The organism is Chitinophaga rupis, assembly GCF_900109685.1.
GTDB classification, from domain to species: Bacteria; Bacteroidota; Bacteroidia; order Chitinophagales; family Chitinophagaceae; genus Chitinophaga; species Chitinophaga rupis.
Window position 1 is genome coordinate 1 of sequence record NZ_FOBB01000007.1, and the last position, 230,686, is coordinate 230,686.

Genomic DNA, 230,686 nt, shown 5'->3' on the forward strand with positions numbered 1-230,686 from the left:
ATCGCAGCCGAGTAGTACTAATTGCCCGTAAGCTTTAATTTTATTTTAATATATCTCTGTACAACTTCCCAATATGTAAATTATTAGGCGAAGGCTGAAAGCGTAAAGCAGAAAGCCTGAGCACCATAATAGCTAAGGATAGCTGTTATAGGCACTAAGCCAGCAGGCTTTATGCTTTTAGCTTTATCCTTTAAGCTTTACAAGATCTTATGGTGGTTATGCCGAGGGTGTTCACCTCTTCCCATTCCGAACAGAGAAGTTAAGCCCCTCATGGCCGATGGTACTGCACCACAATGCGGGAGAGTAGGTAGCCGCCGTATTTATTAAAAAGGCTCTGATCATATGATCGGAGCCTTTTTGTTTTTATACCTTTTAGTAGCTATTTCTTGTGGAAATCATCATACCAGTGCGCAATATTAATCGATGCGCCTAACCCCAGCGACACCGGCTGAAAGTACTTGTTTACAACGGATCCGTCATCCCTGTTCTCATACCCGTTATCAGACAAAGGAACAGAAAAAGACAGCTGCATCTGGAACTTCACATACTTATAACCCGCACGGAAGGTAAAGGCCGGCTCCATAAAAAAACGGGTTTTCTGGCTGATCTGCCCAAAGCCATCCCGCCGCTCAGCGTCATTCTCAAACACTTTATTGCCCAGGGACATATCGTAAAAGTTCACTACAGAAAAACGGCTGCTAAAGGCGGTTTCAATGGCAGGATGCACAAAACCAATACTAGGTTGTACAAAGAATTTGCTGAAATGGGAGCGTAACAGGTAATCATTCACATTACCGGTATTACCATCGTCATGATACGCTGCATCCAGCGTTTTAAAGCTACCGGAACCCAAACCGGTATAAACATCAAACACCATCCGCTTTTTCGAACCAAAAGGCGAGAAAAATCCTACACCGCCTTCAAACAAGCCCCCTTTTGCGTATTTATCAACAAACACATCATCATTATCATCATTATTGCCAAAGGGACGAAATACATATTGCCCGTTAGCCATAACAGCAATATGATCGGTAACGGCAAAAGCAGCCTGGTAATTGGTGGGAGACAGGCTCCCTTTAAATTCAAATTGCTCTTTTAATAAAGGAGCATTCACTGTATTGGGAACATAGATGTTCTTATTGCAGGCGCCCAGGAAAATAACAGTGCCCAGCAGGCAGGGAGTAATAAAGGTTTTCAGCATTCTCTTACATTTAGTCAGTTGTAGGTATATATTTGTTATTCTAATAAGCTGGATTGCCGGGGGATCAGCTCTACAGGGAACACAAAGTTCTTGGTCACTTTTACATTTTCATCCTGGTTAATGAGCTGGATCACCGTTTCCACGGCTTTTTGCCCCATTTTATAACCCGATTGCTCAATCGTAGTGAGGGAAGGAGAAATGATGCGGGAGGACAAATCATTGGAATAGCCCACCACTTTTATCTGTTCCGGTATGTTGATCTGGTGACGCCGCGCTTCCTGTATAAAAGATACTGCAGACGTATCATTGGCCGCAAACAAACCATCCGGCAGCGGCTTGCTGGTTAGCAGCTCCTGCGCCGCAGTAGCTGCCGCATCTGTAGTAAGATTGTGAATATACAGCAGCTGCTCATCATATGGAATATTATACTTTGCCAGTGCGGCTTTATAACCCGCCAGCCGCTGCTGGTAAAGGTTACAGGTGAGCACACCGGAAAAGTGCGCTATCCGTTTACAGCCCTGTTTTATCAGGTGCTCCGTAGCCAGGTAGCCGCCGGTAAAATCATCGCCCGTAATGCTGTAGCCCGGGAAGTCTATAGGCACACGGTCATAGAACACCAGGGGAATATTGTTCTTTATAAAAGGGCTGAAATGTTCGTAGTTGGTGGTGAACATAGACGCTACTGCCAGCAGCCCATCCACCCGCAGGGAAAAGAACGTGTGTACCAGCTCCTTTTCCATGGCCACGGTTTCATCCGACTGACCGATCACAATACTAAAACCATATTTATGCGCTTCATGCTGAATGCCGCTGATAGCAGTACTCTGAAAATACATGGAAGTACGCGGCACAATTAACCCGATAATATTAGACCGTTTCTTGCGCAGGCTGGAGGCGATCCAGTTGGGCACATACCCCATTTCAGCAGCCATTTTCTGCACTTTATCGCGGGTCTCATCATTGATCAGGGGGTTATTCTGCAAGGCCCGTGACACGGTCGATGCAGACAGGCTCAGCGCCTGGGCAATATCGTAGATGGTGATCTTACTGCGTTCTTTCATTGGAGTTTTGTCGTTTTCTTTAGAACGGGCAGTTATACCGGTTCCGGTTTTGAGGTTTCAGTTATAAGATAAAAATAAGCTATATTAAGCAATTTATATTACAATTGAAATGCTTATTCATACTGCAATAACCAGTTTGTTGCAAATGGCAAAAAAGCAGGACTTGCTGCCAGCATATTATTTCAGTGGTGAAGCTTGAAAAGCTCCATAATTATTCCTAATTTTTAAGGATGATTGAAATTCCGTTATGAAACTGATACGCTCCTTTACCAATGCTGTATGAGTAGCACAGCAGTTACTATCCACGGTTATGCCATTTTACCCTGGAAATTTTAGAAAAAGATACAGAAGCTGAAGATGTAATACCGGAAACCTTTGTGCAGCTAGGACGCCAATGCAGCAACTTGATCCTTTTGCTGCAGTAAGCTTTATGAAGACCCAACCAGGATATTCCCAAACAGAAACATCCACCGGCTGCGCTACGGATACCGGGATCTCTTTAACATCATACACCACCCGGAAGCGCTGTCGCAGATGAGCTAAACATCCGTATGTGGTGAGGTGTGAAATGACACGATACTAAACGTACAGCATATATGAAATTACATTTCACTTATTGGTTGTTGGCCGGCTTCCTGTTACTGGCTGATATTGCCCGCGCACAGCAGGTAACGTTAACACCGGAGCAGATAAAGACCCTCACGGCTGCCTGGACAGGAGAACGGTTTCCTGATGGGCGCCCCAAAGTGCCGGATGCCCTGCTGCAACGCCTGAAGAAAATATCCATTGAAGAAGCCTGGGGCATTTTGCGCAACAAAGGTTACCAGAACCAGTTTGAAGGCGAGTGGATGCTGCTGCGTAATGAGCAGGTAATGACCGGCCGCGTGGTAACTGCCCAGTACATGCCTATGCGCCCGGATATGGATCAGCTGATCAAAGACAAAGGCAAGGCAGAAGGCCGTATTGGCGGCACCAATTCCTGGCCCATTGACGTACTCTCTAACGGTGATGTATATGTAGCGGATAGTTATGGCAAGGTAGTGGATGGCACATTGATCGGTGATAACCTGGGTAATTCTATTTACGCCAAATCCAGGAATGGTGTGATCTTTTACGGATCGGTGCGCGATATGGAAGGGCTGGAGGAAATAGATGGTTTCACCGCCTGGGTAAAAGGTTACGATCCTTCCTATATACAGCAAATGATGCTGGCCGGCATTAATGTACCCATCCGCATTGGCCGTGCAACGGTGCTGCCGGGCGATGTGGTGCTGGCAAAAAAAGGCGGCGTAATATTCATACCTGCGCATCTGCTGGAGGAGGTAGTGCTGAACGCGGAGTTCATAGCACTGCGCGACCAATTCGGCCACCAGCGCCTGCGGGAAGGCAAGTACACACCCGGCCAGATAGATACCCAATGGACCGATGCTATCAAAAAAGATTTCCTGCAATGGCTGGACACCCAGGGCAATAAGCTGCCCATGAGCCGTCCCGAGCTGGACAAATTCATGCAGAACAGAACATGGTAGCAAATTACTTCCTCCATCATTTCATCTTACATCCTGCATCATACCTCTTACTTCAAAACATTATTTTATGCATACTCCCTCACAAAAATTCCTTTCAAAACTTGGCGTAGCCGAACCAGCAGATCCACATGATGAAAAACCGCTGGACAACCGCCGCTCTTTCCTGAAAAGAACCCTGGGCGGTTTAGCGCTGGGTGGTTTTATGTTTTCACCGCTGGAAGATACGCTTGCCTTCAGCACTTCCAAAGTGAACCGCACCTCTGCACCATCTGATCTTAAGATCACAGATATGCGCTACGCAATTGGAATGAACTCAACGGGGCGTTGTCCCATTATCCGTATAGACACTAATCAGGGTATTTACGGCCTGGGTGAAGTAAGAGATGGCGCAAGCTGGCGGTACGCGCTGTTCCTGAAAAGCCGCATACTGGGCATGAATCCCTGCAGCGTGGAAATGATCTTTAAACGTATTAAACAATTTGGCTTCCATGGCAGGCAGGGGGGAGGAGTGTCCGGTGTGGAAATGGCATTATGGGATCTCGCCGGTAAAGCCTATGGCGTACCCGTGTACCAGCTGTTAGGCGGTAAATACCGTGATCGCGTAAGGTTGTATGCAGATACGCCTGAAGTGGAAGACCCAACTGAATTTGCAGCCAAGCTTAAAGACCGCCTGGAAGGTAAAGGCTATACTTTTCTGAAAATGGATTTTGGGATTGAGCTGCTGAAGAATACCCCCGGCGCTTTGGTGAATGATAATTTCTGGGATGTAGGCCGGCAATGGACCAACCAGCCTATGACCTATGGCGCTACAGAACACCCGTTCACGCAGGTGCAGATCACCCCCAAAGGACTGGATATACTGGCGCAGCGCATCAGCCAGGTGCGGGAAGCAGTAGGTTATAATATACCACTGGCATCTGATCACTACGGACATTTTGACCAGAACAACGCTATTCGTTTAGGCAAGGCCGTAGAACCCTACCGTTTGGCCTGGCTGGAAGACCTGATCCCCTGGAAGTTCACCGAACAATGGAAACAGATCACCAATGCAATAGATACGCCCACCCTTACCGGCGAAGATATTTATTTGAAAGAAGAATTTATTAAATTGATAGATGCGCATGCAATAGATCTTATACACCCTGATCTGGCAACAGCCGGAGGCATCCTGGAAACCAAACGTATTGGTGATTATGCGGAAGAAAAAGGTGTAGCGATGGCCATGCACTTTGCTGGCCTGCCGGTTTCCTTTATGGCCAATGTGCATTGCGCTGCAGCAACGCAGAATTTTGTAGCGCTGGAACATCACTCGCTGGATGTACCGTATTGGAATAGTTTAGTGAAGTCAGATAAGCCGCTTATTGAAAAAGGTTTTGCTATTGTGCCTGACAAACCGGGATTAGGCATAGAGCTGAATGATGAAGAGCTGAAAAAACACCTGGCGCCTGAAGATAAAAGTTACTTTGCACCTACACCGGAATGGGACGATAACCGCTCCTGGGACCGGCTGTGGAGCTGATACTATAAACCATTCATTATGCACAAACTATTCTGGTATATAGCCGCACTGGCTTTTATTACTTACATTATTACTACCATTCTGCACTTACACGCGGCAGGCGGCTGGTTGCTGATGTGCGGCTTTACTATGCTGGCACTGGCTTTCAGGGGATACCCGGTATTAAAAGGATTTTCATACACGGTGATGATCTTTGCAGCGGTAAGCATGGCTATGTATTACCCGCAGCATTTCATCCAGGTAGGTGATTTCAAATTGTCGAAGCTGATAGTGCCGCTGTTGCAGCTTATTATGTTCGGAATGGGTACCGGTTTAAGCTGGAAGGATTTCGCACAGGTAGCTAAAATGCCCATGGGTATTGGCGTTGGCATTATCGGGCATTATACTATTATGCCGCTGATCGGTTTTACTATTACGCAGCTGTTTCATTTTCCACCGGAAATAGCAGCAGGTATTATTTTGATCGGCAGCTGCCCCAGCGGGCTGGCATCTAATGTAATGTCGTACCTGGCAGGCGCTAACCTGGCCTTATCTGTATCTATAACGGCAACGGTTACACTCCTAGCGCCCATTATTACACCCTTATGGATGAAGTTACTGGCCGGGCAATATGTAGATATTGTGTTCCTGGATATGATGTGGCATATTATCCAGATCGTGATCTTACCTATTATACTGGGATTGGTCTTTAATCATTTCCTGCATGGCAAATTCAAGTGGCTGGATGAGGCTATGCCCCTGGTATCTATGATCAGCATAGGATTGATCATAGTAGTAATAACGGCTAGCGGACGTGATAGCCTGCTTACGGTAGGCCCGTTGCTGGTGATAGCAACCTTGCTGCATAATGTGTGCGGGTATTTCCTGGGATACTGGGGCGCCCGTTTGTTCCGGATGCCGGAAAAAGATTGCCGTACCGTAGCATTGGAAGTAGGCATGCAAAACGGCGGACTAGCCTCTGGGCTGGCATTAAAAATGGGCAAGCTGGCCACAGTAGGCTTAGCGCCGGCAGTATTTGGTCCCTTAATGAATATTACCGGATCGGCCCTGGCTACGTGGTGGAAAAGCAAACCAGCGGAGGAAAAGGAGGATTGAATTACGAATTAGTCCTGCGAAAAAGTGTACTGTATTTTAAGTTAAATGCATAATAATTTAACAACGAGTTTGACATAAAAAGAGTCCTGCATTTTTATATGCAGGACTCCTTTTTTTACAACAACTTACAAATGCACTATCTCACAACGATCTACTCAATTCGTAATTCGTAATTGACAATTCGTAATTATCACTTCGGTTCTAATGCCGAAGTGATACGCTGCACCAAATCCGTTAAGTGATAACGGCTCATATTATCCGGCATAGCTGCAGCAGCGGCGCGCATCTCATTACGCAAGGTAGTCAGCTGTGCACGTGCAATGCTGCTTACATCTGTTCTGCTGGGATCTGCCGGCGCGCTGCCGAACATGATCGTCATACCGCCACTCAGGCTGGAACCACCACCAGGCGCCAGCAGCTCTGTAAGATTTTTCACATAGACTTTTTGCAGGTTGCGGCGGAAAATGTCAATAGGCTTGTGCGTATATACTTCGCTGAAAATACCTTTCTTCAGATCATTCATCATGTCTGTAGCCTGGTAAGCATTATTGCCTTCCATGGCTGATGCATTTAACAGCTTGTTCAGCGTAGCAGTGCTTAATAAGCGGTCCAGTATGGGTTCCTGGCGTGCCAGTATCACCGTGGTAGCATCATTACCCGTACGTTGCAGAATATCTTTATCCAATAACCATTTAGGGGTAATGAATAATTGCTGGTTCAGGAATTTAATAGCCTCCTGCTGGGTAGCTTTGGGTACGGCTTCATACACAGCGCCTTCCTGCTCCACTGTTTTAGGCGTTTCATAAATGCCGCCTACATTTTTGACTACATGGCCCAGGTACCGGGAGTACTGGCCGGTTATTTCGCGGTACAATTCACCCAGGTTGCTGTATCCTTCGTTCGGTTCACGGGTCCAGGCCATAAGGTTGGGAATGATACGCTGCAGGTTTTTAATGCCGTAATAGCTGGCTTTCATGGCATTGTCGCCCAGGTCTTCGTTCTGTGAGCGCGGATCGTCCGGGTTGCTTTCCGTACCAAACCAGTAACGTTTATCTTTTAAGCGGTTAATGGTCCATTTATTCAGGATAGGCTTTTCTGCCTCTGCGGTGGCTGCTTCCGGGATCTCGCGGTAGCCCCACTCAATAGCCCATTTATCATAAAAGTTAATACGGGGGTACAGGTCGGCGCCGGTAATACTATCTTCCGGCTGTGCTACGTAATTAAAACGGGCGTAGTCCATAATAGAAGGAGCATGCCCGTTCTTTTCCACCCAGGCCTTATCGCGCAGCTTTTCTACCGGGTAGGCAGAGCTGGAGCCGAAGTTATGCCGCAGGCCCAGGGTGTGGCCCACTTCGTGCGAGGATACAAAGCGGATCAGCTCTCCCATCAGCTCATCATCAAACTCCATTGTCCGCGCACGGGGATCATTGGGCGCGCATTGTACAAAATACCAGTTGCGCAGTAGGCGCATTACATTATGGTACCAGTTAATGTGGCTTTCCAGTATTTCGCCGGAGCGGGGATCGTGTACGTGCGGACCGCTGGCATTGGCAATATCAGAAGGCTTGTACACGATAGCAGAAAAGCGGGCATCTTCCAAAGACCAGGTAGAATCTTCCTGGGCAGTAGGCGCCATTTTAGCCAGGATGGCGTTTTTGAAGCCGGCCTGCTCAAAAGCAGTTTGCCAGTCGTTCACCCCTTGTATCAGGTACTTGCGCCATTTAGCCGGTGTAGCAGGATCTATATAAAATATGATGGGTTTCTTAGGCTCTACCAGCTCGCCGCGTTTGTATTTTTCCAGGTCTTCGTCCTTAGGCTCCAGGCGCCAGCGGGTGATCATCTGCAGGCGTTTTACGCCCTGGGGATCTGCATCAAAGTCGGTTACGCTGGTGGTGAAAAAGCCTACGCGCGGGTCAAAGTACCGGGGCTGCATAGGTACATTGGGTAACAGTACCAGGGAGCTGTTGAGCTCCAGGGTAGCATTGCCACCGGCAGCAGGCGGAAAACCGGGAGCGCCCGGTGCGCCGCTTTTGGAATAGGTTTTAACGGTTTTGATCTCTGTATTAATAGGGTAGGAGCGTACATCCACAATGTAAGATTTATCAGACTGTACGCCACCCAGGCGCAGGCCCATTTTCATACGCTGGTCAAAGAACAGGATCTCGTTATCACCATTAATATAGTCTGTGAGGTCTATAATACTGCCGTTGTTCTCTTTTGAAAAGGCTTTGATATCAAAGGCCGCGGCAATGGGCTGTATGTTGGAGTTCATTACCGCGTTGAACATAGGCTGGGTGCTATCCTTTGATATTTCGCTATAGGAAACGTTCTTCAGGAAAATGCGGTTATTGGGTCCTTTTTCAAAGCGGATCACGTTTTCACCGATCTGGTCTCCGCTGTAGCCGTAAAAGAAGGAGCGCAGGCCGGCGGCGGATTTGGAGATGCGGTTCACTACCAGGATATCACGGCCCAGCAGGGAATCGCTTATTTCAAAATATACCTTGTCATCCAGCTTATAAATGTTGAACAGGCCGGAATCAGCTTTTGCTTTGGGGGTAATTAGCTCGCTGAATGGCTTGGGATTGGCTTTAGGCGTGCCCTGTGGTGGTATAATGGGTGGTTTGGCGGTGGTGTCCTTTGCTGCGCCGGCGGTTACTGCCTGTTTTTTCTTTTTCCTTTGTGCAGATGCCGGTGCGCTAAGTGCCAGGCTTACACAGCATAGGACTGCTGCTACCGCAACAGACCTGCTTCTTACATGCATGTTCATAATGTTTGATCAAAAGGGTTGATTTCTGACAGGATATCTTTATTTTATCCGTTGTTGCAAATAAATATATAATGCAGTAACTTATCAGGAAATTCCATAAACGTTACAATTGTCTTAGGAATGGAAATAATAGCAGTATATTGACCACGTTAATGGCCAGGGACTTTTAAATTTAGTAAATTAGCATTATTATATTAATATTGTCTTTGATATATAACAGCCATTTTCAGCTATTGTGATGAATTAGAAGGCCTAAGGGTGGGGAAGGGCATGTTTTTAGCGGGGCGATAAGTTAAAAACAGCTACTGTGGCTGAAGGGAACTTAAATGTGAATAATGATAAAATTTGTTGGAACATTTAAAAATTTCCTTAAATTGTGCGTCCAACTTTGAAAAAAAATCAATAAATTTCGATTTTCAAGGACAGTAACAATACAGGTTTAGAATAGCCATTAGACATTGTTGCTCACTCATTTGTGTTTTAAGTGTATGCTCAATCAATTTGGAGATTAAAAGTCTGCAACAGGCTTTTGTGGAGAGATTAAATTTTGTGAGATTTTTTGAGCAGCACTTGTTTTTTTAAGGCAACCGTCTAATATTTGCGAAAACCGTAATTGTAGTTGTTACATTTAATAATTCAATCCAAACGGAAATACTAAAAAACCATAGTTTAATTTTTAACACTAAAATTCAATCAACATGGCTGAGACTAAAACAACTGTGACTGCAGCTGCTGCCAAAACGACAACTTCTCATCAACCTAAAAAATCATCCAACCTGTTTGCGGCTTTAGCCGTTCCTATTTGCCTGGTTATCGGCGTACTCTTTTACATCTTTGTATTAGGTAGTCCGGCAAACTTTCAGGGTGGCGTTGTAGGCGGGCATCCAGTTGAAGAAGGCATTGGTAAATGGTTTGGCACAGTTTATCAGGGTGGACCTATCGTACCGATTCTTATCACTGTATTATTGATCTGTTTAACTTTCGTGATCGAGCGTTTCCTTTACCTGTCTAAAGCAAAAGGTAAATTCAGCGGCGCTGAGCTGGTACGTAAAGTACAATATCACCTGGCTAACAAAAATGTTGATGCAGCCCTGGCAGAATGCGACAAACAGCAGGGTTCTGTAGGTAATGTGATCAAAGCCGGTTTGAAAAAATACAAAGAAATGATCTCCAACACTGAGTTGGATACTGATCAGAAAATACTGACCATTAAAAATGAGATCGAAGAAACTACTGCGCTGGAACTGCCGATGATGGAAAAGAACCTGGTGTTCCTGTCCACAATCGCTTCTATCGCAACGCTGTTAGGTCTGTTCGGTACAGTATTAGGTATGATCCGCGCGTTCGCTTCAATGGCAACCGGTGGTGCTCCTGATTCCGCTCAGCTGGCTGGTGGTATCTCTGAAGCATTGATCAATACCGCTCTGGGTATCGGTACTTCCGCTGTATCCATCATCATGTACAACTATTTTACTACCAACATTGATAGCATCACTTATGCAATCGATGAGTCTGGCTTTACTTTAACTCAGAGCTTTGCTGCTAACCACAAATAATTTTTTAATTATTTGTATGGAAAACCAGCAGGTTTGAATCTATTTAAAGTAAACTAAAAAGGAGTAAAGATGCCAAAAGTTAAAATGGCCCGGAAGAGCACAACCATCGACATGACCGCAATGTGCGACGTTGCGTTCCTGTTGCTGACGTTCTTCATGCTGGCCACTAAGTTTAAGCCCGAAGAGCCGGTGACTGTGGTTACTCCGTCCTCTATTAACACTAAACTGCTTCCTGATTCCGATGTGATCATGTTCACAGTGGATACCAAAGGCAGGATTTTCTTTAGCATGGACGGTCAGCCCAAGCGTAAGAAAATGATCGAGGACCTGAACTCACAGTTCAAGCTGGGATTGGATCAAAAGGCCATGAATAACTTTATAGTAGGCGCCAGTGTTGGTACTGAAATAAAGAACCTGAAAGCCTACCTGGATATGAAAGCAGAGGAGCGTAAAGCTTCCGGCCTGGAAACAGGGATTCCTTCTGATTCAGCCAATAATGAGCTGTCAACCTGGGTAAACTACGCCAGAACTGCACAGGGTGGAAACCCCAGACTGCAATACTGTATCAAAGCAGATAATGGTACCCCTTATCCCAAGATAAAGGAGATCATGCAAACCTTTAAGGATCTGAAGATACAGAAGCTGAACCTGGTAACCAGCTTGGAATCAATACCTCCGGGTACTGCTGCAGCGTTGGCTAACGCAGGTACTGCACCGGCTAAGAAATCAGAATAGTCATTAGTAAACGGCAGGTGTTTTCCGCGGAAGGCGCGCTGCTATCACAAACAAAAAAAAAGAGCTACTATGGCAGAAATGGATACCAGCAGTAGTGGTGCCGGAAAGAAACATCAGGGAACGAAATCGAAAAAGCTTTCTACCCGTGTGGATATGACGCCGATGGTGGACTTAGGCTTTTTGCTGATCACCTTCTTCATGCTCACCACTACCATGTCCAAGCCCAAAACCATGGACTTGATCATGCCCAAGGATACCAAAGATGAGAAGGAGCAGAATAAAGTGAAAGAGAGTACTGCCCTTACTATATTGCTTGGAAAGAACAACCGTGTATATTACTACGCCGGTCTTGCCCAGGACCCGAACGCATCTGCTAACCCGGACTTTTTCAAGGCAACTTCCTTTGCCAACAAAAACGGTATCCGGGATGTGCTCATCAAGAAAAGAGATGAAGTAGCACAGCTGCGCAATGCAAAGGGAGAACCTGAAGACGTGGTAGTGATCATTAAAGCCAATGACGACGCGACTTACAAGAACTTCGTGGATATATTGGATGAAATGGCCATTAACCGTATCCAGCGTTATGCTGCCGTTGATATCAGCGACCAGGATAAGCAATGGATCAGGCAAACCGAAACGGCTAATACAGGTGGCGCACAGTAATTTGTGGAAAAAGCAGATTTTTTGCATCCATCTATAAAAAACAGACAATGGATTCAGCTAGAATACTAAAAGCCGATTTTCTCGATATCCTGTTTGAAGGCAGGAATAAAGAATACGGTGCTTATGAACTAAGAAGAAAGTACGAGAAGCGCGTACGCAATGCCCTCATCGGCACTGCAAGTGTGGCGCTCCTGTGCGTAGGCGGCTATGTTGTCAGCAATATCATAAAGGGTATCGAGGATAGAAATCCGAAGAAACCCGTTATTGAGCAGATCAAAATGGAAGACATTAAGCTTCCGGATGATCCGAAAACGCCTCCCCCACCTCCTCCTCCGCCTGCACCACCCCCGCCGGTGAAACCTTCAGTGCAGTTTACACCACCCGTTATTAAGAAAGATAACGAGGTGCCGCCGGAAGAAGAACCACCAAAAGTAGAAGAGATCAAGGATAAAGCGGTAAGTACTAAAACCATGGAAGGTGATCCTAACGGTATTGACCCGGGATTGCTGGAAGACAGTAAAGGTACCGGTGTGGTAGAAGCACCGCCCCCGCCGCCGAAAGAAGAGATCTTTACCTTTGTGGAGCAACCTCCTACCTTCCCCGGTGGTGAGGAAGCCCTGGCCAAATACCTGAGCAAGAACATCCGTTACCCGCGCGTAGCACAGGAAAACGGTATTTCCGGAACTGTATTTGTGCAGTTTGTGGTAGATTCTGAAGGTACAATCAAAGACGTAAAAACAGTTGGCGCCGCCAAAGGTGGTGGTCTGGAAGATGAAGCTGTACGCGTGGTGAAAACCATGCCCAAATGGAAACCTGGTAAGCAGAACGGCCGTCAGGTATCCGTACAGTTCAACCTGCCCATCCGCTTCACTTTGCAAGAGTAGTACTGTTAAAACGATATTACTGAATTCCCCACCGGTTGACCGGTGGGGAATTTTTTTTGCGAACTAGCGAGGTGTGGAATAGCGGAGCTTCCAGCTGTATAGAAGGCTGACCACAGCTGAGGGCATACCATTCCTTTATCAGCCGGCCTCAAGGCGAACATTATTCCTATGTGCTCTTTGGGCTAACCGGCAGTGCATTCCTTTTTAGCGTAATTTTGCGCTCTTATTATGTCAAACAAACTCACAGGATACGATGATACCATAGTGGCCCTGGCCACCGCCCCGGGCGTAGGCGCTATTGCCGTGATCCGTTTAAGCGGCCCGCAGGCCATTACCATCTGCAACCAGCTATTCCCCTCTAAAGACCTACTGCAGCAGGCCAGCCATACCCTGCATGTGGGCAGCATTGTATCAGATGGTAAGATCATTGATGAAGTTGTGGTGAGCTTGTTCAAAGGCCCCCGTTCCTATACCGGAGAAAATGTAATAGAGCTATCCTGCCACGGCTCGCCCTACATACAACAGCAATTAATAGATGCCTGCATACAGGCCGGCGCCCGCCTGGCCAAACCGGGCGAGTTTACCATGCGCGCCTTCCTGAACGGTAAGCTGGATCTGGCCCAGGCAGAATCGGTAGCAGACCTGATAGCCAGCCATTCCGCCGCCAGCCACCAAACCGCCATGCAGCAAATGCGGGGTGGCTTTTCCAGGGAGCTGCAGGCCTTGCGCGAGCAGCTGATCCGCTTTTCTGCTCTTATAGAGCTGGAGCTGGACTTTAGCCAGGAGGACGTGGAATTTGCGGATCGTACGCAGCTTTATGCACTGATCAAAACAGCCCTGGAAGTGGTGCAGCATTTAACAGATTCCTTCCGGATGGGTAATGTGATAAAACATGGGGTGAATACAGCGATCGTTGGTAAGCCCAATGCAGGTAAATCTACCTTGCTGAATACCCTGTTAAATGAGAACCGTGCTATTGTGAGCGATATTGCAGGCACCACCCGTGATACCATTGAAGAAGTGCTGAATATCCAGGGGATATTATTCCGTTTGATCGATACCGCCGGCATCCGTGAAAGTGTGGATACCATTGAGAGCATTGGAGTACAAAAAACCCTGGAGAAGATCAAAGAAGCAGGTGTGGTGATCTATTTGTTTGATGTAATAGAGCTAACAGCAGCGGATATACGTAAACAGATTTCCCTTTTTGAGCAGGACGGTATTAACTACCTGCTGGTGGGTAATAAAATGGATGTTTTAGGCGAAAGCGAGGCGCTAGCTAAGTTTGCAGGGATCCCTGACATCCTGTTTATTTCCGCAAAAGATCATGCGCATATTGATCTGCTGAAGGACCGGCTGGTGCAAAAAGTAATGAGCGGCGATATTAATACGGAAGCCACCATTGTAACGAATGCGCGGCATTACGCGGCATTGCAATCCGTGCTGCAGGCGTTGCAGGATGTACGCACCGGGATGGATAGCGGTTTGCCGGGCGACCTGCTGGCCCTGGATATCAGGCGGTGTTTGCATTTCCTCGGTGAGATCACAGGAGAGATCACGAACGAGGAGCAGCTGGACTGGATCTTTAGTAAGTTTTGTATTGGCAAGTAGACGCTTTTTTATACTTTCTCATACTTTCTCATATTTTCACAATTACTTGATTTTCAATAAAAAAATTCAACGTTTTTTTGTTGTTTCACCGTTTTTCTATAATGTTGTGTACCCCGTTTGTACCTCAAATGCCCAAATTCCCGGGGTACAAAAATGGAGGGGGAGATAATGCGGATTTGGCAGTTATAGACGGTTATAGGCAACAACAGACAGTTATCGACAGCCATAGGCAATTGGCGGCAGCTGTAGACAGTTTAAGGCGTTAGAAAGATATCAACGTAAAGGGAGAGAAGAAAAATAATGCCCTAACATTTAAAATGGCAGCATATGAGTAGCAATTTGAACATAAAGAAAGTATGCCAGCATTGTCAGCAAATCTTTATCGCAAAAAAGATTACTACGAAATTTTGTAGCCTTGTCTGCGCTCAACGCAATTATAAATTGAAAGTGCAACAAGCCAAGCTCCAAAAAGCAGAATCTGAAACAGCGGCTGTTGTAACCGGCATTAATTCTTCACTACCCACCACCAACAAAGATCACCCCAAGGAACTACTGGATATTACTACCCTGGCATATGTAACCACTTTGAGTGAGCGAACACTTTACCGGATGATGGAGGATCCAGCATTCCCCAAAATAAAGATTGATAGTAACCTTCGATTTCATAAGGAGACTGTGATTAAGTATATCATCGAAAAATATACTGTGTATGAGAGGAAATCTAAGAAAAAAGATAATAGCAGGCGGTAGGAAAGTAAGTTTGTATATAGACTATTTCCCGCCGGTCTGGAATCCGATTAAAAAAATATATACCCGCCGGGAATACCTGAAGCTTCACCTCTACACAAAACCTACCAATGATGTAGAACTGAAGCTAAATAAAATTCATCAGGAGATCGCTGAGAAGATCTATCTCCAGCGCATGAAAGTACTGATGCTCGATGCCAATGGCCTGTTCAACAAGGACGCACTCGAAGCAGATGTATATACCTTCGCCTGGAACTATATTAGAGGAAAGCAAAAAGATAAGGTCGATACTTTCCATTATGAAGTTTGTTTGAAGTATCTGAAAAATTTCGTCGGTGAGCACCTCAAGTTTAAGCATATCGATGAAATATTCATCACTCGGTTCAAAGACTTTTTACTAAATACCGGGTCCCTAAAGTCACCCAAGGTGAAACTGGCCCAAAATTCAGCCGCTTCTTACTTCGATAAGTTTCTGATACTAGTGGAAGAAGCCTTCCTAGCCCGATATCTATCGGAGGACTATGGCTTACGCGTTGACCGGATTGGCAACATCGAAACTGAATTTGCACTGCCTGATGATCAAGAACTGCAATTGCTGATTGACAACCCATGTAACAATGATCTTGTTTACCGGTCATCAATATTTGCACTGTTATCCGGCTTCCGGTTCGGCGCAGTACAGATACTGAGATGGAAGCACCTCCATTGGAGCGAAACTTTGAAATCCTGGTATTTTGAGATCATTGATCCTAAACCGGGAAGATCCTTCCGGCAGTATATTAGCCAACAAGCTGTCGATTTCCTGGGCACACCCCCCCAAGATAACAAAGATGTATTGATATTTCCTGGCCTCAATTATAGTACCATGCGCAGCCACTTACAGCAATGGTTCGCAAAATTGGGATTGCTGGAGAAGGCCAAGTTCCACAATTGGCGTAGGCTTTATGCCACCAAATTGCTGGAGGAAGGTGAAGATATTTATGTGGTATCTAAGATGCTCAATCACAAACACGTTAAGACGACTGAACGATACACGCAGGTAAGAGCGAAGAAAAGAGCGGCCGCATCAAATAGAATTTCTATTAATATTAAAAAGCAGTAACCATGTCACCAGATTTAGATAAAAGGCTTTCTCGGCTTGAAGCCGATGTTAGTGAGATTAAGGTAACGGTAACAAAATTACTTGAACTATGCGCTACGGCTTTTACAGACCGTGAGATCGAAACCGTTATTGGTGTAAAAGAAGTGGCTGATATGTTAAATGTCGACATCAACGTTATATATGCGAAGTGCGCAAACGGGGAGATACCATTTCAGCGACAAGGGAGAAATTATAAGTTTAGAAAATCCGAAATTGTATCCTGGTGGAACAACCGACAGAAGGGTTCAGAATTCTCGGTTGACAGTTACGTAGCAAATTACCTTCAGAAACATCAGATTAGGGGGTAGCTGGATAAGAACAATTTTTAAATTTCCTATCATTCACCTATATAAGAAAAGCTGACTAATTCTGTGGGAATCTTTGCTGTGAAAAAGAAAAGTAATGTCACAGCAAGTGCAGTTTATAGGATTCAGTGTCGACCAGGCAAGACATTTTATACGAAGCGTCGTTTTGGAATGCCTAAAGGAATATTTCCCGCATATTAAAAAGAACTCCGATGCCCCTCTTACAATTCGGCAGGTATGCAAGATAATTGGTGTTTCCGCACCTACGCTTCGAAAGTATGTTGAGATGTCAGTGATTCGTCGTCATGATCTTGGACCTCGAAAGAAAGTATTCTATTTGTCCGAGCTGGAAGAAGATGTTAAAAGGATTACTACTTTAAAGACGTCGAATTGAAAGAAGTGGCCTTACCCATTGAGAGGGCTAATTGAATTACTGAAATTTTAAATGGTTTATGGCTCAAAATAGACTTCATCCTGACAATTGTAATAAGGCGCAATGTAAATCCTGCATATTCGGACCAACCCCATTAGAATTGGCACCAGAGCGACGGGCGGAAATTGAAAGCTATCTGGCCACTTTTCAGGCTAGTCATATTTGTCATACTACAGACAAGACATGCTATAGTGCTCTACAATTTCAGGCAAAAATACTTCATGCCATGGGGCTGATTGGTCACCCCACCGCTGAAAGTCTGCTAGAAGGAGCTGCAACCTATCTTACAAAAAATAAGGAAGCAGCGCTTGAAAGTGCTGTAATTTCCAACGAAGGAGATGAACCGGTTAAAAAAGGAGACAATGAGTCGGACTACCCGCCGAAAACGAGGGAAGCGCTCTCTGAAATAGTTACTTATATCCATCCCACCGACTGCTTGTTGCAGCAGAGGTTGCACAGGCCAATATTATCCTTAGAAAGAGTAGGCCATCTGCATCTGCCAGCGTGTTTTTCCTTTCCTGTATGTCGGGTACAAATATAGGCGCATGTCCGGTGCGTGAGCGCCTGGTTTTACAGGGCTCAAAGTAGAAGGGAGTCGTCAGGGCCAATCCTCCAATAGGATAAGGAACTCCTGTAAACTGATGCTCCAGGCCGACCATTATTTTAATTGTGAATTATTCCATAACTCGCTTCTGTGATCTGTCAGCGTGCCGCGCATTTTTTTGACTTGCCCCTGGGTGAACATCCGCCTGCAGCCCGAGTAATCCATATAATTATTGTAATTGCTCGATTTTCCTTTTTCGCAAGATTGATCCGGAACATCGGGCGGACAGTAAACGCAAATCGTATTTGTGCAATTTCGCTGAGGCGGGGTATCAGCCACTTCGTCGCCTTCACCTTTGCAATTATCGCCTTTGCATTTACCATTACCTCCGTAGATATGCCAGAGTCCAAGCCAGTGACCTACTTCATGTGTCAGGAGGCGGTAATCCAGGCCAACCCAGGTGAAATCCAGATGTACAGCATCATCCTTACTGTCTGTCCATGGATAAGAATTGACAAAGCTGCTTCCAATATTTCCTACATATACATTCAAAAACCTGCGTGGGTTAATGATTTTGCTCTGTGTATACAATTTATGCTCATTGCGTTTAGTAGGTACGCGAATGATGCCTTTCTCACCACCTTTTTGAAGAACAGTATCCGCCAGGAAAAATTCCACCCGGGGATTGCCTATCCTGCTTTTAAACGTGTCTAAAACATCAGATGTATCAGCATTAAGCAGCAAAAAATCGTCATGAAGGTCTTTTAGCTCTGCCATTATTTTCTCTGTTGTCAAATATTGAGTGTTGTTGCCACGGTCTCTGCTTTGTGCATTGATTCCATTGTCCTGTATACTGTCTGCATAGAGGATATGAAATATAACAGGAATCTTCACCACTCTTTGCGTGTCCTGGCCATAAGCGTTCACAAAGGTTGTAATCAACCCAAACAGAAGAAGAATTCTCATAAGAGAAATTTTTTGTAAGATATTTTTTTCAATTGCTCATTTCGTTTAGTCCGGTTTGTCGCCTTTAGCATAAGGTGGCTGTTAACTACCGGCAAACATTAAAAGTTGCCTCTTCATTATTTGATTGCTCACAGTTTACCCATGCCTCAGATTTTCTATGCGCGCTGTTACACCTGCCTTCTGGGTCTTCAGCAAATACTAAGTAGCCGATTTTGCCCTTATGGACCGTGACCGACTTTGTTTCATTGACCACTATCATACCGAGATTACCAAGGCCTTCGCACTGGAAACTCGAACCGGGCGTTATCTCGGTAAAATACATTATCAGTTGCTTTGAACAATTATTCTTATAATGGACCGTCAAATCCTTATTGCATCCCTGGTCTGGCTTTGCCTGGGAGGGTTTCGGATCAGTATAACCGGGAAACCAGCCGCGAATACCGTCGCATGCGGGTAGTGTTAACATTAGAAAAATGCAGCTTAAGACTTTCATATACGTTGGGGTATTTTTGTGTTTTTAAATTCTTTTTGAAAAACCAATGTAAGAACCGGATTAATGGTTTTAGCGCTATGCTGTGTTTTCCCCCATATTGTTTAGTTAAGCAAAAAGGTACTTTAACAGAGTTCTCCAACACAAGTACTTTTGCTCATATAAATAATTTAGTGCCAGGTTAGGACGCTTGGGTTCGTGGTAACAATCTTGTATGTCATTCCTGTTTTAATAATTTGAATAAAAGGGTTGGTATTGTCCACTCCAGCAAGTTCATTTACAGAGCCATCAAATGCCTTAAAGGTAATTTTCCATTCTCCTTCCGAAAAATCTATTGTTCTGGAATCGCCCCAATTTATATCATACGGGATTTGTTGAAAGGTTTGCTGTGTATAATTCATGCTTTCTTTAAGGGTAATGGTGAAATTTACACACCCGGAGGGACCACCTGTGATCCCATGGTGAAAAGTACTGACATTATATTGAACCATATTCCCCGCATCAGATATAAAACGGAATCCATAATCACCTTGACTACCATCAACAGCCCTAATACTACTACTACCGGGAATAACTGTCCAACCAGGAGTTGGATGTATGACCCATGGTACATCTGGCTTATCATTATTGCCTCCATCAGAACAGGAAGATTGACGAAATGGCGGATTATTGGTGATCGTTGAATCTTTCTGCATAGGGGTATTGATCGTGCGTATCAGAACTATTTCGCCAGGTTGTTTAGGCAATGTACCCACATATAAATTATATGTGTCCACCTTTTTAGAGGGAAAAATAAAATACATCTTGTCACGCCACGGTACATTCAATTCGCATTTTATATATCCAAACTTGTTCTTTTCAATCCCATTCAATTCCATGAAAGTTGAAATAGGTACATGAAATTCCAGGCCTTGATTTCCTCCTCCAGACGTGTACACGTGTTTGCCAACTTTTAGTGTTGGTTGGTAATCTTTTGATCCCGCGGCCTCGAAATTTCCTTTGCATATAATAGTAACATCATAGTTATGGTTGGTCGGAACAATGTAAGATGGTGTAAATGATCGCAGGTGAGGCTGGTGGCTTCTAAAAGGCAATGCGTCTATGATCTGTTGCGCACTGGCAGTTACATCGAGCAAAGAAGTCACCGTCTGATCTTTAATTTGGTTGGTAAGGCTTTTTAACGATTCGAACTGTTTTGTTGCTGTATGATCAAGTTTATCGAACGTCAAATTGAGACTCGAAGCGTAGGCGTTTTTAAAATTTTCTATGGATAGTGCGACTTCCCTACCTGCTTCAATCTCTAAATTTAAACCCGCATTTTTGGCATTTTCAATTGCTTTTTGCAACTGATCGGAAAGCTGTGTTAATCCTATACCAACAGTAACGGGATTCTGTGACATACTGTGGGATGCCACCAGTAAGAGAATAATCGTATTTATTAACCGCATTCTTTTCATAAATCAAGTCTTTAATTGTTATTTAATATCTGAGAGTAGATCACTGATCGACGTTTTTTATTCGTCGACAGCAAAGTAGATCAGGCTTTACCTCATGCTTTCACGCATTTATAACTACCTGAATTTACGAACCATCTCTATTGATCCTACACGAGAAAAACACCCTTTTTTGATTAACTAAACGACATGGGTTGTTTTCCCTGGATTTTTCATGTTTCCTGAATGCAAACTTTGCAATGTATACAATTGCGTTCGTTCCCATTTAGAATTTATCTGCGTAGTTTTAAATGGGGAGATTCAAATAAAAAGATATATTCAGTCGTTAATTTGATAATGTTAATGCTGCAGGCTTAAACTATTATCAAGTATCTATTATTTCGGTTATGTTAATTCTTAGTCCCAATTTTGACATCGCAGTTTCTGGAGTAAATCATTTACTACTTCGGGGCATTACGTCAGCTGGTTGTTTCGACTTGCAAATATTATGAGGAATAGTAAATTGGCGTTCTAAGATCAGGTGAACATTTCACTTTATTTGGTAAACGTCGCAAAAATGCTATTGACTTTTTGAATTATGAAATTTAATACTTGTTATTTTCATACATATTATAACTTAATACCCATTGATCATTAAATGTAAACCGGAGCATGGTATTCAAATTATACATGTAAATACTTTGAATGCCGGCTATCCCATCCTTTGCCCGTTCTGTATCCCCAAAATTACTGACGGGTGTAGGCCGTTAGAATTGTTTCTTCTCAATAAATAATATACAAACAAAACTTGGTCCAGTAAAAATGTTCGTAAGCTACGCGTTTGTGGGTAACCGTATTTCTACGGAAAATTTATGTCACGTAAAATTAATTTCGCTCGTTTGGAAGAAATACTTTTATTTGCATTAATTCTTAGCATTACTGCGTTTATTATTTTACATATCCCATCCTTTATAAAATGGTTATTTAAAACATTAGTGAAGATTATAGTAGGTTTTTAGCCCTTGCCTCTAATTAGATTGTCAATCTTATCTACCAGTTGATTGATCTATACCTGTAGTTATTACCTATTACCTATTACAGTATCTCAGAGCAGGTTGAATGTTGGTATATCCAAGTAAAACAATATTAGGTCAAACTACATTATTTGACAATTGATTTTTTATTGTCCCTTTATGCACGTCCGATTGTTTGTATTATTATTTTCATTGTTTATTTGCTTACATGCTCAAGCCCGGCAGAATCCCTTTGACCGCCACAAGGATAGCAGTATGGCCGCTCTTACATCATTGCCGCAAAAGTACTATTTGGAAGTTAGTTCCAAGTCGGGCAAATTCAGCAATCGTGTAGGCAGTTGTTCCGAACGAACCTTGGCGCGTTTGGCCCGCCAGGAAAGGAGGATGCGCACTAAACTGGCAAAGATCGACTCCATTGCGGCAAACAATATCTTTTCCCGTTCTATCGACTCTTTGGGCAGCCTACAAGCCAACTTAAAGCATAACGCAGTCAAATATGATCCTTCCAAGCTGGGTGCCAGTTATTCCGGTTACTTAGATACGCTGCAGAACTCTCTTTCTTTTTTGAAAAGTGCCAAAGATCTTGGCGGCCAATCCAAAGCCTTACAGGATAAAGTAAGCGGTTCCCTGAAAAGTGTGCAGGACCTGCAGGCGAAGTTCCAACAGGCCGAACAAATTAAAACCTATGTCCGTGAACGCCGGCAACAATTGAAAGCTCAATTGGCGCAGTACGCCGGCTTCACAAAAGACTTACAAAAATATAACAAGGAAGCCTATTACTACGGTCAGCAGCTGAAAGAATATAAAGAAGTACTCAAAGACAAAAAGAAAGTAGAAGCCAAAGCCATGGAGGTGCTGAAGAAAGTACCCGCCTATAACGACTTCCTGCAAAAACATTCCCAGCTGGCTGGTTTGTTCAACCTCTCCGGCGGCAGTAACACTGCACAAAACCTAGAAGGCCTGCAAACCCGCAACCAGGTAGAGCAGCTTATACAACAACGTTTAGGCGGCAGCGGGCCAGATGCACGCGCAGCTGTAAACCAGCAAATGTCGCAGGCCCGTGAGCAGTTCAATGAGCTGAAGAAAAAGTTCCCCGATGTAGATAATGCAGCTGATATGCCAGACTTTAAGCCCAATGAAATGAAGACCAAAAACTTTTTGCAGCGGTTGGAGTTTGGCGGTAACATGCAGTTCGCACGCTCTACGCAATTTTATCCCACCACCAGCGACATTGCCGGGCAGGTAGCCTACAAATTCCATAAGAGTGGCACGGCAGGTGTAGGCGCTGCCTATAAGCTGGGCTTGGGCACCGGGTTTGACAACATCCGTTTTTCCAGCCAGGGCATGGGCTTGCGCTCTTTTCTGGACTGGAAGCTGAAAGGCGCCATTTATCTAAATGGCGGTTTTGAAGAGAATTACACCAGCAACTTTCAGAACATGCAGCAGCTCAAGGTCATAAACAACTGGCAGAGCAGCGCACTAATCGGTATTAGTAAGAAATATAAGATCAACAGCAAGCTTAAAGGCAATGTCATTTTGCTGTACGACTTTTTATATAACCAACATGTTCCAAGAACGGATCCTATCAAGTTAAGGTTAGGGTATAATTTTTAACCACGCTTATAGTATGCGTAGTGTAAATATAATTTTGTCTTTGATTGATTGTCATTCCATAAAAGGTGACCAACATCTATCATCAAAAAAAGATCCCTATATGACGCAGCCAACAACACGCCGAACAAACGGCAGCAAATAGTACAAAAACATTTTCATTAAAAATTAAAGAATTCATCATTCTCACTCAAAAGTATTATTATGAGAAGTTTTATTTCCATAATGTTTGTGCTCCTTTTTCTAGAGGCTTCAACCCACGCGCAAACGCAGGAACAATCGCAGGTAAAAATAAAGTCCATTATACCATCTACGCCAAATGCTGCTGCACTTGGACGATTTGGGGATGTACCTGTAGGCAATTACACCGGCGTTCCATCCGTTTCAATTCCGATTTATAATATTAAGATCAAAGACTTCGATTTGCCTATTTCACTTGCTTATCATGGAGGTGGTATAAAGGTTGAAGATATGGCCTCCGATGTAGGCTTGGGTTGGGCTCTTAGTGCAGGTGGAACAATTTCCGTAACAGTTAATGGACTGCAAGATTGGCTCTTCAATGGATTCGTCAATTTAAATGGAGATCCATATAAAACTTTGCCGGACCAGCCCTTTACCCCTGTATATGATCCAAATGCTACAGATGTACCAGGAGGTTGGTCATATCTGCTTGCCAAGAATCTTGCGGATGGAGTATGTGACGGAGAGCCGGACCTCTATTTTTTTAATTTTGCCGGTAAAAGCGGGCAATTTTTCTTCGATCAGAAAAGGCAGCTACATACCATCCCCGTTAGCAATCTTAAAATAGAACTTAACGGAAGTAATTTTATCATCACAGACGAGAATGGCGTTAAGTACAGTTTTTATAATACCGATGTTGAAAGTACGGTATTGGAAAGTACCTGTAATGTGGCGCAGCCCAATGCAAGTTGGATGCTTTCAAGGATCGACTTACCAGATAAGAACTATATAGTATTTAATTATTCCACCATTACCTACACCTATAAGGTTAACCTGACAGAAGCACGTAATGATATCATACCAGGCAATTATGGACCGGGCATCTTAGAATGCTCAAATATTAATAAAGTGACTGACTGTTCAGGCAAAAAACTCAATAGCATCACTTCTTCCATAGGTCATAATATTGTATTTACATATTCTACTTCGGATAGGGCAGATCTCCCCGGTACTAAAAGTTTAAGCAAAATAACCGTAAACTTTAAAGGTAAATTGCTTAATGAATACAGTCTCACGCAATCCTACTTCAATGGATCCATGCCCCCCAGCTTTTCCGATGATTGCCGTCTGAAGCTGGAACGTATTTCCGATATGGCGGGCGCTATACATAAGTTTGATTATGACACTTCTTTACAATTACCCAACAGGCTTTCTTACCAGCAGGATCACTGGGGCTATTGGAATGGAAAAGTTAGCAATAGTACATTATTGCCCATAGACTTTGATCATGGTTTTAATAGCGGTGCTGACCGTAGTATTGATACCAGCTATGCCAAAATCGGGGTCCTCAAACGGATTACCTATCCAACAGGCGGTTATACAGATCTGGAATATGAGCCAAATGACTATTATTTCACCGGTAATAATTATAGTTACGTCCTCCGTGACCAACAGCTATATCAAAGTTCTACCATAGGGCAAACAGTTACCCAAACTTTTGTAATACCAGCCGCACCAACAGAGACAATGACCTTCAAGGCTTATTACAATGCTGGTAGTGGCTCGATTTTGGAACCAGAACCCGAAAATCCTCCATTAACCGTTACTCTTACTGGTCCAGCTAGTTACTACCGAACATTTTATAATTCTACTTCCGCAGCTGGCATCGGTCTGACAGATCTCGCACCTGGTACCTATACCATGTCAATTACTACCAATGATACTTATAGTGGTGGATATCTGCGTATTACCTACTATGAAAAAACAACGACTGTCGTTAATGAAAACAGATTTCTTGGCGGGGTGCGCATTAAACGGACTACAACTTATCCATTAATGAATGGTATCCCGGAAGTGAAACGATATGTTTACAGACAATTTGCCGATGCCACAAAATCCAGCGGTAAGATCAACTACGAGCCGATTTATGTCGCTGGTTACACACATACAAGTTATCCCCCAGGTAGCTACAGTTACGCGGATTATTGGAAACAATCTACCAGTTCCGTTATGCCGCTTGGCTCCATTAATGGCGGTAGTGTTGCTTACACTAATGTCGCCGTATTAAATGGGGAAAACGGCGAATATGGGAAAAGTGAATTTGAATATTCCTTTGCACCCCGCAATACTATCAACCAATGGCACCCTCTTGTTCCCTCTGAAAGCAAAGACTGGCAAAATGGGTTATTGTTAAAGCAGCGCGATTACCGAAAAGAAACAACCGGCACTTTTACATTACTTAAAGCATTAACAAACTACTACTCAATACGCCAGGATTCCGAATACTGGAATTATCTGTATACCCCCTCATCTTACCAAAGTAATGAATATGTACGCGGCTGGGGCCTTAGAATGATCTACAAGCATACAGAAAGAAATACCGGAGGAGCAGGATTCATTGCCGCAGAATTTAGATTCAACGACTACCATCACACTTCTAAATGGCAAAGGCTCGATTCTACTACTACTGTTGCCTACGGTGACAACGGTATTTCGCAAACAGTAAGGCAAATCAATTATTACGACAATCCCGCTCACATGCTCCCCAGTCGCCAGCTCACTTATAATAGTAAAGGTCAAACTGTCCTAGTAGAAGAACGCAGGCCACAGGATGCAATTAGTGGATTATCAGCTTCTGCTAAACAGGGAAAAGATACTTTGGCCGCAAGGCACATCATCGCTCCTGTCCTGGAGCGGGTCATCACTACAAACGGCATCCACGCTGAAAGCACAAAAACAGACTTTAAGTATTGGTCAAATAATTTGGCGCTGCCAGAGTATGTTGCAAAGCGGTACTTCACTAATGCTTATTCTAACAGAATACAGTTTATTAATTACGACAACACGGGAAATTTGCTGCAACAAAGCAAAGTTAATGATATGACTGAAACCTATTTATGGGGATATGGAAATACAGTACCTGTAGTTAAAATCGTTGGAGCCGTTAATTACAACACAGTTTATGGTTTGGTAAGCCAGGCAATCATTCAGGACTCTACCACAACAGATTCCAACATGCGCATAGAACTTGACAAGATTCGTACGAACGCGGCAACAGCCGGTGCTTTGGTAACTACCTACACATATCTGAAGGGCGTTGGTATTACCAGCGAAACTGATCCTAAGGGTTATACCATTCTTTATGAGTATGATGCGGTTGGCAGACTAAAAGTTATAAAGGATAAGGACGGTAAAATCCTAAAGCAATTCGATTATCAATTGCAAAAGCCCATTACTCAATAACATTGCCCTTAAAATAAGAAAAATGAAAAAACTACTAGTATATATCGTTTGCTGGATAATTGGATTAACTGTGGTAGGGTATTCAGCTACCATCGCTCAAACACCGAATGCGAGCATCCAGCCAGCGGCTACGCCAGTAGCAACTCCCGCTGCATATTCCAATACCACCGTCAACTATATTCGCACTTGGGAACCAAGTATGTCCACCACTGATACAACAGCGGTGAAGAATGCCACAACCGTTGCATCTGTAAAACAAACGACCGATTATTTTGATGGGATCGGACGGCTTTTTCAAACAGTGAAAAAGGGCATGTCTAATTCATTGAAAGATATAGTCACTCCAAGTATTTATGACGGCTTTAGCAGAGAGCAGTTTGAATACCTTCCATATGTATCAACGAATTCCGCAGATGGGAAGTTTAAGACAAGCCCTTTTAGTGCTCAATACACGTTCCTTACGGACACAACCCAAAATCCGGGTTTAAAACTGGAAAAGATTTTTTACAATCAAACTATTTTTGAAAACTCCACCTCTAACCGCACACAAAAGGCCTACGCACCTGGTAATTCATGGGTCAATAAGCCGATTGAACATGCATATCAAATGAATACAACGGGGGATTCGGTTCGCATATGGGATTTGCCTTCAAGTGGTATAATACCTACCAGTGCAACCGGTCGTAAGTATGTGGCAGGAGAACTCACTAAACAAATTACAAAAGATGAGCGGGGCATACGCTTGATAGAGTTTAAGGATAAAGAGGGACGTATTATTTTGAAACGAATTGAGCTAACCACTGGTGCCGCTGATGGACATACCGGCTGGTTGTGTACCTACTATGTGTACGATGATGCAGGGAACCTTCGTTGCATGATACCACCTAAGGCTGTTTCACTTATCAGCACTTCTTGGGTAGTTGACGCTACAACTGCGCGGGAGTTGTGTTTCTTCTTTCGGTATGATAATCTTAACCGAATGATAGTTAAGAAGATACCAGGGGCAGATTCAATCGAAATGGTATACGATGTAAGGGATCGTTTAGTATTTACAAGAGATGGCAATCTTAAAGTGAAGAATCAATGGCTTATTACTTTCCATGATGCGCTAAACAGGCCGGCATCCACTGCTCTATATAGTTCCTCCAGTACAAGGGATGCCTTGCAAACCACAATGAATGGCATTATAGGAACCAACCCCTTACCAAGCATCCCTGCAAACGCGTTGACTGAGCTTACTAATAATTTTTATGACAATTACAGTTTTAGTGGAGCTCAGCCAGCTCTAACGACTGATTTTGGTAAACCAAAAGAAGGCAGTAATCCCTATTCAGAACCTATAACCGCAACCAGTAGTCTCACGAAGGGGCTGATAACAGGCACAAAAATAAAAGTTCTTGGTAGTGCTAACCAGTGGCTGACCACCACTATTTTCTACAATGATAAAGGAAGAGTAATTCAAACCGTATCCAGCAATATAAATGGTGGCCAGGATGTCACTACTTACCTATATGATTTTAACGGAAAATTGCTTAGTAGCTATATACGTCATAAGAACCCGCAAAGCGTACCTACCCCTCAGGTTACCTTACTTACAATGATGCATTATAATGATGCTGGCCGGCTCGATTCATTGAAAAAAACCGTAAATGATACGCTGCAAAGAACCGTTGCATTCAACACTTATGATGAACTTGGGCAGTTGAAAAGTAAACGCCTCGGTGCCACTGCCACAGGTCAGATAGAAACTTTGAATTATGAATTCAACGTCCGTGGATGGCTTAAATCAATTAACAAAGACTATGTTGATAAAGCAACCAATTATGGTAACTGGTTTGGTCAGGTATTGAGCTATGATTATGGTTTCACAACCAACCAGTTTAATGGAAATATTGCCGGTACAAGGTGGAAAAGCAAGGGCGACAGCATCTCTCGCGCCTATGGGTATACTTATGATAATGCTAACCGTTTAACAGGAGCTGAATTCAGCCAGGTTAATAAGGGTAGTACGGGCTGGACAAAGGATAAAATGGACTTTTCCGTCAGTGATCTTAGTTATGATCCAAATGGAAACATTATGTTCATGAAACAACGCGGTATGAATGGTACTGCCATACAAACCATTGACAGCTTGAAGTACGGCTATTTACCTAATAGCAATAAACTATCTTTTGTTACAGACAAGAAAAATAACGCTACCAGCCAGTTGGGTGATTTCCGGGAAATTAAAAACAACGAACTGTCTGATTACCGGTATGACAGCAGCGGTAATATCGTTTGTGATTCCAATAAAAATATCGCTGTTATCCGATATAACCATTTGAACCTGCCGGATAGCATTGTAATTCCCGGAAAGGGTAATATCAAATACATATATGATGCAAGCGGCAATAAGCTCAGTAAGATTGTAACTAATAACATTACATCTCAAATCACTACTACGGATTATATCGGAGGTTTCGTTTACCTGAATGATACGCTGCAATTTGTAAGTCATGAAGAAGGTCGGGTACGTGCAGCATATAAAACCGGGCAACCCGTAAGTTTCAAATACGATTACTATGTAAAGGACCATTTAGGTAACGTCCGAATGGTATTAACTGAGCAGTCAGATTTTAGCATGTATGCTGCAACCATGGAGGAAAATAATTCGGCTACCGAATCAGCCTTATTCAGTAATGTGGAGGAAACCCGTTCTACAAAACCTGTGGGCTATCCGGAAGATCAATCTACAACAGATAATCAATTTGTGGCTAAACTAAGTGCCGCAGATGGCGGCAAAAAAGTTGGCCCCTCACTGGTATTAAGAGTGATGGCCGGGGACACGGTCCAGGTCGGAACCCGGGCATTTTATAAATCTACCGGTCCTACAGATAATAAATCAGCAACACCTGAGGAAATGTTAGCCTCCTTGGTACAGGCATTTGCTGGTACACCTGGTTCAGCAGATCTTTCGCATGATGCAGCTAGTCAACTTCAGGGAGAATCGCCTATTGGGAATTTCAACAGCAATGATTTTCAACACTTAAAGGAGAAGAATGCCGATGAAAGCCAACTGAACCGACCAAAAGCCTATCTGAGTTTTGCTTTATTCGATGATCAGTTTAACTTAGTGGATGAAAATAGCGGTGTCCGGCAGGTAAAAAGTACCCCGGATGAACTGCAAGTGTTGTCAGTAGACAAAATGCCGATAGAAAAAAGCGGTTTCCTGTACGTCTACACAAGTAATGAATCCGCTCAGGATGTGTTTTTTGACAACATTGTGGTGCAGAATATTACCGGTCCATTGCTGGAGGAGACCCATTATTATCCGTTTGGTCTTACCATGTATGGTGTCAGCAGGACGGCCGTTGGAAGACTGGAGAATAAATATCTTTTTAATGCCAAGGAAATACAGCGGAATGAATTTGGGAGTGCTGACGGTTTGGAGTGGTATGACTACGGGGCAAGAATGGAAGATCCCCAAATCGGGAGGTGGCACGTTCCAGATCCCATGTCATCAAAATACGAGGACTATTCGCCATATGTCTATGCATTGAATAATCCCATTAGTATTGTTGATCCAGATGGGATGGATGTTTCTGCTGTTGACGGAGGGATTAGTTATACAGGAGCAGATGCTGAAGCGTTATTTGCACAGCTACAAAACAGTTTAATTGCAAGTTTTGATGGAGATAACGATAAGGATAAAGATAAAAACAAAAATAAAAGTAATACAAAAACAGCATTTGCTCCTGCCTTACTACCACTGGCAGAAGGTGGATTAGTAGCGTCAGGCGCAGCTGCAGGAAGTGCAGGCCTGTTCCCGTCTATGGCAGACTGGGCAGCCGCAGGTAATGATCTAAAGGAGAAACTTCAGGCAGATGTAGATGGTGCGAAATGGTTGTTTCATTTGTTATCAGACAAATTAGAAAGACTATGGTACAAAAGGGCGCCGGGTAAGCCCGCAGTACCTTCCCTACCATATTCGGTTCCGTTTGCGAAACATGGTAACAGATTAGATAACACAAATCCACATTTAGTATATGAATTCAGCTTTATCCCTACGGATGGACGTACTCCGACACTTAAATATGGGATTGCTGACATGTACTCAACTGGTTTTGATAGGCCAGAGCTGCAAAAGCCCATGATGCAAGCCATTTTTGGCGCTTCCGCTGACTGGAGAACAGTGATGTTTACACCTGACAGACAAAGCGCATCGGATGTGGAAAAAGCAGCTGTTAAGTTACACATTGATACATGGGGTTATAAGCCTCGAGTACAGATAAGACCTTAAAAAATGATATATGCTTAGACTCGGTTCAGTAGTTGAAGGAGAATTGACACAGTATACAGAAGCTGTTACTTATATATATGACCATCTTTGGCAGGAGATGGGCGGTTATCCTTACACATATATTCACGTCAACCATATTGGAGACAGCGAATTACAGGAAGTAATAGCTAAAATCGGGAAAGAGGTATATATAAATGTAAGAATCCCTATTGGGAAAGAGTATCACCAGAAATCGATTCTTGAAAAGCAAACACTATTTTTGGAAATATTTCAAACTGGGTTGCTTAGGCTTGCAGAAAAGGAGAAACGTATAAATCCTTCAACGCTTGAAACGATAAAAAGCAAAATATTGGAGCAAAACTTCGATTTCGCTATAACTTATAAAGCTTTCATTAATAAAAAACGGGACGATCTGGTTGCAAAAGTAATCGTACGTCCAATGATGCACAGTTTTGAAGTTTCCTTGGTCATAGAAGAGAAAGGTACGACCAAATGCGAGTTCCTTATTTATCGTGGTAAGCCTACCGATTATTATCTAGATGATCTCTTTTCATTAGGAAAATGGAAAGGCGAACAGTTTATACTTGGAGGTAAAGAGTCAGAAATAGAATTTCATGTATTACCAGAGTGTAAGATCGAATTAGTGAACATTAGCGATCAAACAGATAAGGCTCCTCAGTTTGAGATGATGAAGGTAGATGCCGATCGCGAGAAGTCGTTGAAAGATTATATGGCTACGTTAAATCCGGCTATTCTTGCGGCGTTGAAGAATTCAGACAACTAACAAAAATAATATGACCAGGTAAGCATATCTGTTCGAAATTCAATAAAAAGGCCGCAACTCGAAATTTGCGGCCTTTTAACTATTCGGCTAGTGAATGAAGCCCTATAAAAAAGAGATATAGTAGCCACTCTTCTATATATTTTTGTACTTATTTTGACTTAAATTGGACGAAAATAGGAGAGAGGTTACAACAAACAGTTGAATCATGAGGACCTTGGTGATGGGAGATATACATGGAGCATATAAAGCCTTGTCACAATGCCTGCAGCGTTGCAGTTTTGATTTAGAGAAAGATACCTTGATACAATTAGGTGACGTCGTTGATGGGTATCCCGAGGCATATGAATGTGTTGAGGCCCTCTTGGAGATAAAGCATTTGATCGCTCTGAAGGGGAATCACGATGACTGGTTGGATACCTTCATTAAAACAGAATTTCACCCTGTTTTTTGGAAATTTGGTGGTAAGGGAACACTGATTTCCTATTTGAGCCATGCCGGCAAAGAGCGGCGGTTTTTTGCCACGGGTAGTGGTTATAAAACGGCCTTGGTTAGCAATGACATTCCTTCGACGCATAAAGCCTTTTTTAATCAACAGCGACTTTTTTATATCGATGATAAACAACGCTGCGTCGTCCATGCCGGGTTTAACCGACATATGGCCATTACCAAACAAAAAGCAGAGGACTTTTACTGGGACAGAACATTATGGTCCGAAGCCATCCAATGCCACAAATACTATGGAAATGCAATTTCTCCAGACGAATTTCTTGCCGAAAGCGACTTGTTAGAAGTATACATAGGCCATACACCTACCACACAGATTGGGACAGATAAGCCGTCCAAGGCACTCAATATTTATAACATAGATACAGGTGCTGGACACAGCGGACGGCTTACTATCCTTGATATTGCCACCAAACAGTACTGGCAGTCCGATCCGCTCCCAGAGCTTTATCCACAGAATTTCAGAGAACGATCTTTCAATATATAGCCCATACTTCGTATTGGAATGGCCAAATTATAGAGGAATCCATTTGCTCTAAGTTGCCTATTTTTTCCTAATTTTATTATTGATGTCAGGGCGCATAACCGATAATAATTCCTTACCTAGTATTAAAAAAGTGTAATTACCTAGATTATTAACGGGAGAGATGCTCAGTGCCATGCCTTCAAAAATAGAAATGGCTGCTGTAACCGCCGTACCCTATATGCCTCATGGTTCTAACGCATGATCAGGATCCGGATTCAAATTCAGAGCTACTTACTAATGACTAGGGTTTACCAAATTTACATCAATACACCTTTCCAGAAAACAGAAAATTCTGGTTTTCTCGTTTCGTAGGGTTTACAAGGGAAACCCCGGCTCGTACTATTATTTAGATAATTTAAATTACTGGCGATGCCTGTTGGACTAAATAGAATCCGGTTTGCAAAATATCCTGTCCAGGAAAGAAAGTTGAATTTTTTCGCGGATTACTACCAGTACTTTGTTCATTTCGCGGGCCAATTACCCGCCTTCGAAATTGAGACCCCTTATGCGTTGGTCGACAAAATTATTTTTCAACTCAACCATAATTTGCTCGACAAAGCCCCTACTTATCTAAAGAACCATTTCGCGAAATTGAAAGCCTACCCTAAAGGGTATACTAAGAACTTTGTTAAATACAAGCCAGTCATTCAATGGTATGATGGCTGGAGAAGCGCTGGCACAAAATCTCAATATTTAATAACGCATTTGTCTTCGTTGAAAGTACTATTGGCGGAACTGGAAAAGGAGCTGGAAGTTGAAATGTTAAAAAGTTCAATTGAAAGCTTGAAGAATATGATACTTTGCAACCACCCGTTGGAGCAGCATATCGATGCGATTGCCTTTCATTCCAGATTATTGGCATCTGGTATTATCATAAAACGGAAAAGTCGTGCGGAAGCCAGGGAATTATTCGATGTGGTAATGACCAATGAATATAATAAATTTCCATATCCTAAGCATATCTCAACTGACGATGCCAAGCGGGAATTCTTTAGCAAAAAGACTATCAAGGAAACGTTGGATGCCATTGGTTATTTTTCAGAAAAGGAGCCAGAAGAATGGGATGTGAATTTTAAAATAAGCGATATTATCATGCCAGAAGGCTATGTCTTTTCACATGGGAAGGTTAAAATATACCCCGCAGATCACCCAGATAAAAAGGCTATGATCGATATTGCCAAAGCTGCCGGTGATCCTTATGTAGAAAGCTTTTTTACTGGCTCCGAATATGCAATCGCTGAAGTCCGGGTAGATAGCGTTACTTATGAGGGCGCTCATCGCAACGCTTTAAAAGATTTATCCAGTACTTTAGATTTCATGGAGGTAGCGCTTGGAAGGAATTTTTCTTTTCAGAAAGGAGACTATTTGTTTTCCACTGACCGTAAAAATTATGGTTACTGGTTTAAGGCGGCATACCAGCATAAATTAATAACAAGCATCGACCAAATTAAACTGGATGATAACGCCTACCAGTTTTTCGAAAAAAATCCATCTTCAGCAAAGCAGGAATTCCTAGCGCAGGAAATGGAATACATAAAGGCAAGGGGAGATGTTAATATTGCCAGGTTATGGGGATACCTTGAGGTTTTATTCAACGATAAAACAGTCGGCAAAGGCATTAAGGGATTTTGTTCAGGCGCCCTTATGCTGTATGAAAAGCAGTTCAGGTTTCCACAGGTATATTCTTACTTACGAAATGCCATACATCCCATGAATACCGGCGCAAACGACATTGGACTCACAATAGACGAACAATTTGATAATATTAGGAAAGATTCGGATTTTAAGGAACTCAACCAGAAAATAAAAAGTGATTTTTTTCGTCTTGCCATTAAAGATTTATATGTCAGGCGAACAAAAAAGTGGGTTACATCACAACGCAATGCCTATTACGCATTGCTTGAAGAAGCTTATGAGCAAAGAAACATGCAAGATCATGGTGGTAAAATGAATGCCCCTGCATTTACTAAACTTACCTATACACTACCTTTGTTAACTGTCCGGATGCGCTGGGTTGTATTTGGTTACATTAAGCGACACCCAACTTACAACTTCAACCAAATCGTTCAAGCTATCAGGGATGATGTGAATGCCAAGATAGGACCATATCGTCCTTAACAATGATTACTGTAGTTCTGAAGTGATGGACATGCCTTAGTCGCTTTCACGTGTTTGACTTTATTGATCAGGTTTTACGAAGTTACACTGGAGATATTTCTTTTGTTGTCGCCGGGCATGAAATTGCTGATACACTTTGGAGAAACAATTATCGGATCCAAGACTCCGATACTGCCGGAGTTGTACTTTCTGCATGGCCTATTCCTTCTCAAACCATAGTCGGGTACGCAAAGGGGTGAGGTATAGGTTTTTATGGTTTAGAAAATCCATATAATTGCTGACGGTATTTGTTAGCCAGATTCTAGGTTGCCGGCATAGTTTTTAGTATAAGTATTTGAAAATCAATAACCATTCAGTTAGATAATATATATCTTTTTAAGGTCGTCTATCCCATTGATCAATAATTGAAAGTTATAGTCAAAATGTCGTATTTTTGTCTCACAATACACTGATTTTTTAGTGAGTTTAGGATGATATTCAATGAAATATAAAAGTACCATAGAAGGCAAGATTGCAGCGAGAATTGCTCGCATGAAATCACCGGTCGTACTTCGGGAGGATTTTCAGGATCTCGGAGGCTATGACCAGGTTGGTCGTGCCCTCATGAGCTTAGTTAGCAAAGGGAAGCTGGTACGAATTGGATATGGCTTGTATGCTAAAACAAGAGTTTCTTCTGTAAATGGAAAGATTCTACCTGCAGAATCCTTGCCTAATTTAGCAAAAAAGGCCTTAGCACGCCTTGGTGTGCAAACTGTCCCAACCCAGGCTGAAAAAGATTACGCAGAAGGTCGTTCGACGCAAATACCTACTGGAAGAATGATAGGTGTAAAAGATCGTGTATCCCGAAAGATCACCTACAACGATGCGCGAATTTATTATGAACGCACTACCTTCTAAGCAAGCCATAGAAGATGTTGCCGCCGAACTTGAAATCGCCCCGGCATTTGTAGAAAAAGACTGGTTCGTAACACAAGTAATAAAGCTTATCGCGGAATTTTCGCACGAAGATTTTGTAATGGTTTTTAGTGGAGGCACATCGCTCTCAAAAGCGCATCACATCCTTAAAAGGTTTTCCGAAGACATTGACTTCAGGGTTATTTGCCCGAGTTTAGAAGGCCTTTCGCAGAGTAAGAAAAGGGCGAGGTTGTCGGCCTTAAAAAAGGCCATGTTTTCTCATTTAAAGGAAGCATTTCCCGAATTAGAGGATAAGGAGTTAATAGCGAGGAACGGCAATCAATTTTTCGCAATCAATCTTAATTACCCCACTCTATTTGACCGCGATCAGGCCCTACGCCCGCATGTACTCGTTGAATTTACTATCGCCACGTTAATGCTTTCCGGCATAACGCTGTCTGTTTCTTCATTTTTAGCACAGTCTGCCGGCGCCCCGCCTGAGGTTAAAAGCATCCCATGCATTGATCCTGTCGAAAATGCCTCCGACAAAGCTAGTGCCTTTGTTTGGCGTACTGTAGAAAGGGAAAGAGGCGCCGAGGGCGATGATCCTTCAATCGTGCGGCATTTACATGATCTTAGTCTACTGTCTCCCATTGGTATTGCACATCCAAAATTCAAGGAAATGGTACTAATGACACTGCAGCAGGATGATTCGCGTTCAAAAAAGCTCGTAGGTTTGACACCTAAAGAAAAATTCTCCCGAGCCATTACTACTATCAAAGAAGATCCCGAATACGAAAAAGAGTATATACGGTTCGTAGAAGGCATGTCCTATGCAAAAACTAGCGATATGCCACCATTCCATCTGGCAATTACCAATTTAGAAGCCTTGATAAAGCATGTTCTGGATACATAAACTTTAAGCTGAAGTTCACTAAGAAGCAAGGTAAGCAAAGCAGAAAGCAATGTCTAAGTTCCTCGACGGGCTGCCTAAAAAAGGTTTTGGCTTAGTCTTAGAATACCAACGGAAGGTGCAGGTGGTGGGATAATGCCGGTTACCCTTAAACTAATGATTAGTTTTCAGTGTTCTTAGATAATTACGCTGTATCTTTTGAGTGATATAGTCGGTTACATCCATCTTAATCAAAATCAAAGAAGTTTAGTTTGGCGGAGATAATTATTAAATCAATCAGTCTTATAAAATTGATTCTGCAATGTCTAATAAAAAAAATCTATTCGAAATGTATATCGAAAATGGTTGTAAGATGGGTTTTTTTGTAAGCCGTGAAACATGGAGTAATGGGAAATATGCTAAGGTTGTGGCTATTGATGGCGTAGTCGATGGGCAGCCAATCGAAGGAGATCCTCCCTATTTTAATCGAAAATACCCGGCTGGGCATGAAAAGGCCGGTGCAACATTGCAAAGAAATGCCCGTTTAGAGGCGGATTGGTTTGATGAGGGATTCACAATAACGACCGGCGCAGGCGGCTATACCTGGACAAGAGTATATCCGTAATATAGGAGCCATTTTTATGAGATGCTCTACTTTGTTCATTTTTATCTTTTCCCTCTTTAATGGTTGCCCATGGTTATTCGATTTGAAGTAAATTTTTGTTTTAAATAATGAAGAGCATACGAATTATTTTCTTTTTTATTCTATTAGTGGGTTTGACGGCCGCTGCTTATTACCTCGTGAATAAGGTTAACACAAAAAATAAACTTGCAGAAGAGCACCGGTATACGATTACAAAAAGCATTAGGCGATTGACCAATTCAAGGGGGGGCGGAAAAAATTATGAATACTTATTTGAAGTAAAAGGGAAGCAATATTATGGGCGGACCTCCATTATGCTGGATGCAGAAATGGGGCGGTACTTTATTGAATATTATCCATCAGATCCCGAAAAAAGCACTATAACCAGAATCGCTGCGGATTCGGAAGATATTTCGGATTTGCCTCCTGACGGCTACCCGGAACTGCCACATCAAAAATAATATTGCCATCAGGCAGAAACCGGCTGCAATACACAATGACTGTTAAAAAGCCAGGCGAAATTATAGGAGAAACTATCGGCAATTCCGTTGCTTCCATTTTTCTATTTTTTCTTAACTTTACTGATAACATCAGGGTCGCATAACCGATAATGATCCTCGCCTGAGTAATTAAAAAATGAAATTGCAGGGGTTATTAACTGAAATGGAAATACGAAAATGAATTTGAAAGTAAAGTGGCAGTGGATTGGGCCTATTTGATCGCAAATATATGAATATCAACGGAATGTAAATTCTGTATCGGGAAGTAATCCCCTTTCTTTTACTTTCTCATATTCTCTTATCTTTTATAATCCAATGCTACTGGGAATTCCAACCGGGTGTTTATGTTTATTGGTTATTGCTCCAAGCCTTCAAAGATGCTTGTAGTTCTTCTTCCGTTTCCGGTAGTTGAACTTTTAAACTATGAGTAACGCGTGCCTGAATCTGCTCAACAAAAGGTTTAAACAGTTCGTTGTATTTTGCAAAAGCAATTTGGTGATCGTTATTGGCGTGCAGTTGTTTAGCCAGCAAAGTTGCTCCTTGCATAGCCAGGCTGGTACCCATGCCTGTGAAAAAGCTCGGCGCGTATGCAGCGTCACCTATCAGGCCTATACGGCCTTTCGTCCAAACCGGCATTTGAATCTGACAAGCTTCATCGAAATAAAGATCGTCGGCACCAAGCATTGAATCTAGTATCTCAGGGAGTTTCCAATTGGCATTACCAGCAAAATATTCTCTTAAAATCCGCTTCGGTTGTTCGCGATCCCGGTAATTCCAATCCAGTTTGGGTGCCCGGAAAACAAGGATAGTGTTCACTCCATTTTGGAATTGATAGATCACTGCCTGTTTGCCTAGCTCGCGATACACTATGCCTGTAGATCCTGGTCTGCCTGTTTGTATCTGATCTGCGCCGGCAAATGCGAAGTAAACACCCAGAAACTTCTTAAACTCTTCCTCAGGTCCGAAAGTAAGTTTTCTGACAATAGAATGGGTGCCGTCTGCTCCGAACACTAAATCATAAGTTTTGCTTTCGCCTTTTTCGAAGGAAACTTCCACATGATCTTCATGCTGGACCAATGTGGATATGCTATTATCAAAAATTATTTCAACCTCATCTTTTGGAATGGCCTCGTAGATGATTCTTACCAGATCTCCACGGTGAATTTCAATATCACCCAGATATTCCGGCAAAGTATTTATTGCGAATGTAGCCAGCGTTTGATCTTCAGCACCCACGATCTCATCGGTATGAACAAATTCATTGGCTTTGATCTGATCAAATATGCCCATTTCTCTGGCAATATCCAATGCTTCACCACGCACATCAATCGGTGAGCCGCCTGTTCTCAGATCCTTACCAAGTTCCAGTACTGTCACCCCGTAACCAAATTTATTTAGCCAGTATGCCAACGTTAATCCCGCAAAGCTTGCTCCAGATATCAGCACTTGTTTTTTCATCACTTTGAATTTTATTTTACTGTAATGCATTTGTTTATACTGCAAAACTAATTGTAGCTTTACAAGTAAAATATTCGATTAACTACTTTTTTTAGTCGAAAAAATGAAAGAACAAGGCAACAAGTATATTGACGGCAGAATTTTTCAATTCACCAACAAGCTCGGTTTAATTTTAGAAAAGGAGTTGCAATATTTTCAGGTCAACTTTTTTAAAGGATTTACATTCTTACCTGACATGGCCATGCACTTCGGATCATTTTTCACCACAAATGATTTCACACGTATAACCGGGAAATCCGATATAACAGACGGTATCGGTTTTGTATTTCACAACATCTTTGAAGATAATGCGGACGATGAAACGGACGAGCGTAAAGCTAACGGAAATACAGAGCCGCCTTATGTGCGTATTTTTCCTTATGCTATCAGCCAAAAGGTACATTTTAAAAAAAATACCCGGGTAACACATGTCTCCATCAGCATCAGCGCCGGGTATTTGAAAAACTTTTTGAAGGAAGAGTCTGAACACTTTCTGTTCCTTTTTGATAGTGCTAATAATTTTTGGATAGAGGAATTGATGACCGATGACATTTTACGCACCGTAAACGACATCGTCAAAAAGGAAGAGCCAGCCACGATGAGTAGTTTTTATTACAAGATCAAGGCAATGGAACTGCTTTACCATCTGTTTAAGAGTTTGCGAAATCGCCAAAATGCTGTTGGTCAGAAACTGAGCAAGAAGGAAATTGAAGCTGTTTACCGGGTACGGGACAAAATCGTTTCGTCATTGAGCCAACCCAGTAACATAGCGGAATTAAAGCAAATTGCAGGTATGAATGAGCTAAAGCTCCGCAAACTTTTTACGCAGGTATTTGGCATGGGTATCTACGACTACTATCAACACTTACGCATGAAAGAGGCTGCACGGCTTTTGCGTGAGGAAAATCTATCAGTATCGGAAGCAGGTTATCAAATGGGATTCGAGAACCTGGGTCACTTTACGAAAGTATTTGAAAAGCACATCGGTAAGAAACCCAAAAAATATGTTCAATCTTTCAACATTACAGGTCTTCGCACCAATTCGAAGTGACGATAAATCATATTTAAATTTTTCCTTTAGAGATACTATTCAATGATGCCAATTTTGAGCCTTCCTGTTAATGGGAGGAACATAGTTTTCACAGAAAATGTTTTCTACCAGTTTCACGATGGAAAGATCATAGAAGTATGGTCCGTAATCGATAAAGCGGCCATTGAAGCGCAACTTAAAGACGATAAATAATCTGTTTGGTTGTTTGCGGGGGCGGTATTATAAACAGGAACATATGAAGGTTCCATTAGCTTGTTACTTTATGTAGGACATCTCAAAGGTAAAAATGAGGCCTCTCTTTTATCATATGGGATGTTAAAAATAAAACAGGGTATTTCATCGTTATTAATATGATACGCACTATAATGGTGCCTGCCCCAACCCTCAAAATAATATATATGAAAAAGCTACTGATGATCCTATGTCTTTTTCCGCTGCTTTCTCATGCAACTAAGTATTATGTATCTTCTTCCAGCGGCTCGGATTCGTATACAACCAGCTCCGCTGCTACTCCCTGGCGAACCTTAAAAAAGATCAGTGACAGCACCGTTCTGAATGCCGGCGATACCATATTTTTAAAGTCCGGCGATGTTTTTAATGAGCCGCTGAATCTTAAAAGAAGTGGCAATTCCTCCTCACATATTGTTTACACCACCTACGGTGGTGCTGCCAGGACAGTGATCAATGGCTTTTATACGCTTAGCAATGGTACGCCAATAAGTTCCGGCAGTAATATATACAGATTCTATTGTCCGGGCCTCACAGTCAAAACAAATATGCTGGTAATGGACGGCATCCCGCAGCCTATGGGCCGCTGGCCAGACGTAGGTTACCTTACGTATGATTCCCTTCAACCAAGGACCTTGTATGCCGCCAACCTCTCCTCCTCTCCTTATAACTGGACCGGAGCAGTACTGGTGGCTCATAGTGAATTTTACCTGATTGACACGGGCCGTATTGTAAGCCAGGCGTCCGGCACCATTACCATTGATACTACCTTCACTTCCACCTCTAAAAGGGGCAGCGGATATTTCATCGAAAACGATGCCCGCACTCTGCTGCTAACGGCCATCCCAGGACGCTGGTACAATAAATACACGGTAGACAGTATACAGGTTTACCTGCCGGGCGGACAAGGGACACATGTCCTGAAAGTACCCATCCTCGATGTGCTCTGCAATGCTAATTTTGGCACTAAGTATAACGACATCTACAACATGGACTTCGAAGGAAGCAACATTGCATCTGTTCTTATTAACAATACAACCGGACACACTTTCACAAACTGTCTTTTCAGGTATGGCGGAAATGACTGCTTGTTAGGCAATGAGTGCCCCGGCACTAATTTCATTAATGATACCCTGGACTATTTCCAGAACAATGGTGCAAGGATCACAGGCAACACTTCCCAGCATTGCCTGACAAAAAATGTGCTGATCAACCATTGTGGTACCATCCCGGGAATGGGCCAAAGAGAGCCGGATGGCAGTAAGTCCTATTCAGGATGGGCTAATCCTATGGGCTTTAATACTTTTCAGAACATGACCATCCTCAATAGCGGTTACACCGGTCTTCACTTTGGCGGAGACAGTGTCAATATCACTAATGTTGTTGTGGATACGTTCTGCATCACCAAGATAGATGGTGGCGGTTTTTATACATGGGACGGCGCTGTTAAGAACTATAACTACGGCCGTACGCTGACCAACTGTATGGCCTTACATGGTCAGCGGTCTTCAGCGGGCGTAAAGTATGATTCAACAGATGCCTCCATGGGCTTTTATTTCGACAGCCATTCTACATTCGTTACCTTAACCGGCTGCACGAGTGCTTACAATACCACCGGAGGTATCTACATTCACGGATCGGGGATTACCACCCGTGGCAATAATTTCTATGGTAATGGATGGTGCCAGCGCTGTGTAGTTGAATATCCCGGTATTCCCATTACCGGCCTGTCATTGAAAAAAGATCAGCTGACCAATAGCGCTCCCGGCCAGCTGACTTCCGTATTTATTACACCAGGTACCGACCTTTATTCCTTCGGAACAGTGGATAGTAACTATTATAGCAACACCAGTGCAGCCGCCTTTTACACAAAATCCAGTACCGACCCTGGTACTACAAGGACCTTTGCCAGCTGGCAAACCGTCTCCGGGTACGACGCACACAGTAGCTTCCTGAATACTGCGTCAGGCTTGTATTACAACAAGACCGGTACAGCTGCAGCATCGGTCGTTCACTTCAGCGATCTGGCTGGTAATTCCTATAATGGTGTTATCACCGTACCGGCTTTTAGTTCACTGATCCTGTACCAGAAAATTCCCTGAAAGGTCCATTCGTCATGAACTCTATGTTGGAGATCGCTGATGCCTACAGGGATTTTCACAGCGGTAAATACGGTAAAATAGATTATGAAAAGCAAAAGCTTAGTAAGAAATTATCCAGTGCCGGGCCGCGGCTGAAGCAGGTAATACCGGTTTATTCAGCCGCGGAGCCGGCAGCGCCTAAATACCTAAATACCCCAAAAACCGCTATTGTTTAATTGATTGTTTTTGCAGATCTTCAGCAGCTATATTCCACGAATTAATCTACAAACCAAAATTACAATCAATATGCAACGCAGGAAATTCCTCCAATCTTCGCTTGCGGCTACTGCAGGTATGGCAATACCCTTTAATGCTGCAACAGCGGCTGATAAGCAGCCCGCACAAAAAGAAGCCTACGAATGGCGTGAATATGAAATGCGCTTTGGCTCCAACCCTGCGCAGCTGGAGGATTATTTTAAGACGGCGCTTATTCCTGCATTGAATAAATATGGTGTAAAAACAGTGGGCGTATTCAAGGAATGGAGACCGTCCGAACCAGCTAAGTTTTATTTACTGGTGCCTTATTCTTCTCTTGATAACTACATTTCGGTAAATATGAAAGTAAAGGCAGATGCAGGTTATATTAAAAACAGCGCAGCGTATAACAGCATACCGGCTGATAAGCCTTTATATAACCGCTTTACCTCTTCCCTGATGATTGCTTTTGATGGCTGGCCTGAAATGGTGGCCCCGGCAGGTAAATCCCGGGTCTTTGAGTTAAGAACGTATGAGGGCTATAGTGAAGATGCCGTAAGAAGAAAAATTAAAATGTTTCATGACGGCGAGTTTCCCATTTTTAAAAGGGCCGGCTTAAATCCCGTATTCTTTGGTGAAGTGATTGCAGGCGACCGGCAACCCCGTCTCACTTATATGCTCACTTGCCCTGGCATGGAGGAGCGTGACAAAGGATGGGCCGCTTTCGTAGCGGATCCTGAATGGAAAAAATTAGTAGCAGACCCTCAGTATGCAAATACTATTTCTACTATCAGGAATACCTTTTTGATTCCAACAACCTATTCGCAGGTATAGCCGGTTAGTTTGCTGCTACCTGTGAAGCTGGGCATTTCTACCAATTTAATATCATGGTCTTTGGCATATTGAGTGCCAGGATCATGCAGCTTATTGTATTTGATCAGAATGGTTCATCCCAGTGCCTCCAAAGCTTTGGCTATCTTTGCTTCCCGTGGCTTTGCGTTGAATCATATATGTTTACCTCCCGGCAATCAAACGCTCCACCCTACTATTAAACACACCCTTACTAATACCTGCTACCTTCTCCAAAATCCTGAAATAATTTTCATCTCCTTTCTCACGTTTACCGCAGCACAAAAGCGCTTTCACGGCATTAAACCCCTTTTCTTTTTCCAGCTGCTGAACGATCAGGGCATTGATGGCATAGGCAATATTCAACCGTTTGGGTCCTTCCACAAAGTTTTGCTCACTGATGTACAGGGCAAGCCAGTCGGCATGTTCATTTTTGGCAGCATAGTCCCTGAATGCAGCCAGGATCTCTTTCCATTCAATACCCCAGCTGCCGCCGTATAAATAAGCGCAACCTTCATCTACCGGCTTGTTAATGATCCCGGTGGAGTACATATTATGCAAGCGCTCGTGCCACAGATCATGCGGGTCAAACTCATTAAACCCCGTACGGTTAGCCATTCCGCTAACGATTAATGTTTGGTTATTGTGGCAGGTATACAGGGAAAGATGGTTATACCCGTTGTAAATGGCCTTATACTCAACTCCTATCAGCTTCAATGCCTCTTCGAAATCATCACAGCAATAGAACCGGATCTGCTGCCGGGGCACCCCGATCTTTTTATCATAGTATGCGAGCATCTGCTGCAGCTTTTTTGCTTCCTCCAGGTTAATCTTCTCTTTGTACCTGAATACAACATTATCCATCCGGCAGGTTTTCCAAAGCATGGCATTTGTAGCTAATGGAGAAAGGAAAACAAACCGGTCTGCCTCCTGCCTGGCCAGCAGCCTGAAGCTCCCTCTCAGTATCGCCGTATCTTCCCTGGTTCCCAGGTATGACAGCTGTAGCAGGTAAGTTTGTTCATCCCTTTGAATAACATTGGTCAGGTAAGGTTTATAAAAGTTGTTGCTATTGGACCGGGCATTTTTTTCAATGCTTTTCATTTCATCTATTAACAGGCTGGTTTCCAGGAGATCTGCTTTTGATACAAAACCGTTTGCTGCATTTGCACTGTCTTTACTGCGCAGGAATCCATCCAGGCTACGCAACAGCGCCTCTTTTATAACCGTATCTTTTGGCAGGGAAATGTTGTTAAGTATTCTTACAGGATTTGACTGACCATAGCTAAGGGATGCCAGCAAGGTGAAAAGGGATAAGCAGTAAATTTTTATTTTCATAGAATATAGGTTATTTAATCATGCTAATATATTCATCCGGGCTATACTCAGTGACAGGATAGCTAAAAGGTATAAATAATAAACTCATAAAAAGTGTGCATTTTAATAGTTTCTGCATCATATAAAATAATAAATAAAACTGATCCTAAAAACTTATGAAACAAACATTCAGACAACGCTTTTGGAAATCCGGAAAATGGTTCGGTGTGTTATTTCTCCTGATGCTGGTATTCCGGCTGGTCTACGGTTACGTTGTGACAGACGCGGCGCAAGGGGGGGAGTATACCAGTGATTTCTTCAGCAGTGTAGCGAATTTAAGAAAGAACTACGCTTCTGAAAAACAGCTGCTAAAGCAGGATGTAGCGCCACAGGCCAATGCCACGTTCTCTCAGAAATATGAGAAAACAGCTACGGTCAGATCAAAGACCTCACAATTTGAAAAGGACATAGATACTATCAAAAAAATTACAACCAGTTTTGAAGGTGTGATCCAGTATGAGCAGAACACCGGTAATAAGGGAAACCGCCAAATTCAGCTGCTGATCGGCATTAACCCTGAGAAGTTTGACAGCTTCTATGAGCAGATCCAGCATATAGGCCAGGTAAAATCAACAGAGATCACAAAGGTTGACAAAACAAATGAATACCGGCAGCTGAACGCAAAGAAAGCCTCTCTTGAAAAGAACCTGGCTTCGTTAAATGAGCTGAGATCCAGGGGAGGAGCCATTGGCGATTATATTAAATTGCATGAGAAGATCCTGGAAATAGAAACCCAAATGCAGGAACTGGGCGTTGAACTAGGCAATTTTGATACGGAGAATGAATTCTGTACCGTCCGGCTTTCACTCTATGAAGGCGCCCCGGAGAAGAAAGTAAGTTTTGCCAAACGGCTTAAAGTAGCCCTGGAGTGGACGATTAAATATTACGCGGTGTTAATGTGCTCATTACTGGTACTTGTAATGGTTATATTTATCCTGCTCCTGATCATTGATAAGCTGAAAGTGATAAAAATGGTAACAGCTAAGCTGGATGAATGAGACACCTTCCGTATCTTAGTATCTATGCTGGCAGTTAGCGAACTATATATTTATCCTGTTAAATCATTAGGAGGAATTGCATTACCTGCGGCTTCCCTGACCGATCGCGGTTTTGAATATGACCGAAGGTGGATGCTGGTAGATGAGAACAACCGTTTTCTTTCGCAACGTGAAGTGCCGCTCATGGCTTGCTTACATGTAGAGCTCCACGACGATTACCTGGTGGTTATAAATATACATAAGCCGGATTTTTTTTACCCGATCCCGCTTCAGCCTTTAACCACTGAAACTACCATGGTTACTGTATGGGACGATGAGTGTCCCGCCCAATGGGTAAGTGCAAAAGCAGATGCCTGGTTTAGTGAACAGCTGGAGATCTCATGCAGGCTGGTGCATATGCCGGATAGCAGCCACCGGCACGTAGATGAGCGTTATGCAAACAATAAAGAGATCACCAGCTTTTCTGACGGGTATCCTTTATTGATGATCGGTCAGGCTTCCCTTGATGACCTGAACAGCCGCTTGGCATCTCCTTTACCTATGAACCGTTTCAGACCCAATATAGTATTTACTGGGGGGCTCCCGTTCCAGGAAGATGATATGCAACAATTTGGTATTGGCGATATCCGGTTTTGGGGTGTTAAACTCTGCGCACGCTGTGTCATGACCACCATCGATCAGCAAACTGCTGTAAAAACAAAAGAACCGTTGAAAACACTCAGCACTTACCGTATGAAAGACAATAAGATCCTTTTCGGTCAGAACCTGTTGTATCAGGGCCGCGGGACCATTCGCGTGGGTGATGCTATTACCATTAGTAGTAGTTGAAAAATACTATCCAAAATACTAACATAGCCGTCCCCAAAGAAGGACGGCTATTTGTTTTATTTCAGCGAGATCTTCTCCATGTCGTCAAACTTCGCCTGCAAACCCCATCCGCCAAAGTTTTCAGCTACCACGAACCAAAGCTCATTGGTGCCTTTCTTCAGCGGAAGAAAAACCTTATCGAAAAAACCAATAGAGCCTAAGAACCGGTAATCCCTGGACATAAAAGGATCTGCACCGGCATATAAAGCCTGGCCATTGAGATAAACCGTTACAAAATCACTGAATCCAAAGGACAGTGTTTTTGTTTGTTCCAGGCCCGACTCAATACTAATCCTGGCTACGACCGCATTCTCAGTTTTCGTTAACCTGCCGAATCTTGAAAAGTTAATAATGCCGGAAGGCTCTGTTTGTTGCGTGGTCCAGGTAAGCCCTTGTTTAATGGCGGGCGTGAGCTGATATTTTTTCTCAAACAGGCTGCTGCTGACTACATTGGATACCTGCCAGCGGGTAATAAGGCCACCTGTTCCATTGGCAGGGATCGGAGCCGGAGAAGAAGCCACTGCTGGCCGCAGGGTATATTGCAGGTTGGCATAATGAACAGGCGCTCCGCCGGAACTTAACCCTATACCGCCTGCTTTGGGCGCCCGCTTTAATTCTGTAACCTTCATCAAAGGAGTTTGCATGTCATCGATATAAATTTCCGCCTGCAGGCCATGTACATCAATTTTGACATGATGCCAGAAATCAAATTTAAGATCGAATGCCTCTGAATACCCTTTCCCATGATACAATTGCCAGCCGGCTTCCCCATTAAAGAACGGGGTGTACTGTGTTGCATCAGGATTGCCGGATTGATGGGGGCGAACGTAAAAAATTTCAAGTTCAGCGGTATCCTGCATCCTGAAATAGCAGCCGGGAAAGTTCCGCTCCTTCGGGAAATTGATATCGTATTCAATGGTACCATCCAGGAAACCCACATCTTTTAAATAAATGTCCCCGGCTTTCAGGAAGATGCTTTCCCTGCCCATATAGGTTTCCTGAACCATATCCGCCTGCCGGCTTATCCACTGGTCTGATGTAAAGGGTACTTTAACGGTTTGGCCGGTTGCGAAGCCGCAGCATAACAACAGCATGCAAGCTGATAAATAGGTTTTTTTCATACAGTTTGTTTTATCTGATCCATGCGCAATAAACAAAGAGATGAAAAGAACCCAGGTTCATTCAGCGTTCATTTAGCGGTCATTTATTGTTCAAATCCGCTTTAAGCTGTAATTTAACTGCATGAGCCTCACGGAAAAGGAATATATAGCGCTCTGCAAGCAATTGATCGCGGAACAGTTACGCCTTGTGCCGGATAATGGAACGCTGCGTCAACGGGATCTGGAATGCCTTGCCGATAGCATTGAAGAAAAGTCCGGCATCAGGCTCAGTCTTTCCACATTAAAACGGCTATGGAAAAAAGACTATGACCAGGTGCCGCATCCATCCACCCTGCAGGCATTGGTTTCGGTTCTCGGGTATAAGGACTGGCAGGAGTTCCGGTTAAGACAAGCTCCTCTTCCAGCTGCCCCGGTAGCTGAAAAACGTACCCGGCGCTTAAATCGGTGGATGATATTGCCTGTGATAGCTGCATTGATCGTGTTTTCCTGGTTGATCGCTTTCCGATCAGGCCAGCCCGCCAGCATAAAACCCCTGGTGAAAGGCCCGGTTACTTTTACCGGTAATAAAACGGTTGCACAGGGGGTACCCAGCACCATTGTTTTTAATTACGATGTAAGTAATGTGGTGGCAGACAGCTTCTTTTTCCAGCAATCCTGGAATGAGCGGGAGCGCGTACAGATTGATCCCGGAAAGCATTACTATTCTGCTATTTATTATTACCCGGGGTTTCACAGGGCTAAGCTCATCGCCAACGATTCCATCCTGAAACGTTTTAAAGTACATATTACAACAGACGGATGGTTGCCGCTGGCCCATCATTCATTCCAGGATAGTATACCGGTCTACCTTCCAAAAGATGGTGCCATAAAAGACGGCGCGTTGCACATTTCCAGGAATGCGCTTACTGCTGCCCATATGGATATAAATAAAGATCTTACCCTGAGCTATTTTAATATCCGGGAATTTGAGGATACCTACAGCGATAATTTTTCGCTGGATACAAGGGTAATGCTGGACAGCACAAATATGAATGCGTGCCCAGGGCTTAGACTGGTTGTTATCTGTGAAGGAGATATTTTCTTCGTAAGTATGATCAGAAAAGGATGTGAGCGGAACAGCAATATTAAAATGGGAGAGGTATACGAGGATGGTATACAAAACGACCTTTCCTCATTTGGCCGCGATCTGTACAAATGGCAGCAGGTACAGATCCAGGTGGTAAATAAACAGGCAACCATTAGCCTGGATGGCCAGCCGGTACGTACCATCCGCTTTAAAAAGGATTTTGGTAAGATAATGGGACTGGCGTATCATTTTACCGGCACGGGCGGAATAGATTATGTGAAGCTGAAGAATGGTAAAAATAAGATGGTCTACGAAGATGAGTTCGGGAAATAGATCTCATACAGCTATGAGATAAATTTTACGGCGTCTTGCTATCCAGGATCACGGGCGTATTGCCTTTACCCATAATGATCACTTTTGCATTCTGGGATTTTGCTATTTCCAATTGAGCTTTTATACTTTCATATTGCAGCTGCCTATCTGTTAAACTCTCACTGATGATGCGCTGATAATCTGCTATACCCTGTGCCTCCACCCGTTTCCGCTCCGCCTCCTGTTTTTCTTTCTGCAAAACGAATTGCATTTTCTGTGCATCCTGTTCGGCATTGATCTTTTGTTCAATGGTTGCCCGTACGGATTGTGGGAGTGTAATATTTCTCACCAACAGATTCTCCAGCAAGAGTCCGCGCTTTTTAAAATCAGCTTCTATATTTTTGAATATGCGTTGCTGAAATTCATCGCGCTTGGTGGAATACAGTGCTACTGCATCATAATACACGGCATTGTCGCGTATCCTTGTCCTGGTAATCGGGCGAACGATCTTGTCCTCATAATCTGTACCTGTTTCCTGCAGCAACATTGGAGCATCGTTGGTGATCACCCGGTATAAAACAGAAAGATCAATGGTTACTTCCAATCCATCGGCTGTCAATACCTTGATGGCATCATCACCGCTTTTGGTCCCTTCATCGCGCACACCGCTCATGGTATAATTCTGGGTTTTGATATCGAGCTTTTCTACTTCCAGCAAAGGGTTAATAAAATGCAGTCCGCTACCCATCACATCCCTCTGCACCTTTCCGAACAGCTTTTTAACACCGATTTGTCCGGCATCGATCTGTTTGATACAGGACATCAATATGCCGGTCAGCATTATCACGGCGCCTACTGCACGAACAGGAGTCTTCAAACGTCTTAATCTTTCATCGCTTCGGGTAATAGCTCCGGCGGCGATCAAAATAATAAAGCCTACTATCAGAAGGAACATATGGAATGTTTTAGAAGGTATTAGAGATAATACGGGTATAAGGTAAATACTATAGCCCAAATGGTGTGCCGAATACCAGGCTGTTCCCGTTAAAGCCGCTGGAACCGCCACTGCAGGGAGGGCTGGGTCATGTAAACCGCAGCAGTTATTTTGGGCGCCGCAAGAAAACATGCCATTTCTGTAGGGTTTTACCCAAAATGGCAGGGATCAGCGCTCAATAAGTTTTGCCAGCCCATCTTTTATAGCTTTCAGATACTGCTTGTTATTTGATTTTGTAATGGTAATATCCCGGCACTGGTTGAATTTGGCAAATGTTTTAATAGCATCAATGATCTGAGTGATCATCGGGTTGCTTAACTTCAGCGGTTCAAAGTGAAGATTGTGAATGATTAATGTCTTTTGTTTCCGGTCGGCCTTTGAATCCATTCTGGCTACAAAAGTATCACCCACCAATACAGGCAATGAAAAATACCCGTATTTCCGTTTTGCCTCGGGAACAAAGCATTCTATCTGGTAGTCGAAATCAAAAAAATCCCTTAAACGATGCCTGAAAACATTTAATACATCGAAGGGTGAAAGAATGAATGCCTCCCCGGACAGCTGGATCTTTTTGGTTTTATAAGCAGGTAACATATAGAGGGGCGCGCTTTTCAGGCCTTCGATCTCAACTTTACAAACTGCACCCTCATCCACCAGCTTTTCCAGCTCCTTTTTCACTAAATTATTTTTCACGCGACGTGCACGCCAGGCTAGTTCTTTTGCGTAGGCAATACCAAGAGCTTTCAAATCACGCAGAATAACATGCCTTGCAAATTCAACTGGTGTTGGCAGGGTGGTATCCACATCATCCGGAATTAAATTTATGGGCAGATCATATACTTTCTGGAAGCCCTTTGTCCGGGTAGTCATTAGTCTTCCATCCAGGTACAGGCGTTCGAGTGCTACCTTGGAGGGCCGCCAATCCCACCAGCCTTCACTTGGCAGCGGACGGTCATTTTCAAAATCCTTTACCATCAGCGGGCCTTCGCGTGCAATCCTGTCCAGCACCTTGTTCATGAGATTGATCTCGGGCTGTGGCAATGGTGGCCTGTTATCTAAAAAGCTTTGCTTCACAGGCAATGAATAACGAAAATTATGCATGGGCATATACCCTGAGTCGGAGGTGAAGAATTCAAAGATCCTTCCATCCGCCTGCAGTTCATCAAGCCATTCCAGCTTATAGTCAGGCACCCGTGCTGCAATGCTGTGGTGATGCGCTCGCTCAACGGTATAATTTGTATCGAGCTGAATAAAACCTAGATGGTCAATGAGCTTGTAGACCGCCTCACGGCCCTTTCCAAACTGCGCCTGTTGAGAGAGTCCTGCCGCGTGGAGGATGATTTTTCTGGCTTGTGCTTTGGTCAGGATAACTGGTTTCATACGTATAGTAAAGTAAAGAAATATTCAGGAATTTTTTTTTAGGCAGGCTTGAAAAGGCTTTTCACTATAGGAACCATTGCGCCAGCAGGCCACAATCTGAAGGCATTGCCATCAGTCCGGATATATGTGCGTTGAAAATAGGGCGCTCCATTAAATAAGTAAGCCGCCCCCAAAGGAGACGGCTTAACTTCTATTTTCCCACCGGTCTAATGCTTAATACCCGTCGTTCTGTTTTAGATTTCCATTCTTATTCTTCTCTGATTGGGGGATGGGGAACAGTTCCCTATAGCTCCCGTTAGGTGAATGAGATAACCATGATTTTTTTGCAAAAACTTTAAAGCGGATCATATCCTGCCGGCGATGGCATTCTTCAAAGAACTCCCATCCCAGCTCATCCAGCAAGCGGCCAAACTGTATGTCTGCACCGCCTTCATTGGTGGTGGCATGTACATCGCGCAGTCCATAATCATAGCTGCTTCCTTTTTGCAGGTCTGCCGCGGTTACTATCGCTTTTGCAGGGTTATCGCGGAAAGCCCTTTCCCGCACCATTGTAACTGCTACCGCCGCTTCCCCGGCATTACCTGTACGTAACAGGCATTCAGCTTTCATCAAAATAACATCCGCATACCTGATCAGGGGAAAATCGTTGCTCAAACGGTTGGAGGCGCCTTTCTTTATTTCAAACTTTCCCAGCCGGTAACCATGTATCGCCTCACTGGTATCAATGGCCGGCACTACATTGATCAGGTTCAGCGGCTGCCCGGTGAACCTTCCGTTCTGTACTATCAGCACGGCGCCGGCGGATGAATACTGCTGCCCCTTGATCCAGTTATCCGTAAGCCGGCTGTCCTGCGGGTCAAAAGTATTAATGAACTGCGGCACCGCGCAAATACCGCCCCAGGGCGAGAATTGCAGGTTAAAGGTGGCCTGGCATTCCTGTGGCAGCGTTTGCATATGATGATCAAACGCATTCCAGTCCGTTACATATTTGTCATCGAACGGCAGGGGGAAAATGATCTCTTTTGAATCTTCGTTATTGGTGATGAACACATTTTTCTGGTTCATTTCCAGGCTATACAACTTGGAATCTATTACTGCGTTGCACTGCTCCAGGCACTTTGCCCATTGCGCGGTGCCTGAGTAAACTTCTGCATTCAGGTACACTTTGGCCAGTAAGGCGCGTGCAGCCCATTGGTTAAACCGCCCGTAGGTTGACTGGTCGCTTTTTGTGCTGAGCAATGAAAGATTATCCGTGATCTCTTTCACAATAAAATCATATACCTCTTTGCGCGTGCTCTGTTTCGGCAGAAAGCCGTCAGGCACTGTAAAATCAGTAACAACGGGCACATTCCCGAACATATCGCAAAGCACCCAGTAGTAAGAGGCTCTTAATACTCTCAGCTCGGCCAGCACATTTTCTTTGCCATCTGCTACCGGGATCACACCGGATGATATTTGTTCAATTACCCGGTTGCAATTATTAATGCCTTCATAGGTCCTGGTCCAGCAGTTAACCGGGATGGCGTCCTCTGAGGTCCACTTGTGATAATGGAACCTGCGGTATCCTCCATCGTCCACCCAGCCCCAGGGTCTTTTGGGTATCAGCAATTCATCACCTGAAAGCTCCTGTGCCCAGAAATAGCTTTGCCACAGGTTGAACAGTTTGCGCCAGGGTATGTATGCTGCGGCAATCAGCGGTTCAAGGTCCTTTTCGGTAGGCTTGAACTGGTCTACTATTACCTGGTTATAATTTTTGTCTTTCAGCTTGGTGCAGGAAAAAGCCGGCAGCAGGCATAGAAAAGCAATGGCTATGATTGAATGATCTCTTTTGTTCATCGGTTAAAAGTTTACGTTAACACCAACAGTAAATGCACGCGTGGTCGGATATTTCTCACGGCCGTCATTGCCCGGCGCCAGGCCTGTCCAGGTCACTTCAGGGTCTATGCCCTTATATCCTGTGATCATGAAAGTATTGCGTGAGGATACATATACTCTTATGGAGTGTATGTATTTGATGCCTGTTGTGGGAAAATTATATCCCAGCGCAATATTGTCAACCTTCCAGAAATCGCCGTTCTCTACATAATAGCTGTTGAATTCCAGCGGCAGGTTGCTGTTCAGCACCGCTTTACCGTAGATCTTGTCATATGCAGATTTCAGGCGGTTATATTGCTGGTAGCCGGTGTTCTCATAATACATGCGCTGTGAGTTGATGATCTGGAATTTGAATGATCCGCGCATGGTGATATTCAGGTCAAAGTGCTTATACCTGAACGTGTTGTTCCAGGCTGCATGGAACCTTGGAACGCCGTTGCCAATAACCTTCTTATCCTCAAACCCGCGGTTGAACTGGTCATAGGGAACCGGTTTGCCGTCCTTGCCTTCATAGATCCATTTACCGTCTTCAGAAATATCAACCACCTTGTAACCATGGAAATTGCCGATCTCCTTGCCGATCTCCACCAGGTGCGTATGCGTTTGTATAGGTACGCCTGCAGCGCCTTCCGTAAAGTAGTTCACGCTGAGCTTATACAGGTCGTTGGAAAGCTTTACCAGCTTGTTGCTGTTGGTATTATAGTTAATGGTGGTGCTCCACTCAAAATCCTTTTTCTGCACGGGTATGAAATTCAGCTGTACTTCCACGCCCTTGTTCTGCATTACGCCTACATTGGCGGTAGTGGAGGGATACTGGTTGGGAGGGCTGGGCACCTGGTATTCCCACAGCAGTCCGTCAATATTGCGTACATAATAGTCTACGGAGCCGCTGATCCTTCCTTTCAGCATAGAGAAATCCAGACCTATGTTGGTTTCTTTTTTCTCTTCCCACTTCAGGTTCGGATTAGGATTTTGTGCCGGGGTCAGGGATCTTACCCAGTTACCATTCAGCAGGTAATAATCGCCATAGGAAAGCGTAGCTGCGCCCAGGAAGAGTGCTGAAGGCGCTGTTCCCGTTACGCCGTAACCGGCCCTTAATTTCAGATCATCGAAGAACTCCAGCCCTTGCATAAAAGGTTCCCTGTTGATGCGCCATCCTACAGAGATCGCGGGAAAGTTACCCCAGGGTTTCTTTGCGCCATAGAGCTGGCTGGCTGCTTCGCGCCGCAGGCTGCCCAGCAGCAGGTAGCGGTCTTTATAGCTGTAGGTAACCCGGCCAAAAAAGCCTATCAGGTTGGTTTCAGTCCGGGAGCTGTATTCCGGCGCCAGCCCTTCTTTTATTGCATTGCCGCTGCCAATGTTATTGTAGCTGAAAATGTCTGTTGGAAAATCCCAGTTCTGCATCCAGTTCTCACTGAAATCACTTTCCTGGTAGCTGTAACCACCCAGTATGGTGAACCTGTGCTCGAGCAAGGTTTTGCTGTATTCTGCCGTTAGCTCCATCAGCCTGTCAACACCTTCTTCTGCGCCTGTGGATGCATAGCCGTTACGGCCATCGCGCAGGGTGGAAATATGCCGTTTGGTTTCAGCGTATCCTCTTGACTGGTTGTATTTGGAATAGGAGAACAGGGCATTCAGCCGCAGGCCTGCTACCGGCGTAAAGGTGATGTTGCCATTATAGCGGGTGCGCTGTTCCGTGTTCCGTCCATCGCTTTCATACAGGCGTGCCAGTGGGTTCTCATATTCAAACAGCGATGATTTTTCAAACCAGTTGCCGGCACTGTCACGAATGGGCTGTGTAGGGTTCTGCCACATGGCCTGCCGCCAGGTAAAGCCGTTGAAGCTGGAGCCGTCGCCGGTGGTGGTATATTTCTCCTGGGAGCTGATAAGGCCGAAATTGAACTTCAGCTTATCGTCCAGCATGCTGTGATTAATGTCTATGCGGCCTCTGAATACCTGGTCGTCTGATTTCTGGAAAATGCCCTGCATAGCACGGTAGTTCACATTCAGCAGGTAATTGGTTTGGGAGTTGCCGCCCCGGTATGTAAGGTTGTGTACATGGGAAACGGGCGTACGGGAAATAGCTTTTATCCAGTCGGTGGATCCGCCATAATCCCAGTTGGCATCCCGGGTGCCTGCAGCAATTTGCCTGTGATAGTCGTCTGCGGTGAGCATTTCCGGTTTGCGGGCAATTGTTTCTGTGCTTATAAAGCTGCTGTATTCCACCGTATTGATGTTGTTGCCGCTGGCCCTGCGCGTGGTGATGAGGATCACGCCGTTAGTGCCCCTGATGCCGTAGATAGCGGCTGCGGAGCCGTCCTTCAGCACATCAATGGACTGTATATCTTCAGGCGCCACGGTTTTCATATCCCCGGGTACTCCGTCTATCAGCACCAATGGATTGGCATTAGCGCCCAGCAGGGTGGTATTGCCCCTGAGCAGGATCTGTGTGCTGCTGGTGGGATCTCCGCTGGGAGCCGATATGGACAGCCCTGCCACCTTGCCCTGCAGCAGCTGGCCGGCGTCCACCACGGAGCCTTTCACAAAGTTTTCCGATTTCACGGTGGCAACGGCGCTGGTGATATCGGCCTTCCGCTGTGTACCATAACCGATCACCACTACCTCCTGCAATGCCTTATTGGATGCCTCCAATACAATATTAAGCCGGGTATTGCTGCTTGCAGGAATTTCTTTTGTTTCAAATCCTACCAGCCTTACTACCAATACGGCGTTATTATTAGTAACAGTCAGTGAAAAATTTCCGTCCTCCCCGGAAATGGTGCCGTTATTAGTGCCTTTTTCCTGTATGCTTACGCCAATCAGGGGGTGGCCATCTTTGTCTACTATCTTCCCTGCAACGGTTGTTGCAATTACAGCGCTGTCTGTTGGCTGATCTGCGCCCAGGATCACTACCAGCTTATCGCTTACTTCGTTATAGGTAAGGGATGTATTACCCAGTATGATGCTTAATACTTCCCGCAGAGAGGCATTCCGTACATTCACAGATACCTTTTTATCTTCCGGGAGCAGGCGGTTCTTATACACAAAGCGGTAAAAGCCCTGTTCTTCAATGGCTTTCAGCGCGCTTTTCATTGAAACGTGATCCAGGTTCAGGTTGATGTTTTTCTGGCCGTAGGTGGTGCCAAATGCCGGGATCATAAATCCCAGGAGCAGTATGATGGTAAGCTTCGTCATCAATACGTATTTAATAGTCAGGCTGCCCGTCTTCCACGACAGGCGCTCTGGGATATTTTTCATACTTTAGCAATGTTTAGGTTTAAGATGAAATGGCTCACCGCCAGTGAGCTTTATCTGTCTTTTACGTAGCTGGGAGAATGTGTCAGCATTCTCCCATTTTTATGACAAATATGGAGAAGGTCAGGTTGGAACTGCTTTCATGTGGTATCAGTTTTTGGTGAAAAAATGGAATTTATATATCTCTAACAAGCCTGGTATGGGACCTTTCTACAACCCTATTGTGACTACTTTTTTACGAATAGAATAATGAAAATTGCCTGTTAGCTGTAAGGCATATAGTACTTCTGAAATATCTTCATTCTCAAAAATGCCGCTGTATTGCACATCTTCCAGCTGCTTATCCTGTATGATCACCTTTACATCGTACCAGCGCTCCAGCTTCAGGGCGATCTGCTGCAGGGTTTCGCTGTCAAACACCAGCTTGTTCTTCATCCATAGCGCTTCCGCCGGCGGGTTTTGCTGTTTCTTATCCAGGTAATGCACCTGCGTAAGCAGCAGCATGGGCTCCGGCTTTGTAAGAGTAGCCGTATCGTTCCTTACTACCAGCTTCTCATCCGGCCGGAGGATGATCTTTTTCTCCGGGTTCCTTTGCAGTACGATCTCCACCGCTCCACTGATCAATGCTGTTTCCGTGATCTTTTCATCGGCGTAAGCACGCACATTCAAAGTTGTTCCCAGTACTTTTACATCCACCATATCCGTATGGATAATGAATGGAATGCCATTGCGTTTGGTCACTTCAAAAAAGGCCTCTCCTTCCAGTGTCACTTTCCGGGTGTCGCCGTTGAAATCATTGCCATAGGTGACTTTGCTGCTGGCGTTGAGCCATACTTCCGTGCCGTCCGGCAACGTTAACTTTGACCGGGAGCCTTTCTTTGTCCATATCTCGTTCTGTGCAGCGGCTACCGGCATTTTCTCCTTCCTGGCGGGAAGCAATACAATGATGATCCCCAGTGCCAGGCAGGCGGCAATGGCTGCCGGCAGGATGGCCCGCAGGGAGAACGTGCGTTGTGTGGTACGGGCCTCCGTATCATATTTCAGCGTTCCATCTGACAGGTGATTGCTTAGCCGCTGCAGATGCCTGTTAAAGCTGTTTGCGGTATCCGGCTGCTCTCTTTCCTGCCTGCTACTCCATATGCCTTCCAGCATGCCTGCCTGCAATGCAAGGTCAGGACGCTGTTTCAGCGCTTCTTCCAGTTCTGCTTCCTGATCGGGGGTGGCTTCTCCTGATAATTTTAAAACAATGAGTTCCCAGATTTTTTCGTCCTTCATTATTATGGAACATGTGTCAATAGGACAATAAAAAAAGAGGGAGGTACCAAAGGGAAAAGAAATTTTTTTTTGAAGTGGGAGAGGGGTGGTTATTGCCCATATCGCTGTTTGGCTGCAACAGGTTCCAAATGTGGGCGGATGGCCTGGGCTATTTTACGCACCGCTATCACCAGCTGGTTGCGTATGGTGGTTTTTGAGAGGTTCAGAATATCGGCTACTTCCTTGTGTTTCAGGCCATCTTCCCTTACCATGCGGAAGATCAGCCTGCACTGGGCAGGCAGCTCAGCGATAGCCTTATTGATCTTTCCGGACATTTCAGTGGAAATATATAGCTCCTCCGGGTTAATGGGGGTGCTTACATCCAGCTGGATCTCGTCCAGGCTAACGTGCGGGTATTTGTATTCTTTAATAATATAGTTCAGGGAGTAGTTACGGGCAATTACATAGAGGAACACCTGTAAATTCCTGATGGACGGGAGTTCATCCCGGATCTTCCACAATTTGATAAAAACGTCTGAAACTATTTCCTCGGCTGCTTCTTTAGACTTTACAAATGAAAAAACAAACCAGAAAAGCCGCTCGTTAAGGAGCTCATACAATTGCCTGTATGCATTCATGTCCTCATATAGAGCTATTTTCTGCTGCAGATCAGCTATAGTACTTTTTTCACTCATAACGGGCGTTCTTTCGTAACGGGAATCTTCGAGTAGAACAGTGGATGGCATTATCTTATACTAAATATACAGTAAATAATTATAATTGTATGCATGACACTAATAATTTGCTGTAAAGCGGCATTTAAACATGGCTGTTTCTATTAATGTTTAATGAGCGTCCCATTTTACCTTAATTCCCGGATCAGCCTTTCTCCCTGCCGGATAAATGTTATTCCAATTATTACCAGCTTTTTATGCCGGGAAATAGCGGCTTTCTTTTAATTCCATACACTTTCCCTTATTTTTATTCAATTATTTAACCGGAAAGCAGACCCGCAGATTGTTAAACACTGGTTTTCATAATGAGGAGCATTTACTCCACCAGTTCGCTGCCGGTGAACAGGCGGCCTTTGAGGCAATATTTAATGAATGGTATGCCCGGCTTGTATTTTTTGTGCAGCGGTTTTCCCCGTCTAAAGAAGAAGCAGAAGACATTGTTACGGAATCATTCACCAAATTGTGGATGAACCGGGAGAATTTTGACGCCATTAATAAAATAAGGTCCTTTCTCTATATTACTTCCCGCAATGCAGCTATTGATGCGCTAAGGCGCAGGAGTAAAGCGGCCATACAGATCCCTTTGGAAGATCAGAACCTGGAGCTGCCGGCATCTCCGGGCGACCTGGAAAGTATTCATGCGGAGGTGATCGGCGCTATTTTCCTGGAAATTGAAAAGCTGCCAAAGAAATGTAAGCAGGTAATGCTGTTAACTTATAAAGAGGGCCTCTCTACACAGGAAATAGCGGGGAAATTAAATATTTCGGTGTCTAATGTTACCTCACAACGTTCGCGGGCGGTATCCCTGCTAAAAATAGCCTTGCTGAATAAATATCCCATCCTGGTAAATATTCTGCTGCCGGAGCTGTTAAAGCAGCTCTTTAAAAATTATTGAAAAAAAGGGCTGCCTTTTTTTGACAAAGGCTACACCCCTGCGTTCTATATTTAAATCTTAGGATCAAATGCCTGTATGAAGGAAGCCAATTATAATATTGCCGCGCTGATTGTAAAGCAGCTGAAAGAGGAGCTCTCTGCCGGGGAGCAGGCAGCGCTGCAGGCCTGGCTGGCTGAATCGCTTGATCACAGCAAGCTGTTGGAGCGATTGGCCAATGAGCAATCATTGCAGTCGGATATAGCCGGCATGGCCGCTATTGATACGGAACAGGCAAGACAAAAGATGGTAGCAACGCTGTTCCCGGAAGCTGCCTCACAGGCCGGAACAGCCACGGGAGATCGTACGCCATTATTGCGTTCTTTGACCAGGAACAAGCGCTGGTATGCCGCTGCTGCAATATTACTGTTGGTATTTAGCGCCATTACTTACCGCTGGCTGCAGCATTCCCCGCAGCAGGCAGTAGTAGCTCCAATGGTAAATGATGTTGGGCCGGGAAGCAGCAAAGCGCTGCTTACACTGGCAAATGGCGCTACTGTTACACTGGACAGTGCCGGTAAGCAGGTGATACAACAGGGAACAACGGTTATCCGTCAGCAGAACGGGCAATTGCAATACCATGTACAAGGTGCTGCAGCATTAGTGGGCTATAGTATGAATACGCTTGCTACGCCCCGTGGCGGCCAATACCAGCTGGTACTGCCGGATGGCAGTAAAGTATGGCTGAATGCTGCATCCTCGCTCCGCTATCCTACCGTTTTTTCAGATACCGGCCGTTTGGTGGAGCTTACAGGCGAAGCATATTTTGAAGTACAGTCCCTGTCCCGGTCTGATAATAAAAAAGTGCCTTTCAGAGTGAAGGTGAATAACATGGTAGTAGAAGTGTTAGGTACACATTTCAATATCATGGCCTATAGCGATGAGCAAGCCATCAGAACCACGCTGCTGGAAGGTTCCGTAAGGGTGTCCCAAAACAGTTCCGGCCAGGTGCTGCGCCCCGGTGAGCAGGCGGTTGTTGCTGCCGGCAATGAAATAAAGGTGCTGCACAGCGTAAATGTGCAGGAAGCAGTAGCCTGGAAAAATGGTGTTTTCCAGTTTAACCGGGCCGGATTACCGGTGGTAATGCGGCAGCTCTCCCGTTGGTATGATGTGGAAGTAGTGTATGAAGGGAAGATCCCTGACCAGGAATTCCTGGGTAAGATGCAAAGGGAATTGAACTTGTCAGAGGTGCTGAGCATATTGGAAAAGAGCGGGGTCCGTTTCAGGATGGAGGGGAGGAAAATAATTGTAAGTCAATAATATCATTCATTACTTAAAAATCAACCAACCACTATTCCTATACCTGAGAAAAAACCGGTAATGTACCAGCATTACCGGTTTTAAAAAAGGCAACCAGGATCGTCATGTAGAATTATTATCTGATCACCCAAAATCGAAAGTATGAATTTTTATGCGTTGTGCCAACACGCAGGGGGCACAGTATTGCTATCAACCAAAATAAGCAGGGTAATGAAGCTATCTGCTATGTTATTACTTATAGGTGCGCTGCATGTAAGCGCAGCAGGATTTTCTCAAAACATCAGCTTTTCCGGAAAGAAGGTTCCGCTGGAGAAAATATTCCCGGTAATAGAAGAACAAACCGGGTACCTGATTTTCTGCAACTATGCGCTTTTGAGCCAAACCAAACCGGTTACGCTTGCCGTAAAGGATATGCCGGTGAAGGATTTCTTATCGGCCATTTTAAAATGTCAGCCGCTGGAATATTCGATTGAAAGAAAAACTATTGTTATCAGTAAAAAAGCAGCAGTACCTAACGCAGATCAATCTGCGCCTGCTGCCAGAGATACTACCATTACTACTATCGGTAAGGTAACAGATGCCAGTGGTATGCCGGTGATTGGCGCTACCATAACAGTAAAGGGAACCTCCGGCGGTACCACTACAAATGAAGAAGGCATTTTCATACTTAAGAATGTAAAGCGGAATGCCCTTCTGGTGATCAGCTCTATCGGTTACGAGCGGAAAGAAATAACGGTTAAGGGTAACAGCATTGTTGCACAGCTGAACCGTGACATTAATAAGCTGGATGAAACGGTGGTAATTGCTTATGGCACCACTACCAAAAGGCTGAACCCCGGTGATGTAACCACCGTAACTGCGGAAGAAATTGCAAAGAACCCGGTTAACAATGTATTTGAAGCTATACAGGGAAAGGTGCCGGGCCTGTTTATTCAGCAGGCTACCGGGCAGCCGGGTGGTGCATTCAGCCTCCGGCTAAGGGGCTCCGCCAACTTTGCTTCAGCAGCGCCGCAGCCTTTGATCGTGGTGGATGGGGTGATCTATCCCGGCGGTACCCTGCCCATGTCAACCAACACCTCTTATGGCACTGCTGATTTTTTAAAAGGCGGCAGCGGGCTGAATTACCTGAACCCGAATGATATTGAAAGCATCAGCGTTTTAAAAGATGCAGATGCTACTGCCTTATACGGCTCATCCGGCGCATACGGGGTAATACTGATCACCACAAAGAAAGCCAAACCAGGAGCGCCTACTATCAATGCCAATATTTATACCGGAGTATCCGTATTGGGTACCTCGCCAAAACTAATGCACACACAGGATTACTTAATGTTGCGGCGGGAAGCGCTGAAAAATGATGGCGCTACTGTTTCTGCATTTGATAAAGACCTTAATGGTACATGGCCCGAAGACCGTTATAACGATTTTAAAAAGCAGTTACTGGGCAATTACGCGCAAACCACCAACGCAAACCTTTCCTATGGCGGCGGCACACAAAATACCAGTTACCTGATCAGCGGCAGCTTAAGGAGCAATGGTAATATTCAGCGGCATAAAGGATCCTTCAAAGATGGCTCATTAAGATTTTCTTTGAATACCAATACACCTAACAATAGGCTTAGCTTTGCGCTTTCCGGCACCTATCTTTCTTCCTCCAGTGACATGGTGCCTACTGATTTTTCATCCAGCGTTGTTTTTGCAGCTCCCAATGCGCCGCCTATCTTTTTGCCGGATGGCAGCATAAACTGGGAAACCGGCTCCAATGACCTGGCAGACGATATTAACAAGCAATATAAGAACGTTACCAATAATTTACTGGCCAACGGTACGCTTACCTACAAACCCATTAAGCAGCTAACCTTACGCGCCATATTGGGATACAATAATGTAAGTGGCCGGGAATTTATGGGATACCCCACCACCACAAAAGCGCCTTCCTATGCAAATGCTGCTGCTGAAACACATAGCCTGGTAAATACTTTTGAGGTGCGCACCCTAACGGTTTCTCCTTATGCGGAGTATAACACCACCCTGTGGGGAAAAGGCGACCTGGGTGTTAAAGCCGGCGGCATGATAGATAATAAATTAAACAATAAAGTGGAGATCCATGGAGTAGGCTTTGCAACAGACGCCCTGCTCAATAACCCGGCAGCCGGTACAACGGTTACCTCCACTTACAGTCAAACACCATACAGGTCTTTGGGCTTTCATACGGTTATTAAATTCGTATGGGACCAAAAATATATCCTTAACCTTAACGGCAGAAGGGACGGCTCTACGAAATTCGGATCAGGGAAGAAATTCGGCAACTTTGGCTCCGTTGCTGCTGCATGGATATTCAGTGAAGAAAAAGCTATAAAGAATAACCTTCCCTTTATAAGCTATGGGAAATTAAGGGGCAGTACCGGTATTATCGGAGGAGATGCCATTCCGGACTATTCTTACTTAAGCACCTATAGCTCATTTGGCGGTACTTACCAGGGGAAAACAGGACTTACCACCACATCACTGGCAAATCCTTTACTGAGCTGGGAAAGGAACAAGAACTCAGAAATAGGTTTGGAATTAGGTTTTTTACATGACAGGATTTATGCAGAGGCAAACTATTACTGGAATATAGCCTCTAATCAATTGATCAACCAATCCCTGTCAACCGTAACCGGCTTTAGCGGGTACTCCATAAATTCAGATGCCGTTATACGCACCAGCGGATGGGAGCTGGCTTTAAACACCAGCAACATAAGAACGGAAGATCTTACATGGACAACCAGATTTAATATATCTATTCCAACCAGCAAGCTGATAAAGCTGCCCACTCACAGGAACCTGAGCAGCGCTTATATAGTGGGCAAGCCGGTTACCGGCACCCTGTTGTATAAATATAACGGCGTAAACCCGCAAACAGGCTACTACAGCTTTACTAACGCTAAAGGCACTACGGATGATTATAATTCCGGTTTGGTGGATGCAGATAAAACCGAATTTACAGACCTGGCTCCTAAATATTACGGCGGCTTTCAAAACTCGATCCATTATAAACAATGGGCCCTGGATTTTTCTTTCGTTTTTACCAAAAGACTGGGCAAAAATTTCCTGGGCCAGAGTGGATACACATTTGGATTTGCAGGGATGAATGGCGGGGTGGAATGGTTACGCCGCTGGCAAAAACCGGGTGATGTAACTGATATACCTAAGGTAAGCACTAACATACTTGACAATTATTTCAGACAGGACATTTTCAATCAAAGCACAGGCGCCTATAGTGATGCCTCTTATGCCAGGTTGCAGAATGTAAGTATCAACTACCGTTTCAAATCTGAATCCTTGCGGAGATTTCATTTACGGGATGTAACGGTTTACCTGCAGGGCCAGAATTTATGGACCATCTCCAGGTATGGCGGCGTAGACCCTGAAAATTTGGATGCAGGTACCATACCGCCCATGCGCATATTCACCGCAGGCGCAAATATTACACTTTAAAGCATTTTAAAATGAAGCTCAACACCAGAAAATATACGATCATTGCCCTGATTGCATGCTCCTTAACGCTGTTAATGAGCTGCGAAAAATACCTGGAGAATACACAATTGCCTGCAGGCACTATTGCAGGTAAAGATGCTTTTACTTCAGATAATGCAGTATCGGCCATTGTAACGGGTAGCTTTTTCAGCTTAAATAGTTCCGGCCCGTTCTCAGGCGGAGGGGCCTCAAACATGGCCTATACCACCGGGCTTTATACAGATGAATTGCAAAACATCAGTACCTCTGCTTTTGCAGTGGCGCTTTATACAAATGCTATTAAAGCAAACAATGTAACTCACTGGACGGATCTGTATAGCAAAATATACGTGGTGAATGGCGCTATTGAAGGCATCCGTAATACGCCGGCCATGTTATATTATAAAGACCAGTGGCTGGGGGAAAGTCTTTTTACGCGGGCGCTCCTTTATTATTACCTGGTTAATCTTTACGGCGATGTGCCTTTGGCTTTGACTACTGATTATACGGTTAACAATCAATTAAGCCGGGCACCACAAAGCCAGGTTTACCGGCAAATTATTGCAGATCTTAAGACCGCGCAAAGTTTGTTAAGCAGCAATTATAAAGATGGGTATGGATCAAACACTAATGACCGGGTAAGGCCCAACCAGGCTGCGGCAACGGCTTTATTGGCAAAAGCTTATTTATATACGCAGCAATGGGACAGTGCTGAAGTGCAGGCAGCTTCCATTATCAATAATACAGCCTATCAGCTGCTAACGCCGGACCAGGTTTTCCTGGCAAACAGTAAAGAAACCATCTGGGCCCTGGCAACCATTTCCGATGTAAAAGCATATGAATATGGCTTGTATAACAATGGTATGCCGGCGGAGCTTACACCGCCTAAAGATCCTGCCACCGCCTACTCTGTTTTGGTGGCCATGAGCAATTTCCTGCTTAGCGCATTTGAGCCTAATGATGCCCGCTTCAGCAATTGGGTACGATCCACCACTATTACGGCATCTGCTACCAGCCCGGCTGTTACTTATTATTTTCCCAATAAATATAAATCATCAATTAATGGCGCTGAAAGGGAGGTGGTGTTAAGACTGGCGGATATGTACCTGGTACGGGCAGAAGCACGCGCCCGGCAAAATAATATCAGCGGCGCACAGGCAGACCTGGATGTAGTAAGAACACGGGCCGGGCTTGCGGGTACAACAGCCAGCACTCAGCCGGCTTTGCTGGCTGCCATTGCTAAGGAAAGACAAACAGAATTATTCACAGAATGCGGAAACAGGTTTTTTGATCTGAAAAGAACCGGAACGATAGATGGAGTAATGAATGTAGTAGCGCCGCAAAAAGGTGGCAGCTGGAGCAGCTATAAGCAGCTATGGCCCATACCTCCAAACGACATTATACTGAACCCACATATAGCACCTAATCCTGGATATTAACAACATAAAAATAAAAAATGAATAAGCTGATATTAACAGCATTGGCGCTGGCCCCTGTATTGAGCTATGCGCAAAGCGGAAACTATCATTTAACCGTAATACTGAAAAATACTAAAGCGCCGGCAAAGGCTTACCTGGTCCGTGATTATGGAATGAATGTGCAGCGGACGCTGGATTCTGCTGCAGTAAAGGAGGGCACCTTCCTGTTTAAAGGAACCGTTGAGAGCCCGGTTAAAGCAGACCTGGTAATAGATCACGCCGGCCAGGGCCTGAATAGCCTGGGCCGCACTGCAGATGTACGGGTCGTGTATCTTGAAAAAGGTAACATCCTGGTTAAGGGGGATGATGTGGTTAAACAAGCTGTTATTACAGGGTCTGCGATCAATACGGAATATGTAAAGTACCACGCGGCAGTACTGGCTCCTGCCGAAAAAGTTATGGATAATATAGAGGCAGAATATAACGCAGCTGCTGATGATAAAAAGAAAGATCCGGCATTTATGAGCAGCTTGCAGGCTAAAATGGAAAAAGCATTGCAGGGAAGGGATTCTCTTCAATATGTATACATCCGCAAAAATCCGGATTCCTATTTAAGCCTGGAAGCATTGACAGCAGTGGCAGGTGATAATATGGATCTAGATAAAGTAAGGCCTCTTTTCAAAGGGCTTTCCGCCAGGTTGCGCAATAGTAAGGACGGAAAGGCCTTTGCTAAATTAATGGATGAAGTAGGGCATACTGCAATAGGGGCTATGGCGCCTGACTTTACCCAGCTTGATGTGAATGACAAACCCGTGAAGCTGTCAGATTTCAGAGGCAAGTATGTGCTGGTTGACTTCTGGGCATCCTGGTGCGGCCCTTGCCGTGCAGAAAATCCTAATGTAGTGAAGGCATTCAATACCTATAAGGATAAGAATTTTACGGTACTGGGTGTATCGCTGGACCGGCCGGGTAAAAAAGATGCATGGCTGGCCGCTATTAAAGCAGATGGGCTGGGTTGGACACAGGTTTCAGATCTGAAGTTCTGGGATAACAGTGCAGCCCGGCAATATCGTATCAGGTCTATTCCTCAAAACTTTTTAATTGATCCAAGTGGAAAGATCGTAGGTAAGAACCTTCGCGGGGAAGCGCTGAGCCAAAAGCTGGAAGCGCTGCTGGTTGCTAAAGGAGGTAAATAGGGTGATTTGTAGGTATAACCACCTTAACATTCATCAGCACACTTATATACTTATTCCGATGTGCCATACCCGGATATCTCGATCAATTTCTTTACATCGGTAATGCAGATCTTTCTCCCTTGCGTACGCAGAATGCCTGCGAGCTTAAATTCTGTTAAAAACCGGGCGATGTTCTCATCGCCGGTGCCTACCATATTTGCCAGATCGTTGCGGGAAACATTGATCATGATCTCCTCTCCGGCTGCGGTTCCTTCTTTGAATTTCTCACGTAATACAATCAGCGTGATCGCTAATCGTTCCTTTACGGAGCGCTGGGCAACAACAGAAATGCTATTTATTAATACCGCAAATTCATGGCTGAGCGTTTTTAGCAGTCTGCGTGGTAAAACGGTAGACTTTTCTATGGCGCTTAAAAAATCCTCTTTGGGAATGAATGCAATAACGCATTCTTCTAAAGTAGCAGCAGAATCCGGGTAACGTTCATCTGCTAAAATAGCGTGATATCCTATTAGCTCGCCGGTATTGGCAACATATATGATCTGTTCTCTTCCTGTCTGGTCAACCTGGTACTTTTTCACCTTCCCCTTTTTTATAAAGAAGATCCCCGAAGCAACCGCACCCTCCCTGAATATTACTTCTCCTTTATTATACTTCTGTTCTAACATGTTAGCGCAGAGGTATCCGTATTCGTCTTCCGGCAAATTATTCAGGATGGACTGTGATTTGAAGTTCCATTTATCAATTGGGAACAGACCTGCTAAACTCATAATTGATCTAATTGATAAAAAGTGATCTTTTGCAGCTTTTAAATTGAAAAGTATCAGTTAAACCAGACCTCCTCAAAGGTACCTTTGCCATAGGAGAATATCAACTATTTCTCGCTATCAGAATTAACATATCAAAGTTGCTAATTAATACTAAAATGGGAAAAAACCTGGTTAAATCTGCCTGGTACACGACCGATGCCGCATTTGACTGGTTGTATCCCGAGCGGATACAGCTACTCTCAAAACGGCATTGGACCCCAGTGGACGTGGCTAAAAAAGCTGCCCGGTTTTTAGCAACAGAACCGGGAAAGAAGGTCCTGGATATTGGCAGCGGTGTTGGGAAGTTTGCCCTCATCGGTGCACATTACTTTCCGGATGTTCTTTTCTACGGGGTGGAACAAAGAAGAGAGCTGCACCACTATGCACAGGCAGCTAAAGAGTATACTAAAACAAATAATGCCGGCTTTATTCATGGCAACTTTACACAGGTTGACCTGGCAGAATATGATCACTTTTATTTTTATAATGCTTTTTTTGAAAATTTAGATAGTAATGGCAGGATGGATCATCAGATGGAGTATTCCACTGGTTTGTATAACTATTACTCCCGTTACCTGTTTAAAGAATTGGATGCCAAACCCAGCGGAACAAGACTGGCGACCTTCCATAGCCTTGAAGATGAAATTCCTTCCAGTTACCAGATAGTAGATGTCTCAACGGATCTTCTATTAAAAACATGGATAAAGAAGTGATTAAGATCTCTCACAGATCAATGTTAAAGTAAATACATTCAATATGACCACTGATGAATACGTGACCACTATCATTGAGCAAATTGAGGTTGCAAAAGATGATAAAGAGGTGGAAAGGATCATTCAAATAGCGGTTACGAAAATGGAAGAAAGGAAAAAAAATGGGTTCATTATACAACGGTGCATGGACAAATTAGGCATTGCTATACAAGATCTGCAAGTGCTTGAATCCAGTAACAGCCGGTGGAATTGCTACCGGTTTGCATTGATCTGCATAGGAAAATTGACGGTTAAGAATGTAATTAAGGACTAGAAGAAAAATATCCTGATGAGTAAATCTAATTTTATTGCCAGCATTTTGAAGAGTAAATGTCCCCGGTGCAGAATGGGAATATTATTTAAAGCAAATAACCCCTACCAGCTAAAGAATGTTCTTGACATGCACGAACAGTGCCCGGTATGTGGACAGCAAACAGAACTGGAAATCGGATTTTGGTACGGTACAGGGTATGTCAGCTATGTATTGGCAGTACTTTTTTCCATATTTAATTTAACCTGGTACTGGTTGGTCTTCGGTATAACATGGAAAGATAATAGTGTGTACCACTGGCTTATTGTTAATGGAATAATACTTACCCTGTCTATGCCTGTTCTCATGCGCTTGTCCCGGATAGTGTATTTAAACTTTTATGTTTATTATGATCCGGATACTGAGATTATTAAAAGGCAACGTGGTAAATAAACGGATTGTTATACACTTAACAGATCAAAAACCAACTCTTAGATATAGTGTCGCATAATCAAAAGTTTTCTGGAAGGAGCACGTCTGTGCTCCTTAATTTTATACCTTAATCCAGAAACTTAACAAATGATCTATTTCAGTACCCACCAAATGATAACCACCGGGGACTTCTTCCTCTGAACAATGGTAGGTAGCAAGCCTTGTACCTGCGGGCATTTTTTTCAGCTGATCACATAAATACCGGTTATAACTATTATACAGGGACCTGGAATAGGAAAGTTTATTATCTATTTTTTGAGTACCCGGGAGGTTCTCATAGAAGGAGTTAAAAAAATAAAAATGATCATATTCTCTGAAATCAAGCTCAAGTAGGTTGGCATGTATGAATGTTACATTGCTGAGCCCTAACATTTCTTTTGCAGTGGTAGCATAAAATACCAGGTCATTCCGCTGTTCAATTCCATAAAAGTTGGCTGCCGGGTTATAATAGGCGCCACTCAGGCAAAATTTTCCGGGCCCGCTGCCTATATCCAATATTTTTGCGCCAGATTTGGCTGCCAGAAAATCCGAGGCCTTTTGAGCAACTTTTAAAGGGGTCCAATGCTTTTGTGCGAGCTCCCGTATGTAAAGCGGATATAGATGATGAAAATTAAAATCGGAATCAAACCATTTATTTAAATGTCCGGATAAAGAGGGTGTTGTTAATGACATACACTGGTACAATAAATTTTTCCTTGCATAATTTTCTTAATTCATTTACAAAGGTATTTCGCAATCTATTCGTTTACAGTAAACTTTATCACCTTGAAAAGTGACTTTTTTCAATTCTAAAATGTTAATTTTAGTTGTTATGAGCATCAAAGGACTTTTTCCTATAGACAAGTGGGATTTCAAGAGTGAATCCATCTTTGCCGATCTGCGGCCGGAGGACTTTGAGCTGCTGACTGCCCATAAAAGTGAGCATGTTTATAAAAAAAATGATATTCTTTTCAGGGAAGGAACTTACCCATCAGGGATATTTTTTATCAACAAGGGAAAGGTAAAAAAATATAAGGTAGACAAGGATGGAAAGGAGCAGATAATTTATTTAGCAAATACCGCGCAGCTTATCGGTTATCACGCTATTCTTTCGGGAGATCGTTATCCGGATTCAGCTGCTGTTATGGAAGAAAGCGTTATTACTTTTATTCCTAAAGAAGATTTTTTGAAGACCCTGGATCAATCTCCGGCATTGAACAAGAGGCTGCTTAAAACTTTAAGCCATGAGTTTGCCGTACTGGCAAACAGCCTGACCATGTTCGCTCAAAAAACGGTACGGGAACGGTTGGCGCTGCAATTAATTGTTATCCGGGAAAAGCATAAAGTAGATGCTGTTGAAGGTGCGCCCGTAGAAATAAATATTAGCCGGGAGGACCTGGCCAGCCTTGTAGGCACTGCCAGGGAAAACGTAATAAGGATCTTAACTGAATTTAAGGAAAAGGGCATTTTGGAAACAAAGGGCAGAAAAATTATAGTGAAGGATATTAATACGCTGATTAAAATTGCTAATCACAAATAGATAAAAATACCGGAAATGGGGACGGTCTTTCTTTGCCGGATCCTGATACGGTTTATCATCTTACTTAGCCTTATCCGGAAAGCATCGTAGAACATGGCAATAACCAATATGACTGCCGGTAAATAAAAGGTGTAATATTTCAAACTCAGGAATGCATACCCGCCAACGATACCTCCGGCCAGGAAAAAGAAAATAATCACCAGCCGCAAGATGATCTTTCTTTTGATTACGGCGATATTTTTACGCGGCGCCGATATAAGTGCATACAGGTCAATCCCCAGGTCCGTGAACATGCCGGTAAGATGAGTGGTTCTGACAACATACCCTGATACCGTAGAAACAAAAGCATTTTGCATTCCCATTGCAAATAACAGGCTGCCGGCAAAATACGCTGTTTTGATGACCGATTGATTAATGGTATGTCCAAAGCTGCCCACCAGTAACAGAATTATGATCTCTATTATTATAGGCAGTGTATAGGCAAACCTTTTGTTTTGTCCTACCCTCCCGATGCAGAAGCTGGAAAAGAAGGCCCCTGTAAGGAAAAGTAAAAGCCATAATACAATTATCCATGCTGCCTGCAGATCCCCTGTTGCTAACTTATGCGCCAGTAATGCGGCATGTCCTGTTACATTGGTGGTAAGCACAGAGAATGCAAATAAACCGGCTGCGTTTACCATTCCTGCAGTAAAACACAAAAGCACTGCCAACCGTAAATTATGCTTATAATTCCTCTTCCTTCCCGTATGACGAAGCATATATCACATCCTTTAAGCATTTCATTAACATATTATAAGCTGCTTATAGATTCTCCATTTAAAACAAAGTCCATCATCAAAGATTCCCGGAGATATATAACAGCATAACGTAAGCGACTCCACTGCGTACTGTCGCAATCAAGCGGCGATAGATCTTCTAACCAGCTCCGCAATTTGATCAGAAAGGGCTTAATCAGATCTGCACCTTCTTTTTTCTCAATATCTGCTATAGATTGTAGAATAATTACTTCTACCTGCTTATTATGCGGTGCGCTCTTCAGTTGCTCCGTTATGAGTAATAAATATTTATCTGTCGTCATCATTCAAATAATTTACTAAAATGCTATATGCGCCGTTTATATAGCAGCCTGACTTTATTAAAGTATGCTCCGCCATTACACTCAGTAAATTTTAACACTGGTCAGCTTTTGATATTCTTCCGGGGAGAGTAATGGATCCGGGGTACCAAATTTTAAGGGGCTGAGAAAAAATACCCAACCATTGTCCTGGGGGCTTTCCAGGATCAGGTCTAACCGGTCGGCCAGTTTGGGATTAGGGCCTAAAATTACGCAGCTCACAGGGGCGTGTATAGGAATGCTGTAGTCTTCAGAATGGAGTTCGGCCACCAGCAAGCCTTTATTAACGGTTCCACGCTGCCGGTGCCATTTTATGCTATCAATTTTTTTAATGCCCTTAAGTTTAAAAGCGGAAATGCCCACGAAACCCACAGTGCCATTATAATCAATCCATTCGTGATCGTTCGTGAAATGCATCCTGGGACGTGAGATAGTTGATATTTTCATTCTGCAAAGTTACTTGCAGCAACAGTGGGTTTAACTGATACTTTTCAGGTTAAAAACTGCAAAAAGTCACTTTGGGGTTAAACACATTAGCGAAGGCGGCTATAAAGGCTGCCGCTCATATATTTCCTGGACACCTAAACACCGGAAGCTAATGCCATCCTTATCCTCCACATAAGATTCATGGTAATGCCCGTAATACCATTCCTTACATCCGGCTGCTTTTACCGCCGTTAAGACATTACTCATGATCTGCCTTTCCTCTTCAAGCTCGGTTGCCAACAGGTATCTGCCGGCAAGCTTTTCCTGATCAATGTAATGATAAACGAGGTCATTCAGTACATGCGGCCATGCTTCCCGCGGTGCAATATGCGTAACCATTATATCAATCCCTTCTGAGCAGGCGGATTGTAAGCGCAGCTCATCAAAATTAACCACTTCATCTTTCCAATAATCCTGTCCTTCTGTTCTACCCATCCGGTCAATGGAAATACCGCCGCCAATAAATAATATTTTCTTACCGTCGATCACTAACAGCTCATAATCCTGTACTAACAGGATCTGCTGCAGCTTCAATGCATCCCGGTTATCCCAGAACCATTTATTGTCATGGTTGCCTCTTATAATATAAAGCCGGTTTGCCTGTTCCTGCAGGAAGCTATCAATTTGAACCAGTGTTTTCATATCCAGCTCACAGCGCTGAAATCCTAATCCCCAGTCACCCACCTGGATAAAGGATGTGTTTTCCAGTTTATACTTTTTAATCTTATAAAGGAGCTCCGGGTAACCACCATGCAGGTCTCCAATGATAACCATATTCCATTTGTTTACAAAATCCTGAATTTACTAAATTATAATCCAGCCTGCAACGAAAGGCACTTAGTGTAATCTTATCAGTTACAAAATTTACAGCATCACGTTACAAAAAAAAGACCGGCCTTTCAGCCGGTCCTTTATACTCCATACCAGATCAAATTAATGTTTTGCCCACCAGAGCGGCGTCAGGATGGCATCGGTACCATTCAGCAAAGCAGTGGCCTGCTGGTAACCATTTGCATTGCTGCTGGCCAGGCTGCTGGGGTATTTAATACGCTGCGGGAAGAACTGGATATTGCTGGTCATAAAATTAGCAGCAGTAAGTCCCGGCAGGTTAGGCAACGGATTTTCAATAGCCGGGTTCTCATAGAACGGTAAGCCCAGCCGGCGCTGATCGCTCCAGGATTCCAGCGGTAACCAGGGCACCTGTGCAATGAACTTCTGTGTAATGATCTTGGTTAGCTGGTCATTACGGACAGCGCCATTCTTGTACAAAGTGTTCACCGGGTAAGCAATGTTCACGGTGCCGGCAGTACCGGTATAACCGTCCTTGTAGTTCATGGTATGCGTAGCGCCTGGTTCCACGGTGTGGGTCCAGCTTACGGAGGTACCATCATTGTTATAGGCCTGTGACGCCAGGTAAGTTCCCAGGAACTGGCTCACGCCCCAGTATTCAAAGCTGCTGCCAATACCGGCTTCATATGCTGCCTGCGCAGTCATAGGAGTGGTCCAGCCTCTTACACCGCCTTCTGCCAGCAGGAAATAAGTTTCCCATGGTGCAAAGAAGATGCGTTGTGCCGTACTGTTACGGAAGCGTAATGCCAGGCGCGGGTTGGTACCCTCGTAGGTGAACATTTTATTTTTTGCGCCTTTCGTTCCCCAGTCACCGGTAGTGGTAGCATTCCATGTATAAGCAGCATTTACATTTCCAAAGTCGTCCAGGCTGCGTACGGTGTTCTTAGCATCGCTGGTGTAAGAAGGATACGCGCAAAAATCCGGGTTGTTGAACTGGCCGGGAATGATGAAGGTTTTGTATGCACGCGGATCAATGGTATTCTGTAAACCATCAAACCAGTAACCAGCCATAGGCTCATTGGTACGCTGGGAGAAATGGTTTAAGAACCGCAGCCCTGCCCAGTTAGCGGGCTTAATGTGAGATTGCAGGGAATCCGGCAGCTGCGCTGCAGATGGAATACCGCCTAAGTTAATGTACAGGTTATTCAGCGTAGCAGATATCAGCTGGGCATTCCATTCGCGGCTCATTACGCCGGTCAGGTCGTCCCATCCTGGTTTTTCCTGCACTTTAAAGATCTGCGATGATTCTGTGAGCAGCAAACCTGAATTAGCCGCTTCTTCAAACTCTGTTTTCGCCTTGCCGGGATCTACTTCTGATAAACGCATGGCCAAACGCATACGCAGGGAGTTACCGTAACGTTTCCATTTGTTATAGTCAAAAGCAAATGCAGGATCGTATTTCTTTACTTCATCTGTATTCACCACGCTTTCGTCAATGGCTGCTACAGATTCTTTCAGCTCCTGCAGTAAGTAATAATACACATCCTTTACACTTACAAACTCTGGATTCACACCCTGGAATGCTTTAATGGGAATAGGCCCAAAGTTGTCCGACATTTCGCTTAACAGGTACGCGCGCCAGATACGGCTTACCTGCAGCAGGTTTTTGGTGTAAGGCTTCTCGGCATCGGTACCAATCCTTTTGGTAGCCAGCTCCACGGCCAGGTTCACCCCATTCAGCCAGCCGGATACGGAATTGTAATAGGCCGTGGTCCAGCCGTCATCATAGCCGCCGCTGGATAAGCCGCCCTGACGATGCTGGCGGCCGCCGGTTTTCCAATACAATACAAAGGAACGTTCGGCTACATCCGGGTTCATTTGTGCACCAATGATAGAGCCATTCAGTGCATATTCCACCTCTACCTGCGCTTCATTGGCAGACTTCGGATCTCTGTTGATCTCTTCAAACTTTGAGCAGGATTGTACAAGCAGGCTGGCTGCAAACAGTACAAATGTGCTCTTTATAATATTTTTCATAAATGTCCTTTTTCAGCAATTAGAAACTAACGGATAAGTTAAACAGGAAAGTACGGGTAGTAGGCGCGCTGCCATTCTCAAAACCGGTAGCGTTGGTATTGGTTGCAAAAACAGATTCCGGGTCAATACCTTTCAGATGGCTGGATATTAACCATACGTTGTTGCAGGAGAAACCAATGCTGGCACGCTGAACCGGTGTGCGGGACAGCAGTTTGGCCGGCAGGGAGTAGCTCAGCTGCACATTCCTTAAGCGGATGTTGGAAGCATCATACAGGTTAGCTTCTACAATACCAACATTGGTGGCGCCAATGCTGTTCATCCAGTAATCCTGTGCAGATACAGCCACGGTGTTCTGTTCGTAGGTTTTGGTGTCTGCATTATACACCGCGCCATCTACTATGAAATTCTCGCGTTTGCCATTCACTACTGTTTCAGCAGCAGTACCGGCCCTTTGCATAGAGATCAATGTTCCGGAGAACATTTTACCACCAAAGCGGGCATCTACCTGGAAGCCCAGGGAAAGGCTTTTCCAATAGAAGGTATTACCTACACCTAATAAGCCGCTGGCCTGCTGGTTGCCCAGTCTTACTTTGTTCTGTGTAGCCAGGGGAAGGCCGTTGGCGTTTACAACGATCTTACCGAAGTAAGGGCTGCTGGCATCCGTTACGCGCTGGAAAGCGGTACCATAGATCTCACCAAACTTTTTGCCGGTTTCTGCATATACCTGTACGTCGTCATAACCGCCCAGGGAATACAGGCTCACATCATTGGTCAGCTCCTTAACAGTGTTATCATTCACGGAGTAATTCACGGTCATATCCCAGGAAATACCCTTGGGTTTATCCAGCACACGCCCGTTTAACATTACTTCTATCCCTTTGTTCTGGATATTGCCGGCATTGATTTTCCTGAAGGAATAACCGCTCAGCGGATCCATGGGCAGGTTAATAAGCTGGTTGGTAGCATTGGTTTTATAGAGGGCTACGTCCATGCCTACACGGCCATTGAAAAAGCGTGCTTCTGCGCCTACTTCAAGAGAACGGATCAGCTCATTGCGTACGTTCTGATCATACAGGGTGTTCTTTCTTTTTACTACGGTGTTGCCGTTAGGATCTTTACTTACTTCGTAGGTATTATACAGCTCATAGGCTGCCAGGTCATTACCTACCTGGGCGTAGGAGCCGCGTAATTTACCGTAGGTGATCCAGGATGGTACATTGCCACCCATACGCTCGATCATTTCTGTTACTACCAGTGAGGTGCTTACAGAAGGGTAGAAGAAGGAACGTTTGTCAGGGCTGAGGGCAGATGACCAGTCGTTACGGAAAGTAGCGTCTACAAACCAGTAAGCATCCCAGTTCACTCCCACTGTACCGTATAAGGAATTGATCCTTTTCTCACTTACTACTTCAGTTACGGAAGGGCTGGATTTACCGTTGTTCACTGAAAAGAAATCAGGGATCTGAAGCTCGCCAACGCTGGCATCCAGGCGGCTTCTTTTCTGCTTCATCAGGTTACCGCCTATAGAGGCCGTACCACCCAGCTTGCCGAACAGGTTGTCTTTATGGGCAGAGATCAAAGCGCTGTAGTTGATCTCACTGAAGGTTTCCTTACCCTGGCTATAACTGCCGTTAGCCGGGCTGGGACTGCCTGCATAGCGTTTTGCTTCGTAGCTGGTGGTATAGATATCTGCACCGCCTCTTGCTTCTGCGCTCAGCCAGTCGGTGATCTCATATTTTACAGTACCGGTCATCATGAAACGGTCGCGTATGTCCTGGTTCAGGTTGTAGCGGGAGGCCCAGTAAGGATTCACCTTGCTGCTGGTACCATACCATAGCATTTTACCATCGTCTCTTTTAGCGGCGCTGAAATCGCGGATGTTCAGGTTCACCGGCAGCATATACATGGTGCTGAACGGATTGCTGTCGTTCATGCCGTTCTGCGGGCGGTTTACCGCATCGGAGTTAATATACTGAACTTTGGTATCGGTGCTCCAACGGTTGCCGGGCCCAAAGCGGGATACAGCGCGTGCAGTGAGGTTGGTACGATTCAGCTTGGTGCCTGGGATAATACCTTTATCAGTAAGGCGGGTAACGGAGGAGTAGATGGAGGTACCTTCGCTTACCTGCTGCTGAAAGGAAATGCTGTTCTTTACATTGAGGCCTCTGCCAAAATAACCATCCAGGTTATCATAGGCTGCCAGCGGGGCATCCTTACCCTGCCAGTCTTTTACCGTCTGGCCGGTAATTTCAGGCCCCCACGCACGTTCACCGGCGGGGTCAAACTGGCCACGGTCGCCCTGGGCAAAAGATTGCTGCAATTCAGGACGGGTAAAGATCTCAGAATAACCGATCTGGGAAGAGTAGGTGATACCCAGACCTTTTTGTTTTTTACCGCTTTTGGTGGTGATCAGGATCACACCATTACCGGCGCGTGTACCGTATAAAGCCGCAGCAGTAGCGCCTTTCAATACAGACATGCTTTCAATATCTTCCGGGTTGATGTCGGATAAGCCATTGCCCATATCTCTTGCAGGGTTCCAGAAATCGTTGTTGTTGGAGCCGATGAAGTTGTCCATGGGAATACCATCCACTACTATCAGCGGCTGATTGGTACCGGTGAGCGAGTTGTTGCCACGCAGCGTGATCTTGGTAGAACCGGCAGGGCCATTGCTGGAGCGGATCACCTGCAAACCAGCTACCTTACCGGTTAGGGCGTTGGTGAGGTTTGTTTCCCGCGCATTGGTCAGCGATTCGCCGCTTACTTCCTGCAGGGCATAACCCAGTGATTTTTTCTCGCGTTTAATACCCAGTGCGGTTACTACCACCTCGCCCAGGTTTTTGTTGTCAATGGCCATTTGCGCCTGCAGCGTGCTTTGGCTGCCTACGGCTATCTCCTGTGAAAGAAAGCCTATACCGGAAAGCACCAGGGTTGCATTAGGGCCTACCGGTAGTGTGAAATTACCAGCACCATCGGTTACGGTGCCATTAGAGGTCCCCTTTTCAATAATGGTTATACCAGGGAGGGGATTGTTGCCGGCATCCTTTACATTACCGGATACCGCTCGCTTCTGCGCAAATGCGTTTACGAACACGCATAGGGATAGCGATAAAAAGATGAGTAATCTTTTCATAGTTCTGTGTTTGATAGATTGATTATAAAATGGACCTTTTAAAAGCAGTTAAGTCAGCTCTGCATTGATTTCACGGTTTAGTCGATAACAAGTAAATAAAATAGTAGAATAACAATATTGACAGCATCCTTTAGTGAATGCATGGCATATATCCCGGTTGATATTAATTGTCCCCTGATTGTTGTTGTTTGATTAACGGCTCAAGTTCTTACACACTACAGCGGTTTAGAGTGATTAAATATTGAAGGTTGATGACGTTGATAGAAACTGGTCTCAATATAAATATCATAAAACGATTTAGCAAATAATATCACTTTGAGTGAATAAAAAATCATAACAGCTACCTGGTTAGCAATTAATTCTTATGAAATTTTAATCCCGTGAAAGATTTACTGTTACTGGGTTTCAGTAAAAGAGGGCCTGTAATAAACTAATCATGTAAATGCCGTTTATAATAATCAAAAAAGATATTATGTATTGAGAACCGGGAGTACCGGCAAAACCCATCAGGCGAAATACTTTTCACCCTCTATAGGAAATTCAAAAATAATTGTAGCTTTGATTAGTTGTGAAAACGTTTACATAAATCTACGGAAAAATCTGATCGCTTTGTGAAAACTGCCAAAACCGTCGCCAGTTTAAAAACCGTTGCCAGCTTAGCGGGTGTATCAATAGCCACTGTTTCCAGGGTATTGAACGGCGATCCCGTGGTAAAGGACGAAACCCGGCTGGCCGTACAAAGGGCTATCAAAACCTCCGGTTACCATCCCAACCGCGTAGCGCAGCGCTTACGTTCCACTAACCGCTCCAAGAAGCTGATCGGCTTACTGATACCGGATATTCAAAACCCGTTCTATGTAGATGTGATCCGGGGTATAGAGGAATATGCTTATGCAAACGGGTCCGCCGTGGTGATCGGCAACTTTTCACAGGATCCGAAACGGGAAAAGCTATATATAGATATTCTCCGCTCAGAGTCCGTGGATGGCTTTATTGTAGCGCCTTCCCACGGGAAGGACCAGGATGTGGAGGAGCTGATCAACGACGGACATGCCGTGGTATGTATTGACCGGGGCCTCAGCAATCTGAATGTGGATGTGGTAAAATCAGATAATGAAAAAGGCGCTTTTAACGCCGTAGCGCATTTGATCAAACTGGGCCATAAACGTATAGCACATATTACCGGCGACCCTGCCATACCCACCACCCAGGAACGCATTGCCGGTTATATAGCAGCACATAAGCATTACGGAATACGGGTAGATCAGAAGATCATAAAGGGTAAAGAATCCAATTTTATCAGCGGGGTAGAGATCACCAAGCAGCTGCTGGCATTGCCGGACAGGCCTACCGCCATTTTTACCGCCAATAATCTGCTGACCTTAGGCGCGCTGGAAACCATTCTGCAGCAGGAGCTGAAAATACCGGAGGAAATAGCCATTGTGGGTTTTGATGATGTGTATTGGGCCACTTCCCTGAACCCACCGTTAACGGCTGTACGGCAGCATGGTTTTGAAATAGGGCAAAGGGCCATAGAGCTGCTGTACCAAAGGATCCAGCAGCCCGACCGCCTGCCGGCTAATGTGATCGTGAAAACGGAGCTGATGATCCGGCGGTCCTGCGGGTTTAAGTAAGTGAGGAAGGGCTACCCGCGCACAAAAAAGTATAACCGTGCCGGGGAGATCCGGCCCGGAAGCGTTAATGGCGTTTTTTTGATTGAAAAATGTAAACGTTTACATAAAATGAAAAACCAGAGCATGCAAAGTGTAACGATCATAAATCCTAATAAGCTGGTATTTGGGGAGAACAGCTTTGCGCAGTTTATCACAGACTACACCGCGCTGGGATTGCAGCGCTTATACCTTGTGACCATACCTCCGGTAGCTGCGCAAATAGCAGACGGTCTGCATACCCTGCAGCAGCAGGGTGTAGCCATACAGGTGAATGACCGCATTGCAGGAGAACCCTCCTTTAATGATTTTGAAAAGCTGCTGGCAGAAGCAAGATCTTTTGGGGCCGATAGTATAGTTGGTATTGGCGGTGGCAGCGTGCTGGATGTAGCCAAACTAATAGCTGCTCAAATTAAGAACACACAAACGACGGCGGAGGTAATTGGCATCCGTAACCTGAAAGAGCGCAAAACTTACCTGGCCTGCATTCCCACTACTTCCGGCACCGGCAGTGAGGTATCGCCCAATGCATTGTTTATAGATGATAGCGGCGCTAAGGTGGGCGTGATAAGCCCTTTCCTGGTGCCGGATGCCGCGTATATTGATCCTGCGCTGACGCTGAGTGTACCGGCCTCCATTACAGCCTCCACCGGCATTGATGCGTTAACGCATTGCCTGGAAGCATACACGAATAATTTTGCGCATCCTGTTATAGACCTTATTGCGCTGGAAGGGGTACGGCTGATCGCCCGCTACCTGAAACGTGCGTGTGACAACGGGCAGGATCTGGAAGCGCGTGCGCAGGTAGCATTGGGGAGCATGTACGGCGGCATGTGCTTAGGCCCGGTAAATACGGCGGCCGTGCATGCGCTGTCTTACCCGCTGGGTGTATCATACCACGTGCCGCATGGTTTGTCCATTGCATTGCTGCTGCCTTATGTTATGGAGTTTAATTTGCCGGCCGCGCCGGAACGGCATGCACAGATTGGCCTTGCATTGGGCGCTGCACCAGGCCAGTCTGATATGGCTACCGCCCGCCAGGGCATTGACCTGATCAAAAAGCTGATCAGCGATTGCGGCCTGCCTGCTTCCCTGGAAGAGCTGAACATTCCTTTTGACAGTATTGATAAGATGGCGGAAGATGTCCTGAAGATCCAGCGGCTATTGAAGAACAACCTGCGGCCCGTTACCCAACAGGATGCGGTTAACATTTACCGGGCCGCTTTTAATAAAGTAGTAGCATGAAAAGCGAAAAGAAATATAGCGGGGTAGTGGTGCCTATGATGACACCCTTTACGACGCAGCATACCATTGATGAAGCAGCCGTACAAAAGCTGGTGGATCATTTAATAACCGGGAAAACACATCCCTTTATTTTAGGTACTACCGGGGAAGCAGCTTCTATTTCACGTCACCAAAGAGCAACGCTGGTCACGGCTGCTGTTAAAGCTAACAGCGGCCGTGCGCTGGTGTATGCCGGCCTGTCGGGAAACAGCCTGCAGGATGCGGTGGAGGAAGGTAAAGCCTATCACGGCCTGGGCGCAGATGTGCTGGTGAGCACTATGCCATCCTACTACCCGGTGGCGCCGGAGCAAATGCTGCGCTACTTTACCGCGCTGGCAGATGCGTTGCCATGCGCCTTAGTACTGTATAACATTCCGGCCACCACACATTTGTCTATTCCGCTGGAGGTGGTGGAGCAATTAAGTGCGCATCCCAACATTGTTGGATTTAAAGATTCTGAAAAAGGCGTGGAGCGTATTAGCACGGCTACTGCTTTATGGAAGGACCGTGAAGATTTTTCCTATTTACTGGGCTGGGCCCTGCAATCCCGCTCAGCCCTGGAACAAGGTGCAGATGGTATTGTGCCCAGTAGTGGTAACCTGGCGCCGGCTGTATACCGCAAAATATATGACAGCGTACGTGCAGGCGATACCGTAGCCGCTGCACAGGCACAGCAAAAAGCAGATCAGATCTCTGAAATGTACCAGAAAGACAGGATCCTGAGTCAGTCGCTGGCCGCCTTTAAGGCCATGCTGGCCGCTTATGAGCTCTGCTGGCCGGAGGTGCTGCCACCGCTGTACCGCCTGCCTGCCGCCGAAGAACAAAAGCTGATGCAGGAAGTGCGCACTGTATTTGGTGATTTAAATAACATTAACAGGATTTAATAATGACTGATCAGAAACCAATAATAGGAATTACCATGGGCGACCCGGCCAGCATTGGGCCGGAGATTGCAGTGAAAGCGCTGTTGAATGAGCACATACACGCCATTTGCCGCCCGCTGCTGGTGGGCGATGCGGCTGTGTTCCGCGATATTATTACCCGCCTGGGCTTACCCGCTGCGGTAAACGCTATTCAGCATGCAGCGGAAGCAAAATTCCGGTTACAGCAAATAGATGTGATTGACCTGCAGAATGTGGATATGGCAGTGCTGGAGTTCGGGAAAGTATCTGCTATGGCAGGCAATGCCGCTTTTGAAGCAGTGAAAAAAGTAATTGATATGGCCATGGCAGGGGAAATAGCAGCCACGGTCACCGGTCCTATTAATAAAAAATCCATTAACGAAGCAGGCCATCACTTTGCCGGGCATACGGAAATATATGCACATTTCACCGGCACTAAAAAATACGCCATGCTGCTGGTGGAGGAGCATCTGAAGGTGATCCACGTATCCACCCACGTATCCCTGCGGCAGGCCTGCGACCTGGTAAAGAAAGACCGCATACTGGAAGTAACGGAGCTGCTGCGCAATGGTTTAATACAGCTGAATGAAACGAATTTAAAAATAGGTATTGCCGGTTTAAACCCGCATGCAGGGGATGCCGGTTTGTTTGGTACGGAGGATGAGATGGAAATATTACCTGCCGTGGAAGAAGCCCGCCGCCTGGGTTACGAGGTAGACGGCCCTGTGCCGCCGGATACTTTATTTGCTAAAGCAGCTACCGGTTATTACGGCGGTATTGTAGCCATGTATCATGACCAGGGGCATATTCCATTCAAACTCTCCGGCTTTAAATGGAATGCGGAAAAACAACAGATGGATAGCGTGAAAGGCGTGAACATCACCATGGGCCTGCCCATTGTACGCACCTCTGTAGACCATGGCACTGCATTTGAAATTGCCGGCAAAGGCATTGCCAGCGCAGACGCTATGTTACTGGCCATTGAATCTGCTGTACAGTTATCTAAAAACAGGCAGCCCTTATGATGGTAGTAATTGCAGATGACCTGACCGGTGCAGCAGAAATAGGCGGGCTGGCATTGAAGTACGGTTTAATGGCGGAGATCACCACCACGGTGAACCTGCATACCAATGCAGACCTGCTGATCATTGACACCGATACCCGATCCCTGTCCAAAACCGCTGCCAAAGCAGTGATAACGGAAATATGTGCGGGACTGAAAGCATTGCAGCCCACACTGCTGTTTAAAAAAATAGATTCTGTATTACGCGGTCATGTATTGGCGGAAATACAGCTGCAGCAGGAATTATTGCAGCTGCCCAAAGCTTTGATAGTACCGGCTAACCCGGGATTGGGCAGAACCGTAGTGAATAGCACTTATTTACTGAATGGCCGTCCCCTGCACCAGAGCAGCTTTTCGCAGGATCCGGAATTTCCGGTATACAGCTCCGGCATAACGGAGCTGCTGCAGGCAAAGGACGGCGATATACAGGTGCTGCCACACCATGCGCCACAGCCGGAGACCGGCATTGTGGTAGCGGAAGTGGAGAGCAGCACCGACCTGGTTGCATGGAGTAAAAAGCTGGATGCGGGTACACTGGTAGCCGGCGCAGCAGAATTTTTTGCCACTATTTTAGAAGCAAGGAATATGCGCCCCGTGATCATGGAAAAAAGCAGCGCTACCCTGCAGCCGCCTGCGTTGATGATCTGCGGCAGCGCATTTCATAAAAGCCGTGCATTTGTGAAGAAAATAGAGCAGGATGGATTTCCCGTAAGCTACATGCCCGCTGTGCTGGATACTACGGGAGATGCGCAATTATTTCAGCATTGGATGGAAGACACATTGCAACAGCTGAAACAGGAAGGGAAAGTGAGCATAGCCGTACATCCGCAAATGGAGGATGACAGAGCGCATGCACTGAACATACGGAACAAGATGGCGGAAGCAGCAGCCTTTATTGCCGGCCAGGCCACGCTGCATGAAATACTGATAGAAGGCGGCTCCACCGCTGCTGCCGTAATGCGTAAGCTGGGTATTGACAGATTATACCCCACTATGGCGCTGGCGCCGGGGGTAACGCGTATGCGTGTACAGGGTAACGAAGAATTGCATCTCACGTTAAAACCAGGCAGCTACGAATGGCCGCCATTAGATCTTTTTCCACTCATGCAATAAGCAATGCCACATTATGAATACATCATTGCATATAATAGACCACGTCATCATTATTCTTTTGCTGGTAACTACTATTTCCTTTGGATTTGTATTTGCCAGGAAACAGAAAACCAGCCAGAATTATTTTTTAGCCAAAGGTAAAATTCCGGCCTGGGCGCTGGGCATGTCGCTGCTGGCTACCCTTATCAGCAGCGTAACTTTCCTGGCTTACCCCGGTACGGGTTATTCCTCCAACTGGATCTTACTGGTACAGGGTCTGATGGTACCCATTGTATTAATATGCGTGATCTGGTTCATAGTGCCGCTGTACCGCAGGGTAATACGGTTAAGCACTTACGAATATTTTGAAAAACGCTTTGGCCCCTTTGCCCGGTATTACAGCTCCCTGGCCTTTGTGCTGCGGCAGTTCTCAGGTATGGGCACCGTATTCTTTTTACTGGCGCTTGCGCTGCACAGCATTACAGGTGGTAATACTATAACGATCATACTGATAGTTGGTTTGATCATTATTGCGGTAAATCTGCTGGGCGGTATAGAAGCCGTAATATGGCTGGATGTATTCCAGGGGTTTATGCTCTTTGCCACCGGCATCATCTGCATCAGTGTGTTACTGTTTTCCGTGAAAGGTGGTTTGCCGGAAGTATGGAGGGTAGCATCCGCCAATCACCGCACCGGTTTTGGCCCTTACGATGCCAGCCTTTCCCGGCTTACGTTCTGGGTAATGGCTATTAACGGCGCATTCTACGCCATTCAGAAATATGGTACAGATCAAACGGTAGTGCAGCGTTATTTAACTGCACGTACTGATAAGGCTGCCATCAAAGCATCTTTAATGGGCATACTGCTTACTGTGCCGGTATGGACCTTATTTATGTTCATTGGCACCGCGCTGTTTGTGTTCTACACCCAGCAGCCCCTGCCCGCCGGTATGCAGCCGGATGGCGTGTTCCCTTATTTTATTGTAACACAATTGCCGGCAGGTGTGGTAGGCATTATTATCGCCGCCATGATCTCTGCCGCTATCTGCAGCCTGAGCGCCGACCTTAATTCCCTGGCCGCTGTAGGTGTGGAGGACTATTATAAAAAGATCCGGCCCAACCGCGCTGATAAGGAATACCTGAAAGCCGGCAGGTGGCTGGTGGTAATATCCGGCTTACTGTCTATACTCATTGCTATGTTTTACATCAGCGCAGGCGATGAGGGTGTACTAGGAATTATTTTCACCCTCTATGCTATTTTTTCCGGCGGCATTGTAGGCATTTTTCTGTTAGGGCTGTTAAGCGCAAGGGCCAATAACCAGGGCATTACCATTGCCATTATTGTGTGCATATTATTTACCGCGTATGCTTTTCTTACTTCCACGGCCATTGGTTTAGGGGATCATAAAACGCTGCTGCTGGACCTGGGTAAATACAATTTTACCCATCATAAATTAATGCTGGGTGTATACAGCCATTTAATAGTAATTGGGGTAGGGTATGTGGCCAGCCTGTTCTTTCCCAAACCCAATATTGATAAGAGCCTGTTATACAGCGGCTGGAAAGAGATCAGGCGCGCTGAAAAGCAGGAACAGACCGGAATAGAAATATAACACTAAAGGAGATAGCCGCCTATGCGGCATATAGCCCTGTAAACATGCATTAGCAGGGGAGGGATTGTTTTATCGCATGTTCAAATAACGGAAACCACGTCAGGTAACCTATGCAACTACAGCTTATGATCTATTTGCCATACTGGGAACTTTTCTGGGGCGCAGCACAACAAACAGCTACCAGTGTATTTATGCTTAACCATTCTAAAACAAATACTGCGTTATGAAAAATAAAACCACGTTAGTATACTTATTCATTGTATTGCTGCTAGGCAGTTACGCTCATGTAATGGCCCAGCAAAGAACAGTAACCGGTAAGATCATTGACCAGGCTACCAAACAGCCGTTGCCCGGCGCCACGGTAAATATAAAAGGTACCTCGCAGGGCGCTGCCGCCAATGCCAGTGGCGTATTTTCCATCCCGGTACCGGGTGATAATGCCGTGCTGGTGGTAACCTATATAGGTTATGGCACACAGGAGATCGCGGTTGGTAAACAAACAGAGCTGAACATTGCATTAAGCAATGCCATCTCCAACGTAAATGAGATAGTGGTGATCGGTTACGGTCAGGTGAAAAAGCGTGACCTTACCGGTGCCGTTGTATCCATCAAGGGCGATGAAACGGTGAAGGTGCCCGCCTCCAATACCATTGAGGCCTTGCAGGGTAAAATTCCCGGTGCAGATATTTACCGTGACAATGGTTATGCAGGCGGCCAGTCGAATATACGTATACGCGGTACCCGCTCTATCGGTAACCCTGCCAGCTCAAACAATGTGTTATATATTGTAGATGGTGTACAGGGCGTAAGCATGTCGGACATTGACCCGAACGATATACAATCGGTAGATGTGCTGAAAGACGCTTCCTCCACCGCCATATACGGTTCGCGCGGCGCAAACGGCGTTATCATCATCACTACCAAAAGAGGCACCACCGGTAAGCCAAAACTAACCTTCAGCAGCTATGCCGGCGTTTCAGACGTATCTAAGTATGGACGCATGCAAAGCGGGCCTGAGTATGTTGCGTTTAAGCGCGAAGCTTACCGCGCTGCCGGTACCTGGAACAGTGTTGCAGATGATCCGCTGATCTTTAACCAGAAAGAGCTGAACGCCATCCGGAACCAGCAGTATATTAATTATCCCGATCTGATATTACACCATGGTACCCAGCAGAACTACCAGGTAGGGGTGTCGGGCGGTACGGATAAAACAAAGATCTATTTCTCCGCCGGCTACTATCGTGAAAAGGGCATTTTAGCGGGCGATGACTATAAACGTTATACCGCACGTTTTAACCTGGATCAAACGATTAACAGCTGGTTAAAAGTGGGTATCAGCAGCCAGTATGCGAATATTAATAATAATATACGCCGCGATCCTTTCAATGCCGCATCCAAAGCCATTCCCCTGGGCCTGCCTTATGACTCTGCCGGTAATGTGGTTATGTACACGGTAGACCGTTTGCAGATCAATCCCCTGGTAGATGAGCAGCCCGGCTCTTGGGCCGCCAATACAAAAACCAACCGTTTTTCAGGCGCTGCCTATGCAGATATAACACCGTTGAAAGGCCTGGATATCCGGTCCACTTTTTCTACCACGCAATGGAGCTCCGTAGCCGGGCAGTTTTATGGAAAGAATTCCATTAACGGCAATGGCGCCAATTCACAGGCTTCTGTTACCAATACGCAAAGCAATTTTATAAGCTGGGAAAACATCATCACCTATAACAGGGAAATACAGGATCACGCCTTTACAGTTACAGGCGTAACCAGTTATATACAAAACATTGGTACCGGCAGCTATGCGTTTGCAAAGAACCAAACCTTTCCTTCACAGCTATGGTATAACCTGGCTGGCGCAACACAGTCGCCCGGTTATGGCAGTAACTACAACAAGTATGCATTATTATCATTTACCGGCCGCATTAACTATAGCTACCAGGGCAGGTACCTGTTAACGCTCACCGGCCGTAGCGATGGATCTTCCAAGCTGGGGCCCGGTAACAAATGGGCTTTCTTCCCATCGGTAGCCGGCGCATGGCGTGTGAGTGACGAGAACTTTATGAAAAAGCAGCACCTGTTCAGCGAGCTGAAATTAAGGGTAGGCTACGGTATTTCCGGTAACGACGTAATTGCGCCTTACGCTACGCAAAATACTTTAACGCAGATCAAGTTCTCTTACGACGATACCAACCTGGCCCCAGCCTATACCATCAATCCCAGTATTGGTAACAGCGATCTGAAATGGGAGCTGACCGCAACCACCAATATAGGCGTTGACTTTAGCTTGCTGAAAGACCGTATCAGCGGTACGGTTGACTATTACGATGCACGCACCTATAACCTGATCTTCCCCTACACCATGCCAAGCAGCACAGGGGTATCCACCATCAGCCGTAACATAGGTAAGACCAGCAACCGGGGCGTGGAAGTAAGCTTAACCACCAATAATATTGTGAGCCGTAACTTCCACTGGACCTCCACGATCTCCTATGCACACAATAAAGAAAAAATTACAGAGCTGCCCAACGGCAATGTAATTGATAACGACTATCGCAAATCGCTGATCCTGGGGCAGTCGCCCACCATTTATTATGACTACAAGAAACTGGGTGTCTGGCAAACCAGTGAAGCCGCGCAGGCCGCCCAGTATGATGCATTACCCGGCGATATTAAGCTGGCAGACATTTCAGGGCCGGATGGTAAACCGGATGGGAAGATCACCGCAGCCGACCGTACCATTATAGGTACCCGCGTACCCAAATGGACCGGCGGTTTTAATAACAATTTTACCTACGGAAATTTTGACCTGAACATTTTATTCATTGCCCGTGTAGGGCAGTGGATGAGCTCTGACTATTATGCCAAATATGTGCGCAACGGTTCACAGAACGGATCGGCAGTAGACTACTGGACACCGGAAAATCCCACTAACGCTTATCCGCGTCCGAATGCCACCCGCAGCTCATCAAACATCACCACTTTAACAGAGTATGAGAACTCCTACGTAAAGCTGCGCAACGTTACACTGGGTTACAACGTGCCTAAATCATTCATCAGCAGGGCAAAGATCGAGCATGTAAGGATCTATGTATCCGGCAAAAACCTGTGGTTCTATTCCAGTAACAACAAAGACTTTGATCCGGAAAGTGAAGGGATCATTGACCAGCCTTTGAGCAAGCTGTTTGTGGCTGGTTTGAATGTTACATTTTAATCATTAAAATCTGAAGAAAATGATGAAGCTGCATATAAACAAGATGGTACTGCTGTTAATGGCAACATGCACTATAACAGCCTGCACTAAAAAGCTGGATGAATATAACCCGGGTGGCGCCACGGTAGAAAGCCTGTTCAATACCCCGGAAGGTTTTGAGTCGGCCGTTACTGCTACGTATACCTATAACCGTAGCCTGTTCGGTAAAGAAGAAGGTTACGCATTGCTGGAAGCCGGCACCGATATATGGACCAATGCTGCTTTTAATGGCAATACGGGCATTAACGGTATTTTCCCCAACACACCGCTTACCACCTACCAGGGGCTTATTTCCGATAACCTGTGGGTAAATACCAATCTGTGGGTGCCCTGTTACGCGGCGATTAATTTATGTAATACCGGCTTAAAACATATTAATGACGCCGGTTTGGCCGATACCCGTAAACTGGTGCTGGAAGGGGAGCTGCGTTGTATGCGGGCCTGGTATTATTACCTGCTGGCAGAAGCATTTGGCCCGGTGAATTTTACGCTGGAACCTACAGAGGGAATGCTTACAACCGCCAACCGCACCCCGGTTGAAAAGATATATGAGCAGATCTTTGCCGACCTGCAGTTTGCAATAGATCATCTGCCATCCACCGCTGCTGATTACGGCCGCGCCACCAAACCGGTAGCAGAAGCGTTAATGGCCCGTATAAACCTTACCCGTGGCAATAACCAGGCAGCCAGTAATTACGCGAACAACGTAATTAAAAATTACAAATTTTCACTGCTGCCTAATTATGCCGATCTGTGGAAGATGGAAAATGAAAAGAATGTAGAAGTGGTATGGGGCCTTAACTACTCCAAAAACCTGGAGGTGAATGCAGGCAGCAATGTAGGGCACAGCATGTTTGTAATGAATTATATAGACCAGCCAGGCATGCAGCCGGATGTGCCCAATGAAGTGGCCAATGTGCGCTGGATGCCCACACAGTTCCTGCTGGATCTTTTTGACGAAACATCTGATGCCCGTTTCAGCGCCTCTTTCAAACAGGCCTGGATCTCCAACAACAGCAAAACACTACCTAAGTGGACTACTGCTGATGCCGCACAAAACCCGGCACTGGCCCCCTTAGTTGGTCAAAATAAATTTGAGGTGGGCGATACCGCCGTATTTGTAAGCAAATACCCGGTTGACAATTTCCAGCAGAAATACAGTACCCGTTACCGTTATACCACTTATGACCGGGATGATATCTATGATGCAAATGGCAAACCTAAGGACCGCTTCCACTACATCACCCTGCAAAAGTTTGCAGACCCTACCCGTGGATCGGCTACGGAGCCGCAAAGTTCCCGCGATGCATTTTTGATACGCCTGGCCGAAATGTATCTGGTAGTGGCCGAAGCGCAAATGAAGCTGGGTAAGCTGGATTCTGCCGCCCTGTACATCAATAACCTGCGCAAACGGGCCATTATTCCGGGAAAGGAAGCAGCTATGGAAGTGAAGCCGGCTGCCATTAATATAGATTTTATACTGGATGAACGTGCACGTGAGCTTGCCGGCGAGCAGCTGCGCTGGTTTGACCTGAAGCGTACCGGCAAGCTGCTGGAGCGCGTTACATCGCATAACCCGGATGCCGCTGCCTACATAAAATCTTATCACACGCTGCGCCCCATACCACAGGCCCAGCTGGATGCAGTTACCAATAAAAGCGAGTTTAAACAGAACGATGGTTATTAACGCACAATAATATATGCCTGATATGAAGACGCTCTTTTTTCAACTGTTCACTGTAATCGGTATGAGCGGCATTGCCTGCACGGCATACGCACAGTACCCGGTGATCCCTAAATCTATGGAAGATTCGGCCGATGCCGTAATGGCGCAATACAAAAAGCAATCGGACATAGCTTTTACCAAAGTAATGCCCATTATTGAAGCAGAAGCAAAAAAAGGGAAACCCTATATACCCTGGGCGCAAAAACCGGAAGACCTGCCACAGGCTAAGATCCCCGCTTTCCCCGGTGCAGAAGGCGGCGGCGCTTACACTTTTGGCGGACGTGGAGGTAAGGTATGCGTAGTTACCAGCCTGGCAGATAGTGGCCCCGGCACATTCCGCGACGCCTGTGAACAGGGAGGCGCCCGCATAGTGGTATTTAATGTAGCCGGTATTATTCATTTGAAAAGTCCTGTCAGTATACGTGCGCCGTACATCACCATTGCAGGGCAAACAGCGCCCGGCGATGGGGTGTGCGTAGCCGGTGAATCCGTATGGATCGATACGCATGATGTGGTGATCCGTTACATGCGCTTTCGCCGTGGCGCCACCGAGGTAACCCGCCGTGATGATGCGCTGGGCGGCAATGGTGTGGGCAATATTATGATAGACCATGTATCTGCCAGCTGGGGGCTGGATGAAAATATGTCCATGTACCGGCACGTATATGACAAAGGCGATGGCTCCAAACCGGAGAAGCTGCCCACGGTAAATATTACCATCCAGAACTCCATTTTTTCGGAAGCCCTGGACGTTTATAACCATGCCTTTGGCAGCACCATTGGCGGCTTAAACAGCACCTTTATGCGCAACATGTGGTGCAGCAATATTAGCCGCAACCCTTCCATAGGTATGTATGGCGACTTTGGTTTTGTGAACAACGTGGTGTTTAACTGGTGGAACCGCAGCGCAGATGGCGGCGATCATCGTTCAAAATTTAATTTCATTAATAACTACTTTAAACCCGGCCCTATAACACCGCTGGATAAACCGATCGGCCACCGCATTTTAAAGCCGGAAGGCAACCGGGATAGAACAGATGCCAACCATTACGGCCAGGCCTATGTGGCCGGTAATATTATGGAAGGTAATGAGGTGGTAACAAAGGATAACTGGGCCGGTGGTGTGCAGATCGGGGAAATGCCGGATGCCGGTGAGTATACAAAAGCCATTCGGGTAAATGAGCCTTTCCCCATTGCTAAATTTCCTGTTATGACCGCAAAGGAAGCTTATGTTTATGTGCCGGCACACGCCGGTGCTACCTTACCTAAAAGGGACGCAGTAGATAAACGTATAGCCGAACAGGTGAGGACCGGTAAGATCTTGTATACCGGTGGCGGCCCCAACACTGCCAGTAAATTTATTAAACGCCGCCTGCCGGCAGATTCCTACAAGCTGGGTATTATCACGCATCCCGATCAGGTAGGCGGTTATCCGGAATACAAAGGCACGCGGTATAAAGATGCGGATAATGATGGTATGCCGGATAGCTGGGAAATACAGCATCACCTGGATCCAAAAGATGCAAAGGATGCGGTAACAGACCGTGACCATGATGGCTATACGAATATTGAGGAGTTCCTGAATAGTGTGGTAACCGGTAAATAAAAGAGCTGTTCCTGCGGGTGCAGGTAGCCAATCGTTTTTCAATGATCATGATAGTATCTTTATACTATCATGATTTGTTTTACACCGTTCTCATCAATAAAATAAACCGTTTTTATTTTAAGCGCGCTTTGCAAATACTACAAATTTTCCTGACATTCGTTGCTACGTAGCACAAGGTTCCGTGTCAGTTCTACAACAGTTTACATCATGCTTTTCGGCTTCATAGTATTATAAATATTTATTAATACTATGAATTGCTTTGTTTGTTTATGTCGTGAGCAATTGCACAAAAATCATTACAGGTAGCTTACAGGTCGTCATCAAAATAGGGTTCTGGCTATAAGAGCCCCGTTCCGTTTGTATACCACACTTTATTTATATTAAGCACTTTAATTGATACAACATGAAAATTGATATCTCCAAGGTATTTTTGAAAAAAAAGAAACAGGTCCTGGAACAATGGATGAAGAACCAGCTTGCAGATGAAAGCCTGCGTGAAGATCTGATGAGCAATGAAGAGCTGCGTGCTCAGTCAGAAGAGCTGCTGGAAGCCCTGGTAAGATCATTGAATGATAATAACCTGGAAGATGCCCAATCAGCTGACTTTGAAAATGTAGTGGAAATATTATCCGGTATCTCTATTTCCCGTGCCCGCCAGGGTTTTTCACCGCGGGAAACCGGCGCATATATCTTTAGCCTGAAAGAGGCGCTGTTACAGACCATACAGGAAGAGCTGAAGAGCGATCCGGCACAGCTGTTATCCGTTATGTTTAAGCTGAACAAGCTGATCGATAGTTTTAGTATAACCACTTTTGAAACTTTTATTAAAGGAAGGGAAGAAGTGATCCTGCGCCAGACAGATGAGATCACAGAGATCTCTACACCTGTAATACGCCTGTGGGACGGCATTCTGGCCCTGCCTATTATTGGCACCTTGGACAGCGCCCGTACACAGGTGGTAATGGAAAGCCTGCTGCAGGAAATTGTAGTAACCGGCAGCAGCATTGCTATCCTGGATATATCCGGTGTGCCCGCAGTAGATTCCCTGGTGGCGCAGCATCTTTTAAAAACCATCAGCGCTACCCGTTTAATGGGAGCGGAGTGTATTATCAGCGGCATTCGCCCTGAAATTGCACAAACCGTGGTGCACCTGGGGATTGATCTCTCCAGCATTATTACCAAAGCAACATTGGCCAGCGCCTTAAGATATGCATTTGCTGTGCTGCAGCTGGAAGTAAGGAAATCATCTGTAAAAGAAAAAAACAGTTTATAATTAGATATGGATAGGATACCTGTTCTCCAAATGGGCAAATTCCTGCTTGTGACTATCCAGGTAGATTTGTATGACCGTTTGGCTCTGAATTTAGAAAGTGACCTGGTGCAGATGGTAAGTAAAACCGGAGCAAGGGGCGTGTTGATCGATATATCAGCGTTATCTATTGTGGACTCATTTATGGGACGCATTATTGGTAACATTGGTAATATGAGCAAGATCATGGATGCTGAAACTGTAGTGGTGGGCATGCAGCCTGCAGTGGCCATTACCCTGGTAGAGCTGGGGCTGGAGCTGAAAGGTGTAAGCACGGCATTGAACGTTGTAAAGGGAATGGAATTGTTACATAAGAAAATCGGTTCTTTTGAAGACACCATAGAGGAGGAAGAACACGATGATAGTAGTACTGACTAAAGATTCAATGATCATCCAGAAGGAACAGGATGTAGTGCCATTCCGTAACCGGGTAAAGGAGTATGCCGTTAAGATCGGCATGAGCCTTGTGAACCAGACGAAACTGATAACTGCTGCCTCAGAGTTGGTACGTAATATGCTTAAATACGGCAATGGTGGTAATACCGTAATAGAAGTAGTAAGCAAAGGAAGGGAGAATGGCATCCGTTTATCTTTCATCGATAAAGGACCTGGTATAAAAGATGTGGAGCTGGCTATGAAAGACGGTTATTCCACTGGCCGGAGCTTAGGATTGGGCCTGCCCGGCGCTAAACGCCTGGTCAGTGAATTTGATATCAAGAGTGCTGTAGGTAAGGGTACTACGGTTACCATTATTAAATGGAAAAATGGTTAATGCAGTTCATCTTCGCTTCAAGGCAACCGACAGGAGCTACTTTGCGATACTTAAGAAAGAGATACATGCCCTGGCTGCCGGCGCGGGGTTTACGGCAAAAAAATTAGGAGAGATAGATATTGTGGTGGCAGAGATTGTTTCTAATCTTGCCAAATATGCCACTGATGGAGAGCTATTGGTAAAACTGGTAGAAGAAGATCATCTGCAGGGTATTGAGCTGATCTCCATTGACAGTGGCCCCGGCATGGCGGATGTTCCGAAGATGATGCTGGACGGCCATTCTACATCCAACACATTAGGGCATGGCCTGGGTTCTATAAAACGCCTGACCAACAAATTTCAGATCTATTCTTTAAAAGGATGGGGCACCATTTTGCACTGTGCTATTTTCAATAAAGCATTACCGGCTCTTACCCGGCCTAAAAATATTGAGATCCGCTCCCTGATCGTGCCTAAACCGGGTGAAACTGCATGTGGCGACGGATTTCATTATAAAGAGAGCAAAGAGTATATTAAGCTGTTCCTGGGTGATGGCCTGGGCCATGGGCCGGATGCACAAAAAGCCGTGCAGGCCGCCATTGATGCGTTCAGGATCTGTCCGGATCATAGTCCGCTGGAAAACCTGCGTTTCATACACCGGGAAGTAAAAAAAACAAGAGGGCTGGTAGGTACGGTGGTTGTATTTGACCGGAAGGAAAAGAAATGGTCCATCTGCGGTATTGGCAACATTCTCACCAAGCTGCAAGGTGTTACCTTCTCAAAAAGTTATGTAGCATACAATGGTATCATCGGGTTAAATATCCCGAATACCATGAAGGACCAGGAAGTAGCATATGAAAAAGGGCAGCACCTGATCATGTGCAGCGATGGTATTAAGTCGCGCTGGGACCTGCTTCGCTACCCGAATGTGTTCCGCTATGATCTGGCGGTGATAGTAGCCGCTCTGCTGAAAGATTTTGCGCGTAATAATGATGATATGTCTATTGCTGCCTGTAAAATAAATGTATAAATGATGCTGGACCTGGTAAAAGTTACGCTTAGTAATGAGATGGATCTGATCCTGGCGCACAAGCGGTCCATGAAGCTGGCAGAGCTGGCGGGGCTTTCCCTTTCCGCTCAAACCACTTTTGCTACCGCGGTATCCGAAGTGTCCAGGAATGCTATAGAGCATGGGCAAAATGGTTATCTGGTCTTAAGTGTATCCGGCCAGAAACGGGAAAGGTATATTGTTGCCCGTGTTACAGATGAAGCACATAGTGTACAAACCAACCAGGGCCTGGAATATGCCAAGCGCCTGGTGAATAAATATAGCATTACCACCACCGGTGATGAAACATCCGTGGAGCTTTATTACTCCTTACCGGCCGCAGAAAAAATAGACCACCAGAAGATAGACGACTGGCGGAATATGTTCCGCAATGAGCTGCCTATTTCCCCTTATGAGGAGCTAAAGCGGAAGAATGAGCAGTTGCAGGACCTGTCGCTGAAACTACAGGAAAATGAGAGCCAGTATAAAACATTGACCGATACTTTACCCATCATTATTTTTTCATTGAACCTGCAGGGTGAGCTGATCTATGCCAATGAATGGCTGTGTAACTTTACCGGGCAAACTATTGCACAGCTGAACCAAACCAAATGGAAAGAGGTGGTGCATGAAGCCGACTATGATGCCTTTAGCCTGTTAATGACACATAAGATCAATGCCGGCGCCTCTGCCATTAAAGCTCAGTGCCGCCTGCGGCATGTAAATGAAAAGGAATACCACTGGCACCTGGCCGCTTTATCGCCCCTGAAGGATGATAAAGGGCAGCTGTTGTACTGGATCGGCTACCTGGTAGATATTCATGCGCAAAAAGTGGTGGAGCAAACCCTGGAAAATAACAAGGCGCTGCAAGAGGCGCAAACCCAGTTAAAGGAGAACCAAACCTTGCTGGAAGACAATATTTCTGAGCTGAACCGCAGCAACCAGGAACTGCAGCAGTTTGCCTTTGTTGCCTCCCACGATCTGCAGGAGCCTATCCGGAAGATCAGCTTTTACAGTGATTACTTCCTGAATAAATACGCTGATAAAATAGATGATAAAGGGAAAGACTACCTGAAGGGCATGTTATCCGCCTCGCACCGTATGCGTAACCTGATCCACGACCTGCTGGCTTTTTCCCAGGTAGAAAAGAAACAGGTGGAATACCGGCACATTAACCTGAACCACGTAATACAGGATACCCTGCAGGACCTGGAGATCATGATCCGGGAAAAGGAGGCCAATATTGAGATCTCCGCCCTGCCCTCTATTGATGCAGATGAAAGCATGATCCGCCAGCTGTTTGGCAATATTATCAACAACTCCCTGAAATATTCCAAGAACGATCAGCGGCCGCAGATACAGGTTACCAACCGGTTAAACACCCATTACCTGGAGATCTTTATTAAGGATAATGGAATAGGATTTGATGAAAAGTATCTGCCCAAAATGTTCACGCTTTTTCAACGCCTGCATACCGGGGATAAATATAAAGGCACCGGGTTGGGCTTAGCTATTTGCAGGAAGATCGTTGCTTTGCATAACGGGGCTATCACCGCCTCCGGCAAAGTAAATGAGGGCGCTACCTTTAGGATCACCTTACCACTCAACCAATAAATGCCAATAACTGATAGTATTATCTATGGAAAAAGGATTTCCTAAAATTATGATGGTGGATGATGATGCGGAAGACCGCCAGATCATCAAAGATACCTTTGAAGATCTGGGGTACGGGGCTGTGATCCATTTTGAAGAGAACGGGGAAGAAGCAGTGAAATACCTGCAGCAATGCTTACCCCTGTTACCTTCCCTTATTATCCTGGACCTGAACATGCCTAAAATGAACGGTACGCAAACCCTCCGTTTCTTAAAGGGAAACAGGACCTTTACCGCTATTCCCGTTATTATTTTCTCCACGTCCCTGAATCCTATTGAGCGGGATGAGTGCCTTGCTTTAGGCGCACATTCCTATGTAATAAAACCTATTTCCTATACACAAACGGTAGATGTAGTTAAGCACTTCTATAATTTATGTAATGAGCTAAGCAAGACGGGATCTTCCTCACAGGGTTAACATTTTATATACCTGCCAATAGGGTTTGTGCGTATTTTTACCCGGTAATGAAAAATAATTTTCTGGTTAGTGCAGCTGTTAAGGGCACTGTTAGTGCTATAAATGTTTCTTGCACCCAGTTTTTAGTTAAATGACTTGTTTTCCATGAACATGAAGCAACTGGTATTCCTCTTAGGGGCACAGGTGTGCCTGTATACTGCCATCCATGCGCAGCAAACACCGTTAAACGGCAGCAATCTTGATTATGTAGATCCTACCATTGGAAATGTAGGCCAGCTGCTGGAACCTACCCGCCCTACGGTGCAGCTGCCAAACCAGATGATACGCATGGCGCCTATGCGGAAAGATTTCCTGGATGACCAGCTCTCCGGCTTTCCGCTGAACATTGTTTCTCACCGCATGGGAGAAGTATTTTCCCTGAAGCCGGTGGTGAAACCGGTTACCAAAGAAAGCTGGCGCGCCCGGCTTACCTACGACCAGGAAGTTACCCGGCCCTGGTACTACAGCACCTGGCTGGTAGATGATGAGGTGAAAGTGGAGTTTACGCCTGGCGCCAAAACGGGCATTTACCGGTTCAGCTTCCCGGCTGCCGGCGATAAAGCGCTTTTACTGGGCGTGTATAACGATGGCCCATCGGAGTATAAATTTTTATCTGATAAGGAGCTGACAGGTATAGAAACCTACCACGATGATATTAAGGTATATCTCTATGGCCGGTTCAGCACCGGCGGCGTTACCGGCATATGGGACAATGGGCAGTTGCAGGCAGGCACAGAGAACAGCGGGCAGCATGTAAGATCCGTGATCAGCTTCCCGGCTGCCACCAGAACTGTTGAATTTAAATACGCCATTAGCTATGTAAGCGCAGCGCAGGCTAAAAAGAATTATGAGGAAGAGATCAGCCAGCCCACCTTTGACGCAGTAGCTGCCAATGGTAAAAAGCTATGGGCAGCAGCCATGGGCCAGATAAAGGTAGAAGGCGGCACCACCGCGCAAAAACGATCCTTCTACACCGCATTGTACCGCTGTTATGAAAGAATGGTGAATATTACGGAAGATGGCCAGTATTACAGCGGTTATAATAAGCAGGTGAATAAGGATGCGCGTGACTTTTATGTAGATGACTGGTCATGGGATACTTACCTGGCCCTGCATCCCCTGCGCATGATCATTAATCCTAAGGTGGAGGAAGATATGCTGCAATCTTACGTACGCATGTATGAGCAAAGCGGCTGGATGCCCACCTTCCCGCTATTGTTTGGCGACAATGCCTGTATGAACGGTTTCCATTCTTCCATTGTATTTTTAGATGCTTACCGCAAAGGGCTGCGCAATTTTGATGTGCAAAAAGCGTATGAAGGTATGCGTAAGAACGCCACCAGCGCCACTATGCTGCCCTGGGAGAATGGCGATAAAACCCGCCTGGATGATTTTTATTATGAGCATGGTTACTTCCCGGCCCTGCATCCGGATGAAAAGGAAACAGAACCCAAGGCGCATAGCTTTGAAAAGCGGCAGGCAGTAGCCATTACATTGGGGCATAGCTATGATGACTGGGCTTTGGGCCAGCTGGCTAAAGACCTGAATAAACAGGATGACTACACGCAGTTCTCAAAAAGAGGTATGAACTATAAAAACCTCTGGAACAATGATCGGCAGTTCTTTTTACCTAAAGATGAAAAGGGCAGCTGGATCAATATAGATCCTAAGTTTGACGGTGGTATGGGCGGCCGTGACTATTATGATGAAAATAACGGCTGGACCTATATGTGGCAGGTGCAGCAGGATGTACCGGGCCTGGTGGCTTTAATGGGCGGCAAAAAACCTTTTGAAGACCGGCTGGACCAGCTTTTCCGTGAAGGGCTGGACCGTTCCAAATATGCCTTCTGGGCCAAGTTCCCAGATGCTACCGGTTTGGTTGGCCAGTACTCAATGGGTAATGAGCCCAGCTTTCACATTCCTTACCTGTACAACTTTACGGATGCGCCCTGGAAAACGCAGAAGCATATACGCTTACTGCTGGATGTGTGGTTTAAGGATAACATATTTGGAGTGCCCGGCGATGAAGACGGTGGTGGTATGATGGCCTTTGTGGTATTTTCTTCTATGGGCTTTTACCCGCTCACGCCTGGCTTGCCGCTGTACACTATAGGCAGCCCGGTGTTCAGCAAAGTAACCATTGACCTGCCTAACGGCAAAAAGTTCACGCTCACGGCAAAGAACTGTTCTGTTACCAATAAATATATTCAGCGTGCTACCATGAACGGCAAGGCGCTGAACACGCCCTGGTTTACGCATGATGAGCTCATGAACGGCGGCCAGCTGGTATTGGAAATGGGCCCGGTACCTAATAAAACATGGGGTACGAATTAAATAAGTGTGCCACACCTTTAAGGTTGTAGCACACATAAAAAGCCCCGGCAGATAGAACACCTGCCGGGGCTTATATTTTAATGTAATATGCTTACTGCTGCGGTGCTGTCTGAAAAGAAACCTTCTCCACTACCACATCTAACTTCTTCAGCGCTGCCTGGTCTGATCTTACTTTTTTATCGCCGGTTACCTGGTCATATTGTTTGGGGTCGCCGGTATTATTAGCTTTCAGCTGCAGGGTTACTCCTTTTTTATCCATAGCGCCACCATCCCAGCTATCGATCATACCGCCGTTGGTCCAGTCAAAACCATTGATGCGGAATGCACGGCCGTTGATCTTCACCAGCTTTTCCAGCGGATCGCCGGGTTTAATACCAAAAGGCGATTTCCATTTGGAATGCTCATGGGTAAAGGTTACGATCTTGCTTTTATCTTCTTTAAATACTACTTCCATTTCATTATCCGTGTCGGGGAACACATAATAACCGGTGCCCAGGTCATTGCCTTCCAGGTCCTGCGCCGGGCGGGCCGCTACATTTTCCTTGCCAAATTTTTCCGCCAGCTGGTCGGGGCTGGTTAAGGGAAAAATGTTACGCACATCCCAGTCGTACGGATCTGCTGCCGGCGCGGCTGGAGCAGCGGGTGTGGCAGCAGGCGTTGTAGCGGTAGCAGGGGCGGTTTCCTGGGCGCTGGTACCCGGTGTTACCGGCTGCCCGGTGGGGGCAGTGGAAGTAGCTGGTTGTGGCTGGGCAGGCGCCGCTGGTGGTGTGCCGGGAGCTACCGTTGCAAATTCACCGGATTTGATCAGGGTTGCCTTTTCTTCTATAAGGGCTTTGGCTTCCCCTTTAAATTTATTTACAGTATAGGTAGCCAGGGGAAACACGTTGTTGCTTTGCAGGTTCATGGCGCGCAGGTTGGCAATCAGCTGCTGCCGGTTACAATCACTGAACTGGTATACGTATTTCAGGGCTGCATCCAGGGCCGCGGGGTCCTTTTTCAGCTCCGTCATAGTTTTATCTATTTCCAGGCCGCCGGCGCCGCTGCGCGACATCTGGTCGGCTACAAATACCAGGAGGGGATCATTCTTTTGCTGGAACTTCTCTGCTGCTTTGGTAGAAAAATCTTCGGCCACGGCTTCTGCCAGCTTCACCTGTGCGCTGACGATCAATGGAAAAATGAGCGCGGCCAATACTAAAATCCTTTTCATGTGTGAGTGGATTGAATAACTGATAATCTAACTAATGGTATAAACGTTTCCGTACTCACTAAATTATGCAATATTTCCGCGCGGGCCGTTTTATTCTTGGGGGGAGTGATCCGGGATTAAAAAGCGTGGCCAGGTTCCAGCATCAGCACCACGCCCTGGTCATGGTCCTCGATCCAGCCTTTCAGAAAGGTGGCTTTGTCCACTTCTACCAGCCCTTTTTCGGGGTCGGCCATTAGTATCTGGCTGCCTGGTTGCCCGCTGTTATAGTCCTGCGGGGGTATTACCACAAAATGGTTGCGGTTCCAGAGTATAATGCAGGGCAGAGGCGTTTCCTGGTCCAGCTGCTCAAAGGTAACAGAAGCTGCCAGGGTATTAAACCCCATTTGTTCGGCTGCCTGCCGCAGGTGCAGCAGGGAGGTGCCGTCATGGTCAATGGTAACAAACTGCCGCAGGCTTTCCGGCGTATAGGTTTTACCGTAGTGTTGGGCCACCATCCGTAAACAGGTAGGGCCGCAATCCATTTGTGCTAGCTGTCTATAAATTGGAAAGTCCATGTTTGCTGGGTAATGGCTGTTTCTTTTTTTGAATGGCCAGCTGTGATTCATAATAGCGGCTCATGAAATGGTAGATCACCAGCTCATGTTTTCGTTGGTTGGAAAGCAGCATACGGTTCAGGAACATATGTATATAGCTGGAAAGCTGTTCGTGTACCGGTAATGCGGCTTTTTGCAAAGCAGCAGTATTGCGCATGGAGCGTAGGGTGAAAATAGCGATCACTTCTTCAATGGCATTTTCCGCATCCTGCTGCGGCTGTAAAAAGCTGCTTAGCTGCCGCATATGCTCCCGGTGCTTATCATTCAGCTGGGTTTGCAGGGCTTTGTCGCCACCAAACTCCTGGAAAAAGCTTTGCTGCATACGTTTTAGCAGGGCTGCTTTGGCCGGCAGGTCATAACCCACATCCTGCAGCAGCATATCAATACCGCGGGCCGCCAGCAGCCAGCGGTAGCTTTCGCCTTCCTCACCTTCCAGCAGGTCTATACAATCAATAACGGCCTGGCTGTCGTAATAAAAAAGCGCTTCGCTAAGCTCCATCGTTGCAGCGCCGTAGCGTTCAATTTCCCGTTCATAGGTGTCGGTTTGCAGTTTATGAACAGCGCCGCTGTCCAGATCCGGTTGCAGCGCAGTATATAATTTTTCCAGCACGGTTTTCCAGAAATCCTTATCCGTGGCATGGTGAAAGCGGATGCGGATATGATGTTCCGGATCGCTGTACCGTAAAAAGAACCATTGATCAACAGTACCTGCTGCTACCAGTTCCTCCGTTAAGGGTTTGATCACGGTTTTTAAAATGCGTTCTGCGCTGCTGGTGCCACAATATATTTTTACGTACAGCCATTCACTGCCGGTAATAAAGCGGCGTGCCGGTAAGGCCGGCTGCCGGGCTTCTGTAGCCATGGAAGTATTTACTGGCGCGGCTTGGGTAGCTGCACGGTGCATGGGTATGATCACCTCATTGGTATAGGTACCCTGTGCGCTGGTTACCCAGCCCAGGTCTGCGGTGTTTAAAAATTCCTGCAGCTTCACCCGCTCTTTTTTAATGAGGGTAGTGGCCAGCAGCTGCAGGCAGGCGGCATTATCCATGTCAATGAACAATTCATTATCACCTTCCGCGATCACTAAAAAACGCGGCAGGTTCCACTGCTTGCGTATTTTACCAAACAGCGCTGCGTAATCCGGTTTTATATTTTTATCTGTTAGCTCCGGGTAATCTTTTTTATGCAATTGCCAGGTGCATTTGCTCAGGATGATCTTTCCATAACGTACCCGGGGTAAAAAGGGCTCCTGCCCCAGGTGATCCCAGCTCCAGTAAAGGCCGGAGTGCAGCTGCTGGAACTGCAGGTCGCACAGGAATTTATACGCGGGTAAACCGCCTGCGCGGTAGTTATGGGCCGTGCTCAAACGCGGTATCACCCGCTTGTTCAGCTTTTGGGAGCGCAGCACAATGGTATTATTCTGCACGCTTACCATCAGGTCCGCAAGCGGTAGCTGATGGTCTTCCGGCACGCTGCCATTACCCAGGTACACAATCTCATACTCACGCAGCTGGGGACGCAGCAGAATATTGCCTGCCCGCGCTTCCGGCAGATGGATCACTTCTGCATAAATATAATCCGGGTGCTGGCCGGCTTCTTCCTGTAAACAGTTCTTTACCTGTTCGGTAAGTAAGGTATCGCCGTGGCAGAAGCGGCCCAGCAAATTAGCGGCAGAAGGACCATTGCAGGTGCTTAGCTCAAACAGGTAATCACCGGCATCTATATCCGCAGCGCTTTTACCCAGCAGGCTGCCCATCAGGTACATACTATATGGGAGGTCCGGCGTATCGGTTTCTTTCAGCTCATCCAGGTCTTTATCGGTTAATACAATTTCCGTTTGGTGGTTGCGCAGGCATTCGTGCAGCTGCTTTAGCTGGAAGTCCTGCAGCTTACCCCAGGAAATGGAATTACTACCCGTGGTTTTCTGGTTAACAAAAATATCATCTACCAGCGGCGTATGATCGGCCTGCCCGCCGGTATGGCCGGCGTATCCAATGCCGGCTTCTGCATCCAGCGCAATGTTCAGCGGTATTTCCTGTTCCTCGTAACGTTCCCGGAAAGCCTGGGCAAATTGCTGCAGGTCAGCATTATTATTACGGCGGCTTAGTTTCCAGAGTGGGATAATTTCCTGCTGAATATTATTAATAACCGTATGGCTAAGCGTATTATGCTGTGTAGCCAGGAACAGGTCGGTTTGTACCAGGTCCTTACTATTGGTATCCGGCAGCAGCTGTTTTACCAGCGCATGTGTTTGCAGGTATTTATCAATGCTGGCGCCGGGAGCCTGTAATAGCTGGCGGATGTTTTGCAGCGCTGCGGTAATAGCTTCCGTATTTTGCAGCGTAGCCAGTTTGTGAATGAGGTGGTTAAAAAATTCTTCGCCGGTTACAGTGGGTTCCAGCTCACTGACCAGGATCTGGCTGTCTATCAGCTCCTGTATGAACTCACGTGCTTCGCCTGCAGTAATATCATCGCTCACAATACTTTCACATAATTGCGCAATGGTAGCGCCCTGCTTTGCTGTTTCTAAAATGGCATCCAGGTAATCTGTACTGTTCACGGAGGTAAGATCATAATGCCGGAACTTATTTTTTACCGTAAAAGAGGCATAGCGGTAAGCGTTGCCGATCTGGTATAATGAATTATTAGGTACATAGGTCAGCTGTTGTTGTATCTCCGGCAGCTGTGTGATCATGGCGGCCAGTTCTGCTACGTAGTTCATATCCAGCCGGCAGTGTTTTTTATGCAGCTCCATAGGCGCCAGCTCCACGCGGGTAGCAGCTGCTACCTGCCCGGTTGCACAACCGGCAAATAAACCATAGGGGGTGCAGCGCGTGCACATACGCAGGATATAACGGAACAGCGCCGCCACCAGCTTGTTCACTTCCTTTTCGCCTGTAATAAGGCCCTGTTGCCACTTTTGCAGCTCCTGGCATAATTCCGGAGAAGCAATGTAAATGGCTTCCAGTAAATAAGGTTGGGTAAAAATCTCTTTCACCTGGTCGTTTAATGCAGACAGGGGAATATCATTAAACTGATCCAGGAATTGCAGGGGTAACAAGGGGGTTCTGATCAGGTAAAAATCTTTAGCAGCTATCATGACGCATGATCGTTAAAAAATGAAAATTAGCGCATTTGCATAAAGCCGGATATCCCCTTAAACAGGGATATTTTTAACTTATCTACCTCGAAAAAGGTAGGATCATTTACAAAAATCCCCTTTTTACAGGGGGCAGCTGCCTTTTATTTTTCTTTACTTTTAGATACACTGTAATTCTACTGCCGCCTAAATCTTGCTACTATGAAACCGTCACCCTCAAAGAAACTGCTCCTGCAGAAAATTAAAATTTCATCTTTCAGCAAAACCGTTACCACGGGTCCTAAAGAAGCATACATCCGCACCGTGCAGGTTTGCACCACGCCGGGCGATACGGTTTGCTTCAGTGACTTTGTGGCCTGTAACACGGTTTTGTGCGCTTAACGATCTCCGGATTCATTTTTCATTTTTTATAACGTTAAACTGTAAGTCTCATGAAAAAAAGCATGGAGAAAAAATTGACATTGGGCAAAATTAAAATTGCCAAATTAAGCCAGTCAGAACAAGCTAACCGTAAAGGTGGCGCTGCCTTCCGTCCTACTTATACCGGTTGCAGCCTTTATAAATGCCCCCCACCCCCTGAAAGGGAAAATTAACCTTCAAAACAGGATGTTACCATGAAAAAACAACCTTTAAAAAAGCTGCACCTGGGCAAGATCAAAATTGCCAGCCTGAGCCGCTCCAGACAAGAAATGATCAAAGGTGGCGAAGCCATGTTGGTCACTTTTATGAACACTTGCAGTGTACTGTGCCCTACCCGGCTCTGTACTACGCCTCCGCCACCGGAGCAATAATGTTGTGGAACGTAAACAAGGAAGTGTTGAATCTAAAATCATTTTAACAATGAAACGTAAACCTTCAAAAAAACTGGGTCTTGCAAAGATCAAGATTGCCAGTCTTAGTAAAGCCAGGCAGGAAGCAGTTAAAGGTGGTGTGGCTACAACATCCTCCATTAAGATCAGCTGCATTAGCCAGGGTGCGCCCATTTGCAGTGATGATTCCTGTATTTTCTAACGTGTTGCCTGTATAAAAAAGGTCCGCCCGGTAAGTGGCGGGCCTTTTTAAATAATACCTGGCACACAAATCTGTATGCAATGAAACAGCAAACAACAAAAAAACTAAGCCTGGGAAAAATTAAGATCGCCACCTTAAGTAATGCCAAACAGGAAGTGCTGAAAGGCGGCGGACAAGGTAAAAGCGCACAATGCGTTTCCTTCGTTATCGCCTGCCTCAGCCAGGGTGCGCCGAACTGCAGTCAGGACATTTGCCGGTATTAGTCTATGGACTACAGTCCACTGTCTGCGGATGATGACCGTTTGATAATGCACTTTCACATCCTGAAAAACAGCCGTGGTCTGTGCGCCATCTAATATCTTAATAGTACAAACTTTTCACATTGAAAAAATGCTGTGGTCCATGGACTGCGGACCATTTCACGCAAACCTTCATATCGAAGAAACACCATGGGCTATGGACCATGGACTATAGACCATCTAAAACCTCATCAACATGAAAAAAATAGCAGAAAAAAAACTGAGCCTGGGCAAAATTAAAATTGCCAGCTTAAGCAAATCCAAACAGGAGCTGGTAAAAGGCGGCATGGCTCTTACCGCAGGCACCTGCAGCGTATTATGCAGCATGAGGATCTGCACAGATAACATTAGCCAGGGTGCAGAGATCTGCAGCGAAGATTCCTGCCGTTTCTAGGAACGGTTCATTAGCCGGTAGCCTGCTGCTGTTTTACGTTGAACGGGTAAGCAGGCTACTGCTATAAAGCTTATTTTTAAGTAAATTGGTAACGGTCCGCCATCACGACGGGCCGTTCACTATCTGAGACCATGAACAACCATATAAAGCAGGCCGGCAAGGTATTACAACAGATCAGTCCCATATTGGACAACTTTATTCAACAGGATGGAACACCTGGTTTATTAAACGGTTACACCGGCTGCGCATTATTCTACGCCTACTACTATCATCTTACCGGAAAAAAGAAATACCTGAAACAGGTGCATACGGTAATGCTGAAAAGCATCCAGGCCCTGTCTGAGCAGCAAATGATGCTTTCTCATTGCAGCGGCATTTCCGGTATTGCCTGGAGCATTCAGCACCTCATCAACGCCGGGTTTGCGGAAGGCGATGGGATACAGGATATTTTTGAAGAAGCAGACGAGATCCTGGGCAGCTTTATGGATGAAGACCTGCGCGATAACAACTACGATTTCCTGCACCAGGGCTTAGGTATTGCCATTTATTTCCTGGAACGCCTGCCGCACCCCACAGCAGTAAAATATTTAAGCGGCGTGGTACAGCAGCTGGAAAAAAGCGCGGTATCAGATGCGCATGGCATACGCTGGAAAGACCGCTTTTCCCTTACCAGCCGGGAAGAGCAGGTGCGCGGGCAAAGCTGCTTTAACCTGGGCCTGGCGCATGGCATGCCGGCTATTATCACTATCCTGGGCCTGATCCACGAAAAAGGTATTGAGGTAGAAAGTACCCGCCGCCTGATAGAAGGCAGCCTGCAATGGCTGCTGACCATTCAGAACCCGCCGGCAGAAGGTCTTACCTCCATTTACCCGCCACTGGTAGGCGAGGCCAATGAAGCTATTAACGGCGGGCAAAGCCGCCTGGGCTGGTGTTACGGTGATCTGAGCGTTGCAGCCACTTTATGGAACACCGGAAAACGTATAGGCCAGCCCGTTTACCAGCAGGCGGCATACACAATTTTTGAATATAGCATACACCAGCGCACCCTCAAAAATGGCAGTGTGCACGACGCCTGTTTGTGCCACGGCAGCGCAGGCATTGCCCACATTTACCGGCGCATGGCGCTGGATAACCAGGATGCGCTGTTACTGCAGGGCGCTGATAAATGGCTGCAGGCCACACTGGAAATGAACACCTGGCAGGATGGACTGGCCGGGTATAAATTCTTTGCGCATCCTGATTATCAGAACAGTTATAACCTGCTGGAAGGTATTACAGGCGTAGGGCTGGCGCTGATTGCAGCAGTAGATACCCAAACCGCGCCTGCCTGGGACCGCTGCCTGTTATTGTCATAACCCTCTGCTAATCTTTTCAAGTACCAAGAGAATTGCTGAAAATTAGCTCTGTTTTCACTATATTACTAGAGTTAATCTAAACCTGTATTCCCGTCTTAGCACCTGTTAACTGTGCCAAATTGTTAAGACCGTTAAAGTAAACTGGAAATAACCATGATCCGCTTGTATTTTGTAGATGACCAGCCATTGGTACTGGAAGGGTTGCGTTCCCTGTTACGTTCCGAATCAGATATTGAGCTGGTAGGCCAAACCCGCAACGGGCAGTCCTGCCTTTCATTCTTACTGGACCACAGCACAGATGTGATCCTGATGGACAGCATACTGCCGGATATTAGCGGCAGCGATCTGTGTGCCACCATTAAAGCCCGCTATCCCGGTATTATGGTGCTGGGCCTCAGCTCTTTTAAAGAACGCAAATATGTAAGCAGTATGATGGATAGTGGCGCCAGCGGCTACCTGTTGAAAAATGCGGATAAGGAGGAGCTGCTGCAGGCTATACACCTGGTGCATGCCGGTAAAACCTATTTATCGTCCGGGGCGGCGCAGGCCATACAGCCGGCAGAGCAGCCTGCCAACGGGCAGCGTAACCCGCATTTAACCAAAAGGGAAAAGGAAATATTGCTGCTGATAGCAGAAGGATATACCAATCCGGAAATTGCAGAGAAGCTGTTTATCAGCGCTACCACGGTAGACAGTCACCGCAAGAACTTACTGGCTAAGCTGAATGCCCGCAATTCCGCCATGCTGGTGAAATGCGCTATTGATAATCAACTGCTGGTGTAAGCGCGTGTGCATTATAAACCACCCGCAGCTGGGGCCTTTTATGAATGTTATTGAACAGGAACACCCCGCACAAAGCTAACAGCGTACAAACAAGATTAAATCCTATATGCAGGGGATAAGAGATCTTTCCCAGAATGCCATCGGCGGCGTAAGGGATGTGCGCGTAAAAAAAGTACAGCGTGCTTAAATATCCGCTGAAAATGAGCAGCTGGAAAAAAGCGGCATACAACCCCCATTTTTTGGTAGAGGTGATGTGCAGCAGCACTACCGTTAAAAATTCAAAGCCCAGTATAGCTTTTGCCAGCATAGGTTTGTTAATGTTCGTAAGCAGGGGCGACTGGCCCAGGTCCATAATAAATCTATCATAGGCCAGTGCCTTTACCGCAGCCGCATACGCAAACAAAATTGTTAGCAGGAAAACTATTATGGCTAACAGGTTACGTCTTTTCATGTGTCCTTTGGAGTATACCCTAAGCTAAGGAAAATTTTCCGGGCAAACAACTTATAGGCCTACCATCTCCCTGCGGTCGGCATCCCACACCTTCAGGCGCAGGCAGGCATAAATATCCCCGATCCTGAAAGAGGTGGTTTTAGGTGTTTGCAGGGCCGGGATGGCGGCCATCACCTCCGGCAGGCGGTAAAACGGGATCCGCGCGTTCAGGTGGTGAATATGATGATAACCGATATTGCCTGTAAACCAGGCCATTACAGGATTCATTACAATATAGCTGGAGGAAAGCAGCGCCGCATCATGGTAGCACCAGTCTTCATTGGTATTAAAAGACACCCCGGGAAAATTATGCTGCGCATAGAACAGGTAAGCGCCTATGCCGCAGGCAATAAAAAAGGGCACAAAAATGAACAGCAGGGCGGCCTGCCAGCCCAGGAATATAACGGTAACGGTAATAGCGGCTGCGTGCAGCACCATCGCCAGCAAAGAATCCAGGTGCTTGCGGGGGCTGGAAATAAATGATCTTAAGGACATGCCCAGCAGGAACATGGAAAAATAACCCAGCGCAATGGTAAGCGGGTGGCGGGTAGCCAGGTATGCCCGTTGCTGTTTGGGCGGCAACGATAAAAATTTCTTACGCGTGAAAATGGGATAAGAGCCAATATCCGCGCTGAATAATTTGGAATTATGTTTATGATGATAGTCGTGGGAGCGTTTCCAGATGCTGGTAGGCGCCAGCACATAAATGCCGAACACGGTCATAATAGCGTTGGCCAGAGGGGAATTGTGTAAAATGGTATGGTGCTGGTGATCATGATAGATCACGAACATCCGTACAATAAGCAGCCCCGCCAGCACGCTGCTGCATACCCTTAACAGCAGGTAAGGCAGCATAATGGTGCCGGTTAAGGACAGGATCAGCAAAAGCAGCGTGGATATGGTGTATAACCAGCTCTTGGCTCTAATTTCTGTGGCATATGGCTTGGTGGCCAATATAAGGTCTTTACCTTCTAGCATAGGATATGAGTACAATAATAATTTTCAGATGCGTTTATGTTTCCAACGGCGGTGCGACCATAACCACGTAGCCGGTTGATCCATAATGTCTTTTTCCAGCTTCCTCGTATGCAATTCTGTAATTGTTCCGTCAGCGGCGCCTGCAGGCTGTTCTACCAGTATCTCTGCCAGCACCGTATAGTATCCCCGTTTAATGCGCTGTACGGTCACATACACCACCGGGTTATTCATCTTCTGCGCTATCTTCTCCGTACCCTTGAACACCGGGGTATCCTGGTGCAAAAAGGTCATCCAGTGGGCGTTTTGCGGCTGCGGTGTCTGGTCTGCAATAAAAGCAGTAGCATTCACTTCCTGCCGGTACTTCACCATATCCCGGAAGGTATCCTGCATGGCAATTAGCCGGGTGCCAAAGCGGGTACGCATGTTGTATACCAGCCCGTTAAAATGCTTATTCGCCAGCGGGTGGTAGATCACGTACAATTGTTGCGGGCAAAGGATGCTGAAGGTATTGCCCGCCCATTCCCAGTTGCCTTTGTGCCCCATTACCAGGATGGCGCTTTTCTTTTCAGCCGCCAGTTGGGTAAAAAGGGCCACCGTGTCCGGGTGAAAGCTGCAATGCTTTACCATGGCACGTTTGCTGATAGTTAGCGTTTTAAAGGTTTCCAGGAACAGATCACAGAAGTAACGGTAAAATTCTTTGCTGACCTTTTTGATGTCGGCCTCCGTTTTATCAGGGAAGGCATTGCGTAAATTCTGAACAACCACTTTTTTCCGGTAGCCGGCTACGTAGTATAACAACAGGTACACCCCGTCTGATAATAAGTAGAGTATCGGAAATGGCAGCAGCGATACCAGGTAAATGAATGGCAGCGCCAGCCAATAGAGGAATAGGGACAATGTACTAAAGTTGTAAATTCCGGTAAATGCGTAAAAATAATATATTATTTGTTAACAATCATGTAATTGAAATAAGATTAACATATATTTTTATCAATGCCGGCCCCTGTTCTTTAATTGCGCGATTTGTGGTAAATTTAAATAGACCAGCAACCCAGTATTTTGACAACTTTCTTCCTCAATAACAACCTTTTACACACCGATATGCCCCCGGGGATGTTGCTGCTGGATTTTATCCGCTACCATCAACATTTGACCGGCACTAAAATTGGCTGTAACGAGGGTGATTGCGGCGCCTGTACGGTGCTGATAGGCAGCCTTGTCAATAACCGCCTGCAATACCGCTCTTTTACCTCCTGCCTTACACCCCTGGGTAATGTACATGGCAAACATGTAGTAACTATTGAAGGGATTAATATGCAGGAACTAAACCCAATTCAGCAGGCTATGTACGATGAATCAGCCACCCAGTGTGGGTTTTGCACGCCGGGTTTTGTAATGTCGCTGGCAGGTTTTTGTTTAAGTGAAGCTGCGCCCACCACGCAGCAGGCCATTACGGCTATTGATGGCAACATTTGCCGCTGCACAGGGTATAAATCCATAGAGCGGGCCGCAGCCAGGGTAGCGCAGCTGGTGCAGGACCGGGGTGAAGTGGCGCCCGCTGTATTTGCAGCGGAACAACAGATACTACCCGCTTATTTTTCCAATATTAAAGAACGCCTGCAAACCTTGCAGCAATCCCTGAACGGGGAAATGACGCCGGCTGAAGATGTGCGCGCACACTACGTAGGCGGCGGCACGGATGTATATGTGCAAAAGCCGGAGGAGATGAAACAGAAGGCCATTCGCTTTTTGTTTGATCAGCCGCCCCTGAACGGCATTACCCGGCAGGGCAGCCGCGTGATATTAGGGCCCGCCGTAACGGTTACGGACCTGCAGGAATCGCCTGTTATGCAGGATTGTTTTCCGCAGCTGGATGAGTGTATAAAGCTGGTATCCTCTACGCCTATACGTAACATGGCCACCATTGGCGGTAACTTTATTAATGCTTCCCCCATCGGGGATTTCACCATTTTCTTCCTTGCGCTGGATGCAACATTGGTATTGAGCGATGGGGAACATACCCGTGAGCTGCCGTTGCGCCAATTGTACAAAGGTTATAAACAGCTGAACAAAACACCGGAAGAATATATTACGCAGCTCTGGTTTGAGTGGCCGGAAACTGCGCAGCACCTGTTCCGCTTTGAAAAAGTAAGCAAACGTACCCACCTGGATATTGCCAGTGTAAACACCGCGCTGCACATTCGTATGGAGCAGGAGGTAATGGCGGAGGTGCACCTGGCTGTCGGTGGCGTAGGTCCGGTGCCGATGCGGCTGGAACGTACCGCTGCTTTTTTACAGGGACGATGGCTAAGCGTCGCGCTGCTGCAGGAGGCGCTGAACATTGCCCAAACAGAAATTACTCCGATCAGCGATGCACGGGGTACGGAAGCGTATAAACGATTGTTACTGAGCCAGCTGATCAAAGCGCATTTCATAAGCCTGTTCCCGCAACTATCCGTGGCAGACCTTTTAAATCTTTAGCAGATGAAGAATATAGATGCCGGCACACATGTAAAAGGAGGATCAGTTTACCTGGATGATATTCCACTGGTGAATGGTACATTGTTTGGCGCGGCATATGGCTCCCCCGTAGCGCATGGCAATATTGAGCAGCTGGATGTAACGGAAGCGGCACAAATGCCCGGGGTAGTAAGGATCTTTACCTATGCAGATATTACCGGCGAAAACCAGATAGGAGGTATTATTCCCGACGAGCCGCTGTTTGCCGAAGGGCAAACCCATTTTTGCGGTATGCCGCTGGCCTTTGTAGTAGCCACCAGTAATGAGGCGGCCCGTGCTGCGGTTAAAAAAATAAAAACTGCCATTACACCCCTGCCGGTGATCACCGACCCGCGGGAGGCGCAGGCCAGGGGCGAGCTCATAGTACCGCCCCGCACTTTTACATTGGGCGATGTGAGCGCTGCCTGGCAGCAGTGCACGCATGTAATAGAAGGCCGGGCCGATACCAACGGGCAGGAGCATTTGTATATAGAAACACAGGGCGCGTATGTAATTCCGCAGGAAAATGATGTGCTGAAAATATATTCCTCTACCCAGGGGCCTACTGCTGTGCAACGGGCCGTATCAAGATCTGTGGGCCTGCCCATGCATATGCTGGATGTGGAGATAACCCGCCTGGGTGGCGGGTTTGGTGGCAAAGAAGACCAGGCTAATACCTGGGCCGCATTATGTGCCCTGGCAGCCCATCACTTAAAAAAGCCGGTAAAATATTCACTGCACCGTATGGATGATATGGCCATGACGGGTAAGCGGCATCCCTACTCCTCCGATTTCAAAATAGGGCTGGACCATGAGCTGAAAATTGTAGCATACGAGGTTACTTTTTATCAGAATGCCGGCGCAGCGGCCGACCTGTCGCCTGCCGTAATGGAGCGCACTTTGTTCCATTGCACTAATTCCTATTTTATTCCCAATGTAAAGGCCACAGCTTATAGCTGCCGCACGCATTTACCGCCTAATACGGCTTTCAGGGGATTTGGCGGTCCACAGGGCATGTTTGTAATTGAAGCGGCTATCGCCAAAGCTGCTGCTGTGCTGGATGTGCCTGCCGCTAAGATCCAGCGACAGAACCTGCTGCATACCGGCGATGAATTTCCTTACGGGCAAAAGGCGCAAAGCGAGGCGCATGCCTGCTGGAACAAGGCGGAGGAATGGTATGATACAGCCGCCATCCGGCACAACATCTTTACATTTAATACCGCCAATAAGCTGTATAAAAAAGGCATGGCCATGATGCCGGTATGTTTTGGTATTTCCTTTACCAAAACACTCATGAACCAGGCCCGCGCATTGGTGCATGTGTATACGGATGGCAGTGTGAGCGTAAGCACCGGCGCCATAGAAATGGGGCAGGGGGTGAACACAAAAATAGTACAGGTAGCAGCAGCCGTATTCGGGCTGCCTGCGGATAAGGTACGTATACAGCCTACCAGCACTTTCCGCATTGCCAACACATCGCCCTCCGCAGCCAGCGCCACGGCCGACCTGAATGGCAAAGCCACCTGGATGGCCTGCACCGCTATTGCCGGCCGTTTAAAGGAGGTAGCAGCCGCTGAGTTGAATGTAAACGTTAATGCTATCACCTTCCAACAGGAACGGGTATACGTACACGGAGCACCAACAGACTGGGACTGGAAGAAGCTGCTGATGGCCGCTTACGCAAAACGGGTAAGCCTTTCTGAACATGCGCACTACGCCACGCCTGAAATACACTTTGATGGTGCTAAGGAAAAGGGCCATCCCTTTGCCTACCATGTGTATGGCACGGCCATACTGGAAGTAACGGTCGATTGCCTGCGTGGCACCTACACCATAGATACCGTAAAAGTGGTGCACGACTTTGGCGCCAGCATGAACCCCGCTATAGACCAGGGCCAGATAGAAGGCGGCATTGTACAGGGCATTGGCTGGATGACCATGGAGGAAGTGATCTATGATGCAGAAGGGCGCCTGCGCTCCAACGCACTTTCCACCTACAAAGTGCCGGATATTTATGCAGCGCCGAAAGAGATCCTGATAGAATTTCTGGATACCCAGCAGGACAACCTGGCCATTTTTCGCTCAAAGGCAGTAGGGGAGCCGCCTTTGATGTATGGCATTGGGGCATGGTTTGCATTACGCAATGCCATGCTGGCCTTTAACCCCGCCGCCGATATTCCCTTTACCACACCCATGACACCGGAAAAAGTATTACTGGCTTTGTATTCAAAACCAGCCAACGGAACTATTGTAGCGCATGAAAATACAGTTAGCCACCTGGCAGTTGATAAATAATTGTTTACAGCAGCAGGTACCTGTAATGCTGTTGTACGTGCTGCAAAGCCATGGCAGCAGCCCGGGCCGCCCTGGCTTTTTTATGGCAGTAGCGGCCAATGGCGCCATGGAAGGCTCTATTGGTGGGGGCATTATGGAGCACAAGTTTGTGGAAATGGCCAGGGAACGGTTACGGCAGCACGAAGATGAAACCACCATCCGCAAACAAGTGCACAATAAAAATGCGGTGAAAGATCAAAGCGGCATGATCTGCTCCGGTGAGCAAACTATTTTATTATACCGGGTAAAACAGGAGGAAGCACCTGCTATACAGCAGATCATTACCTGCCTGCAGCAGCATCGGCAGGTCGGGTTACAGCTATCGCCGGAAGGCCTGCATTTCCGGGAAAGCTTTATGCCGCAGGATGAGCCTTACTTTGAGATGACCGGTGAAAATAGCTGGGTGTACCAGGAGAATACCGGTTACCGCTCGCACCTGTTCATTATCGGTGGCGGCCATTGTGCGTTGGCCCTTTCCCGGCTTATGAGCACAATGAACTTTTACATTCATGTGTATGACGACCGGCCGGAGCTGCATACTATCCTGCAAAATGATTATGCCGATGAAAAAAATACGTTAACCGATTACAGCCAGCTGGCAGAGAAAATACCTGCCGGCCATCACCATTACGTAGTGGTCATGACCTTTGGTTACCGTACGGATGATATTGCCATCCGCGCCTTGCTCAATAAAAAATTCCGCTACTTTGGCATATTGGGCAGTAAAAGCAAAATAGAAAAAATGTTTGAAGTGTACATCGCTGAAGGCTTTAAGCCGGAACAGCTGTATAACCTGTATGCCCCGGTAGGCCTGCCTATTAACAGCCATACGCCGGAGGAGATTGCCGTGAGCATTGCCGCGGAAATCATTCAGGTTAAGAACAAGAACAAAGAAGATTAAAATTTACTCCCGCACCAGGGTACCGCTAATATAACCATACGGCGCATCGGTAGCTACAAATACCTCGTTCTGGTTTTTCATGCCAAAGGGTTCCAGGTTAAAGGGAATATGATGCTTGTTGGGCATTACCAGGCTAATTTCCTGCACGGCGTCATAGGCTTCCAGCACTGCTTTTCCCATATCATACAGGGTTTGTTGTACCGAAAGGCTTTTGTGGTGCGCAAAGGTGTGTAACAGCGTATGGCGGATGTTGCTGTACAATGCGCTGAAATCACCTGCCGGTTTGGTATAGCGCCAGGTAGCGGTGCATTGCGTGGCCAGTATGCGGTCGCTGGCTGGTTTAAGGGTGGTAAAGGCATCCTGGATATAATGCTCAAAAGCAGAATCGGTGGTTTTCAGGATCAGCAGGTCGGAGATGCCGGCAGTAACGCTAAGGGCATTGCCTTCCTGCAAAATAAGGGCCGTATGTTTTTCCGCTCCGCCGCCGGTATAGGCGTGCGGGTGTAACTCTCCGTTAAACTGCATGCGGGTCCAGCTATGTTCCTGTATTTCCACCTGCACCTTATGTACCCGCGGATTATTAGTGGTAAAGTGATTAGCCAGGTACAGCGCAAAATCTTCAATGCTGCCGGTAAAATGATCTTTGGCTAAAGCGTATACGGTATTCTTCTGTGTGTCGGTAGGCAGTATGCGGGTATTATCGCCCTGGGTATAAGCGGTTTCAAAATCACCTTCCAGCAGCGTATTCACAGATACCTGGCGAAATTCATGGTGGTCGGCATGCCGGATGATCTTTGACAATTCCACCGCATTTTTGCCATAGGCGTTCTCACCCAGTTTGATTTTCATAGAGCTTGTTTTACTTAACTTTAGCGTATCCTAATTTAAAAAATTAATTCTACTTTTAGTAAAACCGGCTCCCGTGTATGTTTGATCTGGCTATAAGCGGCAACAATATCCTTACGCGCGATGGGCTGCAACGCGCGGTGGTATTAGTGAGCCATGGCCGGATAGTGGATGTGGTGCCTGCCCTGCCGGATAATATTTCCCCTGATAGCATTACAGATATAGGCAACCGGCTGCTGATGCCCGGGGTTATTGACCCGCATGTACATATTAATGAACCTGGCCGTACGGAATGGGAAGGGTTTGAAACCGCTACCCACGCTGCCATTGCAGGCGGTATTACTACCCTGGTAGATATGCCGCTGAATGCATCGCCGGTTACTACCACGGTAAAAGCCTTTGAACAAAAATTGGTGGCTGCCGGAAAACAGCTGCATAACAATTGCGGCTTCTGGGGCGGGGTAGTGCCGGGTAATGAAAAGGAGATCCCCGGTTTAATTGACAAAGGTGTACTGGGTTTTAAAGCATTCCTCACGCATTCCGGGATTGACGATTTTCCCAACGTTACGGCCGCTGACCTGGAAAAGGTAATGCCCCTTATTGCTGAAAGTAATTTGCCTTTACTGGTGCATTGCGAATTAAGTGATGATGCAGCCTCCCCTGTAACGGATCCTCATTCATACCAACAATACCTGGCCTCCCGGCCCACGCATTGGGAAGATGCTGCCATTGCCTTAATGATACAGCTGTGTGAAAAGTACCGCTGCCGCGTGCATATTGTGCACCTGTCGGCCGCATCGTCCATAGCGCCGTTGCGGCAGGCCAAAGAAAAGGGATTGCCCATTACCGTTGAAACCGCGCAGCACTATTTATACTTTAATGCGGAAACTATCGCTGACGGGCAAACGCAGTTTAAATGCGCGCCGCCCGTTCGTGATAAAGCCAATAATGAACAGTTATGGGAAGCCTTGCAGCAGGGTATTATTGATTTTGTGGCTACAGATCATTCGCCTGCTATGCCTGCCCTTAAACAGCTGGAAAGTGGTAACTTCAGCAAAGCCTGGGGCGGCATAGCCTCTTTACAGCTGGCCTTACCCGTGCTGTGGACCGCTGCCCGCAAAAGAAATATCCCGGTAACAGCCATGGCCCAATGGTTAGGGGCTGCACCGGCCCGGCTGGCAGGTTTGCAAAAAGGCATGATCGCTAAAGGGTATAGTGCCGACTTTGTAATATGGGACCCCGAAGCCACGTTTAAGGTAACAGAAAGTATATTGCATCATAAACATAAGGTTACACCATATATCAATGAAACCCTGTATGGGGTAGTGGAGCAAACTTATTTGGGGGGCCGGCTGGTATGTGACAGGGGCCGTTTAACGGCGCCGCATACCGGCAACATCATATTAAGATAAGTCATGCAAACGTACAAACAGCGAGCGGAAGATATTATGGATTGCATACAGGCGCTGGCCCGGATCAGTGAAATGGATGGCTGTATTACGCGTACCTATGGTACCGCTGCCTGGCGGCAGGGCGCATTAACCATCATGAGCTGGATGCAGGTTGCCGGGCTAACAGTAGGTATGGATAACATTGGAAATGTCAGGGGACGCCTGTCCTGCGGGCTAACCGGCGCCAAAACCTTTGTGATCGCCTCGCATATGGATACGGTAATAAATGCCGGTAAATTTGATGGGCCGCTTGGCGTGGTTATGGGCCTGGATCTGCTGAAAACATTGGTCCGCAACCGTACTGCGCTTCCTTTTGATATTGAACTGGTAGCTTTTTGTGATGAGGAAGGCTGCCGTTTTCATACCACTTACCTGGGCAGCAAAGTGCTGGCCGGCACCTTTGAACCGGCTTTGCTGGCGCATACGGATGCCGCCGGTGTTACTATACAGGATGTGATACATGCCAATGGCAGCCACACTGCCGGTTTGCCGGATGACGCTATACCGGCGCAGGATTGGTTAGGTTATTTTGAAATACATATTGAGCAGGGCCCTGTGTTATATGAAAAAGATATACCGGTAGCAGTGGTACAGGCCATTGCCGGGCAAAAAAGAATAGCCGTTACCTTTAGGGGAATGGCCGGCCATGCAGGTACGGTACCGATGGATATGCGGCAGGATGCCCTGTGTTGTGCAGCAGAATTTGTGCAGGCAGTTGAAAGAACAGCCTTATTACATAAAGATAAGATAGTGGCTACCGTAGGTAAGCTGCAGGTGGAAAATGCCGCCAGCAACGTAATTCCAGGCCTTGTTACCTGTACGCTGGACCTCAGGAGCCCCGATGAAAGTATGTTAGCAGCTACATATGAAGCACTGCAGCAAACAGCAGCAGCTATCTGTAAGCAGCGTAACATACTCTTTGAATGGATGCTCGTGCAGGAAACCGCGCCGGTATTATGCGACACTGGTTTAAATGCATTGCTCACAGCTGCTATTGCGGATGCCGGCTATAAGCCGCTGGCATTAGTGAGCGGGGCCGGGCACGATGCCGTAGCCATTGCAGCAGTAGCGCCGGTAAGCATGTTATTTGTGCGTTGCTTTAAAGGCATAAGCCATCACCCGCTGGAAGATGTTGCACTAAAGGATCTTATTGCTGCCGTGGAGGTAGCAGACAATTTTATACAGCATGTTATTCATCAATATGATCAGGTATGGAAATATCAGCATTAACCCGTTCCGTGGTAAAAGGCAGCCATGCAGTTATTAGTCCGGACGGATATGTGAACAGTAACGTTCCCGGCTGGACAAACTGCACCGTGAATGTGATCATCAGTGAGGCTATGGGAGCGCAGCTCACCCAAACCCTCATTACTGCCAGGGAAGGCGGGCGCATTACCGGCGCCACGCACACCTCGCAGGTATTCTTTTACGTGATCAACGGCGGCTGCCACGCTACCGCGGACGGTAAAAAGAATTTGCTGAGCACAGGCCGTTTTCTGTATGTGCCCATTGGTAAAACCTATCAGCTGGAAAATATGGTGCCGGGTACACAAATACTCTGTTTTCATAAAGTGTACGAAAAGCTGGAAGGCTATGCGCCGCCACCGGTGATCTTTGGTGATGCTGCGCAGATCGAGGGCCCCACCTACCTGGGCGATCCTGCCCTGCGTTTGCAGGTGTTGCTGCCCGATCACCCGGCCTTTGATATGGCGGTGAATATATTTACCTACGATAGCGGCGGGCACCTGCCTTTTGTGGAAACGCATATTATGGAACACGGCCTGCTGTACCTGCAGGGGCAGGGCGTGTACATGCTGGACCAGGAATGGTACCCCATTAAAAAAGGCGACTCTATCTGGATGGCGCCGTACTGTCAGCAGTGGTTTACCGCCATGGGTAAGGAACCTGCCGTGTATATTTACTATAAGAATGTAAATCGTTTTCCCTTTACACCATGACCATTGAAGCACTTAATAAACTAGCGCCGGCCGCTCTGAAAGAAACCCTTTTTCAATGTTGCGGCTCCGCCACCTGGGTAGAGCGGATGAGCAGGCGTTTCCCATTCCAGGATGAGGCTGCATTGTACCAGGCCGCAGCAGAGGTTTGGGAAAGCTGTACTACAGGCGACTGGAAAGAAGCGTTCTCTCATCACCCGATGATAGGTGATCTGGAAGATCTGCAAAAGAAGTTTGCCGGTACTGCCCAATGGGCGGCCAACGAGCAGGCGGCTGTACAACATGCTGCCAACGTCACTTTGCTGCTCCTGGCAGAAGGCAACCGCGCCTATTTGCAAAAGTTTGGATATATATTCATAGTTTGCGCTACCGGGAAATCTGCCGCTGAAATGCTACAACTGTTAGAGGAACGGCTATCCAATACGCCGGAAACAGAAATAAAAATTGCCATGGCAGAACAGGGTAAGATCACCAGGATCCGTTTACAAAAATTATTAGCCGTATGACGCAAATAACTACCCATGTATTAGATACCAGCCAGGGAAAGCCGGTGGTGGATATGACTGTTTTTTTATACCAATACCAGAATAATAACGACTGGGAAGCCATTGGCGGCGGTGCTACGGATGATGATGGCCGCCTGCCGGACATGCTGGGCGAAGATGCCGTATTAACAGAAGGCATTTACAAGCTGAAATTTGCTACGGAGGAATATTATGAAAGTGTAGGCATCAATACGTTTTATCCTTATGTGGAAATTGTATTCTATCTCAATAAAGGCGAACATTATCATGTGCCGCTGCTGGTAAGCCCGTATGGGTATAGTACCTACCGGGGATCGTGATTTTTAATTACGAATTATTCAATTACGAATTACGAATTGAGTAGTTCGTATTGAAGGTGACTGGTAATTTGTAATACTCCATTCATATGAGCAGTTATTTAGGTAACAATCCAACCGCAGTACATAATTCGTAATTCGTGATTGATAATTCGTAATTCACCATGATGCTGTCCATTAACGAAAACGACCAGGCCCGGTTGCTCAACACACTGGGCGAAGCCAATAAAAGATTCCAGCAAACCTATCCCGGTGATAAAACGGACCGCCAGCCGGTACATACGGTGTACGGCGGCGCTAATCTGTTTAAGGCAGATACCTGTGTGAAAATGGGAGAGGTGGCTTTAAAGAACCTGCAAACCTATGCCCCCAACTTTGTCGTGCTGGCCAATGTGCTGGAGCTGGCCGGTCATCAGCATTTACCTCAATCGCTGGAAGATATTACTACGCTTACGCATAAACTGGATCATTTACCGGAGGCGGAACGCCGGCAGGAATCTGCCTGGCTGGCCTATACCGTGTATAACAAGATCATCCATAAACTGCGCACAGAACCGGTAGAGGATTTTCGTATAGACTTTGAAGATGGCTTTGGCAACCGGCCGGATGCGGAGGAAGATGCTACTGCCATTACAGCTGCGCAGGAGCTGGCCAAGGGAATGGCGCAAAAAACAGTATCGCCTTTTATCGGTATCCGCATTAAACCCTTCACAGAAGATCTTAAACACCGCGGCGTGCGCACGCTGGATCTGTTCCTCACTACTTTGCTGGAAGCTACCAAGGGGGGGCTGCCGGCCAACTTTGTGGTGATGCTGCCCAAGGTTACTATCCCGGAACAGGTAATTACACTGGTACGTTTATTTGAAATACTGGAAAAAGCGCATCACCTGCCGGCCGGTTCCCTGAAAATGGAAACCATGGTTGAGGCTACGCAGATCATTATGGATGAGGAAGGCCGTAATCCTTTAATGCGCATTATTAAAGCCAGCGAAGGCCGCTGTATTGCCGCACATTTTGGTACGTATGATTATACGGCATCCTGCGGTATTACAGCCAGGTACCAGACCATGGCGCACCCGGTATGTGATTTTGCACATCATATGACCAAGGTAGCGCTGGGAGGTACCGGCATTTTCCTGTCAGACGGGGCTACCAATGTAATGCCCATTGGACCGCACCGCGGTGAGGACCTTACTTTTGAACAACAGGCAGAGAACCGCGCTGCAGTGCACAACGCCTGGCGCACCGGTTTCCATCATACCATGCACTCCCTCATTAATGGTTTTTACCAGGGCTGGGATCTGAATCCTGCCCAGCTGCCCATGCGTTATGCCGCTACCTATAACTTCTTTTTAAGCAGCTATGAAGATGCGGTGTTCCGTTTAAAAACTTTTGTGGAACGGGCCGCCATCTCTACCCTTACCAAAGATATTTTTGATGATGCCGCTACCGGGCAGGGACTGCTTAACTTCTTCTTAAAAGCCATGAACTGCGGCGCCATCGGGGAGTCTGAAGCCCTGGCCACCGGCCTTACGCTGGATGAGATCAGGAGCCGCTCTTTTTACCGCATATTGGAAGGCAGACGGAAAAAATAATTATTATCTTTAAAGCCTTCACCTGCTATAGTATAACCATTATGCAATTTTCCAACGGAGTAACGGAACCGCCTGTAAAAAAGCTGGCCGGACTGGATCATTTACGGGCGCTTGCCATTGCGCTGGTATTCCTTTGTCATTACCGGATGTTTGGCCACCCTGACTGGGTGAATGAAGCGGGCAGCTTCGGCTGGACGGGCGTGGACCTGTTCTTTGTGCTGAGTGGTTACCTGATCTCCGCGCAGCTTTTCAAAAGTTTGCAGCAGGGCAAAGGTATTTCGCTGAAGGAGTTTTACATCAAACGGTTTTTCCGCATTCTGCCGGCTTACCTGGCAGTGCTTACCTTATATTTTGCCGTACCTGCTTTTAAGGAGTTTGAAGGCTTACCACCGCTCTGGAAATTCCTCACCTTTACGCAGAACTTTGGCCTGTACCTGGGTACGTCAAGGGCTTTCAGCCATGCATGGTCGTTGTGTATTGAGGAACAGTTTTATTTGTTCCTGCCATTGATCCTGTTGTTCGTTTCCCGGTTCAATGTACCGCGGGTAATTGCCTTCGGATTACTAACATTTTTTGTTGCCGGTTTTTTCATCCGTGCCTGGGGCTGGGCGCATTTGGTAGCGCCTTTAGACGGGCAGGATGGTTTTGGCCTGGCCTGGTTTAAATGGATCTATTATCCTACCTATAACCGCCTCGATGGATTATTGACCGGCATTGCCATAGCTGCCATATTTCAGTACCGCCCGGCGCTGAAAGAAAAGCTTACCCGGCACGGGAATGCCATGCTGTTACTGGGCCTGGCGTTGATCACCGGCGCTTATTTTTTATGTAATAAAGAGATGTTCACCTGGAATACCACCGTGATCGGCTTTCCACTGATCTCCATTGCGTTTGGGGTAATGGTGATAGCGGCGTTAAGCCCGTCCTGCATTTTATATAAGCTGCCGGCGCGGGGCACCGGTTTAATTGCTACTTTATCGTACTCCATTTACTTAAGCCATAAAGGAGTGGTACACCTCACTCAATTGTGGTTAGGCAAATTTTTAGCTCCCAATGGGATGGGCATGTTTGTGATCTGTACCGGGATGGTAGTGCTGGCAGCCCTGGTGTTGAGATGGGTGGTTGAAAAACCGTTTTTAAGATTGAGAGATAGGGTGTTGAGGAGGCGGGATGAGGCCGCATTGAAGCCTGTAAAGGAAGAAAGGCACCCTGCAGTATATTAATGGGCTGTTTATTAAGTAGTTAGTGTCTGCAGACGCTAAGCAGTTTAGTATTGAATATTACTTTAAATTTGTACAAACGAAAATGATATGGGGGAGCCTTCATTAAATAAACAAATAAACAGCTATCTGGAACAACTGAATGCACGGCAGAAAAAGGCTATTCTTACCATTGCTAAAACTTTTGCAGAAGAGCAGGAGGTGATAGCGTATAGCGATGAATTTAAAAAAGAGCTGGATCGCCGGTATGAAAATTATAAAGGAGGTGAAGTCCTGATAAGTGAAGCCACAGCAGATAAACGGATACAGAAAGTATTAAAAGCTGGTAAGCGTAAATGAGCTACACCATTGCTTACCAGAAAGTTGCTATAGAGGAATATGAACTTGCTATTGACTGGTATGCAGAAAGGAGTGAACAAGCTGCAGAAAACCTCGTTATTGCAATAAAAGAAAAACTGGATCTACTCCGCACGGAGCCAGACCGTTACCGTAAAACTTACCGTCAGTTCCGGGAAGTAGCATTAAAGAAATATCCCTATAGTATCGTATATTTTATTAATGAAGCAGATAAGATGGTAATCATTACTTCCATTTACCATCATAAACGCAGCCCACTTAATAAATACAAAAAGAAATAACTTTTCCCTGCTCCACTTTAACATACTCTTAAGAAATGATGTTTTATTTTAATAGAGCATAACCCTGCCCTTGCTCAATTAAAACCATCAAACATGAACTTCAACAAGATCAACAACATTACCGGTTGGATCGTGTGTGTGATAGCGTGTACCGTGTACCTGCTTACTATGGAAGCTACCGGCAGTCTCTGGGACTGCGGGGAATTTATAGCCGCCTCTTACAAACTACAGATCCCTCACCCGCCGGGCGCCCCGCTGTTTGTGCTGCTGGGCCGCCTGTTCAGCATGTGGCTGTCGCCCGCGCAGGCTGCGGTAGGGGTGAATGTAATGAGCGCCCTGGCAAGTGGTTTTACCATCCTCTTTCTTTTCTGGACCATTACGCATTTTGCGCGTAAGCTAATGGTAAAGGACAATACCACCATCAGCGGGGAGCAAACATTGTTGATCATGGGCGCCGGTGCAGTAGGTGCGCTGGCCTATACCTTTTCTGATTCCTTCTGGTTCTCTGCCGTGGAAGGTGAAGTATATGCCATGTCATCCCTGTTTACGGCGATGGCTTTCTGGGCCATTCTCAAATGGGAGCAGGAGGCAGACAGGTCCTATGCAGACCGCTGGCTGATACTGATCGCCTACATTATAGGATTATCCATTGGCGTGCATCTCTTAAACTTACTGACCATTCCGGCCATGGTAATGGTATATTATTTCCGCCGTCACAAACCTACGCTCAGGGGCACGCTGCTGGCATTAATGCTGGGCTGTGCCATTACAGGGGTTGTACAAATAGGTTTTATCCAATACCCGGCTAAAGCTGCCGGCGCAATGGATGTATGGTTTGTAAATTCATTGGGCATGCCGTTTAACAGCGGCTCCCTGTTCTTTGTAGTAGTGATGATAGTGGCGCTGGTGCTGGGTATGCGCTGGGCAAAACGCAAGGGACATTACTTTGTGCGGCTGGGGTTATTATGCACTATCTTTTTATTCATTGGTTACTCCACTTACATTACAACGCTCATCCGTTCCAATGCCAACCCGGGTATTGATATGTATAATGTAGATAATCCTGTGGCATTGAAGGGTTACCTGGGCCGGGAGAATTACGGTGATTTTCCGCTGGTGTACGGACAGGTGTTCACCGCCAAACCACAGGACTACAAAGAAACCGGTAATACTTACAGCAAAGGCGCCAGTAAATATGAAGTTACCGGCAAGCGTTATGAGGCCGTGTATGACAGTAAAGATATGATGCTCTTTCCCCGCATCTGGGACACCCAGAACGACCAGGGGCATGTGGATGCTTACCGGCAGTGGCTGGGACTGGCGCAGGGCGAGCAGCCTACGTTTAAGGATAACATCCGCTTCTTTATGGGATACCAGGTGAACTTTATGTACCTGCGTTATTTCATGTGGAATTTTGTAGGCCGGCAAAATGATATACAGGGTTCCGGCAATGTGCGGGATAGTAACTGGGTATCCGGCGTATCCTTCATAGACAACCTGCTGTATGGCGATCAGAGCAAGCTGCCGGATAGTCTGAAAGAAAATAAAGCGCATAACACTTTATTCTTCCTGCCGCTGATCTTAGGCATATTTGGCTTGTTGTACCATTACAAACAGCGGCGGAAAGACAGCCTGGTGGTGGGGCTTTTATTCTTCTTCACCGGCCTGGCTATTGTGCTCTATATCAATCAGCCCGGTAACCAGCCCAGGGAAAGGGATTATGCCTTTGTGGGCTCTTTCTATGCTTTTGCCATCTGGATAGGGCTGGGGGTATTGGCTGTGCATACCTGGTTACAACAGCGGGCCAGGCTAAAATTCGTATATGCGGCGCCGGTAGCGCTGCTTACCTGCCTGCTGGCCGTGCCTGCCTTGATGGCTTCCCAGGAGTGGGATGATCATGACCGTTCCCAGAAAGTGCTGGCCCGTGATATTGCCAAAGATTACCTGGAGTCCTGCGCACCCAATGCTATTTTGTTTGTAGCAGGCGATAATGAAACGTACCCCTTGTGGTATGCACAGGAGGTTGAAGGCATCCGCCCGGATGTGCGCGTGATCCATACCAGCCTGCTGAGCGCCGACTGGTACATTGAGCAGCAGACCCGGCGCACCAATAAAGCCGGCAAGCCGGTAGCTATGAGTTGGGGGGCCGATCAATATAAAGGAGATAAGCATAATTACATACTGTACCATGATGCCGGTATTTTTCCGCAGGATAAATTCTACAACCTGAAAGAGGTGATGGCCTTTATGGGTAGCGATGATCAGCGCGCGCAGCTTATGACCAGCAGTGGTGAATCCATGAACTACCTGCCCTCCCAGCAGTTATTCCTGCCGGTGAATAAAGCGCAGGTGCTGGCGAATGGTACTGTATCTGCGGCAGACAGTGCACGGGTAGCCCCGCAGGTAACCTTCCGCATTAACAAGAATGCGTTATATAAGAACGACCTGGCCATGCTGGACATTATTGCCACCAATAACTGGGAACGGCCCATTTATTTTGCCAACCCGTTTATTCCGCGTGGCACCGGTTTGGAGAACTACCTGGAAAGTGAGGGCATGACCTACCGCCTGGTGCCTTTAACACCACTTGCGGACGATGCTGCCGCCGCTGCGGTAGATGGTGTGCCGGTAAACTCAGGAAGAATGTATGATAACCTGAAAAAATTTGCATTCTGCAGCGCGGATAAAAAAGGCGTTTACTTTGATGAGCCCAACCGTAGCATGCTGCAGCAGCTGCGCTCCACCTATACACGCCTGGCTATTGACCTGGCAGCCAAAGGTGATAAAACAAAAGCGCTGCATGTGCTGGATACCATGGACCGTAACATACGCGAAGATAATTATGCCTATGGTATGACCTCGCAGGGAAATTCGCACAACATGAGCTCCATGCAGGTAGCCTATGCTTATTACCTGGCCGGTAACCCGGAAAAGGCGGAAGCGATCTCAAAAAAGATCATCAAAGATTGTGAGCAGCAGATCGCCTATTATGAATCTTTACCGGATGATAAGCTCACGAATGACCTGCGTACCGATTATCAACGCGCTACAGAATATATTATTCCGCAGCTGCAGAAAATGAAGGCAACCTTTGGCAACAAGCCCGGAAAGCTGTTGTAGGCGGCCCGCAGGGCCGCCTACACGGACCACGGACCATGGTCCACGGTCCACGGTCTGCGGTTGGGGGATGATGTCCTTATGTTGAATTAGTTTAGATTAATTAGCATACTAAAAGTAAAAGCAAGCATTAAAATGAAGCTCAATGCCATTTTAATGCTTGCTTTTTTATTGAGAGATTAAGATTAAGTCCATCGTACTACACCACGGGGCTGCTTTACGAAGTACTAATACCTCCGCACTACGCCATGGACTGTGGACTATGGACCATGGACCGCTACGGCGTTACCTTAGTAACGCAGTAGCACACCACAGCACAGGCGCCTGGCCATGCAGGTCGCCGGTAACACGGCCGCGGTCCAGGTAATACTGGTGATCATTCTTTTTATTGGTGCCTTCACATACTTCGCGGATGTTATTGTTCTCATCCAGGTAAGTGATCAGCTTCAGCCAGCCTTTACGGGCAGCCGGGCCATAAGTGGCAGCATCCAGCCAGCCGTTCTTTACGCCGGTGATCATAGCAAAGGTGAACATGCCGGTGCAGGAAGTTTCCGGCCAGGAGCTGGCATCATCCACCAGCTGCCGCCACATCCCATCTGCTGCCTGGTATTTTAATAAAGAGGCCATCATGGTCTTATATCCTTTCATAATGCGGGCGCGGTCAGGATTATTTTCGGGCAGGGAGCGTAACAGCTCGCTCATACCGGCTGCCATCCAGCCATTGCCGCGGCCCCAGAAATAAGGCACATCCGGTGCATGGTAAAAAAGGCCGTTGGGGCGTTGCAGGCTATCCAGGTACAGCACCATTTCTTTGGCGGCGCGTTCTATGTATTTCGGATCATTAGTAGCGCGGTAAGCCTGGGCCTGCACTGCAGTGATCATATACATATCATCGATCCATAAACGGGTTTGCCCGGTATAACCCTGGTGGTACCATTCCATTGCCTGCGGAGTGGCGCGGGCGCCTTCCGGTGCGCTCCATTGCTGGTCGGCTATTTGCCGGCCCAGGGTTAAATATTTCTGATCTTTGGTTTGCATATATAATTCCAGCGGTACTGCGCCGAACACGGTATTGTCTACATGCACCGCTTCCGGCACCATGGATGATTCTGTAGTGAACAGCGGGATAAAACGTTGTTCCAGCTTATCTAACAGGGCCTTATCTTTTGTTTCTTTGGCAAAGGTTAGGGAGCCATACCAGGCGCAGGTTTCCGGGTAAATAATAAATTTAGAAGGACCATGTCCGACATTGCCGTGAGGGGTTTCAACAAAATGTTCCGCCACACGTTTGCCAACTTCCTGTGGTGTGCTGCCTTTAGGAAAATCTTTAAAATAAGCATTGGCCTTTTTGGATTGCGCAGCAGCGCCGGTGTTAACAGCTGCAGTAAAGAACAAAACCGCCATCAGGCGGTACAGGGTGGGTTTCTTCATAATCGTGTTATTTATTAGGAATAACAAGATAATAAAGCCGCCGCTTTTATTCAGGGTTATTTAACACGTAAATGGCCTGCGCCTCTCTTTCAGTAACCGGCTGAAAGTTAGTGCTAATAATAAGCGAAGCCTTGGTAGCATCCGCAAAATCCATCGCCACAATGCCAAACCGCCCGCGCTGGTTAGCCGTAAAAAAGCGGATGATATTGTTACCCATAGCCAGGGATACTTTTTTAATATTGGGAATGCGTAGGAACGCGCGCGGTTTATACCCACTCAGGAAATTAATATACAGGGCTTCGGTATTTACGGAGCTGGCTTCTGTAAGCAGCGCATTGCTGTTGCTCCATTTAATACGGTTACGTGGCACCAGGAACTCATCCTGCACCCGCAGCTGCGTAGGGCCGTTATTGATAGTAAAGGTGCGGTTCCGGGCCCAGCCGGTAGCATCAATCCCCTTATCTTCATTTTTAGCAGTAAAGCGCCGCAGCAATACAATTTTGCCCCTGGCTTCCTGCAGGGTAGGGATGGTAGGGCTTAAATACCATTTATCTGCATACCGTTTTGCATAGGTGTCAAATGTTTCCTCAAAAGAGCGGGTATTATTAACAGAGCGGTATTCTTCCTTAATGCTCATGATAATACATTCACCGGGGTGGCGGTCCAGGAACTCCGTACAGGCGTGCATCACAGCATCAAAATCAAGCCGCTGGTACACAATGCCGTGATGAATGGAGAATTTATTATCAATGTGGCGGCAGCGCACATCCAGGAAGCGGATGCCGGCCTCCAGCTGTTCGCTGATAGTTAATGTCTGGCATTTGGCGGTTTTGCCAAAACGCTCGTAACGCGCGCAGGCATTGTGGGAGCCGGGCAGGGAAAGGTGTGTAAGGTTCACATTACCAGGCACCATCTCCATCCAGCCGCTAAGCGGAATGCTGGCCGGATACGCCGGCGTAGAGGTTTTAAAGGAGGCGTGCTTGAAATAGGATGCCGCCTCCGGGCGTGCTTCGTAAACAGGTAGCTCTCTGGTGCAGCCAATCAAACAGATCACTGCCACCATGCAGGCGGCGGCAGCAATGAACGGTTGCTTATTCATAGTAGCAGTTGTAGGTTCCACAAAATTACGTTCAGCTATCTGTTTAACCAGCTATAGCCACGTGGTATAACAATTTGGTAATACTATCTGATATTTACTATACCACTTTTGTTATTTATACAATATAAGGCAGAACGCAATTAAAAGATGAAAAAATATGATTCGCCGGAATTTGACTGAAAAGAGACAAATTTTCTATTAATTTAGTTCCTGCAGTTTCCAGGGAAGCTTCACCTATTTTATTGAAACCGAGCATGATAAACCTTTCCTGTCATACAGGAGAACCGCCAGAGGGGGGCGTCATGAGCACCTAGAAAAATGGATAGCTTGTGTATAAAGCAAATGAAGAACGTTCCTATGAAGGCAAAACAGGTTTTCCAACCGGCCAAAAGGAGCAAATCGGAGCAACAGATCTGTCGGTACCATTGAACAGCAGTGCTTTTAAGCAGCTTGTCCAACCGAAAGTGGAACAACATAAGAGTCTAAATCGTCGCAACAAACATCTAACGGGTGAAATGCAACAGAGCACCTATAATGAAACCGAATTGTTTAAGCGTATAGCTGAAGGAAATGAGCCCGCCTTTCGTCAGCTATTTGAGATGTACCGGCAACGGCTCTTCATTTTTGCATACCAGTTATCGCATTCTACTGTTGATGCTGAAGAAATTGTACAGGACATTTTCTTAAAACTTTGGGAGAACAGGACGCAGCTGGCGCTTGTCAGCTATCCCCGTAAATATATTTATACCATGGCGCGCAACCGCGCCCTGGACCTGCTGGCAGCCCTGGCCAAAGATAAAAAGGCCATGCAGGCTATTTGGGCCAACCTTTCCCCTTTACAGAATGTAACGGAAGAGCTTTTGCAGGCGCAGGAGAGCCAGCGGCTTATTAACGAAGTGATTGCCCAGCTGCCGGAGAAAAAGCAGGCCATTTTCTGGCTCAGCCGCCGGGATGGATTGTCGCACCAGGAAATAGCCCGGCAAATGGACGTTTCCGTGCAAACGGTGAAAAATAATCTTACGGACATATTAAAATATGTAAGGCTGTACCTCTCCAGGCATGCACAAGTATTATCCATTGTATGTTGCTGGGTACAGATGATCCTATATAATCGGCATTAGGAATGTTCTGACACATAGCAGAAAAAAATATGTATTTTCTTCCCGGTACTATCCCTTTTTAAAACAGTCTGTATAAGTACAGAGTACAAAAATGTCAACAATGACGGGGAATTCCGACCGCCTCACCTATTTGTATAGGAAGTATATTGATGGAACATGCACGGAAGTAGAATTGCAGGAGTTTTTTGAATACATCGGCCAACCGGGAATGAAGGAAAAGCTGGAAGCGCTGGCAGATGAACACCTGGAAAATATTCTTCCCGGATCGGCAGAGCCGCCCATAGACTGGGACTATATGTATAGCAGGGTTACCCGCAATGCACTACCGGCAACGGGTACACAAGGTAAAGTAAAGCGGTTATTGGCATGGCCTGCCGTAGCAGCAGCCTCCATCATAGTTCTGATGGCGGCTACCGGGCTTTACTTCCTGTTCAGAGAAAAACACCATGAGCCGGCATGGGCGCATAACCGGTTTCAGAACGATCTGCCGCCGGGTAACAGTAAAGCGGTATTAACGCTGGCCAACGGCACCTCTATAGCATTGTATGAAGGAAGCAGCAGCTTTCTTTCACAGCTGGAAAATACCAAAGGGCTGAAGCTGAACAGCGGAGAGCTGGTGTACGAGCCACCCTCCGATGTTGCCGCCACAGCAGGTTATAATACGCTTACCACGCCCAGGGGCGGCCAGTTCAGACTGGTATTGCCGGATGGCAGCAAGATATGGCTGAATGCCGCATCGTCCATTACTTACCCGGTAACCTTTACAGGCAGCAGCCGTACAGTAACCATTACCGGGGAGGCTTACCTGGAAGTGGCCAGGAACCCGGGGAAACCATTTAAAGTAATGGTGAATGGGATGGAGATAACCGTGTTGGGCACTTGTTTTAATATTAATGCCTATACGGACGAAGCAGGGGTCAGCACCACACTTTTAGAAGGAGCAGTAAGAGTAAGCAGGGGAAATAATATACAGGTGCTGCAACCAGGCCAGCAGGCGCAATTACAGCCCGACGGCACTTTCCGCCTGATGCCGGATACCGACACTGCCGCTGTTACCGCCTGGAAGAACGGCATGTTTGCCTTTAATGATGCAGATATCGCCTCTATAATGCGGCAGGTGAACCGCTGGTACGATGCAGAAATTGTTTACACCAGCGCCGTATCACAACATTTTGTGGGATCCATACCCAGGGATGTGCCGGTTTCCAAGCTGCTAACTATGCTGGAGCTAACCGGAAGGCTCCGTTTCAGGATAGAAGGCAAAAAGATAATAGTAACGCAACCGTAGTAAATATTATATAGCTAAACCAAAGTAAGGTAATCAACCGTAAACCGTTTTCAAGTAACTATTGAACGTCATCATTTTACCGTTAAGTAATTCGTATTAGACTTGTTATTTTATCACCTTTAAAACAGCCAGCATATTAATGTAGAGAAAACAACAAAATGAATACCCTTAAAAGGAAATAGGAATGTTGGTCGCATTCCCCTATTACCCTGTGGGTGATCTAAACCATCGTGTTCTGAACATTTATTAATCAACCAAAATCTAATCTATGATCTTCGCCGTCTGGTGCAGAGGCAGGCTTGTTACATCATTCCTGTCACTGGTATTATTACTCGCTATTTGCCTGCCAGTAAGTGCCGGTACCTTACAAAGCATTACCCTTTCTTTAAAGGACATTACCCTGGACAGGGCTTTCAAAGAGATACAAAAACAAACAGGCTACTCCTTCCTATACTCAAGAGAAGACCTGGAAAAAACCGAACCTGTCAACCTGGAAGTAAAAAATGTAGATCTTCAATCCGTATTAAAACTCTGCTTTCAACATCAGCCGCTTACCTACAACATTGTAGATAAAGTGGTGATCGTAAAAAGAAGCGCCGGCTCCACCAATGTAAGCTCAGTGCAAAGCATGGCACCTATGGCTGTACAGGGGCCTGTGAAAGGAGTGGTGATCAGCTCTGATGGCGGTCCAGTACCCGGCACCGTTATCCAGATAAAGGGCAAAAGCTCGGGTACCGTTACGGATGGGGAAGGCCGCTTTGAGCTGAACGTACCCATTGGCACTACGCTGGTGATCCGCTCTGTAGGCTATGAGCCGCAGGAAATAAAAGTGGAAAGCGAGGCGTCCCTGCGCATTGTGCTGAAAGTAAGCAACAGCATACTGGAAGAGGTGATCGTAACCGCCGGTGGTATTAAATCCAAACGCCGTGAGGTAGGTACCGCCAACACTACTATTAAAGCAGCCACGCTGGTGGCCGGAAAAGCAGTGAACATTGCCGGCGGCTTACAGGGTAAGGTAGCAGGTTTGCAGATCAATGCCACCAATGGTGGTGTAAATCCCAACTACCGTTTGATATTAAGAGGCCAGCGTTCCTTAACCGGTAACAACCAGGCACTGGTAGTATTGGACAACGTAATTGTACCTAACACGGTATTGGGTAACCTGAACCCTGAAGATGTGGAAGACCTGACCGTGCTGAATGGCGCTGGTGCAGCCGCTTTATACGGTTCACAGGCATCTAATGGCGCTATCATCGTAACCACTAAAAAAGGTAAGAACGGCATCACACAGGTAAAAGCATCCAACACTACCACCATTGAATCGGTAGCCTACTTTCCCAAGCTGCAATACGGTTTTGGAGCAGGTGGCAGCGCTTATGGCTATGATGCTAACGGCAAGCCGCTGTTCTCCAACCTGGAAAACCAATCTTACGGCCCTGCATTTGACGGCTCCAAAGTGCCGCTGGGCGAGCCGCTGGAAGATGGCAGCCAGGATTCCGCTATGTATAGCGGCAACAATGAGCACAACAATTTCTGGCAGCATGGCTTAACCAACCAGACGGATTTTTCCGTTACCAGCGGTGATGATAAATCTACCTTCTACCTTTCGGGCCAGTATGCTACCATAAAAGGTACTACGCCTAAAGATAAATTCAACCGCACCACCTTACGCGCCAACGGTACCCGTAAAATAGGCAATAAGGTAAGCAGCACTTACGCTATTGGCTATACGCAGAACAGGTGGGATATTACCACGCAAACCGCCAGCATGTACGCTAACCTGCTGAACATGCCGCAGAACGTGGATATTACCAAGTATAAGAACTGGCAAACCGACAAGTTTGCCAACCCTAATGGGTTCTATAATCCCTGGTACCAGAATCCTTACTTTACCCTGGATAACAACCGCTCCAAAAGCCGGAATGATTATTTAACCGGTAACCTGGAGCTGAAATATTCCCCGGCCGAGTGGGTTGACCTGACGGTACGCCAGGGTATTGCTACCCGCAACTACTCCGGCAAAACCTGGCAGGGCGCGTTTGATTATACGGCTTATGCAGAAACAACCAGTGGAGCTAAAACAGATATCCCTGCTGCGGTTTCCGATGAAAGCGGTTATATCACAGAGCTGCTCAGCGATGCATTTGCGCAGTTCCGCAAGGAGTACGGAGATTTCAGCTTTAACCTGATCACCGGTGGCCAATGGCGCCAGGATGAATCCAAGTTCGTAAACATTAATGCAACCGGCTTAACCATCCCGGACCTGTATAACGCCAGTAACACTACCTCTAACCTGGGCGGTGGTGAGGTGAATTATAAAGCCCGCCAGATGGGCGTTTATGCTGATTTCCGTATCGGCTATAAGAATTTCCTATTCCTGCATGGTACCGGCCGTAATGACTGGGTTTCCATACTGGCGCCTGATAACCGGTCTTTCTTCTACCCATCTGTGGACCTGTCTTTCATAGCCAGCGACGCTATTACCGCATTAAAGCAAAGCCGCACCATTACTTACCTGAAGCTGAGAGGCGGCTGGTCAAAAGTAGGCCAGGTGAACCTGGGTAATGCCGGTGATTTTGGCGCGTACTACCTGCAGCCCACCTTTAGCCAGGCCAATGGTTACCCTTACAATGGCGTAGCCGGCTATACGGTGAATAATACGCTGATCTCCTCCAGCCTGAAGCCGGAGATCACCAAAGGTTATGAAGCAGGTTTTGATTTAAACCTGCTGGACGACCGTATTACTACCAGCGTAACCTGGTACAGCACCAAAACCGATAACCAAACGGTAAATACTACTGTGTCCAGCGCTACCGGGTTCTCCGTTTTTCGTGTGAACAGCGGGCAAACCACCAGCCGCGGCCTGGAAGTAACCACACACGTAACCCCCATCAAAACGGCTGACTGGGATGTAACCGTAGGTGGCAACTATACCTTCCTGGACAATAAGGTAAATAACATCAGCGCGGATCTGCCCCGGTTATCACTCTCTGCCTATGGCAATGGTACCGGTTCCTATGCCGTAGCCGGCAATATGTTCCCGGTAATTATGGGTAAGGATTACAGCCGCGATCCGGAAGGCCACGTGATCGTGGACCGCATTACCGGTACACCTAAAACAGATGATACCATTAAGATCCTGGGTAATGCAGTGGCGCGCCATCGCCTGAGCCTGGACCTGAACGTACGCTTCAAACAGTTCCGTTTATCTGCCCTGTTTGAATACCGCGGTGGTTACATGGTGTTTAATAATATGGGTGGTGAGCTGGATTGGTCCGGCACCGGTTACAGAACAGCAGCGTTTAACCGTGACCGTTTTGTATTCCCGAACTCCGTTTATGAAGATCCCAACCACCCGGGCCAGTACATTAAGAATACCAACATCACCGTTACTGACGGTAATGGTAACTCCGGTTTCTGGACCAATGATGAAAACCGTACGGTGGCCTCTAACTATGTTACCTCCGGCGATTTCTGGAAGATGAGGGAGATCGCATTGTCTTACGACGTGCCGGCATCCTTCCTCAGCAAGATCAGGGTTGTTAAAGCCGCCACTATTAGTGTGCAGGCACGTAACCTGTTCATCTGGCTGGCCAAATCAAACTATTATACAGATCCTGAATACAGTGATGCAGGTAATGACAGCAACGGTATAGGCCTTACCGGTCTGGGGCAAACGCCTCCTTCCCGTTTTTACGGCGCCACCCTGTCATTGACATTCTAACTGCATCTTAAAAAATCAGAGAAATGAAAAAACGCTTACTACTTTTTATATCCATAGGAATGGTTGTGTTGGGAAGCTCCTGTAAAAAATACCTGGATATCAACACCAACCCGAATACCGCTACCTCCGCTACGCCGGAAGTAGTGCTGCCGCAGGCAATTGTATATACTGCTGCCAACATCAGCAGCTTTAACAGCTACGGCTCCCAGCTGGTAGGTTATGCCGCCAACGCCGGTGGCTACGGTGGTTTTGGTGCAGCGGTCACCTACAATTTCAGTAATGCTACCAGCACCGGTTTATGGACCTCCTCCTACGACCTGCTGGAGGATTTCCAGTACGTGATACAACAAACAGATACCATAGCGGATTACGGTTACTTTAATGCGGCAGCCCGCATTATGAAGGCTTTCAACTTCCAGCTGCTGGTAGATACTTATAATGATGTTCCCTACAAGGAGGCATTAAAGGGCGTTAATGAGCTTACACCCGCTTATGATAAGGCAGAGGATATTTACAAGGACCTGGCCATACAGCTGGATTCTGCCATCATCATCATTAAAAATACACAAGCCAGCCAGGAAGGCAGCAGCACCAGTAATGTAAAAGACCTGGGGAGCAGCGCAGATCCGATGTTTAAAGGCGATATGGAAAAATGGAAACAGCTGGCCAACACCCTTAAGCTTCGCTTAATGATACGTGCAGGCGGCAAGGTTACTTTTGCCAACACCGCTTTTGATGATGCCGGCTTCCTGACCACTGACGCTATTATAAACCCCGGTTATTCCAGGGATAACAACAAGCAAAACCCTGCCTGGAACACCTGGGTATATACCTCTACCGGCAGCGCAGGCAATAAAGCCTGGATACCTACCAAATGGATCCTTTCATTTTACAATGGTACCAAGCTGGATGATTACCGGGGGTATGCCATTTATTACCAGTTCCCGAACACTACTGCTAACCAGCTGGGTTTTGAAAGTAACAGCGTACCATCTGCACCTGCAGGCAGCGCCTGGTTATCCGGGGCTAATGCAGGCAGCGACAGGGGCAGCACCTCTGCAGGCGGCAGTATTGGTATTTTCAAAGCGCCCAGTGCCGGTGAGCCTTTAATGCTGGCAGCCGAAAGCTTTTTATTGCAGTCAGAAGGGGTGGTAAGAGGCCTTGTTACCGGCGATGCAAAAGTGTTGTTTGATGCCGGCGTGCTGGCTTCTTTCAAATATGATTATATGAAACCGGACGGCACCTTTGACCTGGCTGGCTGGGATCCGCAGGTGGATTATGATGCTTACCTGGAAAATAATCCGGACAACTACCTGGTGCATTTTGAGCTGGCCACCACGCAGCCGCAGCAAATAGAAGCCATCATTACCCAGAAGTATGTGGCGCTGAACTTCATACACGGGCATGAAGCCTGGAATGAATACCGCAGAACACATTACCCTGCTATTACAAATGGCTCTTCAGACGCGCTGAAAACATTTGCTTCCACACAATCTATCAGCACCCGTCCTGACAGGCTGCCTACCCGCCTGCTGTACCCGAATACGGAATCATCCAACAACGGCACTAACATGCCTAAGGGGATCAATCCTTTTTCATCACTTATTTTCTGGGCAGCACAGTAACGGAGAGTTGTTTTGTGAAGTATAAACAATTAAAAAAATTACGATGAAATATATTATAGAGAAAGTATCGCTTGCTGTAATGGCACTGGCATTTACTTCCTGCTTAAAGGACCACCTGGCAGTGGACCCGGCGCAGTCTAACAACGTAGTGGAATTTGAGAATACCGGCTCTATTGTATCACCAGCAGGCGCAGTAGTGCCCCGGTTTTCAGTGGATCTGGGCAGCCTGGGCGAAGGAGACTCCGCCAACATCAATTTAAATCTCAGTTACTCCGGTGCCGCCATGGCGCCTAATGATATTACGGTTACGCTGGAGGTTGACACTGCTGCATTAAATGCATATAATGCAGAGCAGGGGACGAACTACGTTGCGCCCCCTGCCAGCGTATACCATCTGCCCAGCAATATCGTGATCAAAAGTGGTACGCAAAAGATCCAGGTGTATGTGGCTATTATCAGGAGCAGCGAGTTTGACTTTAATGTGAATTATGCGCTGCCGTTAAAGATCGCATCCGCCTCCACCGGTATTATCAGCGGTAACTTTGGTACTGCGCTGTTTTCCTTTGCTGTGCGTAACAGCTATGATGGTGTTTACACTATGACGGGGTCTATGACAGACAATATCAGCTCCACCCTTACAGGTTACTATCCGCTGGATATGAACCTGATCACTTATTCCGGTAACTCCATTGCCATGTATGATCCGAATGTGGCCAAAACCTACGGCCACCCTATCAGGAGCGGCGCTACCGGCACCTCTTACTACGGCAGCTTTAGCCCGGTGTTCTTTTTTGATGATGCAGGAAAGATCACTTCTATTACTAATTATTACGGGCAGCTTGCCGGCGCCAATAAACGCTCTGCAGAGCTGGATCCTACAGGTGTGAACAAGATCACTTTTGGCGGTGATGGTAAAGTAGCTTCTTTTGAAGTAAGCTATTTTATGACGCAGAACGGCGCCGTAAGAACTTCTTTCAAAGAAAAGTTCACCTACAAATCTTCGAGATAAATGAGCACAGTTTTCTAACTGGTGCTTAGGCAAATCAGGAAGCTAGGTTGAGGCTTCCCCATAAGCGAGCATATAGCCCCCGTGAACCGGGGGCTATACTGTTTCATGGATAAAAAAAATCCCACCCGCCTGAAAGCGGATGGGAAATGACTTGGATGTTGGTCGCATCACCGGTCTGCGGGTAAGCTACATCGTGTTCTGAACTTATTAGTCACCCGGACCAAAAGTATGAATTTAACCAGGAATACATCCGGAAACCGCCCCTTTTTACATGAAAGGTTGGCGTGTCTGACGGGCTGCACCATATCATCTACGTATAACTACGTATAAGGGTAGCAGTTAATCCGGCAATTATTTTATCGCACTTAAGAGCTGCTCTATCATGCCGTTCATGGCTTTATAATCAATCCATCTTACCACGGCTACCAGTTCATGATAGGGATCAACATAAATAAAATTAGTGCCGTTGCCGATATGGATAAATGCATTTGCCGGTGCGCTTGCCGCCAGCTTATGATCAGTATTCAGGAACCAGTTCATATAACCATAAGTAGGCTCCGCAGCTGTAGGTGTAAGGGCTTGTTTAACCCATTGCTCAGACAATAGCTGCTGACCGTTCCAGTTACCCCGGTGCAGGGTTAACAGGCCAAAGCGGGCCATATCATATGCGCTGATGAACATACCACCGCCCCAATGCCCGCCACCACTAACCGATTGCACCGGCGCGCCATCCAGCACGATCCATGCATTGCGGTAGCCATACCAGCGCCAGGTATTGGATGCGCCGATAGGGTCCATAATATGCTGCTTTAATACCTGCGGCAGCGGTTGCCGCCATACGCAGGTAGCTGCCAGCGCCAGGGCATTCACCCGCACATCATTGTACTTATATACGGTGCCGGGGGCATTGCGTTTGCGGTGCAGCCATGCTTCAGGATCATTGCCCACCGGGCGGTCTGCCCAATCCGGCTTGCCCCATAAAGTACCTTCCCAGTCGCTGGTTTGCCGTAGCATTACCTCCCAGGTAAGGGTGCGGTTATGCTCACCCGCAAAAGGATATAACAAAGCTGGCTGCCCGGGTGTGGAAGCTGTGCTAACTGGGTTATATACTTCAATGGGCGGTATATAAGGCGCTACAGTATCCGTTACACTGCGTATAAGCCCATGGTCTACCGCCACACCTACTACGGATGATAAAAAGCTTTTGGTAACGCTGTTGGTTATATCCACGCGCAGCGGTTCTCCCCACTCTGCTACAATATAACCTTTGTAGATGATCACACCCGTAGGCTCTCCCCGTTCAGAGAAGGGGCCTATGCCTGCGCTGTACGGCTCTTTCCCGAACTGGATAGCCTGGGTAAGCTCCTGGTTGCGGGGATATTTGGATTCATTATCGCGTGCAAATTTAATAGCGGCCTGTAATTGGGCCGAATCCAGGCCCAATGCCGCGGGTGGGCGGTGCTGCCATTCTCCGCGGGGCGGAAAGTAACTTTTTGTTTTGGATTGTGCGTGGGTAAGCAGGGCGCAGCCCAGCAGAAGGGTGAGGAAAAAGAAACGTTTCATAGGGATAAATTACAAAAAATGTAGGAGGCATATCTGCATATCTAAACGCTGACATGGACTTCACTAGGGAAAAACATGGGATCCAGTAGGGAAAGACATGAGAAACACATGAGAAAGACATGGGAAAAACGAGGTAAGAGGCAGAAAATAAGGAGGAGCGATAAAATTAATACAGCTGGTTACGCAGGATGCGTTTGATCATTTGCACGGTAGTGCGGGTGGTTTGGCCTTTATATTTTTCCAGCACTTTGGTTTCGCTCATGCCGGCGCCCAGGTCGCTTACAATGTACCACCACTGACCCAGGAATTCAGCGTTAGGTGTGCGGTATTGAAGCAGGCGTTTTACAGTGGTAATAACCGTCATGCTAACGGCGCCATCATGCAGGGCAAATACTTCGTCAATACTCAGGCCCAGGGTAAGGTCATCGGCAATACGCGAGTAGTCGTGCAGGTATTTTTCGTTGGCTTCCATTACCTGCAGCATGGGGTTGCTGCTGTACTGGATCTGGGTATGTTTGCTGCGTTCCTTTGGTTTCTGTACCCGGGCAAAACCGCGGGCAATATTATCACAGATCACCAGGTCATCCGGCAGCAGCTCGAACCATTCTCCTTTTACGCGTTTATGCTGGAAAGCCATGTGGAGGCTTGCTTCCAGGTCATCCATAAGTGTGGTGGTGTATTGGCGTACCAGGCGGAAAACAATGGGCAGGTGGGTGTGGTAGGAAGAAAGCCTTTTTTGCAGATCCTGCGTTTTGCCGATCTTATAAAGGTTCTTCCCGGTTTTCAGCACATATACGGAATGTCCATTTTGCACCTGGTCCATGTACACGAAAATAAATAAATTATCAATGTGAAAAATGGTTTTATATAGTCCATGGTCCATAGCCGATGGTCCATAGCCTGGATCGTATGGTAATTTTAGCACGAATATGCGCCTTATCACGTTATACTCATCCTACGCACGGGCCAATGGACCATTGACTATCGACTATGGACTCCGAACCATCGACTTTCCTTATCTTTACTATTTACCCCCGCCATTCTTATGTTCTATATAGCAGACCTCCATATCCATTCCCACTACTCCCGTGCTACCAGCAAGGATCTTAACCTGGAAACCCTCTATCAGTGGGCCAGGGTAAAAGGCATTCATGTAGTAGGTACCGGCGATTTTACACATCCTCAATGGTTCAAAGAACTACAGGAAAAACTGGAGCCTGATGGCAATGGTTTGTTCCGCCTGAAGAACCCGCCCGCCACACCGGCGCTGCCGGGTATGAAGGTGCAGGATATTGATGTGCGTTTTTGCCTGACCTCAGAGATCAGCTCTATTTATAAATACGGGGATAAGGTGCGCAAGAACCATAACCTGGTATATGCACCGGATTTTGAAACCGTAGCCCGTATCAATGCAAAGCTGTCAACCATCGGTAACCTGGCTTCAGATGGCCGGCCTATACTGGGTTTGCCATCGCGCGACCTGCTGGAGATCGTGCTGGCCGCTTCCGACCAGGCCTACCTGGTGCCTGCGCATGTGTGGACGCCCTGGTTCTCCACCCTGGGCTCCCGCGGCGGTTATGACAGTATTGACGAATGTTTCCGCGATCTTTCCGGTCACATCTTTGCTATTGAAACCGGCTTGTCCTCCGACCCCGCCATGAACTGGCAATGGAGCGCATTGGACCGCTTTACGCTAATATCAAGCTCCGATGCACACTCGCCCCAGAAGCTGGGACGGGAAGCGAACCTGTTTGATACAGAGCGCAGTTATGAAGGGCTGTTCAATGCCCTTAAAACGCAAAAGGGATTTTTAGGTACATATGAGTTTTTCCCGGAAGAAGGAAAGTATCATCACGACGGACACCGTAAATGCGGTATTTCCTGGCTGCCGGAAGAAAGTGTGCAGCATAATTGTTTGTGCCCGCAATGCGGGGAGCCATTGACCATTGGCGTATTGCACCGCATTCAAAAACTCTCAGACCGCGCTGCACCGCAACGGCCGGAAGGCGCTGCCAGCTTCGATTATATTATTCCTCTGCCGGAGATCTTATCAGAAATAAAAGGCAGCGGGCCGGATAGCAAGGCTGTGCAGCAATTGTTCCATCAAACCATTTCCACTTTCGGCAATGAGTTTAATGTGTTAAAAGAAGTACCGGTAGAGGACCTGAACAAACAGGGAGGGCCGGTGTTGGCAGAGGCCATCCGCCGCATGCGTGCACAGGAAGTAAAACCGGTACCGGGTTATGATGGATTGTATGGCGTGATCAAAATATTTGAAGAAGGAGAGGTGAAAAACCTCTCCGGCCAGCTCTATCTGCTGGGTGGGCAGGAGGCGCCTGCTGTCAAAAATAAGAAAGGCACTTTTGCCGGCGCCACCGCTGCAGTACAGGCTTTTAGTCCGGTGCTGAAAGCGGTGAATGCGCCCTTGCAGCTAAATCCTGCACAGGAGCAGGTGAAGGCAGCGCTTAGGGGCGCCGTGTTGGTTACTGCGGGCCCGGGCACCGGTAAAACCAGCACACTCATTCAGTGGATCAGCCAACAGGTAACATCCGGGCAGGCAGCTCCCTGCCAGGTACTGGCCATTACCTTTACGCAAAAAGCCGCCGCAGAAATAAAAGAGCGCCTTACACATACCGTGGGCGATGATGTGCGGCCCATGCGGGTAGGCACTTTCCACGCCATTGCCTATCGCATGCTGCAGGACCATTACCCCGGGCTGGATACAGTGTATGATGAAGAAAGCCGTTTATCCATTATCCGCTTCCTGTTCCCGGAGCTGAAAGAAAGCGATAGTAAAAAACTATGCGAAGCCCTGGCCAACCTGTTTGAGCTACAGGACAGCAGTGGCTTTCCCAATATTCATAGCTATGCGGAACGTTACTGCGATTATGTGCAGCAACAGCATGCCGTGGATATCTCGCACATTTTAACACAGGTAACAGATAGCTGGAAAAAAGAACCTGCCTGGCTGGAGCAATACCGGCAGCAGGTACAGGCTATCGCGGTAGATGAGTTCCAGGACATCAACACCCTGCAATACACTTTCATTCAGCTGTTAGGCGCCGGTAAGAACATACTGGCTATTGGCGATCCTGACCAGGCTATTTATGGTTTCCGTGGTTCGGATGTAAAATTGTTCTTCCGTTTTGCAGCGGAATTTAATGCACAGCAGATCAGCCTTACGCAAAACTACCGCTCCACGCGCACCATACTGGAAGCCGCAGGGCAGGTGATACAGCATAATACGATACGCAGTGGGTTGCAGGTGGAGCCTACCAAACACCAGGGTCCGCGCATTAAGGTTTATAATGCGCCGGATGCTTTGCAGGAAGCAAAATATATTATCCGGGAAATAGAAAAACATGTAGGCGGGTTTCACCAGCTAACCAGTGGTGTTGCCCATAAAGGCGGATATGTTTTTTCTGATATCGCCATTTTATTCCGCACCCATGCCGTAGGCAAAGAGCTGTTAACCCTGTTACAGCAATCGGATATTCCCGTGCATCTGAGCGATGGCAAGGCCTTGCTGGCACATGCACCATTTTCTGTGATAGCGGATATACTGCGCATCTATTTACATCCTGGTGATATGGTGGCCCTGCATGGTGTGCTGCATTATGCATTGGGCTGGGAAAAGCAGGAGATCAGAACATACCTTTCCCAGCTGCATACCAAACAGCAGGACTGGCGCGTGCATGCACCAACCGCCATCAGTAAAAAAGCGAAAGACAATTTCGGGTTATGGCAAACCTTTTATGAGCAGCTGCCGGATGTGCTTTTGCAACGCGGGGCAGGAGGGGCTGTACAGGCCATTTGCCGTCAGTATTTACCGGACGGTTTTTTGAAGGAAGATCAGCTGTTAAAGAAAGCCACCATCATAACCCTGGCTAAAGAAGCGCAGGCCGATGTGCACCGGTTTTTGGAAGATACCACCTTAAGCGTGCATACCACTACCGGCCAGCAGCAGGCATATGGCATTCACCTGCTTACTTTTCACGCTGCCAAAGGACTGGAGTTCCCGGTAGTATTTATAGCCGGCGCAGAAAAGGGCATTACACCTTCCGGCAGGCAGGATACCGATATGGAAGAGGAGCGCCGCTTGTTCTATGTAGCAGTTACAAGGGCTAAAGAAGAGCTGCATATTACGCATGCGGCTACACGCATTTTATATGGAAAGGAACAGCAGCAGGAAATTTCTCCCTTTGTAAATGATATTCCCGGCGAGCTGCGCGAAGCAGTGAAGGCTGCGGCTAAAAAAGAAAAAAGCAAAACCGGCGAAGACCAGCTTTCACTGTTCTAGGCCGGTTTGCCTGATAGATCTATAAGCAATTTTTAAATAGACTTCAGGAAACGGATCAGCGCATCCCGCTCTGTTTTACTGAGGGATGCAAACTGCTGGCGGCTTTTTAATGCTTCGCCGCCATGCCATAAAATGGCTTCTTCCAGCGTGCGCGCACGGCCATCATGCAGGTAAAAAGGTGTACCGTTTGTTTTTTCAAACAGTCCTATACCCCACAGTGCCGGTGTTTTCCATTCATTTCCGTTTGCTGTAAAATCCTGGCGGCCATCACCCAGATCCGGACCCAGGTCATGCAGCAGCAGGTCGGTGTAGGGATGTATGCGCTGATTGCTTAATTGCTTAAAGCGTACATCCACACCTGTTTGTACGGTAGGCTTGTGGCAGTTGGCACAACCTGTTTGCACAAACAATTTTTCGCCCTGTTGTACCTGCGGATCTGTTACACTTCTGCGGGCCGGTACGGCCAGGCTTTGTATGTAAAATGCAGTTGCGTTTAAAATAGAATCCGGCAGCTCCGGATCATCCTTTAATCCATCAGCCGGCGGCTGCCCAAAGGAGCTTTCCTGCGGAAATACGGTGCTGGTAATACCCATATCCTGCTGGTAGGCAGCAGCCACCTGGGTAAGGATAGTAGCGGTGTTGGCCTTCATTCCAAAACGGCCCAGCATCATTTTTTTATTTACAGGGTCCCAGGTATAGTTGGGCCGCCCGCTGATGCCATCGCCATCTGCATCGCCTTCATCTGCAAAACCGAGCACCGTGGATTCAGGAATGTTCTGCAACAACCCTAACCCAAAAAAGGGCGGCGCCATACGTGCCGACATAATTACGCCGGCAGGCAATGGAATGTAAGGATTCAATATTGTATACCAGGGCTTGCGCAGTGTTACAATAGTGCCGTCCGGGTAAGTAAAGGGTTGATCTGTATAAGTAGTGCCTACCTTTGCCTCCGGCTGTTTACCGAAAATAGCTACGTCCTGCAGCTGCAGGCCAAAGCCAGGTACGGGCATGGGTCCGCCATGTTCGTCGGTACCGGGCATGCTTAAACGCACCAGCATGGAGGAGCTTACCAAACCTGTGGTGGGATTGCCTTTACCATCGTTATGATGGCAGCTTACGCAGCTCACATTGTTAAAAATGGGGCCTAAACCGCTGTTGATGGGCGCGGGCGCTGTTACAAAGGTTTGCTCCACGGCATGGTCGCCCAGCTCATGTGCATGTTGATCACTGGCATTCATGCCATCCATCATATGCCCAAAGGCTTTGCTGGTTTCATCAAACGCGGTGGCTGCGCCTCCGCTCAGGCGAATGTCGTATTCACTGTCCTCAAAAGTGGCTGGCTTGGTACACATCATTACCATGAATGGTAGGGTAAGCAATGCCGTCACTATGTATATCTTCCTTATCTGCATGTGGTGTATAATAAGCTACCGGCCTTAGTCGGTAATGTTGGTAATGATGAAAGGCCTCAGCTTTTCTTCCAGTGTTGCTTTCAGATCATTAATGGCATTCATGGTGTTCTGGCATTGTACTTTCTGGGTCAGGATGGCCTGCTCATAAGGTACGGTAATGCTGTTGAATGAGGTGATAGCTGCCTGGAATTTCTGCTGGATCTCATTATCCAGGGAAATGTTCTTCATGGCCACCAGCTTGTTTAAACCGGTACCTTCATTACCCAGGAATTTACAGGTGTATACGTTATATGCGCCGGTAATGTTATTCTTAAAGTCAATGGCAGAGTTGCCGCTGAAGGGTGATTCCACGATCTGCGGGTCCTGTGCATCAAAGGGCTCTTTCATTTTACCGCTGCCTACTTCGTCACAAATACCTATTAAACCATCTACAATGGCAATGTAGGCTTCCTGCTTTTTCGCAAATACGGAGCTGCCGCTGCCGGCGGTTTGTACTTTGCTGGCATAGTTGCCGCCTTCCGGCGCCCAGCTGGTGTACAGTGCCGTACAAATATTCTTCAGATCCAGGGAAAGGCTGGTGATGTATTGTTTCTGGCGGGCCGTAATGGAAGCTGCGGTGCGCTTACCGTCTTTACCCCACAGTACGTATTCTATCGGGTGGTAACCTCTCAGGGAAAGGGTGCTCAGGTTCTCAATGTCTGTCAGCTGCAAGGCATTGCTGCTGGCCAGCAGGGAGTCCATCTGCACATAATCCACCGGCCAGGTGTCCATGTTAGGATCGTAGTTATCATCCTCCACGGGGCCAAACAGGTAGCCTTCGCATTGTTCCCAGGTGCTGCGCATATCACGCCAGGCTGCCTGCGCCGCGCTAAGGTTAGCATCCGTAGCGCTGCTGTTCAGAGCTGTGATGGCGTTGTTCAGGGTAGTGGCTTTATCTTTCAGGTTGCTGTAGCCCGGCAAGCCGGTTTTAACAGCAAAATCTGCCAGCACGGTAGTTTTTACCGTGTTGAAATCTTCATTGGGATTACCGCCGTTGTTATCATCTTTACTGCATGCAAACAGGGTTAAGCTACCGGCTGCCAATAGTATGGATAATTGTTTCATGGTGTCTTACTTGTTAAATATGTATGATAAGGTTTGTGTTGTTGGTTTCTGTAGCCAGCTGCAGCAGGCGTTTTTCAGCAGGGCCTTTTTTTACCATGCCGGTTTTGTCAAACTGGCTGCCATGCAGGCTGCATAGAAAACCGTTGCCGGTGGGTATCAGCTGGTTGGCCTGGTGGGTGCAGCGCATTAATAAGGCCTCGTAAGTGTTGTCCGCGTTCTTGCGCACCGCAATTTCGTATTCATAATTCTTAGGGCTGATGATCTGCAGATCGCTGGTGGCGAACAATGAAAGCGGTACCTCTACCCGGTTGTTATTTACGGAAGTTTTAAACCCCTTCATGGTAGTGCCGCAGGCATCCAGCACATCGGCCATAGAAAAAGCAGCGGCGCTTAACAGGCAGGCCTTACACGTGTCTTTGAGGAAGTTTCTTCTATTCACCGTTATGCGTTTTCAGGTTTAAAATGCGTAGCCAATACCTACGTTCAGGAAGGTATTGTTTGTTTTATAAGGGATGCGCGCCGGGCTGGGATTAATAACCAGCACGGGATTTTCATCGCCGGTATGCGCCAGCCGTACATCTGCCTTAATGGCTACGTTAAGAATGGGCAGGTAGGTGAAGCCGGCTATCAGGTGTTGTTGTTTCAGCGTACCATCGTAAATACCATTATTGGGAATGGAGGAGTTCAGGTCAAATACTTCGTAACGTGCAAAGGCATTCAGCTGCTGCTCTTTGTATTTAACACTTTTTTCCAGCAGGTTATAGGCCAGTTCTGCATAGGCGCCATACATTACCTTACTTACGTTGTTGGCGTAGGCTTTGTTAATGTCGGCCGCATTGGGGTAAGAGATAATGCTGCCAATGGCTTTAAAGGCAAACCCGTTATGCGTGTATTGTATGTTGGCCTCACCTAAATAAAGGGGCAGCCCAAATGCGCCGTGGTGCAGCTGCAGGCTGTCGGACTGGCGTTTGTTGGCGCCATTGGTACCACCCATATAACCGGATACCTGGAAGCGGAAGTTCTGCCAGTAGTACTGCAGGGAGGCTGTAATGGCAATATCGTTGGCAAAAGCGCCGGAGCCTTCTGCACGGCCTTCTATAATGCCGGTGCCGTGTTCAAAAGAGGCGGCGCTTAGCCCGTTCAATAACGCGATGCTATAGTTCAAAGGCTGGCGGCGTAAGCGGCCGTAAAAACCAATACCCAGCTCACGCCAGGTAGCGGGTATAATAAGCTGCTCTACCAGCGGGCGCTCTACCCCGTTAAAATTCACCGGCAGGTGGTTTTCATTGAGCATGCCAATACGCGGGGTGAATAAACCAGCCACTATATACTGGCGGGGATTTAAGTTAAAGCGCAGGTAGGCCTGCTCCATAGCCAGCTCCCCTTTAAAATTGTCTTTACTGTCTGATCCGGCTTCCACCACGGTATTTTCCAGCTCCATTTCACTGAAGAACGAGATCTTGTCATTGAACCGGTGCCCAATGAATAATACCGCTCTTTCCAGCGTAGCCCTGGACATTTCCTCATTAAAGTTCCGTTGATAGAACGCAGATCCATAGCCGGATACTACCGTTTTATTGGTGGCCACACCGGCATTCAGGGAATCTTCGTTGGTGCGTAATACTAGCTGCTGTGCAGGAGTGTACTGTTGTGAGTATAGGAAGGGTATAGCGATGAAGCATCCCGCCAGACTTAAAAGGACCTTTTTCATATAAGCATTTCGTGCTGCAAATGTGCTGCATCATATCTATGTCCGTTTACGCAATCGGGAAATATTTTTATCTAAAGCGGAATATTTGGGGAGCGGGGTGTTTATTACCTGATTTTATATTATCAAAGCCTGATACTTTGTTGTAAAGGCCGGGATTTCCTTACCGGTGAGGTATACAGCCACCTGGTTTTGATCGTATCTTACCTTAACAAACTAGAATCGTGACACTTATGCGTACTATTCCGATCCTTTTGCTGCTGATCTTAACCGGCAGCATAGCCTACCCGCAGCAAACCGCCAACAAACCTGAAAGAGAGCAATGGTTCATGGATATGGGCCTGGGCATGTTCATTCACTGGAGCGTGGATGTGCAGCTGGGCGCAGTGATCAGCCATTCTATGGCCGGCGCATCGGAAGATTATTTGCAGAAATTCACCACGGAGCTGCCCAAAACCTTTAACCCTAAAAAGTTTGACCCGGAGGAATGGGCCGTGCTGGCCAGGCTGGCAGGCATGAAATACGTGGTGTTCACTACCAAGCACCATGCAGGGTTTTGCATGTGGGACACCAAAACAACGGACTTCAACATTATGCATACCCCCTTTAAGCGCGATGCGCTGAAGGAGATCATTGCGGCTTTCCGTAAACAGGGCATTGCCATTGGCCTGTATTTTTCCCCGGAAGATTTTCACTACTTCTGGAAACATAACATTCCCCTGGGCAGAATGCAGGTGCCGCAGCACTTCCCCGCCCAGAACCCGGAGCTGATGGCCTATGACAAGGCACAGATAAAAGAGCTGCTTACGCAATACGGAAAAATAGACCTGATATTTTTTGACGGCCCGGCAGATGGATTAAAGGAATATGCCTGGCAGCTGCAGCCGGATATACTGGTAACCCGCGGCGCCATGCGCACACCGGAGCAGGAGCTGCCCAACCAGCCGGTACCCGGCCCCTGGGAAGCCTGCTTTACCATGGGAACAGACTGGCAGTGGAAGCCTACCAACGACCCCCAGAAATCCGGTACAGAGATCATTAACATGCTCATTGAAACCCGCGCCAAAGGTGGTAACCTGCTTATGAACGTAGGGCCCAAGGCCGATGGGGAGATCCAGATAGAGCAGGAATCCCTGCTGCGTGAGCTGGCCCTATGGAACATGGCCAATGAGGAAGGCATTGCTGCCATCCGCTCCTGGAACATTATCCGCGAAGGCAATATCTGGTTCACCAGGGCAAAAACCGGCAATACCGTGTATGCCTTTGTACCTGCCGGTACAGAATGGAAATATGGAGAGCGTAAGGATCTGGTGCTGAAAACCCTGCAGGGGAATGCACAAACCAAAGTGTCTGTATTAGGGTATGCCAGTGAGCTCGTGGAGTATAAAAAGGATTTTGATGCACACATCTATGTGCAACCCACCCCTGTTGGGCTGGTGATCAGCGCTGTGAACGGGCAGCGTTTTTACACCAATAATAAGTGGCCCAACCCGGTAGTGCTGAAAATTGAGAACGTGCAGTATAAACCGTACGATGATCACTCAACCCGGGCTGAGCTGGAAGGAGCTAAATAATTTTAGTATTTATCGTCATTCACCTCTACCCAATATTTATCAGGGTCCTGCAGGTACACCTGTTTAACGCCGTCTACCCGCAGGGTATATTTCTGCTTTTCGCCCTGCCAGTTACGGAAGGGAATGTTCAGCTTATTCAGCTTAACAATAAAATCATCTATGGAGGGTACACTGAAGCATAAGTGTGCGGCTATATCATGCTCTGTAACTTCCTTGGCAGCTTTGATCAGGTGCAGCTGGCTGTGGGGGCCGATCTTCAGCCAGGTATGTTTACCGTCGTGGAACGGTTCAGCCAGGGTGTCAATCTCCATTACATCGCGGTAAAAAGCAGTGGCTTTATCCAGGTCGTATACGGCAATGGCTATATGATTTAGTACCGGGCTTTTATGCTGCGCATGCGCGCTGAATGATAATGTTATGATACCGGCGCAAAGGAGCAGGCCGGCGCGTACCAGTTTTTTCTTCATACAACAATATACGCAGCGGATCTTACACGGACAATAGACTATTCTGTTACTATTTTATAAATGAGTAAGGGGCTTTCATTGTGCTGAATGCCCTAGTTTTGCTGTATGAACTACAAATTATTAGGCAGCTCTGATCTGAAGATCAGTGAAATTGCTTTTGGGGCCATGTCTTTACAGGGCAGTGATGCAGACAATGCCGCTTTAATACAGCAGGCGCTGGCCGCCGGTATCAATTATTTTGATACAGCAGATCTGTACGACAAGGGCGCTAATGAAAGTACGCTGGGGAAAGCTTTGCAGGGCAAACGCAAAGAGGTGATCATTGCTACCAAAGCGGGCAACCAGTGGCGGCCCGATGGCAGCGGCTGGGACTGGAACCCGCGCAAGGAATATATTTTAAGCGCAGTAGAGGGCAGCCTGCAACGCCTGCAAACAGATTATATTGACCTGTACCAGCTGCACGGCGGTACGCTGGAAGATAATATTGATGAAACCATTGAAGCTTTTGAACGGTTGCAGGAGCAGGGCAAGATCCGTTATTACGGCATTTCCTCCATCCGCCCGAATGTAATACGCGCCTATGTGGAAAAGTCCCGCATAGTAAGCGTAATGATGCAATACAGCCTGCTGGACCGCCGCCCGGAAGAAACCTGTTTTGAGCTGCTACAGCAGCATAATATTGGGATACTGGCCCGCGGCAGTGTGGCCAAAGGATTGCTGGTAAATAAACCTGCTACTGCGTATTTAAATTATACGGCAGAGGAAGTACAACGCGCAGCCAACGCCGTTAAAACCCTTTCCAATGCACAACGCGGCCCTGCGCAAACAGCCCTGCGTTTTGTGCTGCAGCAAGGACCGGTAACAGCTGCGGTAGTAGGTATACGTACGCCTGAACAGCTGCAGGATGCAGTAGCGGCGGCCGACGCGCCTTTGCTGAATGCCGGCGAGCTGGAACAATTAAAAGCGGCGGTAGCGGTGAATGTGTATGAACAGCATCGTTAAACGCCTGCCTGGTTTATGCATCAGCAGGCCTCTGTGCAAGCATTTTTAAAACGCCAGCAGCTTTCCCTGCTCGGGGAAAATAAGCCGCAGGTGCAACGCATTCATACCGGTTAGCTGTTTATGAATAGCCGCTTCATTATTACCGGAGGGTTTAATATGCGTGATCACTACCGGCAAATCCTTTACCGCATGTGGCCCGGCCAGGCTATCCAGTGTATGCATTTCCTGCATCAGCAGGCTGGGGGTAAGGTGCCCGAATAGCTGCTTCCGTGGCTGTTCTTCAGGGAACGATACTTCTATAAAAATAGCTGTCAGCTGTTTGGCTTTCAGCAACGGTGCTACGGTTTGCCACAACTGTAACAGCTTGTCAGACCCCTCAACGGCATCCGCACCGGTATCACCTAAATAAAGTAAATAAGCATCTTTGGAACGCACCAAAAAGGCGGTGCTCTGGAAAGGAGCGGAGTGGCTTAACGGGAACGCCTGAACGCTTAGTTCCGTTTGTGCAACCGGCGTTGCTTCAGCGGGCGTCATGGGGTTGTAATGGTATTTTTTCAGCTGCGGTATTTCGCCGGCGTCCGCAAAATTGGCCCAGCTTTTCCAGGAAAAGTATTTGTCTTTGATCACATCCAGGCAAAAGGGCAGGCCGTAAATGGTCTTGGCCGTATCGTCCGGGGAGTTGATGATGAGCCCTGCCACGTGATCCAGGTGGGGATGGGAAATGAAGTATGCTTTTACGTTTTGCCGCAGCACATCACCCGCCGGTTTTTTAAAAAGGCCGTTGCGTACTGCTTTTTGCAGGCCGGCGTGCAGGGTACCTGCATCCAGGCATATGTAGTTGCTGGATCCCTGCGGGGCTGCCAGGTAAGCGGAAAGATTGCTTTCATCCATACCGCCTTTTACGCCCAGGGGAATTACCTTAAAAGCAGGGCGCTGCGCAGCTGCGTTAAAGCATAGGATGGTGCAGATAACAGAAAGGAAATACTTCATAAATTAAAGATACTCATTCATCCACCAATAGTTCTGCTGCCAGCTGGTGGGCTGCTATATAATCATCGTACCAGTCAAAGTAATCATCCGGTGGCGTGCTGGAAATAGAAGGATATTTATTCCAGTACTCCTCCCCATATACCAGCACCATAGCCCAGTGGTATTCATATTCATGCGTAAGCAAAGCTGCTGCTAATACATCTGTGGGTGGCTGCTGCACAATAAAGGAGCGGTCTGTAAGGGCCCGGGCTTCTTCCATTGATCTGCCGGTGTATTTCACAATACATGCAATTACCATTTCATAGAATGTATGGTAATGAAAAACCGTTACCTGCCCGGTGCTGGCATCCTTAAAGATTAACTTGCCGGCAGGGTTCATAGCGCGCCTTCAAATAACATTTTTACGGAGTAGTTGCCAAACCGTATCTGGCTGCTGGCATGTGGTAATAATTTTTCCAGCAGGGGCGCCAGCTGGATCCGCTTTTTTTTGCAGGCCTTCAGCAGGTCGTTGAAGTACATGATCTCATCCCGTGCATCCGGCATCAGGTCGCGCATCATAAAAAAGGTAAGCGCATATTGCAGGTTTTGCTGGTCTGCTATTATTTCATCTGTGGTGGGCGCCAGGAAATTTTTCAGCTGATGCGTTTGCCCAATGAGTTTGGCGATGGTATGTACATTGCCATAATTAGCCTGCTCCAGGCATTCCAGTATGGCCCGCCGTATAAAGGCCAGCTCCGGCTGTATGGTAAGCCGGAACGCCTGTGTGGCGGCCTGCATAGTTTTTTCCCATTCCGGCTGCGTAAAATCTACAGCCGGCTCTTTATATGCTTTGGTGATCTCTTCATCAATCAGCTCAACCTTTGATCGTATATCCGCCATGGTGATGAATATTATTAAGGACTTAAAAGTGCTTCATGTTATCCGGGTGCACCATGCCCGTTATTCCGGCCTTCTACATCTTCATACTACCCCTGGTACCGGAAAGGTACCAGTCCTTATCTCCTGCTAACTTACGTACGTTACCATAAATATCCAATTTGCAGGCCAATACTTTTTTTGCCTCATTACAGCCCTCCCAGGCATGCCCCGCTGGCTGGTAATATAGTGTACTGCGATCTGAGGGAAATATGCTTTCAGCAGGGCAGGGATGATAGGGTAAAAGGCGGTTAATTCAAATATAAATAAAACCGGCAATAATTTAAGGGGTGGATGTGAACACCGCGGGTATGGAAATGCCTGAAATGCAAATGTGCAAATGACCGGTATCCGGCAAAGCAGGATCCTTCATTTGCACATTTGCAGATCTGTACATTATTTCCTGAAATCCACCATGCCATTAAACTGGCCGGAGGTAATGGAACGTTTAATATTCTTACGCAGGCTTGGATTCTCTGTCATACGCAGCTCTGGAGATGCCTGGCGGAAGCTGCCGGTGCTGATATAGCTGAATATTTTGCTCAGGTGATCATCGCTGGTGCTGCCCCAGGGAATATTTACATAGTCTTTGGCTGCCTGGTCCGGCGCTATGCCGGAATAATACCCGCCCTGGTTGGATGCATTCTTGGTTTCAAAGTTAATGGCATACAGGTCGGCCAGGTAATTTTCCTTGCCGGTGCTGTCATAATCCGAAATGGTGTAGCTGAAAAAGCCTACCGGTTTGCCGTAGGTAGTGTCGCCTACCAGTTTTACGGTCATATACGGCTTCAGGTTGTTCAGCGTTAATTCGCTGGCAGAAGCGGTTTGACCGCCGGTGATAAAGAACACTTTTTCCAGTGACAGGCCGCCGGTGGTGCTGAACTTAATAGAAGCCGGCAGGCCGGTAGCGGACAGGTTCTGCGTCAGCTTATCGTTATAGGTGTAGTTGTACATTACCTTGTTTTGCGCGCTGGCCGGGGCTATGGCATTATCCAGGTATTGCGCGGTAGATACAGCCCCGCCGGTATTGTACCGGAGGTCCACGATCAGGTTACTGATATTGGCGGACTTGAATTTGGCAAAAAGCTGGTCCAGCACCTGTTTGGTAGGCGTGGCTGCACCGCTGGTATTGCTTACGCTGGAGTAGGTATAGAACACAAAGTAGCCTACCTGTTTTCCGCTTACGGTATAAACAGTATCAAATAATACCGGGTTTACATTGTAAGAGGAAGGCGTTAAAGTAAGTGTAGCGGTAGTGCTGTTGGCTTTTTTAAAAGTGAAGGAGGTAGCGCCGGTAGGGTTATATACCGCATTGGTTACCTTGGTAGTGTTAGCGCCGCCGTTATCATAGGCAATATTATCATCGCCGTTAATAGCGGTTATTTCCCAGCCTCTCTGAACCCCTTGCACACCGGCCGGGCTGTTCTTATCCGCATACAGCACCATCAGGTGGCTGGCATTGTTCCCGTCCAGGGCATAGGTTACTTCCATTCCCAGGCTGCCATTGGTGCCGGCTGCTTTCTCGATCACACCGTTCTGCAGCTTATTGGCCAGGGAGCCGGTACGGTCCAGGAAGCTGTAGCGGTCCAGGTTGTTGCCGTTCAGCTTGGGGTAGCTGATCATGGTGCTCAGCAGGTCTTCCGCTTTGGCGTAGGAAGTGCTGAAAGGGTCAATGGAAGGTACCTGGCTGTACCAGTAGTAGGTGGGCAGGCCTTTGGCAGCATTCCGGCCACCATCTGCATACGTTACCTGCATAATGCGGTACACCAGGTATTTCAGTGAATCCTCGTCAGTACGTGCGGTGCCATTATTCCCGGAGTTATTATCCCCCGGTGATGTTTTATCTTTTTTACAGGAAAAGAACACACTGCTGCAAAGCAGGCTCATTATTATCATGGGCATTCCGGCCGATAAAAAATGCTTTCTCATTCAAACTTGCATTTAGCTGATTAATAGTTGGCTTACCACGTTACAATGGTACTGATCTGGTAAAACATATAAACGCGAAAAAAGTGCATTTGTGCGAAAGGCTCGACGAAAAGCGCAAATTGATCGGTGAAGATTACCATTAATTGCCCTATAATAATACGAATTTCTTTTAATACGGACGGACACCAGGAACCGTTGCCCTGGGGAATTAAACAATTTTTAATATGGGGAAATGGGTTAATAGTTGGCAGTCTGCAGTGGGCAGTTGGCAGTCGGGGCCGGTTATGCATTATAGAAATAGTAACAGTAATGGCTACTGTTGTTAGCAAATAAAAGATTAAGCAACGGTTAGCTTATTTGCATACCATCTCAAACAATGGTCACAACTGCAACTAATGCGCTATCATCTTAAACCACAATCCGGACTGCCACTAATCCGCTACGGTCACAACTGCCAACTGCCAACTGCCCACTGCGGACTGCCAACTAATTCGCCGCTGCAATAATAGCCGTAACCGCTACGCCTATGCCTAAGCCGCCAATGCCCCAGTACAGCTTGTCCAGGAAGCTTTTTTTCCGCGCCTGGTTCACCTGCTTAATGGCATCTCCGATAATAATATTGGTATTATTCAACTGCGTAGATACATTGTTCAGTGTATCCTTTACAATGCCAATATCACGGCTGGTGCGGTCCAGCGAGGCAATAGAGCTGCGGAACAAAGAATCGAACTGCAGCTTCAGGTTGGTATAATCCTGCTGGCCATTGGCAATCATACTATCCTGCTGCTGCACCAGTGTTTCGTAGGAGCGCAGGATCTCGCCACTGTTGCCGCCCTTACGGTATTGCTGGTAGGCCGACTGGTAAATGGAAAAGTTACGGCTGTTCATCAGCAGGCTGCTATCGCATTGAATAATAACGGTATCGCCGTTGGTAAGCCGGTAATTGCTGCTGCCGGTGCAGGTATTAAAGAATTTGAGCCGGCCCTGCGCAGTGGTGTGCAGCACGGACAGCAGGCCTGCCAGCAATAGCAGGCAGCATTTGAGGTTAGTTTGCATGGGGTTATGTATTTATTTTATTTCAGGTCTTCGGTAATAATATCATCTGTTGGCTGATAGCTGCTCAGTGTTTTGATCCGGTCTTTAATGCTGTCTATTTTTACTTTGCTGTGCTCATCCCGTACGCGTTTTTCCAGGTCCATCAGCTCTGTTCTGTAACGGATATCATTGATCAGCGCTTTTTGCCGGTCCAGGTTAGCCTGTATGGAATCCAGGCCATTGCTGGCATCCTGCAGCTGCACCATAGCGCTGTCCAGCGTTTTACGCGCCAGCTCCAGGTTGCGTACCGCCTGTTTTAATCCTGCATTGGAGCCAAACAGGTTAAAGCCCAGGTTAATTACAAGCACGCCGATAATTACAAATAAAAGAATTTTTGGGGCATTCGTGTTCATGGTAGTAGATTGTTGGGGTTATATACTATTTATAACAAATGTAACGCAAAAAATTTAAAGGGGAATGGAGTGCACCGTTCATAAAAATTACCCCTAACATTGTTTTGAACTATTATTTTTACGGTCTTATCGCTAAAATTAACACGTCTATCGTACTATGAGGAAAATAATCGCAACTGCCCTGGTGCTGGCTTCTTTATCGGCCCAGGCGCAAACAGTGGACAAGATCAAAGATCCCGCAGATTGGGTGAACCCGTTAATGGGTACGGCTTCCAAACACAGCTTGTCTACCGGTAATACTTATCCGGCCATTGCCTGTCCATGGGGTATGAACTTCTGGATGCCGCAAACAGGCAAAATGGGTGACGGTTGGGCGTATACCTACGATGCTGAAAAGCTGCGCGGTTTTAAACAAACCCACCAGCCCAGCCCCTGGATCAACGACTATGGCCAGTTTGCCATTATGCCCATTACCGGAAAAATAGTTTTTAATGAAGATGAAAGGGCCAGCTGGTTCTCCCACAAGGCAGAAATATCCCGCCCTTATTATTACAGTGTATACCTGGCCGACCATGATGTGACCACTGAGATCACTCCCACGGAAAGGGCCGCCCGCCTGCGTTTCACCTACCCCGCTACGGATAGTGCTTTTGTGGTGGTAGATGCGCTGGACAAAGGCTCCTACATCAAAGTAATTCCCGGGGAGAATAAGATCATTGGCTATACCACCAAGAACAGCGGCGGTGTGCCGGCTAATTTTAAGAACTACTTTGTACTGTATTTTGATAAACCCTTCACCTACCAGGCCACTTTTTCCAATAAAAAGCTGAACACCGGCGACCTGGAAGCAAAGGATAACCATGTAGGCGCCGTAATAGGTTTCAAAACCCGGCAGGGCGAGCAGGTGAATGTGAAAGTAGCATCGTCCTTCATCAGCCCTGAACAGGCAGAGCTGAACCTGCAGCAGGAAATAGGCAACAGCGATTTTGCCGCCATTGAGCAAAAGGCCAAAGCCGCCTGGAACAAGGAGCTGGGCCGCCTGGCAGTAGAAGGTGGTACGGTAGATCAGACACGGACTTTCTACTCCTGTCTGTACCGCGCTATGCTGTTCCCCCGCAAGTTTTACGAAATAGATGCCAAAGGCCAGGTAATGCACTATAGCCCTTATAATGGCGAGGTGCTGCCCGGTTATATGTTCACCGATAATGGTTTCTGGGATACCTTCCGCTCTGAGTTCCCCTTCTTTACACTCATGTACCCTACCATGGACGGGCACATTATGGAAGGGCTGGTGAATGCCTATAAAGAAAGCGGCTGGTTACCAGAATGGGCCAGCCCCGGGCACCGTGATTGTATGATCGGTTCCAACTCCGCCTCCATTATTGCCGATGCTTACCTGAAAGGCATTAAGAACTTTGATGTAAATACCGCTTATCAGGCTATTTTACATAACACGGAAAACGAAGGGCCTTTAACCTCTGTAGGCCGTAAAGGCGTGAAATATTACAACGAGCTGGGTTATGTACCCTATGATGTAGATATCAATGAGAACACCGCCCGTACCCTCGAATATGCGTATGACGACTTTACCGTATACCAGCTGGCAAAAGCGCTGAAACGTCCGGCTGAAGAAGTAGCCCGTTTTGCCAAACGCTGCCAGAACTACCGCAATGTTTTTGATCCCGAATCAAAGCTGATGCGCGGCAAGAATAAGGATGGCAAATTCCAGACACCGTTCAATCCCTTCAAATGGGGCGATGCTTTTACAGAAGGTAACAGCTGGCACTATAGCTGGTCTGTATTCCACGATGTACAGGGCCATATGGACCTGATGGGTGGCCGCGATGTATATGCCGGTATGCTGGATTCTGTTTTCAAAATGCGCCCGGTGTTTGATGATAGTTACTACGGTGGCGTAATTCATGAGATCCGTGAAATGCAGATCATGAACATGGGCCAGTATGCGCATGGCAACCAGCCCATTCAGCACATGATATACCTGTACAACTATGCCGGCCAGCCCTGGAAGTCACAGTACTGGCTGCGCGAGGTAATGAACCGCCTGTACCTGCCTACACCGGATGGTTATTGCGGGGATGAGGATAACGGCCAAACCTCCGCCTGGTATGTATTTACCGCGCTTGGTTTTTATCCTGTTTGTCCGGGTACACAGCAGTACGTGATCGGCGCGCCGCTGTTCAAAAAAGCAACGGTGACTATGGAAGATGGTAAAAAACTGGTGATCACCGCCCCGCAGAATAATGCAGACAACCGTTATGTGCAGGATGTGAAAGTGAACGGACAGCCATACACGAAGAACTGGTTTGCACACAGCGCGCTGCAGCAGGGTGGTACTATTAACTTTAACATGAGCGCTACGCCAAACAAAAGCAGGGGCACAGCTCCGGCCGCCGCGCCTTATTCCTTCTCCCGCGATGAGAAGCTGAAATAATTCTTACTTTTGTAAAACTGTTTGAGGGTTTGATGAATGGGTACGCTAATACTCCATTCATCAAACCCTTAAATATTACACCACTTAACCGTCTTAACTATTCAGCATGGCAAACCCTTATATATCACTATTAAGCACGGCATGGCGTTTTGCGCGCCAGGAGCGGAAGAAGTATGTATTGGTATATGTCATGTTCCTGTGCTCGAATATTGCCGCTTCCCTTACGCCTTTTATTTTCGGCTGGTTCATTGGACAGGTACAGCGGGATACGGCTCAGGTATGGCATTACACCCTGTTGTATGCAGGCGGTTATTTCTTACTGAAGCTCACAGAGTGGTCTTTTCACGGGCCGGCCCGTGTAATGGAGCGGCAGCTGGCCTTTAACCTGAGCCGCAACTTTTTGCAGGAACGTTATCACCAGGCATTACACCTGCCGGTAAAATGGCACCAGGATCATCACAGCGGCGCCACCATTAACCGCATCCGCAAGGCATATGAGGCATTACGGGAATTTTTTGACCGGGGTTTTATGTACATGCATGCGCTGGCCAAATTCTTTTTTTCCGTAATAGCCATGCTCTATTTTTCCCCGCTGTATGGCTGCATTGGCATACTGCTGGGCGCTTTCACCATCTGGATCATCTTCCGGTTCGATAAGCCTTTCATCCGCACACTGGACCAGGTGAATGAACGGGAGCACGTGGTATCCTCCACTTTGTTCGATAGCTTATCCAACATCATGACGGTGATCACCCTGCGGCTGGAAAAAAGTATGGAAACCGGCCTGCTGAGAAAAGTGCAGCATATTGCCAGCCCGTTCCGCAAAAATGTAAAGATCAATGAATGGAAATGGTTTTGTGCAGATATGATGGTAACGCTGATCTACTGCGTAATTGCAGCCGGTTATGTGTACCAGCACTGGGAGCCGGGCAAGGTATTTTATGTAGCCGGCCTGGTTACGCTGCTGGGATATGTAAACCAGTTCACTAGTGTGTTCCATGATATTGCCTGGCAGTACACGGATATTGTGCAGTATAACACCTACGTACAAACGGCCGGCAATATTAAAGAAGCATACCTGCAGCAGCACCGCCCGGATGCACCTACGGACCTGCCGGAGAAATGGCAGACCATTCAGATAAAAGAGCTGAGCTTCTCACACAGGGAGCAGTATGATGCGGAACATGCGCCGCAAAGCCTGCACCGCTTGAATATTACCATTGGCCGCGGCAAACGTATTGCGCTGATAGGAGAGAGCGGCAGTGGTAAAAGTACTTTGCTCTCTTTATTAAGAGGCTTGTACAACCCGCAGCCGGGTATGGAATTAACGGTAGATGGTAAGCCATACGGGCTGGATACGATCAATGAAACGGTAACCCTGTTCCCGCAGGAGCCGGAGATCTTTGAGAATACCATTGCCTATAATGTTACACTGGGCCTGCCTTTTAGCGAGGAAGATATTTTAAGCGTATGCGAAAGCGCACATTTTACAGATGTGATACAGCAGCTGCCGCAGGGACTTGGGTCAGACATCCGGGAAAAGGGGGTGAACCTTTCCGGTGGCCAGAAACAGCGCCTGGCGCTGGCCCGCGGCATTCTGGCGGCCCGGGAAAGCGAGCTGGTATTGCTGGATGAACCCACCAGCAGCGTGGATCCTAAAACGGAAGCCATGATCTACGATAAGCTGTTCAAAGCATTTGCAGATAAAGCCCTTATTTCCTCCATGCACCGCCTGCACCTGCTGGGGCAGTTTGATTACGTATATATTTTACGCCAGGGGCATATTGTAGATGAAGGCACGTTTGAACATTTGCGGGATAACAGCCCCATTTTCCAGGAGCTTTGGAAGCACCAGAAAGATACTATTGGCAAACATTACCAGTAACCGAACTTTTTGGCATAACATTGGTTTTAATAGCGGTGAAAGGCGTATATGCTTTACCTTTCACCCTTCACTTTTTTACAAAAAGTACAATTATGATGATCCGCGTTCTGGTACTAATCACGTTCATCGCATGTATCTATAGCTGCGCCAGCTCACCATACAGGGCTACCAATAAAGTGCATAAACAGCAGGTAAAAGCTTTTTCAAAAGTATTACGTCAGCCTCCGGCGCCGGTGCATATTGATTCCGTGCAGAATGTTACCTGGTGGGCCGGCACTACCAACTTCAGTATCCGCAAACCTAATTACGTGATCATTCACCATACCGCGCAAAACAGCTGTGACCAAACGTTGCGCACCTTTACGATGCCCAGCACACAGGTGAGCGCGCATTACGTGATTTGCCGGGATGGCGTAGTGCACCAAATGCTGAATGATTACCTGCGGGCCTGGCATGCCGGCGCATCCAAATGGGGCAGCCTTACGGACGTTAACTCATCGTCCATAGGCATAGAGGTAGATAATAACGGTTCTGAGCCATTTCCCCCGCAGCAGATCCGCAGCCTGATGATCTTACTGGATACGTTGCGGCACCGGTATACGATCCCTGCCGCGAATATTATTGGTCATGGCGATATTGCACCTGGCCGTAAAGTGGATCCCAGCGCATATTTCCCCTGGCAGCAGCTGGCGGAAAAAGGTTTTGGCCTTTGGTATGGGGATACGGCTAATATTGTAGTACCGGATAATTTTAGCAACCTGCAGGGGTTGCGGATCATAGGTTATAATGTAAAAGACAGTGTAGCCGCTATTGGCGCATTTAAACGGCATTGGATCCCGGCTGATTCCCTGACGCGGGATACCTTAAGTATGGGAGAAAGGAAGATCCTGTATAGTATTATGGAACAGAGCCAATAAAAGGTTATATTTATGATGTAAGCCCTACCCCTTTATGTTAAGACACTATTACCCGATTGTACCCTCTGGCCGTTCCGGAGCCTGAAAACCGGCCGTCATCTTTTATGAAGGACAATTAGCACAGGCCGGTGTAAAATATTGATGCGCAGAATATAGATATTTCTATTTAGTCCATAGTATTTGTAGAATAATAAATTATTATTTACTACTTTTGAGCCAGGAAACTAAATCCATGCCATAAAATGACGACTGATACGGTGCAGACCTGCAGGGGCTTATACCCTGTGCTTTACTGTAGCCAACATTACAATTATATTTCAGGCGCCTTCATTCATCGCTGTATGCCCTGTCAGGGCTGGCGTTAACAACATGTATATAATCTGATCTGATACAGGCGCTGCAGGCGCTTCTTTGCGGTGATCGCCGCAACACAATTCCTATCGTCGTGAACAATCAATTAAAACCAGTTTTATCATGAAATTTTTACACACTATCGTATTGCTGTCCGTGCTGCTGTTGGTACAGCAGGCCGGTTACGGGCAGGATACAAAGATCACGGGGGTGGTCACTTTTAAAGCGGATGCACAGCGCGTGCCCGGCGCCGTTGTAACGGTAAAGGGCAGCAGCAAAGGCACGCAAACAGATGCGGATGGGAAATATTCCATCTCCGCCAAAGCAAATGATACGCTGCACTTTTCCTACATTGGTTACACTGGTGTAGATATAGCAGTAAATGATACACGCGTTATTAACGTAGCGCTGGAAAGTTCAGAAAGCCGTTTACAGGAAGTAGTAGTAACGGCCCTGGGTATTTCCCGCGAAAAAAGATCATTGGGATACGCCGTACAGGAGCTGAAGTCCCGCGACATTACCGAAGCGCGCGAAACGAATTTAGTGAACGCGCTATCCGGTAAAATAGCCGGCGTAAATATCACCAACAGCCAGGGCGACCTGGGCTCTTCCCGCATTGTGATCCGTGGCGAAACCTCTATTGCAGGTAATAACCAGCCCTTGTTTGTACTGGACGGTATTCCCATAGATAACAGCCAGCTGGGTGTTGGTATTGCTACCGCCCGTGATTTTCCCAATGCGATTTCTGACCTGAACCCGGATGATATTGAATCTGTAAGCGTGCTGAAAGGCCCTAATGCGGCGGCTTTGTACGGCTCACGTGCAGCAAACGGCGTACTGGTGTTAAAAACAAAAACAGGCCGCGGTGCAAAGGGATTAGGTATCACAGTTAATTCCAGCGCTACTATGCAAACGCTGCTTACCTTACCTAAATATCAGAATGCTTATGGCCAGGGTTCCGGCGGGCAGTTTGATTATGTTGATGGAAAAGGAGGTGGTATTAACGATGGGGTGGATGAAAGCTGGGGCCCGGCGCTGGACGGGCGTCTTATTCGCCAGTTCTTCTCCAACGGCCAGCCTGCGCCCTGGGTAGCGCATCCTGATAATGTGCGTGACTTTTACGAAACCGGTTATACGCTGAACAATGGTTTGTCTGTTGCCGGTACAAATGATAAGCTGGATTACCGCTTCTCGTATAACAATACCAGGCAAACCGGCCTGTTACCCAACACCGGTATTACCCGCAACACTTTTACATTTAACAGCACTTACCGCATAGCGCCTAAGCTTACGTTAAGCACTTATGGCAGCTACATTCGCGGTAATGCAGATAACTTACCGGGTGTAGATGGCAAGCGCGCCAACAGCGTTACGCTGCAATTCATCTGGTTTGGCCGCCAGGTAGATACAAAGCTGCTGCGCAACTATAAAGATGCCAATGGCAATGATTATAACTGGAACCACAGCTATTACAGCAATCCATACTGGATCCAGTATGAAAATACCGTGGCGCAGAACCGTAACCGTTTCTTTGGCAATGCGCGCCTCTCTTACCAGGTGCTGGATTGGTTAACCGCCAACCTGCGCGTAGGTACCGATTATTATAACGACCGCCGTAAGTACAAGGTTGCTTATGGCTCCAACGGTACGCCCTATGGCTCCTATACAGAAGATGCCTATGCAGTAACGGAAACCAACTCGGAATTTACCCTGAACGCCAACAAAAAACTGAGCAGCGATTTTAACCTGGATGTGCTGGCAGGTGGTAACGTGCGCACCAACCAGCTGGAAAATAACTACCAGCAGGCGCCCCGCCTGGCCGTGAAAGATGTGTACACGCTCAATAACTCCCGCGACCCGGTGATCTCCACCAACTACTTTTCAAAGCTGCGGGTATATAGCCTGTTCTCCTCTGCCCAGCTGGGTTTCCGGGACTATGCGTTCTTGAACTTTACGGCCCGTAACGACTGGTCATCTACCTTACCCAAAGGCAATAATTCCTATTTCTACCCCTCGGTAAATGCCAGCCTGGTGCTGAGCGAAGCGCTGCACCTTCAAAGCAATGTGCTGTCCCTGCTAAAGATCCGTGGTGGCTGGGCGCAGGTAGGTAAGGATACAGATCCTTATCAGCTGATCAACACTTATCCGTTCAACCAGCCTTTTGATAACAATCCGTTATTAACGGTATCTGATAAATTCCTGAAGGAAGATCTGAAGCCGGAGATCACTACCGCTACAGAAGTAGGTGCGGAAATAGGTCTGTTCAAAGACCGTGCACGGCTGGATGTTACGTACTACAACTCCAACAGCTCTAACCAGATATTGCTGGCAGATGTAAGCCCCACCACCGGTTACCTGAAAAAGCTGTTGAATGCCGGTAAGATCAATAACCACGGGATAGAAGTAACCCTGGGCTTAACACCTGTTAGCACAGCATCCGGTTTTCGCTGGGATGTGAACATGAATTATTCCAGGAACGTAAGCAAGGTGGTGGAGCTGGATAAAGATGGTTTCCTGAATGATTATGTACTGGGCAGCAGCGGCAACATACAGGTGCTGGCCAGCAAGGGGCAGCGTTACGGCGCTTTGTTCGGCAAGGCTTTCCTGCGTAATGACCAGGGACAGATAGTGGTGAATGCCGACGGCTCACCTGCCATTGATCCCAATAAAAAAATACTGGGTTATTATACACCCAAATGGATCGGCAGCATCAATAATGTACTCTCCTACAAAGGCGTTAGCGTCAGCTTTTTGATTGATACCAAACAAGGCGGCTCCATTTGGTCCGGTACTAACTATACCGGCATTTATACCGGTGTGCTGGCGGAAAGCCTGCCTGGCCGCGATGCGGAACATGGCGGCTTGCCATATTACTACCCGGGTAATGATAAAAAAGCTACGCCGGTGCAGCTGGCAGATCATAATACCGGCGCGCCGGGCGGTGCTACGGTATATCATGATGGTATGATCTTTAACGGAACCACCGCTGACGGTAAGAAGAACACTACCATTCTGCCTGCACAATCCTATTACAAAGCGGTATACAACAGCAGCCTGAATGAAAGCAGCGTGTACGATGCCTCCTTTATTAAGCTGCGCGAAGTAAGGATCGGTTATACCTTCCCGCATGAGTGGCTCCGCGGCCTTCGTTTTCAGGACCTGAATATTACGCTCACCGGCCGTAACCTCTGGATCATCGACAAAAAAGTGCCCAACATTGACCCGGAAACCGCTTTCAATACCGGTAACGGGCAGGGCCTGGAAACCTTGCAGATCCCTACGGCACGCAGCTTTGGTATTAACCTGAGAGCATCCTTTTAATTGTGAACGCGAAACTGAACTAACATGAAAAAGTTAAAATTCATATATACATTATGGTTAGCACTGCCGCTGGTAGCTGTTATAAGCGGCTGCCAGAAACAGCTGGAGCGCATTAACCAAAACCCGAATGAACCCAGCATTGTGCAGCCGGATTACCTGCTGAGCAACGGTATTAAAGCCAATGTGGATACTTACTGGGGTAACGAAGCGTCCATGGAAGCAGCCCTGCTGTACGTACAGTACTGGTCCAAGATCCAGTATACCGACCCGGACCGTTACATACCGGCAGCTGCCAACATTCAAACGGTGTGGAGCAACTTTTATGCGCAGGGTATAGAAGATTTTACCACCCTGGTACAGCTGGGTGATAGCTTGCCCAATCCTAACTACAAAGCCGTAGGCCTTATTATGCGGGCCTGGCTGTTCCAGAATGTAACCGACCTGTTTGGCAGCGTGCCTTACTCACAGGCGGCTAACATCCGGCAATACCTTACACCTAAGTATGATGAGCAGAAGGATATTTACACCGGCATACTGGCTGAGCTGAAAACTGCCGCGCAGCTGATAGACGAAACTGGCAACCCCATACAGGGCGACATTTTGCTGGCCGGCAATATGCGTTTATGGAAAAAGTTTGCCAACAGCCTGCGCTTGCGTATTGCCATCCGCATTGCCGACAAGCTGCCGGAGGTATCAAAGGCAGTATTCGCAGAAGTAGGTGCAGATGCTGCTTTGCTGGTGGCAGACAATAAAGAGAACATACAGCTCAATTATAAAGCATCACCCAACCAGAACCCGGTAGGCCGCAACCGTGAAACCCGGAACGACTACCGCATCAGTAAAACGATTATTGATAAGCTGAAAGCGCTCAACGATCCACGCTTAACCATTTATGCGGATAAGGCCAAGGATACAAGCGTGCACGATCTTATTGGCGTAACCAATGGCCTGCCGGTAGATTCCGCTGCCCGCCTGGGTTTTGACAGAACCTCCGATATTGGTACTGTGTTTAAGACCAGCGATGCACCTGCCGTATTGTTCAGCTATGCAGAGCTGTTGTTCATACAGGCAGAAGCTGCGCAAAGAGGCTGGTTAAGTGGCAATGCAGCTACTTATTATAACCAGGCAATTACCGCTTCATTAAAACAATATGGTATAACAGATTCGCTGGTGACTAAATATTTAGCGCAGCCTGCAGTGGTATATAATGCCACCAACTATAAGCAATCTATTGGGGATCAAAAATGGCTGGCCCTGTTTGGGAATGGCCTGGAAGCCTTTGCAGAATGGCGCCGCCTGGATTATCCGCAGCTGAAACCTGCCTATTCCGGTGTGCTGCAGGGTAAAATTCCCCTGCGTTTAACCTATCCATCTACGGAACAGGCCGTGAACCGCGAAAATTATAAAACAGCAGTAGCCACGCAGGGCGCTGATGTGTTAACGACTAAGTTGTGGTTTGACGCATTTTAAGCAGAAAGCAGAAAGCATAAAGCTTAAAGCTTAAAGCGTAAGGCATAAGGTTAAAAAGCAAAAAGCAGGAAGTCATTGCAATGGCTTTCTGCTTTTTGCTTTTTGCTTTCAGCTTCATTCAATGGCTTTCTGCTTTCAAAGTCTTCGCTGAAAAAGTACCGGGTACAGCTTCTCTAATTCTTTCTGGTGCTGCGGATCTATCTTATGAAATTCCTGTAAAAATTTGTCCCGCGCAATATGATCTTTCACAGAATCCTGCACCCGCACAACCGCATCCATTAAATTTCCGCGGGCACCCATCATCACAGTGCCCTGGTATTTAAAACGCAGGTAAGCAGGCAGCTTGCCGTTACTTTTATAGCAATCTGTCCAGTAGGTTATCAGCGCGCTGTCAAATGAGTGTTGCCCGCGTGGCACCGCCTGGTCATTCACCTTTATATTTACCATAGAATCTACTACAATGAACTGCGTGTCAGGCACTGCCGGTGTGTTGCCGAGGTCGGGTACGGCCGTAACAGCGCTGGCATTGGTGTCTGTAGCTTGGATAACATTTTTATTGGATGTAGAATGCGTACAGGCAGTAAATAGCAGACCTGCGCAAAAGGTGAATATCACCTGTCGTGAAGTCAGAAAAAACATAAGCAATTCCAGTTTGAACCACTTTGACCCTGCAAGATTGATGCCTGTAAATATTGACGGTAAACTAAATTAACGAAACCATAACCGCTTCGATCATCATTCGTAATTACCCCACCGGTGTCCTTCCGCCGTCTACGGAAATATTCGTTCCCGTAATATAGCTGGCGCTGGGAGAGGCCAGGAAAGCCACCAGCGCGGCTACCTCCTCCGGTTGTCCAAAACGTTTCATGGGTATTTCTGACAGCCATTCCTGTTCAATATCTGCTTCGGCCACATTACGCGCTTCCGCACTGGCACTAATAATAGAGCGCAGCCGGGCAGTAGCGGTAGCGCCGGGTAATACATTATTTACGGTAATACCATAGGGCGCCAGTTCACCGGCCATAGTTTTAGCCCAGCCCGCCACGGCCCATCGGGTAGTATTGGATACACCTAAGTTTTTCAGGGGTGTTTTTACCGAAGTGGAAATAATATTAATGATGCGGCCGTAACCAGCTGCCGTCATACCGGGGATCACGGCCTGTGATAAGATGTGGTTGCAAACCAGGTGCTGGTTATATGCTTCCGTAAAGGCATGCGCTTTGGCGTCCAGGATAGGGCCGGGCGCCGGGCCGCCGGTATTGTTAACTAAAATATGGATAGTGCGGGTTTCTGTAAGAGAAGTGATCACCTGCTCCACCCAGGAAGGGTCCCGGAAATCAGCTACTACAAAATGATGTTGCTGTTGAGCGTCGGTGTTCAGCAGCGCCTTTGCTTTTTTTAGCCGGGCTTCTGTTTTTGAGATCAGGATGCATTCTGCGCCGGCGGCAGCCAGCTCCTTTGCGGTGGCCAGTCCTATACCTTGTGAGCTACCGCATATGAGCGCGGTTTTCCCTTTTAATGAAAGTTCCATGGTTCCCCGTAATTTAATTAACAATGAAGAATTAAACGGATAGTAATTGTAAATCAATGCAATATCCTGATTAATTCTTCATTGTCAACTCAGATTTTATACACGTACATAAATACGCTTACGGTCCAGTATTTTCCCTACGCTCCAGCAAAACAGCATGTAGGCAAGCGCAAACAGCAAAGAGCCTACTTTGCCCGGTGCAATGGGCTGGAAAATATGATCGTTTATCCAGGTATATACGGAAACACCGCCTGTGTGGATGAAATACAGGAATATCACCACCACTTCAGACAGCAGGTACAGGAACAGCGGGTTTTTACCAAACACCGTAAAGAAACCCGTCCAGCCGGTTTGTTGTTTAAAATCTATTATAAAGATCAGCAGGGATAGCAGCAGCAGGTCAATGCCTACCGTGAACAGCACATAAGAGCTGGTCCAGAGCTTTTTATTGATGGGAAATGCAAGGTTCCATATTTGTGCGGCAATGATCAGCGCCAAACCAGCCATAATAAGCCGGGTGAGACCCTTTTGTGTTTTGCCCTGCTGCTGTACAAAAAGCCCGGTGTAGTAACCTGCTACCACGTTTACAATGGCAGGCAGGGTGCTTAGAATACCTTCAGGGTCAAAAGGAAAACCTTCGCCTTTATACAGGTGACGGTCGCCCATAATAAAACGGTCAAAGGTCAACGCTGCATTGCCATGTATGCCATATTGATCCCCAGACTGACCAAACACCCAAAGGATTAGCCAGTACCCTAATAATAGTACTGCAGATAAGACCCACACACCTTTCTTTGGAAGGAAATAGATCATCAGCGAGGCCAGGCCATAACACAACGCTATACGCTGTAACACGCCCAGTATGCGGGTATCGCCTATGGGAATAAACTCCCAGCCACCGTCAGCAGCATGGCGTACAAAAGGCAGCCAGTACATCAGGAACCCTAATAAGAAAATGAGGAATGTTCTGCGTAATATTTTAGCCAGTACTGCGCTGGTGCCCAGCTGATCGTATTTGCGCATGCTAAAGCTCATTGCATTACCCACTGCAAACAGGAAGGAAGGGAATACCAGGTCGGTAGGCGTACAGCCATGCCAGTGAGCATGACGGAGCGGTGCAAAACTATCTTCGGTACCCGGCGTATTTACAATGATCATGAAACATACGGTCATACCCCGGAATACATCCAGCGGTAGAAATCTTTGTGGTGCTGACGACATAAGGTGAAGGAATTAATTCTGAATAATACGTAAAAAACCCTGTTTTTCCTACATTGTGGCAAATGTCCAAACCAGTCAACCAGAAAGTTACCATCGCTGATATAGCCCGGGAGCTTAATCTTACCGGCGCCACCGTATCGCGGGCGCTGAACAACCGTAAAGGCACCAGTGAGGATACCCGCAAGCTGGTGCAGGCAGCAGCAGCGCGCATGAACTATCACCGCGACCGTATCGCTTACTCCCTGCGGGCCGGCCGGACCAATATTATAGGGGTGATCATTCCCAGCGCTGAGATCAACTTTTTTGGCTCCGTGATACATGGTATTGAGAATATGGCCAACAAGCATGGCTACAATGTGCTCATCTACCAATCCAACGAGCAGCCGGAGTTTGAGCAAAAAGGTATTACTACTTTTCTGGGTACACGGGTGGATGGTATCCTGGCTTCCATTGCCAAGGAAACCACTAATTTCAAACACTACCTGGAAATAAAGGAAAGGGGGCTGCCCCTGGTGTTCTTTGACCGGGCCAATGATACCCTGAACATTCCATGTGTAGTGGTGGATGATTTCAAGGGCGCATACTATGCCACAGAACACCTGGTGCATCAGGGCTACCGCCGTATTGCGCACATTGCCGGTCAGCAGCACCTGAAAATATTCCGCGACCGGCTGGAAGGTTACAAGGCGGCCCTTACTGCCAACAACCTGCCGGTAGACGATTCCCTGATCTTTAACGGGAACGTGTCCATAGAGGCCGGCCGCCAGGCCATCAGCCATTTCCTAACACAGGCCACACCGCCCGATGCTGTTTTTGCGGTGGAAGATTTCTCCGCCCTGGGCGCCATTAAAGAGCTGAAGGACCGGCAGATCTCCATCCCCGAAGATTTTGGCGTGGTGGGTTTTGCCAATGAAGCCTTTGGAGAGCATATCACCCCCAGCTTAAGCAGCATAGACCAGCAAACCGTGCAAATGGGCAAGGAAGCTTTTAAACTGCTGTTAGAGCTGATCGAAGAAGGAGGGGAGCCGGTGAAGCATAATACTAAATCCCGGATCATACTGGAGCCGGTACCGGTGTTCAGACAATCCAGCCAGCGCAAATAGGATCACGAATTGGAATTGCCCGGCTATTCAGCTCTCCAGTTCTTTCATCATAGCTTTAATAAATCCGGCCTTATCCTTTTTTACCTCTTTCAGCAACGCCTTTCTGTCTTCCGGTATGGAAAAGTATTTTTCAGCCCATAGATTTACTTCAACCATTACGGGCAGCAGATCAATTCCCTTTTGGGTTAGCTTATAGAGCACTTTGGCTTTACTATCCGGGTGCGGTAGTTTTTTAATGATCTTATTTTCTTCCAGCGCCTGTAGCCGGGCCGCTAAAATATTGGTAGCTATTCCTTCCGGCGCCTTTAAAAAATCCCCGTAAGTGCATGCTTTTGCTGTCATTAGATCCCTGATAATCAACAATGACCACTTATCTCCCCATACATCAAGGGAACAGCTCACCGGGCAATCCGACCTCTTTTTTGTAACAGACATAAAAATATTTATTAAAAATCACTTGCATTTTGAAAGTAACTGCTATATTTACACTTGCAAAATGCAAGTAAAGTTACAAAACAACACAAAATGAAACAAACAATTCTGGTAACAGGAGCTTCTTCAGGTTTTGGCCTTCTGATGGCCAATGAGCTCCACAAAAGCGGCCACCATGTAATTGGCACCAGCCGTAACCCGGATAAATATAAAGGCAGCCTGCCTTTTAAATTATTAGCATTGGATATTGCCGACGATCATTCAATAACATCTTTCAGTAAGCAGCTGTTCAGCCAGATCAGCCGGCTGGATGTGCTGATAAACAATGCAGGGTATTTAGTAACAGGGCTTGCCGAAGAAACCTCTATTGAATTAGGACGGCAGCAGCTGGAAACAAACTTTTGGGGAACGGTTAAGCTCACAAATGAGCTGTTGCCTTATTTCCGGAAGCAGAAGCAGGGGAAAATAATTACCATTGGTTCTATAGTAGGTTTGATCGGGCTTCCCAATGTTGCTTACTACTCGGCTTCTAAACATGCACTGGAAGGGTATTTCAAATCACTTCGATTTGAATTGGATCAATTTAACATCAAAGTAAGTATGGTTGAACCAATGGGTTTTAAAACTAACATTGGAGAAAATGCAGTTGCATCAAATGGGAAAATAGATGATTATAATATCTTCCGGCAAAGGGTTGCAGCGTTCACAAAAAGGGAATTCGATAAAGCAGCGGGGCCCGGACCGGTTGTAGATACGGTATTGAGGATTGTAAATGAAAAAGCTCCAAAATTCAGCTCTCCGGTAGGCAAAGGCTCATCACTTATTCTTACGTTACAACGTTTTGCATATAGCGTTTTTGAAAGCTCGATTTTAAAAAGGGTGAATAAAGCATAAAGATCTATATAGGAGGGATGTATTAACCGAAAAAATTAAAACATGAAAGCATTCATAATTGACCATTATAAAAGTAAGGATGGCGGGCGGATTGCTGAAATGCCTGAGCCGGAGCTGCATGACGAAGAGGTATTGGTAAAGGTGCGCGCTGCCGGCGTCAATCTTTTAGATGTAAAGATCAGGGACGGCGAATTCAAACTTATATTGCCTTATCGCTTGCCGCTTATTTTAGGCAATGATGTAGCGGGAGTCATAGTCCGGGCCGGATCCCGTGTGCAAGGGTTTAAGGTTGGCGACGAGGTGTATGCACGGCCGGATAAGGACAGGATCGGAACTTTCGCAGAGTTTATAGCGGTGAATGAAGCTGACCTGGCGATTAAACCGTTAGCGCTTACCATGGAAGAAGCGGCTGCTGTTCCGCTGGTGGCCCTTACCGCCTGGCAAGCGCTGGTTGAAATAGCAGAGCTGAAGAAAGGACAAAAAGTGTTCATCCAGGCAGGATCAGGTGGCGTAGGAACCATCGCCATTCAATTGGCTAAGCATTTAGGCGCCATCGTAGCAACAACAACAAGCACTGCTAATATCGATTGGGTGAAACAACTGGGCGCCAATATTGTCATCGACTACAAGAAAGAAGATTTTGAAGCAAAGCTGCAGAATTACGATGTGGTTTTGAATAGCCAGGATGCTAAGACGCTCGAAAAATCGCTGCGCGTGTTAAAGCCGGGCGGAAAGCTCATTTCCATATCCGGCCCTCCTGATCCTGCTTTTGCAAAAGAGATCGGGGCGGGATGGCTCGTGAAACTGGTAATGTCCATATTGAGCTACCGGATCCGGAAAAAGGCAAAGGGCCATGGCATAAGTTATTCATTTCTATTTATGAGAGCAAGCGGCAGCCAGCTAAAAGAGATCACTTCGCTGATCAATTCCGGGATCATCCGCCCGGTTATGGATAAGGTCTTTCCGTTCGAATCAACCAAGGAGGCGATGGCCTATGTAGAAAATGGCCGTGCCAAGGGCAAGGTTGTCGTTAAGGTTAGCTAGGTGAGTTATCGTCATAAATGAATATGGTTGTCTGATCAAAACAACACTTCCGCTTTATCCCCCCTCTAAAAAAAATAAAAATTTCATTTTGCCAATTCAACGTAATCGATTACTTTTATTTTCCTAATCAGTTTACGTAAGTCTTTACTGTCATAACGTAATCGATTACGTAAAAATCAAAAACTGACCATAAATAATTCCACATGTCCGTGCAAGCAATTCAACCGGTTATTGAAAGATCAGCCAGTCCGGCAGCAACCCTGCAAACATTTTGTGATGCAAATTTCAACGCAGCGCCACTAGTGATACGTGCCGCAGGCCGTATTAATCTTATTGGCGAGCATACGGACTATAATAACGGCTTTGTACTGCCGGCGGCCATTGATAAAGCTATTTACCTGGGCATTATTAAACGGAATGATCAGCAGTTGCGGTTCCACGCACTGGACCTGGATGACCATTACACGGGCAGCCTGGACAACCTGCAGCCTTCCTCCAAACACTGGCCTGATTATTTACTGGGTGTAGTGCAGCAGCTGCAGCAAAAGGGTTATCCTATACAGGGATTTGAGTGTGCCTTCGGCGGAAATATTCCGCAGGGCGCCGGCCTTTCATCATCCGCTGCGCTGGAATGCGCCGTACTGTTTGCCCTGAACCAGCTGTTTGAGCTGAATATTTCTAAAATGGATATGGCCCGTTTAGCACAAGCTGCAGAAAATAATTTTGTAGGAGTGCGCTGCGGCATTATGGACCAGTTCGCGAGTATTTTTGGTAAGCGCCAGCACCTTATAAAGCTTGATTGTGGCTCGCTGGAGCATGAATATATTCCTTTCCGTTTTGATGATGTGAAGCTGGTACTGCTGGATACCCAGGTGAAACATTCCCTGGCATCATCCGAATACAATACCCGCCGGGCAGAATGTGAGCAGGGTGTAAAGCTGGTAAGCCGGCACCATCCGGAAGTAAGCAGCCTGCGGCAGGTAAGCATGGATATGCTGGATACATATGTAAAGCCCTTTAACACGGTTACGTATAACCGTTGCCGGTATGTGGTGGAAGAAATACAGCGCTTACAGGATGCCTGCGCAGATCTGATCAAAGATGATCTCTCAGCTTTTGGACAGCGCATGTTTGCTACGCACGAAGGACTGGATAAATTATATGATGTTAGCTGCGCAGAGCTGAACTGGCTGGCGGAGATGGCCTCCGGCGAATCCGGTGTGCTGGGTGCACGTATGATGGGAGGCGGTTTTGGCGGCTGCACTATTAACATAGTACAAACCGGTGCGGTGGAAGATTTTATTGCAAAAGCAGATCAGGGATACCGGCAGCAGTTCAACATTCCGTTAAAAGCCTATGTAACCAGTATTGAAGATGGTTGCCGGGTGATGGCATAATTACCGGCATTGATACTCAGCTATAAAATGCAAATTTACAAGGAGTGGCACACCAGTACGGTGTGCCACATTTATTTCAGAACATCAGCTCCGCGCCGCCAAAGTAGTTCCTGCCCGGCGCGGGGTTATAATAACGCTTACCTACGGCATTCAGATCATTCCCCAGGCTGTAAGACTGGTTCAGCAGATTATCAGCCCCCACGTATACGGATATACGGCATTTGCCGGCATGTGGTATTTGCCAGCCGGCCTTGCATTGCACCAGGTTATAGGAGCGGGCAAAAGCAGTATTGGCATCATCCAGCGGTAACCGGTCTGTGAAATTATGCTGGCCAAAAACATAGATCCCGGCCGGCAGCTGCACCAGCAGGCTGTTAACCGCTACCTGCCTGGGTACGCCGGTTAGCTGGTTACCGGAAAAATCCTGCCCTGCACTTTTATAATCACTAAAACGGAAATGACTATACGTATAGCTGCTTTGCCATTGCAGCCCTCTTAACACTCCCTGTTGCCGCGGGGCCAGAATCCATAACATACCCTGCGCTTCTACCCCGGTTTGATGGGTGCCGCCTGCATTGGTAAAAAATTCTGTACCGTCATCATGCAGGTTGCGCACGATAGCATTTTGTAAGCGGTAGTAATACACAGATGCGTCTATCCAAAAGCGGTTACGGTTGCCGCTCATGCGTAATCCTACTTCATGGTTCCAGCCGTTTTCTGCCTGCAGGGCGGTATTAATAATATTATCGGAGGCGCGTACTTCTGCAATAGCAGGGGTAGAGTAGCCGCGGCTAACGGTAACACGGGCCGCCAGCGCCTGTGTGATCAGGTAAGAGAGGGAAAAACGGGGCATCCACTGCGCATTGAATTTACGGGTACTATCACCTTTAGCGCCTTCATTAAAATTATAACGGAAATAGTTCAGGCTTACAGCTGCTTCCCAGATCCATTTTTCGTGCAGGCGTACACTGAGGCTGGTGAAATAAAAGTGCTGCTGCGCCCTGAGCTTGTCTGCGGCCTGCACCGTATCCCGTTTGCCGCCACGGTTGCCATAGTTCACAATGTCGGAGCTGGTAACCTGCCATTCCAGGCCGGTATTCCAGTTTACCAGCAGATCCGTCCCTGTTATCTGTTTATCGTGAAGGGAAATATAGGTGCGTGCGCCGGCTGTATTTTCATCCCGCGCTTCATAATTGGTAATGAAAGGATTTTCAAAATGTGTGTTGGCGCCAAAAACAGTGATCACATGCTGCCAGCTGTTGCTGAGGTTTGCTTCATGCACCAGCCCGCCCTGTAAGGTACGGTTGTATATGGCGGCTTTTTGATCAACAGCACCTGGCAGGGTGGGAGTGGCAGGCCGTGCTGCACGTGGATTGTTTAATGCCTGCGCTTCTGTAAGTCCGCCGGGTGTACGATAAGAGAGGTCACTGTAAAAAGCCAGCAGCTTTAATTTATTCTTTTCATTATACTGCCACTGCTGGGCTGTTTGCAGGTAATATCTTTTGGAAGCGCTGTTGCTGCGGTAACCATCTGCGCGCTGGTAGCCCTGGTACAGGCTTAGCTGGTAGTTGCCAAATTGTTGCTGCCAGCCTGCTTTTTCATGGAACAGGCCATAGGCGCCGCCCTGCACGGCTGCGCGTAAATGCATGCTGTCTGCACCCAAACCCATGGGGTGCAACAATATCACTCCGCCGGAGTTAGCGCCAAAAAGGCTGCCATCCGGCCCTTTCAATATCTCTGCGCTTTGAATGCTGCCCGGGTCCGTCAGGTTCAGGTAAGTGTTGCCACCGGCATCGGTAAGCGGCATTTCATCCATATATATTTTCACGTTGCGGATGCCAAAGGGAGAGCGCAGCAGGCTGCCTCTTACAGAAAGACGGTAGCTGCCGGGCGAACGTTCTTCCATTCGTACACCCGGAACCGTATTCATGGCCGGTAGCAGCGTAGCGCCGGGTTGCAGCTGAAATTGTTTGCTGGTAATAACGCTGGTGGAAGTAGGTACCTGTAAAAGTGTTTGTTTACGTAAATAAGCCTCCACTACAATTTCGTGAAGCTGACGCGTGGTATCCGTATCCTGCGCTGCCAGCCGGGTTAGGGGCAGGCCGGCAAGCAGGAAAAGTAAAAGTTGTTTCATAGCAGAAACTAATGTAGAAAATATTCTTCAGCTCTCAGGTTACTTTCTGCTTACCCATCCAATAGCATTGCCGGATACCGCTGCCGGCCGGGTGCTACCTTGGCTACGGGTTACACCTGGTTCAGGTTCACGATTCACATACCAATGGTCATCAAAGAACCCCCAGGCTACGTTGCACCTATCGGCCATGGACCTATTTGGGCTTCATTAGTCACCAAACCGGTCAGGAGATTCTCCGGTTAGCTGTAAAGGGATGTTGCTGCCGGGGCAGGGTGGTAGTACCTGCGCGTTGGCAGAGGGCACACTGATGATATCACCGCCGGCATTACAGGCGTTACTGGTAAAAGTAAACTTGCATCAACCGTGTTTTCATACAAAAAGTGATTTAATATTATAAGCGTCCACAATTACACTATGTAAAGGGGAGCGCAGCTTTCCCGGAAAAAGCGATCTGCTTCATTAAAAAATGATGGGGCCTCTATAAGCGTCTACGAATTATACTGCCATCACATATACAGAGGGAGTGCTGCTTTCCGGAAAAAAGGGATCTGCACAAAAAAAAATCTATACGTTCTGTTTGGAATTATGAATTACGGATGTATATTTGTCTACCAATTCTATAGGGAATATAGAAATAAAAATACCACCACCCGGGAGTACACGGCTTAGTACTCCGGCAGCTGTTGTCCCACCAGCTTAACACTGCCCGCCGGTCCATTTTAAACCATAAAAATGGCTGTTATACAACAGTATATTAGTATAGCTGTCTGTACTTACAGGATGGGTGTGATGGTAAAGGGCGCTTCTGCCCGGAACCTGGCCTGTAGTGGCTATGGTTGTTATTAATAAAGCGTTGTTTGCTGTAAATAAATGCTCCGGATGGTTTGCGGGATCAGCATGTTGCAAATTTATTGGTGGTAAATTTTGTGTAATGTGCCTCCCGCTGCCCCGTGGCATTCTCTTAGCAGCATCATTCATAATATTGAGATGCATATAAGATACAATACTTCCTTTAGCAAGATAGGTGATCCCGATCCGGATGTCAATCTGGGCTGGTATAATTATATGCTGTAACTCATTTTCATAGCGTCTTTCCGTTTCGTTAGATCAGAAACCAATCTTTATTACCTCATTCCGTAGCAGAAAGCTCCGGAACCGGCTGTAAAGCGATCCGTTTAACGGAGCTGCTTTACAGCTTTTTTTATCCCTGCATATGGAAAATTATTCCATCCCGCATCTTATAGAAAACTTATACCATGATGACCTCAACTACACCCCCCGGAAATGATTTTCTCGATATCCTGTTTAACGGAAGGAATAAGGAATACGGTGCTTATGCATTGCGCCGGAAGTATGATCAGCGGGTACGGAATGCCATACTGGGTACGGCTTCCATAGCGCTGGTGGTTATAGGCGGTTATGCATTGAATAACAAGCTGGTGGCATCGGCAACGCATACACGTACTTTACCATCCCCCATTGTTTTGGATCATTTTGAGATGCCTGTAGACGAGGTTAAAACACCTCCACCGCCGCCCCCTCCTGCCAGCGCACCGGCGCCTGCAAGGCCTAGTGTAGCCTTTGTGGCACCTGTTATATCAAGAGAAGTAGAAGAAACAGAGGTGCCACCCATCACAGAGCTCCAGCATAGCTCCGTAGGTCTTACCACTACTACGGGCGATGTAAATGGTATTGATGCAGATGCATTGCTGCCACAGGCAGGCACCGGTGGTATTGTGGAGGCCCCTGTAGTGGCTGAACGCGAAGACCGTGACCATGTTTTTACTGGCGTAGAAATCCCCCCTTCTTTCCCCGGTGGTGAGGAAGCGCTGGCACGCTACTTAGGCAGCCATCTCCACTATCCGCAGCTGGCCTCAGAAACCGGGGTTTCGGGCATTGTATTCGTACAGTTTGTAGTAGATTATGAAGGCAATGTAAAAGATGTAAAACCGGTAGGTGCCCGCAAAGGCGCCGGCCTGGAGGAAGAAGCCGCCCGTGTGATCAAAGGCATGCCTAAATGGAGACCCGGCAAACAGAACGGCCGGACCGTATCCGTACTCTATAATATACCGGTGAACTTCCACTTAGAAAATTAAGGGGGACATATATACCGGCAGACGGCCATAAAAAGCACCTGGCGCCCATCCCTGGGAAACAGGCTTTTTATGGCCGCTGCCATCTTTTAGCCGGCCAGCAGCTTTTTGCTTTTACCTTTCTGCATTTATTCGTACTTTTCGAGCGGGAATCAGCAAATCAGTTAGCATGGAAGCTCCGGTTAATAATGCATTACAGTTGTTCAGGAACCTGGTAGGAACTAAGTTTCAGCTTTATAACAGCCTTTTTACTTCATTACCTTTTCACCGCGTTGAAAAAACGGGTATTTTCCTTTCCCTGTTCCTGCTCCATTGTGAGGAGGGATTTGAGAAGAAGCATAGCCCGGAAGAGATCCTGAGCTCTTTTTTTGAACAATACACCACTTACCGTGATGAGCAGCAGCAAACGGACCTGCTGTTCCGCTTTGTACAGTATGCCGAGCGGCAGGTGGTATTGTTTGATGCGCTGGAAGATGCGGCCTTCCGCGACATCCGCGACACACAGGGCGCCGGCTCGCTCCGGCAGCTGCAATCGCAGGTAATGCAGGGGCAGGCGGAAGAAGCCCTCGCCAAAAAGCTGGAGGACTTTTCCGTACGGCTGGTGCTCACGGCCCACCCCACGCAGTTCTACCCCGGCGAAGTGCTGGGCATCATCAACGACCTTTCCAACGCCCTTATTAATGATAATACCGCCCAGGTAAATATGTACCTGCAGCAGCTGGGTAAAACGCCTTTCTTTAAAAAAGAAAAGCCTACCCCGTACGATGAAGCTGTGAGCCTCATCTGGTTCCTGGAAAATGTATTTTACCAGGCTGCCGGGCGTACGGTATCTTACCTGAAATCACATTTCCCCCAGGCAGTTAGCGAAAGCAACCAGCTGATCCGCATGGGCTTCTGGCCCGGTGGCGACCGTGACGGGAATCCCTTTGTAAATGCGCCTATTACTTTACAGGTAGCAGAGGCCCTGAGAGGTGCTATTATAAAATGTTATTATTTAGATGTGCGCAAGCTCAAACGCCGCCTCACGTTCAAGGGTGTGGAAAATGAGCTGGCCACCCTGGAACAGAAGCTGTACAGCAACCTGTTCATACCCGGCCAGCGTACAGATCTTTGCCAGAGCGAAATACTGGATACCCTGCTGCGCATCCGCGATACTATTCAGCAACAACACAACGGGCTGTTTGTACACCTGGTGGAAACGCTTATCAGCCGCGTAGAGCTGTTCGGGTTATTCTTTGCTTCGCTGGATATAAGACAGGACAGCTCTGTACATGGCAAGGTGCTGGAGGCTATTGCTGAAGTGAGCGATGCTTTGCCAAAGAACTATACATCCCTGCCGGATGCAGATAAGATAAAAGCGCTGCTGGCGGTTACCCAACCGGTGAACAGCAGCCTGTTAAAAGAAGATCTGCATAAGGATACGCTGGAAACCATCAGAACCGTGCAAACCATCCAGCAGGCCAACGGGGAAGAAGGCTGTAACCGCTATATCATCAGCCACAGCACCAGCGCGCTGAATGTAATTGAAGTATATGGCCTGTTGCTGCTGGGCGGCTGGAAAAAAGAGCAGCTTACCATTGATATTGTACCACTGTTTGAAACCATCGACGATCTGCGGGCAGCCCGCAACGTAATGCGCTCCCTGTATGAGAACGAAGCATACCGGCAGCACCTGCACCGCCGCGGTAACAAACAAACCATTATGCTGGGCTTTTCAGATGGCACAAAAGATGGGGGCTACCTCATGGCCAACTGGAGCATTTATAAAGCGAAGGAAGAGCTCACAAAGCTTTCCCGGGAAGCCGGTATTAACGTGGTGTTCTTTGACGGCCGTGGTGGTCCTCCGGGCCGTGGTGGCGGAAAAACGCACCAGTTTTATGCTTCTATGGGCCGCAATATTGCCAATAAAGAAATTCAGCTCACTATACAGGGACAAACCGTTAGCTCCAATTTTGGCACGGTGGATTCCGCACAGTTTAACCTGGAGCAGCTGGTGCATGCAGGCATCTCCAATGAGCTGTTCTCCTCCCGCGAGGTAACGCTGAGCGAATCGGAAGCAGACCTGCTGCAATCCCTGGCAGATGCAGGTTACCAGTCGTTTAACCAGCTGAAGCACCATCCCAGCTTCATGGATTACCTGGAGCATACCAGCCCCTTACGTTATTATGCAGAGGCTAATATAGGCAGCCGCCCTTCCAAGCGTAATGCCGCAGCCAGGCTTAACCTGAACGATCTCAGGGCCGTACCTTATGTAGGCGCCTGGAGCCAGCTAAAGCAGAATGTGCCAGCCTTTTACGGTGTAGGCACCGCCTTGCAGCAGCTGGAAAAAGATGGCAGGTGGAGTGAACTGGAACGCCTGTACCGGCATTCCCTGTTCTTTAAAACCTTGCTGGATAACTGTGAAATGGCCATGATAAAAAGCTATATGCCGTTAACCGCGCATCTTGCCAAACACCCGGTATATGGCCCTATATGGCAAATGATCTGTGATGAATTTGATCTGACGAAAAAATATCTGCTGAAGCTTTCCGGCGCATCTACACTGATGGGCAATAGCCCGGTAGAGCAGCTGTCCATACAAATGCGGGAGCGTATAGTGCTGCCGTTAGTGACGATTCAGCAATATGCCCTGGGCCGTATCCGTGAGCTGGAACAGCAGGAGGATAAAGGTAACGGGCATAAGGAAGTATTTGAAAGGCTGGTAGTACGTTGTTCTTTCGGTATTATCAATGCTGGTCGCAATTCAGCTTAAGAGCAGAAAGGATAAAGCACAAAGCTTAAAGCATAACCAAACCATAACATAACCCACACGGCAAAAGGCAGGCAGCTTTATGCTTTGTGCTTTCAGCTTTATGCTTTTCGCAATTGTCAGGCATCTGCAATATGCCGTGTTTTGTACAACACAAATTGGTAAATCATAATAGTATTTGTCCTAATTTTACAACTCTTTCACTTTTACTTTATCTTATGTCAAACAGCTTATATGATTTTGGAATGATTGGCCTGGGGGTAATGGGCAGGAACCTGTTACTGAATATGGCCGATCATGGATTTTCCGTTATCGGATTTGATAAGGATGCTACCAAGAACGCTGCGCTGGAATCCGCTGCCACAGCAGGTACTACTGTAAAAGGCGTAGCCGAGCTGGCCACCATGATCCAACTGTTGCAGCGTCCGCGCCGGGTAATGATGCTGGTGCCTGCCGGTCAGCCGGTGGATGATGTAATTGCTTCCCTGCTGCCTTTACTGGAGCCGGGCGATGTGATTATTGACGGGGGCAACTCGCACTATACAGATACCCTGAGACGAGTAAAATATTTACGGGAAAAGCAGCTCCACTTCATGGGCATAGGCGTTTCCGGTGGTGAAATGGGCGCCCGTACAGGGCCGGCCATTATGCCCGGCGGCGACAAAGAAGCCTATGAAAAGGTACGCCCCATGCTGGAAGCCGTTGCGGCCAAAGTTAAAGGGGAGCCTTGTGTGGCCTACTTAGGTAAAGAAGGCGCCGGCCATTATGTAAAGATGGTGCATAACGGTATTGAATATGGAATTATGCAGCTGATCAGCGAAGCCTATGCTTTGCTGCAACAGGCTGGCCTGGATAATGACCAGCTGCATAAAATATTTGATTCCTGGAACAAAGGCCCGCTGCAGTCTTTCCTGGTAGAGATCACAGCCGACATCTTTTTACAGAAAGACGATAAGACCGATAAACGCCTGGTAGACGTGATCTCCGACAAAGCCGGCTCCAAAGGCACCGGTAAGTGGACTTCCCAGGATGCGATGGACCTGCCGGTAGCTATACCGGTAATTGATACGGCCGTAGCACTACGTACGTTGAGCGGTTATAAAGAAGAACGCGTACAGGCGGCAGCGTTATACGAAGCGCCGGCTGCACGTATCAATACACCGGCCGATACCTGGATCCAGCAGGTGCATGATGCCTTGTACTTTGGTACCATCATGAGCTATGCACAGGGCCTGGCCATGCTGCGCAAAGCATCTGATGAGCTGAAAATGGAAATACCATTACCGCAGGTAGTTAAAGTATGGCGGGGTGGTTGTATCATCCGTTCCGTGCTGCTGGAAACATTTGCCAATGCGTACGTACAGTCGCCGGACCTGCCCAACATCCTGCTGAATAAGGAAGTGGCAGCCATGGTGCAGCCCATTGAAACCAATACCCGTACCGCCATTGCACAGGCTGCGCAGGCAGGTGTGCCGGTTGCCGGTATCATGGCCGCATTATCTTACTTTGATGCATACCGTACGGAAAGAATGCCTACGAACCTGGTACAGGCGCAGCGGGATTACTTCGGGGCACATACCTATCAGCGTATAGACATGCCCGGTACTTTCCATACCGTTTGGGAACAACATTGAATAAAGCTGTAAACTTTTAGCAGCCAGCCTTTAGCCTGTACTATTTTGCTAACTGCTAACTGCTAAAAGCTAACGGCTAATAGCTAAATATAATTTTATGCAAGACCATAAGCGCCCGCCTGCCTCCATACTCTTTATTTTTGGCGGCAGCGGGGACCTGAACTACCGGAAATTATCACCCGCCTTATATAATCTTTTCCTGGACGATTGGATGCCGGAGCAATTTGCCATCATCGGCATCGGGCGTACACCTTATACTAACGAAGCTTATAATGAGCATCTGCTGGATGGTATCAGCAAGTTCTCCCGCCGTAAAGGTGAGCAGAACGGTGAATGGGCGGAATTTTCCCAGCACGTGAGCTTTTTGCAGCTGGATGCGGAGAATGCAGAGTCCTACGATGCAATGACCGAGATCGTAAAGCAAAAAGAAGCAGAATGGGGCACCCATCCCAACGTGATCTTTTACCTGGCAGTAGCGCCGCAACTGGTGCCTGCTATTGCAAGAAAACTGGGCAGGCTGAACCTGTGCAGCGATAAGCATAATACCCGCATTGTAGTAGAAAAGCCCTTTGGCCACGATCTGCAAAGTGCGCATGAGCTGAATGCTTTGCTCACCAGCATGTTCTCCGAAGAACAGATCTTCCGTATAGACCACTACTTAGGTAAAGAAACCGTGCAGAACATACTGGCGCTGCGTTTTGCCAATGCCCTGTTTGAGCCGGTATGGAACCGCAATTTTATTGAATACATACAGATCACCGCTGCGGAAAGCGTAGGGCTGGAAGGGCGTGGCGGATACTATGAGCGTTCCGGCGCCCTGCGTGATATGGTGCAGAACCATATTCTGCAGATCTTATGTATGGTAGCCATGGAAGCGCCGGTATCTTTTGATGCCAATGAGATCCGTAATAAAAAGGTGGATGTGCTCAATGCCATTCGTCCTATCAGCAAGGATAAAGTGCATGAATATGCCGTACGCGGACAGTATTCCGGCGGCTGGATGAAAGGAGAGCGTGTAGCGGGCTACCGCGAGGAAAAAGGCGTACAGCCCAACTCCAATACGGACACTTATGCAGCCGTGAAATTTTATATTGATAACTGGCGCTGGCAGGGCGTACCTATTTATGTGCGCACCGGCAAATACATGCACCAGAAAACTACGCAGATCAACTTACAGTTCCGGCAGGCCCCTCACTTTGCATTCCCAACGGAATCTGCTGAAAGCTGGAGGCCTAACCGCCTTACCATTAGCATTAACCCGGAAATGGATATCCGTATCCGCTTCCAGGCTAAACGTCCGGGCCAGACTATGACCCTGGACCCGGTAGAAATGGTGTTTAACTATGATGCGGCTTATGGCGAACATGCGCCGGAAGCATACGAAACACTGCTGCTGGATGTAATGGAAGGAGATGCTACGCTGTTCATGCGCGCCGACCAGGTGGAAGCTGCCTGGAAGCTGATCATGCCCATACTGGAAACCTGGGAGAACCGCGTACCCCAGAACTTCCCCAACTATGCCCCGGATTCCTGGGGACCAAATGATGCAGATGCCCTGATAGCGCAGGACGGACATAGCTGGATCAACTTATCAAAATAAGGTTCAATTATTGTAAAGGAAATGTGCAAGTGGTGATGATCGTGATCATTCATTTGCACATTTTTACTTTCGCACATCAAATCATTAAATATGGAATTGCACATCGCCAAAGATCCGCAACAGCTGAGTGAGAACCTGGCCGCCTGGATCAGTAACTATATCCAGGAAGTACTGCAGGACCAGGAACAGTTTACGTTTGTATTGTCTGGCGGTAACACGCCTAAGCAGCTGTATCATTTACTGGCTAAGGAACCTTACCAGCAAATGATCCCCTGGGAAAAGATCCATTTTTTCTGGGGCGATGAGCGTGCAGTGCCTTTTGATGATGAGCGCAATAATGCCCGCATGGCGTATGAAACCCTGCTTACACCCATGGGCATCCCGGAAGAAAATATTCATGTAATGCGCACGGATATTATGCCGGAAACCGCCGCAGAAGAATATGAAAAACTATTAAAAGAATATTTTAAAGATAGTGATGTAACCTTTGACCTGGTATTGCTGGGTATGGGAGATGATGGGCATACCCTGTCCTTATTTCCCGGTATGCCGGTAGTGAATGAGCAAAAGGATTGGGTAAAAGCATTTTTTCTGACTGCCCAGCACATGTACCGTATTACCCTCACGGCCCCTGTAGTGAACAAAGCTGCCTGTGTAATATTTATGGCAACCGGCGCTGGCAAAGCCATCACACTGAAAAATGTAATTGAAGGCACCTTCAACGCAGAACAATTCCCCTCTCAGCTCATCCGCCCCCAGGACGGCGAGCTGCATTGGTTCGTAGACGAAGCTGCCGCCGGAGCATTGGAAATATAGAGAGAGATGGGAGCTAAGAGCTAGGAGGTACAAGATAGGAGAAGGCTAATTGAGTGCCCGATATCAATAAACATCAATAAACATTAATAAACAATAAAGCGTATGAGGTAACAAGCCACTTCATACGCTTTATTATTTACAGCAATCAGCAGTTCTTAGGCACTATACTATACACCGTACACTGTACACTACACCAGACCCATTATCATTCATACCGCACACCCACATATAGTTGCAGTACCAGCCCATTTTTTTGCAGGCCCAAAACGCCTGGACCTTTGCCCGGCGTGCCCCGCTTGACAATGCCCCATCCATGCCCCAACCCCTACACGACAATCCCCCGTCCCATAGTCATTCAAACAGGCGGGCGCAGTCCAGCGTTGGGCCTGCAAAAAAATGCCTGCAAAAAATGATCACAATAAATGCCGGTAACAAACCCTTGTAGCAAATGTTTGTAATACTACCTCGTAATAAGCAGTCGCAAAACACCCGCATCTCCCAAACGAAAACAAAGATCCGCACAAACCTCCTTACACATTTCCCTGAAATATTTATTATTTTACTCACCGCTAAACTTCGCCGTTATGAAAAGAATGATCCTCGCCGGTAGCCTGATCTTACTATTGCTGCAGCCACTACTGGCGCAAAACTATTCAGCTGACTGGTCTTCGCTGAATACACGTAAGATCCCCGGATGGTTCCATGAGTCTAAGTTCGGGATCTTTATACACTGGGGAGTGTATGCAGTGCCTTCCTTTGCTGTGGTAGGCCCCGGCGGTTATTCTGAATGGTACTGGCATAATCTCATGAATAAAGGTGCGGATACACATGCGCAGGTGCAGGCTTTTCATGATAAACAATTCGGCAAAGGATTTCCATACGCTAATTTTGAGCCGCAGTTCACCGCTGCATTATTTGATCCGGCGCAGTGGGCAGATATCTTTCGCCGCTCCGGCGCTAAATATGTAGTATTGACCTCCAAACATCATGAAGGTTATTGTTTATGGAATAGCCCCTGGGCAGATAAGGCCTGGGGCCGCCCCTGGAATGCAGTAACCGGTACGCCTAAACGCGATCTGCTGGGCGATCTGACAGAAGCCGTACGCAAAGCAGGGTTGCGTATGGGATATTACTACTCCCTGTATGAATGGTATAATCCCTTATGGCTCTCCAACAAAGAGCAATATATCAAAGAAGTGATGCAGCCGGAGTTCAAAGACCTGGTAACACGTTACAAACCATCCGTGATCTTTTCTGACGGAGAATGGGAGCTTTCGGATACCGCCTGGCAGTCGCCCGCATTGCTGGCCTGGTTGTACAATGAGTCGCCGGTGAAGAAGGATATAGTTGTGAACGACCGCTGGGGCAGCAATACCCGCGGGCATAACAGCGCCAGCACTTACCTTACCTCTGAATACGGTAGCGGAATGGAGCCGGGCGTAGTATGGGAAGAGAGCAGGGGCATTGGCATGTCATACGGGTATAACCGTATGGAGAATGTAAATGATTACAAAAGCAGCCACGACCTGCTGCTGGCATTAATAGATATTGTATCCCGCGGGGGAAACCTGCTGCTGGATATTGGTCCCACAGCAGATGGACGCATTCCCGTGATCATGCAGCAACGGCTGGTAGATATGGGCAGCTGGCTGGCTACAAACGGAGAAGCGATCTACGAAACAGAATCCTGGAAACAAACGCGCCAGTGGAGCCCCGGCCAGCAGCCAACGGTGAAGAAAGCCTCTTTCATGGCTGATTATGATATTACCCGCATGATCCAGCCTTCAAAGGAACATGCGCATATAGAGATGTTCTTTACCCGTAAGAACAATAACCTGTATTGCATTGTTCCTTCTTATAGTCCGCAGCTGCTGCTGCGCAATTATACGCTGCCGGCAGGCGCAAAGGCCAGTATACTGGGCAGCAAGGCAAACATCCGTGTAAAACAGCAGGGAAAGGATTGTGTGCTGGACCTGTCGGTTCTGCACCCCGGCGATGTACCGCCACAGTTATTCGTTATTAAAATTACCGGCGCATGATCTTCGATGCACATTTTCATATTATAGACCCCCGTTATCCTTTGGTAGCTAACCAGGGATACCTGCCGCCCGCCTTTACAGCGTCCGATTACAAGACCAGGGTAGCACATTTGCAGGTTACCGGCGGCGCCGTGGTATCAGGCTCTTTCCAGCAGTTTGACCAGCAATACCTGGTAGCTGCGCTGCAGCAGCTGGGAGCCGGTTTTGTAGGCGTAACGCAGATCCCGGAATATGTAACGGATAAGGAGATACGGCAGCTGCATGCATCCGGCATACGGGCAGTACGTTTTAATATACAACGCGGTGGCTCCGCTACCGTTGATCACCTGGAGGAGCTGGCCCGCCGTGCATACGACCTGGCCGGCTGGCATACAGAGCTGTACATTGATTCCCGTGAGCTGAAAGATCTACTGCCGGTTTTAAAGCGGCTGCCGCGCATAAGTATTGATCATTTGGGTTTGTCAAAAGAAGGGCTGCCGTATTTATTAGAGCTGGTGGCAGATGGTGTGCGGGTAAAAGCCTCTGGTTTTAGCCGTTGTAATTTTAATGTGGTGGAAGTGATGCAGCAGATCAATGCAGTAGACCGTTCCGCGCTGATGTTTGGCACTGATCTGCCATCTACCCGCGCACCACAGCCTTTCAGCGATGAAGATGTGGCTTTGGTGAAAGATAATTTCCCGGAAGATGTGGCAAAGCGTATCTTTTACCAGAACGCAAAGGATTTTTATTTCCAGGTATAACAGCACAGGGTCAGCGGTAAAATAAAAGGTGAAAAGGAGCTGCAGACTATCCTACTATCCTTTTCACCTTTTATTTTGGGATACGTTTTTTAGTTCCAGCTGTCTTCACGCGCCATCTCCAGCTCATTCCTCATTACTTCATGCAGCTGCCCGTTCAGGAATACACCGGCAGTTACGCTGGGATATATTTCTTCGAAACTGCGCACCTGGTTCATAAACACACGGCGGAAAATGTGGCTGCGTGTAATATCGTGCGGGCTGCTTAAACCTGCAGCAGCAGTCAGCTCCATGGCACTCTCAATTGTATCGCGGTGATAATTGGAAACGCGGTGTTTTTTATCTTCTACCACCAGCCCTTTGGCAAGCCATTTATCCTGCGTGGCTACACCCGTAGGACAGCGATTGGTATTACATTCCAATGCCTGTATGCAGCCAATGGCCATCATCATAGCGCGGGCGCTGTTACAGCCATCCGCACCCAGGGCCATGGCGCGCAGTATATGGTAGCCGGTAAGTATTTTGCCGGAAGCGATCAGCTTCATTTTACCACGTATATTAAACCCCGTAAGGGTATCATGCACAAAGGCCAGGGCATCCATTAAAGGCATGCCTACGGAATTGGAGAACTCCGGCGGCGCAGCGCCAGTACCGCCTTCCCCGCCATCAACGGTAATAAAGTCAGGGTAGATGTTGGTTGCCACCATGGCTTTGCAGATAGCAAAGAACTCGCGGCGCTGCCCTATACATAATTTAAAACCCACTGGCTTGCCTTTGCAGAGCGTGCGCATGTGCGCAATGAACTGCATCATCTCCCGCGGTGTATTAAACGCAGTATGATAGGGTGGTGAGGACACTGTAGTATAAGGTTTTACATGGCGGATAGCAGCAATTTCCGGTGTGTTCTTGGCAGCCGGTAATATGCCGCCATGGCCGGGTTTAGCGCCCTGCGATAATTTCAGCTCCACCATTTTAATTTGTGGCAGCGCTGTTTTTTCTTCAAATAGGCGTTCATCAAAATTCCCCTCATCATTCCTGCAGCCAAAATAACCGGTGCCTATTTGCCAGATAATATCTCCGCCCTGGTTCAGGTGATGCTTGCTAATGCCGCCTTCACCGGTGTTATGTGCAAAGTTGCCTAATTTGGCGCCGCCGTTTAAGGCCTCTACTGCATTGGAGCTTAGTGAACCATAGCTCATGGCAGACACATTCAGGATGCTGGCTGAATAAGGTTGCGTACAGTCACTACCGCCAATGGTTACACGCGGATCTTTATCCATGTGTTCAAAGCTCCTGGGTTGTATAGAGTGGGCCATCCATTCATATCCTTCCGCATAAACGTTGAATTGGGTGCCAAAAGGCTGCGTATCCAGCTCCCGCTTGGCGCGCTGGTAAATGGTAGAACGGTCTACCCGGTTAATGGGGCTGCCACCTGTATCACTCTCTACAAAGTATTGGTATACCTTGGGCCGCAGGGCTTCCATCCAGTAACGCGCCCGCCCTACCACGGGGAAGTTGCGCATAATAGCATGTTTGGTTTGCAGCATATCCACAATGCCTATAATGATCATTGGCACTGCCGGCAGCAATAACCACCATACCCAATGAAAAAAATATCCCAATACTCCCATCACCAGCAAGCTGCCCACCGCAAACACCAAAAATCTTTTAGCCATACACGATCATTTTATAAGCTAAAATTAATTAATAATTAATGATTAATAATTAATAAGAAATAGTCAATAGTGAAGTGTTCTCCGGGAAATACCACTGTTTTACCGTCATTATTAATAATTATTAAGAAACAGTTAATAATGAAGCATTTCCGGTACCCGCACTGCTTCACTGCAATTATTAATTATTCATTCTTAATTATTGATTAAACCCAGTTTCTCCTGTATCAATTTTCGCTCTGCCTGCGAAGTGGTAAGACCGCAGGCCTGTGTAAGGTGTTTTTGGGCTAAGAGAGGCTCGCCGCATTGCAGGTATAGATCACCCAGTACGGCGCTGTAGATATAATGAGATGACAGCAGTTTTTCAATATCCGGGATAGCCAGGATCTCCTGTATTGCAGTTGCTTTTTTGCCCAGCTGGGCCTGCACAATGGCCCGGTTCAGCAGCACTACCGGCATGGGTTTTTGTTCCAGCAGCAGGTCGTACAGCTGCCGCATGCGTTGCCAGTTGGTTTCTTCAAAAGTGGCGGCCAGGCAATGTTCCGCTGCAATAGCCGATTCAACATGGTATACGGTAAGCCGCTCCCCGGCGGAAGATAAGCGCAGGTAATGGTATCCCATGTCTATCAGCTCTTTGTTCCAGGTGCTGCGGTCCTGGTTTTGTAACAGCACAATGGAATTATTTTCATCAATACGGCTGTCAAAACGGGAAGTCTGAAAACACATTAAGGACAGCAGCGCAAAAGTAGCCGGCTGCTTACCCACCTGGTGTTCTGATAATAGCAAACAAAGTCGCATGGCTTCCATGCACAGGTCTTCGCGGATCAGCTCATCTGCTTTCAGGGAATTATAACCTTCGTTAAATAACAGGTATAGCACAGTGTATACGGTTTCCAGCCGGGGTGGCAGCTGCGGTCCTAATGGGATCTCCAGCTGGATGCCTTCCTCCTTAATAAATTGTCTGGCGCGGTACAGGCGTTTCTGGATCACTGCTTCATTGGTTAACAGTGCTCTTGCAATTTCTGCGGCGCCAAAACCGGATACGGTTTTTAATGTGAGCGCAATCTGGTCTTCTTCTTTCAGGGAAGGGTGGCAGCATGCAAAGATCATGCGTAGCTGGCTGTCGGTGATTTCCGTATCCAGGAACAATTGGCGCACCGTATCTTCCGCAGCATGCTGTAAGTGATAGGCCAGCTCCCCGGAAAGGTGCTGGAAATGCTGCTGCCGGCGAATGATGTCCAGCGCTTTGTTCCTGGCTACGGTCATCAGCCAGGCGGAAGGATTGTCGGGAACCTGGTTAAACGTCCAGGTTTGTACTGCTTTTAAAAAGGCCTCCTGCACCACATCTTCTGCAAGGGATAAGTTATGCATCCCAAAAATGCGGGTTAACACGGCGATCATTTTCCCCGATTCATGCCGGAAAAGGTGATCAACAATTTGTTGTGGTGAGGAGGCGCCGGATTGCATACATGGCAGGCTTACATACCATCAAATTTCATTACTTCCCGTACTTCCACGCTACCGTTCAGGGAAAGATCGGGGCAGCCCTTAGCCAGTTCTGCAGCGGCTTCCAGCGAATCGGCCTGAATGATCATGTACCCGCCTACCAGCTCCTTGCTTTCTGCAAACGGACCGTCGGTTACTACGGCTTTGCTGCCGCTGACCATTTTACCCGGGGGATATAAAGGCTCTCCGCCTACGTAAATGTTTTTAGACCGGAACTGTTCTATCCAGGCAAACCATTGCTGCATATTGCCCTGCATTTCTTCCGGGGATAAATTACCCGCGCTGCTGCCGCCGCGGAAAATAAACATGAAGTCTTTCATGATGAAAGGTGTTTGTAGGTTAAATAAATACGAATAACAGGATAATGACGGGCGGAATATTATATGCAGGACAAAAATGAAGAATTTTTTTTAGACGGGTGGGAATTATATCAGCTGATGCTCTTTCATAACACTTGTAACCCGGCTGATAACGGCATGCACCGCCTCATTGTAGTTGTCGTTATCATTATTGTTATTATCATCGTAAGCTACCCAGCAGTTTACGGTTACCTTCACATTAGCGCCATCTATGTTGGAATATAATACCTGTAAAGGCCTATGCTCCGCAAGGTGTGGCAAGCCTTTCAGGGCATTCTGCAACAGGGATTGTACGGAGCTCATTTGCTCATTGACAATGGCTACATTAAAGGTGAGCGAAATGCGGCGCTCGGGGGTAAGAGAGTGATTAATGATGGGTTTCTGGAAAATTTCTTTATTGGGGATGATCACATGCAGGCCGTCCAGCGTACGCAGGGTAGTAGAACGTAATTGTATATTTTCCACGTTGCCGGTAAAACCATTAGTCTCTATCTGGTGGCCAACTTCAAAGGGTTTGCGGAACGTAATAAAAATACCGGAAATGAAATTGGCAGTGAGATCCTGGAAAGCAAAGCCCAGCGCCAAACCTATAATACCGGCGCCGGCCAGCAGGGACGACACCGTTTTATCCAGCTGCAATACATCCAGCGCAATAAACAGCCCTACAAAGCAAAGGAGCAGGTAGGCAACACTTGAAAATAACCCGCTCAGGGCCGGTGTATCAGACAGGCGGTAAACCAGCTTGTACACCAGTTTTTTCATCAGCCGGGCCAGCAGCACAAACAAGGCTAATACCACTATAGCTACTGCCAGGTTAGGCAGCATTTTGATAGCTGTTTCCAGCCACAGCTGGATCTTGTTATATATGAGTTTGGTCCATTGCATATACGCCATCATATTATTTCCCCCTTGGTTCGGGAACAAGGCCGAATAATTATGCCGGTTTTAAATACCCGGAAGAGGATTGACTTACTCATTGATATTCAATAGGATAAATGAGTAGGAGCATCTACACTGCGGAAAAAGTTGCCCATCCGTCCCTACCTTAAAATCCAATTAAATTAGGCTTGCCTTTAAAGCCGCCGTACAACTTAAGCGTAGCTTTGAGTGTTAAAATTGATACACTGCTATCACTTATATGTCTGTAAAATTCACCTTACGCGTAGCGCCTTTACTAAAAAAGCTGCATTTAAAAGAGCTGCTGTCAGTGTTATTCCTGTTGCTGGCTATCTATTTTTTCCGGCAGGAGCGGCATGAGCTGCGCGCGCTGGTACCGGCTATTTCCCAGGCTAACCGTGTATGGATGAGCGGTGGTGTGTTACTTACGTGTGTATATGTTCTGCTGCAGGCGCTCATGTATTATTACAGTTTTAAAGCAGTAGAAGCGCGTTTGCCTTTGTCTTTGGGAATAGAGCTGTTCCTGAAGCGCAACCTGCTCTCCGTATTTTTACCGGCAGGCGGTGTTAGCTCGCTGGCTTATTTGCCAAAGCGGCTGCGGCAGGCCGATATCCGCAAACAGCAGGTGCACCAGGCCTCCGGCATTTATGGGTATGTGGGCATCTTATCGGTATTCCTGGTAGGCATACCCATAGTGGGGTTGGCCATTTTGCGCAAGCCGGACCTGCAACGTGCATTGCCTGCACTGGCAGGTATTTGTGTGCTGCTGGTAACAGCGGTGTGGGTGTTCCGCTCTATTCAAAAGAAAGGCGCCGTATATACGTTGCTGTTAAATTATTTCCCGGGAGTCATTCATAAGATAGATGACATCTTTTCCTTTCAGCTGCAGCGTGGCGCTTTTGCAAGCACCGTATGGGCATCTGTGGGTATTGAGCTGGTTGGCATTGCACATTTGTACGTGAGTATGCTGGCTACCGGCGTTACACCCTCGCTGGAAGCGGCCTGCGTGGGATACATTGTTGCCACTATCTTTTTAATTATCTCCCCGTTCCTACGCGGGTTAGGCGCTATAGAATTATCACTTGCCTGGCTGCTCAGCAGCTATGGGTATAGTTCCCTGCAGGCATTGGAAATTACTTTGCTGTTCCGGTTGTTCGAGTTCTGGTTACCGCTGGCCGGCGGACTGCTGGCCTTTGCGCTGAAGGGGCGTGAGCTGGTGTTACGCCTGCTGCCACCGGTGCTGATATTCTTACTGGGCATGGTTAACATTTTTTCCGTGCTCACACCACCGCTCGCAGATCGTTTGCGCCTGCTGCATGCCTACATACCGGTAGGTTCCATTCATGCATCCAACCTGCTGGTGGTGTTCCTGGGGTTGGTGCTGCTGGTGACTGCCACCTTTTTAGTCCGTGGCCTGCGCAGCGCATGGATAGTAGCCCTTGTGGTATCCCTGTTATCTGCCATCGGGCATATGAGTAAAGCGCTGGATTATGAAGAAGCTTCACTGGCGCTGATCACGGCTGTTATATTGATCATCACTGCCAGCCAGTACCGGGTAAAAAGTAATCCTCAGCTGGTGAATATTGGCGTGCTTACTGCCCTGGCTACTTTTGCAGGAGTGCTGATCTTTGGGGCGCTGGGTTTTTACTTTTTAAAAGCCCGTCATTTTGGAATTGATTTTACCTGGCAACATTCCCTGCAGGCCGCTTTCCGGGGATTTATGCTGATGAACGATGAGGACCTGCACCCGGTAACCCGCTTTGGCCGCGAGTTCCTGAGCGCCATACAGGTATTGGGCGTAAGCGCCTGGGCTTTTTTATTTTATACTATTATACGGCCCTACCTGCAGGTGCATCAAAGCAATACCGCATTGGAGAAAGCGCGGTTTTACCTGAGCCAGTATGGCGATTCTGCCATGGATTATTTTAAGGTAGGAGAGGATAAGCTGTTTTATATCTCTGATGACCCGGAAGGGTTTGTTGCTTACCGCGTGGCCAATGGCTTTGCCATAGTGCTGGAAGAGCCGGTGTGCCGGGAAGCGGATAAGCTGCTCCTGTTACAGGAATTTGAGCAGCAATGCCGCAAAATGGGCCTTCGGCCGGCCTTTTACAGGGTAGATGAGGAAAGTGTATTTTACTTTAACCGCCTCCGGAAAAAGCGGCTGCTGATAGGGCAGGAGGCTATTATGGATATACGCGGTTTTACATTGAGCGGGAAGGATAAGAAATCATTACGGAATGCATTGAACAGCTTAGCCAATAAAGGGTATACCACCACTATCCGGCGGGCGCCGCAGCCGGCGGACCTAATAGCGCAGCTGAAAGCTGTATCCGACGAATGGCTGGTGCAATATGAGGTAAAGGAAATGACCTTTTCACAGGGATCGTTTGATGATGCCATACAAACCCAGGATGTGATCACTGTAAATAATGAAGAAGGGCAGGTGGTAGCTTTCCTGAACATTATTCCGGATTATGCGCCGGGAGAGTGTACCTATGATATGATCCGCAAACGCAGCGATGCGCCGGGCGGCGTAATGGATGCGCTGATCATTGCGCTTATACAGGATGCGCAGCAGCGCAACCTGCAATACCTGAACCTGGGCCTGGTGCCTATGTCGGGCATTGCACAGCCGCAGAATACGGCAGAGCAGGTGGTGAAATTTGCGTATGAAAAGATCCGCGCTTTCCGCCACTATCATGGCTTGCGGGAGTTCAAGGAAAAATATGCCACCGCCTGGACTAATAAGTACCTGGTATATGAGCATGATTTTGATCTGATACAATTACCGGCTGCGTTGAGTAAAGTAATGCAACCGTAGATTGAATTACGAATTGTCAATTACGAAATACGAATTGGGTACTTAGGGGATGACTGTGGTTCGTAACAGGCAATTGTGAGATTGGATAGTTTGAGATTGTCTCATCCATTCGTTAATGAATTTGTAATTGACGATCCGTGGTTAAACTTCGCTTTATTCATTCGCTCTAATCAATTGGTAATTACAGATAATCATAATTCTTTTTAATGGCATTCCCCGCTTTGGATGGGGCTAATTGATCATTTGTAATTAACCGGCTAAGGCTGGTCTTCGCTTTTATCCATTCGTAATTTGTAATTAATAATTCATAATTAACCAGGTAAGGTTGGTCTTCGCTTTCATCCATTCGTCGTAATTCGCAATTGATAACTCGTAATTAACCAGCTAAGGTTGATCTTCGCTTTCATCCATTCGTAATTATTCATAATCATAATTATTTTCAATGGCATTCATGAATGCTTCCATTTCGTAATTAAATAATTCGTAATTAAGTTATGTACGTGCGTGAATTACTGCTTGTAGCTTTTTTCCAGGGGCTTTTTCTGATGGTGCAGGCCCAGACGGCTGTAACGGAGCTGCCGGTAACTGCGATGGCGCCGGCCGGCAGCGGCCAGTATCCGCTGGTATTATTCATTACCGGTGATGCCGGCCTGAAAAAATTTAATGTAAGCATGGTAGATGCGTTTACCAAAAAAGGTTATGCCGTGGTAGCGCTGAATACCCTTAAATACTTCTGGAAAAAGAAAACGCCGCAGCAGGCCGGGGCAGATGTAGCAGCTTTACTGAAACATTACGCCGGCCAGTGGGGACATAAGTTTTTTTTGCTGGTAGGTTATTCCATGGGCGCTGATGTGCTGCCTTTTATTTATAACAACCTGCCCGCCGATGTACAGGCGCAGTCGCAGCAGCTGGTGTTTATGTCGCCCTCCCGCTTTACAGACCTGGAGGTGCATGTGTCGGAAATGTTAGGTAAAACCAGCAACAATGGGCTGAGTGTGCCAGGGGCTATGAACCATATTACCGGTAAACCTTTATTGTTATTATTCGGAGAAGGGGAGAACGATTTTGATCTGCAGGAGCTGCATATTCAAAACTACCAGCACATGGTATTGCCTGGTGGGCATCATTATGATAACAACGCAGGCAATGTAGTACAAACCATTCTTTCCCACCAGGTACTGCACTGAGATCCCGCTGCATAATTTCTAAGGGGTTAACTTGAAATTAACCGCTAAAAAAATAAACAGCAGTATCATTGCAGTCAGCAACGCAATATCAGATGGATATATGATCCTTCTGATATCTGATACCCGGTGGCAAGACAAGAAGGTAGTCCTTTCCTGCTTTTATACTATCGGCGTCTTTTCCAAAACCTCCCGGATGCTGCGCCTTGCTGGTCTGTACGGCCGGCAAGGTTTTTATTTTTCTGTTAACATGCAATTAACTGTTGAGCGCTTAGAATGCCTTAACATTGTTTTGCTGATTTAATGAGTGTTAAAAATTACTATTTGTTTCACGAAAGGAGATCAGGTAATGATGTACCGGCTTCAACAACCGGAAAATCGTAACTGAGCTCTACGCGCCCGGTCTTTACCGGGAGCTTCTTAAAACGGATGAAACCTTAGCCCAGCTTGTGTGCTCACACATTTCCTGACATTACTACCGGGGAGTGCCTAACACTATTTCTCTATCGGGTTTATTAACTGCGATCCTATTGCAGTGGAGCTTGCTAACTTGCATTTAAAGCCTGACCGGTAAAGGAAGCCTTTTTAATTACCCTCGAAAAACCCATGTATTTATGATATACATACGGCACTCGTTTACATTAATGCATACGCAAACGCGGGCACTGGGAGCATTAGCGGGAACTTTTCTTACAGCCCTTTAACCAGCAGCACAACTACGGAGAAAAACTATTGAATAAATGATGTTGGTTTCAATTAAAGGGTTGATACTTATCAAAATAAATGTATTTAACTTATTTTGGTATAATAATTTTTATAAAGTAAATTCCATTACCCGTTAAACCCCCCTATGCTAACATGCCTAAGCGTTATTTTGAAAGGTTACAAACGATCGATTACCTCATTCGCATTAAAGGCACTGGTAAACCTGCCCAGTTAGCCAAACGGCTGCGTATTTCTGAACGCACCCTGTATGAGTTCCTGAAAATGATGAAAGACTTAGGTGCGCCTATTGAGTATGACCGATATAAGGAAAGTTATTATTACGCGGAAAAAGGCGGGTTTAATATCCGCTTTGTAAAGAACCTGGCGGCGGCAACCACCATATTGGCAGCCCTTTTCCTGGATTCCTGGTAGTTATAACGTCATAGTCTGTACGTAGCAGGGAAATGGTCATTACCCCGGCTATCCTGTTCCCATTGCTGCCGGTCGCGTTAACCCGGTTAACCTTGTATTAACTTACTCTTTAACGCTTAATTAACTAATAAGAAATTATAAAGGCTGAATTTCACCCCCGAATATCCAAAAGATATTCAATATTCAATTCTCACACTGAATATAAAAGACGGTTTAGATTACAAAACTAGCAACGCGGGTTTCTTTTCAGTCACCTGCCGGTTTTTTAAATCCCTAATGCCATCAGGTTATCTTCAGCACTTATATTTTTCCGGTTTTATAGATGTCAGATTATGATCATCGGATTCTTATATGGTAACAGGCGCTGCATTGAATTACAGCCACCTGTTAATGCTGGGTGCTGCTTCCGTTAAACAGAGCCCATGCAGTGGCGTTTAGCACTTGTGAAAGGAGCTGCTCCGGCCTGATAATACCTGAATCCGCGAAGCTGCTGTTAGCGCCTCTGCTAAGAACTTGGATTATGGTTGTGCAGTTGCGGATCAACCATAGCCCTTTTCGCCGTTGCAAGCCGCCCACAATGCAGTTGTCAACCCTCCGCTAAGACCTTGCACTATAGCCATCCCGGCTGTGCAGTTGCGGGTCAACTATAGCCCTTTTCGTCGTAACAAACCGCTCACAACGCAGTTGTCAACCCTCCGCTAAGACCTTGCACTATAGCCATCCCGGCTGTGCAGTTGCGGGTCAACTATAGCCCTTTTCGTCGTAACAAACCGCTCACAACGCAGCTGTCAACCCTCCGCTAAGGCCCCGCACCATAACCATCTCCGGCTGTACGGTTGCGGATCAACCAAACCCTTTTCGCCGTCACAAACCACTCACAACGCAACTGTCAGCCCTCCTCTAAGGCCTCACACCGTAACCATCCCCGGCCATCCGGTTATTTTAACTATAGACCTTTCAGGTCACAGGCCGGCTCATACATTTACATCATAAGAACAGGGAACTACTTTTTCCTGCAGCGGGTAATAATAAACCGCCAGAGTAGACACTCAGGCGATATGATATATAACGATAGGAAAAAGAATGCGATGCTTATCGCATCACATTACAATGTTACAATAGTATTTACCGCTATTAGTTAATCACCGGTTAACAATGGAGGTTACTACCCAAAAAAGGATCCCCCGCAGTAAACACTACGGGGGAACGAAGTCCTTTAAAAGGTGGCACATACCATCCCGGCCCATGATACTTTTGGGGTCAATCTTTATAGGTACCTGGGCCAATATTGGACCTCCGGAAATAAAAAAACCATATGGAAATTCTCAGGGTTAAAACCCTGGCTGTATTTGCATACACCAGGACGCGAACATCTTTATTATAATAACTGTTTTAAATGATCTGGAAAATAGATTTGCAATTGAATAGCCCGTCGTTTGCTCAGGTAAAGTGGAATCCTCTTCTCATAACTATAGGTCTGTTGTAGCTGCGTTTAAATTGATATGCAAGATTAAATATTATTCTGCACCTATTAGTTAATAATTGGTTAACGGAAAAATATATCTGGCTGATTGCCAATATATTACAATCGATTGCTGTGATGGACGGGTTAAAATACGGTTAATCCCGGGTAAGGCGATTTCTGTATTATCATTCGCTAAATCACTATTATAAAAAGCAGATTAATTCAGCGAACTTCAACAGCAATCAAAACACGATTCCACGAAAGGGCATCGTTGCCCGCTTCAGCATGAAAACAAATAGCACATTATGAAAAAAAGTATGTTCCTCCTGCTGTGTGGCCTGGGGCTGTTATTACAGCTTACCGCACAGGAAAAAAAGATCTTTAATGAAACACCGGAACAAAAAGAACAACGCCTGGCCTGGTGGAAAAATGATCGCTTCGGCATGTTCATTCACTGGGGCCTGTATGCCCTGCCCGCCCGCCATGAATGGGTGAAGAACCGGGAGCAGCTAACAAATGAAGAGTATCAGAAATACTTCGATGCGTTTAACCCCGACCTGTACAATCCTAAGGAATGGGCCCGCATGGCCAAAGCTGCCGGCATGAAGTACGCCGTGATCACCAGTAAACATCATGAAGGATTTTGCCTCTTTGATTCCAAATACACGGATTACAAAGCCACGAAAACACCTTACGGAAAAGATATTATTAAAGAATGGGTAGAGGCCTTCCGCGCAGAGGGATTGAAAGTAGGCTTCTATTATTCCCTGATAGACTGGCATCACCCGGATTATACCATTGACCGGGTGCATCCGCAAAGGCCCGCCGATACTGCAGATTATAAAAAGCTGAACCAGGGCCGTGATATGGCTAAATACCGCGAGTACCTGCGTAACCAGCTGAAGGAAATATTAACCAACTACGGGAAAATAGATATCCTGTGGACGGACTTTTCTTTCCCCGGTGCTTATGGCAAAGACCATAACGACTGGAATTCAATTGAGCTGATCAAAATGATCCGCAAGCTGCAGCCGGATATTATTGTAAATGACCGCCTGGACTTAGGTGAATATGAAGATGGCGGTGACTTTGTAACACCGGAACAATATAAAGTCTCTGAGTGGCCCACCCGCAACGGCAAGCAGGTGCCCTGGGAAACCTGTCAAACATTTTCCGGTTCCTGGGGATATTACCGGGATGAAACATCCTGGAAGGATACGAAGCAGCTATTAGGCCTGCTCATAGAATCGGTCAGCAAAGGTGGCAACCTGCTGCTGAATGTAGGCCCCACTGGCCGCGGACTGTTCGATCCGCGTGCACAGGCTGCGCTTAAAGCCATGGGCGACTGGATGCAGGTGAACAGCCGCGCTATATATGGCTGCACACAGGCGCCGCCTGAATTTGCCAAACCGGATAACTGTTTGCTTACTTACAATCCCACCACCAAACGTTTATACGTGCACCTGCTGGACTATCCGCTGCAAAACTTTACACTGCCGGGTTATAAGGGAAAAGTAAAGTATGCGCAGTTCCTGCACGATGCATCTGAAATAAAAATGAGCACACCCACCCAGCATCATAGTTTAGGTAAAAATTTAGCCGACAATGATCTTAATCTGAGCTTGCCGGTAAAGAAACCGGAAGGAGAGATCCCAGTAATTGAGCTGATCTTAAATTAGTAATTCTTGTAAAGTCTGAGAAAAATAACGTCCACTGCCGTTACATGGCAGTGGATTTTTTTATTTTGGTGTCAGTCGTCATTTTTAGTTACCGACTATAAAAAAGTTAGTAATCGAGCGAGCTCTGCAGCAAAATGAAAAAATTGTCCATCAACGGAGACCTGCAAATGTCAAAAAAGAGTATTTAAGGCCTGAAATGTAGCACAGGCGTGCTTAATCCATTGAATATAAAATAGTTGTCCACTTTAGCTTTTTATCCCCGATTTTATCCATGTATTTGTTTTTTAAATAATATAAATTATTTTGTTTATTAATATTTTTTTAAAAACCATATATACATCCGATTGACTGCTGAGGGTATTTGTTTCAAATTTGTTTCGTTATTGGGATTGTGTCCTCATTAATATTATACTAATAAGCGCCTTTTTCGTCATTAAGAGAACTTGCAGTACTGTGAGAAGAATTTTCACAAAATAATAAACCCAAAGTAAATATTATGAAAAAAGTGCGGCGTGATAACGCAGGCCACTTAAACGGAACTGATATTCTTGAAGTTGCCGGTATCCAGAGTGACGACGAACAAATCTTACAACAACTTGCTAAAGACATTTGCAACATTGTATTCATGGATGTTGAGATTCCTGGTGTAAGCGCCGTTGAAGCAGCCAACATTTTGAAAGCTGCCTATCCCGACATCAACGTGCTGCTGTTAACCGTACACCGCGATAGCCATTCCTTAGCCAGTTTGCCAGCCCGTACCACTACAGCGGATGAACCCATTAACCCGCCGGCTTTAACAGGATTTGTATCCCGGGTATATGATACCGCCGTACAAACCAACCTGACCGCCATACAGAAGGTGCTGGCTTATTTTCATCACCGCGCACAAACTGATATTTCGCAGTACGGGCTTTCCCCGCGCGAACAGGAAGTGCTGGACCGCCTGGTGGATGGGCATACGTATAAGAAGATCGCTGAGCTGTGCCACATCAGCGTAGGTACGGTACGTTCCCACATCATGAATATTTACCGTAAGCTGGAAGTAAATTCCCGCAGCGCTGCCATCGTGAAAGCAATGCGCGGCTAAGCCGGAATGCAAACGTTTGGAGCCTGGAGAATGCTGTGGAAAGGAAATTGAAAACAGAATGTCATTAAAATATTACACAGAGGCTTGCGCCTGCTGTTATTCATTTTATGCCTATATTCTATACATTCTAGATCTTTTCACTTCACAATACCTCCGCTGTAATTCACTGCCTACTTGTAAATAAATGCCTAACTTGCCGCATGGCCTTACATGCTTGGGAAGGGGATGCTGACCTATGGCGGCAGTTTTTGCAGGGCAGCCGGGAAGCCTTTACGGTACTATATGCCAGCTTTGCGCCGTTGTTATATAACTACGGATGCAAGCAGTGTGCGGACCCACGTCTGGTGGAAGATTGTTTGCAGGATGTTTTTGAATACCTGCTGCAGCACCGTGCTCACCTGTCTGAAGTAACGAATGTAAAAGCTTACTTGCTGAAAGCCTATCGCCGTGCGCTGTTGCGTACAATAAGCAATGTGCGTAAAAATATACCCGCTGTATTAACAGACGAGTCCAGCTTTGATGTTATGCTTTCACCGGAAAGTATCCTCATTGCCCAACAAAGTGAGCTGCGCCGTAAAGAACAGGTGAAAGCCGCGCTCAACGCCCTGCCACCCCGCATGAAAGAAGCGCTGTTCCTGCGTTTTTATGAAGATCTTCCTTTTGAAGATATTGCAGCGATCATGGAAATTGATCAGAAGTCCGTATATAAAATGATCTACAAAGCCTTTGATAAGCTGCGCCAAAAGCTGGCCGGCTTCCCGCTCTGGACGCTCTTCCTCACCATGTGGTTATAATGGGTGGTTAAATTTTTCTCCTATTCGGGTTGTTGGATAAGTTTTATCTAAAAAAATATTTCCTGCAGAAGGGATAAAACCCTGATAACACTCCTCTATATATAAGTAAAATCACCAAAACAGCGCTGTTGTTATGGAATGGAAGGACTACGCAGACTTCTCAGTAACTGATTTCCTGGCGGATGATTTTTTTACGGAATGGGTATTACGCCCCAACGTAGAAAACCAGTCGTTCTGGGAAGCATGGCAGCAGCATTACCCGGAAAAGCAAACGGTAATAGCAGAAGCGCGGGCCATGTTATTATCACTGGAATACCAACGGTATCAGATGCCCGCGGAAAGTTACGATCGTATATGGCATGCCCTCCATGGCAAGATGGAGCATGCTCTGCCGGAAACCATGTTTATGCAAGGTGCCCATTACCGCCGGAACTGGCGCCGCGCCGCCATGTTCACCGGCGTATGTGGGATCCTGGCCTTGTGCGCATTGTGGCTGCTGCGGAAAGAAGATAAACGCGCCGTATATACCAGCCAGTTTGGAGAGAATCGCCGCCTGTTGCTGCCGGATAGCTCGGTAGTAATACTGGGACCGCATTCCGCATTAAAGGCAACTGCTTTTTCAGCGGAAACTAAAACAAGAGAAGTATGGCTGGATGGTGAAGCCTATTTTATGATCAAACCAGACCTGCAGGGTAATAAACCTTTTACCGTACATACAGGAGATCTGAATATAGAGGTGCTAGGCACGGAATTTAATGTAAGTAATTATGATGGCCGCCCCCAGGTAGTTTTGCATAGTGGTAAAGTGGCGCTGCGAGACAATACAAAAAAGTCCGCGCGAATTGTTATGGAACCCGGGGAGATGATCACGTACAGTACCAGTCAAAATCGCTATCTGCGTCAGAAAGTTGTTACGGAAAAATATGTTTCCTGGGTTCATCACACTTTAATATTTGAAAACACCAGCCTGGCAGAAGTAGCCGCACAGCTGCATTATAAATATGGTATCCACCTGCAGTTTGCAGATAGTACGCTCCGTGGGGAACAATTCAGCGCTACCCTGCAGCAAGCCGATCATAAGGTGGTGCTTAAAGCTATTCAGGAAGCCTTTGGCGTGCAGCTTACACAAGAAAATGATAGTACGTTTTTGATTAGCCGATAGCTTAATAGCCATGATTGCTAACAGTGAATACCATGTATGATAGAAAGGAATTCCATGTCTGATATCGACGTTTAAACAACATTTGCTCGTAAATAAACTAAAACAGATCGTTATGAAAGTAACAGGTACACACAAGGGTAAAACCTTGCTGGTGCTGACCCTGGCAGCCGCATTTACAGTGCAGGCGCAGGATCTGGCCTATAGGCGCCCCCAATCCACACACGCAGATACGCCATTGCTCACCCAAAGAACAGGCACGCTGCCATTAAAGACAGCCCTGCAAAAACTGGAAAAAACATACCGCATTAACTTTGCGTATAATGCCCGGCTGATAGCAGAAAAGCAGGTGCCGGCCAATGCATTGGACCAGAGCGGTAACCTGCCGCTGGAAAATGTGCTGCAAGCTATACTACCCCCGCTGGATCTGCAATATAAACGAATAGATTCCGCGGTATACGTAATAAAACCACTGAACACACAAGGAGGTGCTAACAGTAACGACTCTACGGAGAATACTATGAGCTACCTGCAGACGGCCCCGGTTAAGGGAAAAATAACAGATAAGGCAGGCACTCCTTTGATTGGCGTAACAGTACGTGTAAAAGGCACTACTACCGGTGGCACCACCGGTGCAGATGGTACTTTTGCCATCAATGTACCGGAAGGAAAAGATACCCTGCAGGTATCTTACCTGGGTTATTTGCCACAGGAAATAAGCATAGCCGGCAAAACCACCGTGGATATTGTTATGCAAAGTTCCGAAAGCCAGCTGGAGCAGGTAGTGGTAGTAGGTTACGGAACTCAGCGTAAGCGTGACCTCACCGGGTCTATTTCTTCTGTAAAAGGAGAGGAGCTGGCCAAGCAACCGGTGCTCACTGCAACACAGGCAGCCCAGGGTAAGATTGCCGGTGTGCAGATCATTTCTTCCGGTCAGCCCAATACGCAACCACAGATCCGTGTGCGGGGTACCGGTTCTGTAATGGCGGGCGCCAATCCTTTATACGTGGTGGATGGAGTGCTCACAGATGATATCCGCAACATTAACAGCGCCGACATTGTGAATATGGATGTGCTGAAAGATGCCTCTGCCGCCATTTACGGTGTACGCGCCGCTAATGGGGTGATCATTATTACCACACGCAAAGGCAAGTCAGGTAAAACAGAAGTACGTTACGATGCCAATGCTGGTTTCCGCCAGGCATCCAGCCTGGTGAAAATGGCAGACCGCAACCAGTATATAGATTATCTGAAGGATGCTGCTCCGGGTAAAGATCCGGCTACAGATGCTGCAGCGTTCCCCGGTTCTTCCAACTGGTATGATGCTACCTTGCGCAAAGCTTTTCAAATGAACCACAATCTATCTGTATCCGGTGGTACGGATAAGCATACATACTTCTTTAGTGGTGGTTATATACAGGATGATGGGATCATCAAAACCAACACTTTCCGGCGTTTTACTTTACGCGCCAACAATGAGGTGAACATTTCTGATCAATGGAAATTCAGCACACAGTTGTCTTATTCCAGGGGCGATGGCCGCAATGTACCGCTGAACGACATTTATGGCAATATCTACCGCGCGGCGCCGGTAGTAGATCCGGAAGAGAACGGCCGTTATGGTAATACCTCGGCCTGGGGGAATGTGGGCAACCCCTTGCTGACATTGGATAAAAAGAACTACCGTCAGCAGGATAGCCGCTTGCAGGGTAACCTGGCATTGGAATTTACACCCATTAAAGCACTGCGGTTCCGGTCGGCTTTTAATGCAGATCTCCGTTGGGGCAACGACCGCATTTACCAATACAAATATTTGAATGATGATAAAATTTTCCTGGTGGCCGGTGGTAACCAGCGTTCGGAAAATAGTCAGCTGATCATGGATAACTCCCGCTCACAGGGCTGGGTATGGGATAATACCGCTACTTATGATCAAACCTTTGGTAAAAGCACCCTTACCTTACTGGCCGGTTCTGTAACGGAAGGCTTTTACAGCACTTACCTTACCGGCTCCCGTATTAATGTACCGGAAAGTGAAGACCTCTGGTACCTGGACCTGGGTAACCCCGATGTGCAATCCAAAATAAATAATGGCGGTGATAAATATGCTCGTCAATCCTTTGTAGGCCGCGTGAATTACGGGTATGATAACCGTTACCTGTTAAGCGCTTCCATACGTGCAGATGGCAGCTCCAAGTTCCGCGAACGCTGGGGCTACTTCCCCACGGTAGGCGTAGGCTGGGTAATTTCACAGGAAGCATTTATGAAAGACCAGAATTTGTTCAGCTTTCTGAAGCTGCGGGGCAGTTGGGGCATATTGGGTAATGATAACATTCCTACCAATGCCTATATTAATACGGCTACAGTAAACCTGCCTTATTTTTATGATGGGGTTATTACTTTAGGCAATGCTTTACAGGATACCAAAGATGCCAACCTTAAATGGGAATCTACCAATCAGTTTGATGTGGGTTTTGAATTTACCTTGTTGAATGAGCACCTGAGCGGTGAAGTGGATTATTACAATAAAAAAACCAAGGATGCCCTAACGGTAGTGAATATACCCAGTATCCTGGGTGATCCGAATAATACCTACATCACCAATGCCGCCTCTTTCAAAAATACGGGTTATGAAATATCACTGAACTGGAAAGATAATATTACCAAAGACCTAAGCTATAGCGTAGGCGGTAACATTACTTTTAATAAGAACGAAATCACCAACCTGGCCGGCGGCCAGGCCTTGCTGGGCGGTAATGTGGGCCAGCAAAGCTTTGTAACCCGTACCGATAACGGGCAGCCCGTAGCCAGTTTTTATGTGTTGCAATCCCTCGGTGTTTTCCAGAGCCAGGATGAGATCAATAGTTATAAAAGCAAGGATGGCACGGTTATTCAACCGGGCGCCAAACCCGGTGATCTGAAATATCAGGATTACAATGGCGACGGTATGATTGATGATAACGATAAACAGTATAAAGGCTCCTATCAGCCTAAATTCTTCTACGGCTTTAACCTGGGCTTAAACTTCAAAGGTTTTGACCTGACGGCTGATTTTTATGGTAGTGGCGGTAACAAGATCTATAATGGTAAAAAGGCTTTCCGTTATGCGAACACGGATAATATAGAAGCTGAATACGCAGATCATCGCTGGAAGGCTGACCGCCCCTCCACAACAGATCCTTCATTGCTGGTATCTTCCATGCCGGCTTCTACTTACTTTATTGAATCCGGCGCATTCCTGCGTTGTAATAACCTTACTATTGGTTATGCATTACCTGCAGCAACGCTTAAGGCAATTGGTATTAACCGTTTTAGGGTATACCTCACTTCGCAGAACCTGTTTACATTAAAGAAGTTCAGCGGGTTTAGCCCGGAGCTACCGGGAGGTACCATTGATTTCGACAACAGCATTAATAACAGGACCAATACGCGTTCCAGCGCATCCAATACCACCAACAATACCAGTGGTATACTGGATGCCGGTATTGAGCTGAATGCCTATCCAACCACGCGCACGTTTGCCTTTGGTGTAAATGTTTCATTCTAAAAAAAGCGTCATGAAGAACATACGTAAAAATACATGGATAAAAGCAGCCAGTGCAGGCCTGGTCATTTCTGCCATGCTGGTAGCTGCCTGTAATAACTACCTGGATGTGAAACCGCAGGGACAGATAGATGAAGAGGCAACCACTGCGGATCCGGAAGCTGCGCAAAACCTGGTGACCGGTATTTATAATAACCTATGGGTGGGTAACATACATGGGTTTCCGTTCATTGGCGTTACCAACATTGCATCGGATGATGCGGATAAAGGCAGCTCACCCGACGATGCCGCTCCTACACAGGGTGCGCTGGATAACCTGACCATGAACGCCAGTACCACTACGCTGAACGATGTGTGGTCCGGTTACTACCAGGCTATTGCCAGGGCCAATAAAGCATTGCAGGTATTAGACCCTGCAACCATTGATGCGGATGTGAAAAGACGCCTGCAGGGCGAGAGCCATTTCCTGCGCGCTTACCTGTACTTTAACCTGGTACGTTTGTTTGGCGGCGTGCCCAAAATAGATAAAACTTTAACGCCCGATGAAGCAGCCAGCGATCAGTATCAAACCCGTGCCGGTAAGGATACTATTTACCAACTGATCACCACTGATCTTGAGTTTGCGCTGGCCAACCTGCCCGCCAAGGGCGAAGCCGGCAGCCAGGCCGGCAAAGCCACTAAAGGAGCTGCTGCAGCCTTGCTGGCTAAGGTAAGCCTGTACCGGCAAAACTGGCAACGGGCTTTTAGCCTTACAGATTCTATTATTAACGGCCAGTTGGGCAGTTATGCATTATTGCCTAACTACGCGGATATCTGGAGAGAAACCGGTAAGAACGGTACAGAATCTATTTTTGAAATACAAACCGGTATTAATGCTGCCTGTGATGCAGCTATTGACGTATACAGTGTTTGCCAGGGGCCGCGGGCCGGTGGTAAGCGTGGCTGGGCCGATTTGGGCTGGGGGTTTGACAATCCTTCCCAAAGCCTGGTAAATGCCTATGAAGCAGGCGACAAACGTAAAGATGCTACCATTATAACCATTAATTCCGGTGGCACCGTACTGTGGGATGGTTTTCGTATACCCAGCCGCGATAGTGTGGAGAATGACCGCTATAACTATAAGGCCTATCACAGCCGTACCCGCGAATCGTATTGTGGTAATGCAGACCGCCTGCCTAAGAACCTGCGGATACTGCGTTTGGGCGAAGTGCTGCTGATTCATGCAGAAGCTGCCCTGGCCCTGAATAATCCCGGTCCTGCTGTTACAGATATTAATGCGCTGCGTACCCGCGCCGGGCTGCCGGCCAAAGGTGCAGTAACCCGTGCAGATGTTTGGAAGGAAAGAAGGGTAGAAATGGCCATGGAGCACGACCGTTTCTTTGAGCTGGTGCGGGAAGATGCGCTGGTGCCCGGAACAGCGGCAGCTGCTTTCCAGGCACATGGAAAAACGTTTGTAAGAGGTAAGAACGAAGTATTTCCCATTCCGGCTACACAGATCCAGTTTAGCCAGGGAAAGCTGCAGCAGAATAACGGATATTAATGATTTGACTTACGATATACGATTTTAGATTTTAGATTTTTTGGAGCGATGCACTTCCTTAAATCTTAAATCTAAAATCGTAAATCTAAAATATAAGCACGGTATGCGGTTAATATGGATAGGATGTTTGCTGCTGGCAGGTTTGTTGCCGGTACAGGCACAAAAGAAACAACACAAGGATACACGACGCGAACAGCTTAGTGATTCTGCGCTGCTAACGTTAGTGCAGCAACGTACATTTAACTACTTCTGGAAATTTGCACACCCGGTGTCCGGCCTGGCGCCGGAACGTACAGTAACGCCGGATACTGTTACCATTGGCGGATCAGGCTTTGGAGTGATGAGCATACTGGTGGGGATTGAAAGAGGGTTTATAACCCGGGAGCAGGGACTGGACCGCCTGTTGAAGATCGTGAACTTTTTATTTACGGCGAATCATTATCACGGTATATGGCCACATTGGATGAACGGGGCTACCGGGCAAACCATTCCCTTTAGCCGTAAGGATGATGGGGGCGATGTAGTAGAATCTGCCTTTATGTTCCAGGGGCTGTTATGTGTGCGTCAATACTTTACCGGTAGCAGCGAAAAGGAAACTGTGTTGCGCAATAAAATAACCTGGTTATGGAATGAGGCGGAATGGAGCTGGTACACCCGCGACGGACAGCCGGTATTGTACTGGCATTGGTCGCCGAACAATGGTTGGTCCATGAACCATCCTATACATGGTTATAACGAGTGCCTGATCGCTTACATACTGGCTGTTGCTTCACCTACCTATCCTGCTTCCCCAAAGATTTACCATGAAGGTTGGGCCATGAGCAATTACTTTAAGAACGGCAAAAAATATTATGGCATGAAACTGCCGCTGGGCTTTGATTACGGCGGACCATTATTTTTTGCGCATTACTCTTTCCTGGGGCTGGATCCCCGTGGTTTAAAAGACCGGTACGCAGATTATTGGGAGCAGAACCGCAATCATACCTTGATCAACCGTCAATACTGTATAGAGAATCCTAAAAAATATAAAGGGTACAGTGCCGATTGCTGGGGCCTTACTGCCAGTGATAGCTATCAGTTCTATGATGCCCACTCGCCTACAAATGACCTGGGTGTTATTACTCCTACTGCTGCCTTATCTTCTTTCCCGTATACGCCGGAGTATTCTATGCAGGCGTTAAAATATTTTTATTATAAAGTAGGTGACCATTTGTGGGGAGAGTATGGTTTTTATGATGCATTCAGCGAATCCCGTAACTGGTTCGATTACCAATACCTGGCCATTGACCAGGGACCTATTGTGGTAATGATAGAGAATTACCGCAGTGGATTGTTATGGAAATTATTTATGTCCTGCCCTGAAATACAGGCCGGGCTGAAGAAATTGGAATTTACAAGTCCCGCAATACAGTAACCCTCGGAAGCCCTTTACAGATAAGCCTTTCGGTCTTATCAAGCCAGGGCTGAAAATAATTTTGCATTTTATGCAATCGATTGCTTAATTTGAGCATAGATTCCGGTTTATGAAAAAGAAGGGAAGAAGCAAACGTTATCAAACAATCCATTCCTCTTTTTCCTGTATGGTAAGAACGCAGCAGGTATCGTAAATATCTTCTCATACAGCGTTATCATTAATAACATATAATTCATCATCGATAATGATCCGTTCTTTGCTCGTATCAGGGCTTATGATTTGTTTATTGTTGCCAGCTGCGCACGCCCAGCAAAGCCAGCGCCTTACCCAATCCTGGGAGTTCTTGCGGGAGGATTTAGGCAGCGTTTGGGAAGCCGTACGCCCCGTAGCAGAAGGCAGCCCGGAATCAGTGCCTTTGTGGGAAAAGGTAAGCCTGCCGCATTGTTTTAACGCAAGGGATGGGGTAGACCCGGATGTAAATTATTATGAAGGGCCGGGCTGGTACAGGACCGTATTGGAGCTAAAGAACCCTTACCCGCAGGGCCGCACCCTGCTGCACTTTGAAGGTGCCGGTCAAAAAACAGATGTTTACATTTTTACCACCAGGGTAGGCCACCACACCGGTGGTTATGATGAATGGACCGTAGATATTACAGACGCCGTACAACAGTTCCTGCAAAGCGCAGACGCTAAACGTTATAATGGCAAAGTACCGCTGGAGATCCGTTGCAGCAATGCAAGGGATGTGGAAATGATCCCCTCTGATATGTCGGACTTTAATGTGTACGGGGGATTATACCGTTACCTGAATCTCGTATATACGCCGGCGTTATCTTTTGAGCAATTGCATATACAGGCGCAGGTAGATGCGCAGGGCAAAACAGGCGCTGTACAGCTACAGGCTGCTTTCCGCAACCCCTTGCATACCTCGCAGGCCACCCTGGATATTAACGTACTGGACCCGCAGCAAAAAATAGTACAACACTGGACACAGCCGCTTACCCTGCAGGATAGTATACAGGTGCTGCAACCTTTCACTATTAAAAAACCTTTACTATGGTCGCCTGCACAACCACAGCTGTACACCGTGCAGGCGCGTTTGAAAAGCAGTGGTGGTGAAGCCGTGTGGAGTGGACATTTCGGCTTCCGGAATTTTGAATTTGTAACGCATGGCCCTTTTATGCTAAATGGCAAACGCTTATTGTTACAGGGCACACACCGGCATGAGGATGGCGCCGGGGTAGCTGCTGCGCTTACAGACGATATGATACGCCGCGAAATGCAGCTGATCAAAGATATGGGCGCCAACTTCATTCGCCTGGGACATTACCAGCAATCACCCCTGGTATTACAGCTGTGCGACAGCCTGGGTATACTGGTATGGGAAGAAATTCCCTGGTGCCGTGGTGGCCTGGGAGGAGAGGTGTATAAGGCGCAGGCCCGCCGTATGCTCACCAATATGATCACGCAGCATTATAACCACCCTGCAGTGATCCTTTGGGGGCTGGGTAATGAAAACGACTGGCCCGGCGATTTCCCGGAGTTTGATAAGCAAAAGATCCATGCTTTTATGAGTGAGCTAAACACGCTGGCACATACGCTGGACAGTACACGTAAAACCACCATTCGCCGCTGCGATTTCTGTAAGGATATTGTAGATGTATATTCACCCTCCATCTGGGCCGGCTGGTACCGCGGCCGTTACACGGAGTATAGGGAAGAAACGCTGAAAGCTATTGCCAGTGTGCCGCATTTCTTTCATGCAGAATGGGGTGCAGACAGCCACCAGGGCCGGCATGCAGAGTACCCGGAGGAAGCTGTTAAAAAAGTGGCCACCGGAAAAGGCGCTGATGAACGCACCGGCGATTTTGCGCTTACCGGCGGCAGCGCACGCGCCTCCAAAGATGGGGACTGGTCTGAAACCTATGCCTGTAACCTCATTGACTGGCACCTGAAAGAACAGGAAACCATACCACAGCTTACCGGCAGCGCTTACTGGATCTTCAAAGATTTTTCTACTCCACTGCGGCCGGAGAACCCCGTGCCTTATGTGAATCAGAAAGGCGTGGTAGGCCGCGATCTTACACCTAAGGAGGCTTATTATGTATTTCAGTCGTACTGGACCACGCAGCCCATGGCGCATATTTACGGGCATGGCTGGCCTATACGCTGGGGTAAGGAAGGAGAAGAAAAAATGATATGGGTATACTCCAACTGCCCGGAGGCAGAGCTGTTTGTGAATGGTAAAAGCTATGGCGTTAAAAAGCGCAACAGCCAGGACTTTCCGGCTGCAGGCCTGCGCTGGCAGCTACCTTTACACAAAGGCAGCTACCAGGTAAAAGTAGTGGCCCGCAACGGCAAACAAACAGTAGCCGATGAAATTACTTTTAACTACCAGTCCGATCCCTGGAGCAAACCTGCCCAGCTGCTGCTGGAAAAAACAGTGGCCGGTAATGATACGGTAACAGTAAAGGTAAAACTGGCGGATGCGCAAAAAATGATCTGCCTGGATGCAAAGGATTACATCAGCTTTTCCATTGCCGGTAGCGGCACATTAATAGATGATCAGGGCACTGCCGGCGGATCGCGTAGGGTACAGCTGGTGAACGGGCAGGCGCAGATAAGCATCCGTTTGAATAAAGGACAGAGCGTGGTAGGAGCGACGGTGCAGGGCGTGCCTGATGCCTTTATTAACTTATAGATTTCCGTTATAGCAATTTTTGAGAGAACAGTTTTTCTTTACTCTAACTTTTGCGTTATGAAAAAATATGGGCTGCTGTTTGTTTTACTTTCCTGTACCTGCGTGCTGGTAGCCCAAACACCGGCTACACGGCAGGCCTGGCTGCAACGCGTTATAAAAGACCAGCGTGCATTTATCCTGAAAAGAGCTGCGGATGCTATACAGCAAACGCCGCTTACTATTACAGCGTATAGCTGTTCCCGTAGTGCAGGCGGTAAGCATGATTTTTATTCAGAAGCCGATTACTGGTGGCCCAACCCTGCCAGCGCGGATAGCCCCTATATTCAGCGGGACGGGCAAACCAACCCGGATAATTTCCTGGAGCACCGCCGGGTAATGGTACGCTTTAGCCGTATTATGGGTGCACTGGCAGCGGGTTACGTAGTTACGAAAGATAAAACTTACCTGCGCAAAGCGCTGACACATGCACATGCCTGGTTTGTAGATACTGCCACCTATATGCATCCCAACCTGCAGTATGCGCAGGCCATTAAAGGCCGGGTCACAGGCCGGGGCATTGGTATTATAGATACTATTCATTTCCTGGAAGTAGTGCAGGCATTACGCATTATGGAAAAAGCAGGCGCCCTGCCGCCGGAAGATCTGAAAGCCATTAAAGCCTGGTTCACGGATTATTTGCAATGGATGACCACCCATCAATACGGGCATGATGAAATGAATGCCGCCAATAACCACGGTACCTGCTGGGTAATGCAGGCGGCTGCTTTTGCCGGCTGGGTAAATGATCAGAAGTGGATAGACTTCTGCGCAAAACGTTATGAAGAAGTATTGTTGCCCAAACAAATGGCTGCTGATGGCAGCTTTCCGCTGGAATTAAAACGTACTAAACCTTACGGCTACTCGCTGTTTAACCTGGATGCCATGACCATGGTTTGCCAGCTGTTAAGCAACCCGGATCATAACCTCTGGCAGTATACCACTGCAGATGGAAAGAACATTGGTAAAGGCATGGCCTACATGTATCCCTATGTAAAGGATAAAAAACAGTGGCCCTTTGCAAAGGATGTAATGTACTGGGATAACTGGCCCGTAGCACAGCCCTTTTTACTGTTTGGCGCCGTAGCTTATAATAACATGGATTATTACCGCTTGTGGTTACAGCTGGAACATGACCCGCAGGTAGAAGAAGTGCTGCGGAATGTTCCCATCCGCAACCCGGTGATCTGGTTATGGGATGTCAGATCATAATTTATGCCGTATCACACAAATGTGTTAACCTGTGAATCACAATTAATTAACGAAAAATTTCCCGTTTAAAACTTGCTTTTTAATAATATTATGAATAGTTTTATATATATGTAAACTAACTATTCCTATGAACTGGATGAAAGACCTATACAGTATTTACCAGAAGCTGGACGCTACTGGTTTTGAAGAGGTAAAAAAAGAGATCTTAAAAGCACAGGTGTACGGTTGTAATGCAGGAGAAGTGTACTACCTGGTATTACAGCAGCTGGTAATGATCAAAAAGGATAAGGTACAGATCTATGAAGTGATCAAGGGGGAAGTGGAGAGCATTATTCATCAGAGCAAAAGCATGATATACCTGAACTAAACCGGTTATCTTATTTCGTCAATCAACTTTTTTGCTTTCCAGTAAATGGGCGCCTGCTCCGGTATTTTCAGCAGCCATCCAACGCTCTGCTGTTTATCTCCTTCTTTAAGATAGCTGAGCGCCAGGTAAAAAGCGGCGTCGTACCGGTATGGCGACTTATCATCTTTATACACTGTTTGCAGATCCGTACGGGACTGCGGCAAAAGGTTCATATCTAACAGGGATACCCCCCGGTAATAGCGGGCGTAGGTGTTGGTGCTGTCCATTTGTAAAACCTGGTTCAGCTGCTCTACAGATTCGCTGAAACGGCGTTTATTGAAATTACGGGCTGCTTCATGCAGCAGCTTAGCAGCATTATTGGTATCTGCGGTATGGTGGTGCACCATTTCTGTTGGTGCAAACTGCCGGTACACATCCTTTCGCCAGGGGCTGATGAATAACAGGCCGGCCATGATGATAGCCAGCACGGTAATACCCATCACATACAGTCCCATACGGTTCATATCCCGGTCTTTGCCGTAAAACCAACGTTGCCGCATATCTACCAGTATCTGGGCCAGCTCCCGGCGGGTATTGTCCGGTGTTAAAGCCCTGCGCAGCCATTCTATTGCTTCCTTTCCTGATTTTACAATTTCCTGTACATCGCCGTTTTCTTTCAGCTCAATTTCAAAATTCTGTTTTTCTGTTTCCGGAAGGGATTGCATTACATACAAGGCGGTTTGTTCATAACTTTTATTGGATAGTACCCTATCGGTTTGGAGCTGATGGCCGTGCTCAAGCAGCTTAGCCATGCAGGATGGGAAGTTATCCGGTACCAGCCCTGAGGTGGGATGCAGGTTAGTGCCTGCCCCATCGGCCTGCGGAATAATGATGGCCTGCTGTATAGCCGTTTGGCAGGCAGGCGTTAATTCCATGAAGCATTGCAGCCAGTGCCGCTTTTTTTCACCATTGTTGGTGATCTCCTGCACATATTTCAGGTGGGCATTATCCAGGGTAGCTACTTCCGGCTCCGGCGCTTCTGCCACGTTCAACCCCCTTTTATAGAGCTCTTTACGCCAGGCTATTTTACATACCAGCATAAAAAAGGGCTCAAAACGGGTGGTCAGCTCTATGGGATGCTTTTTGGCATACGCGTAAATATCTGTAAGCCCTATTTCAAAAATATGTGCTGCATCTTTCTTATTGCCGCCATGTTGCAGGATAAAGGAGCTAACCTTTTTGGCAAATTGCCGGTAAATGGCATCTATAATGGCAGGGGAGCTATCCAGCAAGCCGTCTATGTATTCGTCGTCGTTATATAAAAGCCGGGTAGAGGTCATACGTTCGCCGGTTGTTTCTTATTATTTAGCTGCCGGTATAAAAGTATAAAACCTTGTCCAACACACAAAAAATTTTGAAACAGCCGGTTCTTTTATACACTTTACGTGCCAGAAATTAGGAAGAGGGGTTACATGTCGGGGTACACCTTATGTACCAGTTTCATTAATAGTTCTTTAAGGTGTTTGTTATCTTCTTCCCCAATTAAATAAGCATAGTGCTGTTCCATTTTCTGCACGCCTTCTGTAGCGTCAATCAACAGTTGTTTGCCCTTATCGCTCAGGAATATCATAATGGCGCGGTTATCGCTTTCATGCTTACGGGTTTCAATATAGCCCGCCGCTTCCAGGTTTTTCACCACTTTACTCATAGCCTGTTTGGTAATAAGCGCTTTTTTAGCCAGCTCATTATTAATAATGCCTTCCGGGGCGATATTGGCGATCAATACCATATCACCCATCTTAAAATCCGTGTACCCCCGCTGTTGCAGCTCTTCTGTAAGCCGGTTGTCCATATCCTTTTTGATCAGGTTCACCATGCGGATCAGCATCTGCGGTCTTAGCGCGATGCATTGTTGTAAACGCTCATCCAACGGACTGTTCATGATAGGCTATTTTAGTCAAATATATATTTATTATCTTGTTATGGCCATGGAAGTGATCGACAATATACTGCATTATATACAACAACATTTCGACCAGGATCTGTCCCTTCATAACCTGGCAGCCCAGGCGCATTACTCGCCCTACCATTTCCACCGCCTGTTCCGGCAGCGGGTAGGAGAGGCGCCCAAACAGTACTTATTGCGGTTACGCCTGGAGAAGTCCTGCAAAGAGCTGATCTTTTACCCCTATAAATCCGTGTACGCCATTGCCATAGATTGTGGTTTCAGCTCCCAGTCCGTTTTTGCGCGGGCCTTCAAAAATAAGTACCAGCTAACAGCCGAACAATACCGGGAACAGGCGCTTAGCGCCATCCGGGAAAAAACGGCGGCCGTTTCCCCGGAAGTACAGCAATACCCCATCAGCATTACCCGCTCTGAAAGCCTGCACCTGGCATGCGAATTAACATTCCTGCAGGAAGAGCATATTATGCAGGCCTTTAAAAAACTGCACCGCTGGGCCGCTGCACATGAGCTGCTGGACCAGCATCCTGAATTTTATGGCGTATTCCTGGACACGCCGTTTACCACTGCCCTGGCCCAATGCCGTTACCTGGCAGGCATTCGCCTGCGCCGTCCTTTTACCGGCCGTGAAAGCTATACCACCGGCCCCATGACCATCGCGCAGATACCGGTAATGGGCGCGCTGGAAATTGCCATGGATTATACCTTGTATGTAAAGCACCGCTGGCTGCCTGAAAGCGGTTACCGGCTTATACAGGGTAATCCCGGTTATGAGCATATTACCAGCATGGACCTCTCCAAACCTTACTCCCAGCATACCCGTATTATTTGTATGGGCCTGCAGCCGGAATAGCAAGAAATGCAAAACGGATCGCAAGAAGCGGGAAAAGCCCCGCTAATGGCGTAGCTACCTTTGGAACATCCAACAAACAAAAAGTTTAAAGATGTCACAGATGAAAGTTGTTATTGCAGGAGGCACCTCCGGTATAGGGCTGGCTACTGCTGCCTTGTTAGCAAAAGAAAATGCAGCGGTTACTATTACAGGCCGTAACCCGCAAAAAATGGAAGAAGCCCTGGCCACGCTGCCCGCCAATGTAAAAGGCCAGTGTGTGGATGCCGTTAATACAGACCACATCAAAGCATTTATGGCAGCACATGGCGCTATAGATCACCTGGTAATAGCGTTAAGCGGCGCCAAAGGCGGTGGTTTGTTTAAAGAGCTGGACCTTGCGCAGCTGCAGGCAGGGTTTGCAGAAAAATTCTTCCCGCAATTGCAAACCTTGCAGGCAGCATTGCCCTACCTTTCTGCAAATGGCAGCGTAACCTTAATTACAGCGGTAAGCGGGCATGCTAAAGCACCCGGCACATCCGGCCTGGGCGCCATTAACGGCGGCCTGGAAATAATGGTGCCCATACTGGCAAAGGAATTACAACCTTTACGCATCAATGCCGTATCTCCGGGGGTGATTGATACGCCCTGGTGGAGCTTTTTACCGGAAGAAGCCCGTAGCGCCACTTTTCAGCAATACGCGCAGGCCGCACCGGCAGGCCGTGTTGGCAAACCGGAAGATATTGCCGCAGTGATCGCGCAGCTGATACACAATACATTTATGACCGGGCAGGTGGTTACGGTAGATGGTGGGTTGGGGTTGTAAAAGCAAAATGTGCAAATGATAAGCTTCCGGCCAGTCATTTGCACATTTGCATATCTGCACATTTGCAATTATTTCATTCCTCTCGCTATTCCCAGCTCTAAGCCGCGCAGCTCTGCCAGGCCACGTAAACGCCCGATGGCGCTGTAACCCGGGTTGGTTTTTTTATGCAGGTCGTCCAGCATCTGGTGCCCGTGATCCGGGCGCATGGGAATTGAGATATTACGTTTGTTCATTACCGTTAATATGCTCTTTACAACAGCATACATATCCACATCACCTTCCAGGTGGTTGGCTTCATGAAAGTTGCCCATAACATCGCGCAGGGTGCTGCGCAGGTGAATGAAATGAATATGCTCCCCTAAACGCTCTACCATACCGGGTAGATCATTGTCTGCACGCACGCCGTAAGAGCCGGTGCAAAAGCAAAGGCCATTGGCTGCATAAGGCGCTGCTGCCAGCAGCTCGCGGGCATCCTGTTCCGTGCTTACCACGCGGGGCAGGCCCAGTATAGGAAAAGGAGGATCGTCCGGGTGAATGGCCAGCTTTATCCCTACTTCTTCTGCTACCGGTGTTATTTGCTGCAGGAAGTAGAACAGGTGCAGCTTCAGCTGGGTAGCATCAATATTTTTATACTTATCCAATGCTTCCTGGAACTGCTGAATGGTAAAGCTTTCTTCTGATCCGGGCAGGCCGGCAATGATGTTGCGTTGCAGGGTGGTTTTCTCTGCATCCGTCATGCTGTCAAAGTGTTCTTTAGCCCGGGAAATGTCTGCTTCGTCATAATCATTTTCCGCACCGGGTCTTTGCAGTATAAACAGGTCAAAAGCAATAAAAGCTGCTTTCTCAAAACGCAGCGCTTTGGAACCGTCTGCCACGGTATAAGCCAGGTCGGTACGGGTCCAGTCAAGCACCGGCATAAAATTATACGTAACAATATAAATACCGCAGGAGGCCAGGTTACGCAGGCTTTGCTGGTAGTTACGGATGTATTCTTTAAAGCGGCCGCTCTGGGTTTTAATGTCCTCATGCACGGGCACACTTTCTACAACAGACCAGGTGAGGCCTGCTGCTTCAATTTCAGCTTTACGTTGTAAAATGTCTTCCCGGGTCCATACGGTCCCGTTAGGAATATGGTGTAACGCTGTTACAATGCCTGTTGCACCCGCTTGTTTAATGTCCTGCAGGCTAACAGGATCCTTTGGGCCGAACCATCGCCAGGTCTGTTCCATTCTCGGCATAACTCATATAGGTTTTTGTATCAAGGCTCAAAAATAGAAGAATTAATAATTAAAAATTAATAATTAAGCATGAATAAGGGCCATCATTATATCCATTACATTGGTTTGGGTAGGACCGGTTTTTATTAAGCCGTTAACAGGAGCAAAAAAATGGTAGGCATCATTATTTTCAAGGTAGCTTTCCGCCTGTAAACCTATGCTGGCAGCCTTTTCCATAATGGCGGCATTTACCACGGCGCCGGCAGCATCTGTAGGGCCATCGGTACCATCGGTACCTGCGCTGAGCAGGGTAATATGCGGGTATGCCTGTAAGGTAACACCGGCGGCCAGCGCAAATTGCTGGTTACGGCCACCTAAGCCCTGCCCGGTTACTACCACAGTGCTTTCTCCGCCCATTAACAAACAGGCCGGGCGTGGGCCTGTCCAGCGAATAGCCTGCTGCGCCAGGGCCTGTGCAAGTGTGTGTGCGTTACCGGTAACCTCGCTGCTTAACAGCGTGGTATGATAGCCCTGGGCCGTGGCATATTGTGCAGCTGCTTCCAGTGCAATGCGGTTACTGCCAATTAAGTAGTTACGCGTAGTTTTAAAACCGGTATCGCCGGGTTTGGGCGTGTCCGGAATGATATTATTAGATCCCTGCTGCAAATGGCTTTGCAGAGAGGCGGGTATTTTTTGCAGCAGCTCATACTTTTCCAATATGGCCCTCGTATCTGCAAAGGTAGAACGGTCGGGCACCGTAGGGCCTGAGCCTATTACATCCAGGTCGTCGCCTACCACATCGCTCAGAATAAGCGTGCATAACGTAGCCGGATATACTTTTAATGCCAGCTGACCGCCTTTAATAGCAGACATATGTTTGCGCACTGTATTCATTTCATGAATGGTGGCGCCGCTTTTCAGCAAAAGATCAAATAAAGCTTGTACATCCTGCAGGCTGGAGCCGGGCGGATAATCTATTAATAATGCCGATGCGCCGCCGGATAGCAGGAACAGCACCAGGTCCTGCCGGGCAACTTTCGTCAGCAGTTCCATCATTTGCAGGGTAGCCTGTACGCCGTTTTCATCCGGTACGGGGTGCCCGGCTTCTATTACCTTAATATGCTGTAAGGGTAAAGCATGTTCGTATTTGGTGATCACCAGCCCCTGTAGCTCATAGGGTAGGTCCAGGGCTTCCAGCGCCTGTGCCATGGCAGCAGCGGCTTTGCCTGCGCCGGTAACAAATATGCGGCTGTTCTTTTGTAACGGGAAAAATTTGCCGGATATCCATAGTCCGTTATCCTCTGCATGCACCTGCCGGGGAATAAGGTGCTCCGGTTGTACAGCCGCTACGGCCTGTTTGAAAATGGATATGGCTATGGATGCTGCATCACTCATTTCTCCTGCCTGGCCAGTTTCCGTTCCTGCTTCTTATCCATCTTGGCCTCCAGGTGTTCCCGCTTCTTCATTTCCCAGTCGTTCCACTTTTTATATTGGGTGGGATTTAATACGGTCTTAAAACGCTGGCTGCGTTCTTCATTCAGTGCTTTCAGCTGCTGCATGCGGTCTTTATCAGCCAGGCTTTTATTTGCTTTGATGGCATCACGGCGGCGGATGATATCTTCGTTAATAACATAGATCTGTTTATCCTGGGCATGGGTAAGGCCTAGCTCGCGATACAGCTTATCACTCATCTTATCGGCCCTCTTTTCTGCGGTCCACCGGCCTTTTTTAATGGTATGGCTGCTGTCCTTAACCGGCGCCTGGCTATGTGCTGTAAAGGCAAACATCAGGCATAACAGGAAGGTGGTCAACATCATATGTTTATTCATAGTAAAAGGATTGTGTCTTACAATCGAATTTGGCTTGGACTAAGGTACTGAAACTACCACTCATAAAAAATCCTATAAAATAAATATACCTGTATTAAATTTAAGGTTTCACAGGCAATTTGCGCGTATTCAGCAAAACAGGGACCCTGCCACTGCCTGAAAACCAAACCATCATCTAAACCGCAAAAACAAAATCGATCGTATGGAGCAACCCTTAGCTTATGTACCGGGTACCGGCCGAATAAGCCATTTGGTGCCGCCCGGGCCAACACGCCGTAAGCGAACAAAAGTCTTTTACCTGTTATTGGGCGCCCTGCTGACCGGCAGCTATGCCAAGGCGCAGGAAACCTTTCCCATAAATGGAGTGGCCGATCCCCGCGAGGGCTGCTACGCATTTACTCATGCTACTATTGTAAAAGAAGCAGGCAACACCCTGCAGGATGCTACCCTGGTGATCCGCGATGGCCGCATTATCAGCGCCGGCCCTGGCGGGGCCATTCCAAAAGACGCCGTGGTGGTGGATTGTAAAGGGAAATACATTTATCCTTCTTTTGTAGATATATACAGCGATTACGGCACCCAGCCCGTGAAAAAAAGTTCCCAGGGGTTCCGCTCTCTGCCCCAGTTCCTGTCAAACACCAAAGGCGCCTTTGGCTGGAATGAAGCAATTAAAAGTGAAATAAATGCCGCCGCCATTTTTAAAACAGATGAGCCTAAAGCTAAAACCCTGCGGCAGGCTGGTTTTGGCGCAGTGCTAACCCACCAGCAGGATGGTATTGCCCGTGGTACCGGCGCACTGGTAACTTTAGCGGCAGACCGTGAAAATAAAGTAATGGTGCGCGAAAAAGCATCCGCCCAATATTCTTTTGACAAAGGCAGCTCCACACAAAACTATCCCGGCTCATTAATGGGCAGCATTGCACTATTGCGGCAAACCTACCTGGATGCACTTTGGTATAAAAACCATCCTTCCAAAGAAGGTATTAACCTGAGCCTGCAATCCTGGAACGATGAGCAAGCACTGCCCCAGGTATTTGAGGTAAGTGATAAATGGGATGTGCTGCGGGCAAAAAAGATAGGGGATGAATTTGGTGTGCAGTACATCATTAAGGCAGCGGGTAATGAATACCAGCGGGTGGCTGAAATGGCCGCTACCAAAGCGGCGTTTATACTGCCGCTGAACTTCCCGGCTGCAATGGATGTGGAAGATATTAACGACGCACGTTTTGTAGCCCTAAGTGATCTGAAACACTGGGAGCTGGCGCCTACTGAGCCGGGAGCATTTGAAAAAGCCGGTATCCCCTTCTGCTTAACAGCAGCAGGCTTAAAGGATAACAAACAATTCCTCAGCAATGTGCGTAAAGCCATTGAGTACGGGTTAAGCGAGCAAAAAGCGCTGGATGCGCTTACCAAAGTACCGGCTGCCCTTATAAAAGCCAGCGACCAGGTAGGCACGCTGGATGCCGGTAAGCTGGCCAACTTCCTGATCACTTCCGGCCCTTTGTTTAAAGAAAATACAGTGCTGTACCAGAACTGGGTACAGGGCAAACGGTATATTATTAATGAAGATGGCTGGACGGATATCCGGGGCACGTATACGCTTACACTAAGCCCGGGCGCCACCTATAATATTCTGGTAAAAGGTACGCCGGTAGCGCCATCCCTGGTATTGTTACAGCAGGCAGATACTATTAGCGGCACTATTGTGCTGGAAGATAAGCTGGTAAGACTGGCATTTCCCTTAACTAAAAAAGGTACCCGTACCCTGCGCCTGAGTGGTGTAATATCAGGTGATGCCTGGAGTGGTAACGGGCAGGATACCAGTGGAAGCACGGTGAAATGGAGCGCTGCTTTTTCCAAAGCATTTGTGCCACCCGCAGATTCTGCTAAAAAGAAAACAGACCTGGACCTTACCAAAATATATTATCCGTTTAACGGGTATGGCTGGGAAACCACTAAGCCCCAACAACAGGATATTCTCATTAAAAACGCAACGGTATGGACCAACGAACAACAGGGCAAGCTGGAAAATACTGATGTACTGATCCGCGCCGGGAAAATAGCCCAGGTGGGCAAAAACCTGCCGGCAGGGAATGCCCTGGTAATAGATGGTACCGGCAAACACCTGACACCGGGTATTATAGATGAGCATTCCCACATTGCCATTACCAAAGGGGTGAATGAAGGTACCCAGTCCGTAACATCAGAAGTACGTATAGCCGATGTGCTGAACCCGGATGATATTAATATTTACCGGCAGCTGAGCGGCGGTGTTACCTCCAGCCACCTGCTGCATGGTTCCGCCAACACCATTGGTGGACAAACACAGCTGATAAAGCTGCGCTGGGGCGCTAATGCAGAAGAGCTGAAGTTTGCCGGCTGGGATCCTTTCATCAAGTTTGCACTGGGCGAGAACGTAAAACAGTCTAATTGGGGCGAGAGCCAGCGTACCCGCTTCCCGCAAACACGTATGGGTGTAGACCAGGTACTGGACGATGCGTTTACCCGTGCCCGTGATTATGAAAAGCAAGGCCCCGGCAAACGCCGCGACCTGGAGCTGGATGCGCTGGTGGAAATACTGAATCACAAACGTTTTATTACCTGCCACTCCTATGTGCAAAGCGAGATCAATATGCTGATCCATGAGGCAGATAAATTCGGATTTACTGTAAATACGTTCACGCATATACTGGAAGGGTATAAGGTGGCCGATAAAATGAAAAAACATGGCGCCGGCGCCTCTACCTTTGCCGACTGGTGGGCGTATAAAATGGAAGTACAGGATGCTATTCCCTATAACGCCACCATTATGCAACGTGTAGGGCTTACCGTAGCCATTAACTCTGATGATGCGGAAATGGCCCGCCGCCTGAACCAGGAAGCTGCAAAAAGCATCAAATATGGCGGCATGACCGAAGAAGATGCGCTGAAAATGGTAACCCTGAACCCGGCCAAGCTGCTGCATATATCTGATAAGGTAGGCAGCATTAAACCCGGGAAGGATGGTGATGTAGTGTTATGGTCTGATGACCCGCTGAGCATTTATGCCAAAGCAGAAAAAACGATTGTAGACGGTGTAGTGTACTTTGACCGGCAGCACGATGCAGAGCTGCACCAGCGCATAGCCACAGAACGTAACCGCCTGATCCAGAAAATGCTGGCAGAAAAGAAAAAAGGCAGCCCGGTTGATAAAATTAAACCTACCCGCGATGAGCTATGGAATTGCGAGGATATGGAAGCTGGCCACCAGCACGGCATAACAGATAATTTCTAATTTTAGATTTACGATGTACGATTTTAGATTTTCGGGAGAATTTTCGCTGCATTCAAATCTAAAATCGTAAATCTAAGATCCCAAATCACAAAGCTTATGATCAAACATCTCTCTTTATACATCACATGTGTGGTTTTCACCGGCCGGGTGCTGGCGCAGGAAACCATATACCCGGCTGCTGCACAGCAAAAAACAATCGTGCTTACCCATGCCACTATTCATGTAGGCAATGGGCAGGTAATAGAAAATGGCAGCATTGCATTTGTCAATGGAAAAATAACGGCTGTAGGCGCTGAGGTGCCCAGCAGTGCCGATGCGCAGGTAATAGACGTACAGGGGCAGCACATTTACCCCGGCATTATTGCACCCGCTTCTGATGTGGGTCTTACGGAAGTGGAAAGCGTGCGGGCCACCAATGATTACGAGGAAGTAGGAGAGCTGAACCCTTCTGTACGCGCATTGATAGCTTATAACACAGATTCAAAAGTGATCAATACCCTGCGGGTGAATGGGATACTGCTGGCGCAGGTAACGCCGGCAGGCGACCTGTTATCCGGCTCCTCCTCCGTAGTGCAGCTGGATGCCTGGAACTGGGAAGATGCTGCTTACAAAGCAGATGACGGACAACACTTTTTTATGCCGCAGCTGCTGCCACCCTCTAACCCTTTCCGCGGGCCACAGCCGCCCGCCAACGACCGGGAAAAAGAAGCCTATGAAAAAATAGAAAGTGTACGCGCTTTTTTCCGCGAAGCCAAAGCCTATATACAGGAAGGTAAGCACACTGAAACCAACCTGAAATTTGAAGCCCTACGCAAGCTGTTCAGCAAAGAGCAAAAGCTGTACATACACTGTAACATAGTAAAGGAAATGCTGCTGGCTGTAGATTTTGCCAAAGAGTTTGGCTTTGAGGTGGTAATTGTAGGTGGTTCCGATGCTTATATGATCCCCGACATCCTGAAGCAGAACAACATAGCAGTAATACTGGCGCAGCCGCATAGCCTGCCCACCATGCAGGACGATGATGTGGACCAGCCGTATAAAACAGCTGCCCAGCTGCAAAAAGCAGGAGTATTATTCTGCATCAGCAATGAAGGTTTCTGGCAACAGCGTAACCTGATGTTTGAAGCCGGCACTGCCAGCGCTTATGGTATGAGCAAGGAAGAAGCTTTAAGCGCCATTACGCTGAACACTGCTAAAATATTGGGTATTGATAAAACCACCGGTTCCCTGGAACCCGGTAAGGACGCTAATATTGCCGTAAGTACCGGCGATATACTGGATATGCGCTCCAATAATATTACCCATGCTTTTATCCAGGGTAGGGAAGTGAGCCTGGATAACAAGCATAAGCAGCTGTATGAAAGATATAAGTATAAATATGGGCTGAAGTAAGTAAAAAAGTAAAAGTCAAAAATTAAAAAAGACGCGGATGATCTTCGCGTCTTTTTTAATTTTTGCTTCTTTACTTTTTATTTTAAACCGCTTTTACGAGGTGATATATCTTTTTTCCTCTTTGTACAAGAATATAACGGTCACGTAGCAACAAGGATTTGTCCACGACAAAATCCAGCGCGGTCACCTTGCTTTTATTAATGCTGATACCGCCATTCTGCAGCATTTTGCGTGCTTCTCCCTTGCTGGCCAATATTTTAGTATCAGCAATAAAACTAATAATATCTTTCCCGGTTTCCAGCTCTGCCAGCGATACTTCTACCTGCGGAACGCCGCTCATTATTTCCAGCAGCTGCGCTTCTGTAAGGGATAGCAGCATTTCAGCCGTATCATTCTGGAACAACATTTCAGAGGCCTTTACTGCAAATTCATATTCTTTTTCACCATGAATAAAAGTGGTTACTTCCTGCGCCAGCCTTCTTTGGAGAATGCGACGATTTGTATCCTGGCGGTGTTCTGCTATTAATGCTTCTACCACAGGCTGCTCCAGGAAAGTGAACGTGCGGATATAGCTTTCCGCATCTTCATCAGAGGTATTGATCCAGAACTGGTAGAACAAATAAGGTGAGGTCTTTGCCGGATCTAACCACACATTGCCCTGCTCTGTTTTGCCAAACTTGGTGCCATCCGCCTTCTTGATCAGCGGGCAGGTAAAGGCAAATGCTTCCCCGCCGGCTTTACGGCGCACCAGTTCCGTACCGGTTACAATATTACCCCACTGGTCAGAGCCGCCCATTTGCAGCTTGCAGTTCTTGGCAGTATATAAATGGTAAAAATCATATCCCTGTATGAGCTGGTAGCTGAATTCCGTGAAAGACATACCGCTGTCGCCTTCCAGCCTTTTCTTCACAGAATCCTTGGCCATCATATAGTTAACGGAAATGTGCTTGCCCACATCACGTATAAAGTCGAGGAAAGAAATGTTCTTAAACCAATCGTAGTTATTCACCATTTCCGCAGCATTGGGCAGGGCGGTGTCAAAGTTCAGGAATCTTTCCAGCTGCGCCTTAATACAGCTTTGGTTATGCCGCAGGGTTTCCAGGTCCAGCATTTTGCGTTCCTCCGCTTTAAAGGAAGGATCGCCCACCATGCCGGTAGCGCCACCTACCAGCGCCAGGGGCTTATGCCCGGCCTTTTGCAAGTGCACTAGCAGCAGTATGGGTACCAGGCTGCCAATGTGCAGGGAATCTGCCGTAGGGTCAAAACCCACGTAGGCCGTGGTCATTTCTTTTTGTAATTGCTCTTCCGTGCCAGGCATTATATCCTGTAACATGCCTCTCCAGCGCAATTCATCTATCAGGTTCATCGGTAAAGTTGAAAATTTGTGCAAACCTAATAAATAGTTGGCAGTTTGCAGTCCACAGTTTGCAGTCCGGGCCGGTTCGGCCATGGGAGCTGAATAGATGTAGCAGGAAAATGAAGGAAAGATCATGGAGAGGAGGCAGGCTGTATACAGCAATGCACCTTTATTCTGATGATTTATACCGGGCGGTTGGCCTGTTGTTTGCTGCTCAGGCTAATAGAACTATTCACCCGCTTAAACCCAAAACCATGGCAAACACAAGTAAGCAGCCGGCATTTGTACATATCCAACAGCAGTCCGAAGTAATTGCAGGCATTGACCTGGGCACTACCAATAGCCTGGTGGCCATTATACATCCATCATTCGGACAGCCGGTAGCCCTGCGGGAATATAATAACAGCGCCCTGGTGCCCTCTGTACTATATTTTACAGAAGAGGAAAGCGTGGTGGTGGGCAATAAGGCAAAAGCGGCGCTGATCACGCATCCCCGCCAAACAGTGTACAGCGCCAAGCGCCTGATGGGCCGGTCTTATAACGATGTAAAGGAGCAGGAAGCATTTTTTTCCTATCGCCTGGTGAATGATGAAACCGATCGTTTGTTAAAAGTACAGGTGGCCGATAAAGATTATACCCCGGTAGAATTATCCGCCTACCTGCTGAGCGCCTTAAAGCGGCGGGCAGAATATATTTTACAAACATCCATCAATAAAGCTGTGATCACCGTACCGGCCAGCTTTAATGACGCACAGCGCCAGGCTACCCGCGATGCCGGTAAGCTGGCCGGGCTGGATGTATTGCGTATTATTAATGAACCCACGGCTGCCGCGCTGGCCTATGGCATGGGATTACAGCGTAATGAAGAAAAGACCGTAGCGGTATACGACCTGGGTGGTGGTATTTTTGACCTGTCCATTCTGAAAATAGCCAATGGCGTATTTAAAGTACTGGCCACCAGCGGAGATACCACCCTGGGTGGCGATGATATGGACCAGGCCATTGTGGAGCACTGGGCCTGGTTGCATGAAATAGAACCGGAAGCATTAGGCAGCAATAAAGGACTGGGACAGGCTTTACGGCTAAAAGCCGCAGAAGCCAAACAGCACCTGTCGGGCGCTGATTACTTTCATACCCGGATGGATAATTACGAGCTGCAGCTAACCCAGGCGCAGCTGGAAGAGCTGGTACAACCGCTCATAGCCAAAACAATTGACTGCTGCCGCAAAGCGCTTGCAGATGCGCGGCTAACCGTGAAAGATATAAATGCCGTGCTGATGGTGGGCGGCGCCACCCGTATGCCCCTGGTGAAAGAAGCGGTGAGCGGATTTTTTGAGCAGCCGGTAAATGATTCACTGCACCCCGATGAAGTGGTGGCGCTAGGTGCCGCCATACAGGCGGATATGCTGGCCGGTAACCGGCACGCTATGCAGCTGCAGGATGTAACCCCGCTATCTCTGGGCGTTGAAACCATGGGTGGCTTAATGGATGTGCTGATACCACGTAATACAAAAATACCGGCCAGCGCTTTCCGTAATTATACCACGCAGCAGGATGGACAAACCAGTATGAAAGTAGCCATTTACCAGGGAGAGCGCGACCTAGTAAAAGATAACCGCAAGCTGGCGGAATTTGAACTCACCGGCATCCCGGAAATGAACGCCGGCTTAGCGCAGATCCAGCTTTCTTTTTCCCTGAATGAGGATGGTATACTGCTGGTAAAAGCCAGGGAGCTGCGCAGCGGCGTGGAACAAAGCATTCAGGTGCAGCCGCAGTACGGGTTAACCGG

177 protein-coding genes and 1 rRNA gene (1 of these 178 cut by a window edge) are annotated in these 230,686 nt (G+C 47.1%); 119 read left to right on the plus strand and 59 right to left on the minus strand.

Annotation, left to right across the window (positions count from 1 at the left end; translation table 11 throughout):
- Window positions 1-208 precede the first annotated feature (208 nt).
- A 5S ribosomal RNA gene (gene rrf, locus BMZ54_RS23030) occupies window positions 209-320 on the plus strand.
- A 59-nt stretch (window positions 321-379) separates the two neighbouring features.
- On the opposite strand, the gene BMZ54_RS23035 is transcribed toward rrf, so the two are convergent.
- Together BMZ54_RS23035 and BMZ54_RS23040 are read right to left on the minus strand one after the other, a co-directional pair.
- Window positions 380-1,201, minus strand: coding sequence for a hypothetical protein (locus tag BMZ54_RS23035; RefSeq protein WP_089917867.1), 822 nt, complete (start codon window positions 1,199-1,201; stop codon window positions 380-382).
- A gap of 35 nt (window positions 1,202-1,236) precedes the next feature.
- Window positions 1,237-2,262 (minus strand): LacI family DNA-binding transcriptional regulator, encoded by a 1,026-nt coding sequence (locus BMZ54_RS23040; RefSeq protein ID WP_089917869.1) that lies wholly within the window; start codon window positions 2,260-2,262, stop codon window positions 1,237-1,239.
- 596 nt (window positions 2,263-2,858) lie between these two features.
- Between BMZ54_RS23040 and BMZ54_RS23045 the strand changes: the two genes are divergently transcribed.
- From BMZ54_RS23045 to BMZ54_RS23055, 3 genes are all read left to right on the plus strand, one after another.
- On the plus strand, window positions 2,859-3,791 hold the full coding sequence (locus BMZ54_RS23045) for an RraA family protein (protein WP_089917871.1): 933 nt from the start codon (window positions 2,859-2,861) through the stop codon (window positions 3,789-3,791).
- A 67-nt stretch (window positions 3,792-3,858) separates the two neighbouring features.
- Window positions 3,859-5,310 carry a mandelate racemase/muconate lactonizing enzyme family protein gene (locus BMZ54_RS23050; protein WP_089917873.1) on the plus strand — a complete coding sequence of 484 codons (1,452 nt, stop codon included), beginning with the start codon at window positions 3,859-3,861 and terminating at the stop codon, window positions 5,308-5,310.
- An 18-nt stretch (window positions 5,311-5,328) separates the two neighbouring features.
- Window positions 5,329-6,405, plus strand: a complete 1,077-nt coding sequence (locus BMZ54_RS23055) for a bile acid:sodium symporter family protein (RefSeq protein ID WP_089917875.1) — start codon at window positions 5,329-5,331, stop codon at window positions 6,403-6,405.
- A gap of 190 nt (window positions 6,406-6,595) precedes the next feature.
- On the opposite strand, the gene BMZ54_RS23060 is transcribed toward BMZ54_RS23055, so the two are convergent.
- Window positions 6,596-9,166, minus strand: coding sequence for a zinc-dependent metalloprotease (locus tag BMZ54_RS23060; protein WP_089918474.1), 2,571 nt, complete (start codon window positions 9,164-9,166; stop codon window positions 6,596-6,598).
- A 704-nt stretch (window positions 9,167-9,870) separates the two neighbouring features.
- Here BMZ54_RS23060 and BMZ54_RS23065 point away from each other — a divergent pair.
- The 9 genes from BMZ54_RS23065 to BMZ54_RS23110 all read left to right on the plus strand — a co-directional run bounded on the left by BMZ54_RS23065 (window position 9,871) and on the right by BMZ54_RS23110 (window position 17,788).
- Window positions 9,871-10,728 (plus strand): MotA/TolQ/ExbB proton channel family protein, encoded by an 858-nt coding sequence (locus BMZ54_RS23065; RefSeq protein ID WP_089917877.1) that lies wholly within the window; start codon window positions 9,871-9,873, stop codon window positions 10,726-10,728.
- Window positions 10,729-10,797: 69 nt separating this feature from the next.
- Window positions 10,798-11,463: an ExbD/TolR family protein gene (locus BMZ54_RS23070; protein ID WP_089917879.1), complete on the plus strand. Its 666-nt coding sequence runs from the start codon at window positions 10,798-10,800 to the stop codon at window positions 11,461-11,463.
- Window positions 11,464-11,532: 69 nt separating this feature from the next.
- Window positions 11,533-12,126 (plus strand): ExbD/TolR family protein, encoded by a 594-nt coding sequence (locus tag BMZ54_RS23075; protein WP_089917881.1) that lies wholly within the window; start codon window positions 11,533-11,535, stop codon window positions 12,124-12,126.
- A 47-nt stretch (window positions 12,127-12,173) separates the two neighbouring features.
- Window positions 12,174-13,010 (plus strand): energy transducer TonB, encoded by an 837-nt coding sequence (locus BMZ54_RS23080; RefSeq protein WP_089917884.1) that lies wholly within the window; start codon window positions 12,174-12,176, stop codon window positions 13,008-13,010.
- 228 nt (window positions 13,011-13,238) lie between these two features.
- Window positions 13,239-14,621 carry a tRNA uridine-5-carboxymethylaminomethyl(34) synthesis GTPase MnmE gene (mnmE, locus tag BMZ54_RS23085; RefSeq protein ID WP_089917885.1) on the plus strand — a complete coding sequence of 461 codons (1,383 nt, stop codon included), beginning with the start codon at window positions 13,239-13,241 and terminating at the stop codon, window positions 14,619-14,621.
- A gap of 327 nt (window positions 14,622-14,948) precedes the next feature.
- The gene (locus BMZ54_RS23090) at window positions 14,949-15,371 is read left to right on the plus strand and encodes a helix-turn-helix transcriptional regulator (RefSeq protein WP_089917887.1); all 423 of its coding nucleotides are present in this window, start codon (window positions 14,949-14,951) and stop codon (window positions 15,369-15,371) included.
- Window positions 15,331-16,470 (plus strand): phage integrase SAM-like domain-containing protein, encoded by a 1,140-nt coding sequence (locus BMZ54_RS23095; protein ID WP_089917889.1) that lies wholly within the window; start codon window positions 15,331-15,333, stop codon window positions 16,468-16,470. Before BMZ54_RS23090 ends, BMZ54_RS23095 begins: the two co-directional genes overlap by 41 nt.
- A gap of 2 nt (window positions 16,471-16,472) precedes the next feature.
- Window positions 16,473-16,817 (plus strand): helix-turn-helix domain-containing protein, encoded by a 345-nt coding sequence (locus BMZ54_RS23100; RefSeq protein ID WP_089917890.1) that lies wholly within the window; start codon window positions 16,473-16,475, stop codon window positions 16,815-16,817.
- Between the two features lie 449 nt (window positions 16,818-17,266).
- Window positions 17,267-17,788, plus strand: coding sequence for a hypothetical protein (locus tag BMZ54_RS23110; RefSeq protein WP_089917894.1), 522 nt, complete (start codon window positions 17,267-17,269; stop codon window positions 17,786-17,788).
- A 117-nt stretch (window positions 17,789-17,905) separates the two neighbouring features.
- Here BMZ54_RS23110 and BMZ54_RS23115 read toward each other — a convergent pair whose 3' ends face one another.
- Both BMZ54_RS23115 and BMZ54_RS23125 read right to left on the minus strand, forming a co-directional pair.
- On the minus strand, window positions 17,906-18,757 hold the full coding sequence (locus BMZ54_RS23115) for a M43 family zinc metalloprotease (protein ID WP_089917895.1): 852 nt from the start codon (window positions 18,755-18,757) through the stop codon (window positions 17,906-17,908).
- Window positions 18,758-19,417: 660 nt separating this feature from the next.
- Window positions 19,418-20,704, minus strand: a complete 1,287-nt coding sequence (locus BMZ54_RS23125) for a hypothetical protein (protein ID WP_143081113.1) — start codon at window positions 20,702-20,704, stop codon at window positions 19,418-19,420.
- Between the two features lie 1,394 nt (window positions 20,705-22,098).
- Between BMZ54_RS23125 and BMZ54_RS23130 the strand changes: the two genes are divergently transcribed.
- The 10 genes from BMZ54_RS23130 to BMZ54_RS23175 all read left to right on the plus strand — a co-directional run bounded on the left by BMZ54_RS23130 (window position 22,099) and on the right by BMZ54_RS23175 (window position 37,849).
- The gene (locus BMZ54_RS23130; RefSeq protein WP_089917901.1) at window positions 22,099-23,328 is read left to right on the plus strand and encodes a hypothetical protein; all 1,230 of its coding nucleotides are present in this window, start codon (window positions 22,099-22,101) and stop codon (window positions 23,326-23,328) included.
- Between the two features lie 201 nt (window positions 23,329-23,529).
- Window positions 23,530-26,748 carry an RHS repeat domain-containing protein gene (locus BMZ54_RS23135; protein ID WP_089917903.1) on the plus strand — a complete coding sequence of 1,073 codons (3,219 nt, stop codon included), beginning with the start codon at window positions 23,530-23,532 and terminating at the stop codon, window positions 26,746-26,748.
- A gap of 22 nt (window positions 26,749-26,770) precedes the next feature.
- Complete coding sequence (locus BMZ54_RS23140; RefSeq protein WP_089917905.1) at window positions 26,771-31,027, plus strand: DUF6443 domain-containing protein; 4,257 nt, start codon at window positions 26,771-26,773, stop codon at window positions 31,025-31,027.
- A 10-nt stretch (window positions 31,028-31,037) separates the two neighbouring features.
- A complete protein-coding gene (locus BMZ54_RS23145; protein WP_089917907.1) occupies window positions 31,038-31,811 on the plus strand; it encodes a hypothetical protein in 774 nt (257 codons plus the stop codon).
- Between the two features lie 205 nt (window positions 31,812-32,016).
- Window positions 32,017-32,802, plus strand: a complete 786-nt coding sequence (locus BMZ54_RS23150) for a metallophosphoesterase (protein WP_202909333.1) — start codon at window positions 32,017-32,019, stop codon at window positions 32,800-32,802.
- Between the two features lie 408 nt (window positions 32,803-33,210).
- Window positions 33,211-34,959 carry a hypothetical protein gene (locus tag BMZ54_RS23155; RefSeq protein WP_089917910.1) on the plus strand — a complete coding sequence of 583 codons (1,749 nt, stop codon included), beginning with the start codon at window positions 33,211-33,213 and terminating at the stop codon, window positions 34,957-34,959.
- A gap of 480 nt (window positions 34,960-35,439) precedes the next feature.
- Window positions 35,440-35,856 (plus strand): DUF6088 family protein, encoded by a 417-nt coding sequence (locus BMZ54_RS23160; RefSeq protein WP_089917912.1) that lies wholly within the window; start codon window positions 35,440-35,442, stop codon window positions 35,854-35,856.
- Window positions 35,822-36,769, plus strand: a complete 948-nt coding sequence (locus BMZ54_RS23165) for a nucleotidyl transferase AbiEii/AbiGii toxin family protein (protein WP_089917913.1) — start codon at window positions 35,822-35,824, stop codon at window positions 36,767-36,769. The genes BMZ54_RS23160 and BMZ54_RS23165 overlap by 35 nt, the downstream gene beginning before the upstream one ends.
- Window positions 36,770-37,067: 298 nt before the next feature.
- On the plus strand, window positions 37,068-37,370 hold the full coding sequence (locus tag BMZ54_RS23170) for a hypothetical protein (RefSeq protein WP_089917915.1): 303 nt from the start codon (window positions 37,068-37,070) through the stop codon (window positions 37,368-37,370).
- A gap of 107 nt (window positions 37,371-37,477) precedes the next feature.
- On the plus strand, window positions 37,478-37,849 hold the full coding sequence (locus BMZ54_RS23175; protein ID WP_089917916.1) for a hypothetical protein: 372 nt from the start codon (window positions 37,478-37,480) through the stop codon (window positions 37,847-37,849).
- A 387-nt stretch (window positions 37,850-38,236) separates the two neighbouring features.
- Here BMZ54_RS23175 and BMZ54_RS23180 read toward each other — a convergent pair whose 3' ends face one another.
- The gene (locus BMZ54_RS23180) at window positions 38,237-39,346 is read right to left on the minus strand and encodes an FAD-dependent monooxygenase (RefSeq protein WP_089918475.1); all 1,110 of its coding nucleotides are present in this window, start codon (window positions 39,344-39,346) and stop codon (window positions 38,237-38,239) included.
- Between the two features lie 103 nt (window positions 39,347-39,449).
- Between BMZ54_RS23180 and BMZ54_RS23185 the strand changes: the two genes are divergently transcribed.
- From BMZ54_RS23185 to BMZ54_RS23205, 5 genes are all read left to right on the plus strand, one after another.
- The gene (locus tag BMZ54_RS23185; protein WP_238386657.1) at window positions 39,450-40,436 is read left to right on the plus strand and encodes a helix-turn-helix domain-containing protein; all 987 of its coding nucleotides are present in this window, start codon (window positions 39,450-39,452) and stop codon (window positions 40,434-40,436) included.
- A 45-nt stretch (window positions 40,437-40,481) separates the two neighbouring features.
- Window positions 40,482-40,628 (plus strand): ester cyclase, encoded by a 147-nt coding sequence (locus BMZ54_RS23190; RefSeq protein ID WP_238386684.1) that lies wholly within the window; start codon window positions 40,482-40,484, stop codon window positions 40,626-40,628.
- Window positions 40,629-40,834: 206 nt separating this feature from the next.
- Window positions 40,835-42,766: a hypothetical protein gene (locus BMZ54_RS23195; protein ID WP_143081114.1), complete on the plus strand. Its 1,932-nt coding sequence runs from the start codon at window positions 40,835-40,837 to the stop codon at window positions 42,764-42,766.
- 14 nt (window positions 42,767-42,780) lie between these two features.
- Window positions 42,781-42,981 carry a hypothetical protein gene (locus tag BMZ54_RS23200; RefSeq protein WP_089917919.1) on the plus strand — a complete coding sequence of 67 codons (201 nt, stop codon included), beginning with the start codon at window positions 42,781-42,783 and terminating at the stop codon, window positions 42,979-42,981.
- A gap of 70 nt (window positions 42,982-43,051) precedes the next feature.
- The gene (locus tag BMZ54_RS23205) at window positions 43,052-43,834 is read left to right on the plus strand and encodes an NIPSNAP family protein (protein WP_089917921.1); all 783 of its coding nucleotides are present in this window, start codon (window positions 43,052-43,054) and stop codon (window positions 43,832-43,834) included.
- Window positions 43,835-44,014: 180 nt separating this feature from the next.
- On the opposite strand, the gene BMZ54_RS23210 is transcribed toward BMZ54_RS23205, so the two are convergent.
- Window positions 44,015-45,184 (minus strand): hypothetical protein, encoded by a 1,170-nt coding sequence (locus BMZ54_RS23210; RefSeq protein WP_089917923.1) that lies wholly within the window; start codon window positions 45,182-45,184, stop codon window positions 44,015-44,017.
- Window positions 45,185-45,339: 155 nt separating this feature from the next.
- Between BMZ54_RS23210 and BMZ54_RS23215 the strand changes: the two genes are divergently transcribed.
- Both BMZ54_RS23215 and BMZ54_RS23220 read left to right on the plus strand, forming a co-directional pair.
- Window positions 45,340-46,221, plus strand: coding sequence for a DUF4349 domain-containing protein (locus BMZ54_RS23215; RefSeq protein WP_089917924.1), 882 nt, complete (start codon window positions 45,340-45,342; stop codon window positions 46,219-46,221).
- Window positions 46,222-46,245: 24 nt separating this feature from the next.
- Complete coding sequence (locus tag BMZ54_RS23220; protein WP_202909335.1) at window positions 46,246-47,049, plus strand: MOSC domain-containing protein; 804 nt, start codon at window positions 46,246-46,248, stop codon at window positions 47,047-47,049.
- 56 nt (window positions 47,050-47,105) lie between these two features.
- On the opposite strand, the gene BMZ54_RS23225 is transcribed toward BMZ54_RS23220, so the two are convergent.
- On the minus strand, window positions 47,106-48,209 hold the full coding sequence (locus tag BMZ54_RS23225) for a LamG domain-containing protein (RefSeq protein WP_089917926.1): 1,104 nt from the start codon (window positions 48,207-48,209) through the stop codon (window positions 47,106-47,108).
- A gap of 121 nt (window positions 48,210-48,330) precedes the next feature.
- On the opposite strand from BMZ54_RS23225, the gene BMZ54_RS23230 reads away from it, so the two are divergent.
- Window positions 48,331-49,608 carry a hypothetical protein gene (locus tag BMZ54_RS23230; RefSeq protein ID WP_089917927.1) on the plus strand — a complete coding sequence of 426 codons (1,278 nt, stop codon included), beginning with the start codon at window positions 48,331-48,333 and terminating at the stop codon, window positions 49,606-49,608.
- Window positions 49,609-49,633: 25 nt separating this feature from the next.
- On the opposite strand, the gene BMZ54_RS23235 is transcribed toward BMZ54_RS23230, so the two are convergent.
- From BMZ54_RS23235 to BMZ54_RS23260, 6 genes are all read right to left on the minus strand, one after another.
- On the minus strand, window positions 49,634-50,542 hold the full coding sequence (locus BMZ54_RS23235) for a prohibitin family protein (RefSeq protein ID WP_089917929.1): 909 nt from the start codon (window positions 50,540-50,542) through the stop codon (window positions 49,634-49,636).
- Between the two features lie 207 nt (window positions 50,543-50,749).
- The gene (locus BMZ54_RS23240; RefSeq protein WP_089917930.1) at window positions 50,750-51,961 is read right to left on the minus strand and encodes a winged helix-turn-helix domain-containing protein; all 1,212 of its coding nucleotides are present in this window, start codon (window positions 51,959-51,961) and stop codon (window positions 50,750-50,752) included.
- A 213-nt stretch (window positions 51,962-52,174) separates the two neighbouring features.
- Window positions 52,175-53,797 (minus strand): RagB/SusD family nutrient uptake outer membrane protein, encoded by a 1,623-nt coding sequence (locus BMZ54_RS23245; RefSeq protein WP_089917932.1) that lies wholly within the window; start codon window positions 53,795-53,797, stop codon window positions 52,175-52,177.
- Between the two features lie 3 nt (window positions 53,798-53,800).
- Window positions 53,801-57,094, minus strand: coding sequence for a SusC/RagA family TonB-linked outer membrane protein (locus tag BMZ54_RS23250; RefSeq protein WP_089917933.1), 3,294 nt, complete (start codon window positions 57,092-57,094; stop codon window positions 53,801-53,803).
- A gap of 207 nt (window positions 57,095-57,301) precedes the next feature.
- Window positions 57,302-58,366, minus strand: coding sequence for a FecR family protein (locus BMZ54_RS23255; protein ID WP_089917935.1), 1,065 nt, complete (start codon window positions 58,364-58,366; stop codon window positions 57,302-57,304).
- 89 nt (window positions 58,367-58,455) lie between these two features.
- Window positions 58,456-59,091, minus strand: a complete 636-nt coding sequence (locus tag BMZ54_RS23260; RefSeq protein WP_089917937.1) for an RNA polymerase sigma-70 factor — start codon at window positions 59,089-59,091, stop codon at window positions 58,456-58,458.
- A 271-nt stretch (window positions 59,092-59,362) separates the two neighbouring features.
- Here BMZ54_RS23260 and BMZ54_RS23265 point away from each other — a divergent pair, with 271 nt between their 5' ends.
- From BMZ54_RS23265 to BMZ54_RS23285, 5 genes are all read left to right on the plus strand, one after another.
- Window positions 59,363-59,974: an RNA polymerase sigma factor gene (locus BMZ54_RS23265; RefSeq protein WP_162277651.1), complete on the plus strand. Its 612-nt coding sequence runs from the start codon at window positions 59,363-59,365 to the stop codon at window positions 59,972-59,974.
- A 75-nt stretch (window positions 59,975-60,049) separates the two neighbouring features.
- Window positions 60,050-61,270, plus strand: coding sequence for a FecR family protein (locus BMZ54_RS23270; protein ID WP_089917940.1), 1,221 nt, complete (start codon window positions 60,050-60,052; stop codon window positions 61,268-61,270).
- Between the two features lie 225 nt (window positions 61,271-61,495).
- Window positions 61,496-64,750: a SusC/RagA family TonB-linked outer membrane protein gene (locus tag BMZ54_RS23275; RefSeq protein ID WP_162277652.1), complete on the plus strand. Its 3,255-nt coding sequence runs from the start codon at window positions 61,496-61,498 to the stop codon at window positions 64,748-64,750.
- 11 nt (window positions 64,751-64,761) lie between these two features.
- Complete coding sequence (locus tag BMZ54_RS23280) at window positions 64,762-66,207, plus strand: RagB/SusD family nutrient uptake outer membrane protein (protein WP_089917943.1); 1,446 nt, start codon at window positions 64,762-64,764, stop codon at window positions 66,205-66,207.
- Window positions 66,208-66,224: 17 nt separating this feature from the next.
- Window positions 66,225-67,382, plus strand: a complete 1,158-nt coding sequence (locus tag BMZ54_RS23285; protein ID WP_089917945.1) for a TlpA disulfide reductase family protein — start codon at window positions 66,225-66,227, stop codon at window positions 67,380-67,382.
- A 50-nt stretch (window positions 67,383-67,432) separates the two neighbouring features.
- On the opposite strand, the gene BMZ54_RS23290 is transcribed toward BMZ54_RS23285, so the two are convergent.
- A complete protein-coding gene (locus BMZ54_RS23290; RefSeq protein WP_089917947.1) occupies window positions 67,433-68,149 on the minus strand; it encodes a Crp/Fnr family transcriptional regulator in 717 nt (238 codons plus the stop codon).
- Window positions 68,150-68,304: 155 nt separating this feature from the next.
- Between BMZ54_RS23290 and BMZ54_RS23295 the strand changes: the two genes are divergently transcribed.
- Genes BMZ54_RS23295 through BMZ54_RS23305 form a run of 3 tightly spaced genes read left to right on the plus strand, consistent with a single transcriptional unit; the run spans window position 68,305 to window position 69,643 of the window.
- Complete coding sequence (locus tag BMZ54_RS23295; protein ID WP_089917948.1) at window positions 68,305-68,901, plus strand: protein-L-isoaspartate O-methyltransferase family protein; 597 nt, start codon at window positions 68,305-68,307, stop codon at window positions 68,899-68,901.
- 43 nt (window positions 68,902-68,944) lie between these two features.
- Window positions 68,945-69,214, plus strand: a complete 270-nt coding sequence (locus BMZ54_RS23300; RefSeq protein WP_089917950.1) for a hypothetical protein — start codon at window positions 68,945-68,947, stop codon at window positions 69,212-69,214.
- A 15-nt stretch (window positions 69,215-69,229) separates the two neighbouring features.
- Window positions 69,230-69,643 carry a DUF983 domain-containing protein gene (locus BMZ54_RS23305; RefSeq protein ID WP_238386658.1) on the plus strand — a complete coding sequence of 138 codons (414 nt, stop codon included), beginning with the start codon at window positions 69,230-69,232 and terminating at the stop codon, window positions 69,641-69,643.
- A gap of 99 nt (window positions 69,644-69,742) precedes the next feature.
- Here the strand turns inward: BMZ54_RS23305 and BMZ54_RS23310 are convergent, their stop codons facing one another.
- A complete protein-coding gene (locus tag BMZ54_RS23310) occupies window positions 69,743-70,354 on the minus strand; it encodes a methyltransferase domain-containing protein (RefSeq protein ID WP_089917954.1) in 612 nt (203 codons plus the stop codon).
- Window positions 70,355-70,454: 100 nt separating this feature from the next.
- Between BMZ54_RS23310 and BMZ54_RS23315 the strand changes: the two genes are divergently transcribed.
- The gene (locus BMZ54_RS23315) at window positions 70,455-71,201 is read left to right on the plus strand and encodes a Crp/Fnr family transcriptional regulator (protein ID WP_238386659.1); all 747 of its coding nucleotides are present in this window, start codon (window positions 70,455-70,457) and stop codon (window positions 71,199-71,201) included.
- On the opposite strand, the gene BMZ54_RS23320 is transcribed toward BMZ54_RS23315, so the two are convergent.
- The 6 genes from BMZ54_RS23320 to BMZ54_RS23345 all read right to left on the minus strand — a co-directional run bounded on the left by BMZ54_RS23320 (window position 71,192) and on the right by BMZ54_RS23345 (window position 78,760).
- Window positions 71,192-71,959 carry a YoaK family protein gene (locus tag BMZ54_RS23320; protein WP_089917958.1) on the minus strand — a complete coding sequence of 256 codons (768 nt, stop codon included), beginning with the start codon at window positions 71,957-71,959 and terminating at the stop codon, window positions 71,192-71,194. The genes BMZ54_RS23315 and BMZ54_RS23320 overlap by 10 nt on opposite strands.
- 32 nt (window positions 71,960-71,991) lie before the next feature.
- Complete coding sequence (locus BMZ54_RS23325) at window positions 71,992-72,282, minus strand: hypothetical protein (protein ID WP_089917960.1); 291 nt, start codon at window positions 72,280-72,282, stop codon at window positions 71,992-71,994.
- Window positions 72,283-72,360: 78 nt separating this feature from the next.
- The gene (locus BMZ54_RS23330; RefSeq protein ID WP_089917962.1) at window positions 72,361-72,762 is read right to left on the minus strand and encodes a glycine cleavage system H family protein; all 402 of its coding nucleotides are present in this window, start codon (window positions 72,760-72,762) and stop codon (window positions 72,361-72,363) included.
- Window positions 72,763-72,861: 99 nt separating this feature from the next.
- On the minus strand, window positions 72,862-73,575 hold the full coding sequence (locus tag BMZ54_RS23335; RefSeq protein WP_089917964.1) for a metallophosphoesterase: 714 nt from the start codon (window positions 73,573-73,575) through the stop codon (window positions 72,862-72,864).
- Window positions 73,576-73,734: 159 nt separating this feature from the next.
- Window positions 73,735-75,627 carry a SusD/RagB family nutrient-binding outer membrane lipoprotein gene (locus BMZ54_RS23340; protein ID WP_089917966.1) on the minus strand — a complete coding sequence of 631 codons (1,893 nt, stop codon included), beginning with the start codon at window positions 75,625-75,627 and terminating at the stop codon, window positions 73,735-73,737.
- 19 nt (window positions 75,628-75,646) lie between these two features.
- On the minus strand, window positions 75,647-78,760 hold the full coding sequence (locus BMZ54_RS23345; RefSeq protein WP_089917969.1) for a SusC/RagA family TonB-linked outer membrane protein: 3,114 nt from the start codon (window positions 78,758-78,760) through the stop codon (window positions 75,647-75,649).
- Window positions 78,761-79,371: 611 nt separating this feature from the next.
- Between BMZ54_RS23345 and BMZ54_RS23350 the strand changes: the two genes are divergently transcribed.
- The 16 genes from BMZ54_RS23350 to BMZ54_RS23425 all read left to right on the plus strand — a co-directional run bounded on the left by BMZ54_RS23350 (window position 79,372) and on the right by BMZ54_RS23425 (window position 100,520).
- Window positions 79,372-80,394, plus strand: a complete 1,023-nt coding sequence (locus BMZ54_RS23350) for a LacI family DNA-binding transcriptional regulator (protein WP_089917994.1) — start codon at window positions 79,372-79,374, stop codon at window positions 80,392-80,394.
- 108 nt (window positions 80,395-80,502) lie between these two features.
- The gene (locus tag BMZ54_RS23355; protein WP_089918481.1) at window positions 80,503-81,675 is read left to right on the plus strand and encodes an iron-containing alcohol dehydrogenase; all 1,173 of its coding nucleotides are present in this window, start codon (window positions 80,503-80,505) and stop codon (window positions 81,673-81,675) included.
- Complete coding sequence (locus BMZ54_RS23360) at window positions 81,672-82,598, plus strand: dihydrodipicolinate synthase family protein (protein WP_089917996.1); 927 nt, start codon at window positions 81,672-81,674, stop codon at window positions 82,596-82,598. The genes BMZ54_RS23355 and BMZ54_RS23360 overlap by 4 nt, the downstream gene beginning before the upstream one ends.
- Window positions 82,599-82,600: 2 nt before the next feature.
- On the plus strand, window positions 82,601-83,641 hold the full coding sequence (pdxA, locus tag BMZ54_RS23365) for a 4-hydroxythreonine-4-phosphate dehydrogenase PdxA (protein ID WP_202909337.1): 1,041 nt from the start codon (window positions 82,601-82,603) through the stop codon (window positions 83,639-83,641).
- Window positions 83,638-84,792, plus strand: a complete 1,155-nt coding sequence (locus BMZ54_RS23370) for a four-carbon acid sugar kinase family protein (RefSeq protein WP_089917998.1) — start codon at window positions 83,638-83,640, stop codon at window positions 84,790-84,792. The genes pdxA and BMZ54_RS23370 overlap by 4 nt, the downstream gene beginning before the upstream one ends.
- A 13-nt stretch (window positions 84,793-84,805) precedes the next feature.
- On the plus strand, window positions 84,806-86,383 hold the full coding sequence (locus BMZ54_RS23375; RefSeq protein WP_089917999.1) for a sodium:solute symporter family protein: 1,578 nt from the start codon (window positions 84,806-84,808) through the stop codon (window positions 86,381-86,383).
- Window positions 86,384-86,606: 223 nt separating this feature from the next.
- Window positions 86,607-89,597 (plus strand): SusC/RagA family TonB-linked outer membrane protein, encoded by a 2,991-nt coding sequence (locus BMZ54_RS23380; protein ID WP_238386660.1) that lies wholly within the window; start codon window positions 86,607-86,609, stop codon window positions 89,595-89,597.
- A 19-nt stretch (window positions 89,598-89,616) separates the two neighbouring features.
- Window positions 89,617-91,323, plus strand: a complete 1,707-nt coding sequence (locus tag BMZ54_RS23385; RefSeq protein ID WP_238386661.1) for a RagB/SusD family nutrient uptake outer membrane protein — start codon at window positions 89,617-89,619, stop codon at window positions 91,321-91,323.
- A gap of 22 nt (window positions 91,324-91,345) precedes the next feature.
- A complete protein-coding gene (locus BMZ54_RS23390) occupies window positions 91,346-92,968 on the plus strand; it encodes a pectate lyase family protein (RefSeq protein WP_089918487.1) in 1,623 nt (540 codons plus the stop codon).
- A gap of 403 nt (window positions 92,969-93,371) precedes the next feature.
- Window positions 93,372-94,241 (plus strand): STAS domain-containing protein, encoded by an 870-nt coding sequence (locus tag BMZ54_RS23395; RefSeq protein ID WP_089918001.1) that lies wholly within the window; start codon window positions 93,372-93,374, stop codon window positions 94,239-94,241.
- 30 nt (window positions 94,242-94,271) lie between these two features.
- A complete protein-coding gene (locus BMZ54_RS23400) occupies window positions 94,272-94,655 on the plus strand; it encodes an STAS domain-containing protein (protein WP_394332722.1) in 384 nt (127 codons plus the stop codon).
- Between the two features lie 7 nt (window positions 94,656-94,662).
- Entirely contained in the window at window positions 94,663-95,049 is a 387-nt protein-coding gene (locus BMZ54_RS23405) for an anti-sigma regulatory factor (protein ID WP_238386663.1), read from the plus strand.
- Window positions 95,042-96,058, plus strand: a complete 1,017-nt coding sequence (locus tag BMZ54_RS23410; protein WP_089918006.1) for an ATP-binding protein — start codon at window positions 95,042-95,044, stop codon at window positions 96,056-96,058. Before BMZ54_RS23405 ends, BMZ54_RS23410 begins: the two co-directional genes overlap by 8 nt.
- Entirely contained in the window at window positions 96,059-97,690 is a 1,632-nt protein-coding gene (locus BMZ54_RS23415; protein WP_238386664.1) for an ATP-binding protein, read from the plus strand.
- A 25-nt stretch (window positions 97,691-97,715) separates the two neighbouring features.
- On the plus strand, window positions 97,716-98,147 hold the full coding sequence (locus BMZ54_RS23420; protein ID WP_089918008.1) for a response regulator: 432 nt from the start codon (window positions 97,716-97,718) through the stop codon (window positions 98,145-98,147).
- A 144-nt stretch (window positions 98,148-98,291) separates the two neighbouring features.
- The gene (locus tag BMZ54_RS23425; RefSeq protein WP_202909338.1) at window positions 98,292-100,520 is read left to right on the plus strand and encodes a GH92 family glycosyl hydrolase; all 2,229 of its coding nucleotides are present in this window, start codon (window positions 98,292-98,294) and stop codon (window positions 100,518-100,520) included.
- Between the two features lie 91 nt (window positions 100,521-100,611).
- On the opposite strand, the gene BMZ54_RS23430 is transcribed toward BMZ54_RS23425, so the two are convergent.
- The 3 genes from BMZ54_RS23430 to BMZ54_RS23440 all read right to left on the minus strand — a co-directional run bounded on the left by BMZ54_RS23430 (window position 100,612) and on the right by BMZ54_RS23440 (window position 105,420).
- Complete coding sequence (locus BMZ54_RS23430) at window positions 100,612-101,727, minus strand: hypothetical protein (protein ID WP_143081115.1); 1,116 nt, start codon at window positions 101,725-101,727, stop codon at window positions 100,612-100,614.
- Between the two features lie 116 nt (window positions 101,728-101,843).
- Window positions 101,844-102,281 carry a cysteine peptidase family C39 domain-containing protein gene (locus BMZ54_RS23435; RefSeq protein ID WP_162277653.1) on the minus strand — a complete coding sequence of 146 codons (438 nt, stop codon included), beginning with the start codon at window positions 102,279-102,281 and terminating at the stop codon, window positions 101,844-101,846.
- A complete protein-coding gene (locus tag BMZ54_RS23440; RefSeq protein WP_089918015.1) occupies window positions 102,262-105,420 on the minus strand; it encodes a lantibiotic dehydratase in 3,159 nt (1,052 codons plus the stop codon). The genes BMZ54_RS23435 and BMZ54_RS23440 overlap by 20 nt, the downstream gene beginning before the upstream one ends.
- Before the next feature lie 201 nt (window positions 105,421-105,621).
- Between BMZ54_RS23440 and BMZ54_RS32805 the strand changes: the two genes are divergently transcribed.
- From BMZ54_RS32805 to BMZ54_RS23465, 8 genes are all read left to right on the plus strand, one after another.
- Entirely contained in the window at window positions 105,622-105,801 is a 180-nt protein-coding gene (locus BMZ54_RS32805; protein ID WP_143081116.1) for a hypothetical protein, read from the plus strand.
- Between the two features lie 62 nt (window positions 105,802-105,863).
- A complete protein-coding gene (locus tag BMZ54_RS33585; protein ID WP_368670002.1) occupies window positions 105,864-106,013 on the plus strand; it encodes a hypothetical protein in 150 nt (49 codons plus the stop codon).
- 21 nt (window positions 106,014-106,034) lie between these two features.
- Entirely contained in the window at window positions 106,035-106,211 is a 177-nt protein-coding gene (locus BMZ54_RS32995; RefSeq protein WP_156093026.1) for a class I lanthipeptide, read from the plus strand.
- A 49-nt stretch (window positions 106,212-106,260) separates the two neighbouring features.
- Entirely contained in the window at window positions 106,261-106,431 is a 171-nt protein-coding gene (locus BMZ54_RS33000) for a class I lanthipeptide (protein WP_156093027.1), read from the plus strand.
- A gap of 80 nt (window positions 106,432-106,511) precedes the next feature.
- A complete protein-coding gene (locus BMZ54_RS23450) occupies window positions 106,512-106,694 on the plus strand; it encodes a class I lanthipeptide (RefSeq protein WP_089918019.1) in 183 nt (60 codons plus the stop codon).
- Between the two features lie 232 nt (window positions 106,695-106,926).
- On the plus strand, window positions 106,927-107,124 hold the full coding sequence (locus BMZ54_RS23455) for a class I lanthipeptide (RefSeq protein ID WP_089918022.1): 198 nt from the start codon (window positions 106,927-106,929) through the stop codon (window positions 107,122-107,124).
- Window positions 107,125-107,255: 131 nt separating this feature from the next.
- The gene (locus BMZ54_RS23460; protein WP_089918024.1) at window positions 107,256-108,479 is read left to right on the plus strand and encodes a lanthionine synthetase C family protein; all 1,224 of its coding nucleotides are present in this window, start codon (window positions 107,256-107,258) and stop codon (window positions 108,477-108,479) included.
- 153 nt (window positions 108,480-108,632) lie between these two features.
- Complete coding sequence (locus BMZ54_RS23465) at window positions 108,633-109,262, plus strand: response regulator (RefSeq protein ID WP_089918026.1); 630 nt, start codon at window positions 108,633-108,635, stop codon at window positions 109,260-109,262.
- On the opposite strand, the gene BMZ54_RS23470 is transcribed toward BMZ54_RS23465, so the two are convergent.
- From BMZ54_RS23470 to BMZ54_RS23480, 3 genes are read right to left on the minus strand one after another with little or no spacing between them, the layout of a single operon-like run.
- Window positions 109,237-109,713 carry a MauE/DoxX family redox-associated membrane protein gene (locus tag BMZ54_RS23470; protein WP_089918028.1) on the minus strand — a complete coding sequence of 159 codons (477 nt, stop codon included), beginning with the start codon at window positions 109,711-109,713 and terminating at the stop codon, window positions 109,237-109,239. The genes BMZ54_RS23465 and BMZ54_RS23470 overlap by 26 nt on opposite strands.
- Window positions 109,714-109,764: 51 nt before the next feature.
- Window positions 109,765-110,730, minus strand: a complete 966-nt coding sequence (locus BMZ54_RS23475; protein ID WP_089918031.1) for a fatty acid desaturase family protein — start codon at window positions 110,728-110,730, stop codon at window positions 109,765-109,767.
- A gap of 24 nt (window positions 110,731-110,754) precedes the next feature.
- On the minus strand, window positions 110,755-111,627 hold the full coding sequence (locus BMZ54_RS23480; RefSeq protein WP_089918032.1) for a lysophospholipid acyltransferase family protein: 873 nt from the start codon (window positions 111,625-111,627) through the stop codon (window positions 110,755-110,757).
- A 162-nt stretch (window positions 111,628-111,789) separates the two neighbouring features.
- Between BMZ54_RS23480 and BMZ54_RS23485 the strand changes: the two genes are divergently transcribed.
- From BMZ54_RS23485 to BMZ54_RS23495, 3 genes are read left to right on the plus strand one after another with little or no spacing between them, the layout of a single operon-like run.
- The gene (locus BMZ54_RS23485; protein WP_238386665.1) at window positions 111,790-113,211 is read left to right on the plus strand and encodes an FAD binding domain-containing protein; all 1,422 of its coding nucleotides are present in this window, start codon (window positions 111,790-111,792) and stop codon (window positions 113,209-113,211) included.
- A gap of 3 nt (window positions 113,212-113,214) precedes the next feature.
- On the plus strand, window positions 113,215-115,524 hold the full coding sequence (locus BMZ54_RS23490) for a xanthine dehydrogenase molybdopterin binding subunit (protein ID WP_089918034.1): 2,310 nt from the start codon (window positions 113,215-113,217) through the stop codon (window positions 115,522-115,524).
- The gene (locus BMZ54_RS23495) at window positions 115,487-116,464 is read left to right on the plus strand and encodes an XdhC family protein (protein WP_089918036.1); all 978 of its coding nucleotides are present in this window, start codon (window positions 115,487-115,489) and stop codon (window positions 116,462-116,464) included. Before BMZ54_RS23490 ends, BMZ54_RS23495 begins: the two co-directional genes overlap by 38 nt.
- A gap of 3 nt (window positions 116,465-116,467) precedes the next feature.
- Here the strand turns inward: BMZ54_RS23495 and pucL are convergent, their stop codons facing one another.
- Window positions 116,468-117,313 (minus strand): factor-independent urate hydroxylase, encoded by an 846-nt coding sequence (gene pucL / locus BMZ54_RS23500; protein WP_089918039.1) that lies wholly within the window; start codon window positions 117,311-117,313, stop codon window positions 116,468-116,470.
- A gap of 77 nt (window positions 117,314-117,390) precedes the next feature.
- Here pucL and allB point away from each other — a divergent pair, with 77 nt between their 5' ends.
- From allB to BMZ54_RS23550, 10 genes are all read left to right on the plus strand, one after another.
- Window positions 117,391-118,722, plus strand: coding sequence for an allantoinase AllB (gene allB, locus BMZ54_RS23505; RefSeq protein WP_089918042.1), 1,332 nt, complete (start codon window positions 117,391-117,393; stop codon window positions 118,720-118,722).
- 3 nt (window positions 118,723-118,725) lie between these two features.
- Window positions 118,726-119,991, plus strand: coding sequence for a M20 family metallo-hydrolase (locus BMZ54_RS23510; RefSeq protein WP_089918045.1), 1,266 nt, complete (start codon window positions 118,726-118,728; stop codon window positions 119,989-119,991).
- A complete protein-coding gene (gene allE / locus BMZ54_RS23515; RefSeq protein ID WP_089918048.1) occupies window positions 119,973-120,719 on the plus strand; it encodes a (S)-ureidoglycine aminohydrolase in 747 nt (248 codons plus the stop codon). Before BMZ54_RS23510 ends, allE begins: the two co-directional genes overlap by 19 nt.
- Complete coding sequence (gene uraD / locus BMZ54_RS23520) at window positions 120,716-121,222, plus strand: 2-oxo-4-hydroxy-4-carboxy-5-ureidoimidazoline decarboxylase (RefSeq protein ID WP_089918050.1); 507 nt, start codon at window positions 120,716-120,718, stop codon at window positions 121,220-121,222. Before allE ends, uraD begins: the two co-directional genes overlap by 4 nt.
- Window positions 121,219-121,560: a hydroxyisourate hydrolase gene (uraH, locus tag BMZ54_RS23525; RefSeq protein ID WP_089918052.1), complete on the plus strand. Its 342-nt coding sequence runs from the start codon at window positions 121,219-121,221 to the stop codon at window positions 121,558-121,560. Before uraD ends, uraH begins: the two co-directional genes overlap by 4 nt.
- Window positions 121,561-121,721: 161 nt before the next feature.
- Entirely contained in the window at window positions 121,722-123,152 is a 1,431-nt protein-coding gene (locus BMZ54_RS23530) for a DUF6986 family protein (RefSeq protein WP_089918054.1), read from the plus strand.
- Window positions 123,153-123,193: 41 nt separating this feature from the next.
- Window positions 123,194-124,375 carry an acyltransferase family protein gene (locus tag BMZ54_RS23535; protein WP_089918055.1) on the plus strand — a complete coding sequence of 394 codons (1,182 nt, stop codon included), beginning with the start codon at window positions 123,194-123,196 and terminating at the stop codon, window positions 124,373-124,375.
- Window positions 124,376-124,462: 87 nt separating this feature from the next.
- The gene (locus tag BMZ54_RS23540) at window positions 124,463-124,711 is read left to right on the plus strand and encodes a hypothetical protein (RefSeq protein WP_089918057.1); all 249 of its coding nucleotides are present in this window, start codon (window positions 124,463-124,465) and stop codon (window positions 124,709-124,711) included.
- A complete protein-coding gene (locus BMZ54_RS23545) occupies window positions 124,708-125,010 on the plus strand; it encodes a type II toxin-antitoxin system RelE/ParE family toxin (protein WP_089918058.1) in 303 nt (100 codons plus the stop codon). Before BMZ54_RS23540 ends, BMZ54_RS23545 begins: the two co-directional genes overlap by 4 nt.
- A 93-nt stretch (window positions 125,011-125,103) precedes the next feature.
- Entirely contained in the window at window positions 125,104-128,130 is a 3,027-nt protein-coding gene (locus tag BMZ54_RS23550; RefSeq protein ID WP_089918060.1) for a glycosyltransferase family 117 protein, read from the plus strand.
- A 282-nt stretch (window positions 128,131-128,412) separates the two neighbouring features.
- On the opposite strand, the gene BMZ54_RS23555 is transcribed toward BMZ54_RS23550, so the two are convergent.
- A complete protein-coding gene (locus BMZ54_RS23555) occupies window positions 128,413-129,558 on the minus strand; it encodes a glycoside hydrolase family 88/105 protein (RefSeq protein ID WP_089918061.1) in 1,146 nt (381 codons plus the stop codon).
- A gap of 46 nt (window positions 129,559-129,604) precedes the next feature.
- Window positions 129,605-130,657 (minus strand): phosphatidylinositol-specific phospholipase C, encoded by a 1,053-nt coding sequence (locus tag BMZ54_RS23560; RefSeq protein WP_089918063.1) that lies wholly within the window; start codon window positions 130,655-130,657, stop codon window positions 129,605-129,607.
- Between the two features lie 515 nt (window positions 130,658-131,172).
- On the opposite strand from BMZ54_RS23560, the gene BMZ54_RS23565 reads away from it, so the two are divergent.
- From BMZ54_RS23565 to BMZ54_RS23585, 5 genes are all read left to right on the plus strand, one after another.
- The gene (locus tag BMZ54_RS23565; protein WP_089918065.1) at window positions 131,173-131,778 is read left to right on the plus strand and encodes an RNA polymerase sigma factor; all 606 of its coding nucleotides are present in this window, start codon (window positions 131,173-131,175) and stop codon (window positions 131,776-131,778) included.
- Between the two features lie 100 nt (window positions 131,779-131,878).
- Window positions 131,879-133,066, plus strand: a complete 1,188-nt coding sequence (locus BMZ54_RS23570) for a FecR family protein (RefSeq protein ID WP_162277654.1) — start codon at window positions 131,879-131,881, stop codon at window positions 133,064-133,066.
- 268 nt (window positions 133,067-133,334) lie between these two features.
- Window positions 133,335-136,790: a SusC/RagA family TonB-linked outer membrane protein gene (locus BMZ54_RS23575; protein WP_238386666.1), complete on the plus strand. Its 3,456-nt coding sequence runs from the start codon at window positions 133,335-133,337 to the stop codon at window positions 136,788-136,790.
- A 23-nt stretch (window positions 136,791-136,813) separates the two neighbouring features.
- On the plus strand, window positions 136,814-138,415 hold the full coding sequence (locus BMZ54_RS23580; RefSeq protein WP_089918071.1) for a SusD/RagB family nutrient-binding outer membrane lipoprotein: 1,602 nt from the start codon (window positions 136,814-136,816) through the stop codon (window positions 138,413-138,415).
- Window positions 138,416-138,458: 43 nt separating this feature from the next.
- The gene (locus tag BMZ54_RS23585; RefSeq protein ID WP_089918073.1) at window positions 138,459-139,424 is read left to right on the plus strand and encodes a DUF1735 domain-containing protein; all 966 of its coding nucleotides are present in this window, start codon (window positions 138,459-138,461) and stop codon (window positions 139,422-139,424) included.
- Window positions 139,425-139,775: 351 nt separating this feature from the next.
- On the opposite strand, the gene BMZ54_RS23590 is transcribed toward BMZ54_RS23585, so the two are convergent.
- Both BMZ54_RS23590 and BMZ54_RS23595 read right to left on the minus strand, forming a co-directional pair.
- The gene (locus BMZ54_RS23590; RefSeq protein WP_089918075.1) at window positions 139,776-140,987 is read right to left on the minus strand and encodes a serine hydrolase domain-containing protein; all 1,212 of its coding nucleotides are present in this window, start codon (window positions 140,985-140,987) and stop codon (window positions 139,776-139,778) included.
- A 166-nt stretch (window positions 140,988-141,153) separates the two neighbouring features.
- A complete protein-coding gene (locus BMZ54_RS23595) occupies window positions 141,154-141,870 on the minus strand; it encodes a GIY-YIG nuclease family protein (RefSeq protein WP_238386667.1) in 717 nt (238 codons plus the stop codon).
- 162 nt (window positions 141,871-142,032) lie between these two features.
- Here BMZ54_RS23595 and BMZ54_RS23600 point away from each other — a divergent pair, with 162 nt between their 5' ends.
- Window positions 142,033-145,287: a UvrD-helicase domain-containing protein gene (locus BMZ54_RS23600; protein ID WP_089918077.1), complete on the plus strand. Its 3,255-nt coding sequence runs from the start codon at window positions 142,033-142,035 to the stop codon at window positions 145,285-145,287.
- Window positions 145,288-145,319: 32 nt separating this feature from the next.
- Here the strand turns inward: BMZ54_RS23600 and BMZ54_RS23605 are convergent, their stop codons facing one another.
- Genes BMZ54_RS23605 through BMZ54_RS23620 form a run of 4 tightly spaced genes read right to left on the minus strand, consistent with a single transcriptional unit; the run spans window position 145,320 to window position 149,514 of the window.
- On the minus strand, window positions 145,320-146,699 hold the full coding sequence (locus BMZ54_RS23605; RefSeq protein WP_089918079.1) for a di-heme oxidoreductase family protein: 1,380 nt from the start codon (window positions 146,697-146,699) through the stop codon (window positions 145,320-145,322).
- Window positions 146,700-146,723: 24 nt separating this feature from the next.
- Complete coding sequence (locus tag BMZ54_RS23610) at window positions 146,724-147,803, minus strand: imelysin family protein (RefSeq protein ID WP_089918081.1); 1,080 nt, start codon at window positions 147,801-147,803, stop codon at window positions 146,724-146,726.
- 13 nt (window positions 147,804-147,816) lie between these two features.
- Window positions 147,817-148,242 (minus strand): QcrA and Rieske domain-containing protein, encoded by a 426-nt coding sequence (locus BMZ54_RS23615; RefSeq protein ID WP_143081117.1) that lies wholly within the window; start codon window positions 148,240-148,242, stop codon window positions 147,817-147,819.
- Window positions 148,243-148,260: 18 nt separating this feature from the next.
- Window positions 148,261-149,514, minus strand: a complete 1,254-nt coding sequence (locus BMZ54_RS23620) for a hypothetical protein (protein WP_089918085.1) — start codon at window positions 149,512-149,514, stop codon at window positions 148,261-148,263.
- 230 nt (window positions 149,515-149,744) lie between these two features.
- On the opposite strand from BMZ54_RS23620, the gene BMZ54_RS23625 reads away from it, so the two are divergent.
- Complete coding sequence (locus BMZ54_RS23625) at window positions 149,745-151,085, plus strand: alpha-L-fucosidase (protein ID WP_089918087.1); 1,341 nt, start codon at window positions 149,745-149,747, stop codon at window positions 151,083-151,085.
- Window positions 151,086-151,087: 2 nt separating this feature from the next.
- Here the strand turns inward: BMZ54_RS23625 and BMZ54_RS23630 are convergent, their stop codons facing one another.
- Window positions 151,088-151,552, minus strand: coding sequence for a VOC family protein (locus tag BMZ54_RS23630; protein WP_143081118.1), 465 nt, complete (start codon window positions 151,550-151,552; stop codon window positions 151,088-151,090).
- Between the two features lie 105 nt (window positions 151,553-151,657).
- Between BMZ54_RS23630 and BMZ54_RS23635 the strand changes: the two genes are divergently transcribed.
- Complete coding sequence (locus tag BMZ54_RS23635) at window positions 151,658-152,554, plus strand: aldo/keto reductase (protein ID WP_089918089.1); 897 nt, start codon at window positions 151,658-151,660, stop codon at window positions 152,552-152,554.
- A gap of 45 nt (window positions 152,555-152,599) precedes the next feature.
- Here the strand turns inward: BMZ54_RS23635 and BMZ54_RS23640 are convergent, their stop codons facing one another.
- From BMZ54_RS23640 to BMZ54_RS23670, 6 genes are all read right to left on the minus strand, one after another.
- Window positions 152,600-153,544 carry an MBL fold metallo-hydrolase gene (locus BMZ54_RS23640; protein ID WP_089918091.1) on the minus strand — a complete coding sequence of 315 codons (945 nt, stop codon included), beginning with the start codon at window positions 153,542-153,544 and terminating at the stop codon, window positions 152,600-152,602.
- Between the two features lie 13 nt (window positions 153,545-153,557).
- Complete coding sequence (locus tag BMZ54_RS23645; RefSeq protein WP_089918093.1) at window positions 153,558-153,923, minus strand: hypothetical protein; 366 nt, start codon at window positions 153,921-153,923, stop codon at window positions 153,558-153,560.
- Window positions 153,920-154,423 carry a hypothetical protein gene (locus BMZ54_RS23650; protein ID WP_089918095.1) on the minus strand — a complete coding sequence of 168 codons (504 nt, stop codon included), beginning with the start codon at window positions 154,421-154,423 and terminating at the stop codon, window positions 153,920-153,922. The genes BMZ54_RS23645 and BMZ54_RS23650 overlap by 4 nt, the downstream gene beginning before the upstream one ends.
- Before the next feature lie 432 nt (window positions 154,424-154,855).
- The gene (locus BMZ54_RS23660; protein ID WP_089918098.1) at window positions 154,856-156,388 is read right to left on the minus strand and encodes a S41 family peptidase; all 1,533 of its coding nucleotides are present in this window, start codon (window positions 156,386-156,388) and stop codon (window positions 154,856-154,858) included.
- A 486-nt stretch (window positions 156,389-156,874) separates the two neighbouring features.
- Window positions 156,875-157,444, minus strand: coding sequence for a hypothetical protein (locus BMZ54_RS23665; protein ID WP_089918100.1), 570 nt, complete (start codon window positions 157,442-157,444; stop codon window positions 156,875-156,877).
- Between the two features lie 17 nt (window positions 157,445-157,461).
- Window positions 157,462-157,836, minus strand: a complete 375-nt coding sequence (locus tag BMZ54_RS23670; RefSeq protein WP_089918102.1) for a hypothetical protein — start codon at window positions 157,834-157,836, stop codon at window positions 157,462-157,464.
- A gap of 157 nt (window positions 157,837-157,993) precedes the next feature.
- Between BMZ54_RS23670 and BMZ54_RS23675 the strand changes: the two genes are divergently transcribed.
- The 5 genes from BMZ54_RS23675 to BMZ54_RS23695 all read left to right on the plus strand — a co-directional run bounded on the left by BMZ54_RS23675 (window position 157,994) and on the right by BMZ54_RS23695 (window position 168,232).
- On the plus strand, window positions 157,994-160,288 hold the full coding sequence (locus tag BMZ54_RS23675; protein ID WP_089918103.1) for a GH92 family glycosyl hydrolase: 2,295 nt from the start codon (window positions 157,994-157,996) through the stop codon (window positions 160,286-160,288).
- A gap of 106 nt (window positions 160,289-160,394) precedes the next feature.
- Window positions 160,395-162,173 carry an ABC transporter ATP-binding protein gene (locus BMZ54_RS23680; protein ID WP_089918106.1) on the plus strand — a complete coding sequence of 593 codons (1,779 nt, stop codon included), beginning with the start codon at window positions 160,395-160,397 and terminating at the stop codon, window positions 162,171-162,173.
- 92 nt (window positions 162,174-162,265) lie between these two features.
- Window positions 162,266-163,090: an N-acetylmuramoyl-L-alanine amidase gene (locus BMZ54_RS23685; RefSeq protein WP_089918499.1), complete on the plus strand. Its 825-nt coding sequence runs from the start codon at window positions 162,266-162,268 to the stop codon at window positions 163,088-163,090.
- A 474-nt stretch (window positions 163,091-163,564) separates the two neighbouring features.
- Window positions 163,565-166,762, plus strand: a complete 3,198-nt coding sequence (locus tag BMZ54_RS23690) for a SusC/RagA family TonB-linked outer membrane protein (RefSeq protein WP_238386668.1) — start codon at window positions 163,565-163,567, stop codon at window positions 166,760-166,762.
- Between the two features lie 24 nt (window positions 166,763-166,786).
- Window positions 166,787-168,232: a SusD/RagB family nutrient-binding outer membrane lipoprotein gene (locus BMZ54_RS23695; RefSeq protein ID WP_089918110.1), complete on the plus strand. Its 1,446-nt coding sequence runs from the start codon at window positions 166,787-166,789 to the stop codon at window positions 168,230-168,232.
- Between the two features lie 135 nt (window positions 168,233-168,367).
- Here the strand turns inward: BMZ54_RS23695 and BMZ54_RS23700 are convergent, their stop codons facing one another.
- From BMZ54_RS23700 to BMZ54_RS23710, 3 genes are all read right to left on the minus strand, one after another.
- Entirely contained in the window at window positions 168,368-168,871 is a 504-nt protein-coding gene (locus tag BMZ54_RS23700) for a hypothetical protein (protein WP_089918112.1), read from the minus strand.
- 106 nt (window positions 168,872-168,977) lie between these two features.
- Window positions 168,978-169,763, minus strand: a complete 786-nt coding sequence (locus BMZ54_RS23705; protein WP_089918114.1) for an SDR family oxidoreductase — start codon at window positions 169,761-169,763, stop codon at window positions 168,978-168,980.
- A gap of 96 nt (window positions 169,764-169,859) precedes the next feature.
- Window positions 169,860-170,984: an acyltransferase family protein gene (locus tag BMZ54_RS23710; protein ID WP_089918116.1), complete on the minus strand. Its 1,125-nt coding sequence runs from the start codon at window positions 170,982-170,984 to the stop codon at window positions 169,860-169,862.
- 62 nt (window positions 170,985-171,046) lie between these two features.
- On the opposite strand from BMZ54_RS23710, the gene BMZ54_RS23715 reads away from it, so the two are divergent.
- Entirely contained in the window at window positions 171,047-172,087 is a 1,041-nt protein-coding gene (locus BMZ54_RS23715; protein WP_089918118.1) for a LacI family DNA-binding transcriptional regulator, read from the plus strand.
- Between the two features lie 27 nt (window positions 172,088-172,114).
- On the opposite strand, the gene BMZ54_RS23720 is transcribed toward BMZ54_RS23715, so the two are convergent.
- Window positions 172,115-172,522 carry a winged helix-turn-helix transcriptional regulator gene (locus BMZ54_RS23720; protein WP_089918120.1) on the minus strand — a complete coding sequence of 136 codons (408 nt, stop codon included), beginning with the start codon at window positions 172,520-172,522 and terminating at the stop codon, window positions 172,115-172,117.
- Between the two features lie 90 nt (window positions 172,523-172,612).
- On the opposite strand from BMZ54_RS23720, the gene BMZ54_RS23725 reads away from it, so the two are divergent.
- The 3 genes from BMZ54_RS23725 to galK all read left to right on the plus strand — a co-directional run bounded on the left by BMZ54_RS23725 (window position 172,613) and on the right by galK (window position 175,854).
- Entirely contained in the window at window positions 172,613-173,413 is an 801-nt protein-coding gene (locus BMZ54_RS23725) for an SDR family NAD(P)-dependent oxidoreductase (RefSeq protein ID WP_089918123.1), read from the plus strand.
- A 42-nt stretch (window positions 173,414-173,455) separates the two neighbouring features.
- Window positions 173,456-174,457 (plus strand): NADP-dependent oxidoreductase, encoded by a 1,002-nt coding sequence (locus BMZ54_RS23730; protein WP_089918125.1) that lies wholly within the window; start codon window positions 173,456-173,458, stop codon window positions 174,455-174,457.
- A 203-nt stretch (window positions 174,458-174,660) separates the two neighbouring features.
- Window positions 174,661-175,854 carry a galactokinase gene (galK, locus tag BMZ54_RS23735; protein WP_089918127.1) on the plus strand — a complete coding sequence of 398 codons (1,194 nt, stop codon included), beginning with the start codon at window positions 174,661-174,663 and terminating at the stop codon, window positions 175,852-175,854.
- 76 nt (window positions 175,855-175,930) lie between these two features.
- Here galK and BMZ54_RS23740 read toward each other — a convergent pair whose 3' ends face one another.
- Window positions 175,931-177,988, minus strand: a complete 2,058-nt coding sequence (locus BMZ54_RS23740; RefSeq protein WP_089918129.1) for a TonB-dependent receptor — start codon at window positions 177,986-177,988, stop codon at window positions 175,931-175,933.
- 1,256 nt (window positions 177,989-179,244) lie between these two features.
- Here BMZ54_RS23740 and BMZ54_RS23750 point away from each other — a divergent pair.
- The 7 genes from BMZ54_RS23750 (at window position 179,245) to BMZ54_RS23780 (ending at window position 189,659) form a co-directional block, all read left to right on the plus strand.
- Window positions 179,245-180,084, plus strand: a complete 840-nt coding sequence (locus BMZ54_RS23750; RefSeq protein ID WP_089918132.1) for an energy transducer TonB — start codon at window positions 179,245-179,247, stop codon at window positions 180,082-180,084.
- A 166-nt stretch (window positions 180,085-180,250) separates the two neighbouring features.
- Window positions 180,251-182,833 carry a phosphoenolpyruvate carboxylase gene (locus tag BMZ54_RS23755; protein WP_089918134.1) on the plus strand — a complete coding sequence of 861 codons (2,583 nt, stop codon included), beginning with the start codon at window positions 180,251-180,253 and terminating at the stop codon, window positions 182,831-182,833.
- A gap of 215 nt (window positions 182,834-183,048) precedes the next feature.
- Entirely contained in the window at window positions 183,049-184,464 is a 1,416-nt protein-coding gene (gene gndA, locus BMZ54_RS23760; protein ID WP_089918136.1) for an NADP-dependent phosphogluconate dehydrogenase, read from the plus strand.
- Between the two features lie 97 nt (window positions 184,465-184,561).
- Window positions 184,562-186,064: a glucose-6-phosphate dehydrogenase gene (zwf, locus tag BMZ54_RS23765; RefSeq protein WP_089918137.1), complete on the plus strand. Its 1,503-nt coding sequence runs from the start codon at window positions 184,562-184,564 to the stop codon at window positions 186,062-186,064.
- Between the two features lie 90 nt (window positions 186,065-186,154).
- Window positions 186,155-186,880 carry a 6-phosphogluconolactonase gene (pgl, locus tag BMZ54_RS23770; RefSeq protein ID WP_089918139.1) on the plus strand — a complete coding sequence of 242 codons (726 nt, stop codon included), beginning with the start codon at window positions 186,155-186,157 and terminating at the stop codon, window positions 186,878-186,880.
- 584 nt (window positions 186,881-187,464) lie between these two features.
- The gene (locus BMZ54_RS23775) at window positions 187,465-188,919 is read left to right on the plus strand and encodes an alpha-L-fucosidase (RefSeq protein WP_089918141.1); all 1,455 of its coding nucleotides are present in this window, start codon (window positions 187,465-187,467) and stop codon (window positions 188,917-188,919) included.
- The gene (locus BMZ54_RS23780; RefSeq protein WP_089918143.1) at window positions 188,916-189,659 is read left to right on the plus strand and encodes an amidohydrolase family protein; all 744 of its coding nucleotides are present in this window, start codon (window positions 188,916-188,918) and stop codon (window positions 189,657-189,659) included. The genes BMZ54_RS23775 and BMZ54_RS23780 overlap by 4 nt, the downstream gene beginning before the upstream one ends.
- A gap of 89 nt (window positions 189,660-189,748) precedes the next feature.
- Here BMZ54_RS23780 and BMZ54_RS23785 read toward each other — a convergent pair whose 3' ends face one another.
- The 4 genes from BMZ54_RS23785 to BMZ54_RS23800 form a co-directional block, all read right to left on the minus strand.
- On the minus strand, window positions 189,749-191,332 hold the full coding sequence (locus BMZ54_RS23785) for an FMN-binding glutamate synthase family protein (RefSeq protein ID WP_089918145.1): 1,584 nt from the start codon (window positions 191,330-191,332) through the stop codon (window positions 189,749-189,751).
- A 192-nt stretch (window positions 191,333-191,524) separates the two neighbouring features.
- Complete coding sequence (locus BMZ54_RS23790) at window positions 191,525-192,796, minus strand: RNA polymerase sigma factor (protein ID WP_089918147.1); 1,272 nt, start codon at window positions 192,794-192,796, stop codon at window positions 191,525-191,527.
- 11 nt (window positions 192,797-192,807) lie between these two features.
- Entirely contained in the window at window positions 192,808-193,155 is a 348-nt protein-coding gene (locus BMZ54_RS23795; protein WP_089918149.1) for a YciI family protein, read from the minus strand.
- Between the two features lie 105 nt (window positions 193,156-193,260).
- Window positions 193,261-194,079, minus strand: a complete 819-nt coding sequence (locus BMZ54_RS23800; protein WP_238386671.1) for a mechanosensitive ion channel family protein — start codon at window positions 194,077-194,079, stop codon at window positions 193,261-193,263.
- A gap of 253 nt (window positions 194,080-194,332) precedes the next feature.
- Here BMZ54_RS23800 and BMZ54_RS23805 point away from each other — a divergent pair, with 253 nt between their 5' ends.
- From BMZ54_RS23805 to BMZ54_RS23870, 13 genes are all read left to right on the plus strand, one after another.
- Window positions 194,333-196,912: a phosphatidylglycerol lysyltransferase domain-containing protein gene (locus BMZ54_RS23805; protein ID WP_089918154.1), complete on the plus strand. Its 2,580-nt coding sequence runs from the start codon at window positions 194,333-194,335 to the stop codon at window positions 196,910-196,912.
- Window positions 196,913-197,412: 500 nt separating this feature from the next.
- Complete coding sequence (locus BMZ54_RS23810; protein WP_162277655.1) at window positions 197,413-198,099, plus strand: AcvB/VirJ family lysyl-phosphatidylglycerol hydrolase; 687 nt, start codon at window positions 197,413-197,415, stop codon at window positions 198,097-198,099.
- An 855-nt stretch (window positions 198,100-198,954) separates the two neighbouring features.
- On the plus strand, window positions 198,955-199,233 hold the full coding sequence (locus BMZ54_RS23820; RefSeq protein WP_089918160.1) for an HTH domain-containing protein: 279 nt from the start codon (window positions 198,955-198,957) through the stop codon (window positions 199,231-199,233).
- Between the two features lie 1,770 nt (window positions 199,234-201,003).
- A complete protein-coding gene (locus tag BMZ54_RS23825; protein ID WP_089918162.1) occupies window positions 201,004-202,377 on the plus strand; it encodes an alpha-L-fucosidase in 1,374 nt (457 codons plus the stop codon).
- A 496-nt stretch (window positions 202,378-202,873) separates the two neighbouring features.
- Window positions 202,874-203,464 carry a response regulator transcription factor gene (locus BMZ54_RS23830; protein ID WP_089918165.1) on the plus strand — a complete coding sequence of 197 codons (591 nt, stop codon included), beginning with the start codon at window positions 202,874-202,876 and terminating at the stop codon, window positions 203,462-203,464.
- 200 nt (window positions 203,465-203,664) lie between these two features.
- Entirely contained in the window at window positions 203,665-204,258 is a 594-nt protein-coding gene (locus BMZ54_RS23835) for an RNA polymerase sigma factor (RefSeq protein ID WP_089918167.1), read from the plus strand.
- Window positions 204,259-204,391: 133 nt separating this feature from the next.
- Window positions 204,392-205,420, plus strand: a complete 1,029-nt coding sequence (locus BMZ54_RS23840) for a FecR family protein (RefSeq protein ID WP_089918169.1) — start codon at window positions 204,392-204,394, stop codon at window positions 205,418-205,420.
- 112 nt (window positions 205,421-205,532) lie between these two features.
- On the plus strand, window positions 205,533-208,964 hold the full coding sequence (locus BMZ54_RS23845) for a SusC/RagA family TonB-linked outer membrane protein (RefSeq protein WP_238386672.1): 3,432 nt from the start codon (window positions 205,533-205,535) through the stop codon (window positions 208,962-208,964).
- Window positions 208,965-208,974: 10 nt separating this feature from the next.
- Complete coding sequence (locus BMZ54_RS23850; RefSeq protein ID WP_089918172.1) at window positions 208,975-210,501, plus strand: RagB/SusD family nutrient uptake outer membrane protein; 1,527 nt, start codon at window positions 208,975-208,977, stop codon at window positions 210,499-210,501.
- 103 nt (window positions 210,502-210,604) lie between these two features.
- The gene (locus BMZ54_RS23855) at window positions 210,605-211,915 is read left to right on the plus strand and encodes a glucoamylase family protein (RefSeq protein WP_089918175.1); all 1,311 of its coding nucleotides are present in this window, start codon (window positions 210,605-210,607) and stop codon (window positions 211,913-211,915) included.
- Between the two features lie 274 nt (window positions 211,916-212,189).
- A complete protein-coding gene (locus BMZ54_RS23860; RefSeq protein WP_238386673.1) occupies window positions 212,190-214,616 on the plus strand; it encodes a glycoside hydrolase family 2 protein in 2,427 nt (808 codons plus the stop codon).
- A 57-nt stretch (window positions 214,617-214,673) separates the two neighbouring features.
- Window positions 214,674-215,864 (plus strand): alginate lyase family protein, encoded by a 1,191-nt coding sequence (locus BMZ54_RS23865; protein WP_089918178.1) that lies wholly within the window; start codon window positions 214,674-214,676, stop codon window positions 215,862-215,864.
- Window positions 215,865-215,991: 127 nt separating this feature from the next.
- Complete coding sequence (locus BMZ54_RS23870) at window positions 215,992-216,231, plus strand: hypothetical protein (RefSeq protein ID WP_089918181.1); 240 nt, start codon at window positions 215,992-215,994, stop codon at window positions 216,229-216,231.
- A 5-nt stretch (window positions 216,232-216,236) separates the two neighbouring features.
- Here BMZ54_RS23870 and BMZ54_RS23875 read toward each other — a convergent pair whose 3' ends face one another.
- Window positions 216,237-217,550, minus strand: a complete 1,314-nt coding sequence (locus tag BMZ54_RS23875) for a tetratricopeptide repeat protein (RefSeq protein WP_089918182.1) — start codon at window positions 217,548-217,550, stop codon at window positions 216,237-216,239.
- Window positions 217,551-217,678: 128 nt separating this feature from the next.
- Window positions 217,679-218,152 (minus strand): MarR family winged helix-turn-helix transcriptional regulator, encoded by a 474-nt coding sequence (locus BMZ54_RS23880; RefSeq protein ID WP_089918502.1) that lies wholly within the window; start codon window positions 218,150-218,152, stop codon window positions 217,679-217,681.
- A gap of 46 nt (window positions 218,153-218,198) precedes the next feature.
- On the opposite strand from BMZ54_RS23880, the gene BMZ54_RS23885 reads away from it, so the two are divergent.
- Window positions 218,199-219,026, plus strand: coding sequence for an AraC family transcriptional regulator (locus BMZ54_RS23885; RefSeq protein WP_162277656.1), 828 nt, complete (start codon window positions 218,199-218,201; stop codon window positions 219,024-219,026).
- 100 nt (window positions 219,027-219,126) lie between these two features.
- Window positions 219,127-219,828 (plus strand): SDR family oxidoreductase, encoded by a 702-nt coding sequence (locus BMZ54_RS23890; protein WP_238386674.1) that lies wholly within the window; start codon window positions 219,127-219,129, stop codon window positions 219,826-219,828.
- A gap of 68 nt (window positions 219,829-219,896) precedes the next feature.
- Here the strand turns inward: BMZ54_RS23890 and uxuA are convergent, their stop codons facing one another.
- From uxuA to BMZ54_RS23905, 3 genes are all read right to left on the minus strand, one after another.
- A complete protein-coding gene (gene uxuA, locus BMZ54_RS23895) occupies window positions 219,897-221,066 on the minus strand; it encodes a mannonate dehydratase (protein WP_089918189.1) in 1,170 nt (389 codons plus the stop codon).
- A 63-nt stretch (window positions 221,067-221,129) separates the two neighbouring features.
- A complete protein-coding gene (locus BMZ54_RS23900) occupies window positions 221,130-222,440 on the minus strand; it encodes a glycerate kinase type-2 family protein (RefSeq protein ID WP_089918192.1) in 1,311 nt (436 codons plus the stop codon).
- A complete protein-coding gene (locus BMZ54_RS23905; RefSeq protein ID WP_089918193.1) occupies window positions 222,437-222,874 on the minus strand; it encodes a hypothetical protein in 438 nt (145 codons plus the stop codon). Before BMZ54_RS23905 ends, BMZ54_RS23900 begins: the two co-directional genes overlap by 4 nt.
- A 202-nt stretch (window positions 222,875-223,076) precedes the next feature.
- Here BMZ54_RS23905 and BMZ54_RS23910 point away from each other — a divergent pair, with 202 nt between their 5' ends.
- Complete coding sequence (locus tag BMZ54_RS23910) at window positions 223,077-226,148, plus strand: amidohydrolase family protein (RefSeq protein WP_089918195.1); 3,072 nt, start codon at window positions 223,077-223,079, stop codon at window positions 226,146-226,148.
- Between the two features lie 96 nt (window positions 226,149-226,244).
- Complete coding sequence (locus BMZ54_RS23915) at window positions 226,245-227,540, plus strand: amidohydrolase family protein (protein ID WP_089918198.1); 1,296 nt, start codon at window positions 226,245-226,247, stop codon at window positions 227,538-227,540.
- 82 nt (window positions 227,541-227,622) lie between these two features.
- Here the strand turns inward: BMZ54_RS23915 and tyrS are convergent, their stop codons facing one another.
- Window positions 227,623-228,906 carry a tyrosine--tRNA ligase gene (tyrS, locus tag BMZ54_RS23920; RefSeq protein WP_089918504.1) on the minus strand — a complete coding sequence of 428 codons (1,284 nt, stop codon included), beginning with the start codon at window positions 228,904-228,906 and terminating at the stop codon, window positions 227,623-227,625.
- A 245-nt stretch (window positions 228,907-229,151) separates the two neighbouring features.
- Here tyrS and hscA point away from each other — a divergent pair, with 245 nt between their 5' ends.
- On the plus strand, window positions 229,152-230,686 hold the 5' portion of the coding sequence (gene hscA / locus BMZ54_RS23925; RefSeq protein WP_089918506.1) for a Fe-S protein assembly chaperone HscA. The gene runs 328 nt beyond the window's last position; the window shows 1,535 of its 1,863 coding nt (coding positions 1-1,535); its start codon is at window positions 229,152-229,154; its stop codon lies off the right edge, out of view.

What these genes read in the sequence shown, in the direction of transcription:
- BMZ54_RS23035 (WP_089917867.1), bottom strand. Translation starts at nt 1,201, where the DNA reads ATGCTGAAAACCTTTATTACTCCCTGCCTGCTGGGCACTGTTATTTTC.
- BMZ54_RS23040 (WP_089917869.1), bottom strand. Translation starts at nt 2,262, where the DNA reads ATGAAAGAACGCAGTAAGATCACCATCTACGATATTGCCCAGGCGCTG.
- BMZ54_RS23045 (WP_089917871.1), top strand. Translation starts at nt 2,859, where the DNA reads ATGAAATTACATTTCACTTATTGGTTGTTGGCCGGCTTCCTGTTACTG.
- BMZ54_RS23050 (WP_089917873.1), top strand. Translation starts at nt 3,859, where the DNA reads ATGCATACTCCCTCACAAAAATTCCTTTCAAAACTTGGCGTAGCCGAA.
- BMZ54_RS23055 (WP_089917875.1), top strand. Translation starts at nt 5,329, where the DNA reads ATGCACAAACTATTCTGGTATATAGCCGCACTGGCTTTTATTACTTAC.
- BMZ54_RS23060 (WP_089918474.1), bottom strand. Translation starts at nt 9,166, where the DNA reads ATGCATGTAAGAAGCAGGTCTGTTGCGGTAGCAGCAGTCCTATGCTGT.
- BMZ54_RS23065 (WP_089917877.1), top strand. Translation starts at nt 9,871, where the DNA reads ATGGCTGAGACTAAAACAACTGTGACTGCAGCTGCTGCCAAAACGACA.
- BMZ54_RS23070 (WP_089917879.1), top strand. Translation starts at nt 10,798, where the DNA reads ATGCCAAAAGTTAAAATGGCCCGGAAGAGCACAACCATCGACATGACC.
- BMZ54_RS23075 (WP_089917881.1), top strand. Translation starts at nt 11,533, where the DNA reads ATGGCAGAAATGGATACCAGCAGTAGTGGTGCCGGAAAGAAACATCAG.
- BMZ54_RS23080 (WP_089917884.1), top strand. Translation starts at nt 12,174, where the DNA reads ATGGATTCAGCTAGAATACTAAAAGCCGATTTTCTCGATATCCTGTTT.
- mnmE (WP_089917885.1), top strand. Translation starts at nt 13,239, where the DNA reads ATGTCAAACAAACTCACAGGATACGATGATACCATAGTGGCCCTGGCC.
- BMZ54_RS23090 (WP_089917887.1), top strand. Translation starts at nt 14,949, where the DNA reads ATGAGTAGCAATTTGAACATAAAGAAAGTATGCCAGCATTGTCAGCAA.
- BMZ54_RS23095 (WP_089917889.1), top strand. Translation starts at nt 15,331, where the DNA reads ATGAGAGGAAATCTAAGAAAAAAGATAATAGCAGGCGGTAGGAAAGTA.
- BMZ54_RS23100 (WP_089917890.1), top strand. Translation starts at nt 16,473, where the DNA reads ATGTCACCAGATTTAGATAAAAGGCTTTCTCGGCTTGAAGCCGATGTT.
- BMZ54_RS23110 (WP_089917894.1), top strand. Translation starts at nt 17,267, where the DNA reads ATGGCTCAAAATAGACTTCATCCTGACAATTGTAATAAGGCGCAATGT.
- BMZ54_RS23115 (WP_089917895.1), bottom strand. Translation starts at nt 18,757, where the DNA reads ATGAGAATTCTTCTTCTGTTTGGGTTGATTACAACCTTTGTGAACGCT.
- BMZ54_RS23125 (WP_143081113.1), bottom strand. Translation starts at nt 20,704, where the DNA reads ATGAAAAGAATGCGGTTAATAAATACGATTATTCTCTTACTGGTGGCA.
- BMZ54_RS23130 (WP_089917901.1), top strand. Translation starts at nt 22,099, where the DNA reads ATGCGCACTAAACTGGCAAAGATCGACTCCATTGCGGCAAACAATATC.
- BMZ54_RS23135 (WP_089917903.1), top strand. Translation starts at nt 23,530, where the DNA reads ATGAGAAGTTTTATTTCCATAATGTTTGTGCTCCTTTTTCTAGAGGCT.
- BMZ54_RS23140 (WP_089917905.1), top strand. Translation starts at nt 26,771, where the DNA reads ATGAAAAAACTACTAGTATATATCGTTTGCTGGATAATTGGATTAACT.
- BMZ54_RS23145 (WP_089917907.1), top strand. Translation starts at nt 31,038, where the DNA reads ATGCTTAGACTCGGTTCAGTAGTTGAAGGAGAATTGACACAGTATACA.
- BMZ54_RS23150 (WP_202909333.1), top strand. Translation starts at nt 32,017, where the DNA reads ATGAGGACCTTGGTGATGGGAGATATACATGGAGCATATAAAGCCTTG.
- BMZ54_RS23155 (WP_089917910.1), top strand. Translation starts at nt 33,211, where the DNA reads ATGCCTGTTGGACTAAATAGAATCCGGTTTGCAAAATATCCTGTCCAG.
- BMZ54_RS23160 (WP_089917912.1), top strand. Translation starts at nt 35,440, where the DNA reads ATGAAATATAAAAGTACCATAGAAGGCAAGATTGCAGCGAGAATTGCT.
- BMZ54_RS23165 (WP_089917913.1), top strand. Translation starts at nt 35,822, where the DNA reads ATGCGCGAATTTATTATGAACGCACTACCTTCTAAGCAAGCCATAGAA.
- BMZ54_RS23170 (WP_089917915.1), top strand. Translation starts at nt 37,068, where the DNA reads ATGTCTAATAAAAAAAATCTATTCGAAATGTATATCGAAAATGGTTGT.
- BMZ54_RS23175 (WP_089917916.1), top strand. Translation starts at nt 37,478, where the DNA reads ATGAAGAGCATACGAATTATTTTCTTTTTTATTCTATTAGTGGGTTTG.
- BMZ54_RS23180 (WP_089918475.1), bottom strand. Translation starts at nt 39,346, where the DNA reads ATGAAAAAACAAGTGCTGATATCTGGAGCAAGCTTTGCGGGATTAACG.
- BMZ54_RS23185 (WP_238386657.1), top strand. Translation starts at nt 39,450, where the DNA reads ATGAAAGAACAAGGCAACAAGTATATTGACGGCAGAATTTTTCAATTC.
- BMZ54_RS23190 (WP_238386684.1), top strand. Translation starts at nt 40,482, where the DNA reads ATGCCAATTTTGAGCCTTCCTGTTAATGGGAGGAACATAGTTTTCACA.
- BMZ54_RS23195 (WP_143081114.1), top strand. Translation starts at nt 40,835, where the DNA reads ATGAAAAAGCTACTGATGATCCTATGTCTTTTTCCGCTGCTTTCTCAT.
- BMZ54_RS23200 (WP_089917919.1), top strand. Translation starts at nt 42,781, where the DNA reads ATGAACTCTATGTTGGAGATCGCTGATGCCTACAGGGATTTTCACAGC.
- BMZ54_RS23205 (WP_089917921.1), top strand. Translation starts at nt 43,052, where the DNA reads ATGCAACGCAGGAAATTCCTCCAATCTTCGCTTGCGGCTACTGCAGGT.
- BMZ54_RS23210 (WP_089917923.1), bottom strand. Translation starts at nt 45,184, where the DNA reads ATGAAAATAAAAATTTACTGCTTATCCCTTTTCACCTTGCTGGCATCC.
- BMZ54_RS23215 (WP_089917924.1), top strand. Translation starts at nt 45,340, where the DNA reads ATGAAACAAACATTCAGACAACGCTTTTGGAAATCCGGAAAATGGTTC.
- BMZ54_RS23220 (WP_202909335.1), top strand. Translation starts at nt 46,246, where the DNA reads ATGCTGGCAGTTAGCGAACTATATATTTATCCTGTTAAATCATTAGGA.
- BMZ54_RS23225 (WP_089917926.1), bottom strand. Translation starts at nt 48,209, where the DNA reads ATGAAAAAAACCTATTTATCAGCTTGCATGCTGTTGTTATGCTGCGGC.
- BMZ54_RS23230 (WP_089917927.1), top strand. Translation starts at nt 48,331, where the DNA reads ATGAGCCTCACGGAAAAGGAATATATAGCGCTCTGCAAGCAATTGATC.
- BMZ54_RS23235 (WP_089917929.1), bottom strand. Translation starts at nt 50,542, where the DNA reads ATGTTCCTTCTGATAGTAGGCTTTATTATTTTGATCGCCGCCGGAGCT.
- BMZ54_RS23240 (WP_089917930.1), bottom strand. Translation starts at nt 51,961, where the DNA reads ATGAAACCAGTTATCCTGACCAAAGCACAAGCCAGAAAAATCATCCTC.
- BMZ54_RS23245 (WP_089917932.1), bottom strand. Translation starts at nt 53,797, where the DNA reads ATGAACAAAAGAGATCATTCAATCATAGCCATTGCTTTTCTATGCCTG.
- BMZ54_RS23250 (WP_089917933.1), bottom strand. Translation starts at nt 57,094, where the DNA reads ATGAAAAATATCCCAGAGCGCCTGTCGTGGAAGACGGGCAGCCTGACT.
- BMZ54_RS23255 (WP_089917935.1), bottom strand. Translation starts at nt 58,366, where the DNA reads ATGAAGGACGAAAAAATCTGGGAACTCATTGTTTTAAAATTATCAGGA.
- BMZ54_RS23260 (WP_089917937.1), bottom strand. Translation starts at nt 59,091, where the DNA reads ATGCCATCCACTGTTCTACTCGAAGATTCCCGTTACGAAAGAACGCCC.
- BMZ54_RS23270 (WP_089917940.1), top strand. Translation starts at nt 60,050, where the DNA reads ATGAAGGAAGCCAATTATAATATTGCCGCGCTGATTGTAAAGCAGCTG.
- BMZ54_RS23275 (WP_162277652.1), top strand. Translation starts at nt 61,496, where the DNA reads ATGTTATTACTTATAGGTGCGCTGCATGTAAGCGCAGCAGGATTTTCT.
- BMZ54_RS23280 (WP_089917943.1), top strand. Translation starts at nt 64,762, where the DNA reads ATGAAGCTCAACACCAGAAAATATACGATCATTGCCCTGATTGCATGC.
- BMZ54_RS23285 (WP_089917945.1), top strand. Translation starts at nt 66,225, where the DNA reads ATGAATAAGCTGATATTAACAGCATTGGCGCTGGCCCCTGTATTGAGC.
- BMZ54_RS23290 (WP_089917947.1), bottom strand. Translation starts at nt 68,149, where the DNA reads ATGAGTTTAGCAGGTCTGTTCCCAATTGATAAATGGAACTTCAAATCA.
- BMZ54_RS23295 (WP_089917948.1), top strand. Translation starts at nt 68,305, where the DNA reads ATGGGAAAAAACCTGGTTAAATCTGCCTGGTACACGACCGATGCCGCA.
- BMZ54_RS23300 (WP_089917950.1), top strand. Translation starts at nt 68,945, where the DNA reads ATGACCACTGATGAATACGTGACCACTATCATTGAGCAAATTGAGGTT.
- BMZ54_RS23305 (WP_238386658.1), top strand. Translation starts at nt 69,230, where the DNA reads ATGAGTAAATCTAATTTTATTGCCAGCATTTTGAAGAGTAAATGTCCC.
- BMZ54_RS23310 (WP_089917954.1), bottom strand. Translation starts at nt 70,354, where the DNA reads ATGTCATTAACAACACCCTCTTTATCCGGACATTTAAATAAATGGTTT.
- BMZ54_RS23320 (WP_089917958.1), bottom strand. Translation starts at nt 71,959, where the DNA reads ATGCTTCGTCATACGGGAAGGAAGAGGAATTATAAGCATAATTTACGG.
- BMZ54_RS23325 (WP_089917960.1), bottom strand. Translation starts at nt 72,282, where the DNA reads ATGATGACGACAGATAAATATTTATTACTCATAACGGAGCAACTGAAG.
- BMZ54_RS23330 (WP_089917962.1), bottom strand. Translation starts at nt 72,762, where the DNA reads ATGAAAATATCAACTATCTCACGTCCCAGGATGCATTTCACGAACGAT.
- BMZ54_RS23335 (WP_089917964.1), bottom strand. Translation starts at nt 73,575, where the DNA reads ATGGTTATCATTGGAGACCTGCATGGTGGTTACCCGGAGCTCCTTTAT.
- BMZ54_RS23340 (WP_089917966.1), bottom strand. Translation starts at nt 75,627, where the DNA reads ATGAAAAATATTATAAAGAGCACATTTGTACTGTTTGCAGCCAGCCTG.
- BMZ54_RS23345 (WP_089917969.1), bottom strand. Translation starts at nt 78,760, where the DNA reads ATGAAAAGATTACTCATCTTTTTATCGCTATCCCTATGCGTGTTCGTA.
- BMZ54_RS23355 (WP_089918481.1), top strand. Translation starts at nt 80,503, where the DNA reads ATGAAAAACCAGAGCATGCAAAGTGTAACGATCATAAATCCTAATAAG.
- BMZ54_RS23360 (WP_089917996.1), top strand. Translation starts at nt 81,672, where the DNA reads ATGAAAAGCGAAAAGAAATATAGCGGGGTAGTGGTGCCTATGATGACA.
- pdxA (WP_202909337.1), top strand. Translation starts at nt 82,601, where the DNA reads ATGACTGATCAGAAACCAATAATAGGAATTACCATGGGCGACCCGGCC.
- BMZ54_RS23370 (WP_089917998.1), top strand. Translation starts at nt 83,638, where the DNA reads ATGATGGTAGTAATTGCAGATGACCTGACCGGTGCAGCAGAAATAGGC.
- BMZ54_RS23375 (WP_089917999.1), top strand. Translation starts at nt 84,806, where the DNA reads ATGAATACATCATTGCATATAATAGACCACGTCATCATTATTCTTTTG.
- BMZ54_RS23380 (WP_238386660.1), top strand. Translation starts at nt 86,607, where the DNA reads ATGAAAAATAAAACCACGTTAGTATACTTATTCATTGTATTGCTGCTA.
- BMZ54_RS23385 (WP_238386661.1), top strand. Translation starts at nt 89,617, where the DNA reads ATGATGAAGCTGCATATAAACAAGATGGTACTGCTGTTAATGGCAACA.
- BMZ54_RS23390 (WP_089918487.1), top strand. Translation starts at nt 91,346, where the DNA reads ATGAAGACGCTCTTTTTTCAACTGTTCACTGTAATCGGTATGAGCGGC.
- BMZ54_RS23395 (WP_089918001.1), top strand. Translation starts at nt 93,372, where the DNA reads ATGAAAATTGATATCTCCAAGGTATTTTTGAAAAAAAAGAAACAGGTC.
- BMZ54_RS23400 (WP_394332722.1), top strand. Translation starts at nt 94,272, where the DNA reads ATGGGCAAATTCCTGCTTGTGACTATCCAGGTAGATTTGTATGACCGT.
- BMZ54_RS23405 (WP_238386663.1), top strand. Translation starts at nt 94,663, where the DNA reads ATGATCATCCAGAAGGAACAGGATGTAGTGCCATTCCGTAACCGGGTA.
- BMZ54_RS23410 (WP_089918006.1), top strand. Translation starts at nt 95,042, where the DNA reads ATGGTTAATGCAGTTCATCTTCGCTTCAAGGCAACCGACAGGAGCTAC.
- BMZ54_RS23415 (WP_238386664.1), top strand. Translation starts at nt 96,059, where the DNA reads ATGATGCTGGACCTGGTAAAAGTTACGCTTAGTAATGAGATGGATCTG.
- BMZ54_RS23420 (WP_089918008.1), top strand. Translation starts at nt 97,716, where the DNA reads ATGGAAAAAGGATTTCCTAAAATTATGATGGTGGATGATGATGCGGAA.
- BMZ54_RS23425 (WP_202909338.1), top strand. Translation starts at nt 98,292, where the DNA reads ATGAACATGAAGCAACTGGTATTCCTCTTAGGGGCACAGGTGTGCCTG.
- BMZ54_RS23430 (WP_143081115.1), bottom strand. Translation starts at nt 101,727, where the DNA reads ATGAAAAGGATTTTAGTATTGGCCGCGCTCATTTTTCCATTGATCGTC.
- BMZ54_RS23435 (WP_162277653.1), bottom strand. Translation starts at nt 102,281, where the DNA reads ATGGACTTTCCAATTTATAGACAGCTAGCACAAATGGATTGCGGCCCT.
- BMZ54_RS23440 (WP_089918015.1), bottom strand. Translation starts at nt 105,420, where the DNA reads ATGATAGCTGCTAAAGATTTTTACCTGATCAGAACCCCCTTGTTACCC.
- BMZ54_RS32805 (WP_143081116.1), top strand. Translation starts at nt 105,622, where the DNA reads ATGAAACCGTCACCCTCAAAGAAACTGCTCCTGCAGAAAATTAAAATT.
- BMZ54_RS33585 (WP_368670002.1), top strand. Translation starts at nt 105,864, where the DNA reads ATGGAGAAAAAATTGACATTGGGCAAAATTAAAATTGCCAAATTAAGC.
- BMZ54_RS32995 (WP_156093026.1), top strand. Translation starts at nt 106,035, where the DNA reads ATGAAAAAACAACCTTTAAAAAAGCTGCACCTGGGCAAGATCAAAATT.
- BMZ54_RS33000 (WP_156093027.1), top strand. Translation starts at nt 106,261, where the DNA reads ATGAAACGTAAACCTTCAAAAAAACTGGGTCTTGCAAAGATCAAGATT.
- BMZ54_RS23450 (WP_089918019.1), top strand. Translation starts at nt 106,512, where the DNA reads ATGAAACAGCAAACAACAAAAAAACTAAGCCTGGGAAAAATTAAGATC.
- BMZ54_RS23455 (WP_089918022.1), top strand. Translation starts at nt 106,927, where the DNA reads ATGAAAAAAATAGCAGAAAAAAAACTGAGCCTGGGCAAAATTAAAATT.
- BMZ54_RS23460 (WP_089918024.1), top strand. Translation starts at nt 107,256, where the DNA reads ATGAACAACCATATAAAGCAGGCCGGCAAGGTATTACAACAGATCAGT.
- BMZ54_RS23465 (WP_089918026.1), top strand. Translation starts at nt 108,633, where the DNA reads ATGATCCGCTTGTATTTTGTAGATGACCAGCCATTGGTACTGGAAGGG.
- BMZ54_RS23470 (WP_089918028.1), bottom strand. Translation starts at nt 109,713, where the DNA reads ATGAAAAGACGTAACCTGTTAGCCATAATAGTTTTCCTGCTAACAATT.
- BMZ54_RS23475 (WP_089918031.1), bottom strand. Translation starts at nt 110,730, where the DNA reads ATGCTAGAAGGTAAAGACCTTATATTGGCCACCAAGCCATATGCCACA.
- BMZ54_RS23490 (WP_089918034.1), top strand. Translation starts at nt 113,215, where the DNA reads ATGAAGAATATAGATGCCGGCACACATGTAAAAGGAGGATCAGTTTAC.
- BMZ54_RS23495 (WP_089918036.1), top strand. Translation starts at nt 115,487, where the DNA reads ATGAAAATACAGTTAGCCACCTGGCAGTTGATAAATAATTGTTTACAG.
- pucL (WP_089918039.1), bottom strand. Translation starts at nt 117,313, where the DNA reads ATGAAAATCAAACTGGGTGAGAACGCCTATGGCAAAAATGCGGTGGAA.
- allB (WP_089918042.1), top strand. Translation starts at nt 117,391, where the DNA reads ATGTTTGATCTGGCTATAAGCGGCAACAATATCCTTACGCGCGATGGG.
- BMZ54_RS23510 (WP_089918045.1), top strand. Translation starts at nt 118,726, where the DNA reads ATGCAAACGTACAAACAGCGAGCGGAAGATATTATGGATTGCATACAG.
- allE (WP_089918048.1), top strand. Translation starts at nt 119,973, where the DNA reads ATGGAAATATCAGCATTAACCCGTTCCGTGGTAAAAGGCAGCCATGCA.
- uraD (WP_089918050.1), top strand. Translation starts at nt 120,716, where the DNA reads ATGACCATTGAAGCACTTAATAAACTAGCGCCGGCCGCTCTGAAAGAA.
- uraH (WP_089918052.1), top strand. Translation starts at nt 121,219, where the DNA reads ATGACGCAAATAACTACCCATGTATTAGATACCAGCCAGGGAAAGCCG.
- BMZ54_RS23530 (WP_089918054.1), top strand. Translation starts at nt 121,722, where the DNA reads ATGATGCTGTCCATTAACGAAAACGACCAGGCCCGGTTGCTCAACACA.
- BMZ54_RS23535 (WP_089918055.1), top strand. Translation starts at nt 123,194, where the DNA reads ATGCAATTTTCCAACGGAGTAACGGAACCGCCTGTAAAAAAGCTGGCC.
- BMZ54_RS23540 (WP_089918057.1), top strand. Translation starts at nt 124,463, where the DNA reads ATGGGGGAGCCTTCATTAAATAAACAAATAAACAGCTATCTGGAACAA.
- BMZ54_RS23545 (WP_089918058.1), top strand. Translation starts at nt 124,708, where the DNA reads ATGAGCTACACCATTGCTTACCAGAAAGTTGCTATAGAGGAATATGAA.
- BMZ54_RS23550 (WP_089918060.1), top strand. Translation starts at nt 125,104, where the DNA reads ATGAACTTCAACAAGATCAACAACATTACCGGTTGGATCGTGTGTGTG.
- BMZ54_RS23555 (WP_089918061.1), bottom strand. Translation starts at nt 129,558, where the DNA reads ATGAAGAAACCCACCCTGTACCGCCTGATGGCGGTTTTGTTCTTTACT.
- BMZ54_RS23560 (WP_089918063.1), bottom strand. Translation starts at nt 130,657, where the DNA reads ATGAATAAGCAACCGTTCATTGCTGCCGCCGCCTGCATGGTGGCAGTG.
- BMZ54_RS23565 (WP_089918065.1), top strand. Translation starts at nt 131,173, where the DNA reads ATGCAACAGAGCACCTATAATGAAACCGAATTGTTTAAGCGTATAGCT.
- BMZ54_RS23570 (WP_162277654.1), top strand. Translation starts at nt 131,879, where the DNA reads ATGACGGGGAATTCCGACCGCCTCACCTATTTGTATAGGAAGTATATT.
- BMZ54_RS23575 (WP_238386666.1), top strand. Translation starts at nt 133,335, where the DNA reads ATGATCTTCGCCGTCTGGTGCAGAGGCAGGCTTGTTACATCATTCCTG.
- BMZ54_RS23580 (WP_089918071.1), top strand. Translation starts at nt 136,814, where the DNA reads ATGAAAAAACGCTTACTACTTTTTATATCCATAGGAATGGTTGTGTTG.
- BMZ54_RS23585 (WP_089918073.1), top strand. Translation starts at nt 138,459, where the DNA reads ATGAAATATATTATAGAGAAAGTATCGCTTGCTGTAATGGCACTGGCA.
- BMZ54_RS23590 (WP_089918075.1), bottom strand. Translation starts at nt 140,987, where the DNA reads ATGAAACGTTTCTTTTTCCTCACCCTTCTGCTGGGCTGCGCCCTGCTT.
- BMZ54_RS23595 (WP_238386667.1), bottom strand. Translation starts at nt 141,870, where the DNA reads ATGGACCATGGACTATATAAAACCATTTTTCACATTGATAATTTATTT.
- BMZ54_RS23600 (WP_089918077.1), top strand. Translation starts at nt 142,033, where the DNA reads ATGTTCTATATAGCAGACCTCCATATCCATTCCCACTACTCCCGTGCT.
- BMZ54_RS23605 (WP_089918079.1), bottom strand. Translation starts at nt 146,699, where the DNA reads ATGCAGATAAGGAAGATATACATAGTGACGGCATTGCTTACCCTACCA.
- BMZ54_RS23610 (WP_089918081.1), bottom strand. Translation starts at nt 147,803, where the DNA reads ATGAAACAATTATCCATACTATTGGCAGCCGGTAGCTTAACCCTGTTT.
- BMZ54_RS23620 (WP_089918085.1), bottom strand. Translation starts at nt 149,514, where the DNA reads ATGAAAAAGGTCCTTTTAAGTCTGGCGGGATGCTTCATCGCTATACCC.
- BMZ54_RS23625 (WP_089918087.1), top strand. Translation starts at nt 149,745, where the DNA reads ATGCGTACTATTCCGATCCTTTTGCTGCTGATCTTAACCGGCAGCATA.
- BMZ54_RS23630 (WP_143081118.1), bottom strand. Translation starts at nt 151,552, where the DNA reads ATGAAGAAAAAACTGGTACGCGCCGGCCTGCTCCTTTGCGCCGGTATC.
- BMZ54_RS23635 (WP_089918089.1), top strand. Translation starts at nt 151,658, where the DNA reads ATGAACTACAAATTATTAGGCAGCTCTGATCTGAAGATCAGTGAAATT.
- BMZ54_RS23640 (WP_089918091.1), bottom strand. Translation starts at nt 153,544, where the DNA reads ATGAAGTATTTCCTTTCTGTTATCTGCACCATCCTATGCTTTAACGCA.
- BMZ54_RS23645 (WP_089918093.1), bottom strand. Translation starts at nt 153,923, where the DNA reads ATGAACCCTGCCGGCAAGTTAATCTTTAAGGATGCCAGCACCGGGCAG.
- BMZ54_RS23650 (WP_089918095.1), bottom strand. Translation starts at nt 154,423, where the DNA reads ATGGCGGATATACGATCAAAGGTTGAGCTGATTGATGAAGAGATCACC.
- BMZ54_RS23660 (WP_089918098.1), bottom strand. Translation starts at nt 156,388, where the DNA reads ATGAGAAAGCATTTTTTATCGGCCGGAATGCCCATGATAATAATGAGC.
- BMZ54_RS23665 (WP_089918100.1), bottom strand. Translation starts at nt 157,444, where the DNA reads ATGCAAACTAACCTCAAATGCTGCCTGCTATTGCTGGCAGGCCTGCTG.
- BMZ54_RS23670 (WP_089918102.1), bottom strand. Translation starts at nt 157,836, where the DNA reads ATGAACACGAATGCCCCAAAAATTCTTTTATTTGTAATTATCGGCGTG.
- BMZ54_RS23675 (WP_089918103.1), top strand. Translation starts at nt 157,994, where the DNA reads ATGAGGAAAATAATCGCAACTGCCCTGGTGCTGGCTTCTTTATCGGCC.
- BMZ54_RS23680 (WP_089918106.1), top strand. Translation starts at nt 160,395, where the DNA reads ATGGCAAACCCTTATATATCACTATTAAGCACGGCATGGCGTTTTGCG.
- BMZ54_RS23685 (WP_089918499.1), top strand. Translation starts at nt 162,266, where the DNA reads ATGATGATCCGCGTTCTGGTACTAATCACGTTCATCGCATGTATCTAT.
- BMZ54_RS23690 (WP_238386668.1), top strand. Translation starts at nt 163,565, where the DNA reads ATGAAATTTTTACACACTATCGTATTGCTGTCCGTGCTGCTGTTGGTA.
- BMZ54_RS23695 (WP_089918110.1), top strand. Translation starts at nt 166,787, where the DNA reads ATGAAAAAGTTAAAATTCATATATACATTATGGTTAGCACTGCCGCTG.
- BMZ54_RS23700 (WP_089918112.1), bottom strand. Translation starts at nt 168,871, where the DNA reads ATGTTTTTTCTGACTTCACGACAGGTGATATTCACCTTTTGCGCAGGT.
- BMZ54_RS23705 (WP_089918114.1), bottom strand. Translation starts at nt 169,763, where the DNA reads ATGGAACTTTCATTAAAAGGGAAAACCGCGCTCATATGCGGTAGCTCA.
- BMZ54_RS23710 (WP_089918116.1), bottom strand. Translation starts at nt 170,984, where the DNA reads ATGTCGTCAGCACCACAAAGATTTCTACCGCTGGATGTATTCCGGGGT.
- BMZ54_RS23715 (WP_089918118.1), top strand. Translation starts at nt 171,047, where the DNA reads ATGTCCAAACCAGTCAACCAGAAAGTTACCATCGCTGATATAGCCCGG.
- BMZ54_RS23720 (WP_089918120.1), bottom strand. Translation starts at nt 172,522, where the DNA reads ATGTCTGTTACAAAAAAGAGGTCGGATTGCCCGGTGAGCTGTTCCCTT.
- BMZ54_RS23725 (WP_089918123.1), top strand. Translation starts at nt 172,613, where the DNA reads ATGAAACAAACAATTCTGGTAACAGGAGCTTCTTCAGGTTTTGGCCTT.
- BMZ54_RS23730 (WP_089918125.1), top strand. Translation starts at nt 173,456, where the DNA reads ATGAAAGCATTCATAATTGACCATTATAAAAGTAAGGATGGCGGGCGG.
- galK (WP_089918127.1), top strand. Translation starts at nt 174,661, where the DNA reads ATGTCCGTGCAAGCAATTCAACCGGTTATTGAAAGATCAGCCAGTCCG.
- BMZ54_RS23740 (WP_089918129.1), bottom strand. Translation starts at nt 177,988, where the DNA reads ATGAAACAACTTTTACTTTTCCTGCTTGCCGGCCTGCCCCTAACCCGG.
- BMZ54_RS23750 (WP_089918132.1), top strand. Translation starts at nt 179,245, where the DNA reads ATGATGACCTCAACTACACCCCCCGGAAATGATTTTCTCGATATCCTG.
- BMZ54_RS23755 (WP_089918134.1), top strand. Translation starts at nt 180,251, where the DNA reads ATGGAAGCTCCGGTTAATAATGCATTACAGTTGTTCAGGAACCTGGTA.
- gndA (WP_089918136.1), top strand. Translation starts at nt 183,049, where the DNA reads ATGTCAAACAGCTTATATGATTTTGGAATGATTGGCCTGGGGGTAATG.
- zwf (WP_089918137.1), top strand. Translation starts at nt 184,562, where the DNA reads ATGCAAGACCATAAGCGCCCGCCTGCCTCCATACTCTTTATTTTTGGC.
- pgl (WP_089918139.1), top strand. Translation starts at nt 186,155, where the DNA reads ATGGAATTGCACATCGCCAAAGATCCGCAACAGCTGAGTGAGAACCTG.
- BMZ54_RS23775 (WP_089918141.1), top strand. Translation starts at nt 187,465, where the DNA reads ATGAAAAGAATGATCCTCGCCGGTAGCCTGATCTTACTATTGCTGCAG.
- BMZ54_RS23780 (WP_089918143.1), top strand. Translation starts at nt 188,916, where the DNA reads ATGATCTTCGATGCACATTTTCATATTATAGACCCCCGTTATCCTTTG.
- BMZ54_RS23785 (WP_089918145.1), bottom strand. Translation starts at nt 191,332, where the DNA reads ATGGCTAAAAGATTTTTGGTGTTTGCGGTGGGCAGCTTGCTGGTGATG.
- BMZ54_RS23790 (WP_089918147.1), bottom strand. Translation starts at nt 192,796, where the DNA reads ATGCAATCCGGCGCCTCCTCACCACAACAAATTGTTGATCACCTTTTC.
- BMZ54_RS23795 (WP_089918149.1), bottom strand. Translation starts at nt 193,155, where the DNA reads ATGAAAGACTTCATGTTTATTTTCCGCGGCGGCAGCAGCGCGGGTAAT.
- BMZ54_RS23800 (WP_238386671.1), bottom strand. Translation starts at nt 194,079, where the DNA reads ATGCAATGGACCAAACTCATATATAACAAGATCCAGCTGTGGCTGGAA.
- BMZ54_RS23805 (WP_089918154.1), top strand. Translation starts at nt 194,333, where the DNA reads ATGTCTGTAAAATTCACCTTACGCGTAGCGCCTTTACTAAAAAAGCTG.
- BMZ54_RS23820 (WP_089918160.1), top strand. Translation starts at nt 198,955, where the DNA reads ATGCCTAAGCGTTATTTTGAAAGGTTACAAACGATCGATTACCTCATT.
- BMZ54_RS23825 (WP_089918162.1), top strand. Translation starts at nt 201,004, where the DNA reads ATGAAAAAAAGTATGTTCCTCCTGCTGTGTGGCCTGGGGCTGTTATTA.
- BMZ54_RS23830 (WP_089918165.1), top strand. Translation starts at nt 202,874, where the DNA reads ATGAAAAAAGTGCGGCGTGATAACGCAGGCCACTTAAACGGAACTGAT.
- BMZ54_RS23835 (WP_089918167.1), top strand. Translation starts at nt 203,665, where the DNA reads ATGGCCTTACATGCTTGGGAAGGGGATGCTGACCTATGGCGGCAGTTT.
- BMZ54_RS23840 (WP_089918169.1), top strand. Translation starts at nt 204,392, where the DNA reads ATGGAATGGAAGGACTACGCAGACTTCTCAGTAACTGATTTCCTGGCG.
- BMZ54_RS23845 (WP_238386672.1), top strand. Translation starts at nt 205,533, where the DNA reads ATGAAAGTAACAGGTACACACAAGGGTAAAACCTTGCTGGTGCTGACC.
- BMZ54_RS23850 (WP_089918172.1), top strand. Translation starts at nt 208,975, where the DNA reads ATGAAGAACATACGTAAAAATACATGGATAAAAGCAGCCAGTGCAGGC.
- BMZ54_RS23855 (WP_089918175.1), top strand. Translation starts at nt 210,605, where the DNA reads ATGCGGTTAATATGGATAGGATGTTTGCTGCTGGCAGGTTTGTTGCCG.
- BMZ54_RS23860 (WP_238386673.1), top strand. Translation starts at nt 212,190, where the DNA reads ATGATTTGTTTATTGTTGCCAGCTGCGCACGCCCAGCAAAGCCAGCGC.
- BMZ54_RS23865 (WP_089918178.1), top strand. Translation starts at nt 214,674, where the DNA reads ATGAAAAAATATGGGCTGCTGTTTGTTTTACTTTCCTGTACCTGCGTG.
- BMZ54_RS23870 (WP_089918181.1), top strand. Translation starts at nt 215,992, where the DNA reads ATGAACTGGATGAAAGACCTATACAGTATTTACCAGAAGCTGGACGCT.
- BMZ54_RS23875 (WP_089918182.1), bottom strand. Translation starts at nt 217,550, where the DNA reads ATGACCTCTACCCGGCTTTTATATAACGACGACGAATACATAGACGGC.
- BMZ54_RS23880 (WP_089918502.1), bottom strand. Translation starts at nt 218,152, where the DNA reads ATGAACAGTCCGTTGGATGAGCGTTTACAACAATGCATCGCGCTAAGA.
- BMZ54_RS23885 (WP_162277656.1), top strand. Translation starts at nt 218,199, where the DNA reads ATGGAAGTGATCGACAATATACTGCATTATATACAACAACATTTCGAC.
- BMZ54_RS23890 (WP_238386674.1), top strand. Translation starts at nt 219,127, where the DNA reads ATGAAAGTTGTTATTGCAGGAGGCACCTCCGGTATAGGGCTGGCTACT.
- uxuA (WP_089918189.1), bottom strand. Translation starts at nt 221,066, where the DNA reads ATGCCGAGAATGGAACAGACCTGGCGATGGTTCGGCCCAAAGGATCCT.
- BMZ54_RS23900 (WP_089918192.1), bottom strand. Translation starts at nt 222,440, where the DNA reads ATGAGTGATGCAGCATCCATAGCCATATCCATTTTCAAACAGGCCGTA.
- BMZ54_RS23905 (WP_089918193.1), bottom strand. Translation starts at nt 222,874, where the DNA reads ATGAATAAACATATGATGTTGACCACCTTCCTGTTATGCCTGATGTTT.
- BMZ54_RS23910 (WP_089918195.1), top strand. Translation starts at nt 223,077, where the DNA reads ATGGAGCAACCCTTAGCTTATGTACCGGGTACCGGCCGAATAAGCCAT.
- BMZ54_RS23915 (WP_089918198.1), top strand. Translation starts at nt 226,245, where the DNA reads ATGATCAAACATCTCTCTTTATACATCACATGTGTGGTTTTCACCGGC.
- tyrS (WP_089918504.1), bottom strand. Translation starts at nt 228,906, where the DNA reads ATGAACCTGATAGATGAATTGCGCTGGAGAGGCATGTTACAGGATATA.